This is a genomic window from Rhodanobacter hydrolyticus (genome assembly GCF_044904645.1).
Genome location: NZ_JADIKK010000008.1, coordinates 2,451,879 through 2,682,564 on the forward strand (window position 1 = coordinate 2,451,879; position 230,686 = coordinate 2,682,564).

At 65.6% G+C, this 230,686-nt stretch carries 196 protein-coding genes, 2 tRNA genes and 3 rRNA genes (2 of these 201 only partly in view); 98 read left to right on the forward strand and 103 right to left on the reverse strand.

Annotated elements, in window-relative coordinates:
• From ISP25_RS13685 to ISP25_RS13720, 8 genes are all read right to left on the reverse strand, one after another.
• Positions 1-140, reverse strand: partial view of a hypothetical protein gene (locus ISP25_RS13685; RefSeq protein WP_404614606.1) — the 5' portion only. 58 nt of this gene lie to the left of the window's left edge; 140 of the gene's 198 nt are visible here — the first part of the coding sequence; it begins with the start codon at positions 138-140; its stop codon lies off the left edge, out of view.
• Positions 141-261: 121 nt separating this feature from the next.
• Complete coding sequence (locus ISP25_RS13690) at positions 262-1,005, reverse strand: LytR/AlgR family response regulator transcription factor (RefSeq protein ID WP_192159194.1); 744 nt, start codon at positions 1,003-1,005, stop codon at positions 262-264.
• Positions 1,002-2,171 (reverse strand): sensor histidine kinase, encoded by a 1,170-nt coding sequence (locus tag ISP25_RS13695; RefSeq protein ID WP_404614608.1) that lies wholly within the window; start codon positions 2,169-2,171, stop codon positions 1,002-1,004. Before ISP25_RS13695 ends, ISP25_RS13690 begins: the two co-directional genes overlap by 4 nt.
• 14 nt (positions 2,172-2,185) lie before the next feature.
• Entirely contained in the window at positions 2,186-2,779 is a 594-nt protein-coding gene (locus tag ISP25_RS13700; RefSeq protein WP_404614610.1) for a hypothetical protein, read from the reverse strand.
• Positions 2,776-3,669, reverse strand: coding sequence for a hypothetical protein (locus ISP25_RS13705; protein ID WP_404614612.1), 894 nt, complete (start codon positions 3,667-3,669; stop codon positions 2,776-2,778). Before ISP25_RS13705 ends, ISP25_RS13700 begins: the two co-directional genes overlap by 4 nt.
• Before the next feature lie 38 nt (positions 3,670-3,707).
• Positions 3,708-4,655, reverse strand: coding sequence for a TolB-like translocation protein (locus ISP25_RS13710; protein ID WP_404614614.1), 948 nt, complete (start codon positions 4,653-4,655; stop codon positions 3,708-3,710).
• Between the two features lie 158 nt (positions 4,656-4,813).
• Positions 4,814-5,773 (reverse strand): TolB family protein, encoded by a 960-nt coding sequence (locus tag ISP25_RS13715; RefSeq protein ID WP_404614616.1) that lies wholly within the window; start codon positions 5,771-5,773, stop codon positions 4,814-4,816.
• Positions 5,774-5,855: 82 nt separating this feature from the next.
• Positions 5,856-6,665 carry a hypothetical protein gene (locus tag ISP25_RS13720; RefSeq protein WP_404614618.1) on the reverse strand — a complete coding sequence of 270 codons (810 nt, stop codon included), beginning with the start codon at positions 6,663-6,665 and terminating at the stop codon, positions 5,856-5,858.
• Positions 6,666-7,397: 732 nt separating this feature from the next.
• Between ISP25_RS13720 and ISP25_RS13725 the strand changes: the two genes are divergently transcribed.
• Positions 7,398-7,889, forward strand: a complete 492-nt coding sequence (locus ISP25_RS13725; RefSeq protein ID WP_404614620.1) for a nuclear transport factor 2 family protein — start codon at positions 7,398-7,400, stop codon at positions 7,887-7,889.
• A gap of 12 nt (positions 7,890-7,901) precedes the next feature.
• Here ISP25_RS13725 and ISP25_RS13730 read toward each other — a convergent pair whose 3' ends face one another.
• The 5 genes from ISP25_RS13730 to ISP25_RS13750 form a co-directional block, all read right to left on the reverse strand.
• Entirely contained in the window at positions 7,902-8,936 is a 1,035-nt protein-coding gene (locus tag ISP25_RS13730) for an NADP-dependent oxidoreductase (RefSeq protein ID WP_404614622.1), read from the reverse strand.
• Positions 8,937-8,968: 32 nt separating this feature from the next.
• Positions 8,969-9,709 (reverse strand): SDR family NAD(P)-dependent oxidoreductase, encoded by a 741-nt coding sequence (locus tag ISP25_RS13735; protein WP_404614624.1) that lies wholly within the window; start codon positions 9,707-9,709, stop codon positions 8,969-8,971.
• Positions 9,706-11,148 (reverse strand): efflux transporter outer membrane subunit, encoded by a 1,443-nt coding sequence (locus ISP25_RS13740; protein WP_404614626.1) that lies wholly within the window; start codon positions 11,146-11,148, stop codon positions 9,706-9,708. Before ISP25_RS13740 ends, ISP25_RS13735 begins: the two co-directional genes overlap by 4 nt.
• Before the next feature lie 136 nt (positions 11,149-11,284).
• Positions 11,285-14,470 (reverse strand): efflux RND transporter permease subunit, encoded by a 3,186-nt coding sequence (locus ISP25_RS13745; RefSeq protein ID WP_404614628.1) that lies wholly within the window; start codon positions 14,468-14,470, stop codon positions 11,285-11,287.
• Between the two features lie 198 nt (positions 14,471-14,668).
• Positions 14,669-15,925 carry an efflux RND transporter periplasmic adaptor subunit gene (locus ISP25_RS13750; protein ID WP_404614630.1) on the reverse strand — a complete coding sequence of 419 codons (1,257 nt, stop codon included), beginning with the start codon at positions 15,923-15,925 and terminating at the stop codon, positions 14,669-14,671.
• Between the two features lie 143 nt (positions 15,926-16,068).
• Here ISP25_RS13750 and ISP25_RS13755 point away from each other — a divergent pair, with 143 nt between their 5' ends.
• Positions 16,069-17,097 (forward strand): LysR family transcriptional regulator, encoded by a 1,029-nt coding sequence (locus tag ISP25_RS13755; protein ID WP_404614632.1) that lies wholly within the window; start codon positions 16,069-16,071, stop codon positions 17,095-17,097.
• Here ISP25_RS13755 and ISP25_RS13760 read toward each other — a convergent pair.
• Complete coding sequence (locus tag ISP25_RS13760) at positions 17,043-17,837, reverse strand: undecaprenyl-diphosphate phosphatase (RefSeq protein WP_404614633.1); 795 nt, start codon at positions 17,835-17,837, stop codon at positions 17,043-17,045. The two genes, ISP25_RS13755 and ISP25_RS13760, sit on opposite strands and share 55 nt — an antisense overlap.
• A gap of 286 nt (positions 17,838-18,123) precedes the next feature.
• On the opposite strand from ISP25_RS13760, the gene glnA reads away from it, so the two are divergent.
• Complete coding sequence (gene glnA, locus ISP25_RS13765; RefSeq protein WP_192159224.1) at positions 18,124-19,533, forward strand: type I glutamate--ammonia ligase; 1,410 nt, start codon at positions 18,124-18,126, stop codon at positions 19,531-19,533.
• 66 nt (positions 19,534-19,599) lie between these two features.
• Here the strand turns inward: glnA and ISP25_RS13770 are convergent, their stop codons facing one another.
• Positions 19,600-20,238 carry a hypothetical protein gene (locus ISP25_RS13770; protein ID WP_404614635.1) on the reverse strand — a complete coding sequence of 213 codons (639 nt, stop codon included), beginning with the start codon at positions 20,236-20,238 and terminating at the stop codon, positions 19,600-19,602.
• A gap of 529 nt (positions 20,239-20,767) precedes the next feature.
• Positions 20,768-21,193: a winged helix-turn-helix transcriptional regulator gene (locus ISP25_RS13775; protein ID WP_192159228.1), complete on the reverse strand. Its 426-nt coding sequence runs from the start codon at positions 21,191-21,193 to the stop codon at positions 20,768-20,770.
• 186 nt (positions 21,194-21,379) lie between these two features.
• Between ISP25_RS13775 and ISP25_RS13780 the strand changes: the two genes are divergently transcribed.
• The 3 genes from ISP25_RS13780 to ntrC all read left to right on the forward strand — a co-directional run bounded on the left by ISP25_RS13780 (position 21,380) and on the right by ntrC (position 25,448).
• On the forward strand, positions 21,380-22,681 hold the full coding sequence (locus ISP25_RS13780; RefSeq protein ID WP_404614637.1) for a hypothetical protein: 1,302 nt from the start codon (positions 21,380-21,382) through the stop codon (positions 22,679-22,681).
• A 387-nt stretch (positions 22,682-23,068) separates the two neighbouring features.
• Positions 23,069-24,079 carry a two-component system sensor histidine kinase NtrB gene (locus ISP25_RS13785; RefSeq protein WP_404614639.1) on the forward strand — a complete coding sequence of 337 codons (1,011 nt, stop codon included), beginning with the start codon at positions 23,069-23,071 and terminating at the stop codon, positions 24,077-24,079.
• Positions 24,072-25,448, forward strand: coding sequence for a nitrogen regulation protein NR(I) (ntrC, locus tag ISP25_RS13790; RefSeq protein WP_404614640.1), 1,377 nt, complete (start codon positions 24,072-24,074; stop codon positions 25,446-25,448). Before ISP25_RS13785 ends, ntrC begins: the two co-directional genes overlap by 8 nt.
• A 227-nt stretch (positions 25,449-25,675) precedes the next feature.
• Here ntrC and ISP25_RS13795 read toward each other — a convergent pair whose 3' ends face one another.
• The 4 genes from ISP25_RS13795 to ISP25_RS13810 all read right to left on the reverse strand — a co-directional run bounded on the left by ISP25_RS13795 (position 25,676) and on the right by ISP25_RS13810 (position 29,942).
• Positions 25,676-26,008: a hypothetical protein gene (locus tag ISP25_RS13795; protein ID WP_404614642.1), complete on the reverse strand. Its 333-nt coding sequence runs from the start codon at positions 26,006-26,008 to the stop codon at positions 25,676-25,678.
• Positions 26,005-27,744 (reverse strand): ArnT family glycosyltransferase, encoded by a 1,740-nt coding sequence (locus ISP25_RS13800; protein WP_404614644.1) that lies wholly within the window; start codon positions 27,742-27,744, stop codon positions 26,005-26,007. The genes ISP25_RS13795 and ISP25_RS13800 overlap by 4 nt, the downstream gene beginning before the upstream one ends.
• A 115-nt stretch (positions 27,745-27,859) precedes the next feature.
• Positions 27,860-28,897, reverse strand: a complete 1,038-nt coding sequence (locus tag ISP25_RS13805) for a CDP-glycerol glycerophosphotransferase family protein (RefSeq protein WP_404614646.1) — start codon at positions 28,895-28,897, stop codon at positions 27,860-27,862.
• Between the two features lie 229 nt (positions 28,898-29,126).
• Positions 29,127-29,942 carry a glycosyltransferase family 2 protein gene (locus tag ISP25_RS13810; protein WP_404614648.1) on the reverse strand — a complete coding sequence of 272 codons (816 nt, stop codon included), beginning with the start codon at positions 29,940-29,942 and terminating at the stop codon, positions 29,127-29,129.
• Positions 29,943-30,051: 109 nt separating this feature from the next.
• Between ISP25_RS13810 and ISP25_RS13815 the strand changes: the two genes are divergently transcribed.
• Positions 30,052-32,115: a glycosyltransferase gene (locus ISP25_RS13815; RefSeq protein WP_404614650.1), complete on the forward strand. Its 2,064-nt coding sequence runs from the start codon at positions 30,052-30,054 to the stop codon at positions 32,113-32,115.
• Here the strand turns inward: ISP25_RS13815 and ISP25_RS13820 are convergent.
• The 6 genes from ISP25_RS13820 to def are packed head-to-tail and all read right to left on the reverse strand — an operon-like array spanning position 32,104 to position 38,621.
• The gene (locus ISP25_RS13820) at positions 32,104-33,108 is read right to left on the reverse strand and encodes a glycosyltransferase (RefSeq protein ID WP_404614652.1); all 1,005 of its coding nucleotides are present in this window, start codon (positions 33,106-33,108) and stop codon (positions 32,104-32,106) included. The two genes, ISP25_RS13815 and ISP25_RS13820, sit on opposite strands and share 12 nt — an antisense overlap.
• Positions 33,109-33,111: 3 nt before the next feature.
• Positions 33,112-34,113, reverse strand: a complete 1,002-nt coding sequence (locus ISP25_RS13825; RefSeq protein ID WP_404614654.1) for a glycosyltransferase — start codon at positions 34,111-34,113, stop codon at positions 33,112-33,114.
• Positions 34,114-34,137: 24 nt separating this feature from the next.
• Positions 34,138-35,874 carry an ArnT family glycosyltransferase gene (locus tag ISP25_RS13830; RefSeq protein ID WP_404614656.1) on the reverse strand — a complete coding sequence of 579 codons (1,737 nt, stop codon included), beginning with the start codon at positions 35,872-35,874 and terminating at the stop codon, positions 34,138-34,140.
• 10 nt (positions 35,875-35,884) lie between these two features.
• Entirely contained in the window at positions 35,885-37,180 is a 1,296-nt protein-coding gene (gene rsmB / locus ISP25_RS13835) for a 16S rRNA (cytosine(967)-C(5))-methyltransferase RsmB (RefSeq protein ID WP_404614658.1), read from the reverse strand.
• Positions 37,177-38,109, reverse strand: a complete 933-nt coding sequence (gene fmt / locus ISP25_RS13840; RefSeq protein ID WP_404616317.1) for a methionyl-tRNA formyltransferase — start codon at positions 38,107-38,109, stop codon at positions 37,177-37,179. Before fmt ends, rsmB begins: the two co-directional genes overlap by 4 nt.
• A 2-nt stretch (positions 38,110-38,111) precedes the next feature.
• On the reverse strand, positions 38,112-38,621 hold the full coding sequence (gene def, locus ISP25_RS13845; RefSeq protein WP_192159261.1) for a peptide deformylase: 510 nt from the start codon (positions 38,619-38,621) through the stop codon (positions 38,112-38,114).
• Positions 38,622-38,747: 126 nt separating this feature from the next.
• Between def and ISP25_RS13850 the strand changes: the two genes are divergently transcribed.
• The 5 genes from ISP25_RS13850 (at position 38,748) to ISP25_RS13870 (ending at position 45,834) form a co-directional block, all read left to right on the forward strand.
• On the forward strand, positions 38,748-39,872 hold the full coding sequence (locus ISP25_RS13850) for a LysM peptidoglycan-binding domain-containing protein (protein WP_404614660.1): 1,125 nt from the start codon (positions 38,748-38,750) through the stop codon (positions 39,870-39,872).
• A 109-nt stretch (positions 39,873-39,981) separates the two neighbouring features.
• The gene (gene dprA, locus ISP25_RS13855; RefSeq protein WP_404614662.1) at positions 39,982-41,109 is read left to right on the forward strand and encodes a DNA-processing protein DprA; all 1,128 of its coding nucleotides are present in this window, start codon (positions 39,982-39,984) and stop codon (positions 41,107-41,109) included.
• 151 nt (positions 41,110-41,260) lie between these two features.
• Complete coding sequence (locus tag ISP25_RS13860; protein WP_404614664.1) at positions 41,261-43,756, forward strand: DNA topoisomerase I; 2,496 nt, start codon at positions 41,261-41,263, stop codon at positions 43,754-43,756.
• Positions 43,756-44,328, forward strand: a complete 573-nt coding sequence (locus ISP25_RS13865; RefSeq protein WP_404614666.1) for an L-threonylcarbamoyladenylate synthase — start codon at positions 43,756-43,758, stop codon at positions 44,326-44,328. Before ISP25_RS13860 ends, ISP25_RS13865 begins: the two co-directional genes overlap by 1 nt.
• A 141-nt stretch (positions 44,329-44,469) precedes the next feature.
• On the forward strand, positions 44,470-45,834 hold the full coding sequence (locus ISP25_RS13870; protein ID WP_404614668.1) for an AMP-binding protein: 1,365 nt from the start codon (positions 44,470-44,472) through the stop codon (positions 45,832-45,834).
• Between the two features lie 52 nt (positions 45,835-45,886).
• Here the strand turns inward: ISP25_RS13870 and ISP25_RS13875 are convergent, their stop codons facing one another.
• Both ISP25_RS13875 and ISP25_RS13880 read right to left on the reverse strand, forming a co-directional pair.
• Complete coding sequence (locus tag ISP25_RS13875; RefSeq protein ID WP_404614670.1) at positions 45,887-47,044, reverse strand: acyltransferase family protein; 1,158 nt, start codon at positions 47,042-47,044, stop codon at positions 45,887-45,889.
• 270 nt (positions 47,045-47,314) lie between these two features.
• The gene (locus tag ISP25_RS13880; RefSeq protein ID WP_404614672.1) at positions 47,315-49,849 is read right to left on the reverse strand and encodes a putative bifunctional diguanylate cyclase/phosphodiesterase; all 2,535 of its coding nucleotides are present in this window, start codon (positions 49,847-49,849) and stop codon (positions 47,315-47,317) included.
• A gap of 458 nt (positions 49,850-50,307) precedes the next feature.
• On the opposite strand from ISP25_RS13880, the gene purD reads away from it, so the two are divergent.
• Together purD and ISP25_RS13890 are read left to right on the forward strand one after the other, a co-directional pair.
• Positions 50,308-51,588, forward strand: coding sequence for a phosphoribosylamine--glycine ligase (gene purD, locus ISP25_RS13885; RefSeq protein WP_404614674.1), 1,281 nt, complete (start codon positions 50,308-50,310; stop codon positions 51,586-51,588).
• 18 nt (positions 51,589-51,606) lie between these two features.
• On the forward strand, positions 51,607-52,035 hold the full coding sequence (locus ISP25_RS13890; RefSeq protein WP_404614676.1) for a hypothetical protein: 429 nt from the start codon (positions 51,607-51,609) through the stop codon (positions 52,033-52,035).
• Positions 52,036-52,116: 81 nt separating this feature from the next.
• Here the strand turns inward: ISP25_RS13890 and pgm are convergent, their stop codons facing one another.
• The 13 genes from pgm to ISP25_RS13950 all read right to left on the reverse strand — a co-directional run bounded on the left by pgm (position 52,117) and on the right by ISP25_RS13950 (position 63,986).
• Positions 52,117-53,763 carry a phosphoglucomutase (alpha-D-glucose-1,6-bisphosphate-dependent) gene (gene pgm / locus ISP25_RS13895; protein ID WP_404614678.1) on the reverse strand — a complete coding sequence of 549 codons (1,647 nt, stop codon included), beginning with the start codon at positions 53,761-53,763 and terminating at the stop codon, positions 52,117-52,119.
• A gap of 202 nt (positions 53,764-53,965) precedes the next feature.
• Positions 53,966-55,633: a glucose-6-phosphate isomerase gene (gene pgi / locus ISP25_RS13900; RefSeq protein WP_404614680.1), complete on the reverse strand. Its 1,668-nt coding sequence runs from the start codon at positions 55,631-55,633 to the stop codon at positions 53,966-53,968.
• A 209-nt stretch (positions 55,634-55,842) separates the two neighbouring features.
• Complete coding sequence (tal, locus tag ISP25_RS13905; RefSeq protein ID WP_404614682.1) at positions 55,843-56,928, reverse strand: transaldolase; 1,086 nt, start codon at positions 56,926-56,928, stop codon at positions 55,843-55,845.
• 67 nt (positions 56,929-56,995) lie between these two features.
• Positions 56,996-57,670: an HAD family hydrolase gene (locus tag ISP25_RS13910; RefSeq protein ID WP_404614684.1), complete on the reverse strand. Its 675-nt coding sequence runs from the start codon at positions 57,668-57,670 to the stop codon at positions 56,996-56,998.
• A complete protein-coding gene (gene zwf / locus ISP25_RS13915) occupies positions 57,667-59,064 on the reverse strand; it encodes a glucose-6-phosphate dehydrogenase (protein WP_404614686.1) in 1,398 nt (465 codons plus the stop codon). The genes ISP25_RS13910 and zwf overlap by 4 nt, the downstream gene beginning before the upstream one ends.
• Positions 59,065-59,520: 456 nt before the next feature.
• Positions 59,521-59,901 carry a VOC family protein gene (locus tag ISP25_RS13920; protein ID WP_404614688.1) on the reverse strand — a complete coding sequence of 127 codons (381 nt, stop codon included), beginning with the start codon at positions 59,899-59,901 and terminating at the stop codon, positions 59,521-59,523.
• A gap of 211 nt (positions 59,902-60,112) precedes the next feature.
• On the reverse strand, positions 60,113-60,481 hold the full coding sequence (locus tag ISP25_RS13925; RefSeq protein ID WP_404614690.1) for a VOC family protein: 369 nt from the start codon (positions 60,479-60,481) through the stop codon (positions 60,113-60,115).
• A 116-nt stretch (positions 60,482-60,597) separates the two neighbouring features.
• A complete protein-coding gene (locus ISP25_RS13930) occupies positions 60,598-61,083 on the reverse strand; it encodes an SAM-dependent methyltransferase (protein ID WP_404614692.1) in 486 nt (161 codons plus the stop codon).
• 539 nt (positions 61,084-61,622) lie between these two features.
• Entirely contained in the window at positions 61,623-62,006 is a 384-nt protein-coding gene (locus tag ISP25_RS23200) for a GFA family protein (RefSeq protein ID WP_450088479.1), read from the reverse strand.
• Between the two features lie 75 nt (positions 62,007-62,081).
• Entirely contained in the window at positions 62,082-62,498 is a 417-nt protein-coding gene (locus ISP25_RS13935) for a hypothetical protein (protein WP_404614694.1), read from the reverse strand.
• Positions 62,499-62,550: 52 nt separating this feature from the next.
• Positions 62,551-62,931, reverse strand: a complete 381-nt coding sequence (locus ISP25_RS13940) for a hypothetical protein (protein WP_404614696.1) — start codon at positions 62,929-62,931, stop codon at positions 62,551-62,553.
• A gap of 78 nt (positions 62,932-63,009) precedes the next feature.
• Entirely contained in the window at positions 63,010-63,504 is a 495-nt protein-coding gene (locus ISP25_RS13945; RefSeq protein WP_404614698.1) for a DUF6368 family protein, read from the reverse strand.
• Between the two features lie 59 nt (positions 63,505-63,563).
• A complete protein-coding gene (locus ISP25_RS13950) occupies positions 63,564-63,986 on the reverse strand; it encodes a hypothetical protein (RefSeq protein ID WP_404614700.1) in 423 nt (140 codons plus the stop codon).
• Positions 63,987-64,159: 173 nt separating this feature from the next.
• Here ISP25_RS13950 and ISP25_RS13955 point away from each other — a divergent pair, with 173 nt between their 5' ends.
• Together ISP25_RS13955 and ISP25_RS13960 are read left to right on the forward strand one after the other, a co-directional pair.
• The gene (locus tag ISP25_RS13955; protein WP_404614702.1) at positions 64,160-65,161 is read left to right on the forward strand and encodes an integron integrase; all 1,002 of its coding nucleotides are present in this window, start codon (positions 64,160-64,162) and stop codon (positions 65,159-65,161) included.
• A 58-nt stretch (positions 65,162-65,219) separates the two neighbouring features.
• The gene (locus tag ISP25_RS13960) at positions 65,220-65,669 is read left to right on the forward strand and encodes a GNAT family N-acetyltransferase (RefSeq protein ID WP_192160302.1); all 450 of its coding nucleotides are present in this window, start codon (positions 65,220-65,222) and stop codon (positions 65,667-65,669) included.
• A 391-nt stretch (positions 65,670-66,060) separates the two neighbouring features.
• On the opposite strand, the gene ISP25_RS13965 is transcribed toward ISP25_RS13960, so the two are convergent.
• On the reverse strand, positions 66,061-67,194 hold the full coding sequence (locus ISP25_RS13965; protein WP_404614704.1) for a hypothetical protein: 1,134 nt from the start codon (positions 67,192-67,194) through the stop codon (positions 66,061-66,063).
• A gap of 169 nt (positions 67,195-67,363) precedes the next feature.
• Between ISP25_RS13965 and ISP25_RS13970 the strand changes: the two genes are divergently transcribed.
• A complete protein-coding gene (locus ISP25_RS13970; protein ID WP_404614706.1) occupies positions 67,364-68,647 on the forward strand; it encodes an acetyl-CoA C-acetyltransferase in 1,284 nt (427 codons plus the stop codon).
• 132 nt (positions 68,648-68,779) lie between these two features.
• Positions 68,780-69,325 (forward strand): energy transducer TonB, encoded by a 546-nt coding sequence (locus ISP25_RS13975; protein ID WP_404614708.1) that lies wholly within the window; start codon positions 68,780-68,782, stop codon positions 69,323-69,325.
• A gap of 49 nt (positions 69,326-69,374) precedes the next feature.
• Here ISP25_RS13975 and ISP25_RS13980 read toward each other — a convergent pair whose 3' ends face one another.
• Together ISP25_RS13980 and ISP25_RS13985 are read right to left on the reverse strand one after the other, a co-directional pair.
• Positions 69,375-69,596, reverse strand: a complete 222-nt coding sequence (locus ISP25_RS13980) for a hypothetical protein (protein ID WP_404614710.1) — start codon at positions 69,594-69,596, stop codon at positions 69,375-69,377.
• 130 nt (positions 69,597-69,726) lie between these two features.
• Positions 69,727-70,401 (reverse strand): DUF4097 family beta strand repeat-containing protein, encoded by a 675-nt coding sequence (locus ISP25_RS13985; RefSeq protein ID WP_404614712.1) that lies wholly within the window; start codon positions 70,399-70,401, stop codon positions 69,727-69,729.
• 117 nt (positions 70,402-70,518) lie between these two features.
• Between ISP25_RS13985 and gpmA the strand changes: the two genes are divergently transcribed.
• Entirely contained in the window at positions 70,519-71,262 is a 744-nt protein-coding gene (gene gpmA / locus ISP25_RS13990; protein ID WP_404614714.1) for a 2,3-diphosphoglycerate-dependent phosphoglycerate mutase, read from the forward strand.
• Between the two features lie 194 nt (positions 71,263-71,456).
• Here gpmA and ISP25_RS13995 read toward each other — a convergent pair whose 3' ends face one another.
• Positions 71,457-72,911 (reverse strand): tetratricopeptide repeat protein, encoded by a 1,455-nt coding sequence (locus ISP25_RS13995; protein ID WP_404614716.1) that lies wholly within the window; start codon positions 72,909-72,911, stop codon positions 71,457-71,459.
• A 193-nt stretch (positions 72,912-73,104) separates the two neighbouring features.
• Between ISP25_RS13995 and ISP25_RS14000 the strand changes: the two genes are divergently transcribed.
• Positions 73,105-73,659, forward strand: a complete 555-nt coding sequence (locus ISP25_RS14000) for a DUF1453 domain-containing protein (RefSeq protein WP_404614718.1) — start codon at positions 73,105-73,107, stop codon at positions 73,657-73,659.
• Positions 73,660-74,107: 448 nt separating this feature from the next.
• On the opposite strand, the gene ISP25_RS14005 is transcribed toward ISP25_RS14000, so the two are convergent.
• The 5 genes from ISP25_RS14005 to ISP25_RS14025 form a co-directional block, all read right to left on the reverse strand.
• Positions 74,108-74,494, reverse strand: a complete 387-nt coding sequence (locus ISP25_RS14005) for a peptidase C13 (protein WP_192160320.1) — start codon at positions 74,492-74,494, stop codon at positions 74,108-74,110.
• A 37-nt stretch (positions 74,495-74,531) separates the two neighbouring features.
• Positions 74,532-76,328 (reverse strand): putative bifunctional diguanylate cyclase/phosphodiesterase, encoded by a 1,797-nt coding sequence (locus ISP25_RS14010; RefSeq protein ID WP_404614720.1) that lies wholly within the window; start codon positions 76,326-76,328, stop codon positions 74,532-74,534.
• Between the two features lie 74 nt (positions 76,329-76,402).
• Positions 76,403-77,521, reverse strand: a complete 1,119-nt coding sequence (gene zapE / locus ISP25_RS14015; protein WP_404614722.1) for a cell division protein ZapE — start codon at positions 77,519-77,521, stop codon at positions 76,403-76,405.
• Positions 77,522-77,564: 43 nt separating this feature from the next.
• Positions 77,565-77,834: a DUF2845 domain-containing protein gene (locus tag ISP25_RS14020; RefSeq protein ID WP_192160326.1), complete on the reverse strand. Its 270-nt coding sequence runs from the start codon at positions 77,832-77,834 to the stop codon at positions 77,565-77,567.
• A gap of 53 nt (positions 77,835-77,887) precedes the next feature.
• Positions 77,888-78,571, reverse strand: a complete 684-nt coding sequence (locus ISP25_RS14025; RefSeq protein WP_404614724.1) for an alpha/beta hydrolase — start codon at positions 78,569-78,571, stop codon at positions 77,888-77,890.
• 60 nt (positions 78,572-78,631) lie between these two features.
• Here ISP25_RS14025 and ISP25_RS14030 point away from each other — a divergent pair, with 60 nt between their 5' ends.
• A complete protein-coding gene (locus ISP25_RS14030) occupies positions 78,632-79,225 on the forward strand; it encodes an acyl carrier protein phosphodiesterase (protein WP_192160330.1) in 594 nt (197 codons plus the stop codon).
• 159 nt (positions 79,226-79,384) lie between these two features.
• Here ISP25_RS14030 and ISP25_RS14035 read toward each other — a convergent pair whose 3' ends face one another.
• Positions 79,385-79,906, reverse strand: coding sequence for a c-type cytochrome (locus ISP25_RS14035; protein WP_192160332.1), 522 nt, complete (start codon positions 79,904-79,906; stop codon positions 79,385-79,387).
• A gap of 391 nt (positions 79,907-80,297) precedes the next feature.
• On the opposite strand from ISP25_RS14035, the gene ISP25_RS14040 reads away from it, so the two are divergent.
• The 8 genes from ISP25_RS14040 (at position 80,298) to ISP25_RS14075 (ending at position 94,303) form a co-directional block, all read left to right on the forward strand.
• Positions 80,298-81,509, forward strand: coding sequence for an efflux RND transporter periplasmic adaptor subunit (locus ISP25_RS14040; RefSeq protein ID WP_192160334.1), 1,212 nt, complete (start codon positions 80,298-80,300; stop codon positions 81,507-81,509).
• A gap of 105 nt (positions 81,510-81,614) precedes the next feature.
• Complete coding sequence (locus ISP25_RS14045) at positions 81,615-84,854, forward strand: efflux RND transporter permease subunit (protein WP_192160336.1); 3,240 nt, start codon at positions 81,615-81,617, stop codon at positions 84,852-84,854.
• 218 nt (positions 84,855-85,072) lie between these two features.
• On the forward strand, positions 85,073-88,204 hold the full coding sequence (locus ISP25_RS14050) for an efflux RND transporter permease subunit (protein ID WP_404614727.1): 3,132 nt from the start codon (positions 85,073-85,075) through the stop codon (positions 88,202-88,204).
• A gap of 382 nt (positions 88,205-88,586) precedes the next feature.
• Positions 88,587-90,320, forward strand: a complete 1,734-nt coding sequence (locus tag ISP25_RS14055) for a sulfatase-like hydrolase/transferase (protein ID WP_404614729.1) — start codon at positions 88,587-88,589, stop codon at positions 90,318-90,320.
• Positions 90,313-91,008 carry a lysoplasmalogenase gene (locus ISP25_RS14060; protein WP_404614731.1) on the forward strand — a complete coding sequence of 232 codons (696 nt, stop codon included), beginning with the start codon at positions 90,313-90,315 and terminating at the stop codon, positions 91,006-91,008. Before ISP25_RS14055 ends, ISP25_RS14060 begins: the two co-directional genes overlap by 8 nt.
• Positions 91,005-92,243, forward strand: a complete 1,239-nt coding sequence (locus tag ISP25_RS14065; RefSeq protein WP_192160345.1) for a sterol desaturase family protein — start codon at positions 91,005-91,007, stop codon at positions 92,241-92,243. The genes ISP25_RS14060 and ISP25_RS14065 overlap by 4 nt, the downstream gene beginning before the upstream one ends.
• A 108-nt stretch (positions 92,244-92,351) precedes the next feature.
• On the forward strand, positions 92,352-93,137 hold the full coding sequence (locus ISP25_RS14070) for a 3-hydroxybutyrate dehydrogenase (RefSeq protein WP_404614733.1): 786 nt from the start codon (positions 92,352-92,354) through the stop codon (positions 93,135-93,137).
• On the forward strand, positions 93,134-94,303 hold the full coding sequence (locus ISP25_RS14075; RefSeq protein ID WP_404614735.1) for a DUF3734 domain-containing protein: 1,170 nt from the start codon (positions 93,134-93,136) through the stop codon (positions 94,301-94,303). Before ISP25_RS14070 ends, ISP25_RS14075 begins: the two co-directional genes overlap by 4 nt.
• Before the next feature lie 24 nt (positions 94,304-94,327).
• On the opposite strand, the gene ISP25_RS14080 is transcribed toward ISP25_RS14075, so the two are convergent.
• Both ISP25_RS14080 and ISP25_RS14085 read right to left on the reverse strand, forming a co-directional pair.
• Complete coding sequence (locus tag ISP25_RS14080) at positions 94,328-94,798, reverse strand: group II truncated hemoglobin (protein ID WP_404614737.1); 471 nt, start codon at positions 94,796-94,798, stop codon at positions 94,328-94,330.
• Entirely contained in the window at positions 94,795-95,106 is a 312-nt protein-coding gene (locus ISP25_RS14085; RefSeq protein ID WP_404614739.1) for an antibiotic biosynthesis monooxygenase family protein, read from the reverse strand. The genes ISP25_RS14080 and ISP25_RS14085 overlap by 4 nt, the downstream gene beginning before the upstream one ends.
• A 109-nt stretch (positions 95,107-95,215) precedes the next feature.
• Between ISP25_RS14085 and ISP25_RS14090 the strand changes: the two genes are divergently transcribed.
• Positions 95,216-95,581: a winged helix-turn-helix transcriptional regulator gene (locus ISP25_RS14090; RefSeq protein ID WP_192160354.1), complete on the forward strand. Its 366-nt coding sequence runs from the start codon at positions 95,216-95,218 to the stop codon at positions 95,579-95,581.
• A gap of 124 nt (positions 95,582-95,705) precedes the next feature.
• On the opposite strand, the gene ISP25_RS14095 is transcribed toward ISP25_RS14090, so the two are convergent.
• The 4 genes from ISP25_RS14095 to radC all read right to left on the reverse strand — a co-directional run bounded on the left by ISP25_RS14095 (position 95,706) and on the right by radC (position 100,138).
• The gene (locus ISP25_RS14095) at positions 95,706-96,458 is read right to left on the reverse strand and encodes an SDR family NAD(P)-dependent oxidoreductase (protein ID WP_404614741.1); all 753 of its coding nucleotides are present in this window, start codon (positions 96,456-96,458) and stop codon (positions 95,706-95,708) included.
• 28 nt (positions 96,459-96,486) lie between these two features.
• A complete protein-coding gene (locus ISP25_RS14100; RefSeq protein WP_404614743.1) occupies positions 96,487-97,191 on the reverse strand; it encodes an SPOR domain-containing protein in 705 nt (234 codons plus the stop codon).
• Complete coding sequence (gene argS, locus ISP25_RS14105; RefSeq protein WP_404614745.1) at positions 97,191-98,879, reverse strand: arginine--tRNA ligase; 1,689 nt, start codon at positions 98,877-98,879, stop codon at positions 97,191-97,193. Before argS ends, ISP25_RS14100 begins: the two co-directional genes overlap by 1 nt.
• Positions 98,880-99,466: 587 nt before the next feature.
• Complete coding sequence (radC, locus tag ISP25_RS14110; RefSeq protein WP_192160362.1) at positions 99,467-100,138, reverse strand: RadC family protein; 672 nt, start codon at positions 100,136-100,138, stop codon at positions 99,467-99,469.
• A gap of 96 nt (positions 100,139-100,234) precedes the next feature.
• Here radC and coaBC point away from each other — a divergent pair, with 96 nt between their 5' ends.
• From coaBC to ISP25_RS14125, 3 genes are read left to right on the forward strand one after another with little or no spacing between them, the layout of a single operon-like run.
• Entirely contained in the window at positions 100,235-101,440 is a 1,206-nt protein-coding gene (gene coaBC, locus ISP25_RS14115) for a bifunctional phosphopantothenoylcysteine decarboxylase/phosphopantothenate--cysteine ligase CoaBC (protein WP_404614747.1), read from the forward strand.
• A gap of 8 nt (positions 101,441-101,448) precedes the next feature.
• Entirely contained in the window at positions 101,449-101,904 is a 456-nt protein-coding gene (gene dut / locus ISP25_RS14120; RefSeq protein WP_404616318.1) for a dUTP diphosphatase, read from the forward strand.
• A 45-nt stretch (positions 101,905-101,949) separates the two neighbouring features.
• A complete protein-coding gene (locus ISP25_RS14125) occupies positions 101,950-104,298 on the forward strand; it encodes a phosphomannomutase/phosphoglucomutase (protein WP_404614749.1) in 2,349 nt (782 codons plus the stop codon).
• A 48-nt stretch (positions 104,299-104,346) separates the two neighbouring features.
• On the opposite strand, the gene ISP25_RS14130 is transcribed toward ISP25_RS14125, so the two are convergent.
• Genes ISP25_RS14130 through ISP25_RS14140 form a run of 3 tightly spaced genes read right to left on the reverse strand, consistent with a single transcriptional unit; the run spans position 104,347 to position 106,191 of the window.
• Positions 104,347-104,994, reverse strand: a complete 648-nt coding sequence (locus tag ISP25_RS14130) for a DUF4124 domain-containing protein (protein WP_404614751.1) — start codon at positions 104,992-104,994, stop codon at positions 104,347-104,349.
• Positions 104,995-105,037: 43 nt separating this feature from the next.
• Positions 105,038-105,685: an orotate phosphoribosyltransferase gene (gene pyrE / locus ISP25_RS14135; protein ID WP_404614753.1), complete on the reverse strand. Its 648-nt coding sequence runs from the start codon at positions 105,683-105,685 to the stop codon at positions 105,038-105,040.
• An 11-nt stretch (positions 105,686-105,696) separates the two neighbouring features.
• The gene (locus ISP25_RS14140) at positions 105,697-106,191 is read right to left on the reverse strand and encodes a GNAT family N-acetyltransferase (RefSeq protein ID WP_192160372.1); all 495 of its coding nucleotides are present in this window, start codon (positions 106,189-106,191) and stop codon (positions 105,697-105,699) included.
• Between the two features lie 37 nt (positions 106,192-106,228).
• Here ISP25_RS14140 and ISP25_RS14145 point away from each other — a divergent pair, with 37 nt between their 5' ends.
• The 3 genes from ISP25_RS14145 to ISP25_RS14155 are packed head-to-tail and all read left to right on the forward strand — an operon-like array spanning position 106,229 to position 108,694.
• A complete protein-coding gene (locus tag ISP25_RS14145; protein ID WP_404614755.1) occupies positions 106,229-106,996 on the forward strand; it encodes an exodeoxyribonuclease III in 768 nt (255 codons plus the stop codon).
• Complete coding sequence (locus tag ISP25_RS14150) at positions 106,986-108,290, forward strand: AmpG family muropeptide MFS transporter (protein ID WP_404614757.1); 1,305 nt, start codon at positions 106,986-106,988, stop codon at positions 108,288-108,290. Before ISP25_RS14145 ends, ISP25_RS14150 begins: the two co-directional genes overlap by 11 nt.
• Before the next feature lie 41 nt (positions 108,291-108,331).
• Positions 108,332-108,694, forward strand: a complete 363-nt coding sequence (locus tag ISP25_RS14155; protein WP_404614759.1) for a hypothetical protein — start codon at positions 108,332-108,334, stop codon at positions 108,692-108,694.
• Between the two features lie 448 nt (positions 108,695-109,142).
• On the opposite strand, the gene ISP25_RS14160 is transcribed toward ISP25_RS14155, so the two are convergent.
• Both ISP25_RS14160 and ISP25_RS14165 read right to left on the reverse strand, forming a co-directional pair.
• Positions 109,143-110,261 carry an anhydro-N-acetylmuramic acid kinase gene (locus ISP25_RS14160; RefSeq protein WP_404614761.1) on the reverse strand — a complete coding sequence of 373 codons (1,119 nt, stop codon included), beginning with the start codon at positions 110,259-110,261 and terminating at the stop codon, positions 109,143-109,145.
• A gap of 13 nt (positions 110,262-110,274) precedes the next feature.
• The gene (locus tag ISP25_RS14165) at positions 110,275-111,720 is read right to left on the reverse strand and encodes an OapA family protein (RefSeq protein WP_404614763.1); all 1,446 of its coding nucleotides are present in this window, start codon (positions 111,718-111,720) and stop codon (positions 110,275-110,277) included.
• 183 nt (positions 111,721-111,903) lie between these two features.
• Here ISP25_RS14165 and tyrS point away from each other — a divergent pair, with 183 nt between their 5' ends.
• The 7 genes from tyrS to ISP25_RS14200 all read left to right on the forward strand — a co-directional run bounded on the left by tyrS (position 111,904) and on the right by ISP25_RS14200 (position 119,496).
• Positions 111,904-113,115, forward strand: a complete 1,212-nt coding sequence (tyrS, locus tag ISP25_RS14170; protein WP_404614765.1) for a tyrosine--tRNA ligase — start codon at positions 111,904-111,906, stop codon at positions 113,113-113,115.
• 423 nt (positions 113,116-113,538) lie between these two features.
• A 16S ribosomal RNA gene (locus tag ISP25_RS14175) occupies positions 113,539-115,079 on the forward strand.
• 83 nt (positions 115,080-115,162) lie between these two features.
• Positions 115,163-115,239, forward strand: a tRNA-Ile gene (locus ISP25_RS14180).
• Positions 115,240-115,244: 5 nt separating this feature from the next.
• A tRNA-Ala gene (locus ISP25_RS14185) sits at positions 115,245-115,320 on the forward strand.
• 185 nt (positions 115,321-115,505) lie between these two features.
• Positions 115,506-118,384 (forward strand): 23S ribosomal RNA (locus ISP25_RS14190).
• 110 nt (positions 118,385-118,494) lie between these two features.
• Positions 118,495-118,607: ribosomal RNA gene (rrf, locus tag ISP25_RS14195) — 5S ribosomal RNA — on the forward strand.
• The 16S, 23S and 5S rRNA genes sit together here with 2 tRNA genes alongside, the layout of an rRNA operon.
• A 205-nt stretch (positions 118,608-118,812) precedes the next feature.
• Positions 118,813-119,496 (forward strand): rhomboid family intramembrane serine protease, encoded by a 684-nt coding sequence (locus ISP25_RS14200; RefSeq protein ID WP_192160162.1) that lies wholly within the window; start codon positions 118,813-118,815, stop codon positions 119,494-119,496.
• Between the two features lie 5 nt (positions 119,497-119,501).
• On the opposite strand, the gene ISP25_RS14205 is transcribed toward ISP25_RS14200, so the two are convergent.
• Positions 119,502-120,236, reverse strand: coding sequence for a glutamine amidotransferase (locus ISP25_RS14205; RefSeq protein ID WP_404614768.1), 735 nt, complete (start codon positions 120,234-120,236; stop codon positions 119,502-119,504).
• Positions 120,233-122,065, reverse strand: coding sequence for a GspE/PulE family protein (locus ISP25_RS14210; RefSeq protein ID WP_404614770.1), 1,833 nt, complete (start codon positions 122,063-122,065; stop codon positions 120,233-120,235). Before ISP25_RS14210 ends, ISP25_RS14205 begins: the two co-directional genes overlap by 4 nt.
• Positions 122,066-122,162: 97 nt before the next feature.
• On the opposite strand from ISP25_RS14210, the gene glyQ reads away from it, so the two are divergent.
• Positions 122,163-123,074 carry a glycine--tRNA ligase subunit alpha gene (gene glyQ, locus ISP25_RS14215; protein ID WP_404614772.1) on the forward strand — a complete coding sequence of 304 codons (912 nt, stop codon included), beginning with the start codon at positions 122,163-122,165 and terminating at the stop codon, positions 123,072-123,074.
• Entirely contained in the window at positions 123,071-125,224 is a 2,154-nt protein-coding gene (glyS, locus tag ISP25_RS14220; protein ID WP_404614774.1) for a glycine--tRNA ligase subunit beta, read from the forward strand. The genes glyQ and glyS overlap by 4 nt, the downstream gene beginning before the upstream one ends.
• Positions 125,225-125,346: 122 nt before the next feature.
• Here glyS and ISP25_RS14225 read toward each other — a convergent pair whose 3' ends face one another.
• A complete protein-coding gene (locus ISP25_RS14225; RefSeq protein WP_404614776.1) occupies positions 125,347-125,913 on the reverse strand; it encodes a helix-turn-helix domain-containing protein in 567 nt (188 codons plus the stop codon).
• Between the two features lie 390 nt (positions 125,914-126,303).
• Between ISP25_RS14225 and ISP25_RS14230 the strand changes: the two genes are divergently transcribed.
• Entirely contained in the window at positions 126,304-127,170 is an 867-nt protein-coding gene (locus ISP25_RS14230; protein WP_192160148.1) for a YbaY family lipoprotein, read from the forward strand.
• 165 nt (positions 127,171-127,335) lie between these two features.
• Here the strand turns inward: ISP25_RS14230 and ISP25_RS14235 are convergent, their stop codons facing one another.
• The 4 genes from ISP25_RS14235 to mnmG all read right to left on the reverse strand — a co-directional run bounded on the left by ISP25_RS14235 (position 127,336) and on the right by mnmG (position 134,485).
• Entirely contained in the window at positions 127,336-129,180 is a 1,845-nt protein-coding gene (locus ISP25_RS14235) for an autotransporter domain-containing protein (RefSeq protein WP_192160146.1), read from the reverse strand.
• Positions 129,181-129,296: 116 nt separating this feature from the next.
• Complete coding sequence (locus tag ISP25_RS14240; RefSeq protein WP_192160140.1) at positions 129,297-131,627, reverse strand: Tex family protein; 2,331 nt, start codon at positions 131,625-131,627, stop codon at positions 129,297-129,299.
• Between the two features lie 120 nt (positions 131,628-131,747).
• The gene (locus tag ISP25_RS14245; RefSeq protein ID WP_404614779.1) at positions 131,748-132,530 is read right to left on the reverse strand and encodes an RDD family protein; all 783 of its coding nucleotides are present in this window, start codon (positions 132,528-132,530) and stop codon (positions 131,748-131,750) included.
• An 80-nt stretch (positions 132,531-132,610) separates the two neighbouring features.
• A complete protein-coding gene (mnmG, locus tag ISP25_RS14250) occupies positions 132,611-134,485 on the reverse strand; it encodes a tRNA uridine-5-carboxymethylaminomethyl(34) synthesis enzyme MnmG (RefSeq protein WP_404614781.1) in 1,875 nt (624 codons plus the stop codon).
• 497 nt (positions 134,486-134,982) lie between these two features.
• Here mnmG and ISP25_RS14255 point away from each other — a divergent pair, with 497 nt between their 5' ends.
• Entirely contained in the window at positions 134,983-135,216 is a 234-nt protein-coding gene (locus tag ISP25_RS14255) for a hypothetical protein (RefSeq protein ID WP_225578527.1), read from the forward strand.
• A gap of 94 nt (positions 135,217-135,310) precedes the next feature.
• On the opposite strand, the gene pepN is transcribed toward ISP25_RS14255, so the two are convergent.
• Positions 135,311-137,956, reverse strand: coding sequence for an aminopeptidase N (gene pepN / locus ISP25_RS14260; RefSeq protein ID WP_404614783.1), 2,646 nt, complete (start codon positions 137,954-137,956; stop codon positions 135,311-135,313).
• Between the two features lie 77 nt (positions 137,957-138,033).
• On the opposite strand from pepN, the gene ISP25_RS14265 reads away from it, so the two are divergent.
• Entirely contained in the window at positions 138,034-139,032 is a 999-nt protein-coding gene (locus tag ISP25_RS14265; RefSeq protein ID WP_404614785.1) for an aldose 1-epimerase, read from the forward strand.
• Positions 139,029-139,976 carry a pyridoxal-phosphate dependent enzyme gene (locus ISP25_RS14270; RefSeq protein ID WP_404614787.1) on the forward strand — a complete coding sequence of 316 codons (948 nt, stop codon included), beginning with the start codon at positions 139,029-139,031 and terminating at the stop codon, positions 139,974-139,976. The genes ISP25_RS14265 and ISP25_RS14270 overlap by 4 nt, the downstream gene beginning before the upstream one ends.
• A gap of 6 nt (positions 139,977-139,982) precedes the next feature.
• Here ISP25_RS14270 and ISP25_RS14275 read toward each other — a convergent pair whose 3' ends face one another.
• Both ISP25_RS14275 and ISP25_RS14280 read right to left on the reverse strand, forming a co-directional pair.
• Positions 139,983-141,110 (reverse strand): sterol desaturase family protein, encoded by a 1,128-nt coding sequence (locus ISP25_RS14275; RefSeq protein ID WP_404614789.1) that lies wholly within the window; start codon positions 141,108-141,110, stop codon positions 139,983-139,985.
• A gap of 119 nt (positions 141,111-141,229) precedes the next feature.
• Positions 141,230-142,114: a DMT family transporter gene (locus tag ISP25_RS14280; protein WP_404614791.1), complete on the reverse strand. Its 885-nt coding sequence runs from the start codon at positions 142,112-142,114 to the stop codon at positions 141,230-141,232.
• Between the two features lie 100 nt (positions 142,115-142,214).
• Between ISP25_RS14280 and ISP25_RS14285 the strand changes: the two genes are divergently transcribed.
• The 4 genes from ISP25_RS14285 to ISP25_RS14300 all read left to right on the forward strand — a co-directional run bounded on the left by ISP25_RS14285 (position 142,215) and on the right by ISP25_RS14300 (position 145,269).
• Positions 142,215-142,790, forward strand: a complete 576-nt coding sequence (locus tag ISP25_RS14285; RefSeq protein ID WP_192160126.1) for a DNA-3-methyladenine glycosylase I — start codon at positions 142,215-142,217, stop codon at positions 142,788-142,790.
• A gap of 108 nt (positions 142,791-142,898) precedes the next feature.
• Positions 142,899-143,399 (forward strand): Cif family virulence factor, encoded by a 501-nt coding sequence (locus ISP25_RS14290; protein WP_404614793.1) that lies wholly within the window; start codon positions 142,899-142,901, stop codon positions 143,397-143,399.
• 53 nt (positions 143,400-143,452) lie between these two features.
• Complete coding sequence (locus ISP25_RS14295) at positions 143,453-144,538, forward strand: sensor histidine kinase (protein ID WP_404614795.1); 1,086 nt, start codon at positions 143,453-143,455, stop codon at positions 144,536-144,538.
• Positions 144,535-145,269, forward strand: coding sequence for a LytR/AlgR family response regulator transcription factor (locus ISP25_RS14300; protein WP_404614797.1), 735 nt, complete (start codon positions 144,535-144,537; stop codon positions 145,267-145,269). Before ISP25_RS14295 ends, ISP25_RS14300 begins: the two co-directional genes overlap by 4 nt.
• 6 nt (positions 145,270-145,275) lie before the next feature.
• Here the strand turns inward: ISP25_RS14300 and ISP25_RS14305 are convergent, their stop codons facing one another.
• Genes ISP25_RS14305 through ISP25_RS14330 form a run of 6 tightly spaced genes read right to left on the reverse strand, consistent with a single transcriptional unit; the run spans position 145,276 to position 149,282 of the window.
• Positions 145,276-145,983, reverse strand: coding sequence for a pseudouridine synthase (locus tag ISP25_RS14305; protein WP_404614799.1), 708 nt, complete (start codon positions 145,981-145,983; stop codon positions 145,276-145,278).
• Positions 145,984-146,026: 43 nt separating this feature from the next.
• Positions 146,027-147,676 carry a ubiquinone biosynthesis regulatory protein kinase UbiB gene (ubiB, locus tag ISP25_RS14310; protein ID WP_192160116.1) on the reverse strand — a complete coding sequence of 550 codons (1,650 nt, stop codon included), beginning with the start codon at positions 147,674-147,676 and terminating at the stop codon, positions 146,027-146,029.
• On the reverse strand, positions 147,673-148,350 hold the full coding sequence (locus ISP25_RS14315) for a ubiquinone biosynthesis accessory factor UbiJ (RefSeq protein WP_404614801.1): 678 nt from the start codon (positions 148,348-148,350) through the stop codon (positions 147,673-147,675). The genes ubiB and ISP25_RS14315 overlap by 4 nt, the downstream gene beginning before the upstream one ends.
• Entirely contained in the window at positions 148,347-148,823 is a 477-nt protein-coding gene (gene trmL, locus ISP25_RS14320) for a tRNA (uridine(34)/cytosine(34)/5-carboxymethylaminomethyluridine(34)-2'-O)-methyltransferase TrmL (protein WP_404614803.1), read from the reverse strand. Before trmL ends, ISP25_RS14315 begins: the two co-directional genes overlap by 4 nt.
• Positions 148,824-148,872: 49 nt before the next feature.
• Complete coding sequence (locus ISP25_RS14325; protein ID WP_192160168.1) at positions 148,873-149,043, reverse strand: hypothetical protein; 171 nt, start codon at positions 149,041-149,043, stop codon at positions 148,873-148,875.
• A gap of 35 nt (positions 149,044-149,078) precedes the next feature.
• Positions 149,079-149,282, reverse strand: coding sequence for a hypothetical protein (locus ISP25_RS14330; RefSeq protein ID WP_192160110.1), 204 nt, complete (start codon positions 149,280-149,282; stop codon positions 149,079-149,081).
• A 251-nt stretch (positions 149,283-149,533) separates the two neighbouring features.
• Here ISP25_RS14330 and ISP25_RS14335 point away from each other — a divergent pair, with 251 nt between their 5' ends.
• Both ISP25_RS14335 and ISP25_RS14340 read left to right on the forward strand, forming a co-directional pair.
• On the forward strand, positions 149,534-152,407 hold the full coding sequence (locus tag ISP25_RS14335) for a M16 family metallopeptidase (protein WP_404614805.1): 2,874 nt from the start codon (positions 149,534-149,536) through the stop codon (positions 152,405-152,407).
• Between the two features lie 246 nt (positions 152,408-152,653).
• Positions 152,654-153,058: a DUF4156 domain-containing protein gene (locus tag ISP25_RS14340; protein ID WP_192160106.1), complete on the forward strand. Its 405-nt coding sequence runs from the start codon at positions 152,654-152,656 to the stop codon at positions 153,056-153,058.
• Positions 153,059-153,224: 166 nt separating this feature from the next.
• Here the strand turns inward: ISP25_RS14340 and ISP25_RS14345 are convergent, their stop codons facing one another.
• Positions 153,225-155,306, reverse strand: coding sequence for a S46 family peptidase (locus ISP25_RS14345; protein ID WP_404614808.1), 2,082 nt, complete (start codon positions 155,304-155,306; stop codon positions 153,225-153,227).
• A 212-nt stretch (positions 155,307-155,518) separates the two neighbouring features.
• Between ISP25_RS14345 and ISP25_RS14350 the strand changes: the two genes are divergently transcribed.
• Genes ISP25_RS14350 through pssA form a run of 7 tightly spaced genes read left to right on the forward strand, consistent with a single transcriptional unit; the run spans position 155,519 to position 162,590 of the window.
• On the forward strand, positions 155,519-156,013 hold the full coding sequence (locus ISP25_RS14350) for a MarR family transcriptional regulator (protein ID WP_192160102.1): 495 nt from the start codon (positions 155,519-155,521) through the stop codon (positions 156,011-156,013).
• A 3-nt stretch (positions 156,014-156,016) separates the two neighbouring features.
• Positions 156,017-158,122, forward strand: coding sequence for an FUSC family protein (locus tag ISP25_RS14355; protein ID WP_404614810.1), 2,106 nt, complete (start codon positions 156,017-156,019; stop codon positions 158,120-158,122).
• Positions 158,112-158,312 (forward strand): DUF1656 domain-containing protein, encoded by a 201-nt coding sequence (locus ISP25_RS14360; RefSeq protein WP_192160097.1) that lies wholly within the window; start codon positions 158,112-158,114, stop codon positions 158,310-158,312. The genes ISP25_RS14355 and ISP25_RS14360 overlap by 11 nt, the downstream gene beginning before the upstream one ends.
• Positions 158,313-158,319: 7 nt before the next feature.
• Positions 158,320-159,351, forward strand: coding sequence for an HlyD family secretion protein (locus ISP25_RS14365; protein ID WP_192160095.1), 1,032 nt, complete (start codon positions 158,320-158,322; stop codon positions 159,349-159,351).
• Positions 159,348-160,796 (forward strand): efflux transporter outer membrane subunit, encoded by a 1,449-nt coding sequence (locus ISP25_RS14370; RefSeq protein ID WP_404614813.1) that lies wholly within the window; start codon positions 159,348-159,350, stop codon positions 160,794-160,796. The genes ISP25_RS14365 and ISP25_RS14370 overlap by 4 nt, the downstream gene beginning before the upstream one ends.
• A gap of 33 nt (positions 160,797-160,829) precedes the next feature.
• Entirely contained in the window at positions 160,830-161,144 is a 315-nt protein-coding gene (locus ISP25_RS14375) for a hypothetical protein (protein WP_404614815.1), read from the forward strand.
• 48 nt (positions 161,145-161,192) lie between these two features.
• Positions 161,193-162,590 carry a CDP-diacylglycerol--serine O-phosphatidyltransferase gene (pssA, locus tag ISP25_RS14380; protein ID WP_404614817.1) on the forward strand — a complete coding sequence of 466 codons (1,398 nt, stop codon included), beginning with the start codon at positions 161,193-161,195 and terminating at the stop codon, positions 162,588-162,590.
• Positions 162,591-162,600: 10 nt separating this feature from the next.
• On the opposite strand, the gene bioC is transcribed toward pssA, so the two are convergent.
• Genes bioC through ISP25_RS14395 form a run of 3 tightly spaced genes read right to left on the reverse strand, consistent with a single transcriptional unit; the run spans position 162,601 to position 165,207 of the window.
• Complete coding sequence (gene bioC, locus ISP25_RS14385; RefSeq protein WP_404614819.1) at positions 162,601-163,482, reverse strand: malonyl-ACP O-methyltransferase BioC; 882 nt, start codon at positions 163,480-163,482, stop codon at positions 162,601-162,603.
• The gene (gene bioH / locus ISP25_RS14390; protein WP_404614821.1) at positions 163,475-164,263 is read right to left on the reverse strand and encodes a pimeloyl-ACP methyl ester esterase BioH; all 789 of its coding nucleotides are present in this window, start codon (positions 164,261-164,263) and stop codon (positions 163,475-163,477) included. Before bioH ends, bioC begins: the two co-directional genes overlap by 8 nt.
• A complete protein-coding gene (locus ISP25_RS14395) occupies positions 164,260-165,207 on the reverse strand; it encodes a sulfurtransferase (RefSeq protein ID WP_404614823.1) in 948 nt (315 codons plus the stop codon). Before ISP25_RS14395 ends, bioH begins: the two co-directional genes overlap by 4 nt.
• A gap of 209 nt (positions 165,208-165,416) precedes the next feature.
• On the opposite strand from ISP25_RS14395, the gene ISP25_RS14400 reads away from it, so the two are divergent.
• Positions 165,417-165,908, forward strand: coding sequence for a hypothetical protein (locus ISP25_RS14400; protein WP_404614825.1), 492 nt, complete (start codon positions 165,417-165,419; stop codon positions 165,906-165,908).
• On the opposite strand, the gene bioF is transcribed toward ISP25_RS14400, so the two are convergent.
• Positions 165,892-167,112 carry an 8-amino-7-oxononanoate synthase gene (bioF, locus tag ISP25_RS14405; RefSeq protein ID WP_404614827.1) on the reverse strand — a complete coding sequence of 407 codons (1,221 nt, stop codon included), beginning with the start codon at positions 167,110-167,112 and terminating at the stop codon, positions 165,892-165,894. The two genes, ISP25_RS14400 and bioF, sit on opposite strands and share 17 nt — an antisense overlap.
• 507 nt (positions 167,113-167,619) lie before the next feature.
• Positions 167,620-168,663 carry a biotin synthase BioB gene (gene bioB / locus ISP25_RS14410; protein ID WP_404614829.1) on the reverse strand — a complete coding sequence of 348 codons (1,044 nt, stop codon included), beginning with the start codon at positions 168,661-168,663 and terminating at the stop codon, positions 167,620-167,622.
• Between the two features lie 125 nt (positions 168,664-168,788).
• Here bioB and ISP25_RS14415 point away from each other — a divergent pair, with 125 nt between their 5' ends.
• Positions 168,789-169,502 (forward strand): ComF family protein, encoded by a 714-nt coding sequence (locus ISP25_RS14415; RefSeq protein ID WP_404614831.1) that lies wholly within the window; start codon positions 168,789-168,791, stop codon positions 169,500-169,502.
• Positions 169,503-169,704: 202 nt separating this feature from the next.
• Positions 169,705-171,018: a hypothetical protein gene (locus tag ISP25_RS14420; RefSeq protein WP_404614833.1), complete on the forward strand. Its 1,314-nt coding sequence runs from the start codon at positions 169,705-169,707 to the stop codon at positions 171,016-171,018.
• Between the two features lie 25 nt (positions 171,019-171,043).
• Here ISP25_RS14420 and ubiA read toward each other — a convergent pair whose 3' ends face one another.
• Positions 171,044-171,973, reverse strand: a complete 930-nt coding sequence (ubiA, locus tag ISP25_RS14425; protein WP_343227598.1) for a 4-hydroxybenzoate octaprenyltransferase — start codon at positions 171,971-171,973, stop codon at positions 171,044-171,046.
• A 316-nt stretch (positions 171,974-172,289) separates the two neighbouring features.
• Between ubiA and ISP25_RS14430 the strand changes: the two genes are divergently transcribed.
• Both ISP25_RS14430 and ISP25_RS14435 read left to right on the forward strand, forming a co-directional pair.
• Positions 172,290-172,652 carry a DUF1304 domain-containing protein gene (locus tag ISP25_RS14430; RefSeq protein ID WP_404614835.1) on the forward strand — a complete coding sequence of 121 codons (363 nt, stop codon included), beginning with the start codon at positions 172,290-172,292 and terminating at the stop codon, positions 172,650-172,652.
• A 51-nt stretch (positions 172,653-172,703) separates the two neighbouring features.
• Positions 172,704-173,048, forward strand: a complete 345-nt coding sequence (locus tag ISP25_RS14435; protein ID WP_404614837.1) for a TfoX/Sxy family protein — start codon at positions 172,704-172,706, stop codon at positions 173,046-173,048.
• 41 nt (positions 173,049-173,089) lie between these two features.
• On the opposite strand, the gene phnN is transcribed toward ISP25_RS14435, so the two are convergent.
• Genes phnN through phnF form a run of 3 tightly spaced genes read right to left on the reverse strand, consistent with a single transcriptional unit; the run spans position 173,090 to position 175,061 of the window.
• Positions 173,090-173,677: a phosphonate metabolism protein/1,5-bisphosphokinase (PRPP-forming) PhnN gene (phnN, locus tag ISP25_RS14440; RefSeq protein ID WP_404614839.1), complete on the reverse strand. Its 588-nt coding sequence runs from the start codon at positions 173,675-173,677 to the stop codon at positions 173,090-173,092.
• On the reverse strand, positions 173,674-174,330 hold the full coding sequence (locus ISP25_RS14445; RefSeq protein WP_404614841.1) for a DUF1045 domain-containing protein: 657 nt from the start codon (positions 174,328-174,330) through the stop codon (positions 173,674-173,676). Before ISP25_RS14445 ends, phnN begins: the two co-directional genes overlap by 4 nt.
• Positions 174,330-175,061 carry a phosphonate metabolism transcriptional regulator PhnF gene (phnF, locus tag ISP25_RS14450; RefSeq protein ID WP_192160063.1) on the reverse strand — a complete coding sequence of 244 codons (732 nt, stop codon included), beginning with the start codon at positions 175,059-175,061 and terminating at the stop codon, positions 174,330-174,332. The genes ISP25_RS14445 and phnF overlap by 1 nt, the downstream gene beginning before the upstream one ends.
• 136 nt (positions 175,062-175,197) lie before the next feature.
• Here phnF and phnG point away from each other — a divergent pair, with 136 nt between their 5' ends.
• From phnG to ISP25_RS14495, 9 genes are all read left to right on the forward strand, one after another.
• The gene (phnG, locus tag ISP25_RS14455; RefSeq protein ID WP_404614843.1) at positions 175,198-175,644 is read left to right on the forward strand and encodes a phosphonate C-P lyase system protein PhnG; all 447 of its coding nucleotides are present in this window, start codon (positions 175,198-175,200) and stop codon (positions 175,642-175,644) included.
• Positions 175,644-176,231 (forward strand): phosphonate C-P lyase system protein PhnH, encoded by a 588-nt coding sequence (gene phnH / locus ISP25_RS14460; RefSeq protein ID WP_404614845.1) that lies wholly within the window; start codon positions 175,644-175,646, stop codon positions 176,229-176,231. Before phnG ends, phnH begins: the two co-directional genes overlap by 1 nt.
• A complete protein-coding gene (locus tag ISP25_RS14465) occupies positions 176,232-177,335 on the forward strand; it encodes a carbon-phosphorus lyase complex subunit PhnI (protein WP_404614847.1) in 1,104 nt (367 codons plus the stop codon). It begins immediately after the preceding gene.
• A complete protein-coding gene (locus ISP25_RS14470; protein ID WP_404614849.1) occupies positions 177,332-178,165 on the forward strand; it encodes an alpha-D-ribose 1-methylphosphonate 5-phosphate C-P-lyase PhnJ in 834 nt (277 codons plus the stop codon). Before ISP25_RS14465 ends, ISP25_RS14470 begins: the two co-directional genes overlap by 4 nt.
• Entirely contained in the window at positions 178,162-178,932 is a 771-nt protein-coding gene (phnK, locus tag ISP25_RS14475; RefSeq protein ID WP_404614851.1) for a phosphonate C-P lyase system protein PhnK, read from the forward strand. The genes ISP25_RS14470 and phnK overlap by 4 nt, the downstream gene beginning before the upstream one ends.
• Positions 178,929-179,630, forward strand: a complete 702-nt coding sequence (gene phnL / locus ISP25_RS14480) for a phosphonate C-P lyase system protein PhnL (RefSeq protein WP_404614853.1) — start codon at positions 178,929-178,931, stop codon at positions 179,628-179,630. The genes phnK and phnL overlap by 4 nt, the downstream gene beginning before the upstream one ends.
• Before the next feature lie 38 nt (positions 179,631-179,668).
• A complete protein-coding gene (locus ISP25_RS14485; RefSeq protein WP_192160050.1) occupies positions 179,669-180,811 on the forward strand; it encodes an alpha-D-ribose 1-methylphosphonate 5-triphosphate diphosphatase in 1,143 nt (380 codons plus the stop codon).
• A 471-nt stretch (positions 180,812-181,282) separates the two neighbouring features.
• Positions 181,283-183,925 carry a TonB-dependent receptor gene (locus ISP25_RS14490; protein WP_404614856.1) on the forward strand — a complete coding sequence of 881 codons (2,643 nt, stop codon included), beginning with the start codon at positions 181,283-181,285 and terminating at the stop codon, positions 183,923-183,925.
• 94 nt (positions 183,926-184,019) lie between these two features.
• On the forward strand, positions 184,020-186,032 hold the full coding sequence (locus tag ISP25_RS14495) for a tetratricopeptide repeat-containing sulfotransferase family protein (RefSeq protein ID WP_404614858.1): 2,013 nt from the start codon (positions 184,020-184,022) through the stop codon (positions 186,030-186,032).
• 590 nt (positions 186,033-186,622) lie between these two features.
• Here ISP25_RS14495 and ISP25_RS14500 read toward each other — a convergent pair.
• Positions 186,623-187,882 carry a DUF5690 family protein gene (locus tag ISP25_RS14500; protein ID WP_404614860.1) on the reverse strand — a complete coding sequence of 420 codons (1,260 nt, stop codon included), beginning with the start codon at positions 187,880-187,882 and terminating at the stop codon, positions 186,623-186,625.
• Positions 187,883-188,353: 471 nt separating this feature from the next.
• On the opposite strand from ISP25_RS14500, the gene ISP25_RS14505 reads away from it, so the two are divergent.
• From ISP25_RS14505 to ISP25_RS14560, 12 genes are all read left to right on the forward strand, one after another.
• Complete coding sequence (locus ISP25_RS14505) at positions 188,354-190,765, forward strand: alkaline phosphatase family protein (protein WP_404614862.1); 2,412 nt, start codon at positions 188,354-188,356, stop codon at positions 190,763-190,765.
• Between the two features lie 110 nt (positions 190,766-190,875).
• Positions 190,876-192,138, forward strand: a complete 1,263-nt coding sequence (locus ISP25_RS14510; RefSeq protein WP_404614864.1) for a cytochrome-c peroxidase — start codon at positions 190,876-190,878, stop codon at positions 192,136-192,138.
• 312 nt (positions 192,139-192,450) lie between these two features.
• On the forward strand, positions 192,451-193,110 hold the full coding sequence (locus ISP25_RS14515; protein ID WP_404614866.1) for a hypothetical protein: 660 nt from the start codon (positions 192,451-192,453) through the stop codon (positions 193,108-193,110).
• Positions 193,111-193,223: 113 nt separating this feature from the next.
• Positions 193,224-193,658, forward strand: coding sequence for an SEL1-like repeat protein (locus ISP25_RS14520; RefSeq protein WP_404614868.1), 435 nt, complete (start codon positions 193,224-193,226; stop codon positions 193,656-193,658).
• A 162-nt stretch (positions 193,659-193,820) separates the two neighbouring features.
• Entirely contained in the window at positions 193,821-194,225 is a 405-nt protein-coding gene (locus ISP25_RS14525) for a toxin-antitoxin system YwqK family antitoxin (protein ID WP_404614870.1), read from the forward strand.
• 152 nt (positions 194,226-194,377) lie between these two features.
• A complete protein-coding gene (locus ISP25_RS14530; RefSeq protein WP_404614872.1) occupies positions 194,378-194,677 on the forward strand; it encodes a hypothetical protein in 300 nt (99 codons plus the stop codon).
• Between the two features lie 56 nt (positions 194,678-194,733).
• Positions 194,734-195,261 (forward strand): SLOG cluster 4 domain-containing protein, encoded by a 528-nt coding sequence (locus ISP25_RS14535; RefSeq protein ID WP_404614874.1) that lies wholly within the window; start codon positions 194,734-194,736, stop codon positions 195,259-195,261.
• 140 nt (positions 195,262-195,401) lie between these two features.
• Entirely contained in the window at positions 195,402-195,710 is a 309-nt protein-coding gene (locus ISP25_RS14540; protein ID WP_404614876.1) for a hypothetical protein, read from the forward strand.
• Positions 195,711-195,779: 69 nt separating this feature from the next.
• Positions 195,780-196,211, forward strand: a complete 432-nt coding sequence (locus ISP25_RS14545) for a hypothetical protein (RefSeq protein WP_404614878.1) — start codon at positions 195,780-195,782, stop codon at positions 196,209-196,211.
• A gap of 350 nt (positions 196,212-196,561) precedes the next feature.
• Positions 196,562-197,056, forward strand: a complete 495-nt coding sequence (locus tag ISP25_RS14550) for a hypothetical protein (RefSeq protein WP_404614879.1) — start codon at positions 196,562-196,564, stop codon at positions 197,054-197,056.
• A gap of 477 nt (positions 197,057-197,533) precedes the next feature.
• Entirely contained in the window at positions 197,534-197,884 is a 351-nt protein-coding gene (locus ISP25_RS14555) for a DUF3147 family protein (protein WP_404614881.1), read from the forward strand.
• 28 nt (positions 197,885-197,912) lie between these two features.
• Positions 197,913-198,260, forward strand: a complete 348-nt coding sequence (locus ISP25_RS14560; protein ID WP_404614883.1) for a VOC family protein — start codon at positions 197,913-197,915, stop codon at positions 198,258-198,260.
• 183 nt (positions 198,261-198,443) lie between these two features.
• Here ISP25_RS14560 and ilvD read toward each other — a convergent pair whose 3' ends face one another.
• The 11 genes from ilvD to ISP25_RS14615 form a co-directional block, all read right to left on the reverse strand.
• A complete protein-coding gene (gene ilvD / locus ISP25_RS14565) occupies positions 198,444-200,318 on the reverse strand; it encodes a dihydroxy-acid dehydratase (RefSeq protein WP_404614885.1) in 1,875 nt (624 codons plus the stop codon).
• A gap of 36 nt (positions 200,319-200,354) precedes the next feature.
• Positions 200,355-201,923 carry a threonine ammonia-lyase, biosynthetic gene (gene ilvA / locus ISP25_RS14570; protein WP_404614887.1) on the reverse strand — a complete coding sequence of 523 codons (1,569 nt, stop codon included), beginning with the start codon at positions 201,921-201,923 and terminating at the stop codon, positions 200,355-200,357.
• Positions 201,920-202,198 (reverse strand): acetolactate synthase small subunit, encoded by a 279-nt coding sequence (ilvN, locus tag ISP25_RS14575; RefSeq protein ID WP_192159339.1) that lies wholly within the window; start codon positions 202,196-202,198, stop codon positions 201,920-201,922. Before ilvN ends, ilvA begins: the two co-directional genes overlap by 4 nt.
• Before the next feature lie 73 nt (positions 202,199-202,271).
• Positions 202,272-204,071 carry a biosynthetic-type acetolactate synthase large subunit gene (gene ilvB / locus ISP25_RS14580; RefSeq protein ID WP_404616319.1) on the reverse strand — a complete coding sequence of 600 codons (1,800 nt, stop codon included), beginning with the start codon at positions 204,069-204,071 and terminating at the stop codon, positions 202,272-202,274.
• 145 nt (positions 204,072-204,216) lie between these two features.
• Positions 204,217-204,558 (reverse strand): VOC family protein, encoded by a 342-nt coding sequence (locus ISP25_RS14585; protein ID WP_404614889.1) that lies wholly within the window; start codon positions 204,556-204,558, stop codon positions 204,217-204,219.
• A 67-nt stretch (positions 204,559-204,625) separates the two neighbouring features.
• The gene (ilvC, locus tag ISP25_RS14590) at positions 204,626-205,642 is read right to left on the reverse strand and encodes a ketol-acid reductoisomerase (RefSeq protein WP_192159343.1); all 1,017 of its coding nucleotides are present in this window, start codon (positions 205,640-205,642) and stop codon (positions 204,626-204,628) included.
• 220 nt (positions 205,643-205,862) lie between these two features.
• Positions 205,863-206,960: a 3-isopropylmalate dehydrogenase gene (gene leuB, locus ISP25_RS14595; RefSeq protein ID WP_404614891.1), complete on the reverse strand. Its 1,098-nt coding sequence runs from the start codon at positions 206,958-206,960 to the stop codon at positions 205,863-205,865.
• Positions 206,957-207,538: a 3-isopropylmalate dehydratase small subunit gene (leuD, locus tag ISP25_RS14600; RefSeq protein WP_404614893.1), complete on the reverse strand. Its 582-nt coding sequence runs from the start codon at positions 207,536-207,538 to the stop codon at positions 206,957-206,959. Before leuD ends, leuB begins: the two co-directional genes overlap by 4 nt.
• Positions 207,535-208,953, reverse strand: coding sequence for a 3-isopropylmalate dehydratase large subunit (leuC, locus tag ISP25_RS14605; protein WP_404614895.1), 1,419 nt, complete (start codon positions 208,951-208,953; stop codon positions 207,535-207,537). The genes leuD and leuC overlap by 4 nt, the downstream gene beginning before the upstream one ends.
• Positions 208,950-209,993: a branched-chain amino acid transaminase gene (locus ISP25_RS14610; protein WP_404614897.1), complete on the reverse strand. Its 1,044-nt coding sequence runs from the start codon at positions 209,991-209,993 to the stop codon at positions 208,950-208,952. Before ISP25_RS14610 ends, leuC begins: the two co-directional genes overlap by 4 nt.
• Positions 209,990-211,645, reverse strand: a complete 1,656-nt coding sequence (locus ISP25_RS14615) for a 2-isopropylmalate synthase (protein ID WP_404614899.1) — start codon at positions 211,643-211,645, stop codon at positions 209,990-209,992. The genes ISP25_RS14610 and ISP25_RS14615 overlap by 4 nt, the downstream gene beginning before the upstream one ends.
• Positions 211,646-212,192: 547 nt before the next feature.
• Between ISP25_RS14615 and ISP25_RS14620 the strand changes: the two genes are divergently transcribed.
• The 7 genes from ISP25_RS14620 (at position 212,193) to ISP25_RS14650 (ending at position 222,523) form a co-directional block, all read left to right on the forward strand.
• Positions 212,193-213,389: a LacI family DNA-binding transcriptional regulator gene (locus ISP25_RS14620; protein WP_404614901.1), complete on the forward strand. Its 1,197-nt coding sequence runs from the start codon at positions 212,193-212,195 to the stop codon at positions 213,387-213,389.
• Positions 213,390-213,408: 19 nt separating this feature from the next.
• Entirely contained in the window at positions 213,409-216,429 is a 3,021-nt protein-coding gene (locus ISP25_RS14625) for a TonB-dependent receptor (RefSeq protein WP_404614903.1), read from the forward strand.
• Positions 216,430-216,494: 65 nt separating this feature from the next.
• Positions 216,495-218,018, forward strand: coding sequence for a tryptophan halogenase family protein (locus ISP25_RS14630; protein WP_404614905.1), 1,524 nt, complete (start codon positions 216,495-216,497; stop codon positions 218,016-218,018).
• 66 nt (positions 218,019-218,084) lie between these two features.
• On the forward strand, positions 218,085-219,548 hold the full coding sequence (locus ISP25_RS14635) for a glucoamylase family protein (protein WP_404614907.1): 1,464 nt from the start codon (positions 218,085-218,087) through the stop codon (positions 219,546-219,548).
• A gap of 16 nt (positions 219,549-219,564) precedes the next feature.
• Positions 219,565-220,833: a sugar ABC transporter substrate-binding protein gene (locus ISP25_RS14640; RefSeq protein ID WP_404614909.1), complete on the forward strand. Its 1,269-nt coding sequence runs from the start codon at positions 219,565-219,567 to the stop codon at positions 220,831-220,833.
• Positions 220,830-221,705, forward strand: coding sequence for a carbohydrate ABC transporter permease (locus tag ISP25_RS14645; RefSeq protein ID WP_404614911.1), 876 nt, complete (start codon positions 220,830-220,832; stop codon positions 221,703-221,705). The genes ISP25_RS14640 and ISP25_RS14645 overlap by 4 nt, the downstream gene beginning before the upstream one ends.
• Complete coding sequence (locus tag ISP25_RS14650) at positions 221,702-222,523, forward strand: carbohydrate ABC transporter permease (protein WP_404614913.1); 822 nt, start codon at positions 221,702-221,704, stop codon at positions 222,521-222,523. The genes ISP25_RS14645 and ISP25_RS14650 overlap by 4 nt, the downstream gene beginning before the upstream one ends.
• Positions 222,524-223,164: 641 nt before the next feature.
• Here the strand turns inward: ISP25_RS14650 and ISP25_RS14655 are convergent.
• Positions 223,165-224,259 (reverse strand): ABC transporter ATP-binding protein, encoded by a 1,095-nt coding sequence (locus tag ISP25_RS14655; protein WP_404616320.1) that lies wholly within the window; start codon positions 224,257-224,259, stop codon positions 223,165-223,167.
• A gap of 146 nt (positions 224,260-224,405) precedes the next feature.
• Between ISP25_RS14655 and ISP25_RS14660 the strand changes: the two genes are divergently transcribed.
• From ISP25_RS14660 to ISP25_RS14670, 3 genes are all read left to right on the forward strand, one after another.
• Positions 224,406-225,761, forward strand: coding sequence for a GH1 family beta-glucosidase (locus ISP25_RS14660; RefSeq protein WP_404614915.1), 1,356 nt, complete (start codon positions 224,406-224,408; stop codon positions 225,759-225,761).
• A gap of 37 nt (positions 225,762-225,798) precedes the next feature.
• A complete protein-coding gene (locus tag ISP25_RS14665) occupies positions 225,799-227,403 on the forward strand; it encodes a GH39 family glycosyl hydrolase (protein ID WP_404614917.1) in 1,605 nt (534 codons plus the stop codon).
• Positions 227,404-227,577: 174 nt separating this feature from the next.
• Positions 227,578-228,267 carry a GNAT family N-acetyltransferase gene (locus tag ISP25_RS14670; protein ID WP_404614919.1) on the forward strand — a complete coding sequence of 230 codons (690 nt, stop codon included), beginning with the start codon at positions 227,578-227,580 and terminating at the stop codon, positions 228,265-228,267.
• Between the two features lie 16 nt (positions 228,268-228,283).
• Here the strand turns inward: ISP25_RS14670 and thrC are convergent, their stop codons facing one another.
• Together thrC and ISP25_RS14680 are read right to left on the reverse strand one after the other, a co-directional pair.
• On the reverse strand, positions 228,284-229,594 hold the full coding sequence (thrC, locus tag ISP25_RS14675) for a threonine synthase (RefSeq protein ID WP_404614921.1): 1,311 nt from the start codon (positions 229,592-229,594) through the stop codon (positions 228,284-228,286).
• Positions 229,595-229,981: 387 nt separating this feature from the next.
• Positions 229,982-230,686, reverse strand: the 3' portion of a protein-coding gene (locus ISP25_RS14680) for a homoserine kinase (RefSeq protein ID WP_404616321.1). It continues 264 nt past the right edge of the window; 705 of the gene's 969 nt are visible here — the last part of the coding sequence; the start codon falls outside the window, past its right edge; the stop codon is at positions 229,982-229,984.

Sequence of the window (230,686 nt, forward strand, 5' to 3'; positions counted from 1 at the left end):
ACGGCCGCCAGGCCGGATAGCGAGCCGGGCGCGAAAATCTTCGGCTGCGACGAGGCCATGTCTGCGGCGCCCGCAGCAGCGAGGTCGGCGCCGCGCAGCAGGAGGTGGGCGCCAAGCAGCGCGAACATGCGATGGGCCATGCGGCTTCCTTGGCACGATGACGATGCCGTGGAGCGTGCGCGTCATCCATGCCACGCCGCCGCTGTTTCGTGACGAGCGGATATGGCTCGTGACCAGCGGTCGCCTATGCGTGGCGAACGGTCAGGGCAGGCCCAGCACCGCGCGTGCGCCGGCCCGGAAGCGCCGGCTGAGATCCAGCCGAGTGCCATCGCGCAACACGATTTCGGCATTGCCGTTGAACAGCGGATGCACTTCGCGGATGCGTTCCACGTTGACGATCACGCCGCGATGGATGCGCAGAAAGCGTGAGGGGTCGAGCCCGTCGAGCAGATGGCTGAGGGCCTCGCGATGCAGGTAGCGGGTGCCGTCGGCATGGATCTGCACGTAATTGCCGTCGGCGCGGATCCAGTCGATGGCGTCCACCGCGATCACCCGGATGTGCTCGCCCACACGCACGCTGATACGCTGCAAGTGGCCCGCAGATGCGGGATTCGCCACGGGTGCCTGCAGGCCGTGCCAGTGCCGGCGCACGCGATCCATTGCCTGGTCGAAGCGTGCCTGGTCTATCGGTTTCAGCACGTAATCCAGCGCGCCGGCGTCGAACGCGCGCAGCGCGTGCTGGCCGTAGGCAGTGGTGAACACCACCATCGGCAATGCCTGCGGCTGCAGCTGGTGCAGCAGCTTGAAGCCGTCCATGCCGGGCATGCGGATGTCCAGGAACAGCAGGTCCGGCGCCAACGCCTTGATCGCCTGCAGCGCCTCGGCGGCATTGCCGCACTCGCCGACGATCGCCACGTCGGCATGGGCGGCCAGCGCCTGCCGCAATGCGAGGCGCGCCAGCACCTCGTCGTCCACCAGCAGCGCGCGGATCCCTGCGGCGCTCATGCGATGTGCTCGCGGAACGGCAGGCGCAGCTCCACCCGCGTCCCGCCGCCGTCGCGGCGTTGCAGCTCCAGCCGCGCGTCGCCGCCGAACAGCATGGCCAGCCGGGCGCGGGTATTGGTAAGGCCGATGCCCTCATTCGCGCCATCGGGCGGCAGGCCCAGGCCGTCGTCGTCCACGCGCAGGTAAAGCTCGTCGCCGTCGCGTTGGCCGGTCACCTGCAGGCTGCCCGGTTCGGCCTTGGCCAGCAGGCCGTGCCGCAGCGCGTTCTCCACCAGCGGTTGCAGGATCAGGTTGGGTACGGCGGCGCGCAGCACATCGTCGGCCACGTCCAGCCGCGTGCTGAGCCTGTCCTGGAAACGTACCTGCTGGATGTCCAGGTAGCAGCGCAGGAACTCCAGCTCGCGCGCCAGCGGCACCTGTGGCGCGTGACGTTCCTCCAGCGTGAGGCGCAGGAAGTCGCTGAGCCGCGCGATCATCAGCCGCGCCTGCAGCGGGTCGGCCAGCGCCAGCGCGGAAATCGCATTAAGCGTGTTGAACAGGAAGTGCGGCTGCAACTGCATGCGCAGGGCCTGCAGTTGCGCCTGTGCCAGCTGCGATTCCAGCAGGGCGCTGCGCAATTGTTCATCGCGCAGCCGGCGCCGCGACTCCATGCCGCGCAGCACCACCAGCACGATCCAATAGGTGAGCACGGCCAGGTGGTAGCTGTAGGCGAACTCCATGCGCACGTACTGGCCCAGCGTGTGCACTTCCGGCATGCGCCCGGGACCGCACAGGTACCAGAACGCCACCAGGTGCACCATCATCTGCGCCAGCGCCACCACCAGCGAAGCCGGCACATGCACGGCGAAGAAGCGCCGCCAGCCATGCCCCACGCTTTGCCGGCCCAGCCAGCCCACCAGCGGCATCAGTGCCATCCATAGCCAGAAGTTGCCGAGGTTCCAGGCCAGGTTGCGCAGCCAGCCCGGCGGATAGCCCTCGCTGATCGAGGCGAGTCCGCCGCTGAGCGCGTAGGACAGCGCCAGCAGCGTCCAGAAGCCGAAGATCAGCCCCCAGGTCTTCAGTCGCTGCGCTGCACTGCGGTCGAGCACGAGATCCTCGCTGGCGTACCACCGGATGGCGAGCCAGTCTGCGCGGCGGAGGCCGTTCGCGATAGTGCCTGAAGGCATTGCCGGCATCGGGTCTAGGATCGCGGCATCTGTGCGTCGCGCATGCATGACTGCTCGTCGCCCAGTTGCCACGCGCCGCTGCGGTTCCGGTAGGTGTAGGTCACGCGGTAGGCGTCATCGCCGTGGCGCTGGAACGCGAACCGATCGAGATAGCCGCTCGTCGCGACGTTTTCCAGCGTCAACGTGTCGCGCGCCCAGCCGATCGATGTGTAGCGCCGGTCGCCGCCGAAATTGTCGAATACCGTTGCGGTGAAATGCTTCGCGACCTTGTCGTAGCCCCACCACGAATCCGCGAGGTAGCGGTTTGGCGGCTCGTCCGCATGCCGCATGTGCAGCCATTGGCCGCCGAGTTCGATGGTGAAGTTCTCGCTTGAGCGGATGGGCTTGCCGTTCGCGAAGCGGCCCTCGCAATGCCAGTGCCCGACGAACCCCGCGAGCGGCGCGAGTGTCGGCGCCGTGTCGGCCTGTGCCGGAGCGGTGCGGGCGAACAAGCCGGCGGCACCGGCCAGTGCGGCGAGTGCGATGGTTGCTCCGCGCTGCGCGCGGGGGGATCGATGCATCGATGTGCTCCGGAGGCAGGTGTCGCAAGGCAGTTGCTGGCGGATCATGGCTTTGCCACCGCGTGCCGGGCCAGCCAGGGGGTGAGCGCGAGGCGATGGATGCGATGGTCGGTGGCGCTGAAGTACAGCGTCGTGTGATCCGGGCCCAGACGCGCCTCGTCTCCGGCGATGCCGAGGTCGAGCGGCGCGCTCCAGCCGTCGCGCGTCGCGAAGGCGATGAACAGGGCGCCGTTGGAGGGTGCCGGCGGGCGATCCGAGCTGAAGACGAGGAAGGATCCGTCAGGCGCCACCGCGGGATCGTAGTCGGAGTCCGCGGCGCCACCGCCGAGAGCCAACGCTTGCGCCGCCTGATACCGGCCGTCCACATGGCGGCTGCGGTAGAGCCGGAACGTGCCGTTGGCCGGATCGACGCGTACGAAGCTCAGACTGCCATCCGCCGCCACCGCCGGCGAGAAGATCGACGTGCCGGCATTCACGACCTCGGGCAGATGCTGTGGCTTGCCCCAGCCGTCGCCGGCACGATCCACCCGCCACAGGTTGCCGCCACGGCCGGGATACGCCTTGCCGCCCCAGCTACCATCCAGCACGCTGCCGGTACCGTTCACCGGTCGGTTGGAGACGAATACCAGGTAAGAGCCGTCCGGCGCCATCGCCGGCTCGAAGTCCATCCACTGCCCCGAGAACGGCGCCTGCACCGGTTCCGACCAGGCACCGTCGCGGCGCCTGGCGACGTAAAGGCGGCGCTCCGCTCCGTGGCCGCGGGTGAACACCACCGTGTTGCCGTCCGGCGTGAACGCGGGTGAGGCATCGTGCGCCGCCGTCCACGGTCCCTCGGCCGGATGCGACACGGTGTCGTCCGCGGTTGCCCGCGCCGGCGGTGCGGAGACGGCGACGCCCAAAGCCAGGGCGAGGATAGGAACCAGGTGTCGGCAACGCATGAACAGCTCCTCGTGGGGATGGAGTGATGATCGGGGCGTCAACGGCCGTGCCCGGCATGCGCGTCCAGCCACGGCGTCAGCGACACCTGCCAGATGTGATCGTGGCCGTTGGTCCACGCCGCACGCGCTTGCGCGCCGGCGGCGGGGCGGTCGCTGTAGAAGTACAGCGTGTGGTGGTCGGGGCCGAGCTGGGCGCCCATGTTTTCCTTACCGCCGTTGACCGCGTCGCCGAGGTCCTGCAGCGCGCTCCAGCCGGTCGGCGTGCGAAATGCGATGGCGAGGCGGTACGGCTGTTGCGCAGCGTGCTTTACGCTGACGACGATGAACGAGCCGTCGGGGGCGATGGCGGGATCGCGGATCGTGGCATCCACGTCGCCCAGCGCCACCACGCGAGGCGTCGCGTAACGGCCGTCGCGGTAGGGGGAGCGCAGCAGCGCGAAGTCGCCGCGCGGCCCGGCGCACCCGATGAAGTAGAGGCTGCCGTCGGCGGCGATACTCGGCGAGGCGATCAGCGAACAGCGATTGACGACATCGGGCAGACGCACCGGCGTGCTCCAGTGGTCGCCCCGCCAGTCCACCCGCCACAGGTTCATGCCCTGCCCGACGTGGCGCTTGCCGCCGTGGACCGCGTCGAGTGGCGGATCGCCCGGGGTAGCCGGACGGTTGGAGGCGAACAGCAGGAACGAACCGTCCGGTGCCATCGCCGGGTCCAGGTCGTGCCAGCGCCCGGAGAACGGCGCTACCGTCGGCGGCGACCAGCGCCCGTCGCGGTGACGCGACTCCATCAGCGTCGAGCCGTCGCCGGTGCCACGCATGAAATAGACAGTGGCGCCGTCCGGCGTGAACACCGCAGCACCATCATCGGCGCCAGCGGGAATGGCGTCCGGCGCGAAGACCACGGGCCCGTCCGCAGTCGGTGCGTGACTGGACATGGCCGCGATGGAAGCAAAACTCATCCATGTCGCGAACGCTGTCGACAGGCGCATCGCCATCACTCCTCCTCGGTGGTGCGCCCGTGCATGGACACATCTACCGGGACAAAGTGGCGCAGGCGCCGGTGGCTGTCGCGCGAGGTGTGACGGCCGGAGCGTTCGCCGTGACCAGCGGCATGGCCAGCCGGATGGGAGGTCACCACTCGCCGCCGTCAATCATGGTGCGGAAGACACCACGGCGCCGCGCCCCGGCTTGGCGCATGCCCGGCCAGCCACGCGGCAAGCGGCAGCTGGTGGATGCGCTCGTCCGAATCGGCGAGGTAGTAGAGCGCGTGCTGGTTCGCGCCGAGGCGGGCCTCGATGCCAAGGATGCCCAGCGGTTGCGGCCGGCTCCAACCCGACGCGGTGGCGTAGGCCACGAACAGGCCGCTGTGGCCCGGTGGCGTAGGTGCGCGGTTCGAGCTGAACACGATGAAGCAGCCGTCGGCTGCCACGGCGGGGTCGTAGTCGGATGCTATGCCGTCGCTGAACGACAGCGGCTCGGCCGGCAGGAAGGCGTCGTCAGGGCGTTCGCTTGCGTAGAGCCGTGTGTGATGGGTGTGCGGGTCGGGGTTGGTGAAGTAGATCGAATTGGACATGTCCACGGCGGGCGAGTAAGTCGCCGAGCTGATGTTGACGGCCATGGGCAACCGCAGCGGCTGGTTGATGACGTGACCATCGGGGCTGCCGATGTCCACCATCCAGAGATTGCCGCCATGGCTGGGTCGGCTCTTGCCGCCGAAGTAGCCGTCCAGCGGCTTGCCGCCGGGATGGATGGGACGATTGGAGACGAATACCAGATAGGTGCCGTCGGGCGACATGGCCGGTTCGAAATCGAGCCATTGTCCCGAGAACGGAGCGAGTTCCGGCGACGACCAGCGGCCGTCGCGCCGGTGCGAGACGAAGATGCTCCGGGTCATGCCGACGCTGCGGGTGAAGAACACCGTGTTGCCGTCGGGGGTGAACGCGGGCGAGGCATCGCCTGTGGTCGCCCAGGGGACGGTGGCCGGCAGTGGCAGGCCCTCGCGCGTGGGCATGTCGGCATAGCGCGATGCCGATACGACCGACGCGAGCAACAGCACGCAAAGACCCAGTACCCATGCCGGCCTGCGTGCGCGGTGTCGAAAAGCCATGCGATTGCTCCGGGATTCCGGTCGAGGATTGCGCCACGGGACAGCTGCTCAATGCAGTGCTCCGCGCCGACAGCGAGCAGCGCTAAACCGATGGAAGGGGACTCTCCGCGCGCGGTGGAGCCACGATCCAGGCGAGACCCGCTGAAGCGATGGTGAGTAGCGTGAACATCCAGAGCCGCCCCGTGGAAAGATCGCCAGGTGCGGGCGCAATCGCTGCCAGGCTGTAAGCGATGTTTGCCGCGGTGTGGAAGAGCATGTTGGACAATATATTCCGCCCCCCGCGGTGATACGCCCAGGAAAACAGAAAGCGCAACGCTACCGTGACAATGAAGAAGATGTAGAACGGGGTGTAGCCCTGTATGGCGCCCTTGGTAACGATAAAGAACAGCGGCAGGTGCCAAATGGCCCAGATGGAGCCGAGGATCGCGGTCGAACGCTTGAGCGGGAGAACCGCATCAAGCTTGTCCGACAGAAATGTCCAGCCATATTCCTCCGCCAGCGTCCCGCCCAGCACGAACAAGAACAAATAGCTGAGCGGGAAGTCCGCCAAGGTCATCGTGAACTGCGGCGCTTGACCGATGAAATGCGCATGTGCCAGTTCCACAACGATCGCCAGGATCGGCATCAGGAAGAAGGAAACCAGGAAGACGTCCCATCCCATCCGCGGATCGAGGCCGCGACGAAAAAAGCCTGTCGTTCGGCGAACACCGCCTTCGCTAAACGTCGTTACAGCCGCGCCAATGAATGGCCCGAATGATCCGACGAACATCATCGGCACCAAAGGAAGCGAGACGAGGTGTTTGCTGCTGAGCCAGGCGAGTAGCCAGAATACCCATGCGAACGCAAACGCAACGGCCAGGTAAAGCGTGATCGATCGCGAATTCCGCGTCATGGTACGACTTCCCCTCGTGCCTATCCGAACGGTCAGAATCTGTTTGACTACGACGCATCAATCGCGGACCTGATTGGCAACGACACTCAGCCAGGGATTCCGTTGGCGCTGGGTGTCGCTTGCAATGGCAAGCGAAGTCGAAATGCCCAGCTGCGATCACCTTCTACTTCGGCCCTGCGCTCAGGGCGAGCGGTGGAGGGTCAGCTGAGCTTTGTCGCCAATCAGGATGGTCGATGCGATACCCGTTTTGTCGCTACGGCGCGTTGCACCAAGGACTATGGCGTACCCAGTGCCGAGAGATAAAGGTCCACTTTTAAAGTGAGATAAGGGTCCACTTTTAAATGAATGGCGACACGATGCGACAGCATGGGGACGAACGCATGCGTGATTGTGACAAGCGGTCGAATAGGCGTCTTGAGCGTCAAATTCGACGCCGCCCGCCGCAGAGTTTTTCGCGTTATGCAAAGTGGAAGCGTCCTCTGACTGAATTAGGGCAGTTCGACGGCCCTCGGGATTGCGTCGGTCCGCGCCAGCCAACCGCAATGCTTGCGTCATCTGGTTGAGGGCGTCTGCGTGTGAGCGATCCGGACCCGGTGCGCCGTTGAGGCATGCGGGCTGCCCGCTCGTCCCTGTATTGCGGACGCTCGCCACAAATCTGCGGTCGTCGATCTGTGCAAGAGGGCAAGTTGGATGCGCGGTCATGCAATCGCGCAGATCCTCTGGGAGAATCGAATGACATACAGCCAACGTTTGCCGGGCTTCGGCCTGGGTGCACTCGCCCTCGTTGCGGGCATGCTCGCAACGCCGATTTCCGCTTCTGCCGCCGAGGTGGACGAAACCGCCCGCACCGCCGCGGCGGTGCGGGCCGTGGATCAGCATTGGCTCGAGGCCGAGGAGAGCGGCGATACCGCGTGGCTCGACGACATGCTGCTGCCGGACTACCGCTCGGTGGGCGTGGCAGGCACCTTCGCCACCAAGGCCGCCATCGTGGCCCATGCCGCGAAGAATCGTGGCTCACAGGCGATGAAGCAGCAAGTAACGGCGTGGCAGCAGGCGCATCCGGTGGAGCAGCAGGTGACGCTGCAGGGCGACACCGCGATCATCAGCTTCGTCAGCACCGCGCCGGCCACGAAGGGCAAGCTCTATTCCTCGGACGTGTTCACCTACATCGACGGACATTGGCATGCGCTGTATTCGGCGCACACCGATCTCGGCAAGAGCTGAGCGTGGCGGGATTCAATCCCCGGCCACGCGCACCACCAGCTTGCCTGCATTGCGCCCCTCGAGCAGCCCGATGAAGGCGTCCGGCGCCTGTTCGAGGCCGTCCACCACATCCTCGCGCGTCTTCACCCGGCCTGCCGCGATCCACTCGCCCATTTCGCGGCGGAAATCGGCGAAACGCGTGGCGTAGTGGTCGAGGATCACGAAGCCCTGCATGCGGATGCGCTTCTGCAGCACGGTGGAGAGCAGGGCGGGGCGGTGGTCGGGGCCGGCCGGCGGCGCGCCGTCGTTGTAGTGCGCGATGATGCCGCACACCGGGACGCGGGCATGGTTGTTGAGCAGAGGCAGCACGGCGTCCAGTACTTCGTCGCCCACGCTCTCGAAATAGACGTCGATGCCGTTCGGGCAGACGGCGGCGAGGTGTGCTGCCAGCTGTGGCGCGTGGCGGTCGAGGCAGCTGTCATAGCCAAGTTCTTCCACCGCGAGACGGCACTTGTCCGCGCCGCCGGCGATGCCGATCACGCGCGCGCCCTTGAGCCTGGCCAGCTGGCCCACCACGGCCCCCACCGCACCGGTGGCGGCACCCACCACCACGGTCTCGCCCGGTTGCGGTTGGCCGATGTCGAGCAGGCCGACATAGGCGGTGAACGCAGTCATGCCCAATGCGCCCAGTGCCAAGGAAGGCCGTGGCATGTCGCCCAGCGGCGTGAGGCCGCTGCCGTCGGACAGCGCATAGTCCTGCCAGCCGGCGTTGCCCAGCACCAGGTCGCCGGCGCGGAAATCCGGATGACGCGAGGCCACCACGCGATTCACCGTGCCGCCCACCATCGGCGCGCCGACGGCCACCGCGGGCGCGTAGCTGGCACCTGCGGCGTTCATCAGGTTGCGCATGTAGGGATCGAGCGAGAGATACAGGGTGCGCAGCAGCACCTGGCCGTCCTGGGGTTCGGGTACGGGTGTCTCGTCGAGACGGAAATCCTGCGGCACAGGCTTGCCGTGCGGACGCGCGGCGAGCAGCACGCGACGATTGATGTGGGGAGTTTGCGGCATGGAGTGAGCCCTTTCGAGGGAAATGGCGCGTGTCACCACGCGATGCGCTGGCCGTCGCGCAGCAGCGCGCCGTTGATGCCGGGTTCGGGCTGGCAGGCGGCGGCGACCACGCTGGCGGCGCCGCGTTCCACCGGTCCGCCGCCCGGTCCGCCGAGACCGGTGGCGAGCCAGCCGGGACAGACCGCGTTGACCAGGATGCCGCTGCCGGCCACTTCGGCGGCCAGCGCGCGGGTATAGGCGTTGAGCGCGGCTTTGGAGACGCGGTAGGCGGGATAGCCGATGGCGTCGGGTGCGGTGACGCCGGCGCAGCCACTGGTGACGTTGACGATGCGACCGTAGCGATGCCGGCGCATCAACGGCAGCAGCGCGCTGCTGAGTTGCCACGCGCCGAGCAGATTGGTTTCCAGAGCGGCGCGCACATCGGCGGGCGCGGTGCTTTCGGCACGTGCGTTGCTGTCGGCGTGGCCGCCGGCATTGTTCACCAGCACGTCGAGGCGGCCGTGTTCGCGCTCTATCCAGGCGGCGATTTCGGCGATCTGCCGCGCATCGGTGACGTCCAACGGCACGGCTGCGACGTCACCGGCGATCTGCTTCGCGGCCTGCCGTCCCTTGGCAGGGTCGCGCGCACCCAGCAGCACGCTGTAGCCGCGAGCGGCGAGTTGGCGCGCCACTTCGAAACCCAGCCCGCGGTTTGCGCCGCTCACCAGGGCCACGCGATGCACACCGGGGACGGACGGCGCATCCTGCGCCGCGTGCTGGCGCGGCTTGCTCATGGCACGGCGGCCACCGGGTTGGCGACAGGCGCGCAATGCACGTCATCGCCACAGGCTTGCCAGCCGCCGCCCAGGGCTTTGTAGAGCGCCACCGCACGGGTATCGATGTCCGCCTGCGCCAGCGCCAGCGCATCGTCCGCGGCGAGTTGCACTCGCTGGGCATCGAGCAGTTCGAGGTAGCCGGTGGCGCCTTGTTCGTAGCGCACCTTGGCGAGCTCGGCGGCGTGCTGGCTTTGCTGCGCCTGCGCGAGCAGCTTCTCCACCCGCTCGTGCTGCAGGTTGTAGCCGACCACGGCGTTGTCCACGTCCTCCACGGCTTCCAGCACGGTGCGCCGGTAGTTGGCCTGGGCAGCATCGGTGCGTGCTTCGGCGGCATGCAGTTCGCTGCGCACGCGCTGCACGTTGAGTCCGTTCCAGGTGATGCTCGGGGCGATCGACCATGCACGCGAAGACGGGCCGCCGAAATCGTTGCTGCGCCCGGCGAGGAAGCCGAGGAAGCCGCCCAGCGAGAGATGCGGGAAGAAGTCCGCCTTGGCCACGCCGATGCGCGCGGTGGCTGCGGCGTATTCGCGCTCGGCGACGCGCACGTCGGGCCGGCGCGCCAGCACGTCGCCGGCGGCGCCGATGGGCAGCACGGCGTCGATCGGCTTGAAGGTCTGCGGCGAGACATCGATGTCCAGCGCGCCGGGCTCTTCGCCCAGCAACACGGCGAGGCGGTACGCATCGGCATGCGCCTGCATGTCGAGCAGGGGCAGTTGCGCCTGCGCCGCGCTGAGCTGCGCCTCCGCGCTGGCCACGTCCTGGTCGGAGGCCGTACCCACCTCGGCACGCGCACGGATCAGCTTCAGGGTGTCCTCCTGGTTGGCGATGTCGCGGCGGGCGATTTCCTGGCGCTGCTGCGTACCGCGCAGGTCGAAGTAGTTGCGCGCCACCTCGGCGAACAGGCTCACCTGGGCGTCTTGCAGCCCAGCCTCGCTGGCGCCGAGGTCGGCGCGCGCGGCCTCCACCGAACGGCGCACGCCGCCGAACACGTCGATCTCCCAGCTGGCATCGAAGCCGGCCTGGTAGGCGGTGACCGTGCTGCGCTGGGTATCGAAACCCGGGCTCTGCTCGCGGCTGCGGCTGTATGACACACCGCCCTGGACGTCGGGCAGGTATTGCGACTTGGCGCCGCCGAGCAAGGCGCGCGATTCGGCCAGCCGCGCCTGAGCGATGCGCAGGTCGAGGTTGCCGGCGGCGGCATGCTGGATCAGCGCGTCCAGCACGGGGTCGCCGAACTGCTTCCACCACTGCGCCTGGAATTGCGCGGCGTTTTCGCGCGCCATGTCGATGCCCTGCAGTTGCGGTGCGGACGTGGCCGGAGCCTTGTAGTTCGGGCCGATGCTGACGCAACCGGCCAACACCAGCGCGGCGAACAGCGCGGTTGCCTTGCCCGCCATTCCTGCGAAAGCAGGGCGAGCGTAGCGAGTCTTCCAGCGCCCTTGGACGTCTGAAAGCGAAGTCGCTGTATCCCGGCTTTCGCCGGGATGACGAGCAAGAACGAATCGCTGCGAATCAATCATGTTCGATTTCATCTCAATGTCCCTCCAGCGCCGGCAGGCCGTTCGTTTGCGCGCGCTTGCGCGCTTCGCGGCGTTCGACCAGGGCGCGAATCACGACGTAGAACAGCGGGGTGTAGATCAGCCCGAACAGGGTGACGCCGAGCATGCCGGAGAACACCGCCACGCCCATCGCGTGGCGCATTTCCGCGCCGGCGCCGTGCGAGGTCACCAGCGGCACCACGCCCATGATGAAAGCGATCGAGGTCATCAGGATCGGGCGCAGTCGCAGCTTGGCCGCCTCCAGCACCGCCTCGTGGCGGCTCATGCCTTCGTGCTGACGTTCGCGGGCGAACTCCACGATCAGGATCGCGTTCTTGCACGCCAGGCCTACCAGCACGATCAGGCCGATCTGGGTGAAGATGTTGTTGTCGCCGCCCGACAGCCACACACCGGCGATCGCGGAGAGCAGCACCATCGGCACGATCAGGATCACCGCCAGCGGAAGCGACCAGCTTTCGTACAGCGAGGACAGCACCAGGAACACCAGCAGCACGCACAACGGGAACACCAGTACCGCGGTGTTGCCGGCAAGGATCTGCTGGTAGGTCAGGTCGGTCCACTCGAAGCTCATGCCATTCGGCAGGATCTGCTGCGCCAGCTTCTCCATCGCCGCCTGAGCCTGCCCCGAGCTGTAGCCCGGCGCCGGACCGCCGTTGATTTCGGCAGTCGGGTAGCCGTTGTAATGCTGCACGCGATCCGGGCCGGCGCCATGCGCCACGGTGACGAAGGAACCCAGCGGCACCATGTCGCCACGCGTATTGCGTGTCTTCAGCTGGTTGATGTCTTCGAGGTCGTGACGGAACGAGGGCTCGGCAGACAGGTTTACCTGGTAGGTGCGGCCGAAGCGGTTGAAGTCGTTGACGTAGAGCGAACCGAGGTAAGCCTGCATGGTCTGGTACACGTCGCCCAGGTTCACGCCTTCGGCCTTCGCCTTCTCGCGGTCCACGTTCACGTCCACCTGCGGCACGTTCACCTGGAAGCTGGAGAACAGCCCGGCCAGCGCGGGGTCCTTGCGGCTCGCCGCGATCAGGCTCTGTGTCTGCTTGTACAGTTCGTCGAAGCCGAGCTGACCGCGATCCTCCACCTGCATGCGGAAGCCGCCGATCGTGCCCAGGCCCATCACCGGCGGTGGCGGGAAGATCGCGATGTAGGCGTCCTGGATGGACGCGAACTTTGCGTTCAACGCACCCGCGATGGCGCCGGCAGAAAGCTCCGCGCTGCGCCGTTCATCGAACGGCTTCAGTGTCACGAACACGATGCCGGCATTGGTGCTGTTGGTGAAGCCGTTCACCGACAGGCCGGGGAAGGCCACTGCGCTCTGCACGCCGGGTTGCTTCAGCGCGATTTCGCTCATGCGCTTGATCACGTCCTCGGTGCGGTCCAGCGAGGCAGCGTCCGGCAGCTGCGCGAACGACACCAGATATTGCTTGTCCTGGGTCGGCACGAAGCCGGTAGGCACATGCCAGAAGCCGAACGCGGTGAGCCCGATCAGCACTGCATACAGCACCAGTGCGGCCGCTCCCTTGCCCTGCAGCTTGCGCGTGCCTTCCACGTAACGTTCCGCGCCACGATGGAACAAGCGGTTGAAGGGGCGGAACAGCCAGCCGAACAGACGGTCGATGGCGCGGGTGAGGCGATCCTTCGGCGCACCGTGTGGGAGCAGCAGGATCGCTGCCAGTGCCGGACTCAGGGTCAGCGAATTGAACGCCGAGATCACCGTGGAGATCGCGATGGTCAGCGCGAACTGGCGGTAGAACTCGCCGGTGAGGCCGCTGATGAAAGCGGTGGGGATGAACACCGCGCACAGCACCAGCGCGGTGGCCACGATCGGTCCGGTGACCTCGTGCATCGCCTTGCGCGTGGCTTCCTTCGGCGACTGGCCAAGCTCAATGTGGCGCTCCACGTTCTCCACCACCACGATGGCGTCGTCCACCACGATGCCGATGGCCAGCACCATGCCGAACAGCGACAGTGCGTTGAGTGAGAAGCCCACCACGTACATCACCGCGAACGTGCCGATCAGCGACACGGGCACCGCGATCAGCGGAATGACGGAGGCGCGCCAGGTCTGCAGGAACAGGATCACCACCAGCACCACCAGCAGGATCGCTTCGAGCAGGGTGTGCGCCACCGCCTCGATGGAGCCGCGCACGAACACCGTGGGGTCGTACACGATGTGGTACTCGATGCCCTGCGGGAACTCCTTCTTCAGCTGCGCCATGGTGGCGCGCACTTCGTTGGAGATCTGGATGGCATTGGAGCCCGGCCGCGCGAAGATCGGTATGGCCACCGCCGGCTGGTTGTCCAGCAGGCTGCGCAGCGCGTACTGGTCGGAGCCCAGTTCCACGCGTGCCACGTCGCCCAGGTGCACCACGGCACCGTCGGGGTCGGTGCGCAGCACGATGTTGCGGAAGTCGTCCACCGTGCTCAGGCGGCCCTGCGTGTTGATGTTGAGCTGGAAGTCGGCGTTGCCGCGTACCGGCGGCGCGTTCAGCGCACCGGCGGCCACCTGCACGTTCTGCTCGCGGATCGCGTCCGCCACGTCACCGGTGGTGAGGCCGCGCTGGGCCAGCCTGTCCGGGTTGAGCCATACACGCATGGAGTATTCGCCGGCGCCGAAGATCTGCACGTCGCCCACGCCGTTCAAGCGGTTCAGCACGTCTTTCACGTGCAGCCGCGCGTAGTTCGACAGGTACAGCATGTCGTAGCGCTGGTCGGGCGAGGTGAGGTGCACCACCATGGTGAGGTCGGGCGAACTCTTCTGCGTGGTCACGCCGAGCCGCTGCACTTCTTCGGGCAGGCGCGGCAGCGCCTGCGCCACGCGGTTCTGCACTTCCACCTGGGCGGTATTGAGGTCGGTGCCCAGCGCGAAGGTGACGGTGAGCGTCATCACGCCGTCACTGGTGGCCTGCGAGGAGGTGTAGAGCATGCCTTCCACGCCGTTGATCTGTTCCTCCAGCGGCGTGGCGACGGTCTCGCCGATCACCTTGGGGTTGGCGCCGGGGTAGTTGGCGCGCACTACCACGGTGGGCGGCACCACTTCGGGGTATTCGCTGATCGGCAATTGGAAGACCGCGATGCTGCCGGTGATCACGAACAGCAGCGAAAGCACCGCGGCCATGATGGGCCGGTCGACGAAAAACTGGGCGATGTTTTTCATGGGTATGTCTCGATGACTTCAGGGTGCCGACCCCCTATCCCCTCGGAGGAGAGGGTTTGGGTGAGGGGTCGGGACTTGCCGATGCCTTCAGGCTTCGGCAATGCGTTTTTCAGGTTTCGATGGGTAGGCGGCGCTTGCGTGGGATTGGCTCCCACACCTTGGCTCCTCTCTCCAGCGGGGAGAGGGGCAAGGGCGAGCTCAGCCTTGCGATTCGTGAGCCGGCGGTTTGGTCATCGCCGTACGCGATTTGTCATCGGCCGATTTGTCATCGGCACCGGCTTCCACCACCGCCTTGTCCTGCTTGTCGAGCTGGTAGTCCATCGCCACCTGCTGCGGATTCACTTCGGCGCCGGGACGCACGCGCTGCAGGCCGTTCACCACCACCACGTCGCCGGGCGCCAGGCCGTTGTCGATCACGCGCAGGCCATGGAACAACGCGCCAGTGCTGACCTTGCGGTATTGCACCTTGTGCTGGGCGTCGACCACGTAGACGAACTGGTTGCCGAGGTCGGTGCCCACTGCGCGATCGTCGATCAGCAGGCGCGGCTGCGGCTGGCCGCTCTGCAGGCGGATGCGCGCGTAAAGGCCGGGAGTGAACAGGCTGCCCCTGTTGTCGAACACCGCGCGCAGCCGCATGGTGCCGGAGTCGGTGTGCAGCTGGTTGTCGACGAAGTCGATGCGGCCGGCGTGCGGATAGCCGTTCTCGTCGGATAGTTCCATTGCAGCCTCGACGCGCGGGCTGTTGCCGTCGTGTGCGGCGTCGGCGCGCGCATGGTCGAGCTTCAGCCAGGTGTGTTCGTCCACGTCGAAATACACGTACACGGGGTTCACCGAGACCACACTGGTCAAGACGTCACCGCTGCCGACAAGGTTGCCGGGGGTGATCCGCACATTGCTGACACGGCCGTCGATGGGCGAGCGCACCTCGGTGTAGCCAAGGTTGAGCTTGGCCGTGGCGAGCGCGGCGTCGGCGGCGGCCAGTGCCGCACCGGCGCTTTGCGCGGCCGTGGCCAGGCTGTCGGCTTCCTGCTGTGCGATCGCATGTTGCTCGAGCAGGCGCTGTGCGCGCTGGGCATTAATCTCGGCCAGCGCATGTTCGGCCAGTGCCTGGGTGCGCGTGGCGGTGAGCCGGTCCACTTCGGCCTGGAAGGGACGCGGGTCGATGCGGAACAGCACGTCGCCCTTGTGCACCAGCGCGCCTTCCTTGAACGCCACGGAATCGACGTAGCCGCCCACACGCGGGCGCAACTCCACGCTGTCCACCGCCTGCACGCGGCCGGTGAAGTCGGCGCTGTTGCTTACCGGGCGCACAAGCGCCCGGGCCACGGTCACCTCGGGCAGGGCGGTGCCGGCCCCGACGCCCTGGGCGTGGCTGCCGCCATGCTCTCCGAGCAAGGCCCAACTGCTGGCAACGGTCGCGACGACGAGGCCGGACAGGATCAGGTTCTTCTTCATGTTCACTCTCCCTGAGTGGGGTTCGTGCGGCGATGCAGCACGATGGGGAGGCGAATAATAGATATACCGATGAGTACAGAAAAACCCCATTTCATGAACTCCACTCGTGACAGCCACGCACGAATGACGTCACAATGACATTCATGGAAGATTTTTCGGCAATATCGAGCTTCGTCCGCGTGGTGGAAGCCCGAAGTTTCGCGGCCGCCGCCGTGCAGTTGGGCATGACCCCATCCGGGGTAAGCCGCGCCGTATCGCGGCTGGAAGAGCAGATCGGGGTGCGCCTGCTGTTCCGCAGCACGCGGGCGCTGCGGCTCACCGACGACGGCGAGTCGTTCTACCAGCGCTGCAAGGCGATCCTGGCCGATCTCGGCGAAGCGGTGGATGCGCTGAACTACGCGCGCACCAAGCCCAGCGGCAAGTTGCGCGTGGCGGTGAACGTCTCGGTGGGGCGCGCTGCATTGATCCCGAACCTGGCCGATTTCGAGGCGCGCTACCCGGACATCCGGCTGGAGCTGTCGATGAGCGACCGCAACATCGGCCTGATCGAAGAAGGTATCGATTGCGCGATCCGCATGGGCGAACTGGAGGACTCCAACCTGATCGCCCGCAAGCTGGGCTACTTCAGCAACGTGCTCTGCGCCGCACCCGCGTACCTGGCGCGGCACGGCACGCCGGTCACCATCGAGGACCTGAAGCAGCATCGCTGCATCAACTACGTCTATCCCACCAACGGCCGCGCCTACCAGTGGCAGTTCGACACGCCGGACGGCCGCATCGCGCTGGAGGTGGACGCGCACCTGTTGATCAACGATGGCGAGTCGGTGATCCAGGCGGCGATGGCGGGGCTGGGCATCATCCAGGTGCCGCACTGGTTGGCCGCCTGCGCCATCGGCATGGGCAAGCTGCAGGTGATCATGGAGGACGCCATCTGCACCGGTTCACCGGTGTGGCTGGTCTACCCGCAGAAGAAGCACCTGTCCGCGCGCGTGCAGGCCTTCCTCGAATGGGTGCACGAGCTGTTCGAGCGCACCAACCTGCCTGCCTGCAAGCTGGGTATGGCGCTGCCGCCCAAGGGCACCGTTCAGGCGCCCGGCGACATCAACGGCAGTGCTGCTCAAACGCCCGCCGGCATCAACAACAGCAAGGCCGCGCCAAGCGCGATGCGGTAGACCGCGAATACCGTGAAGCGATGCGTGCGGATGTAGCCCAGCAGCCACTTCACCGCGATGAAGCCCACGATCAGCGAGACCAGGAAGCCCACGCCCAATGCGGTCCAGTCTTCATGCGCCGCACCGCCGCTCTTCCATACCTTCAACAGCTCATAGCCGGTAGCCGCGTACATGGTCGGGATGCCGACCAGGAAGGCGAATTCGGTGGCGGCGGCGCGGTTGCTGGTACCGAACAGCATGGCGGCGAAGATGGTGGCGCCGGAGCGCGAGGTGCCCGGGAACACGCCCGCCACCATCTGCGCGATGCCCACCAGGATCGCCACCGTCCAGGTCACCTCGCGGCGGTCCGGTTGGCGTGCGGCCAGCGCTTCCGCCGCGATCATCCAGAAGCCGCCGATGATCAAGGCCCAGGCGATAGGCGTCACCGTTTCCGGCAGCTTGAAGCCGTAATGCGTGACGAACAGGCCCAGCACGCAGGTGATCAGGAACGCCACCGTCAGCTTGAACAGATAGTCGCGCGTGGTCGGGTCGCGCCATTGCGTCAGCAATTGCCAGATGCGCTTCCAGTACACCAGGGTGATGGCCAGGATCGCACCGGCCTGGATGCCCACGTTGAACAGATCCGAACGTGCGCCCAGCCAGTGCTCGGCGATCAGCAGGTGGCCGGTAGAGGAGATCGGCAGGAATTCGGTGATGCCCTCGATGATGCCGAGCAGGATGATGTTGAGCAGGTCGGTCACGGGTGCGCTCCGTCAGGTGGACGTGCCGATAGCGGCAAGAAAAGAGATGTAGCTTAAATGCAGTCCGCGACTTCCCGATGTCATGCTTTGGCGGATCCTGGGGCCGGTTGCGAGATGCAAGTCGGGCTTTGCCAAGATCCAAACTGGTGCAACACCCGTTCGTTTTTGCCCCGTAATGGGGTTTCCCCTGATCATTGCCGCTGCATAATCCATTGCTGGCAAAGGCTTTGTGCGCATGGCATGGCCTTTGCTCTCAACCGGTCATCAACCACCACGAGGTTCCGCCATGACTGCCCAGAAAGTGCTCGACCTGATCGTTGAACACGAGGTCGAGTTCGTCGACTTCCGCTTCGCCGACATGCTTGGCAAGCACCACCACGTCACTTTCCCGGCGCACGCCATCGACGAGTCGACCTTCGAGGACGGCAAGATGTTCGACGGCTCCTCGATCACCGGCTGGAAGGGCATCAACGAGTCGGACATGATCCTGATGCCCGACCCGGAGACCGCCTACCTAGACCCGTTCAGCCAGCACACCCAGCTGATCCTGCATTGCGACGTGCTGGAGCCCAGCACCCTGCAGGCCTATGGCCGCGACCCGCGCTCGATCGCCAAGCGCGGCGAGGCCTACCTCAAGTCCACCGGCATCGCCGACACCGCCTTCTTCGGGCCGGAGCCGGAGTTCTTCATCTTCGACTCGGTGCGCTGGCAGAACGACATGGGTCGCGTGTTCTACGAGATCGAGTCGAACGAGGCCGCGTGGAGCACGCGCTTCAAGTACGAAGACGGCAACATGGGCCATCGTCCCGGGGTGAAGGGCGGCTACTTCCCGGTGTCGCCGGTGGACACGCTGGGCGACCTGCGCGCCGACATGTGCAAGGTGCTGGAGTCGCTGGGCCAGAAGGTCGAGGTGCACCACCACGAGGTGGCCAATGCCGGCCAGTGCGAGATCGGCGTGAGGTTCAACACGCTGGTTCAGAAGGCCGACGAGCTGATGACGATGAAGTACGTCATCAAGAACGTGGCGCACCAGAACGGCAAGACCGTCACCTTCATGCCCAAGCCCATCGTGGGCGACAACGGCAGCGGCATGCACGTGCACCAGTCGCTGGCAAAGAACGGCGAGAACCTGTTCGCCGGCGACCTCTACGGCGGCCTCAGCCAGACCGCGCTGTGGTACATCGGCGGCATCTTCAAGCACGCCAAGGCGATCAACGCCTTCGCCAACTCCACCACCAACAGCTACAAGCGCCTGGTGCCGGGCTTCGAGGCGCCGGTGATGCTGGCGTATTCCGCGCGCAACCGCTCGGCGAGCTGCCGCATTCCCTACGTGGCGAGCCCGAAGGGCCGTCGCATCGAGGTGCGCTTCCCCGACCCGATGAACTCCGGCTACCTGGTGTTCACCGCGCTGATGATGGCCGGCCTCGACGGCATCCTCAACAAGATCGACCCGGGCGCGCCGGCCGACAAGGACCTCTACGACCTGCCGCCGGAAGAAGAGAAGAACATCCCGCAGGTGTGCTCCAGCCTCGACCAGGCGCTGGAGGCGCTGGACAAGGACCGCGACTTCCTCAAGGCCGGCGGCGTGTTCACCGACGACTTCATCGACGCCTACATCGCGGTGAAGATGCAGGAAGTCACCCGCTACCGCGCCAGCACGCACCCGCTGGAGTTCCAGATGTACTACGCGCTCTGACCGGCGGAAGGAAGGGACGACGAGCACACGCTGCTCGTCGTCTCGTCTCGTGTCAGTGTTGCCCGATCACCGATTTGGGCGGCCGTGCGTGCAGGTATCGGCTGGGTTTGCGCGCACGAAATCAGCGATCCAATTGGTTTCCCAAGTACGATCGTCGTAAGAGAACGACTGCTCCCATCGAGCATGGTCGGGATCGAGCTTGGTCCACAGGAAGCGTACTTTCACCGGCTGACCTTGGTCCTGGTCTTCGCCATAGAACTCGCCGTGGTTGCCGTGGAAGCCGCCAACCATGGCGGGGCTCATCCTGCCATCGGCACTGCTTATCCAGTAGATCGACCACTGCCGCTTGGCAGGATCGAACAAGCGCAGGGTCAGACCGGCCCAGCCCTTGGTCGGAAAATACAGCTCGTCCACCGTGGCTTTGCCGTCGAGATACTCGGTCATGCACAGCGTGGCCGGGAACGCTTCCCAAGGTCCCTTGCTGCCCACATCACGCTTGACCAGCCGGCGTTGCCGAGTCGTCCAGGCGCCCTGGAAATAGTCGAAATCGTGCGGGTCGCCGGTGTACGCCATCGTGTAACCGGGAGGGAGTACTGCGACTGATGCTGCAGACATGGCGGCGGAGGCTTGCATGGACGCCATGCACACCAGCAGCAGACCGGCTGCCGAGAAGTATGAAATCGGATTTCGGCGGAAAGGCTTCATGTGGATGCTCCATGGGCTGGCAGGGCAACGGGGTCGCAACGATCGGGACACACGGCAGCACCGCATGTGCGTCAACCCGGTCTGACGTGCAGCTGGGTGCCGTCGCTGCATGGTTGCTTTCGCACCTTAGGCCCGGCAGTGGCTCGCACGAATAGCCACTACATCAAACATTGCCATGACCACTCAAAGGGGTCGGACAGCTCGTGTCCCCCTCAGGTGCATGGGCTGTTGGTGGCTGCTGTCGGCGGTACCTGACCTTCTCGCCAACTAGAACCCTGGACAGAACTCCAAAGTCTGTACGTTTTAGCGCCCCATGGTTTGTGCATTTAACCGCGTGCCGACACAGACTATCGCGTCTATTAAGACGCATAACCTGTGCGTGTTCTTTGGGTCAATGAGTTATCTATGGTGCGGATTTGCAAAAGCGCCCCGATATGACACCCATAGTGTGCAATGGGACGGCACTAAAGCCGGTCTAGTGGGCCAGTCGTATAACGGACGGACTGCTCAACATGGGTAGCTCAGCAGCTCATCCTGATGCCGGAAGATGCATTTTCCGAAGTTCATTCATGAATTCCGCGCGTATTTCAGGCCCACCTTCTTTCAAGGTGCGAGCCCGCCCTTGTAATTTTGAAGTGGGCAAATATTCGTGTCCCCATGCAGCCATTTCCAACAGAAGAGGAACCAGTGCGATGCCTTTCTCCGTAAGGCTATAAATCGCCTTCTGTTTATGGGTGGGGTCATCGGACTTGGTGATGATCCCTTGTTCGACAAGCTTTCGAAGTCGGTCGGCAAGGATATTCGATGCGATTCCCTCCAAAGATTTGGTCAGGAGTTCGCGGAAATGCCTTCGATTAACGAAAACGATGTCGCGGATGACGAGCAAAGTCCATTGATCGCCAAGCACTTCGAGCGTTTGGTTGATGACGCATTCGGATCTATGACTCGTGCGCACGCTGCTTCCAACTCGAATGGACAGTCCGTCGCCATTCTACGACAATAAAACCAGTTGCAAACAACAACTGGTTGTACTATCGTCCCATCCGTCGCGATGCGAGCTCCGTCCAGCTGGCGCTCGCGTGGAGGGCTGCGTTGTCAGGAACCTGGGGATCGGAACTGAAACTTCGTGGGAGGCAAAAATATGAACATGTTCAAGCAGCTGCGCTGTCTCTGGATGCCTTGCGCTACGGTGTTTGCTCTGACTTGCTTTGGCAATGCCTTCGCTCAGGTGAGCTACCAAGTTACCGATCTGGGCGTTCCGAAGAATGACAATTATTCGATGGTCATGTCCGTCAACGACGAGGGTTGGTCGGAGATCATGGCTGGGAACTTTCTTCCGGGGCAGGGGGATTCGCTATCCGGGGTACCCTTAAACGGACGCGCACTGATAAACGTCGACGGATACTACGTCGACCTCGGCACGCTCGGCGGACCGAACAGTTGGATGAACTTCGGCGAGATCAACGACCTCGCGCAGGTAGTGGGTGATTCCGAAACGGCTGTCCCGGACCCGAACGGCGAAGACATTTGCGGATTCGGCACCCACCTTACGTGTCTTCCGTTTCTTTGGCAGCCCTTCCAGATGAGCGCCCTCCCAACACTAGGCGGAAATAACGGGGAGGCGAGCGCGATTAACAACCATGGACAAATCGTTGGAATGGCAGAAAACGGTGCGGTGGATACCTCATGCCAGGCTGGCACCACTAATAATCGAGTTCAACTGCCGGTGTTGTGGGAAAACGGCAAGGCCCACGCGCTTCCTACGGTGGATGGCGATCCAGACGGGTTCGCATTTTGGATCAACGATCTTGGTCAGGCCGTAGGCTACTCGGGAAACTGCAGCGGACCCATTCACGGCATATTGTGGGAAAACCGCACTGCGTCTGCGCTTTCTGACCTCGGAACCGGCGGCTTCGGTGAGAACATCAACAACCAGGGCCAAATCGTCGGAACCGTCGGTAGTGCTGACGGAACTACCCAAACTGGCGCGATTTGGCAGATTGTCAAAGGCACAGGCACCACCAAACTCACCACGGTGCTCGGACTCCTGCCGGGAGATGTTGCGGGCATAGCCTTCGGCAACAACAACCAGGGCCAAGTAGTGGGGGGTGAGTGGAACTCCAACTTCTACTGGTCTCATGCCTTCATCTGGCAGAACGGCGTGATGACCGACCTCAACACGCTGTTCCCTGCCGGTCCCAGCCTGTTCGCGACCTTCGCCGCCAAAATCAATAGCCGCGGACAAATCGGAGGCATGGCAATCGTGTGCAGCGGGCCGCACCAGGGCGAGATGCACGCGTTTCTAGCAACCCCGGTGAAGCAAAGTGCTGGTGAATCGATTGCTCAGGCCGCGCCCAATTGCCTGGAATCCAATTTCCCCGCAGCGGATGCCGTCAGTCGACTTTTGAAGAAATCCGGACCCGGCGGCCAATTCGTGCGGTAACGAGCGCTTTCGAAGCGTAATCGAACGGCACTCGCGACAACGACCAAGCGCTTAATGGGCAGGTCACGACCGGGAATATGCCCCTTTTGAGCGCCTTGACGGCGTTAAGCCACGAGTCGTGGCTTAACGCCTTTTGCGAACCGGTCCAAGCCTGCCCCGATCCAAGACCGAGCGATATGCTGCCAAGAAGGCAAATGCATCGCTGTTCGCGTCGAATGAGATTTCGCGGGATTGACCCCGTGGTCTGGCGTGTGATTTGCCGATACGTCGTACCAACCGCCCGTTTGGTTCGCGACGGGGTTAAGTTGCCGCGACAAGGTCAAGCAATGCAAGACTGCCAATCTGTCTGCCATTGCACCATTTCCGCGCACGTCCCATGATGGTGCAATGCGCAACGAAGCATGGCAGACGTGGGCGGAGCAGCTGACGACCGGAATAACCAAGGTCGACGCTGACTTGCGCGTGCGCTGGCTCAACGGTGCGCTGGCCGAGTTGCTGGGCAGCGGCATGCGCAGCGCGGTCGGGCAGCCACTGGCTTTGTGGCTGCGTGCGCCGGACGAACTGGCGCAGGCGCGGCGCGCGCTGGACGAATCGCGCTTCGTGCAGTTGCGCGAAGCGACGCTTTCCGCGTTCGACGAGCGCACGTTGCAGGCTGATATCGCCCTCCAGCCCGACGACGATGGCGGCCTGCTGCTCGAGGTGCATCCGCTGGCCGAGCGCTCGCGCACGGCGTCGCCGTTGTCCGCCACGCTGCGCGGCTTCGCGCACGAGGTGAAGAACCCGCTGGCCGGCCTGCGCGGGGCGGCGCAGTTGCTGCAGCGTCGCGTCGATGGCGCGGAGTTGCAGGCGCTGGCAGGTCTGATCATCGACGAGGCGGATCGCCTCGCCGCGCTGGCGAACCGTCTGCTGCATCACGATGGCGCCGTCCGGCTGGGTGCGGTAGGCATCCACCAACTGCTCGACCGCCTGAGTGACTTGCTGCAGGCCGAACCTTCGCCGCCGCGCCTGCGCCACGATTACGACCCCAGCCTGCCCGACGTGCATGGCGACGCGGATCGCCTGCAACAGGTGTTTCTCAACCTTGCGCGCAACGCGGTGGAAGCGGGTGCGCGCACGCTGATTTTGCGCACGCGGGCGGAGCATGGCGTGCGTGCCGGCGCGCGCGTGCTGCGCAGCGCCTTGCGCGTGGACGTGATCGACGATGGCCGCGGCGTGCCGGCGGAATTGCGCGACACGCTGTTCGAGCCCCTGGTGTCGGGCCGCGCCGATGGCACGGGCCTTGGTCTGGCGCTGTCGCGCGAAATCGTCCGCGAACATGGCGGCGAGCTGCGCTGCACCAGCCGTCCGGGCGAGACGGTGTTTTCGCTGTACCTGCCGTTGGAGCGTGGGCATGAATGACGAAATCTGGATAGCCGACGACGATCGCGGCGTGCGCTTCGTGCTGGCCGCGGCATTGCGCGATGCCGGGCTCGCGGTGCGCGAATTCGACACGGTCGATGCGGTGCGGGCGGCGCTTCGCAAGAGCCGGCCCGCGCTGCTCGTCACCGACGTGCGCATGCCGGGCGAAAGCGGCTTGACCCTGCTCGAAGAACTCAAGGCGCAGGGCATCGGCCCGGTGATCGTGATGAGCGCGTTCACCGACGTGGCTACCACGGCTGCGGCCTATCGCGCGGGCGCGGCGGATTACCTGGCCAAGCCCTTCGACCTCGACCAGGCGGTGGCCACGGTGCGCCGCGTGCTGGCCGACGGTGCTCAATCCGCGGCACCGGCCCAGTCGACGGTGGCCACGCATGCGCTGCTCGGCGAAAGCGCACCGATGCGCGAAGTGTTCCGCCTGATTGGTCGCGTGGCCGCCAGCGACCTCAACGTGCTGGTCACCGGCGAAACCGGCACCGGCAAGGAGCTGGTGGCGCGTGCGCTGCACGAGGAGAGCGCGCGGCGCGACCGTGCCTTCGTGGCGCTCAACACCGCGGCGATTCCCTCCGAATTGCTGGAGAGCGAATTGTTCGGCCACGAGGCGGGTGCCTTCACCGGTGCGCAGCGACGGGTGACGGGCCGCTTCGAGCAGGCCGAAGGCGGCATGCTGTTCCTCGACGAAATCGGCGACATGCCGCTGGCGCTGCAGACGCGCCTGCTGCGCGTGCTCGCCGGCGGCGAGTTCTACCGCGTGGGCGGCCGCGAGCTGATCCGCTGCAATGTGCGCATCGTGGCCGCCACCCACCAGGATCTGGACGCGCGGGTGGCCAGCGGACAATTCCGCGCCGATCTCAAGCACCGGCTCGACGTGGTGCGCATCGCACTGCCCGCGCTGCGCGAACGACGCGCGGACATTCCGCTGCTGGGCCAACACTTTCTTGCCGCTGCCGCGCAGGAGCTCAAGCTGCCCCCCAAGCGTTTCGCCAGGGCCACGCTGAAGGCGCTCGCGCAACGCGATTTCCCCGGCAACGTACGCGAACTGGAAAATCTCTGCCGTCGCTTGGCGGTGATCGCACCCGGCGCGGAAATCCTGCCGGCGGATCTTGGTGCCTCGCCATCGTCCGGTGTCGCAGGCGATTGGAGCGATGCGTTGCGCACCTGGGCCGAGCAAGCCTTGGCCGATGGCGAGGCCGACATCCACGTCCGCGCCCGTGAGGCGCTCGATCGAGTACTGCTGGAAGCGGCCTTGGCCGCGCATGGCGGTCATCGGCAGAACGCGGCGGCGGCTCTGGGGGTAGGCCGCAACACGCTTACGCGCAAGTTGGGTGCATCGCGACAGCGCAGGCGGTGATTCCGCTTCCGCCGGTCGCGCACAGGAGATGTCGATCCCGTGCATGACAGGCGGGTGCGATCAATGCGGGATGCCGACCCGGGCGGGCATGGCAGGATGAAGACTTTGCGGCTCGGATACGGCGCGATGGCCCGCATTGTCCATCGCGTAGGCGATAGTTGTACCCAGGTTCCCGCAGGTTTCATTTCGTACGAAGCGCGGGCGGCGCGAGTCACCCACGGCGGCAGTCAGCCGCCCATCTCGCGCTCCGCCCGCCGCAAGAACACGGCCATTTCCTTCTCCGCCTGCTTGTCGCCACGCGCCTGCGCCACGGCAATGCCATGCCGCCACGCTTCGGCCGCGCCGGCACGGTCATCCAGGGAGAGACACGCCTTGCCGAGCAATTTCCATGCAGCGGAATAGCGTGCATCGAAGCGCAAGGCGTGGCGAAATTCTGCGGCCGCCCCGGCGGCGTCGCCCATGTCGAGCAGCGCATCGCCCAAGGCATAGCGCAGCAACGCCCCGTCGCGCGGACCGTTGCATTGGCTGCGCAGGCTGGCGATCAGGGCGTCCTTGTTCACGGTTGCGCGCGCGATGGGCTGCTGTCGGTTGAATAGATCTGCGGCGGTTGCGCCGGCTCGGGTGGCGTCGTGCCGCTGCGCAGGTCGGCGAGGGTGGCGGCGGGCCACACCACGATCCATGAGGAGCGGAACGGCTGGATCAGCAACCCGTAGCGCATGGCCTGGGCGTCGAGCTTTTCCGGGTGCTCCACGATCACACCCTCGGGATGTGTCTGTGCGAACGCGGCGATCTGCTTGTTGCCGTTCAACTCCTGGATCGGTTGCGTCAGTCGACCCTGGAAGTGGAACTCGCCCTCGTAGTTGCCGATGTAGCCGACAGCGCGGCCGGCCTGCTCCGTCTCGCCAAGCAGCTGCGCAGTGGGGCGCAGTTCGTAACGCGGCCACATGGTGAGGGTGAACAAGGTGTTGAGTGCCAGCGTACCGACCAGCCCCGCTACCGCCAGGCGGCGCAGCTCGCCGCGCCCGCGCAGCAGCAGCAGCAGGCCCAGCAGCAGGAACACCACGGCGAAGTAGCGGCTGTACGGCGCGCAGGCATCGGGCCATTCGCCATGCAGCTGGTTGCCCGCCACCAGGTTGGGCAGTGCGAACAGCAGCAGCGCGAACGCGAGGCTGCCGATACCCAGCGGCCATGTGCCCAGCCAGCCGGTGCCGGCGAGCCGCGGCCTGCGTTCGCGCAGTATCGCGATGGCCGCGGTGAGCAGCAGCATCGTGCCGGCGAGTTCCGGCAGCAGGTAGTACATCTGCTTGCCGCGCACCAGCGAGAACACCAGGAAGGTAGGCAGCACCCAGGCGAGTGCGAAGCGCAGGCCCGGCTCCAGCGGCTTGCGCAGCGTGGCCAGTGCCACCCAGGCGCGCGGCCATGCGAAAAAGGGGAACAGCAGTGCCGGCAGCATCAGCACGTACCAGAGCACCGGGCGGGCATGGCTTTGCAGCGGTTCGGCCGTCTGCACGCCGTGCACCACGCGCGCCGCCGTCTGGCTGAAGAGCAGCCGGTGCATGTAGGCCGGTCCGCCTGCGAAACCTGCCGGCACCGCCCACGCCACCAGCATGACCAGGCCCAGCAGGATGGCCAGCACACCGCATCCGTACCAGCGCGTGCGATGCGTGCGGGCGAAGCCGCTCCAGAACGGACCGAGCAGCCACGGGAACACGACGTGCAGCAGCATCACCGGTCCCTTGGTGAGCAGGCCGAAGCCGATGCACAGGCCGAACAGCCACCAGCGCGGCTCCTCGCGGCGCGTGGTCGGGGTGAGGCAAAGCAGCGCCGCCAGCGCCCACACCGCCAGCAACACGTCGTACATGATCTGCAGGCCGAACAGGAAGCTGTAGCTGAGCGCCAGCAGCGTCCACGGCGCAGCCTTGGCCATCCAGGCGCGATTGGGAAACAGGCGGCGCGCAATCAGCGAAACCAGCACCAGCTCGGCGCCGCCGAAGATCACCTCGAGTACGCGCGGCCACACGTCGCTCACGCCGAACACGCTCCAGCCGGCATGGATCAGCCAGAACAGCAGCGGCGCCTTCTCGCTGTATGGCATGCCATTGATGTGCGGCACCAGCCAATGGTGGCCGTGCCACATCTCCCACGCCACGGCCAGGGTCCGCGTGGAATACAGCGGCATCGGGCCGTGCGCGAAGATCGCCAGCAAGGCCACCGCCGTCCACAGCGGCAGCCACGGCCAGAGCGAGCGCAGGTGTTCGGAGCGGCTGTAGGGGCTGAGGGTCACGGGCTGGCTCATGGGGGCAACGGCGCGATTCTAGCCGCGCCTACCTGTAGGAGCGCACTCTGTGCGCGAATGCCTTGGCTTCGATCAAGCCGGAGGGCTTTCGCGCACAGGGTGCGCTCCTATGCGTTCAACGCGGCCAGCGTGCCGGCCCCCAGTAGCCGATGCGGCGGCGGATCTTCAGCTTGCGCCACAGGTTGCCCGGTTTGGCGCGGCGGTTCCTGCCGCCGCGGGCGACGAAGGTATCGATGGCATCCAGCACGCGTTCGCTGGAGCGGCCGTCGCGATAAGGATGGATGGCATCGGCGTAATCGCGGATGGCCTGCATCAACTCGGGCGGCCGGCTCAAGGCGCGTTCGATCGCCGGCTCGAAATCCTTCGCGTCGTGGATGTCGATCAGCTGCGGGCCGGGGCGGCGATTGTTGAAGGTCACCACGGGCTTGCCCGTGAGCAGGAACTCGTTGAGCGCGGAGCTGGTGTCCGAGCACATCATGTCCACCTGGCCGAACAGCTCCAGGATGTTGTCGTTCTCGGCGAAGCTCAGGTAGGCGTTCTGCAACGCCTTGAACTTGGCCACGGTTTCCGGGTTCATCTTCGGATGGAAGCTGACGATCCAGCGCCAGCGGCCGTCGCGCGACAGCCGCTTCACTTCCTCGTACAGCGTCTCGGCCGCGCTCCATGAAGGCGAGAAGGTGGAGTGGTAGAGGATCACCGGCGGCGCCTGCACCGGCGGAATGGCGCCGCCGAGTTCGCGCATGAAGGGGTCGATCTTGGGGAAGCCCGTCTCGATCACGCTGAAATGGCCGAGCTGGTCGGCCAGTGCCTGGAACTGCGCGGTGTCGCGCGGACCGGTGGTGCAATACAGGTCGAAGAAGCCGCGCACGTAGATGTGCCGCGGCTTGCCTGCGTCAAAGCCGTGGAAGGTTTCCACCTTCACGCCGGGGAAGAAATGCGGCACGGCGTTGGACGAGGTGATCACCGCCAGCGGTTTCCATGCGCGCACTTCCCGTACCGTCAGCAGGTGCTCGTCGGGATGCAGATCTTCGGCGCCCGGGCCGTCGAAGAACCATGCCGCCTCGTCGCCGCGCGCGCGGATCGCCGCCTGGATCGGGCGCAGGATCGCCAGCGCATAGCGCTCGGAGCCGTAGAGGAGGTAGTGCTTGGGCATGATGGAAGGTATTCGGGGGAGGCGGGTAGCTTAGCTTTTCTCCCTCTCTGCTTTGGGGAGAGGGCCGGGGTGAGGGGTGGTCCTTGCGAGGATTTTGCATCGAAGCAAAGCTCGCTTTGACGAGTGCGAGGCAAGCCTTGACCCCTCACCTCAATCCTCTCTCCGAGGGGGAGAGGAGGCGAACGTGCCAAGCGGGTTCGCCATCCCGGGGTCTGTGGTTGCGTGCAGGTCAGCGTTCGATGTGGTGCTTTTCCAATGCGTCGGCCGCCTCGGCGACCGACGCAGGGTTGTTCGCCATCTCGTAGTAGCGCATGCGCTTGTACAGCGCATAGCTGGCTGCGGTCTGCGCGATCAGGAAGCCGCGCCAGCCGTCAAGGAAGGCCAGCCGGAATACGTAGTCCTTGAGGAAGGCCAGCAGGTACACGAAGGGTGCCTGCCACATCCGCACCGGCTTGCGCTTGTCCAGCCAGTCGCGGCATTTCAGTTCCGAGTAACGCAGCACCTTGAGCTGCTTGTGTACCAGGGTCGGGTTGTTGGCGTGCTCGAAGGGCGCATCGAATACCGGCGCACGGCCCTCGAGGCGCAGCGATTCGTGCACGCGTGCATCCGTCCAGCGCGCACGGCCGCGATGGTAGAAGCGCGCCAGCTTCTCGCCCACGCTGGGCCGATACCAGCGCAATGGACGGCCCATGTAGATGGTGCGTCGACGCAACACGGCACCGGCGGCGTCACCGGACATCAGCGCAGGCAATTCGCGTTCCAGTTCCGCGGCGAGCTCCGGCGACAGCCATTCGTCGGCGTCCAGCACCAGGATCCAGTCGTGGCTGCATTGCGTGGTGGCGAAGTTGCGTTGCGGCCCGAAGCCCAGCCAGTCCTGGTGCACCACGCGCGCGCCATGCGCTTGCGCCACCGCCACGGTGCCGTCTTCGCTGCCGGAATCCACCACCAGTTTCTCCGCGGCGAACGGCACGCTGTCCAGGCAGCGTGCGATCACGCCGGCTTCGTTGCGGGCAATGACGGCGAGGGTGAAGGGCAAGATGGGCATGGCGCGATTCTAGCGGGCGCGCCTTCGCCCGGTGGTTTGCCGCTTTTCAGTTGCGTTCGGGCATCATGCCTGCGCCAGTGGCCGACATCATTGAAACGAAAGGACAAGCGTGACCGATACCCGATTGCCATTGACCCGTTTGCGCCTCGATTTGCCGAAGTGGGCAACGCGCTGGCTGCTGCTGGGCATGTGGTGGCTGGTTGTCGGCATGGCCGCCAGTCCGGTGGGCGACAAAGTGTGGAATCCCGGCAAGCCCTATCACATGAGCCTGCTGCTGCTGTTCGCGCTACCGGCCGTGTGGTGGATGGCGAAGCATGTCCGCGATTTCATGCGGCAGGCCGTGGTCGCCAGCGAAGGGCCGTTGCTGCTGGTGCTGCTGGCCTGGATCATGGTTTCGTCGCTGTGGGCCAATTACGGTCACGTCGGAGACGCGACCTTCGTGGTGGCCTACATCGCACTGTTCGTGTTCAGCTGGGCCGCGGTGGCGCGCAACTATCCCTTGCTGCTAAGCAGGCTGTTGTACTGGGGAGGCATCGGCCTGGCGTGTGCCGCGCTGGTGGCGATGGCGATGTTTCCGTGGCGTCATCTGAACACGCTGGACTGGCGGGATCAGGGGCGCGTGGTGGCGTTCGGCCTGCTCAACAATCCCAATATCGCGGCCTACGCTTTTGGTGCCGCCATCGTCTGGATGATGCAGGTGCCGGTGCTCCGGCGTTGGCAGCAGGTGCTGCGCTGGCTCGCGCTGGCGATCCTCGCGACCTTCGTGCTGTCCACCGATAGCCGAGCAAGCTGGCTCGCGATCCTTGCCGCGGTGGCGGCCACGCTGCTGACGGCCCGGGGAAACAAGGCAAGGCTGAGTGTGTTGGCCATCCTCGCGGCGGCGGCGGTGGCCGTTGCCCTGGGCGGTTGGCGTTACCTGGTGGAGCGCGGGCTCTCCTATCGTCCGGAGATTTTCAGCAAGGCCTGGCGCCTGATCGAACAGCATCCGTGGCGCGGGCTGGGCATGGGCAGCGAGTACACCATTCAGGCGGGCGGGCAGGTCTTGCCGCACAGCCACAACGTGCTCACGCACATGGCGATCATGTCCGGGATACCCGGTCTGCTGCTGGCGCTCGCGCTGTGGCTGCTGACAGGCTGGCGGGCATGGTGTCACCGCAATTCGACGATCGGCGGTTGTCTGCTGGCGCTGTGGGTGTACACGAGTGTGGCGCTGCAATTCGACACGCCCGACATCATGCTGAAACCCGATGTCAACTGGTTGCTGTTCTGGCTGCCGTTGGCGCTGGGCATGGGACTGGCCTGGCGCCGGCACGATCGCGAGATGGCCGTCGCCATGCGTCCGCGCGTGTCGCTGATCGTCCTCACCTACAACTGGCCGGCGGCGCTGGCGCGCGTGCTGCAAAGCGTCGCCGCGCAAACGCGGCTGCCGGACGAGGTGATCGTCGCCGACGACGGTTCCGGTGCCGAAACGCGCGAGCTTATCGCGCGCATCGCGCGGGACTTCCCCGTGCCGCTGCGCCATGCATGGCAGGAAGATCTCGGCTTCCGCGCTGCAAGCTGCCGCAACCTGGGCATCGCGATGGCGAAGGGCGACTATGTGATCCTGATCGACGGCGACATGATCCTGCATCGCGATTTCGTGGCCGACCACCTCCTGCTGGCGAGCCCGGGCTGTTTCCTCCAGGGTGGCCGCTTCAAGAGCACGGCGCAGGAAACGGCAGGGTTGCTGGCCGGCCGCCGTCCCGTGTTCGCGCCGTGGGCGAAGGCGGACTTCCACGTGTTCGACGGCATCCGCCGGCTGTATGCGTTCCACGCATTACCGCTGGCGCGCTGGAAGGCGCGGCGCCGCAACGGCGGCCGCGTGATGAGCTGCAACATGAGCTTCTGGCGCGACGACCTGTTGCGCGTGAACGGCTTCGACGAACGCATGGAAGGCTACGGCGCGGAAGACCGCGAACTGGCCGCACGCCTGGGCAATGCCGGCGTGCGGCGCAAGCAGTTGAAGTGGGCGGCGCTGGCCGCGCATCTTGAGCACGATTCGCGCGCCCAGCCCGACGTGAACGACATGAGCCTGCCGAACAATCGCCTGTTCCACGCCACGGTCGCAGAACGCATCACGCGTTGCGAATTCGGCGTGGATCGGCACATGGCCGAGCTATCGTCAGGCGCTTAGCACATCCAGTGCCGCGCCGATGCGCGCAAAGAAATGCGCCTGGTTGTCGACGAACCAGGCGCGTGCGCATCGGGCCATCACCGCGCGCTGGGCGTCGTCCATGCGCAGGCAGGTTTCCACCGCGCGTTCCATCGCCGCAGGCTCGAAGCGGTAAAGCATGGCCAATCCCTGCTGGCCTTCCGCGGTGGCGGCGACCAGCAGACCGCGGTCCGGTTGCACCAGTTCGTTCATCGGCTCGGCATCGGTGGTGACCGTGATCGCGCCTGCGCTCATCGCCTCGCACAAATAGTGCCCGTAGCCTTCGGTCTTCGACGGGCAGAGGTGGAAAGCATGCGTGTTCTGCAAGGCGCGCAGCCGATCCAGATCCAGGTATTCGTCGACCACCTGCAGATTCGTCGGCCGCGTCGCGGGCTCTGACAAGCCACCGTGGCGCACCAGGGTGAGCACGGGCCATTCCGGATGCTGCAGCCACAGCGCGACCAGCTCCTCGCTGCCCTTGGTGCGGCTGCCGCCGGCCAGGTGGAAGAACGTGCGCTGTTGCACGTGCCCGGGCACGGCGGCGTCCTCGCTGGCGAAGCCCACCCAGCGCACGGCGCAGCCGAGTTCACGGAACCGTTGCTCCGCGTGCCGTGTCTTGGCCCACACGTGGTCGATGCGGCGCAGATGCAGCTGGTCCCTGGCGTCGAACCACTCGGGATTGGGCAGCGCGATGTTGCACCGGGCCAGCGGCAGATGCAGCGGCCACAGGTGCTCGAACATGATGTTGACGTCGTAGCGCGGCCGACCGCGCAGCCGCGACCACGCATGCCGCCACTGCGCCAGCCGCGCGCGCCAGCCGTGGCCGTGGCGCCAGCGTTCGCGCTCGTCCGCTTCGCCGAGCCGGGTGTATTCGACCTGGCAGCCGTGTGCGGTCAGCGCTTCGGCCAGCAGACGCGCATCGCGCGACAAGCCCAGGCCGTTGTCGCGCACGATCAGGTTGACGGTGCGGTGCACGGTTCAGTTCCGCCCGGGCACGGCAGCCACGGCGTCGCACAGCCGCTGCTCGAAGTCGCGGCGGTTGGCGAGGAACCACTCGCGTGCGGCGCGGCCGAGACGTTGCTGTTCTTCCTCGGGCATGGCCAGGCAGTGCGCTATCGTGGCTTCCATCGCAGCGCCATCGAAGTCGTACAGCGTGGCCAGCTCCTGCGTGCCTTGCGCATGCGCGGTCACCAGCACGCCGCGCCCGGCGGCGACCAGCTCGTTCATGGGTTCGGCGTCGGTGGTGATCACCACGGCGCCCACACTCAGGCTTTCGGCGATGGAGTGCCCGTAGCCCTCGGTCTGCGACGGGCACAGGTGGAAGGTGCTGGCGTTCTGCAGCCGGCGCAGTTCCGCTTCGTCGAGGAAGTCCTGGATCAGCGTGACATTGGCCGGCATCGGCGGCAGCTCTACGCGCTTGCGTCGCCATACCACGGTGAGTTGCGGCCACTCGGGATGGCGCGCCCACAGCTCCAGCAGGGGCAGCGTGCCCTTGTTGCCGCTGCGACCGGGCCCGTGAAAGAAGGTCGGTTGGTGCGGGACGCCCTCGACCAGGCAGTCCTCGCCGGTGAAGCCGATGAAGCGGGTGCGGCAACCCAGTGCGGCGAACAGGCGTTCCGCATGGCCGGTCTTGGCCAGCACGAGGTCGAAGCCGCGCAGGTGCGGCAACCATTCGGCGCGGAACCATTCGGGATTGGGGACCAGCACGTTCGCGTGTGCCTGGTCGAACATCTCCGGGCGCACGTGTTCGAGCATGATGTTGATGTCGTAGCGCGCATTGAGCCGGCCATCGAACCAGCCGCGCAGCAGTCGGCGCAGGCGAGCGTGCAGGCGCCGCAAGCGATTGCCCAGGCGGCCGCGATGGCCCAGTCCGGTGATCGTCACATCGTGGCCCGCCTCGGCCAGCAGACGGGCGAGCAGGCGCAGGTCGCGGGTGAGGCCGGCGCCGTTGTCGCGAGCGATCAGGTTGATGTTGCTCATGGACGTGGAGACCGTGGCACGCTGTCAGTCCTCGCTCTCGCCGTCGACCTTGGCACCCGGCAGGCAACCCGGCACCAAGGCATCGGCCTTGAACATCCACCAGTCGCGCTGGTTGGCGTGACCGAGGGAAATCGCCTTGGAGCGGTTCACGCAATCCCCCATCGCCGGCTGCTGCACGAACAGCCAGCGCGTGGCGGCCGACTGCGCCTGCCAGCGCACGGCACGCGTGAACTGGATATGCCAGGGTTGCTTGAAGCCGAAGTCGGCGGCGGGGCGATCCAGCATCAGCAGATCCTGCTCGACCCAGGCCACCAGGCCGACTTCGTCCTGCGGGCCGAGATGGCTGCGCACTTCGGCCATCAACGCGGACGCGGAGCTGGAAGGATTGAGCAACGGCACCGCCCAGCATCCCCACGCTAGCCACAACGCAGCCATGCCGCCACAGACCGCCCATACGGCACGGCGTACGCGCAGCGTGGCGACGAGCGCCAGCTGCACCGCGCCCAGCACCACGCACATCCGCCACAGTGCGGCGCCGCCGTCAGCGAGGCCATGCTCGGCGGCGAACTGCGCCACGCCGGGTGCGTGCGACAGCAACGCATAGCCGCCCAGCCCCAGCATCGCCGCGCCCAGCGCGGCGATGAAGGCGAGGCCGGCCACGCGCAGCCAGCGCCCGGGCAACAGCTCCTCCACGAACGGCGCGCAAGCCAGCGCCAGCATCGGCAGCGCGGGAAGGATGTATACGTCGCGCTTGCCCGGCGAGGCGCTGAAGAACAGCAGCACCAGCAGCATCCAGCCCAGCGGCAGCAGCACGCGCGCCTCGCCTTGCTGCAGCGCCTTCCGCCAGCGCGGCAGGCAGCCGGGGTAAAGCAGCGACAGCGGCAGCCAGCTGAACAGCAGGATCGGGATGTAGTACCACCACGCGTGGATGTGGTGCCACGCGTTCGCGTAACGCTTCGCGGTCTGGTGGAACAGGATGTCGTTGACGTAGGCCGCATACGCGGGATCGGCGGCACGCGCATGCGCGGCGAACAGCATCGGCAGCAGCCACAGCGCGATGGCCGCCAGTGCCGCCACCAGGCCCAGCAACCAGCGCCACCAGGCGCCGCGACCCGGCCGCGCCACGCCATCCCAGCGGCGGTACGCGGCCCACGCGTAGGGAACCAGCATCAGCAACGCGAGGAAGCCTACGCCCTTGGTGATGACGCCCAGCCCGGCGCAGAAGCAGCCAAACCAGTACATCGGCCAGTTGGCATTCGCACCGTTGTCGGGCGGTGCCAGCAGGTGCCGCAGCAGGCCCCAGTTCGCCGCCGTGATCAGGAACACCACCAGCGGATCGATCTGCGCGCGTTGGCTCTGGTACACGAACTGGAACGCCAGCAACAGGCCACCAGCCGCATACAGGCCGGTGCGGCGATTCCACAGGCGGCGGCCGAGGTCGTACACCAGCAGTAGCGTGCCCAGCCCTGCCAGCAGCGAGGGCAGCATGAAGGCCAATCGCCACCAGCGCACCAGCTCGAAGCTGGCGGCCTCGGCCCACATCAGCATCGGCGGCTTGTCTGCATACAGCTCGCTGCCGCGGTGCGGGAACAGCCAGTCACCGCTTTCCACCATCTGTTTCGCGGCGAGTGCGAAGCGCGGTTCGTCCGAGGGCCACGGGTCGCGAAGACCGATGCCTGCGCCAAGGATCACCAGCGCGATGAGCAGCAGCAGCCAAAAGCGGCGGCGTTCCTGCGGCGTGGCCTGGGAGAGAGCGGACATGGATGCCGGATCAGCGCTTTTCGAGCACCGCATAGTACATGCCGTCGAGATCTCCATCGCCGGGCAGGATCTGCCAGCCTTCGGCCGCGGCCTGCCCGGCGGGCAGCGTGAACTGCACGGCATGTGCGTCGGCGTGCATGGCGAGGAAAGGTGCCACCACCGCCTCGTTCTCCGCGCGCAGCAGCGAGCAGGTGATGTAGAGCAACCGGCCGCCCGGTGCCAGCAGTGGCCACAGTGCCTCGAGGATGCGCCGCTGCTGCGCCGCCAGTGCGGAAATATCGTCCGCACGCCGGTGCAGGCGCACGTCGGGGCGGCGGCGCAACACGCCGGTGGCGGAGCAGGGCGCGTCAATCAGGATGCGGTCGAAGGCCTGGCCATCCCACCATGCCGAAGGCTGGCCGGCGTCGCCCACGATCACTCTGGCTTGAAGATGCAGGCGGGTGAGGTTTTCGCGGATGCGTTCCGTGCGCTTCGGTTCGAATTCCAGCGCGGTGAGCGCGACATTCGCGCGCTCAAGCAAGTGGCAGGCCTTGCCGCCAGGTGCGGCGCAGGCGTCCAGCACGCGCTGGCCATCGCGCACATCGGCGAGATCGGCGGCGATCTGTGCTGCACCATCCTGTACCGCGAACAGCCCTTCGGCGAAGCCGGGCAGGCGGGTCACGTCGGTGCTGTGCGGCAGCACGACGGCGTCGGTAAGCCATGCATGTGGTTCGGCCGCCTGACCGTCGAGGCGCAGGCGTTCGATCAGGCTGTCGCGATCGCTGCGTCGGCGGTTCGCGCGCAGCATCAGCGGCGGCTCGCGGTTGTCCGCCGCCATGATCGCGTCGGCCTGCGCCGGCCAGTCGCGTGCGATGGCCTCGGCCAGCCAGCGCGGATGGGCATGGCGGGTTTCCGGTTTCGCACCGAGTGCGGCGAGGTGGGTGACGCGCTCGCGCTGCCAGCGGCGCAGCACCGCGTTCACCAGCCCCGCAAGCTGCGGCCGCTTCAATGCGCGCACCGCTTCCACCGTGGCTGCCACCGCGGCGTAATCGGCCAACTCCAGCACTTCCAGTTGCACCAGGCCCAGCACCAGCAGCGCATGCACGGCCGGCTCCTTGCTGCGCAGCGGGCGTTCCAGCAGGCGGTCCAGGGCGGCATCGAAGCGCGGCCACCAGCGCGCACCGTCGCTGACCAGGGCCATCAACAGGGCGCGGTCGCGCGGGTCGGGAAGCTTTTGCGCGTGGCGGTCCATCGCTTCGCGCAACGAGGCACCGTGCAGGGCGATGTCGGCGAGGGATTTCGCGGCCAGCGCGCGGGTATCGGTCATGGCGCGCGCTGGGAGCGCAGTTCGGGTCGCGCGTTGAGGTAATCCGCTGCGCTGATGCGCCGGCCGCCTGCGCGCTGCAATGCGGTGATGCGCAGTGCGCCTTCGCCGCAGGCGATGGCTATGCCTTCGCGGCCGGCATCGATCACGGCACCGGGGTCGGCAACGTGCGGATGTTCGACGGCTCGCGCCGCCCAGACACGCACCCGTTCGCCGGCGATCTCGGCGTCGCTGCCGGGCCAGGGGTCGAAGGCGCGCACCTGGCGTTCAAGGACGATGGCGGGGCGGCCGAAGTCCAGCGCGGACTCGCTCTTCTCCAATTTATGCGCATAGGCGACGCCGTCGGTGGCCTGCGGCGTGGCAGCCAGCATGCCGCCAGCCAGCATATGGGCAAGGCCTTCGGCCAGGGTTTCGGCGCCCAGTGCGGCAAGGCGGTCGTGCAGCGTGCCGCCGGTATCGTCGCGGGTGATCGGCGTGCGCTTTTCCAGCAACACGGGGCCGGTGTCCAAACCGGCCTCCATCTGCATCAGGCCCACGCCAGTCTCGGTGTCGCCGGCGAGGATGGCGCGCTGGATCGGCGCCGCGCCGCGCCAGCGCGGCAGCAGGCTGGCATGCACGTTCCAGCAACCAAGGCGCGGGATGGCGAGCACCTTGCGGGGCAGGATCAGGCCGTAGGCGACGACCACCGCCAGGTCCGGCTGGTACGCGGCCAATGTGGCCTGCGCTTCGGCGGATTTCAGAGATTCCGGCTGTTCGACCGCGATGCCGGCGGCCAGCGCCGCCTGTTTCACCGGGCTGGGCGAGAGCTTGCGGCCACGGCCGGCGGGGCGGTCGGGCTGGGTATAGACCGCCACCACCTCGGCGCCGCTGGCGCTGCAGGCTTCCAGGCAGGGGACGGAAAATTCCGGGGTGCCGGCGAAGACGACCCGCATGCTCAAGCGCTGGCCGCCTGCTTGCGCTGCTTTTCCAGGCGCTTCAGCAGCAGCGAACGCTTCAGCGGCGACAGATAGTCGACAAACACCTTGCCGGCGAGGTGGTCCATCTCATGCTGCACGGCCACGGCCTGCGGGCCCTCGGCCTCGTAGAAGAATTCCTTGCCGTCGGCATCCTGCGCCTTCACCTTCACTTTCAGCGCACGGGTGACATCGGCATAGACCCCGGGGAAGGACAGGCAGCCCTCCTGGTACACCTGCGCGCCGTCCTGCTCCACGATCTCGGCGTTGATCAGCACCAGCGGCTGGTCTCGCTCGTCGCTCATGTCGATCACCAGCACGCGCTGGTGCACGTCCACCTGGGTGGCCGCCAGACCCACGCCATTGGCGGCATACATGGTTTCGAACATGTCGGCGACGAACCGTTTCAGCTGGGCGTCAAACACGGTGACCGGCGCGGCCTTGGTGCGCAGGCGGGGATCGGGGAATTCGAGGATGGTGAGCACGGACATGCTGGCTATTGTAGTACGCCGCCCCCGGACGACCTATGGCCGCGGATTCTGCGAACGGTTGCCGATTGCACGGCTTAATGCTTCGGTTACACTCGCTCCAATCGCTGGGGAGAGGGGATCCCACCCATGTTCAAGAAAGCCTTCACGGTGCTGGCTGGCACCATGGTCGCGGCAGCGGTGTGCGCCGCTGGTGCTTCGCAGCTGCGCAGCGACCATCCCGATTCCTACACCGTGCGTCGTGGCGACACGTTGTGGGGCATCTCGGCCAAGTTCCTCGCCAAGCCCTGGCTGTGGCCGGAAATCTGGCAGGCCAACCCCCAGGTCCGCAATCCGCACCTGATCTACCCGGGCGATATCCTCAATCTCTCCTTCATCAATGGCGGCCCGGCACTGAGGCTGGAGCCCAGCGTGCACAGCGACGATGCCGTGCCGGCGATCCCGCTGGATGCCGTGAAGACCTTCCTCAAAGACCTGCGGGTGATGGATTCCAGCGTGGTCAGCAAGGCCCCCTATGTGGTCGGCCTGGAAGAGGACCAGCTGGACGGCAGCTCGGGCCAGAACATCTACGTGCGTGGCCTGGACACGCAGCCCGGCCAGCGCTGGGCCATCGTGCGGCCCGAGCACGTGTTCCGCGGCTATGACGACGGCAACGGTGGCACCACGCTCTATGGCGACGACCTGTACGCCAACGTGGCGGTGGTGAAGTCGCCGTGGGAAGAGGACTTCAACAACGGCTCCGGCCAATATCGCCGCGGCAAGGACATGGGTCTCGAGGTGAAGGTGATCGGCACCGCCGAAACCCTGCGTACGGGCGATCCGACCACCCTGCTGGTGCTGGAAGCCACCTCTGAAATCCACAAGGGCGATCGTCTCATGCCGGTGGACGACAACCCCTACGACCCGAGCTTCTTCCCGCATGCGCCGAAGAGCCTGCCGAAGGATGGTCGCGTGATCGCGTTCACTGGCGCGATGGATGCCGTAGGCCCGCACCAGGTGGTGGCGCTGTCGGTGGGTTCGGCCGACGGAGTGGACAACGGCACCACCTTCGCCATCTGGCAGCCCGGCGAGCGCATCCACGACGACGTGGCCGGCAGCAGCTGGCGTCGCGGCGTGGGCCCGCATGTCACCCTGCCGGACGAATACATCGGCCATGTGATGGTGTTCCGCACCTTCGACCACGTCAGCTATGGCCTGGTGATGGACGGCCTGCGTCCGGTGAAGAAGGGCGACAAGCTTCAACTGCCGGAGTGACGCTTTCCCCCTCTTCCCGGCGGGAAGAGGAGTCGGCACGGCCTTCACCCACACGACGGCGCGGCAACCCCGCGCCGTTGTCGTTCCTGGCGGTCACTAGACTCGCCGCATGGACGAATCCGACGAGCTGCGCGCCTGGCTCATCGCCCTGCGTACGCCGGGCCTCGGGGCGGGCAGGTTGCGCGAGGCGCTGGTTGCGGCTGGTGGCCGCATCGATGCCGCACTGGCGCTGTTGCGCCGACGGACGGCCATGCTGGACGACTGCGCCGCGGCGTGGCTGGATGCTCCCGACGAAGCACGGCTAGCCGCCGACCTCGGGTGGCTGGCCGAACCCGGCCATCGGCTGTTGCGCTGTACCGAGGCGGATTTCCCGCCCCTGCTGGAGACCATCCCGCAGCCACCTGCCGTGCTGTTCGTGGCGGGCAACGCCAGCCTGCTGCTGCATCCGCAGGTGGCCATCGTGGGCGCGCGTGGCGCCAGTCCGGTGGGGCTGGAACATGCGCGCCGCTTCGCCCGGGAGCTGGCGCTGGCCGGTTTCACGGTGACCAGCGGCATGGCCGACGGCATCGACGGTGCTGCCCACGAGGCCGCATTGGAGGCGGGCGCGGCCACCGTCGCGGTGGTCGGCACAGGGCCGGACCGGGTCTATCCGCGCAAGCACCGTGCGCTGGCGCAACGCATCGTGGCGCAGGGCGCGCTGGTCAGCGAATTCCCCTTGGGCACGGCGGCACGCGCCGACCACTTTCCGCGCCGCAACCGCATCATCGCGGGTTTGTCGCTGGGCACCGTGGTGGTGGAGGCGGATCTGAAGTCGGGCTCGCTGATCACGGCGCGGCTGGCCGGCGAGCAGGGGCGGGAGGTGTTCGCGCTGCCCGGTTCCATCGCCAATCCGTTGGCGCGCGGCTGCCATCGGCTGATCCGCGACGGGGCGCGACTGGTGGAGGAGCCGGCCGAGGTGGTCGAGGCGCTGGCGCCCGCCGCGCGCGCACTGGGCGTGGAACTGGCTGTCAGGCTGGCCCAGCCCGATGCCCCGGCACCGGGCCGCGCCGGCGGCTGGCACGCCGACCCGGAGTACGGACGCCTGCTGGCCGCGCTGGGGCACGATCCGGCTACGCTGGACGAGCTGGCGACACGCAGCGGGCTACCGGCGGCGGCCTTGTCCTCTATGCTGTTGATGCTGGAACTGGAAGATCGCGTGGCTGGCTTGCCCGGCAACCGTTACCAGCGCTTGCCCTGACGGTCCGACTCGGGTGAACTGTGCCGGAACCCGCGCCCTGACACGCTTTCACGCCTCCCGGCTTGACAGTGCGCCGGTTGGCGTGGTCTCACTAGATATATAGGCATGCCGCACTGCGGCATGGTTTCACCACGCCCAAAGCAAGAGATTCATGGCCAAGAACCTGCTCATCGTCGAATCGCCCGCCAAGGCCAAGACGATCAACAAATACCTCGGCAAGGACTTCCAGGTCCTCGCTTCCTACGGCCATGTGCGCGACCTCAAGCCCAAGGAGGGCGCGGTCGATCCCGAGCACCAATTCGCGATGCACTACGAGATCATCGAGCGCAACGAAAAACACGTGGACGCGATCGCCAAGGCCGCCAAGCTCGCCGACGACATCTACCTCGCCACCGACTTGGATCGCGAAGGCGAGGCGATCAGCTGGCACATCAGCGAGATCCTCAAGGACCGCGGCCTCACCGCTGGCAAGCAGCTGCACCGCGTGGTGTTCTCCGAGATCACGCCCAAGGCGATCAAGGCCGCCGTGGCCGCGCCGCGCCAGCTCTCGCACGACCTGGTCGATGCCCAGCAGGCGCGCCGCGCGCTGGACTATCTCGTGGGCTTCAACCTGTCGCCGGTGCTGTGGCGCAAGGTGCAGCGCGGACTCTCCGCCGGCCGCGTGCAGTCGCCTGCGCTGCGCATGATCGTGGAACGCGAGGAGGAGATCGAGGCGTTCAAGGCGCGCGAGTACTGGACGGTGGAGGCGCAGCTGCGCCACGCCGAGGGCGAGTTCAGCGCCAAGCTCACCAAGCTGCGCGGCAAGAAGTTCGAACAGTTCGACCTCACCAACGAACACGACGCGATGGCTGCGCGCACCGTGCTTAAGGAGGCCGCGCACGGCCGCCTCACCGTGAGCGAGGTGGGCAGCAAGGAGCGCAAGCGCCGTCCCGCACCGCCGTTCACCACCTCCACCCTGCAGCAGGAGGCCGCGCGCAAGCTCGGTTTCACCACCAGCCGCACCATGAAGGTGGCGCAGGGCCTGTACGAAGGCGTGAGCATCGGCAGCGAAGGCAATGTGGGCCTGATCACCTACATGCGTACCGACTCGGTGGCGCTGTCCGACGACGCGCTGGGCGAGCTGCGTGCGCTGATCGCGCGCGACTTCGGCCACAAGGCGTTGCCCGACCACGCACAGTTCTACAAATCCAAATCCAAGAACGCGCAGGAAGCCCACGAGGCGATCCGCCCCACCTCGGCGATGCGCACGCCGCGCGAAGTGGCCGCCTTCCTCAACGACGAACAGCGCAAGCTGTACGAGCTGATCTGGAAGCGCACCGTGGCCTGCCAGATGATCCACGCCACCCTCAATACCGTATCGGTGGATTTCGACCTGCCGCACGCGGCTGGCGGCCCCGCCGCGTTCCGCGCCACCGGCACCACCGTGGTCGATCCCGGCTTTCTCGCCGTGTACGAGGAGGGGCGCGACCAGAAGAACGCGGACGACGAGGACGAAGGCCGCCGCCTGCCGCGCCTGGAGAAGGGCGAACAGGTGCCGCTGCACGAGATCGCCGCCGACCAGCACTTCACCGAGCCGCCGCCGCGCTATTCGGAAGCCTCGCTGGTGAAGGCGCTGGAGGAATACGGCATCGGCCGTCCCTCCACCTACGCCAGCATCATCCAGGTGCTGCTCAACCGCGAGTACGTGCTGCTCGACAACCGCCGCTTCAAACCCACCGACATCGGCCGTGCGGTGGGCAAGTTCCTCACCCAGCACTTCACCCGCTACGTGGACTACGACTTCACCGCCAAGCTCGAGGACGAACTCGATGCAGTGAGCCGCGGCGAGGAAGCCTGGGTGCCGCTGATGCAGCGCTTCTGGCAGCCGTTCAAGCAGCAGGTGGAGGAAAAGACCGAATCGGTGGACCGCAGCGAAGCCACCGGCGCGCGCGAACTCGGCAGCGATCCCAAGAGCGGCAAGCCGGTGTTCGTGCGCCTCGGCCGCTTCGGGCCGTATGCCGCGATCGGCGACAAGGACAGCGACGAGAAGCTGCAGTTCGCGTCGCTACGTCCCGGCCAGAGCATGCACACCATCACGCTGGAAGAGGCGCTGGAACTGTTCAAGCTGCCGCGCAAGCTGGGCGCCGCGCCGAACGGCGACGAGGTCAGCGTGGGCATCGGCCGTTTCGGACCGTTCGTGAAGCAGGGCAGCACCTACGCCTCGCTCAAGCCCGAGGACGATCCGTACACCATCGAGCTGCCGCGTGCGCTGCAGATCGTGCAGGAAAAGCTGGAGCTGCTCGCCAACCGCGTGATCGCGGACTTCGGCAACGGCGTGCAGGTGCTGAACGGGCGCTACGGCCCGTACATCACCGACGGCGAGAAGAACGCGCGCATCCCCAAGGACACCGAGCCGAAGGAGCTCACCGAGGCGCAGTGCCTGGAGCTGCTCGCCGCCGCCCCGGTGAAGAAGGGTGGCCGCTTTGGTCGCAAGACTGCGGCGAAGAAGGAGCCGGCGGCGAAGAAGACGGCCGTGAAGAAGGCCGCCACCAAGAAAGCGGCGACCAAGGCGACCAAGAAGACGGCCACGAAAAAGACCGCCGCGAAAAAGACTGCGACAAAGAAGGCGGCAGCGAAGAAAACGGCAGCGAAGAAGACTCCTGCCTGATGCTGCGAACCTTCACGTCTGCCGAACTCCACGCCGCTGCCGAGCTGCTGCACGCGGGTGGCGTGGTGGCCTATCCCACCGAGGCGGTCTACGGGCTGGGTTGCGATCCGCACGACCGCACGGCGTTCGAGAAGATCTTCGCGCTCAAGCAGCGCCCGGCCACCCAGGGCGTGCTGCTGATCGCCGCCGACTTCGCCCAGGTGGAGCGCTACATCGATTTCGCGAACGTGCCGGACGCGGTGCTGGCCCAGGTACGCACCAGCTGGCCCGGCCCGAACACGTGGATCTTCCCGCGCAGCGCCGCCGTGCCCGACTGGGTGGCCGGTGCGCATGCAGGCATCGCCTTGCGCGTCACCGCGCACGAACCCGCCGCCGCGCTGTGCCGCGCGTTTGGCGGCGCGCTGGTCTCCACCAGCGCAAACCCGCACGGCGCGCCGCCCGCCCGCAGCGCGGCCACCGTGGCGGACTACTTCGGCGACGCACTGGACGGTCTGCTCGATGCCCCGCTTGGGGCTCAGGACCGCCCCACCACGATCCGCGATGCGCTTACTGGCGCTATCATTCGGGCCTGACCCGTCGGTGAATCGCGGCTTTGGCTGCCGCATGCGGTTCAGCGGCGCGCACAAGGGGAGTCCCTAGCATCCGGATAGCCGTCCGTCGGTCGGCAGGGCGCAGAGCGGCTGCATCATGGTCGCGGACTCGGGAGCAAGGACTTGGCCATTTTCTACGACAGCCTGGAACGCAAGCCGGCACAAGCCGCATCGCCGATGATGCACGCGTGCGATCCACGACGTGTCGTGGCCTGGCGCAACGGCGCGGCGGTGGACGTGGCGCAATTCCTCGCCCATGTCGAGCAGATTGCCGGATTGCTACCCGAAGCACCCGCTGCGGTGAACCTGTGCGAAGACCGCTATGCCTTCCTGGTCGCGTTCTGCGCCATCGCACGGTGTGGTCAGGCCAACCTGCTGCCGCCCTCGCGTGCGCCGCAGGCGGTGGAAGAGGTGATGGCCGCGCATCCCGGCAGTTATGCGCTGGGCGAGCTGGCGCTGTCGCCCGCGCCGCACGGTTACCGCAAGCTGCCCGCACTGGAGGCCTGCCCCGATAGCGAGGCGGAAGGCGTACCCGAGATCCCCATGGAGCAACGGGTGGCGATCGGTTACACCTCCGGATCCACCGGCACGCCCCGCGCCAACGCCAAGAGCTGGCGCAGTCTCTGCGCCAGCAGTGCCGGCACCCTGGCGATGCTGGGCGCCGTCGCTGGCGAACGTTTCCACGTTGTAGCCACCGTGCCGCCGCAGCACATCTACGGCATCGAGATGAGCGTGCTGCTGCCGCTGCTGGGCGACGTGAGCGTGCACGCGGGGCGGCCCTTCTTTCCCGCCGACGTGGCCGCCGCGCTGGCCGAAGTGCCGGCGCCACGCGTGCTGGTGACCACGCCGGTGCATCTGCGTGCGCTGGTGGCTGCCGGCACTCCGTTGCCGCCGCTGGCGGCGATGCTGTCCGCCACCGCGCCGATGCCGCTCGAGCTGGCGCAGGCCGCCGAGCAGGCCTTCGGTGCGCCGCTGCTGGAAGTGTTCGGTTCCACCGAGACCTGTGCCTTCGCCAGTCGCCGCGTCACCGATGATGCGGACTGGACGCTGTACGAGGACGTGCGCCTGCATCCGCAGCCCGACGGCACCCTGGTCGAGGCGCCTCAGCTCGATGAGCCGGTGGTGCTGGCCGACATCGTCAGCGTGCACGACGCGGGCCGCCGCTTCCGCCTGTGCGGCCGCAATACCGACCTGCTGGAAATCGCCGGCAAGCGCGCTTCGCTGGGCGACCTCACCCGGCGCCTGTTGGCGATACCGGGCGTGCAGGACGGCGTGGTATTCCAGCTCGACGAGGCGGATGCCGCTGGCGTGCGCCGCATCGCCGCGCTCGCCGTGGCGCCCGCGCTGGACGAGGCGAGCATCCTCGATGCCTTGCGCCGTGCCGTCGATCCGGTATTCCTGCCGCGACCGTTGCGCCGCGTATCCGCGCTGCCGCGCAACGATACGGGCAAGTTGCCGCGCGCGGCCCTGCTGGCCTTGCTGGGCTGACCCGGCGGCACCCGGAACCGATTCCCTGCAGGAAGTCTTGAGCATTGCCGGACTAGATCTTGAGGAAGATGCGTTTCCTGCACAGGATCCAGGTCGGCAGCCAGCAAACCGCAAGGTAGACCAACGAATAAATGGTTGCCGCCGCGGTGCCGTTGGGAATGATCCGGCCAAAAGCATCCGTGATGCTCTGTTGCAGGCTGAGGCCGCCGCCGGTGGGGATCGCCCACAGGAGCGCCGCAAGCAGTTCCGAAAGCATGTAGGCGAAGATGGTGTTGGTGCCGAAGACCAGCATTGGCCTTTGCCACAAGGGGCGGTTGCCCGCATCGGTGACGGAGCTGCGCGCGTCGGTGAGCCGGAGCATTGCGGCAAGCAGCAGCAGGCTCCAGCCACCAGCGAAGAGCACGAAGGAACTGGTCCACAGCCGCTTGTTGATCGGGAAACCGAAGTTCCAGAGCGCGCCCAGCACCACGCAGATGGCGCCGCCCAGCACGATGCGGCGGATCTTGGCATGCAGCGGCGCGGTGCCGCGCAGCCAGAGTCCGGTCAGCACGCCGAACGCGGCGGTGGCCAACGCGGGCAAGGTGCTCAACAGGCCCTCAGGATCGCGTGTCTGCTCGAACAGGTGCGGGGCGGAGAAAAGCTGCCGGTCGGTCCACGCCGCGAGGTTGCGCACGGGATCGAGCAGCGGCACGTCGCGCACCGGCAGGCCGAAGCCGGGTACAGGCACGAAGCGCATCAGCAGCCAGTAGCCGACCAGCGCGCCCGCGGCGAGAGCTGCCGCGCCGCGACAGCGCAGGCCGCATATGTAAGCCGTGGCGAAAACCAGGTAGCACAGGGCGATGCGTTGCAGCACGCCGTAGACGCGCAGCGTGTCGAGATGGAACAGCGGGAAGTTGTTCACCACGATGCCGAACAGGAACAGGATCGCGCTGCGCGAGAAGACATGCCGCAGCAACGTGCCGCGATCGTCGCCGCGCGCCAACCGCGCATCGGTCGAATACGGAATGGCGACGCCGACGAGGAACAGGAAGGTGGGAAAGACCAGGTCGGTCGGCGTGAAGCCGTTCCACGCTGCATGCTGCAGGAACCAGAATGCGTCGGGGCCGCCGTTGTTGTTGGCAAGTATCATCAACCCGACGGTGAGGCCGCGCAGCAGATCGATGGCAACGAGGCGCTGCATCGGGCGGGAGGTGGTTGCCGGCGTTTGCATCAACGTGCGAATCCCTCCCGTTGCAGGTTCGCCGTGTGGGCGGCGAAACATCGCCAGACTAACTTACATGGCGACGCCACATCCGACGATGGCCGAAGCTGCGCAGGCGGCGATCCTGCGGGTGCCGTTCTGCGGAAGCGGCTTCCGCATATCCGACTGGCGGCAGACCCGAAATCGACGATATGAAAGTTCCGGCCCCCAATGGCGGCCGCGGGCGTGCGACGGTTTGGAAGTTCAGGCAGCCGTCACCGCACGACGAAGCCGGCAAGCTCAGCGTCGGTCTTTCAGCACCGGATGATCCTCCTGCGGCTTGTCGAGGTAATAACCCTGCACCATGTCCACGCCGAATTCCTGCAGCAGGCGCAGGGTTTCCTCGTCTTCCACGAACTCGGCCACGGTGTGCTGGCCCATGCCGCGGGCGACCTCGATGATGGAGCGCACGAACACCTGGTTGTCGCGTTCGCGCGGCAGGTTGCGGATGAACAGCCCGTCGATCTTCAACACGTCGACCTTGAGGTGCTTGAGGTAGGCGAACGAGGCGAAGCCGCTGCCGAAATCGTCCAGGCACAGACTGCAGCCCGCATGCCGCAGCGCATCGATGAAGCGCTCGGCGTCGCGCAGGTCGGAGATGGCGGCCGTCTCGGTCAGTTCCACCAGCAACCGTTTCGGTGCCACGCTCTGCCTGGTCAGCTGGGCGGTGATGAAGCCGGGCAGGTCGGGATCGTCGAACGAACGCCCGGAGATGTTGATGGCCAGCGCCGGCAGCCCCGGATGGGCGGCCAGCAACGCGATGCTTTCGCGCACCACCCAGCGGTCGATGTCGAGGATCCGGCCGCTTTTCTCCGCATAGCCGATGAAATGGTCCGGCGTGATGCACTGCGTAGGGTCGGCCTCGTCCATCATGCGCAGCAACGCTTCCAGATGCGTCATCTCGCCGTTGTCCGCGCGGTATACACCCTGGAAATGCAGGCGCAGCAGGTTGCGTTCGAGCGCGTGCTCGATGCGTTCGTTCCAGGCCAGGCGTGCGGCCATGGCCTGCACGGCGTTGCGGTCGGACCGGTAGATGGTCCAGCGGTTCTTGCCCAGGCGCTTCGCCTGGTACATCGCCACGTCGGCGTGCGACACGAGTTCTTCGGCACTCTGGCCGTGGTCGGGATAGTGCGCCACGCCCAGGCTGGTGGTCAGCCGCAGGGGCTTCCCTTCGACGTCGAGTGTGGTGCGCCCCACGGTGCGCACGATGCGTTCCGCCAATGCCAGGGCGCTGTCCAGTGTGGCGTGCGGCATGAACACGGCGAACTCGTCGCCGCCCAGCCGGCACAAGGTATCCGTCTCGCGCACCAGCGCCCTGGTTTCGCCCGCCACGCGCAGCAGCATCGCATCGCCCGCGAAGTGGCCGAAGGTGTCGTTGACGTACTTGAACTCGTCCAGGTCGAAGAGCAGCACGGCGCCTTCGTGGCCGGCGCGCGCGCCGTCGCGGAAGAAGCGCGCCAGCTCGGTTTCGAAGTAGTGGCGGTTGTACAGGCCGGTCAGGGCGTCGCGCTCGGCCAGCGTGGTGAGTCGTGCGCGCTGCTGCACCAGCTCGGCCGCCATGGTGTCGAAGGCGTCTGCCAATCGACCCAGCTCGTCCGGGCTGTCCAGTGCGATCGGCTGGGGCGTGCGTCCCTGGCCCAGTTCATCCACCGCGCGCGTCAGCTGCTGCAGGGGACGCGTCACCAGCGCATGGACGCGGCGCCGCAGCAGCCACAGGGTGGGCGTCAGGATCAGCAGGCCGATGGCGCACAGCGCCAGCCAGATCAGTACGACCCACTGGTTCACGCGCGCCTGCGGGAGCGCGTTCACCTCGAACCAGCCCGGACCGCGAATGCGCGACCAGGCCACCCACTGGCTGCCGTCTGGCGTGCGGCCCGTGCCGGTGTCGGAATGCGCAGCCAGCACCAGTCGCATCGCTTGTTCCAGCGCCTGATCCTTCAGTGCACCGATCTGCAATTGGCCTTGTGCGGCGGCGATGCGGCTGCGCAGCTGCGAATAGGCGATCAGGTTGCCTCGGCTGTCCATGATGAGCTGCTGCACGGCAGCGTTTGGGCGGGGCGGCGCCACGGAGTCGATCAGCGTCTGTATCGCGACGTCGTGCCCTAGCGTGCCTACCCAATGGCCTTGCCAGTCCAGCGGTGCGATGACCGACACCATCCATGTATGGGCCTGCTGGTCCAGGTAAACCGGCGTCCAGAACACCTGGCGCCCGGGATTGCGGCGCGGGTCGGAGCCAAGCATGGTGGGGTAGTCGGCGTTGCTGGCCTGCGCATCGGCGTTGCCGCCCCAATTGATGCCGCGGGAATACACCATCAACCCGTTTTCCACGAAATCCATGTAGGCGGAGAAAAACGGCGGCACCAGCGCCGGCCCCTGCTCGCGCAGCAGCTCGTAGCTGACGACGGCGCGCAGGCGCGCCGAATCGGAAAGGCCATGTGGCCCGTCGTGCAGGTACAGGGTGGGGGCATTCTCGGTGTCCACCAATTCGGGGCGCACGCGCCATAGCCCGTCGGGGCTGCGCGCGAAGAGGCCGTCGAAGCGTCCGGCGGTACCGGACGGGGCCTGGTCCAGGCGCTGCACCAGGGTCTGGCGCAGGCGGCGCACGCTGGCATCGGCCTGGACGAGCAGGCTTTCGTTGGTCTGCGCCTTGATCTGCACCCATTGCTGGATGACCAGCGGCGCCAGGCGATCGGCACTCAGCCACAAGGCGACGTAGCCCAGCACCGACAGCAACAGCAGTAATGTCAGGAACAGTCCCCAGAGGGTGAGGGACATTCGATGGATCAGCGAGGCGCTGGACGAGGCAGGCGGCAAGGAATCACCTTCGGTTTTCAATCAGGAGACGAGGCTTGCACTGTCGACATCCACCATCCTTCGGGAGGCCCCCTCGGCGACCATGGACCGAATGACTTGCGGACTCTACCGCAGGGGCGCGGCTTCGTCCCCCAAGTCGAAGATCCCGCTCTGTCCGCACCCGTGAGGCCGGTCGCGCAATGACCTTGCAACATTTCCCCAGCGCCACCCCTGTCTGATCGACCCGTGTGCGCCTGTCTTTAGGCGATGCTACCGACAAGCCATCCTGAGTCGCCGCCGACGGTATCGAATCACGTGTGGCGAAAGCCCATCGGGCGGTCCCACGCCTGCGGGCCAGCAGGCGATCCGGAACCGCCGTGCGCGCTGCCGCTACAATAGCCGCCCACTTCCACGCGGCAGCGTCCCTCGGAGTCATCGGCATGAAGGTTCTCGTCATCGGCAACGGCGGCCGCGAGCACGCGCTGGCGTGGAAGCTCAAGCAGTCGCTGCGGGTCGACGAAGTGATCGTGGCGCCGGGCAACGCGGGCACCGCGCGCGAACGCGGCGTGCGCAACGCGGACGTTGCGGTGACCGACCTCGACGGCCTGCTGTCGCTGGCGAAACGCGAGAAGGTGGAGCTGACCGTGGTCGGCCCCGAGGTACCGCTGGTGGCCGGCGTGGTGGACAAGTTTCGCGCGGCGGGCCTGCGCATCTTCGGGCCGCGTGCGATCGCCGCGCAGCTGGAAGGCTCCAAGGCTTTCGCCAAGGATTTCCTCCTGCGCCACAACATCCCCACCGCGCGCTATGCGGTGTTCACCGAACTGAATCCTGCGCTGGCCTATGTGCGGGAACACGGCGCGCCCATCGTGATCAAGGCCGACGGCCTCGCCGCCGGCAAGGGCGTGGTGGTGGCACTCACCCAGGCCGATGCGGAGCTGGCGTTGCACGACATGCTGGGCGCGCACGCCTTCGGCGATGCCTCCGCACGCGTGGTGATCGAGGAATTCCTCGACGGCGAGGAAGCCAGTTACATCGTGATGAGCGACGGCCAGCACGCGCTGCCGATGGCGTCGAGCCAGGACCACAAGCGCCGCGACGATGGCGACTTCGGCCCCAACACCGGCGGCATGGGTGCCTACTCGCCTGCGCCGGTGGTCACACCCGAGGTGGAGAAGCGCATCCTCAAGGAAGTGATCGAGCCCACGCTGCACGGCATGGCGATGGAGGGCGCGCCCTTCATCGGCTTCCTCTACGCGGGCCTGATGATCGACAAGCAGGGCAATCCCAAGGTCATCGAGTTCAACGTGCGCTTCGGCGATCCGGAAACGCAGCCCATCATGCTGCGCCTGAAGTCCGATCTGGTGGAACTGATCGAGGCCGCGCTGGACGGCGAGTTGCACCACACCCGTGTGCAGTGGGATGCGCGCCCATCCATCGGCGTGGTGATGGCCGCCGGCGGCTACCCCGGCAAGGTGCGCAGCGGCGACGTAATCGAAGGCCTGGACAGTAACTTCGGCGCCGATGCGAAGGTGTTCCATGCCGGAACGAAGCTCGATGCCGAAGGGCATGCGACCACGGCCGGCGGCCGCGTGCTTACCGTGTGTGCGCTGGGCAAGGACATCGCCGCCGCGCGCGAACGGGCATATGACGCGGTGTCGAAGATCCGCTTCGAAGGTTCGTTCTGCCGGCGCGACATCGCGCACCGGGCCTTGCACCGCTGATCCGTAGTCAGGTTGCTTATGGAAATCACATACGAGCAGACCTACCAGGAACCGCTGGCCCACTTTGGCGCGGAGCTCGTGCAAATGATCAAGAACCGCAACTATCTTGGCGTTTGCGATCGCTTTGGTTATGCCATGGCGTATGGCAGACCATTAGCCGATGCGATTGCGTTTGATATTGAACATGACCTTACGATTGAGGGTCGATCCGCAATCGTCGATCCATCGCGTGAAGCACGCATCTTGGTCAAGTACTTCAAACAGCCAAACGACTGCATGCTGTTTGGACTGGTGGAGTGTTTCTTGCCGCTTGATCAGGACGACGGCGAGTTGTTGGTTGAGTTGATCGTAACCACCAAAGAGAACAAATTTTATGTTGGTCTCGAAGGTGTGTCGTATGAGCATCCGAAGATCTCGTCCAGCGCAGGTGCTCCTGGCGCCACTTGACTTGGGTGCTTCGTTCCCGCTGCGCACGGCCTGCAATGGCTAGCGAAGTCGAGGCGAACGATGCGGAGTTCAATCAAGTCCTCAAGCCAACGCCGCATCCACCACCGACTGCGCTTCCTGCAACAGACTGTCGAGATGCGCTTCGTCCTTGAAGCTTTCGGCATAAATCTTGTAGATCGCCTCGGTGCCCGACGGACGTGCGGCGAACCAGCCGCCTTCGGTGACCACCTTGATGCCGCCGATGGCGGCACCGTTGCCGGGTGCCTTGTCGAGCACGCTGACGACCTTGTCGCCAGCGATGCGTTCGGCCTTGAGCTGCCCGGGCGACAGCTTGGAGAGCGTGGTCTTCTGCGCCAGCATGGCGGTGGCGTCGATGCGGCGGCTGTAGGGTCGGCCGAGGTCATCGGTGATGCGCGCATACACCTCGCCGGGGTCGCGACCTTCGCGCGCGGTGATTTCCGCGGCGAGCAGGCCCGGTACCAGGCCGTCCTTGTCGGTGCTCCACGCGCTGCCGTCCATGCGCAGCAGCGAGGCACCCGCGCTTTCCTCGCAGCCGAAGCCCAGCGTGCCGTCGTGCAGCCCGGGCGCGAACCACTTGAAGCCCACCGGCGCTTCGTAGAGCTTGCGGCCAAGACGCTGAGCTACGCGATCGATCAGCGCGGTGCTCACCACGGTCTTGCCCACCGCCGCTTGCGCGCTCCATTGCGGACGATGGCGATAGAGGTAGTCCACCAGCACGGTGAGGTAATGGTTGGCGGGCAGCAGCCCCGCCGAGCGTGTCACCACGCCGTGGCGGTCGTGGTCGGTGTCGCAGGCGCAGGCCACGTCGTACTTGTCGCGCAGGCCGATCAGGCGCTGCATCGCGTAGCTGGACGAGGGGTCCATGCGGATCTTGCCGTCCCAGTCCACGCTCATGAAGGCGAACTGCGGGTCGACCGCTTCGCTCAGTACGTCCAGCTCGATGCGATGGCGTTCGGCGATCGCTGACCAGTAATGCACGCCCGCGCCGCCCAGCGGATCGACGCCAAGGCGCACGCCGGCACTGCGGATCGCGTCGAAGTCCACCACGTTCGCGAGGTCGGCGACATAGGTGTTGAGGTAATCGTGTTCGTGCGTGGTGGCGGCACGGCGCGCCTGCGCATACGGCACGCGCCGCACTTCGCGCAGGCCGCCTTCCAGCAACGCGTTGGCGCGGTTCTCCACCCACTTGGTGATGTCGGTGTCGGCGGGGCCGCCGTTGGGCGGGTTGTACTTGAAGCCGCCGTCGGCCGGCGGGTTGTGCGAGGGCGTGATGACGATGCCGTCGGCCAGGCCCGAGATGCGGGCGCGGTTGTGCACGAGGATGGCGTGCGACACCGCCGGCGTGGGGGTGAATTCGCCGCCGGTGGAGATCATTGTTTCCACGCCGTTCGCGGCCAGTACTTCCAGCGCGCTCTCGAGTGCAGGCTGCGACAGCGCGTGGGTGTCGGCGCCGATGAACAGCGGGCCGTCGATGCCCTTGGCCTTGCGGTATTCGCAGATTGCCTGGCTCACCGCGAGGATGTGGGCCTCGTTGAAGCTGCGCTCGAACGACGAGCCGCGATGGCCCGAGGTGCCAAACGCCACGCGCTGCGCCGGCACGGCAGGATCGGGCTTCAGTTCGCTGTACGCCGCGAGCAGTCTTGGCACGTCGACGAGGATGGACTTCGGCGCCGGCTTGCCGGCGAGCGGGCTGATCTGTTGGCTCATGGAACCTCGAACAGTGATTTTCTGCCGTCATTCCGGCGCAGGCCGGACAAGTATGTAGTGCGAAGAATGCCTGCAGAGCGCCCCCGAATGGGTGAGCGTAGCGACTCATCCAGTGAGGATACGGCTCGGACTGGCATGGCCGTGACTGGATCCCGGCCTGCACCGGGATGACAGCTTTTGAAGGCCTTCGTGTGGTTGCTGCTCACGCGTTCTCTTGTGTGGATTTGCCATCGCGCAGCGCGCGATAGCGGCGGATCAGCGCATTGGTCGAGCTGTCGTGCGCCAGCTTCGGCTCGTCTTTCGCCACCAGCTCGGCGATGGTGGTCTTGGCGAGTTGCTTGCCCAGTTCCACGCCCCACTGGTCGAAGGAGTCGATGTCCCAGATCACGCCTTGCACGAACACGCTGTGTTCGTACAGCGCGATCAGGCTGCCCAACGCGAACGGGGTGAGCCGCTCAGCAAGAATCGTGGTGCTGGGCCGGTTGCCCTCGAACGTACGGTGCGGAACCAGCGCTTCCGGCGTGCCTTCGGCACGCACTTCCTCGGCGGTCTTGCCGAAGGCCAGCGCCTCGCCCTGCGCGATCAGGTTGGCGATCAGCAGGTCGTGCTGGTCGCCGCCGCCCTGCGCGGGCACGGGCTGCAGGGTCTTGCCGAAGCCGATGAAATCGCAGGGCACCAGCCGCGTGCCCTGGTGGATCAGCTGGTAGAACGAATGCTGGCCGTTGGTGCCCGGCTCGCCCCAGTAGATCGGCCCGGTGGCGTAGTCCACGTGCGCGCCGTCCAGCGTGACATGCTTGCCGTTGCTCTCCATCGTGAGCTGCTGCAGGTACGCGGGGAAGCGCTTGAGGTACTGCTCGTAGGGCAGCACCGCCACCGTGGCGGCGTCTAGGAAGTTGGCATTCCACACGCCGATCAGGCCCATCAGCGCCGGCAGGTTGGCCTCGAACGGCGCGCTGCGGAAGTGCTCGTCCATCGCACGGAAGCCGGCGAGCATGTCGCCGAAATGGTCCGGACCGACGGCAATCATGGTGGACAGGCCGATCGCCGAGTCCATCGAGTAGCGGCCGCCCACCCAGTCCCAGAAACCGAACATGTTGGCCGTGTCGATGCCGAACTTCGCCACGCCCTCAGCGTTGGTGGAAACCGCAACGAAATGCCTGGCCACAGCGCTCTCGTCGCCCAGCGCCTTGACACACCACGCGCGCGCCGCGTGCGCGTTGGTGAGCGTTTCCAACGTGGTGAAAGTCTTGGAGCAGACGATGAACAGCGTTTCGGCAGCATCGAGGTCGCGCACCGCCTCGGCGAAATCGACGCCGTCCACGTTGGAGACGAAGTGGAACGTCATGTCGCGCTGGCTATAGTCGCGCAGCGCCTCGTACGCCATCACCGGGCCGAGGTCGGAGCCGCCGATGCCGATGCTCACCACGTTGCGGATGCGCTTGCCGGTTTGGCCCTTCCACGTGCCGCTGCGCACGGCGTCGGCAAACGCGGCCATGCGATCGAGCACTTCGTGCACGTCCGGCACCACGTCCTGGCCATCGACGAGGATGTGCGCGTTGCGCGTCGCGCGCAGGGCCACGTGCAGCACCGCGCGGTTCTCGGTGGTGTTGATGTGGTCGCCGCGGAACATCGCCGCGATGTGGCCCTTGAGATCGCGCGCGTCGGCCAGTGCGCGCAGCAGGCGCAGCGCCTCGTCGTCCACGCGTTGCTTGGAGTAGTCGAAGTACAGGTCCACCGCCTCGGCGACGAAGCGCTCGCCGCGTCTGGGGTCGGCGGCGAACAGTTCGCGCAAGTGGCCGGTGGCGACGTGGTTGCAGTGTTGCTGCAGGGCTTGCCACTCGGGCAGCAGGGTGAGTTCGGCGCGGCTCATGGGTATGGGTTCCTTGGGGACTCGGGCTTTACCTTCCCCCTACGGGAGAAGGTGGCGTGCGGCGCCGGATGCGGGTGCATGCGAAACGCAGGGGCGAACCTTGCGACGGGTTTCGAGGGGATGCTCCGCACGTACCCTCGTCCCGGCCCCTCCCTCGGAGGGAGAGGGGCTTTGCAGTGGAAACACCCGATATCGCTGTGCGGACACCTTCAATGCTTGGCCGACAACGCAGCCTGCTTGTCGGCAATGCGCTGCAGGAGCTGCTTCCACGACTTCACGAAGGCTTCGGCGCCATCCTGCTGCAGTTTCGTCGCCAGCGCATCGAGGTTCACGCCGGCGGCGGTCACCGAGGCGAGCACCGCGTCGGCGTCACCGCCATCCATCGGGAGCGCCGGACCGGGCTTGCCGTGGTCGCCCACCGCGAGCAGGGTCTTTTCGGGAATGGTGTCCACCGTGTCGGGCGCGCCCAGTGCATCCACGTACAGCGTGTCGGAGGCGTTGGGGTCTTTGCTGCCGGTGCTGGCCCACAGTACGCGCTGCGGGCGTGCGCCGGCGGTGGCCAGCTTCTGCCAGCGCGGCGAGGCCAGCAGTTCGCGGTAGGCGCGGTAAGTCTGCTTGGCGACCGCAATGCCGAGCCGGTTGTGCTGATCGGCGGGCAGCTGCGGATTGGCGGCCACGTCCCAGCGGCTGAGGAACACCGAGGCCACCGAGGCGACCTGCGGATCCTTGCCTTCGGCGACACGGCGCTCGATGCCGCGCAGATACGCCTCCGCCGCGGCGACGTACTGTGCGCAGGAGAACAGCAGGGTCACGTTGACCGGAATGCCGCGGTAGATGGCTTCCTCGATGGCGGGAATGCCCTCGGGCGTGCCGGGAATCTTCACGAACAGGTTCGGCCGTTCCGCCTGTGCATGGATCGTGGCAGCGGCGGTGATGGTGCCGGCGGTATCGGCGGCCAGCAGCGGCGACACTTCCATCGACACCCAGCCGTCCACCTGGTGGGTGGCGTCGAAGATCGGCTTGAACAGGTCGGCGGCACGGCGCAGGTCTTCCAGCGCCAGCTCCATGAACAGCGTCTCGCCCGACAGGCCCACCAGCGATTTGGCGTGAATGCCGGCATCGTAGGCCTCGCCCTCGCCGATGGCCGCATCGAAGATGCTGGGATTGGAGGTCAGGCCGGTGACCGAGAGCTCCGCGATGTAGCGCGCCAGCGTGCCATTGTCGAGCAAGGTGCGGGTGATGTTGTCCAGCCACAGGCTCTGGCCGAGATCGTGGAGTTGCTGGGTTGCTTTCATGATGGCTCCGGGGAGGTGTGGAGGTGGATGCTGGTTGCCGCGGCCGAAGCTGCGATGCGTGATTCGTTCAAGCTTGCAGGAAGTCCCCAAGCTTACGCCCGCACAGTTCCGCGATGCACGCGATCTCCATGTCGGGCGCCGGTTCGATGTGCTGGCTTGCCGCGGCGGCGGCGTAATGGCCCTGCCTCACCCATACCGTGGTGAGGTGCGCGCCCATCAGGCGCTTCATGTCGGCAAGGATCTGCGGCTTGTCGTCCACCATCACGTAATGCGCGGCGGGGTAGCGCTGCTGCATGCCGTCCAGCATCTGCTGTTTGTGCACGTAGATCAGCACGTCGCCGTGCAGCGCGTCCCACAGGCCGGCGCGATGCACCTTGCGCGGCTGGAACACCACGTCGCCGTCGGAGAGGATCACTGGCCGGCCCAGTGTGCGCAGGTGCGCAAGGGTTTCCATCGCGCCTGGGTACAACCGCTGCTCGAAGGGATAGTCGAGCAGGAAGTCGGACATGCCCAGCAAGGCGGGATGGTTGTCCAGCCCGTTGCGGAAACGTTGCAGGCTGCCGAGGTAATCGGCATAGCCCAATGCATTGCGCAATTCGTCGTAGATGGCCCAGTAGCGGTCGCGTTCGGTGACGCCGAAGCGTTGTTCCAGCGCATTGCCGAGATCGGCGGAGAAGCGGTCGTTGTCGAGCAAGGTGTCGTCGACGTCGAGCAGGATGACCAACTGCTCGGCACCCGTCACGGCGCGGCCTCCGGCTGCGGATCGTGCCAACCCTCGTCGCCGGCCAGTGCGGCGGCCTCACTCGGGCCCCAGCTGCCGGGCTCGTAGAAATGCACCACCTGCTCATGCTCCAGCACGTTGTCCACCACGCGCCATGCCGCTTCCACGCATTCGTCGCTGGTGAACAGCGCATTGTCGCCGCGCAGCGCGTCGCCGAGCAGGCGTTCATAGGGCGACTTGTCCGTGCTCTCGCGGTGGTGTGCGACCAGTTCCACCGGATCGCCCTCCATCGCTTCGCCCGGGCGCTTCACCCGCATGCCCTCGGCGATCACCACCTGGGGGCTGAGCCGGAAGCGGAAGTAATTGGATTGCTGCGCCGTCACCTCGTCGAACACCGACATCGGCGGCTTCTTCATGTCCACCATCACCTGCGTGGTGGTGAGCGGCAGGCGTTTGCCCGCGCGGATCAGGAACGGCACGCCCGACCAGCGCCAGGTGTCGATGGCGAGGCGCAGCGCCACGAAGGTCTCCACATCGGAGTCCGGGGCTACGCCGGACACGTCGCGGTAGCCCTTGAACTGGCCGCGCACCACGTCCTTCGGCTCCAGCGGACGCATCGCACGGAACAGCCGCAGCTTCTCCGCGTTCAGCGCGGCTGGGTCGTGGCCGATGGGCGCGTCCATCGCCAGCAGCGAGGTCACCTGCAGCAAGTGGTTCTGCAGCACGTCGCGTATCGCGCCCACGCCCTCGTAGAAATTGCCTCGTCCTTCCACGCCGAACTGCTCGGCCATGGTGATCTGCACGCTGTCCACGTAGCGGTTGTTCCATACCGGCTCCAGCACGCTGTTGGCGAAGCGGAAGTACAGCAAGTTCTGTACCGCCTCCTTGCCCAAATAGTGGTCGATGCGGAAGATCGCGTGCTCGGGGAACACCTCGTGCAGCGTGGCATTGAGCGCGCGCGCGGAGGCGAGGTCGTGCCCGAAGGGCTTCTCCACCACCACCCGCGCATTGTCCGCGCAACCCGCGGATTTGAGATGGGTCACCACCGCGCCGAACAGCGAAGGCGGGATCGCGAGGTAGTGCAGCGGTGCCTGCGCGTCGCCCAGCGCCTGCTTCAACCGGGTGAAGGTGCTGGCGTCCTGGTAGTCACCGTTGACGTATTTCAGGAGCCCGGACAGCTTTGCGAACGCGGCTTCATCGACGGCCCCGCCGTTCTTTTGCGCCGCCGCCGTCACGCTGTCGCGCGCGCGCTGCCGCAGCTGCTCTGGCGACCAGTCGGCATGAGCCACGCCAATGATCGGCAGGTCCAGGCCGTCGCGAGCCACCATCGCCAGCAGCGCGGGAAAGATTTGCTTGAAAGCCAGGTCGCCGGTGGCGCCGAAAAACACCAGCGCATCGGAAGCGGGGTTTGCCATGGAGCTGCTCCGTAGAGGGCGGGGGCGTCGCAGGCGACGCGCGGGAAAGTGGAGATTCGCATGATGCGCGGATGCCTGGCACCCGCTTCAGCATGCCGGGGGGAAGGTGAAGCCTGCGCGCAAGCGATGCTAAGGGAATCGGCGGCGGCTGACTGCAACAGGGCAGGGCAGCGCCCGCTGTTGCGATGGATCGAGCCGCCGGGCCTGCGTATGTTCACTGTCGTGCCGTACCCGATTGATCAGCACAGTTGGCTCGGGCACGTCCCTGTATGTGTCCAGTTCCATGGTCGCGACCTGTCTCCCCTTGGGAACGGGCCTGGGCAGCCCTCGAGCGGGTGGCCGGAAGCGAACGTCACGTGCCGCGCAACTGCAGGGCAACGTTGTCGCGCCGGCAGCCACCAGCCCAGCGCAGCAAGCAGTTCGATTTGAATGTGCAGCCGAGCAGCCGTGCGTAGTTCACTGGCCTGCCGGCGGCTCCCACAGTTCAATCTTGTTGCCGTCCGGGTCAATGACCCAGCCGAACTTGCCGAAGTCCGAGGACTCCGTCTCGTCGAGAACATGGCAACCTTCTGCGCGCATGGCGGCCAGCAGTGCATCGAGATCGTCGACGCGGAAGTTGATCATGAAGGACGCGGAGCCTGGCTCCATTTTCTTCGTGTCCTGTGCAAATGCGCTCCAGATGGTCATGCCGGCCTCACTGTCAGGGCCGCCCCATTGAAATATGGCGCCGCCCCAGTCGCTTACGTCCAACCCGAGGTGGTCGCGGTACCAGGTTCCCAGGCGCTCGGGATCCGGGGATTTGAAGAAAATGCCGCCAATGCCTGTTACGCGTTTCATCTGATTCACTCCCGGGGCAATCCGATATCTGCGTGAGGTCCGGCCCAGCCGAGGATAAGCCAGAAGGCGATAGCCTTGAGTTCCCGCGATGCATTCCTGAGCTACCGTCTCGATGGCAGCCACGATCGAGGAGCGTTGCCAGGAAACAATCAAGCTGGGGTCCGACACCGGAGTTCACCGGCGCCGGCATAGCGTCAGCCGGATCGCGGAGTCAGGACTCCGACTCGTGGCACACGACTTCGATGTTGTGCCCATCCGGTCCAATAACGAAAGCTGCGTAGTATTTCCCACTGTAATTCGGGCGCAGCCCGGGCGCGCCATTGTCCTTGCCACCCGCCTCAAGTGCCGCACGATGGAAAGCGTCGACCTGCTGGCGATTCTGGGCCACGAACGCCAGATGGAGATGCGCGGGCTTCTCCTCGATTCGGCGTATGCACAACGAAGTCTTGCCGTCTGCGCTGAGTTCGATGCCTAGCGACCCCTCCGAAACCACGGCCATGCCGATCGGTTCGAGTGCCTTGAGGAAAAACGCCTTGCTCGCCGCATAGTCGCTGGTCCCGAATACGACGTGGTCAAACATGAGTCCTCCTGAAGCGCGTAAGCGCGCGAAGCATGACGTTTGAGGCAAGCGACCGCCGTCGCGAGAACTGGCAATTTACCGAGATCTCTGCATGGCCGCCTTGCGCGAGTGACTGGTTACGCGTCGTCTGCGCGTTGCTTGGTGAGCCAGTATTCCGCCATAAGCTCGTGTGACCAGGACGGTTGTCGCACCGTATGCCTGGGAAGAAACTCTTGCATGACTGGCTTGATGTCCAGGACGGGCGTGCCGTCAATGGCGTCCAGCTCTGCGACGACGAGAGCGGTGCCGTGTACGCGCAAGACGCGACAGATCGTGCTGCCGATGCGGTTGGGGCGATTTTTGCCGCGCTGGGCAAAGATGCCGACGGGTGGCCAGTCGGGATTGTTGCGGGGGTGTCGTGCGCCAGAAACAATTTTGGACTCCTGGGCTTGATGAAAGACGAACAGGATCTCGGCGTGCGAAAACTCGGCAAGGCCTTGCAGCGCTTCGGCGGAAAGGGACGGAGCAAGCTCGATGCGAGCTTCCTCGCTACCCCAGAAATCATCTTCGGCGTGAGGCCGCGATGCATGAACGTACCCGACAGGTTCGACAACGATTGGCATGACGCTCCGTAGACGCATATCGCTGGAGTCAGGGGGCGGCGATGCGGGCCGCCTTGAACGAGTTGTTTGGGGTGTGCTGAGCGGCTCAGCTGCCGCGTTTGCGCCACGAAACGAGCTGGGCTAGGCCGAGACCGCCCCCGGTAGCAATAAAGAACCATGTGAATACATCGGAGCTACCTTTCGCCAAGAGGAAAAGGCCAAGGGCCAGCGAAAGAAGAGCAAAAAACGGTTGTGCTGTACGTTGTGCCGAAGCCAGTCCAATGTTGCGGATAGAGACCAGCTGAGCCTTGGAGAGCGATTCCGCGATGGGCCTGCACTCGGCGGAACAAGCGAGACCTCGTGTGACTGGAATTGCGCATGTGTGGCACACGCCTTTACCGCAAGACTTGCAGATGCCAATCGCATTGGAATTTGAATGAGCGAAGCACTCCATTTTCACTCCTGACGCCTGAGTTAAGCCGCGCCTCGCGCCGGTTTGGACGGACTGTTAGACGGCACCTGTGAACTCCTGAACACCCGATGTGACAGAAGGCAGGCGTTCAATCAAGGAATTTCCAGGTGTCTGCCCCGTCGAACCGCCGGACGACGAGCGACTCCAAGAGTGCGGGTTCGAAGTTCCGCAGATTCACTCCGTGCCGAGCACCGGGCGTGGACTCGACCGGTTCCCAGTGGGTGGCGATACCGCAGGTCTTGCACCGGAAGTTCCTAAGCGTTCGATCACCCCAGACGTAGCTTTCCGTGTTCTCGGGATGGCCTTGGATGGATACCGATCCAAGTTCGTAATAGGCCCAAATTCCGCCGGTGCGCCGGCACAAAGAGCAGTTGCAACTCGTAGCCGTTTCCGGCGCTTCCGGAAGTGTGAGGCGCACCGATCCGCAGTGACAGGAACCGTGCAGCGATGGTGAAGGTTGTTCCGTGTTCATGGAGTGCGTCGCTGGTTGTTGTGCTGCCTAACGCCGGAGTTAAGCGGTGGTGGAGCCTTTCGCTTGAACGAGTGGTCAGGCGGCCTCGATGCACCGCAGAATGTCTTGGCCTACAGCAACCACAATGGGATCTCCGAGCCCGTCGAACATATCGCGCGGCAAGTGACGCGCGGTTTGAGGATTGAGCAGCAATGGGCCTGGACACCCGGGAAAGTAAAGCACAGTATGGTCGTGGGCCAAAAGTTGAGCGAGACCCTGCCATAGACGCAGGTCTGCGCATGGGCGTTCGACAGTGATGCTGTGGACATGGCTAGGTGCGCCGGCCAGCGGTGAAAGAAACAGCGAACATGACTCGCGTGGCCCGAAAGATAGATGCCAATAGCTTGATTCTGGCTCTGAAAGAAAAGCGCCGAAAGCATCGCGGATAGCATCACGCGGGATGCCAGAAGGCTTGCCATTTTCGAAGCATTGGACGAAGAGTTCGAAGCTCATGACTGCCTACCGCCTAGCCTTCGACGTAGGGGCTTGCGCCTTGGCAGAAGGGTTAACTCTCTGGCGACGCAGCGCTGGCATTTTGAATGACTTCAAGCAGATGCTTCCCGTATGAACTATCGGGGCAGGCCGCGCGCAACTGGCCAAGCAATTGGTCTTTGTCGGGGACCTCAACTTCGGCGAGTAGCGTGGCGAATGCGATGGCCGTGTAGTTCTCGGGCCCTGCTGCAAATGTGCGTACTAACGGTGCAACGCAATGTCGCAGGCCAAAGGCCGAGACAAGCTTTGCTGCGACGACCCGTTCGCGCCAGCCGCTGCTGCGGGTGAGGTCTTGAACAACCTGTTCCGCCTCTTCGGCTTGAACCAGTTCGGCTGCCTTCTGGACAGACCGCCTCCAGCTACCGCCATACAGCTGAGCGACAAGGTTGCGCATTTGAGACCTAACGTTTGAATTCAGCGGCCGGCGAAGCCGGTCCGCTGGGATGATGGGTTAGGCCGTAGCGTGGTTCCATTACTTCACCATGGCGAACGATGAGTGAGACAGCCAACTCCGAAATGCAGTCGAATCCATAACCACGTACTCAGACTGCCAACCCGCTTCCGTATCGTACGGAACGCTGAGAACGCGGCCAGGCGAATCATGGGGCACAGGCAATGTGCCGCCAAGGTCTACGACGCCTGCGAGCCTCTCCGCGATCCATAAGGCCAAGTCCCCGAGGATCCGATGATCGATTGCTTGGTTGCACATTGCGCCCAAACCTATGTTTTGAGCTGGGAGGAATCCGCAAACATCGCCAATGAGTGACATTTCAGCGGATGACTTGGGCTCAACAAACCAAATGAACGGCCTGCCGTCACCCTCGTACGATCCCCCGACAGTCCGCGTATCTCTCACGACAAAACCGCTCCGACCGTCGGCGCTACCGACAAGGGCGATGAGTTCGGCAACCAGTTGCTCCGGCGCGAAATTCATCGGCGAGAGAACTGAACATGTTGGGCCAGCCATGTATTGACGCCTAACGCTTGAGTTAAGCGGCGGCGAAGCCGTCCGCCTTGAACGAGATGTTAGGCAACGCTGCCGCGAAACACCTTGAGTGCGACAAGCTCGCCAGCTGTTAAGCCAAAAGCCATAGCAGCGTACCACCACACAATCATGACGCCCTGCGATGTGGCATGAGGCAACGTAAACAGTGACCCAAGGAACATGCCGCCAAGCAACAGGCTAGTTACCCGAAGGCACTGCAAGGGGTCTACCCACCAACCCCCGCGAAACCCGCGCGAAAACGAAGCGGTGAGAAGGCGAGTCGTTGTGCGTGAACGCGCATACCCGACCGCCAAGGACGGAAAGGCGAGGAGGCCTAAGAAAGAGACGGTGACGAACACCCAGTCGACGTTGGTATGGCCTTGAGCTTTACCAAAGATCGGCAGGCCGCCAAGGAAGGCGGCTGCAAACAACGCTAAATATATCCATGGCCAGAATCGCTTCATTGCGCTGCCTAACGCTTAGTAGACCCCGAATTGGGGCATACGCACGGATGCTCCGCGCTTGCACTCATCTCGTCAAGCTAGGAAATCCTACAAGCAATCATGCACTTGCCCGGTTCCTTTCGGCCTCCACTCAGGGGCACGCTCGTATGCGTATCTCGCAGAACGAGGTTTGTATGTCTTGTCACTCCGAAAACGGCGATACGCATGGTATTCCCGCCAAGGCGCCGCGGCTGCTGGACGAAGTGCGGCGGGTACTGCGGGTGAAGCACTACAGCTTGCGCACGGAGCAGATCTACGTGGGCTGGATTCGCCGCTTCATCCTGGCCAACGGCAAGCGCCATCCGCGCGATATGGGCGCCGCGGAATTGGAAGCCTTTCTTTCCCGATTGGCCGTGCGCAACCAGGTTGCAGCCAACACGCAGAACCAGGCGTTGTCCGCTTTGCTATTCCTGTATCGCGAAGTATTTGGGATCGAGTTGCCGTGGTTGGAAGGCGTGACCCGGGCGAAGCGGCCGACTCGGGTGCCCACGGTGCTGTCGCACGAGGAGGTGACACGGCTGCTGGCGCACATGGACGGCCGTCCGCGGTTGCTGGCCTGCCTGCTCTACGGCGCCGGCTTGCGCCTGATGGAAGCGCTGCGCTTGCGTGTGAAGGACGTGGATTTCGACCGCGGCGAGATCATCGTGCGCGATGGCAAGGGCGGCAAGGACCGTCGAACCATGCTGCCGCGGGCGCTGGCCGAGCCTCTGCGCCAGGAGCTGGAGCGTTCGCGCCAATTGCACCAGGCCGATTTGCGCGAAGGTTTCGGTGCGACGTGGCTGCCGTTTGCACTGGCGCGCAAGTATCCGTCGGCGCCGCGGGAGTTCGGTTGGCAGTATGTGTTTCCCGCGCCCCGGCGTGCGGTCGATCCGCGCGACGGCACCGAACGCCGGCACCATTTCGACGACGGCATGCTGACACGCGCGTTGAAGAAGGCATGCCGCGACGCGGGCATCGCCAAGCCGGTGAGCGCGCACACGTTGCGCCACTCGTTCGCCACGCACCTGCTGGAGTCGGGCAGCGACATCCGCACGGTGCAGGAGCTGCTCGGACACAAGGATGTGTCGACCACGCAGATCTACACGCACGTGCTCAACCGCGGTGGCCACGGCGTATTGAGCCCGCTGGACCGGTGAGTGTCCGTGGTGCGGCGCGCGCTACGATGGTGCTTTGCTCCTTGCCGGAAACGCCGAGATGACGCTGTCGATCCGTCCTGCCACCGCCGCCGACATACCCGCGCTGTGCGCCTGGAACGCGGCCATGGCGCTCGAGACCGAAGGGCTTGAGCTGGACCCGAAGGTGCTGGAATGCGGCGTGCGAGGCGTGTTCGAGCAGCCGCAGCGCGGCTTCTATCTGGTGGCCGAGCGGGACGGCGTGGCGGTGGGCGGCTTGATGGTCACGTTCGAATGGAGCGACTGGCGCAATGGCGATTACTGGTGGATCCAGAGCGTGTACGTGGTGCCCGAAGCCCGGCGCGACGGGGCGTTCCGTGCACTGTATGCGGAGGTGGAACGTCGCGCCCGCGCGGCGCGGGCGGCGAGTCTGCGCCTGTACGTAGAGACGGAAAACGGTCGTGCACAGGCCACCTACGAGCGGCAAGGCATGCACCGTTGCCATTACGAGATGTATGAGCAGGTGCTTTGAAGGCGCATGCCGCTCTGGTATCGCCGCTGCATGGGGAACTTCGAAAAACTCCCGCCGCTGTCATTCCCGCGAAAGCGGGAACCCGTAGTGAATGTTCCGCAAGGTCGAAATGGATTTCCGCTTTCGCGGGAATGACGAACAAAAGCGGTTATTCAAGATTCCCCAAAGCTCTTCTTCCTTCGGGAGGTCCGGGGTGAGGATATGGGCGAAGCACGTCGTTGAACCCGATCGCAGGCTTCGTCCACGCGCTTCGCACGCGCCTTCATCTAGCGCTGCGCGCCACCTTCATTCGGCACATCCCTTCGCCCCACCTTTTGGGCGGCTTCGCCGTGCAAACGGCATTTCTGCCGATTTGTCTCCCGAAGGGGAAGGGGGTGATGCAGACCCTGTCTCAGTGCAGCGATGCGGAAGGCGCGGCAAGCAGGCCATGTTCGTCCAGCATGATGCGGCCCGGCATCTGCAGTTCGGCGGCGCAGCCGTAACGGGCAGCCAGCGCGGCGAGCAGCGGGCTGAGCGCGCGTGGCTGCAGCGGGTAGCCGTGTGCGAGCACGCGTGGCCTGTTGTCTTCACCCAGCTGCGCGGCGGTGACCGCCACGACGCCGAGGCCGGGTGCTTCGTGGGCATAAAGCTGCGGCGTTTCGTGCCGCGGATCGGCTGCCGCCACGGGCTCAAGCAGCCAGCCGGCTTCGCCTTCGCTGTCCGGCGTGGACTGCAGGCGCAACGGCAGGGTGTGTGCATCGAGCAGGGCGGCGTACTGGCGCAGTTCGAACACGATGCCGGCGAAGTCGTGCGCGCGTTCCGGGGCGTCACCGTCCTGCGCGGCCAGCCACTCGGCGGGCGATTGCGTGAGCACGCGGCCGTTTTCGTAGCGCAGTGCCAGGCCGCGCGCGCTGAGCACGTTTTCCTCGCGGTACGGCGTGAGCAGGGCCGCTTCCAGAAGGCTCCACAGCGGCGCGAGGTTGACGTGCTCGTATTGCACGCAGGTGAGCGCCAGCAGGTCGTTGCGGCTGAGGTAGCGCGCATGCTCGAGCCGCACGCCCAGCGTGCGCATCAGCCAGTCGGCGGTGTGCGCGCCGGCTTCGCCGCGGCCGACCAGTTGCACTTCGATCTGTGCGGAGAGTTCATCGGCGAGCTCCTCGGGCGCCAGCAGCGACAGCGGCAGCAGGCGCATCGGGCCGTCGGCATAGTGCGGCGCGGGCTCCAGCGGCTGTGCCGGCATGTGGCCTTCGTGGCTGCCGAAGGCCACCACCTGCGCCACGCCGGCGCGCGGCACGCGGCGGCCGAGTTCGTCCAGCGTGGCCCATACCGGGAAGCCAGGGCGCAGCAGTTCCACCGGATCGAACAGCGCACCGGCCAGCACCAGCCGCGCCTGTTCCACTTGCGGCAGCAAAGCGCGCAGATCGGCGGCGACCAGGCCAGCCAGCTCGTCCGCCTCGTCGCGGCTCAGGGTGGCGCGCGGCGCGGTGCCCGCCGCGGGTTCCAGCGCGAGTACGACGGGCAGGGCGATCAGGGTGGAGGCTTCCACGGCAGGGAATTCGCTAGGGAAAGGGGCGATTCTAGCAAGCGGACCTGCCGTGCCCCGGCAGCGGGCCGACTTGCCTGTGAACGAATTCCGGCTTGTGCGGCCTGCCACGCTTTCGCACGGTGGCGGGGCGGGTTAGCCTTGCAGGCAATCTTTGGTGGATTTTCCCGGAATGGAAAAGATGCAGCGGCGCGTGGGTGTGATCGGTGGCGTGCGGATCCCGTTCTGCCGCAACAACACGGCCTATGCCGACGTGGGCAACTTCGGCATGTCGGTGAAAGTCCTGGGTGCTCTGGTGGAGCGCTACGGCCTGCATGGCGTCGAGCTGGGCGAAGTGGCGCTGGGTGCGGTGATCAAGCACGCCTCGGACTGGAACCTCGCACGCGAAGCGCTGCTTTCCTCCGGCCTCGCGCCCACCACGCCGGGCATCACCACCGCGCGCGCCTGCGGCACGTCGCTGGACAACGCGATCATCGTGGCGAACAAGATCGCGGTGGGCCAGATCGAGGCCGGCATCGCCGCCGGTTCGGACACCACCAGTGACGTGCCCATCGTTTTCGGCACACGCCTGCGCAAGCGCCTGCTGGCGATCAACCGCGCCAAGGCACCGTTGGACAAGCTGAAGATCGCGCTGCACCGCTTCTCGCTGAAGGAACTCAAGCCTTCCTTTCCCGGTGTGGCCGAGCCGCGTACCGGCAAGTCGATGGGGGACCATTGCGAGCAGATGGCGAAGCAATGGAAGGTGGCGCGCGAGGCGCAGGACCAGCTGGCGCTGGACAGCCACCGCAAGCTCGCCGCCACCTACGACAGCGGTTTCTTCGAGGACCTGATCGTGCCGTTCCGCGGCCTGAAGCGCGACGGATTCCTGCGCCCGGACACCACGCTCGAAAAGCTCGCCTCGCTCAAGCCCGCGTTCGACAAGACCTCGGGCCAGGGCACGCTCACCGCAGGCAACTCCACCGGTCTGTCCGATGGCGCCGCTGCCGTGCTGCTGGCCAGCGAGGAATGGGCCGCGCAGCGCGGCCTCAAGGTGCAGGCCTGGTTCCGCGACGCCGAGGTGGCCGCCGTGGATTTCGTGCACGGCGAAGGCCTGCTGATGGCGCCTACGGTGGCGGTGCCGCGCCTGCTCAAGCGTAATGGCCTCACCCTGCAGGACTTCGATTTCTACGAAATCCACGAGGCCTTCGCCGCGCAGGTGTTGTGCACGCTGCGCGCGTGGGAGAGCGCGGACTACTGCAAGAACCGGCTGGGCCTGGACGCGCCGCTGGGTGCGATCGACTCGGCCAAGCTCAACGTGCACGGCTCCAGCCTCGCCACCGGCCATCCGTTCGCCGCCACCGGCGCACGCATCATCGCCACGCTGGCGAAGATGCTGGAGCAGAAGGGGTCGGGCCGCGGCCTGATCTCGATCTGCACGGCCGGCGGCATGGGCGTCACCGCGATCCTCGAACGCTGATTTGGCAGGAGCGCACCCTGTGCGCGAATGCCTTGGTGCTTCGACCGGAACCAAAAGCATTCGCGCACAGGGTGCGCTCCTACGGTCGATCCCTTCAGCCGCGATTCGCCCGCGCTGGGGCATAAAGGCCGCATGTTGCGCCTGCGCACCACCACTACCTTGAGCGTGCTCGCCCTCGCGGTCGGCATTTCCGGCACGCAATGGCTGAGCGGCTTCAACACCGGCTGGGCCGGTCCCAGCGAACGCGTGGCGGGTTTCATGCCTGCGGCGCATCGTCCCGTGGCGCGTGCGGTGCGCCGTCACGCGCCGGGCCTGCCGCGCGCCGTGGCCGCGACGCATCGCGCGGTGCTGCCACCGGTGATGGACGTCGCCCAGGCCGCGCCGGCCGCGCCGCCGCCGGAGCTGATGCCGGTATCCATGCCGCAGACGCCGGTGTCGTGGCCGCAGATGGAAGGCCATCTGCAGGGCCGCGTTTTGCTGCATCTCGCCGTCGACGGCAGCGGTCTCGTCGTCGATGCATCGCTGGCCGAATCCAGCGGCGATCCCGTGCTGGATGCCCATGCCTTGGACACCGTGCGCCATTGGCGCTTCGCCGTGCCTGCCGATCGCCCGGACGGCTTCAGCAGCGATCTGCAGATGAGCTTCACCCGTGGCGGACAGGTGGCGGAAGCGCCGTGACACCGGCATCGGTTCGCATGCCGACGTTTCCAGGTAAGGCCATCCTGCCTCAGGTTTCTGCCTCGAAGCCGCCGGAGCGCAGGCAGCGGGCATAAGCGACGCTTCGTATGCCAGTGCCCGCGCTGTCGATGGCATAAGCGGGCGACACGACGGCCTGGACGCGGCAATTGCGCTCGCCATGCCGGCGCAAGGCGTCGCGGTTCATCGGCGTGCTGGCGCAGGCGGCCAGCGTCGCGGCGGCGAAGGCCGCGATGGCGGTTCGGGTGTTCATGGCAGCTCCTTCTGCGGGACGGTTCGTGCCGAGCGGGTGGCGCAAGGCGCAGCGGTAGTGCGGCCATGCCGGCCGCGGCGGCTTGCCCGGCAAACCGCCCTGTTGCTGGCGATGAAGGTCGATCGTGGCTTTACGGTGCGGCCCCGCTGAACTTCTCCACCGTGGCGCCCTTCACCGGCCCGATCTGCGCGCTTTCGCTGACCTTGAGCACCACCTCGCGGCGGAATTCCAGCGTGCCCCGCACCACGGCGTGCGGTCCGATCACGATCGTCGGCTTGTGATCGCTGCCGAAGTGGAACCAGCCGTTATGCGGCTGATCGACCAGGATGCCGCCCTCGACATGCGAGTTGGCGCCCACGGTGATGTCGCCTGCCACGGTTTCCAGGCCGCCGGCGACATGGGCGTCGTCGAGGTTGATGCCGCCGTTGACGTTGGACAGGTGGCCGTTCACCTGGGCGCCCCGGGCGAGGCTGATCGCGCCGTTCACGGCTTCGACCGTGCCGTCGACCTGGCTGCCATCGGCGAGCCGGATCGCGCCGTTGACCGTACCCAGCTTGCTGGCATGGGCCTGCGCGCCGAGATCCAGCGAGCCGTTGACGGTGCTGGCTTCCTGCACCACGGCGCCGTCGCCAATATGCACGCTGCCGTTCACCGAGCTGACGTCCCCGGCGTGCTGGCCGGCGTCCACCTGCACGGTACCGTTGACCTTGCTGATGTCGTTGTCCGAAGCGGCGGCCGCCAGCGGCATGGCGACGGCCGCGAGGATGACCGAGGAAATGGCGAGGGGAAGCAGGATGCGACGCATGGCATGACTCCGTTCGTGGGAATGACCATCTTGGGATGCGGCGCACCCGCAAATGGTTGGCGTGACCTTCGGCATGGTGGCACCATGCCGCACTTCCCCACCGAGAAGCCAAACGCCATGCACAAGCTCGTCCTGATCCGCCACGGCCAGTCGCAGTGGAACCTCGACAACCGTTTCAGCGGCTGGGCCGACGTGGATCTCACGGCGCTGGGCGGGGAGGAAGCGCGCGAGGCGGGCGAACTGCTGAAGCGCGAAGGCTACGCATTCGACGTGGCGCACACCTCGGTGCTCAAGCGCGCGGTGCACACCCTGTGGGGCGTGCTCGATGCGATGGACATGTCATGGCTGCCGGTGCGCACCGACTGGCGCCTCAACGAGCGCCACTACGGCGCGCTCACCGGCCTCAACAAGGCCGAGACCGCGGCGAAGTACGGCGATGAGCAGGTGAAGATCTGGCGCCGCAGCTACGACATTCCGCCGCCGCCGCTGGAACGCAGTGCGAACGAAGCGGTGCACGACCCGCGCTATGCCACGCTGAAGCCCGAGCAGATCCCCGACACCGAATGCCTGAAGGACACCGTGGCCCGCGTGCTGCCGTACTGGCACGAGGTGCTGGCACCGGCGATCAAGGCCGGCCAGCGCGTGGTGGTGGCCGCGCACGGCAACTCGCTGCGCGCGCTGGTGAAGTATCTCGATGGCATTTCCGACGCCGACATCGTGGAAATGAACATCCCCAACGGCGTGCCGCTGGTGTACGAGTTCGACGACAACCTCAAGCCGTTGAAGCGCTACTACCTTGGCGACGCCGCGGCGATCGAGGCGAAGATGGCGGCTGTCGCCAACCAGGGCAAGGCCAAGTAAAGCCTTCCTGGGGAGGTCTGATCAACCGGATGCTTGCTCGTCATTCCTGCGAAGGCAGGAATCCGGCGCCTTTGCATTCAATGGCCCGCAGACAGTGGATGACTCGTTGCGCTCGCCCTTTCGGGCGAGCCTTCGGCTGTTCAACGCTCGCATAGTTCGTCTTTGTCCAGCCTTCGCTGGGATGACGGGCAAAATCAGGAGGTTCCCTGGGCGGCGCGGTCGTGCAGCAAGGCATGGATCGCATCCATCACCTGCTGCACCGGTGCGCGGCGGTAGGTCCAGCGCGGGTCGCTGTCGACTGGATTGACCACCATCGTCGCATTGGCCTCGAACAGCAGCAGATTGCCGGCGCGGTCGATGCCGAAATCGATGCCGCCATAGTCGAGGCCGAGGGCCTTTTCGATGTCGGCCAAGGTACGCCGCTGATCTTGGGTCAGCACCTCTTCCATGGCGGTGATGAAGCGTTCGTCCTCGCTCCGATGTGCGGCGTTCTCGGCCATGTCGGCGGTGAAATAATGCACCTTCCAGTCATGGGACACGGCAGCATGCAGCGGATAGAGCGCATGGTCGATCATCATCACGCGATATTTGCGGATCTTGCCGTCGGTGCCGCTGGCGTCGAGATATTCGATCGCGATCAGCACCTCGCCCGGTAACTCCGCCGCGGCCGCGGCCAGATCCTCCGGCCGCTCGACGCGGACGAAATGGTGCCCGGTATGGAAGCCCGGTGAACGCAGCAGGCAGGGAAAGGCGATGCCGCGGCCGGCCAGCATTGCGGCGGCATTGGACAGAGATGTGCGCGGCAGCATCGCCATTTTCGGCGTGATCAGCCCCCGGATGCCTGCCAGCCGCTCGGCGTTGTCGGCCCGACCGGTGACCCGTACCGCCTCGGGCCGGTTGATGACGGGGGCTGTGCTGCGCGCTGCCAATGCCGATGCGTCCTGTAGCGCCGCCGCTGCGAGATCGGCGTCGCCGATGGCGTTGAAGATCAGCCGGTGCGGCGGCAATGGCACCGTCGGATCGGCGAAATCGACGAACAGCACGGTGGTCGCGAACAGGCGGTCGTCGACGTGCTGGAGGATCGGCACCGCGCCACCGGCGCTCGAACTCAGCACCAGCAATTCGATGGGTGCGGCATCGCCGCGGTAGGGACGAATCAAGGTCGGACGCTGGCGGAATCCCTTTTCGCGATAAGGCCGGGCTGCGGCCTCGTCGCCCTGCCCGGCAAGGGTGTAGGCCATGCCGCGATTGGCCTCGATGCTGTCGGGGTCCAGAGCCAGAGCGGCAGCGAAATGGGTGCGGGCTTCCTCGAATTCCCGCGCCTTCTGCAAAGAGGTGCCGAGATTGATCAGTCCGGTCGGATGGCCGGGATGATGCTTGACGGCCTCGCGATAAAGCGTGCGCGCCGCGCTGGTATAGCCCAGACCGTCGAGCAGGGTGCCGAGATTGTTGAGCAGGCGGAAGTGGCTAGGCATCACCGCCAGCAGGGCGATATAGGCTTCCTTGGCGTCGGTGTCGCGCCCAAGACGGGCCAGCAGGTCGGCGCGTTCGAGGCGCAGCTCGCCGGACGGGTCGCCCTCGGCGATGAGGCGCTCCAGCCGGTCGAGCTCGTTCAGCAGTCGCTGACGGTGTTGGATCGGGCTAACCATGTCGGGCGCGGAAATCGTCGAGGAGGGCAGCCAGATCGTCGGCAGTATAGAGCGACGCGCGTGGCCCACCTGGCGCGATGTCCCCCCAATCTTTCTGGTGGGCGGCATACATGCGCGACGTATGCCCTTCGTCCATCGCGCGGCGCGTGTGGTGCGGTTAGGCTGCACGCATCTCCAGCCACGGAAGTGTCCCATGCCTGCCCACTTGATGAACTACGTGATCATCGTGCCGTTGGTGGTCCTGATGATCTGGCGCCGCATCAGCCGCAATTTCGGCCGCCAGCCGATCCGGCGCGGACGCATGATCGTGCGCATCGCGATCTTCGCGGTGATCGGTGCCCTGTTGATGCTCGCTGGTCTGCATGACATCCGTCTGGCTGAAGGCCTGCTCGGGGGTGCGGTGGTCGGCGCGGCGCTGGGTTTCGCCGGCTTGCGCCTGACGCGCTTCGAGACCGACCCGGTGAAGGGCGACTGCTACGTGCCGAACCCGTGGATCGGCGCCGTACTCACCGCGCTGCTGCTGGGCCGGCTGGTATGGCGCTTCATGGCGTTGACGCCGCAGATGCAGCAGGCCCAGGCACTGGCCGCCAGCGCGCCGCCCGGTACGAGCATGCAGATGGGCTACCAGGCCAGTCCGCTGACGATGCTGCTGATCGGCCTGTTGGTGGGTTATTACATTGTCTATTTCGCCGGCCTGCTGGTGCACCACAAGCGTTACCAGCAATCCCACGCGACGACGGTTGCCTGAGAGCCTTTCAAGGCTCTTGATGGATTGCTTCCGCGCAAGAGAGCAATCGCCGGCGCCAGGCAAGGCGTGGAACAAAGTCGTTGGATGGCTCGCTGTGCCACCTCCGGGTTGCTTTGCGGACGTTTCGCGCGCCACGCCCTGTCTGGCTTGCGTCGCTATCGCGACCTCGGAGATCCTCGATTTCCATGGACGGCGCGGAATGGCCGCCACGCATATCGCGTGGGCGGGAGCCGTTCCGATGTCCGTGGTTCCGTCTCTTGGCTGACATCCCGCTCTCCACTCTTTCTTGCCAGCTCCGTTGTTCACCACCGCCTCCGCATTGGCTTGGGCTAGCGAGCAGATGGAATCCGGGTGCCGGCAGGCGACCGAAGCCGCCTTGTTCTTTGCGATAGCGCAGAACGCCCTTCGGTGGAGGTGGGCGAATTGGAAAGGTCGGACAGGCGCTCGCTCAGGGCGCCACGCTGAAGTCGATCTCCAGCGGGTACGGTGCAGGCGTCGCCGGCGGCGCGGGCAGGGTCAGGCCAGCGAAATGCGCGGCCATGCAATTGGCGACTGGCGTAGCCGGTTGCACCGCGATGTGCTGCGGCTTGCCATGCCCGTCCACGTCCAGCACCAGCGTGAACGGCGACTTGTCGTTCTTGGAAACGGCCAGGCAGCCCTTGTAGGCCGCTGCGGTGGAACCCTCGATCTGGCCCCACATCGTCTTCTGATAGGCCGGCCCGGTGGCGGCGGCCTCGGCCATCTTCGCGGCGTGCACGCGCGATTCGAAATCGCCGTTGCCGGCGGCGGCCGGCGAAGTGCCCAGCAGCAGGGCGAGGGCAAGGATGGTGGACATGGCGTGCGTGGTTCCTGCGGCGGCGGCTGCCGGAACCTTAGCAGCTTGCCTCGTCATGGATGGCCTGCTGGCGCAACCAGTCGGCGATCTCCGCACCCCGCATCGGCATGGCGATGTGGTAGCCCTGCACTTCGTCGCATTCCATGTCGCGCACGGCGGCGAGCACGCCGGCGGTTTCCACGCCCTCCATCACCACGCGGAAGCCGAGCTCGTGGCCCAGCGCCACCATCGCACGCACGATGGCCGCGTCGTGCCGGCGCGTGCCGAGGCCGCGCACCAGCGACTGGTCGATCTTCAGGCTGCTGGCGGGCATGTGGCGCAGTGCGTCGAGGTTGCTGTAGCCGATGCCGAAGTCGTCGATGGCGATGCCCACGCCTGCTTCGCGCAGGGCGACCAGCGTGCTGCGGGTGAGTTCGTTGTGATAAATCGCGGTGCCTTCGGTGAACTCCAGTTCCAGCCGGTTGAGCGGTACGCCATGGCGTACCGCTGCGGCGGCAAGCCGCGATGCCAGCGCGGAATCGAGATCGATGCTGGAGACGTTGAGCGACAACCGCACATCTATCCCTTCGCGCTGCCAGGCCGCCAGTTGCGCCAGGCCGTGGTCGAACACCCAGTCGGTCAGCGTGCGGATCAGGCCGGCCTGCTCGGCCAGCGGCACGAAGGTGCTGGGCGATACCGGACCCAGCGTGGGATGCCGCCAGCGCGCCAGCGCTTCCAGCGCCACGCAACGGTTGCTTTCCAGCTCCACGCGCGGCTGGTAGTGCAGTTCCAGTTCGGTGCCGTCGGACAGCGCGGCTGCCAATTCGGTGACCAGGAAGAATTCCTGCCGTTGGCGCTCGTCGTCGCTGCGGTTGTATACGGCCCAGCCGCTGGGGGTGCCCATGGCGATCCACGAGGCATTCATCGCCCGTCGCAACGGATCGCCGCCGCGCAGCTCGTGCGCTTCGACTTCCAGCAGGCCCACGCCGGGCTGCAGGCTGAGCGCGACGCCCAGGCAATCCACGGGCTCGCGCAGAGCGGCGACCAGTGCGTCCAGTTGCACGGGCGCCGGCGCGCCGTGGGCGCTCGGCAGCAGTACGGCGAGGCGGGTCGGTGCCACCATGTAGAGCTGCATGCCCGGTGTCGTCCATGCCTGCACGCGTTCGGCCGTCGCGCGTACCAGCGCATCGGCGTAGGCATGGCCCATCGCGCGTACGAAGGCGTTGAAGCGTGCCACCGGCGCGGTTTCGATCGTCGCCAGCCAGGCGGTACCGGAGCCGTGCGCGAGTTGCGCGCCGAGATCGGCAAAGAACGCACCGCGATGCGGCAGCCGCGTGGAAGGATCGATACGGCTGAGGTAGCTGCGCAGCGCCGCACCGGTGCCGGCCAATGCCGCGGCATCGCGCAGGGCGGCTTGCGCAGCACTGGCCAAGGCGAGGCGCGGGCGCCGATCGAACACGAACAACGCGCCCAGGCGTTGGCCATCCAGGCCAAACACCGGTTCGCAGGCGAAGAAGCCGACCGTGGCATGCGCAGGGTTGGCGCCGGCCGGAAGGAAGCGGGCGTCCTCGCGGGCATCGCACACGGTTTCGGCGACGCCGTGGCGCGCAATCCCGCGGCAGGCGGCCAACAGCGCGTCGTCCAACGGCAGCGCGTCCTGCAGGCCGGGCGTGGCGTACCAGAAGGCACTCCCGTCGCCCAGCAGCAGTGCTACCAGGGGTACGTCCAACGCATGGGTCGCCAGTCGCGCCACAGCTTCGAACCCGGGCAGGGCGTGATGCTCGGATTCGAAACCCGTCGTCGCGTGATCGGCGTCGGGTTGCCCGCCGGGGAGCGAACCCCGCGAGATTTCCATCGTCCCATCCCCCTCATGTGCGCCCGCATGGGGCACCCACGCAGGCTACTGCGCCGTCGGTAGGGTGGCAATGTTCAATCGACGCGGTGCGGCAATGCGAGGTAGGCCTCGCTCTGCATCTCGATCAGGCGCGATTCGGTGCGGCCGAATTCGGCGCGGTGGCGCTCGCCGTCGTACAGCTCGGTGATCGGCGCGGCGGCGGAGAGGATCAGCTTCACGTGGCGATCGTAGAACTCGTCGACCAATTGCACGAAGCGCTTCGCGGCGTCCTCGCTGTAGACATTGAATTGCGGCACGTCGGAAACGATGACCGCGGGGCCGGCCTTGGCCAGCGCGATGTAGTCGGCTACTGCGCGCGGGCCTTCGCACAGCGCGGCGAAATCGAACCACAGGATGTTGTCGGCGCGTTTGCGCAGCGGTATCTCGCGGCCGTTCACCGGCAGCACGCCGCCTTCGACGGCTTCGCCTTGGGCATGGTCGCGGAAGAGGCGCTCCAGCGCGCGCTGCGCCTCCGCGCCGGGCGGCGTGTAATACACCGCGGCCTGCGCCAGCGCGCGCAGGCGCCAGTCGCGCGAAGAAGCCATCTCGACCACGCGGCAATGCTGCTCCAGCAATGCGATGGCGGGCAGGAAGCGCGCGCGCTGCAGGCCGTCCTTGTAGAGGTTTTCCGGCGCGGTGTTGGAGGTGGTGATCAGCGCCACGCCGCGTGCGAACAGGCATTCCAGCAGACGCGCGAGGATCATCGCGTCTCCGATGTCGCTGACCAGGAATTCGTCCAGGCACAGCACGCGGCAGCGCGCGGCGAGACCGGCGGCCACTTCGGCCAGCGGATCCTGCCGTTCGCCCAGCTCGCGCATGCGCTCGTGCACTTCCTGCATGAAGCGGTGGAAATGCCGGCGCAGCGCGGTGCCGCGCGGCAGGCTGGCGGCGAACAGATCCATCAGAAAGGTCTTGCCGCGGCCCACCGTGCCCCACAGGTACAAACCCTGCAGCGCGGGCGCCGGTTCGCTGGCGAGCAGCGATTTCAGCCGGCCGAACAGGCCGGCGTCGCGTGGCGCGGCGGCGCACAGCGCGGCATGCAGGCGATCGAACTCGGGCAGCACCGCGAGCTGGGTGGGGTCGGCCTCCCAGCGGTGCGCGGCCACGCCTTCCTGGTAGCGCACGCTGGGTGCGGGCGAGAGGGTTTCGCTCATGCAACGGTCACCGGCATCGACGGCCCGTGCCGCCGCGATGCGCTCAGAAAATTTCCTTGATGTCGACCACCTGGCCGCGGGCGATGTAGATCTGCACGGTCTTGTCGCCCTGCACGTAGTCGAGTCGATAGGCGAGCACGGCGCCGTAGACGTTCTGCACTTCGGTTCTGCTGGCGGGGGCGCCCGCGATGGCGGTCACCTTTTCTTCCGAATCCCCGACCGTGATGACCTTGGAGCCGAAGCGGATGGTGTCGGCGGCCAGCGCCTGGAGGCTGAGCAACAAGCCGGCTGCCAATACGATCCATCGTTTCATGACATTGCCCTCGGGGATGGGAGTGGCCGGATTATAGGGCGTGGCCGCCACGCTCATCCGCGCGGGGGCGGCAGCCAGTCGGCGACGGCGTGCTTCACCGCGCCGCGCAGGTCCATCAGGCGGCGGTGGAAGAAATGGCCGGCCTCGGGCATGCGGACCAGTTCGGGCGGCTTGTCCATTGCGGCGATCCAATCGAATACCGCCTGCGGTTCGACCACCTCGTCGGCTTCGCCCATCACCACCAGCCATGGGCAGGCGGGCAATGCATCGCCCATCGTCCAGCGACCCACGGGTGGCGCGATGCTGACCAGCGCATCGGCCTGCAGCCGAACCGCGCTGCGGATGGTGACGTAACTGCCGAAGGAGAATCCGGCCAGCCACAGCGCGTCGCCCGGACGCACGCGGCGCAGCCACGCCACCACGGCGGCGAGATCCGCGCTCTCGCCGATGCCGTCGTCATAACTGCCAGCCGACGCGCCGGTGCCGCGGAAATTGAAGCGCAGGGTGTCCAGTCCCGACTCGCGCAGTGCGCGTTCCACCATCGTCACCACCTTGTTGTGCATGGTGCCGCCCTGCACGGGGTTGGGGTGGCAGACCACCACCGTGCCGGCGCGAGCGCCGGGGCGTTCGGCCAGGTCGGTGAGGGTCTCGAGCTTGCCGGCCGGCCCGGTGAGCGCGAAGCTGGCGGCCTGATCGGGGAAGCTGGCGGGATCGTCTGGAAATGCGCTGGGATTCATGCCGAGGATGATAGCCGCCGACGTGGTCGACCGCTCCCGACGATGCACGGGCAGGCGCCGATGAACCACCTGGCGCACCTGCTGCTGGCCGGCGACGACGAGGCGCTGCGCCTGGGCGGCCTGCTCGGTGATTTCGTGCACGGCGCACCCGATCCGGCGCTGCCGCCGCGCGTGGCGCTAGGCATCAGGTTGCACCGAGCCATCGACACCCATACCGATCGCCATCCGGAAGTGGCGGCGGCGCGGGCGCGATTCGCGCCGCCTTACCGCCGTTATGCCGGCATCGCGCTGGATCTGTGGTTCGACCACTGCCTGGCGCGCGACTTCGTGCATTGGAGCGCGGTGCCGCTGGCGACCTTCTCGGATACCGCACGGGCGTTGCTGTGGCGCCACGATGCGTACTTGCCGCCGGCCCTGCGCCGTTTCCGCGCCTACATGGATGCACACGACCTGCCGGCGGCCTATGCACGGAGCGAGGAGATCGGGCGCACCCTGGAAGGTGTCAGCGCGCGGCTGCGGAGGGACAACCCACTGGGCAGCATGTTGCCGCTGCTGGTGGCGCTGGATGCGCCGCTGCGGGCGCATTTCGAGGCGTTCTTTCCGCAGTTGCGGGAGTTCGCGCAGGCGTGGATCGGGGCCAATGCGAGGGACTGAAGCAGCCGTGTCGCTGGGTTCGCCCCTCATCCCGACCTTCCGCGCTCCTCAAAGCCGGTACCTTCCACGGCGGCTCCTCGTGCACTCTCCGGAGGGGAGGGGCAAATGAAAACGCCGCCCAGGGGGCGGCGTTTGCTCTGTCCTGATTTGAGCAGGACCTTACTTGGCCTGGTCGACGATCCAGGTCACCGCGGCCTTCACCTGCGCATCGGTGAGCGCCGGGTTGCCGCCCTTGGCCGGCATGAAGTTGCCGTCGGGACCGTGGTAACCCTCGGTGGCATGCTTGATCAGGGTGTCCAGGCCCTCGGCGATGCGCGGTGCCCACATCGCCTTGTTGCCCACCTTGGGCGCGCCGGCGACGCCGGCGGTGTGGCAGCTGGTGCACAGGTTGTCGAAGATGGTCTTGCCGTCGGTGGTGCCGCCATAGGCGACCTGCGAGGCGGCAGCCTTGGCTGCGGCTTCGGCCGCGGCCTGCATGGCGGCGCGGCCGGTATTGCCGGCGTATACCGCGCCGGCGGGCGCGATGCGCGCTTCGACCTGCGCCTGCACGCCCGGGTCGGTTTCCTTGGGTTCGTGGTCGTAGATGGCCAGCGCGACCAGGATCAGCACCACGGTCAGTGCCAGCAGTCCGCTGATCATTTTGGCGAACTGGTGCATGAAACCACGGTCGGAATCGTTCATGGAACCGCTCACGTAGGTACTCCAAGTCGATGATCGTGCGGAAGGCCCCTGTGACACGCGGCATGCCAAAGGCAGCCATGCGCCCGCACCTGCACGGCAGTAATGCGGCGCGCAAGTGCATCTCACGGAGTATAGACGAAGCCACCGGCAAGTTTGGAACCGCGGCTGCGGCCGTTTGTCCAAGCCCCGCGGATGGGGCGGTGGCCCCTGTCATTTACTTACCTTTACATCTCCACATGCCATCGGTCATGCCCTACCCCTGACCACTGGCATTGTTCCGTTTCGCTGCGCTGCACCTATGCTTCACCACAATCAGCCGGGCGCGGACCGCGTCGGCACGGGTTCCTGCATACAGTTGGTCGACACCGCATCCACCTCGGGAGTTTTCTGCATGTCGCGTTTTTGGAAGATCGCGCTGATCGTTGTCGCGGTGGTCGTCGTGGCCCTCGTCGCCGTGCGTCTGCTGCACAAGCCGGGTGGCGCGGGCGGCCCCGGCGGCATGGGCGGGGACAAGGACAATGCGCCGGTGCCGGTCACCGTGGTGCCGGTGGCGAAGGAGAACGTGCCGGTCTACCTCACCGCGCTGGGTACGGTGCAGGCGCTCAACACCATCTCGGTCAACCCGCAGGTGGGCGGCCAGCTGATCAAGCTGGATTTCACCGAAGGCCAGCAGGTGAAGAAGGGCGACTTGCTCGCCGAGATCGACCCGCGCACCTTCCAGGCTTCTTATGACCAGGCGCTGGCCAAGCAGAAGCAGGACGAGGCTTCGCTGTCCACCGCGCAGAGCACGCTGAAGCGCAACCAGGCGCTGGTTGCCAGCGGCTACGTGGCCGCGCTGGACATGGACACCTACCGCAACAACGTGAGCCAGCTGCAGGCTGCCGTGGTGCAGGACCGCGCCGCCGCCGAAAGCGCCAAGGTGAATCTCGACTACACCCGCATCATCTCGCCCATCGACGGCGTGGCCGGCATCCGTGCGGTGGACCCGGGCAACGTGGTGACCACCACCAGCACCATCGTCACCCTGACCCAGCTGCATCCGATCTACGTGATGTTCACCCTGCCGGAGCAGAACCTCGACCTGGTGCGCAAGGCGCAGCAGGCCGCGCCGCTGCAGGTGGCCGCGCTCGACCGCGTGGATGCGCACCCGGTGGCGAGCGACGGCATGCTGCAGGTGATCGACAACCAGATCGATTCCACCACCGGCACCTTCCGCCTGAAGTCGCAGTTCCCGAATGCGAACAACGCGCTGTGGCCGGGCCAGTTCGTCAATGTGCGCCTGCAGGTGCGCGTGGATGACGGCGCGCTGGTGATCCCGGCCGAGGCGGTGCAGCGCGGCCCGGACGGCGACTACGTCTACCAGGTGCAGGGCGACAACACGGTCAAGATGCAGCCGGTGGTCGTCGCCGGCGAAGTGGGCGACAGCCACGTGATGATCGGCAGCGGCCTCAAGGAGGGCGAGCAGGTGGTCACCGAGGGCCAGTTCCGCCTGAAGCCTGGCAGCAAGGTCAATCCGCTCAAGCCGGGCGAAGTGCCGCCGGCGCCCACCGAGGCCGATCTCAAGAAGGCCAAGCAGCAGGGTGCCCGTCACGGCGGCCGCTGATGACTGACTGAGACGCCCGCCGCCGTCGCGGCGGGCCTATGCACCACCTCCCGCGGCCGCGTGCCCCGGCGAGCAGGACGCCACCCGACAGCAGCACGGATACCCATGGGATTCTCGACGCTCTTCATCCGCCGCCCGATCGCCACCTCGCTCCTGATGGTGGCGATCCTGCTGCTCGGCATCCTTGGCTATCGCCAGCTGCCGGTATCGGCGCTGCCCGAGATCGAGGCGCCCAGCCTGGTGGTGACCACGCAATATCCGGGCGCCAGCGCCAGCACCATGGCGGTGCTGGTCACCACGCCGCTGGAACGCCAGCTGGGGCAGATCTCCGGCCTCACAATGATGAGTTCGGACTCGTCGGCGGGCCTGTCCACCATCGTGCTGCAGTTCGCCATGAACCGCGACATCGACGTGGCCGCGCAGGACGTGCAGTCCGCGATCAACCAGGCGCGCGGCGTGCTGCCCAGCAATCTGCCGTACCCGCCGATCTACAACCGGGTGAACCCGGCCGACGCGCCGATCCTCACGCTGTCGTTGCAGTCGGACAGCCGGCCGCTGCGCGATGTCAACGACTTCGCCGACTCCATCCTCGCGCAGAAGCTGTCGCAGGTGCCGGGCGTAGGCCTGGTGTCGATCGCCGGCAACGTGCGCCCCGCGGTGCGCATCCAGGTGAACCCGGCGCAGCTCGCCAACCTCGGACTCACGCTGGAGGACGTGCGCAGCGCGCTCACCCAGGCCAACGTCAACGCGCCTAAGGGCACCCTGAACGGCAAGACGCAGAGTTACTCGATCGGCACCAACGACCAGCTTGCGGATGCCGCTGACTACAAGGGCACCATCATCGCGTACAAGAACAACGCGCCGGTGAAGCTGTCCGACGTGGCCAGCGTGGTCGATGGCGTGGAGGACGACCAGCTCGCCGCGTGGGCCAACGGCAAGCCGGCGGTGCTGCTGGACATCCGCCGCCAACCCGGCGCCAACATCGTCGAGACGGTCAAGCAGATCCGCGCGATCCTCCCTGAACTGCGCTCGGTGCTGCCTGCCGACGTGCATCTCGACGTGTTCGCCGACCGCACCGTCACCATCCGCGCCTCGGTGGAGGACGTGCAGTTCACCTTGCTGCTGACCATCTTCCTCGTGGTCGCGGTGATCTTCGTGTTCCTGCGCCGGCTGTGGGCCACGCTGATCCCGTCCGTGGCGGTGCCGCTGTCGCTGCTCGGCACGTTCGGTGTGATGAGTTTCACCAGCATGTCGCTGGACAACCTCTCGCTGATGGCGCTCACCGTGGCCACCGGCTTCGTGGTGGACGACGCGATCGTGATGATCGAGAACATCGTCCGCTACATCGAGCAAGGCAAGGGCGGCCAGGAGGCGGCGGAACTGGGCGCGAAGGAAATCGGCTTCACCGTGCTGTCGCTGACGGTGTCGCTGATCGCCGTATTCCTCCCGTTGCTGCTGATGCCCGGCGTCACCGGCCGCCTTTTCCACGAGTTCGCCTGGGTGCTCACCATCGCGGTGGCGATCTCCATGCTGGTGTCGCTGACGCTGACGCCGATGATGTGCGCCTACCTGTTGCGTCCCGACCAGTTGCCCGAGAGCGAGGACGCGCACGAACGCCACCTCGCCGCTGGCAAAGTCACCGTGTGGGCGCGGGTCGTGGGTGTGTACGAGCGGTCGCTGGATTGGGTGCTCGACCACCAGAGGCTGATGATCCTGGTGGCGGCGGCCACGGTGGCGGTCACCGTGTTTCTCTACATCACCATTCCCAAAGGCCTGCTGCCCGAGCAGGACACCGGCATGATCACCGGCGTGGTGGAGGCCGACCAGAACGTGGCGTTCCCGGCAATGGAGCAGCGCACGCAGGCGGTGGCCGAGGCGTTGCGCAGGGATCCTGCGGTGAGCGGCGTGGCCGCCTTCATCGGCGCCGGCACGATCAATCCCACGCTCAACCAGGGGCAGCTCTCCATCGTGCTGAAGGATCGCGGCCAGCGCGACGGGCTGGACAAGGTTCTGCCGCGTCTGCAGAACGAAGTGGCCAACATCCCCGGCGTGGCGCTGTACCTCAAGCCGGTGCAGGACGTGACGCTGGACAGCACGGTGTCCGCGACCGAATACCAGTACGCATTGTCGGATACCGAATCGGCCGAGCTGGCTAAGTACGCCACGGCGATGACCCAGGCGTTGCGCCAGCGGCCCGAGCTGTCCGAGGTGGGCAGCAACCTGGCCGACCAGGGCAACTCGCTCAAGCTCACCATCGACCGCGACAAGGCGAGCCGCCTCGGCGTGCCGGTGCAGACCATCGACGACACGCTGTACGACGCATTCGGCCAGCGCCAGATCTCCACCATCTTCACCCAGCTCAACCAGTACCGCGTGGTGCTGGAGGTGGCGCCGCAGTTCCGCTCCACCACCGGTTTGCTTGATCAGTTGACAGTCCGTGGCAACGGCAACGGTGCGCTTACCGGCAGCAATGCCACCAGCTTCGGCCAGCTCACCTCCAGCAACTCGGCCACGCCTTCCGGCATCGGCAACACGGGCAACGTTGGCTTCAGCGTGGGCGCGGGCGGCACCATCCCGCTGTCCGCGCTGGCGAGCGCGCAGGCCACCAGCGCGCCGCTGGTGATCAGCCACCAGCAGCAGCTGCCGGCGGTGACGCTGTCGTTCAACGTGGCGCCGGGCTACTCGCTGTCCGACGCAGTGACCGCGATCCACGCGGTCGAGGCGCAGCTGAACTTCCCGCCCACGCTCCGCGGCGAGTTCATCGGCAAGGCGGCGGAGTTCTCCAACAGCCTGGGCGACGAAGTGCTGCTGCTGCTCGCCGCCATCGTGGTGATCTACATCGTGCTGGGCGTGCTGTACGAGAGCTACATCCACCCGCTGACGATCATCTCCACCCTGCCGCCGGCCGGCGTCGGCGCGTTGTTGGCGCTGATCCTGTTCGGCATGGACCTGTCCGTGGACGGCATCGTCGGCATCGTGCTGCTGATCGGCATCGTGAAGAAGAACGCGATCATGATGATCGACTTCGCGATCGAGGCGCAGCGCAACGGCATGAACGCGCGCGCCGCGATCCACCGCGCCTGCCTGTTGCGCTTCCGTCCGATCATGATGACCACCGCCGCGGCCATGCTGGGTGCGCTGCCGCTGGCGCTGGGTAATGGCATCGGCGCGGAACTGCGCCGGCCGCTGGGCGTCTCTATCGTGGGTGGCCTGCTGCTGTCGCAGCTGGTGACGCTGTACACCACGCCGGTGATCTATCTGTACATGGAGCGTTTCCAGGACTGGCTGCGCGCACGCCGCGAGCGGCGTGCGCTGGCGCATGCGCAGGCCGGTAGTGCGCGGTGAGTTCTTCCGCTTATTCCGACGCAAGCGCGGACAAGCGCGCAGCGCGCAGAACGTACGCAGGGCGGCCTCGAAGGGGCGAGCGTAGCGAGTCATCCAGTGGCTGCATCGCCTGTCCGGACCGTATCGTCACTGGACTCCGGTCTTCGCCGGAGTGACGGGCAAAGAGAACGCACGTTGAGCAACACGATGAACCAAAGTTTCCCAACACGGTGCCGGGCATGAACATTTCCGGCATCTTCATCCACCGTCCCATCGGCACCTCGCTGTTGGCGGCGGGCGTTTTCGTCGCCGGCCTGATCTGCTACATGCTGCTGGGCGTGTCGGCGCTGCCGGACATGCAGTTTCCCGCGATCTTCGTGCAGGCCAGCGAGGCCGGTGCGGATGCCACGACGATGGCCTCCACGGTGGCTGCGCCGCTGGAGCGGCACCTCGGCCAGGTGCCGGGCATCGAGATGATGAACTCGCACAGTTCCGAAGGCAGTACCTTCGTCTTCATGATGTTCGACGGCGGCGTGAACCTGGATTCCGTCGCGCGCGACGTACAGGCCGCGATCAATGCCGCGACCCCCGATTTGCCCGCCGGGGTGACGCCCAGCTACGAGAAGGCCAACCCGAACGACGACCCCATCATCGCCATCGCGCTGACTTCGCAGACGCAATCTGCCGGCGATCTGTACAACCTCGCCGATACCCTGCTCGCGCAGCGACTGCGCCAGTTGAAGGGTGTCAGCGAGGTGGACATCGCCGGCGCCGCCACGCCGGCGATCCGCGTGGACGTGAACCTGCGTGCGCTGAACGCGATGGCGCTGTCCCCGGACGACCTGCGCAACGCGCTTACCGCCGCCAACGTCACCTCGCCGGAGGGCTTCCTGTCCAACGGCAAGACCACCATGGCGATCAGCTCCACCGCCCAGCTGCACACCGCGGACGACTTCGCGAACCTGGTGATCGCGATGAAGAATTCCACGCCGGTGCGTCTGTCCGACGTGGCGCACGTCTACCAGGGCACGCAGGACGCCTACCAGTCCGCCTCGTTCCAGGGCAAGCCGGCGCTGCTGATCTACGTGTTCAAGAAATCCGACGCCAACGTGATCTCCACGGTGGACGAGGTGCGCGACCAGCTGCCGTTGCTGCGCAACTACCTGCAGCCGGGCACGAAGTTGACGCCATTCTTCGACGACACTGCCACCATCCGCGCCTCGCTGCACGAAGTGCAGGCCACGCTGCTGATCTCGCTGGCGATGGTGGTGCTGACCATGGCGCTGTTCCTGCGCCGGCTGGCGCCCACCCTGATCGCCGCACTCACCGTGCCGCTGTCGCTGGCCGGCGGCTTCGTGGTGATGTACATCCTCGGCTTCACGCTCAACAACCTCACCCTGCTCGCGCTGGTGATCGCGATCGGCTTCGTGGTGGACGATGCCATCGTGGTGATCGAGAACATCATCCGCCACATCGACGCCGGCATGACGCGCATGGAGGCCACGCTGGCGGGCGCGAAGGAGATCGGCTTCACCATCGTCTCGATCACCGCCTCGCTGATCGCGGTGTTCATCCCGCTGCTGTTCGCCGGCGGCATGACCGGCATGTTCATGCACGACTTCGCGGTGACCCTGGTGGCGGCCATCGTGATGTCGGCGCTGGTGTCGCTCACGCTCACGCCGGCGCTGTGCGGATTGTTCCTCAACGGGCACGACCAGGCGGAGAAGCCATCGCGGCTGGGCCATGCACTGGATCGCTTCCACGCCGGCATGCAGCGCATCTACAGCCGTGCGCTGGACATCTCGCTGCGCCACGCGCTGGCGTTCGCGCTGATGCCGCTGGCGCTGATCGGGCTCACTTTCTTGCTGTTCGGCGTGGTCAAGACCGGCCTGTTCCCGCAGCAAGACACCGGCCTGATCTGGGGCCGCGCCACGTCCAGCGCCACGGTGTCCTTCGGGCAGAGCGTGAATCGCATGCAGCGCTTCACCGACATGATCCTGGCCGACCCCGACGTGGCCAGCGTAGGCACACGCCTGGGCAGCAGTCGCCAAGGCACCAGCGGTTCGTTCAACATCGACCTCAAGACCCGTGCGCAGGGCCGCAGGGACGACATGTTCACGGTGCTGGCGCGGCTCACCGCCAAGGCCACGAAATACCCCGACCTCAACCTGCGCCTGCGCCCGCTGCAGGACCTGCCCAGCGCCGGCGGCGGCGGCACCAGCCAGGGGGCGCAGTACCAGATAGGCCTGCAGAGCGACAGCCTGGATGAGCTCCAGACATGGCTGCCCAAGCTGGTCAACGAGCTGAAGAAGAACCCCAAACTGCAGGACGTGGGCAGCGACGTGGACGAGCAGGGCCTGCGCCAGAACATCGTGGTCGACCGCGCCACTGCGGCGCGGCTGGGCGTGTCGCTAGGCACCATCGACGGCGCGCTGTACGACGCCTTCGGCCAGCGCCAGGTGTCCACCATCTACTCCGACATCAACCAGTATTCGGTGGTGGTGAACGCGTTGCCCAACCAGACTGCCACGCCGGAAGCGCTCGACAAGATCTACGTGAAATCCAGCTCCGGCACCATGATCCCGATCACCGCAGTGGCCAAGCAGGTGCCGGGGCTGGCGCCCTCGTCGATCTCGCACGAGAACCAGCAGACCACGATGGATCTGAGCTTCAACCTGGCCCCTGGCGCGAGCATGGGCGAGGCGATGGCCATCGTGCAGGCCACGGTGACGAACATGCGCATGCCGGGTGACATCAAGCTCAATCTCGGCGGCGACTTCCGGCGTTTCGACGAGGTGCAGAACGGCATGTCCCTGCTGGTGCTGGCGGCCATCCTCACCGTCTACATCGTGCTGGGCATGCTGTACGAAAACCTGATCCACCCGGTGACCATCCTGTCCACCCTGCCGGCGGCGGGCGTGGGTGCGCTGATGGCGCTGTGGATCACCGACACCGAGCTGTCGGTAGTGGCGCAGATCGCGCTGGTGCTGCTGATCGGCATCGTGAAGAAGAACGCGATCATGATGATCGACTTCGCCCTCGTCGCCGAACGCGAACACGGCAAGACACCGCTGGAAGCCGCGCATGAAGCCTGCCTGGTGCGCTTCCGTCCGATCATGATGACCACGATGGTGGCCATCCTCGCCGCGGTGCCCATCGCGGTCGGCTTGGGCGAAGGCAGCGAGCTGCGTCGTCCGCTGGGCATCGCGCTGATCGGCGGCCTGCTGATTTCGCAGAGCTTGACCCTGCTCAGCACGCCGGCGTTGTACGTGGTGTTCTCCTGCCTTGGGGCGCGCTTCAAGGCTTGGCGCGTGCGGCGCGCCGAAAGGCGTCGCATGAGGCGTGCGTTGCCGGCACGCGTGTCAGGTTGACGCGCTCGCCCCTCTCTCCATCGGGGGAGAGGGTTGGGGTGAGGGCGGGTGCTCGCGACAACCTTTCATTCCTCTCGCCCGCTTGCGGGAGATAGGTTGGGGTAAGGGGGCTTCTGCTCTTTGCGTGCTACCGCAAGATTCAGGGCGGTTTCGAGCCGCTGCCGCGGCCCGAGTCACTTTTCTCTTGCAGGCCAGCAAAGAGAAGTGACTTGAGCGCCGGTAGGCGATCGAAAGCCCGCTGCAGGCGAGCCAGGGTGCGGAAACGAATGGTGTTCGCGAGCGTCCGGCTGAACGCTTGTTCCCCGTCCCCGCGCGTAACCGCCCCCATCCCCTTAAGATGACGGCCCGGCATCCGCCGGGTTGCCTTCAGGGGGCATGCCACATGATCCGGTTTCCGTCGCGTTTCACGCGCAATGGCGTGGTGCGGGTGTTTGCCGCGCTGGCTTTCGTGGGTTGCGCCTGGGCGACGGTGTGGCCGGAGCCGCAGGCGCTGCAGAAGTTGTTCGTGCTGGTGTTGATGCTGTTCGTCACCGGTGCGTTGTTGTGCGCCACCTTGCGCCTCGCCTTTTCGCTGCTGCTGGGCGGCGGGTTGTTCTTCGCGCTGCGCTTCATCTCCGGCCTCAAGGAGAACTACCTCGAGACGGCGTTGATGCCGGCGGATTTCGTCTATTACGCGCGCTCCAGCCTGATTGCCACGCTGCGTCATTATCCGCACCTGTATCTGTTGGGCGTGGGGGTGCTGCTGCTGGTGCCGCTGCTGCTGGTGCTGGCGTGGCGGCTGGATCGCCCGTTGTCCACGCAACGGCGCGGCTGGGGCACGCTGGCCTGGCGCATCGGCGGCGTGCTGCTGTGCGCGGTGGCGTTCCGCGCGTGCTTGCTGCCGGAAGGGCCGTTCGCGGGGCTGCACAACCGCGACATCTGGGACAAGCTTTCCGACGACGCCCAGCTCACCAACTTCTTCATCAACATCAACGACGGCGGCGTGGCGATGCCGGTGATGTCCGATGACGCCACGGCGCAGCGCGAGTGGGCTGCCACCGCGAATGCCGTCGAAAAGCAGGCCAAGCCCGGTGCGCGGCCGGCGCCGTATCCCGATATCGTGCAGGTGCTGGAGGAAAGCACCTTCGATCCCTCGATCTACACCGCCTGCGCCGTGCCGGGCTGCAGGTTCGCACTGTTCCAGCCCGACGCACGCACGCGCGGCACCGGCCTGCTGCGCACGCACACCTGGGGCGGCGGCACCTGGGTCAGCGAGTTCGCCGTGCACACCGGGCTGCCGCAGGACATCTTCGGCAACGGCGGCATGTACGCGCCCTTTGTGCTGGCGCCGCATGTGCACGACACGCTGCCCGACCTGCTGCGCCGGCTGGGCTACCTCACCATCGCGATCTATCCCACCAACAGCGATTTCCTCAATGGCCGCGACGCATACCGCGCCTACGGCTTCGACCACCTCTACGGCGCGGAGGAGCTGGGACTCGACGAGTGGGACGAGACCGATGCACAGATGTTTGCCGCGGCCAAGCGCGTGTACGACAAGGTGAAGAAGCCGGGGCAGCCGGTGTTCGTGATGATCCTCACGATCAACCAGCACGGCCCGCACGACGACAACCCGATGAACAAGCTGCCGCTGCCCTGGCGAAACATGGTGCAGGGTCTGGGCAGCAAGGACGAAAGCGCGCTGGATTTCGACACCTACCTGTGGCGCCTGCACGATTCCGATGTGGCGATGCAGGGGCTGGAGCACGATTTCCTCGCTCGCGAGCAGCCCACCGTGCTGGTGCACTTCGGCGACCATCAGCCCTCCTTCGACGGCCTGATTCGCCCGCTCGCGCGCACGTTGCCGCCCGCGCTGGTGCCGCAGCGCGACTTCTTCACCTATTACATGGTCAAGAGCAATTTTTCCGGGCCGCCACTGCCGAGCTATCCCGCGCTCGATATCGCCTTCCTGCCGACCATGGTGCTCGAGGCTGCGGGTCTGCCGGCCGATCCCTATTTCTCCGCCGCTACTGCGTTGCGGGAGCGCTGCCAGGGTCGTTTCGACGACTGTCCGGACAAGGCGCTGCTGGCTTCCTACTACGCCTGGATCTTCCGGCAATTGCACGTGTATGAGTGAGCCGCGTGGCGCGTCGGCCTTGCATTGGCTTGCCGCTGCCACGCTGCTTGCCGCATGCGCCGCGATCGCTGGCGCGTTGTTGGCCCCGCATTCTCCTGACTGGATGTGGCTGCACTGGTTTGCCAAGCCATCGGCCACTGCCTTGATCTTCGCGCTGGCGTGGCAGGCGCGGCCGATGGTGTCGGTGAGTTACCGGCGCTTCGTACTGGTCGGCATCGCCTGTTCCTTGGCGGGCGACGTGTTCCTGATGCTGCCGGGCGACTTGTTCGTGCCGGGGCTGCTGGCGTTCCTCGCCGGGCATGTCTGTTTCACGACGGCCTTGCTTGGCGACAGCCGCTTCGCCACGCCGGCGTGGCCGCTGCTTGCCTGCCTTGCGTATGGCACGGCGAATCTGGTCCTGTTGTGGAGTGCGATTGCCGCGCCGCTGCGTGTGCCGGTGATCGTCTACGTGGCGGTGTTGTGTGGCATGGTCGGTCAGGCAGGGGCGCGTGCTTTGCGTGGCGATGCCTCGGCGCGGCTGGCGGCGCGTGGCGCACTGGTGTTCATGCTGAGCGACAGCGTGCTGGCCTGGGATCGCTTCCGTGGCCCGCTGCCGCTGGCCAGCCTGTGGGTGCTGGCGACGTACTATCTGGCGCTGTGGTGGATCGCCCGTTCAGTGCAGGGCGTGGAGCGCGAGGGCAGGGCATGAACACGCAGGAACTCATCATCACCTGGGCGACGCCGGTGTTCTTCCTGCTGATCGGGATCGAACTGGCAGTTGCCAGGCTGCGCGGGCGCGATGCGTATGCCAGCAACGACGCGATCAACAGCATCGGCCTCGGCGCGATCTCGCAACTGGTGGCGGTGTTCACCAAGCTGTTGACCATCGGCATCTATGCGTGGTTCGCGAATCGCTTCGCATTGTTCCATCTTCCCGCGGACAGCGTGCTGGTCTGGGTTGGCGCCTTGCTCGCCTACGACTTCTGCTACTACTGGCTGCACCGCCTGGGCCACGAAGTGAACATCCTGTGGGCCGCCCACGTGGTGCACCACCAGAGCGAGCGCTACAACCTTTCCACCGCGTTGCGCCAGACCGGCAGCGGGCCGTTGCTGGGCTGGATCTTCTACCTGCCGCTGGCGATCCTCGGTGTGCCGGTGCAGGTGTTCGTGGTGGTGGCACTGATCGACCTGCTGTACCAATTCTGGGTGCACACCGAACAGATCGGTCAGCTGGGCTGGTTCGACCGCGTGTTCTGTTCGCCGTCCAATCACCGCGCGCACCATGCGGTGAACGACCGCTACCTCGACAAGAACTACGGTGGCATCCTGATCCTGTGGGATCGCTTGTTCGGCACCTTCGTGGAAGAAGATGCCGCCGATCCGCCGGCATATGGCACGCGCTCGCCGCTGCGCAGCTGGAATCCGCTGTGGGCGAATGCGGAGGTGTACTGGCGCAGCATGCAGGATGCATGGCACGCACGTCGCTGGCGCGACAAGCTCCTGGTATGGATCAAGCCGCCGGGCTGGCGCCCGAACGACGTGGCGATGCGCTTCCCCAAGCCGGATTTCGCGATGCCCGTCGAGCGCTACGACCCGCCGATGGGCGTGGCGCTGAAATCCTACGTGCTGCTGCAGTTCGCCTTGCTGCTAGGGATGGTCACTCAGTTCCTGGGCATCACGGAGCACGCGGATCTGGCCACGCTGCTGCTCTACGCGGCGTGGCTGGTGGCCGGGCTGTGCGTGCTCGGCGCGCTGATGGAAGGCCGGCGCTGGGCATGGTGGATGGAAGGCCTGCGCATGCTGGCCGGCGCCGCGTTGCCGTTGGCCAGCGGACGCTGGTTCGGTGTGGCGCACCTGGACATCCGGATTGCGCTGGCCTTTGCGCTGGTGTTCGGCGCTAGCGCGCTGGCCTTGCCATGGTTGCGCGTCGCAGCTACCGAGTGAGCGTCCATTCGCCGGATCATGTCCTCCGGCTCGCCGCAATACCAAGGCCCAATGGCAGCATGGCGCGCTGCGCCTACAATGCGGGGGTCCCCACCACGGAGTCCCCGAATGAGCAGTCTCGACGGCAAAGTCGCCCTCATCACCGGCGCGGCCAGCGGCCTCGGCAAGGCGATTGCCGAGCTGTATGCGAAGAACGGCGCCGCGGTGGCGATCTGCGATATCAATCAGCAGGCGGCGGATGCCGTCGCCGCGGAAATCAACGCCTCGGGAGGCAAGGCCATCGGCGTCGCGATGGACGTCACCGACGAAACCGCGGTGGACACGGTCACCGACAAGGTGGTGGCGGCGTTTGGCCATCTGGACATCCTGATTTCCAACGCCGGTGTGCAGATCATCAATTCCATCGACCAGTTCAGCTACGCGGACTGGAAGAAGATGCTGGCGATCCACCTCGACGGCGGTTTCCTCACCACGCGTGCCGCGCTGCGCCACATGTACAAGGGCGATCGTGGCGGCATCGTGATCTACATGGGTTCGGTGCATTCGCACGAAGCGTCGAAGCTCAAGGCACCCTATGTTGCCGCCAAGCACGGCCTGCTTGGCCTTGCGCGCACGCTTGCGAAGGAAGGCGCGGCGCACAACGTGCGCTCGCACGTGATCTGCCCCGGCTTCGTGCGCACGCCGCTGGTGGAGAAGCAGATACCCGAACAGGCGAAGGAGCTGGGCATCAGCGAAGCCGATGTGATCAGGAACGTGATGCTGAAGGACACCGTGGACGGCGTGTTCACCACGGTCGAGGACATCGCGCACACGGCGCTCTACCTCGCTACCTTCCCGAGTGCGGCATTGACCGGGCAGAGCATCGTGGTGAGCCACGGCTGGTACATGCAGTGAGCAGCGCTGCGGGTGTGGCGCCGAAGTCGCTTGCCGCGCAAGTGGCGCGCGACTATCGCTGTGTAGCCCTGGTGCTGCAGGGCGGTGGTGCGCTGGGTGCCTACCAGGCTGGCGTGGTCGAGGCGCTGGAGGAAGCGCAGCTGCGCCCGGACTGGATTGCCGGCATCTCCATTGGTGCACTGAACGCGGCGATCATCGCGGGCAACCCGCCGGATCGCCGCGTCGAGCGTCTGCATGCGTTCTGGGATGCGATCTGCCAACCGGCGACATGGCCTGCATCGTCGTGGCTGGATGCCAGCTATTGGCCGCTGCCGTTGCAGAGCGGCTTGAGCGGGCTCGCCGCGTGGCGTGCATTGGTCGAAGGCCAGCCCGGCTTTTTCCGTCCGCGCGTGCCGCCGCCGTTCCTGCAGGCGCACGCCACGCCCGCTACCGCGAGCTGGTATGACACCGCACCGCTGCGCGCCACGCTGGAGCGGCTGGCCGATTTCGACCGCATCAACGATGCGCGCGAGATGCGCGTGTCGGTAGGCGCGGTGAACGTGCACAGCGGCAACTTCGCCTACTTCGACAACACGAAGGAACGCCTGCGGCCCGAGCATTTCATGGCCTCCGGCGCGCTGCCGCCGGGCTTTCCCGCGGTAGAGATCGACGGCGAATTCTGGTGGGACGGCGGCGTGGTCTCCAACACGCCGCTGTACGCAGTGCTGACCGAGCGGCCGCAGCGCGACATGCTGGTGTTCCAGGTCGATCTGTGGAGCGCGCAGGGCGAACTGCCGCGGGACCTCGCCGGCGTGGCCGAACGCAGCAAGGAGATCCAGTATTCCAGCCGCACCCGGCTGACGACGGAATACATGCGCGAGAACCGCCGCCGCCAGCGCCTGTTGAAGGAATTGATGGCGATCGTGCCGCCCGAGCGCCGTGATGATCCTGCTTATCGTCGCGCCGAACGCGAGGCGCGCGGCGCGCTGGTGAACCTGATCCACCTGATCTACAGCGACAGGCCCTGCGAAGGGCACTACCGGGATTACGAGTTCAGCGCCGCCAGCATGCGCAGCCACTGGCAGGGCGGCATCGACGACATGCGCCGCAGCCTGATGCAGCCGGGATGGTTGGACCTGCCGTCGCCTGAGCAACCGTTCGTGACGCACGACGTGCATCAGGCATGAGATGCACTCTCTCCGATGAGTGCATCAGCCGAGGTAGGGGCCGCCGGTCTCGCCCCAGCCCCAGTGGGGCATGGGTGCCTGATCGGTGGGTGCCTGGTCGAGACGAGAGTTGAGCACGGCCAGCCGCGTACCCCATTCCACATAGCCGACGAAGGCGGAACGGAATTCCGGATCGTCCGGCAGGCCGGCGGCATCGGCGCATTCCAGCAGCAGCGCCATCCAGCGCGCACGCTGCGCTTCGTCCAGGTGCCGCCCCACATGCTTCATCAGCATGGCGCGGTGGCCGCCGCGCTCCTGGCTGTAGAGCGGCGCGCCACCTAAGACTTCGGCCAGGAACAGCGCCACAAACCGTGGATGGTGCGCGTCCATGCGGGCGAACAAGGGGGCAAGCAGCGGATCGTCCGGCACCCGCTGGTAGAAGATGTCAGTGAGATGCTCCAACGCGGGCAGGCCGCCGGCCCAATCGCAAAGGGTGGGAACCTTGCCGTCGCTCATGGCGCTTCTGTCCGCTGCACCGCCGTCACACCGTAGTGGCGCATCTCCTCGATCATGCCGACGTAGGGTTTGATCGACGCGAAGAATGCGCGAAATTCGACGCTGCCGCGGAAGCCTTGCATGTGGCCCTCCACCGAATCCCACTGGATGCGCAGGATGTAGCTGCCCGGTTCGTCCAGGCATCGGGCCAGCTCGTAGCCCCGGCAATGCGCGGAAGCATCCAGGCTGCGCCCTGCTTCCGCATAGTCCTGTTCGAACCGCGGAGCGTCCGATGGAGGAATCTTGTAGCGGATGTACTCGACGATCATGCTTTGTCCTCGCGGATGAGTCGTGGGAGCCGCCTTGCATTCTCCGGCCGTCTGCATACGGAAAGATACGCACCGAAAAGTTACCTAACCGCCGCCACGAGGCTGTCGCATGGCTGCTGCACGCCAAAAAAAAACCTTTGCCTGTCCCGTCGACGTGACGCTGAGCCTGATCCACGGCAAGTGGAAGCCGATGATCCTGTGGCTGCTGTCGGCGCGGCAGCACCGTTTCAGCGATTTTCAGGCGGCGATGCCGCAGGTGGCACACAAGGTGCTCAGCCAGCAATTGCGGCAACTGGAGGCGGACGGATTGATATGCCGCGCAGCGCGCGACACGGGCAGGCAACACATGGCTTACCAGTTGACCGGATTCGGCCGCAGTCTGCGGCCGGCGCTGAACGCGTTGGCGGCCTGGGGCAAGGATCATCATCACGCGCTGGGCGCAGAGTACGGGGCTCCGGTGAGCGAGGTTGGCTGATCGCGGTCGCGCGCACAAGCTGCACCTTCGGGGAAGCATCGGCCTCCCGTGCCTGAGCGAAACCTTGGGCGCCGGGTCCTGTAGCCAGGACCACCGGTGCACCCGCTTGCGGATCAGGCTTGCTTCAGTCGCGATGCACCTGCAGGCCTGCCGCCGACTGGTTCACTGGCATCACTTCGATACGGTTGATGTTGAGGTGCGCAGGCAAATTGGCGATCCACCAGATCGTATCGGCGATGTCGCCGGCGACAATGGGATGGGCGCCGGCGTAGAGCGTGTCCGAGGCGGATTGGTCTCCACCGGTGCGCACCAGGGTGAACTCGGTTTCGGCCATGCCCGGTTCGATCGAGGTGACGCGCACGCCGGTGCCGTGCAGATCCACCCGCAGGTTCTGCGAGAACTGGCTGACAAAGGCCTTGGTGCCGCCGTACACGTTGCCGCCGCGATACGGGTAGCTGCCTGCGATGGAGCTGATGTTGACGATGGCGCCGCGGCGCTCGATCAGTCGGGGCAGCAGCAGGTGCGTCATCGTCGCCAGTGCGGTGACGTTGGTGTCGATCATCTGCTTCCACTGCGCGAGATCGGCCTGTTGCGCCGTTGCCGTGCCCAGCGCGAGGCCTGCGTTGTTCACCAGCAGGTCGATGTCGGCGAACGCTGCCGGCAGGCCGGCGATGGCAGCGCGCAGCGCGGCCTCGTCGCGGATGTCGAAGGCGACGGCATGCACCTTGTCGGCGCCGTGTGCGTCCACCAGCTTTTGCAGGCGGTCGGCGCGGCGGCCGCTGGCAACCACGTGCCAGCCACCGGCCACGAAACGTTCCACTGTGGCGGCGCCGAAGCCGGCGGTGGCGCCGGTGATCCAGGCGGTCTTGGTGCTCATGCGGGCATGCCTCGGCGAATAGGGGTGCTTACTTGCCTTCCTTCAGCGCAATCGAGCTGATGCCGGCGCTGGCGAGGCGTTGCTTGGTCGCCTCCAGCGCACTGGCGCTGGGGAACGGCCCCAGTCGCACGCGGTGGAAGGTCTGACCGTTGATGGTGACGCTCTGCACGTTGGCCACGAAGCCCTGCATGGCGAGCTGGGCCTTGGTGGCCTCGGCTTTCGCCGCGTCGGGAAAGGCGCCGATCTGCAACAGATAGCCGCCGCCGCTTGCCGGTTGCGGCACCGCGGAGGCAGGTGCGGCTTCCACGTTCTGGGTGGCCACGGTGGCGTTGACGGGTGCCGTCGGCTGCGTTGCGGGCGCAGGTGCCGGCGTCGGCGTGGACGCCGCGGTGCGCTGGCTCTGCTGCTCGGCCTTGGCCTGTGCGCTGAGTTCGGCATCCGGGATGCGCACTTCCTTCTCCGACAGCACGGAATAGAAGTCGAACTGCGGCTTCTTCGGCGCGGTCTCGGCGTTGCCCGGGGCCACCGCGCCGGCGTCGCTGGGTGCCGCGGCGGTGGCTTGCGGATTGGCCTGCGGGCCTTCCTTGGGGGCCATCGGCAACAGCGAATGGCGCATCAGCACCGCCAAGGCCACGGCGCCGATCAGGATGCCGACGAGGATCGCGGCCCAGGTGGGGAAGCCGCCACCGTTGTTGCGTACCGCCTGCTTGCCCTTGCCTTTGCGTGCTGCCATCACATGCTCTCCGGGGCGGAAAGACCCAGCAAATCCAGGCCGTTGCGCAGTACCTGCCGGGTCGCCACCACGAGGGCCAGGCGGGCGTCGCGCAGGTTCTTGTCGTCGACCAGGAACTGGTGCGAGTTGTAGTAGGTGTGGAACGCGTTCGCCAACTCGCGCAGCCAGACGGCGAGCAAGTGCGGCTCGAGGTTCGAGGCCGCGGCGTCCACCACTTCGGGGTAGCGCGACAGCTCGGTGAGCAGCGCCTGCTCGTGCTCGTTGTCCAGTCGCGCGAGGTGCGCCAGTCCATTGTCCTGATCGAACGTGAACCCTTTCTCGCCGGCCTGGCGCAGCACGCTGCACACGCGGGCGTGTGCGTACTGGATGTAGTAGACCGGGTTGTCGTTGGTCTGCGAGCGGGCCAGGTCGATGTCGAACACCAGCTGCGAATCGCCCTTGCGCGAGATCAGGAAGTAGCGCGTGGCGTCGCGGCCCACTTCGTCGATCAGGTCGCGCAGGGTGACGTAGCTGCCGGCGCGCTTGGAGATCTTCACCTCCTCGCCGCCACGCATCACGGTGACCATCTGGTACAGCAGATAGTCGGGGTAGCCCTTGGGGATGCCGGCGTCCAGCGCCTGCAGGCCGGCCTTCACGCGCGCCAGCGAGCCATGATGGTCGGAGCCCAGCACGGTGATCGCCTTGCCGTAGCCGCGCTGCCATTTGCTGAGGTGGTAGGCCACGTCCGGCACGAAATAGGTGTAGGTGCCGTCGGACTTGCGCATCACGCGGTCCTTGTCGTCACCAAAGTCGGTGGTCTTCAGCCACAGCGCGCCACCTTCCTCGTAGGTGTGGCCGTGGGCGACCAGCTCGCGCACGGTTTCCTCCACCTTGCCGTCGGCATACAGCGACGATTCGAGGAAGTACACGTTGAAGCCGACGCCGAAGGCCTTGAGGTCGAGGTCCTGCTCGCGGCGCAGGTACGCTACGGCAAACGCACGGATCGCGTCGAGGTTCTCCGCGTCCTTCGCGCCGATGACGGTGTGGTCTTCCACGGTGACGCTGTCGCCGGCCAGGTAGGCCTTGGCCACGTCGGCGATGTAGTCGCCGCGGTAGCCGTCCTCCGGCCAGCCGGCGTCGTCGGGGGCGAGGCCGCGCGCGCGCGCCTGGGTCGAGATGGCGAGGTTGGCGATCTGTACGCCGGCATCGTTGTAGTAGAACTCGCGCTTCACGTCCCAGCCGCTGGCCTCCAGCAGCCGGGCCACGCAGTCACCCAGCGCCGCGTTGCGCCCGTGGCCTACGTGCAGCGGGCCGGTCGGATTGGCCGAGACGAACTCCACGCCCACTGTGCGACCCGCGCCCAGCGCGTTGCGGCCGTAGCCGGCGCCCTGTTCGAGGATGCGGCGCACCTGCGACTGGCTGGCGTCGGTGGCGAGGAAGAAATTGATGAAGCCTGGGCCGGCGATTTCCACCTTGGCCAGCAACCTATTGGGCGGCAGCGCGGCCACCAGCTTCTCGGCCAGTTCGCGCGGCTTGGCCCGGGCGGCCTTGGCCAGCAGCATCGCGGCATTGCAGGCGAAATCGCCGTGCTCGCGGCTGCGCGTGCGCTCGATCACGAAACCCGGGATCGCCAGCTCGGCGGGCAGGGCTGACTGTGTTTGCAGGGCGTGGATGGCCCCGAGGATCAGTTCGTGCAGCTGGGCTTTCACGGGCGCGGCAATTCCGGGATGGAACCGGCAATCGTAGCAGAGAGGCTGGCCGGGGCGGCCGGCTCTCGGGTGGCCACGCCATGTTGCGATGCAAGGCGTGACCTGTGGATAAGTCTGTGGGGAAAGTATGGCTGCACGCGGCAGGTTTGCTAACGATTGCCCGCCAGAACCGCATTCTTCGTAAAAAATTCAAGTAAAACAATTGATTGTTGTGTGTGTTTGAGGTCGAGCATGCGTTGCTAGGCGCAAGTGCCGGCTGCAGGCATGTGTGCATAAGTCAATGGGGCATTTCGCGAGCGCGAGCGACGGGCTGGCTCGTCATAGGTCTGTCATGCGGCGCTGCCACACTGGCTGGGTGCCGGAGGAAACTCCCCTCCCGCCGGCACGCTGGAGATGCCGCTCTCTCCTCTCCCCGAATCGGCACCCGCGGCGCGGCTCATCCCCGCGCCGCTTTTTTTGGCTGCATTTGTGCGTTCGTCGGGGAACGTGAAGGTCAGACGGGCGGCCATCCGTGGCCGTACTCTTCAGGAAAGCCCGCGAAAATCGCTCTCGACGATTTTGTCCCGCGGCTTTGCACCACGGCAGCGTCAGATCAGCCCACGTGCCGCCATCGATACAGGCGCGCCGTGACCGATCACCAGATGGTCGAGCACGCGCACGCCTACCAATTGCAGGGCGTCACGCAGTTCCCGGGTGATCGCACGGTCGGCCGCGCTGGGTTCGGCCACGCCGCTGGGATGGTTGTGGGCGAAGATCACCGCGCAGGCGTTGTGGCTGAGGCAGGCTCGCACTACTTCGCGTGGATGCACGTTGGCGCCGTCCACCGTGCCGCGGAACAGCTCCTCGAAAGCCAGCACACGATGGCGGTTGTCGAGATACAGACAGCCAAACACTTCGTAAGGCAGGTGGCGCAGCCGGGCGCTGAGGTAGTCGCCGCTGTCGCGCGGGTTGCCCAGCGCCGGCTGTGTATGCAGTTGCTCGGCCAGGCTGCGCCGTGCCAGCTCCAGTGCCGCGGCGATGCGCGCGCGTTTTGCCGGGCCGAGCCCGACGGTTCGTGCCAGATGGTCGGGGCGGGCGAGCAGGGCGCCGAGGCTGCCGGCGCTCATCAACAGCTCGCGGCCCAGTGCGATTGCATCCTTGCCGTGCACGCCGCTGCCCAGCAGCACGGCCAGAAGCTCCGCGTTGGACAATGTTCCGCTGCCGCGCACCAGCAGCTTTTCGCGGGGTCGCTCGCTTTCGGGCCAATGACGGATGCTCATGTCGTCAGCGTGCCTGCGTACCTGGGAGGCGGGCAGCAGTCGTGCCGCACGATTCCGGTAAGCTAACCGTCTGCCCGCAAGTCAGGCCGTGCCTACATGAGTCTTGTCCAACGCCGCATCCTGCTGGGAGTGTCCGGAGGTATCGCCGCCTACAAGTCCTGCGAACTGGTTCGCCGCCTGCGCGAAGCCGGCGCTGAGGTGCGTGTGGTGATGACGGCGGGCGCAGGGCATTTCGTGGGGGCGGCCACCTTCCAGGCCTTGTCCGGCCAGCCGGTGCGCACGTCGCTGTGGGATGAAAGCGCCGAGGCGGCGATGGGCCATATCGAACTGGCACGCTGGGCCGAGCGCATCGTGGTCGCGCCAGCCAGCGCAGATATCCTCGCCAAGCTGGCGCACGGCCATGCCGATGACCTGCTTACCACGTTGTGCCTGGCGAGCGCGGCGCCGCTGGCTGTGGCGCCGGCGATGAACCAGCAGATGTGGGCGCATCCGGTGGTGCAGGCGAACATCGCCCTGCTGCATCAACACGGCGTGCAGGTGCTCGGTCCGGCGTCCGGCGAGCAGGCCTGCGGTGACGTGGGTTCGGGCCGCATGCTGGAGCCGCACGAACTGCGGGATGCATTGGCTGCCTCGTTCGGCAATGGCGCGTTGGCTGGCCTGGACGTAGTGGTCAGCGCCGGCCCGACCTTTGAAGACATCGATCCTGTCCGTTTCATCGGCAACCGCAGCTCCGGCAAGATGGGTTTTGCAGTGGCGCAGGCTGCTGCGGAGGCGGGCGCGCGAGTGACCCTGGTGGCCGGCCCGGTAGGCCTGGCCACGCCGCTGGGTGTGGCGCGGCGCATCGACGTGCGCAGCACGGCGCAGATGCATGTCGCGATACTCGAGGCCTGCACGCAGGCGCAGATCTACATCGGTGCCGCTGCGGTGGGCGACTACCGGCCATCCGAAGTGGCCGAGCGCAAGCTCAAGAAGCAGGCTGGCGCGGACCTGGTGCTGCAACTGACCGAGAACCCGGACATCCTCGGCAGCCTGTCAATGCAGGCCACGCACCCCTTCCTTGTCGGTTTCGCGGCGGAAACGCATGACGTGGCGCGTTATGCCCAGGACAAGTTGCAGCGCAAGGGCCTGGACATGATCGCCGCCAACCGGGTCGGCGACGGACTGGGTTTCGAGACCGTCGACAACGCGCTGGATGTGTACTGGGCCGATGGCATGCTGGCGCTGGCCCGCGCCGGCAAGACCGAGCTGGCGCGGCAGCTGGTGGCCTGCGTGGCGGAACGTTACCGCGCGGTGCGGGGGTGAGCGTAGCGATGCTGGATGTCGAACTGAAAATTCTCGATCCGCGCGTGGGCAATACGATCCCGCTGCCCGAAGCGGCCACGGCCGGCAGTGCCGGCATGGATCTGCGCGCCGCGCTGGAGGCACCGCTCACGTTGGCCCCCGGCGACAGCGCGCTGGTACCCAGCGGCATCGCCATCCACATCGGCGATCCGGGCTGGTGCGCCTTAATCGTTCCGCGCTCGGGCCTTGGCCACAAGCATGGTCTGGTGATGGGCAATCTGGTGGGCGTGATCGACGCCGACTACCAGGGCCCACTGATGATTTCCTGCTGGAATCGCGGTCGTGAGCCGGTCACCATCGGCGTCGGAGATCGCATCGCGCAGTTGCTGCTGGTACCAGTGGCGCAGGCGCGGCTGAACATCGTGACCGACTTCGCGCCCAGTGCGCGTGGTGTCGGTGGTTTCGGTTCGACGGGCATCAAGTGACCCGGCTCGTCGTGGAAACGAACCGAGGAATGGGTAGTCGTGGGGATGGCGATGAGTGACGCAACCGGATCGCGCTGGCGCGCACAATTGGATCTGCAACGCCTGTTGCCGCTGGCCTTGGGCACGCTGCTGCTGTTGCTTGGCGCCTTCTGCGCATGGCAATTCTGGCTGATTGCCGACGAAGGCCAGGCAGCCGCGCAGGTAAGGCAGGCACGCGACGAAGCGGTGCAAAAGCTGGCACAGGTGGTCACTGCGCAGCGCGACACGGTGCAGAAGGCGGCGATGTCGTTGGATCCTGCCCTGCTGCAAGGCGACCATGCCGCGTTGGTCGCGGCATTGCAGGCCAAGCTGCCGCAAGCCCGGCAAGTGGATGCCTACAGCAGCAACCTCGACGAGGTGGTGCACGCGAATTTTCGCGAGTTCGGCTATGCCAAGGCGGAGCAGTTGATGGCTGCGCAAACTGCCGATGGCCTGCCGCCGGCCCAGAGCGTGGTGCATGGCCTGGGCAATCGCCGCCTGAGCATTGTGCTGCCGCTGGGTACGCCGGTGCAGGTTTGGCTGTGGGTGGAGCTGCCGTTCGCGCCGGTGCAACAGGCTTTCGACGCCATATCGCCAGCGGGCGGGAGACTCGATCTGCGCCAGGGCGACGCCAATACCGACATGCGCATCTATTCGCGTGGCAGCGCGAGCGCCGAAACGGAAACTGTCGCCAAGGTCGTGCCCGGCAGCACGTTCAGCGTGGCTGCGGCCACGCCGGTGGCCTTCATCGTGCTGCCGCGTTCGTGGCTGTTGGCGGCCTTGCTGGCGCTGGCCGGTCTGGCTGGCGGCTTCTACCTGTTGTGGTTGCGCCAGAGCCGGCGCGGATTGCCGATTCCGGCGCAGGACATCGACATCGAGGAGTTCAGGCGGGCCGAGGAAGCAGCACGCAAGGCTGCGCCGCCGGTACCGGTGATCCCCAAACTTGCTGCGGCCGCACCCTCACCGGTAACTGAGCCCAAGCCGGCTGCCAGCGTGGACGTCGATCCGACGATCTTTCGCGCCTACGACATCCGTGGGGTGGTGGGCAAATCCCTGAACGCGGACGTGGCGCGCCTGCTGGGCCAGTCCATCGGCACGCTGATGCGCGAGCAGGGACTCGCCGAGATCGTGGTGGGTCGCGATGGTCGCCTATCCGGTCCGGAACTGACTGGTGCGCTGGCCGACGGTCTGCGCGAGGCTGGCGTGGACGTGATCGACCTCGGGGCGGTGCCAACGCCCGTGGTGTATTTCGCCACCTATCACTACAACACCGGCTGCGGCGTGGCGGTCACCGGCAGCCACAATCCGCCCGATTACAATGGCTTCAAGATCGTCGTCGGCGGCCAGACCCTGTCCGAGGGCGCGATCCAGGATCTGTATCGCCGCATTGCCGGCAATGCGCTGGAACACGGGGGCGACGGCCATTTGCGCCAGCTCGATGTCCTGCCGGACTATCTGGAGCGCATCGTTGGAGACGTGCAGGCCGAGCGCCGGCTCAAGGTGGTGGTGGATTGCGGCAACGGCATCCCCGGGGCGGTGGCGCCGCAGGTGCTGGCCGGCATCGGTTGCGAGGTGGTGCCGCTGTACTGCGACGTGGATGGTACTTTCCCCAACCACCATCCCGACCCTTCCGATCCGCATAATCTTGAGGATCTCATTCTTGCCGTGAAGCAGACCGGCGCGGATCTCGGCGTGGCCTTCGATGGCGACGGCGATCGCCTCGGTGTGGTGACCAAGGAAGGCGAGATCATCTTCCCGGATCGCCTGCTGATGCTATTCGCGCGCGACGTGCTGTCGCGCCAGCCGGGCGCCACCATCATCTACGACGTGAAGTGCACCGGACACCTCAAGGGCCAGATCCTCGAGGCCGGCGGCAGCCCGCTGATGTGGCGCACCGGACATTCGCTGATCAAGGGCAAGATGCGCGAAACCGGCGCTGAGCTGGCCGGTGAGATGAGCGGCCACTTCTTCTTCAAGGAGCGCTGGTTCGGCTTCGACGATGGCATCTATGCCGGTGCGCGACTGATGGAGATCCTCGCCGGCGACCTGGAGGAGCGCACGCCGGAAGAGATTTTCGCCACCCTGCCCAACGGTGTCTCCACGCCCGAGTTGAAGATCGAGATGGCCGAGGGCGAGCACTACCGCTTCATGGAGAAGTTCAAGGCGGAAGCGAATTTCGAAGACGCCACGATCATCACCATCGACGGCGTGCGCGCCGATTGGCCGGATGGCTGGGGCCTCGTGCGTGCGTCGAATACCACGCCAGTGCTGGTTCTGCGCTTCGACGCCGATACGCCGGAGGCGCTCAAGCGCATCCAGCTGGCGTTCCGCAAGCGGTTGATCGCGGTGGATTACCGGCTGAAGATGCCGTTCTGACCGGGCGGCAACGGCCTGGCAAGAGCGGCTGCGGCCGCTCTGCGCATCTCAGTGCCCTTGTTGCTGTTGGTCACGCAAGGCGCGGTAATGCGCGAGTTGCTGTGTTTGCTGCTGTTCGGCCTGGTCGCGTTGCGCCTGCTGGCGTTGCAGCAGTGCCTGCAGGTCGCTCACCACGGCGCGCTGCCTGGCGATGCCGTCTTGCAGGAACTTCGGTACCGGCTGTTTGTTGTGCTCGGCCTCGGCGGCACGACCCAGCAACTCGGTCAGTGCCTGCTCCTGGCTGCGCAGGTTGAGCTTGCTGGTGTGGATCTGCTGATCCATGTTCGCCAGCCCTTGCTGCAGCGAAGCCAGATACGAGGCTTCGTCGGGATAGGCGTCCATCATTTGCTCGTCGGCACGGGCCTGGTCGTCTGCGGCACGCTTGGCTGCCGCCTGCTGCGTAGCCAGCTTCTGGGCGGCGGCGCGTTCCTCCGGACTGAGCTGGCGTTGCACACGCTGCACCACGATGCCTTGGTCGTTGACCACGGAGTAGCCGAATTTGAGCGCATCCTGGGTAAGGCTGTCGCTGAAATGCGCTTGGCCTTGGCCGTCTATCCATTTGTAGCGCAGGCCGTTGTCGCCCGGATTCTGCTGGGCATGGATCGTGGTGCTGGCGAGCAGCGCGGCGGCGAACAGGATGGAACGTGGTTTGCGCATGTGAACCTCCCCTTGGGCGGCAGTATAGATGCCGATACCGTCCTCAGCTGTGGGCGCCGTAACGTTCACGATAAGCGACGAGCCGGGCGTGCTCGACGGCCAGACTTGGGTGCTCGCCTGCGTAGGCCAGCACGTCGGTGAGGCTGGTGATTGCGATCACCGGGATGCCGTGGTCGCGCGCGACTTCCTGTGCGGCGGAGAGTTCGCCTTGGCCGCGCTCCTGCCGATCCAGCGCAATCAGCACGCCCGCCGGTTCCGCGCCTTGCGCGCGGATCAGCGCCAGCGATTCGCGCACCGCGGTGCCGGCGGTCATCACGTCGTCCACGATCAACACGCGACCCTTCAGCGGTGCGCCAACCAGCATGCCGCCTTCGCCATGGTCCTTGGCCTCCTTGCGGTTGTACGCCCAAGGCAGGTCGCGGCCGTGGTGGTCGGCCAGCGCGATGGCGGTGGCGGCAGCCAGCGCGATGCCCTTGTAGGCGGGGCCGAACAGCATGTCTACCTCGATGCCCGCGTTCACCACCGCGGCGGCATAGGCGCGGCCGAGCTGGCCCAGCGCGGCGCCGGAATCGATGCGCCCCATGTTGAAGAAGTACGGGCTCTGCCGTCCGGACTTCAGCGTGAACTCGCCAAAGCGCAGCACTTCGCGCTGCAAGGTGAGTTCGATGAAGTCGCGCTGATAGTCGTGCATGGAAACTCCCGTCAGGGCAGATGGCGCCACAGCAGGTGCTGCGGTCCGGAACGGCCGCCATGGTACAGCGTGCCGCTGTCCGCGAAGCCCGCGCGCCGGTACAGCGCCAGTGCCGCGGTATTGTTGCAGTTCACCGTGAGCACGATGCGGCGCGCCTGCGGATGGCGCTGCGCAAGGTCGGTCAGCAGCGCGTCCAGCGCGCGCGCGCCGAGGCCGCGGCCCTGCCAAGCGGCATCCAGCTGGAACGAGCGCAGGCCCAGCGCTTCTGCTTCCGCATCGTATCCGGCGAGGCTGCGCGCGCTGCGCTCGATGCGGTAGTAGCCGACCACCATGTCGTCCAGCAGTATCGCCATTGGCTGGCTGCCGGGGCATCGTTCGGCATCGGCGAGGGTGCGTGCGGGTGGACTTACGAAACCGTCCTGGTCCGGCCGCACGTGCAAGCGCAACACGGCCTCGCGCAATTCAGCGGCGACGGGTCGGACATGGAGGGTGGGCGATGCAGGCATGGTTGCTATCATGCCTGCATCGCTTTGGGAGTCGCACATGCGCATCATCAGCCTGAACGCCAACGGCATCCGTTCCGCCGCAACCAAAGGCGTGTTCGAGTGGCTGCGCCAGCAGCGCGCCGACGTGGTGTGCCTGCAGGAAACCAAGGCGCAGGAAGAGCAGCTTGCCGATCCGATGTTCCGGCCCGACGGCCATCATTGCTTCTACCGCGACGCCACCAGCAAGAAGGGCTATTCCGGTGTGGCGATCTACGCCAAGCGCGAACCGGACGAAGTGCGCACCGTTCTGGGCTGGGACGAATTCGACAACGAAGGCCGCTACATCGAAGCGCGCTTCGGCAAGCTCAGTGTGGTGTCGTTGTACGTACCCTCGGGTTCCTCCGGCGAGGAGCGCCAGCAATTCAAGTTCAAGGCGATGGAATGGCTCTCGCCCGTCCTCGACGAGTGGCTGGCGAATGGCCGCGACTACGTGCTGTGCGGCGACTGGAACATCGTGCGCAGCGCGAAGGACATCAAGAACTGGAAGTCCAACCAGAAGAATTCCGGCTGCCTGCCGGAGGAGCGTGCGTGGATGGACGGCCTCGTCGAAAACGGCTGGGTGGACAGCTACCGCACCCTGCATCCGGAAGGCGAGGACTACACATGGTGGTCGAACCGCGGCAATGCGCGCGCGAACGATGTGGGCTGGCGCATCGACTACCAGTTGGTGACGCCGGCATTGGGCCAGCGTCTGAAGCGCTGCGCGATCTATCGCGACGAACGCTTCTCCGACCACGCGCCGTATACGGTCGACTATGCCGACTGAAGGTGCGTCAACACGGCGCGGGCTGTCGATCTGGCAAGCGTTTTCGCAGCCCGCCGCGTGGACGCTGTGCCTGCTCGGGTTTTCCTCCGGACTGCCGTTTTTGCTGGTGTCCTACACGCTGTCGTTCTGGCTGAAGCAGGACGGCATCGTGCTGAAGGACATCACGATGATCGCCAGCGCGGGCATGACCTATGTGTTCAAATTTGCATGGGCGCCGCTGCTGGATCACTGGAAACTGCCGTTGTTCATGCGGCTTGGGCAGCGCCGTGGCTGGTTGCTGCTTGCGCAAATCGGTGTTGCGGCGGGCTTGCTGGCAATGGCTGCGCTGACGCCGAGCCAGCTGCCCTTGTTCGTGGCCGCCACGCTGTTCGTTGCCTTCATGGGCGCCACGCAGGACATTGCCATTGATGCGTATCGCATCGAGATCGCCCCGCCTGCGGCGCAGGGCGCATTGGTGGCCACCTATGTGTTGGGCTACCGTCTCGGCATGATCGTTTCCGGTGCGTTGGCGCTGATCCTCGCCGACCACATCCATTGGGCGCAGATCTACGTGTTGATGGCCGTCGCGATGACGGTGCCGGTGCTGGTCACGCTGGGCATGCGGGAGCCGGAGATATTGCGTCTCGCACCGGCTTCATGGCGACAGGCGATGCGCGAGAGCGTGGCCGAGCCATTCGCCGATTTCTTCCGGCGCTATGGTCTGTGGCTTGCATTGCTGACCTTGCTGTTCATCCTGCTGTTCAAGATCCCCGAGCAGGCGATCATCGGCGGCGTGATGGGACCCTTCTACCGCGACATGGGTTTTTCCAATACCCAGATCGGCGCAGTCACAAAAATCTACGGCATCTGGATCGGCATCACTGGCGCCTTCGTCGGCGGCGCGGCGGTGGCCCGCTGGGGGGCATGGCGATCGCTGGGCGGCTGCATCGTGCTCGGCGCGATCAGCAACCTGCTGTATCTCTTGCTGATCGCCCATCCCGGCCATCTGACAATGCTGACGTTGGCGATCTCCGGGCAGAATTTCTTTGAGGGTATGCTCGGGCCGCCGACAGTGGCTTTTCTCTCCCTGCTGGTGAACCGCCAACACACAGCCACGCAATACGCGTTGCTGAGTTCGCTGGTGAACTTGTCAGGCAAGGTGCTCGGCTTCTTTGCAGGAAGCATCGTGGCCGTTTCAGGCTACGGAGGCTATTTCATCATCACTGTGTTCTCGGTATTGCCGGCAATGCTGTTGTTTGTCGCGCTATGGCGACGCTTCGATCCCCTCGCCGCACCTTCCGCCAACGGAAGCTGAAGGCGCTTTGCGAACTGCACCACGGATTGCCAAGTTGATCATTGCCGGCTGCAGCGCCGCGGGCGACGATTTTAGGCATAGGGGCCGGACAACGAAGCGGCGGTGCCATGCCTGATCTCGTGATACGCCAAGTCGATCATCTGCTGGCAGAGCGCATCCGTGCCTTTGCCAAGGCACGCGAGTGGAGCCTCAACGAGGTGCTGCTGCACGCACTGCGACGTGGCCTCGGTGTCGCAGAAAATGGCCAGCATGCAGAAACCTCGGTCGATGCCGACGAACTTGCCATGCTGATTGGCCAATGGAACGCAGCCGAGCAAGCCGTGTTCAGCGAAACCGTGCATGCGTTGTCGATCGCGCGGGGCGACTCGCTGCGGCGATCCGGTGGGACTGGTCACGGCGACTAAGCATCAAGGGCGATGCTGCTATGCCCGGCCTTTCCGTTGGCTTGCCCGCTCCACGCGTCCTGCTAGTACCGGCGCCACAGTGGAAACGTGGGAGGGTCTCCTCGTGATCGGTGGACATTCGGCTGTTGTCCGCGTGTAGTGCAAACATGCGGACGTTCTGCATGGCGATCCAGCGGCGTGCTTCTAGGGCTTTGATGAGCGCCTCAACGGGGCCAGCGTGCCTTCCATCTGGTCTGTGCGACGCCCTCGAGGGATCGCGAGTGCGCCCGCAAGTTCCATGGTTCGGTCGGTCGAGGAAGTCGAGCAACTGGTGCGCATGGCAGCGGCTTCCATTGCGTGCCCGTGACCGATGCGGTGCGGCGACTGCATGGCGCCGCCAGGAGTTCACCCGCCTTTGCCGGTGACGCGCGACTTCAGGCTGAGCGCCGGCGTGCCCGGGCAAATCGTTTCAACGCGGAGCAGGATGGATCGCGCCGAGCACACGTGGTCCGCGCGCACCGGTGACAGCTGGCAGGTTGCCCGGCAGCCCGAGCAGGCGTTGCCTGGCCAGCCATGCGAACGCGGTCGCTTCGAGGAAATCTGGATCGACGCCATGCACGGCGGTGCTGACCAGCGTCCGTGGCGAGAGCAGTTCGGCGAGCCGTTGCATCAGTGCGACGTTGTGCACGCCGCCGCCGCAGGCCAGCACGTCTTCGGCATCCGGGGCGTGCCGTGCGACGGCCTCGGCCACGCTGCGTGCGGAGAGTTCGAGCAGCGTAGCCTGCACGGCCGCTGGTGACAGCGTGGCCAAGCGTGGATGCGAGGCCAGCCAGTCGAGATGGAAGTGCTCCCGACCGGTGCTCTTGGGTGGTGCGAGCGCGAAATAGGGATCGGCCAACAAGGCATCGAGCAATGTATTGTCGATCTTGCCGCTGGCGGCGAACGCGCCGCCGTGGTCGAACGCTTCGCCGCGATGGCGCAGACACCAGGCGTCCATCAGGCCATTCGCCGGGCCGGTGTCGAAGCCTATGACGCTGCCGTCAGCGCCAAGCACGGTGATGTTGGCGATGCCGCCGAGGTTGAGCACCACGCGGGCGTGGCCGGGATGTGCCAGCAGCATCGCGTGCACGGCCGGCAGCAGAGGCGCGCCCTGGCCGCCGGCGGCCACGTCGGCGCGGCGAAAATCCGCCACCACATCGATGCCGCAGCGTTCGGCGATGGTGGCGGGGTCGCCCAGTTGCAGCGTGAAGGCATACTCGCCGACGGGTCGATGGCGCATGGTCTGGCCGTGCGAGCCGATTGCACGCACGGCGGTGGCAGGCGTGCCGCTTTCCTTGAGCAACGCGAGTGCGGCCTCGGCGAAGCCGTGGCCCAGTGCCACGTCCAATCGCCCGAAAGCATCCAGATCGATCGCGGTTTCGCCCTGCGCCACGGCGAGGATCTGTTCGCGCAACGCGGTTGGCCACGGGTGCGTGTGCGTGGCGCGCAAGCGCGGCTGGCCGTCGTCGAACGACACCAGTGCGGCGTCTATGCCGTCGGCGCTGGTGCCGGAGATCAGGCCTAGATACAGCGACGGAACATCACTCACGCTGGTGCGGCGCTCAGTTGTCGGTCTTGCTGACGGGCGTGTCGCTGCGGGCGAGCTTGACGTGCTGGTCGATCTGGTCGAGTCGCGCCATCTCGGGTTTCACCACGGTGGCCCTGAACTTCGCAAGCTGTGTCGCGGGTAGCGGCTCGGGCTTGGGCAGGGTTACCGTCTGCGGATTGCGCTGTACACCGTCCACGCGGAATTCGTAGTGCAGGTGCGGGCCGGTGGCAAGTCCGGTCATGCCGACGTAGCCGATGATGTCGCCCTGCTTCACGTGCTGACCCACGCGCTCGTTGCCGAAGCGCGACATGTGACCGTAGGCGGTGCTGATGTCCTTGTCGTGCTGGATGATCACGAAGTTGCCGTAGCCGTTCATCCAACTGCGGTACTTGATCACGCCGTCGCCGGCGGCATGGATCGGCGTGCCGGTCGGTGCTGCGTAGTCCACGCCCTTGTGCGCGCGCATCAGGCCGAGGATCGGGTGCATGCGTGCGGCGCTGAAGGTGGAGGAGATGCGGGTGAAGTCCACGGGAATGCGCAGGAACGACTTCTGCAGCGGGCGGCCGTCCTCGCTGAACCAGCCGTAGCTGCCGTCGTCCTTCTTGAAACGGTAGGCGGTATAGCGCTTGCCCTGGTTCACGAATTCCGCGGCAACGATGTCGCCCTCGCCATAGCGGGCACCATCGCGGTAGATGTCGTCATAGATCACCGTGAAGCTGTCGCCTTCGCGCAAATCCTGCACGAAGTCGATGTCGTACTTGAACAGGTCGGCAAGCTTACCCACCATCGCCGCGCTCAAGCCGGCCTGGTCGCCGGCGGCGTACAGGCTGCTGCGGATCACCCCGTGCGCCACTTCCTCGCGCACATCCATGTCGCGCGGCTGCAGTGTCAGCGTGGGTTGCGGTCCATCAAGGCGCACGATGGCACGGTTGGCCTGGTCCTTGTCGAAGCGGACGCCGCGCAGGCTGCCACCAGTGCCGAGCAGGAAGTCGAATTCGTCGCCCGGGCGGATGTGGTGCAGCGCGGATTTCGCATCGCCGGAGGCGTCCATCACCTTTTGCAGGTCGGTGAGGCTCAGGCCGCGGCCGCCGAAAATGTCGGACAGCGTCTGGCCGGGTTGCACGCGTACCACTTGCCAGTCGTCCACCGCGGCGGCGGCTTGCGGGATCGGATCCGGCTTCGGCAATGCCAACGGCAGCAGAGTGTGCGCCTCGACCGTGGGAGCGGGCTTCATTGCTGTGGCCCACGCAGGCATGATGAGGCCGGAGAGCAGGGTCGCTATCAATGCAGTGCCGGCGAGCACCCAGCGCTCGCGGTGCCAGTGGATCGGCGTGATGGATTCCGACCGATCGAACGACCAGTGCGCGCAGCGCTCGTAGAAGCTGATGTGACGACGTTGTGCCTTGCGGCAAATGGCCTGCTTGCGCGCTCGGAGCCCCCCCCGGATTTTCCCACTCATGCTGCGCGAACCTCGCCGTACAAAGTAACAATTCCACGTACCATAGACGTCGTGTGACGAGTGCGTCAATCCCTTTTCCATCAAGGATTTGCGTCAGGTTTTCGGTTAACGCACAATTAACGCTGAAACGTGATTGCCATCGCCGGGATGGTTGTCATGACAACCACCTATTCCGAGGAATGCATGAACCAACCTGAGCAGGCGCTGGCCACGATCGCGCGTGGTGCCGACGAAATCATCAAGCGCGAGGACCTGCTGGAGCGGCTGAAAAGTGGGCGCCCACTGCGCATCAAGGCCGGCTTCGATCCCACCGCGCCGGACCTGCACCTGGGCCACACCGTGCTGCTCAACAAGATGCGCCAGTTCCAGGATCTGGGACACCAGGTGATTTTCCTGATCGGCGACTTCACCGGCATGATCGGCGATCCGACCGGCAAGAACGTCACGCGCAAACCGCTCACCCGCGAGGATGTGCTGAAGAACGCCGAGACTTATGCGGCACAGGTGTACAAGGTGCTCGACCGCGAGCGCACCGAAGTGCGTTTCAATTCAGAATGGTTCGGCAAGATGGGCGCGGCCGACATGATCAAGCTCGCTGCGCAGCACACGGTGGCGCGCATGCTTGAGCGCGACGACTTCGCCAAGCGCTACGCCGCACAGCAATCCATCGCTATCCACGAGTTCCTTTATCCGCTGGTGCAGGGCTATGACTCCGTGGCGCTGGAGGCTGACGTCGAACTGGGTGGCACCGACCAGAAGTTCAACCTGTTGATGGGTCGAGGCCTGCAGGAACACTTCGGACAGAAGCCGCAGATCGTGCTCACCATGCCGCTGCTCGAAGGCCTGGACGGCGTGAACAAGATGTCCAAGTCGCTGGGCAACTACATCGGCATCGACGAGCCGGCGATCGACATCGTCACCAAGACCATGAAGATCGACGACGCGCTGATGTGGCGCTGGTTCGAATTGCTCAGCTTCGATGTCTCGCTTGATGAGCTGGCGGAAATGAAGGGCGACGTGGCAAACGGCGCGCTCAATCCGCGCGACGCCAAGCTGCGCCTGGCACGTGAGTTGGCCACTCGCTTCCACGACGCGGCTTCCGCCGAACAGGCCATTGCGGGCTGGCATGCGGTGGTGCGAGGCGAGGGCGACACTTCGTTGCTGCCGCTCAGCGAAATTTCGGTGCCCGTCGAAGGCCTACGCCTGCCGGCGCTGCTTACTGCGGCGGGGCTCACTGCCAGCAACTCCGAAGCGAGCCGCAAGCTCAAGGAACGTGCCGTACGCATCGATGCGGAAGTGGTAGAGGACGCGCAGCGCGTATTCGCGGCAGGATTCGAAGGCGTGTTGCAGGTGGGCAAACGCAACTTTGCCCGTGTGCGATTGACCGACGGTTGATCGCTACGCACTGCTTTCAAGCTTTGTTTCGCGCAAGATCAACGGCTTGCGCGAAAGAGTAAAAATTCTTCGAAGAAATCGCTTGCCAATATCAGGGGGGCTGCCTACTATTCGCGCCCCGCTGCCGCATCGGCACGGTGCCCCACCACCCGCGCTGAAGAGACTTCGACGAAGGTGTTGACGGACCGAAAAGACGATGTATAGTAGGCGGCTCACCGGGACGAAATGTCCTGTAGCGGAAAGCTCCGCGGTGACGAGATCTTTGACAGTGTGCACAGGTGAATTGTGTGGACGCCTTGCGCTGGCGAGTCGATGACTTGTCCAAGCAATGCAAGCGTCCCACCCAAATGAAAGTCAGTAATGAGTTTCACTGGTTGGGGTCACGCTTCAGAAAGATAGATCGTCTTCGGATGATCGAAAACTTAAGTGAAGAGTTTGATCCTGGCTCAGATTGAACGCTGGCGGCATGCCTAACACATGCAAGTCGAACGGCAGCACAGGTAGCAATACCGGGTGGCGAGTGGCGGACGGGTGAGTAATGCATCGGGATCTACCCAAACGTGGGGGATAACGTAGGGAAACTTACGCTAATACCGCATACGTCCTAAGGGAGAAAGCGGGGGCTCGCAAGACCTCGCGCGGTTGGACGAACCGATGTTCGATTAGCTAGTTGGTAGGGTAATGGCCTACCAAGGCGACGATCGATAGCTGGTCTGAGAGGATGATCAGCCACACTGGGACTGAGACACGGCCCAGACTCCTACGGGAGGCAGCAGTGGGGAATATTGGACAATGGGCGCAAGCCTGATCCAGCAATGCCGCGTGTGTGAAGAAGGCCTTCGGGTTGTAAAGCACTTTTATCAGGAGCGAAATGCCATGGGTTAATACCCCGTGGAGCTGACGGTACCTGAGGAATAAGCACCGGCTAACTTCGTGCCAGCAGCCGCGGTAATACGAAGGGTGCAAGCGTTAATCGGAATTACTGGGCGTAAAGGGTGCGTAGGCGGTTCGTTAAGTCTGTCGTGAAATCCCCGGGCTCAACCTGGGAATGGCGATGGATACTGGCGAGCTAGAGTGTGTCAGAGGATGGTGGAATTCCCGGTGTAGCGGTGAAATGCGTAGAGATCGGGAGGAACATCAGTGGCGAAGGCGGCCATCTGGGACAACACTGACGCTGAAGCACGAAAGCGTGGGGAGCAAACAGGATTAGATACCCTGGTAGTCCACGCCCTAAACGATGCGAACTGGATGTTGGTCTCAACTCGGAGATCAGTGTCGAAGCTAACGCGTTAAGTTCGCCGCCTGGGGAGTACGGTCGCAAGACTGAAACTCAAAGGAATTGACGGGGGCCCGCACAAGCGGTGGAGTATGTGGTTTAATTCGATGCAACGCGAAGAACCTTACCTGGCCTTGACATGTCCGGAATCCTGCAGAGATGCGGGAGTGCCTTCGGGAATCGGAACACAGGTGCTGCATGGCTGTCGTCAGCTCGTGTCGTGAGATGTTGGGTTAAGTCCCGCAACGAGCGCAACCCTTGTCCTTAGTTGCCAGCACGTAATGGTGGGAACTCTAAGGAGACTGCCGGTGACAAACCGGAGGAAGGTGGGGATGACGTCAAGTCCTCATGGCCCTTACGGCCAGGGCTACACACGTACTACAATGGTCGGTACAGAGGGTTGCAATACCGCGAGGTGGAGCCAATCCCAGAAAGCCGATCCCAGTCCGGATCGGAGTCTGCAACTCGACTCCGTGAAGTCGGAATCGCTAGTAATCGCAGATCAGCTATGCTGCGGTGAATACGTTCCCGGGCCTTGTACACACCGCCCGTCACACCATGGGAGTGAGTTGCTCCAGAAGCCGTTAGTCTAACCGCAAGGGGGACGACGACCACGGAGTGGTTCATGACTGGGGTGAAGTCGTAACAAGGTAGCCGTATCGGAAGGTGCGGCTGGATCACCTCCTTTCGAGAACGACAGCGCGATTCGTCGCGCAAGACGTCCACACAAGACACCTGTATTTCACGTAGCGTCCCTAGCAAGAAGCTTCCGGGTCTGTAGCTCAGGTGGTTAGAGCGCACCCCTGATAAGGGTGAGGCCGGTGGTTCGAGTCCTCCCAGACCCACCAACCACGGGGCCATAGCTCAGCTGGGAGAGCACCTGCTTTGCAAGCAGGGGGTCGTCGGTTCGATCCCGACTGGCTCCACCATGGTGACGCGTGAAATCCAAGCACACATAAAGATTTGAAGCGAGGCGGCGTTGAGGCCGTTCTTGTGTTCTTTGAAAACTGGCAAACGAGTGACAAGCGTCTTGGTTCGAACCGAACCGAGACACGTGTTGAGGCACGAACAGGTGGTTTGAAACGTGTAATCCCGAGGCGACTTGGGGTTATATGGTCAAGCGACCAAGCGTATACGGTGGATGCCTTGGCAGTCAGAGGCGATGAAGGACGTGGCAGCCTGCGAAAAGTGTCGGGGAGCTGGCAACAAGCTTTGATCCGGCAATGTCCGAATGGGGAAACCCACCTAGCAATAGGTATCCGTAACTGAATTCATAGGTTGCGGAAGCGAACCCGGGGAACTGAAATATCTAAGTACCCGGAGGAAAAGAAATCAACCGAGATTCCGTCAGTAGCGACGAGCGAACGCGGACTAGCCCAAAAGCATCTAGTGTTTTAGTCGAACGGTTTGGAAAAGCCGGCCATAGCGGGTGATAGCCCCGTAGGCGAAAGGGCATTAGGTGTGAAATTGAGTAGGGCGGGGCACGAGAAACCCTGTCTGAACATGGGGGGACCATCCTCCAAGGCTAAATACTCCTGACTGACCGATAGCGAACAAGTACCGTGAGGGAAAGGCGAAAAGAACCCCGGAGAGGGGAGTGAAATAGACCCTGAAACCGTATACGTACAAGCAGTGGAAGCCCGCAAGGGTGACTGCGTACCTTTTGTATAATGGGTCAGCGACTTACTGTCAGTGGCAAGCTTAACCGTCTAGGGGAGGCGAAGGGAAACCGAGTCTGAATAGGGCGCATAGTCTCTGGCAGTAGACCCGAAACCGAGTGATCTATCCATGGCCAGGTTGAAGGTGCGGTAACACGCACTGGAGGACCGAACCCACATCTGTTGCAATAGATGGGGATGAGCTGTGGATAGGAGTGAAAGGCTAAACAAACTCGGAGATAGCTGGTTCTCCTCGAAAGCTATTTAGGTAGCGCCTCGGACGAATCTTCCTGGGGGTAGAGCACTGTTATGGCTAGCGGGTCATCGCGACTTAGCAAACCATGGCAAACTCCGAATACCAGGACAGACTATCCGGGAGACACACGGCGGGTGCTAACGTCCGTCGTGAAAAGGGAAACAACCCAGACCCGCAGCTAAGGTCCCCAAGTTCTAGCTAAGTGGAAAACGATGTGGAAAGGCATAGACAGCCAGGAGGTTGGCTTAGAAGCAGCCATCCTTTAAAGAAAGCGTAATAGCTCACTGGTCGAGTCGGTCTGCGCGGAAGATTTAACGGGGCTAAGCTAGACACCGAAGCTCGGGGTGCACACTTTGTGTGCGCGGTAGAGGAGCGTTCCGTAAGCCTGTGAAGGTGGATTGTAAAGTCTGCTGGAGGTATCGGAAGTGCGAATGCTGACATGAGTAACGATAATGCGGGTGAAAAGCCCGCACGCCGAAAGCCCAAGGTTTCCTCGCGCAACGTTCATCGGCGCAGGGTGAGTCGGCCCCTAAGGCGAGGCAGAAATGCGTAGTCGATGGGAAGCTGGTTAATATTCCAGCACTTTTCTTAAGTGCGATGTGGGGACGGAGAAGGTTAGGTCTACCGGGCGTTGGTTGTCCCGGGGAAAGGCGGTAGGCATGAGGGTTAGGCAAATCCGGCCCTCTTTATGCCGAGCACCGAGACGAGCCCTTTTGGGCGAAGTGACTGATACCACGCTTCCAGGAAAAGCCACTAAGCTTCAGCTTAAGAAAAACCGTACCGTAAACCGACACTGGTAGGCAGGGTGAGAATCCCAAGGCGCTTGAGAGAACTCGGGTGAAGGAACTAGGCAAAATGGCACCGTAACTTCGGGAGAAGGTGCGCCCTTTTTGGTGGCTACATGCGTAGCTGAGCTGAGAAGGGTCGCAGTAACCTGGCCGCTGCGACTGTTTATCAAAAACACAGCACTCTGCAAACACGAAAGTGGACGTATAGGGTGTGACGCCTGCCCGGTGCTGGAAGGTTAATTGATGGGGTCAGCCGCAAGGCGAAGCTCTTGATCGAAGCCCCAGTAAACGGCGGCCGTAACTATAACGGTCCTAAGGTAGCGAAATTCCTTGTCGGGTAAGTTCCGACCTGCACGAATGGCGTAACGACAGCGGCGCTGTCTCCACCCGAGACTCAGTGAAATTGAAATCGCTGTGAAGATGCAGCGTTCCCGCGGCAAGACGGAAAGACCCCGTGAACCTTTACTATAGCTTTACACTGAACGTTGAGTTCTTCTGTGTAGGATAGGTGGGAGGCTACGAAACCGAGACGCTAGTTTCGGTGGAGCCATCCTTGAAATACCACCCTGAAGTGCTTGACGTTCTAACCTCGGCCCGTAATCCGGGTCAGGGACCGTGTATGGTGGGTAGTTTGACTGGGGCGGTCTCCTCCCAAAGAGTAACGGAGGAGCACGAAGGTACGCTCAGCGCGGTCGGACATCGCGCACTGTGTGCAAAGGCATAAGCGTGCTTGACTGCAAGATCGACGGATCAAGCAGGTACGAAAGTAGGTCTTAGTGATCCGGTGGTTCTGTATGGAAGGGCCATCGCTCAACGGATAAAAGGTACTCCGGGGATAACAGGCTGATACCGCCCAAGAGTTCATATCGACGGCGGTGTTTGGCACCTCGATGTCGGCTCATCACATCCTGGGGCTGTAGCCGGTCCCAAGGGTATGGCTGTTCGCCATTTAAAGTGGTACGCGAGCTGGGTTCAGAACGTCGTGAGACAGTTCGGTCCCTATCTGTCGTGGGCGTTGGAGATTTGAGGGGGGCTGCTCCTAGTACGAGAGGACCGGAGTGGACGTTCCGCTGGTGTTCGGGTTGTCATGCCCATGGCATTGCCCGGTAGCTATGAACGGAAGCGATAACCGCTGAAAGCATCTAAGCGGGAAGCGCGCCCCAAGATGAGATCTCCCGAGAGTTCAACTCTCCTGTAGGCACCATTTAGACTAAGTGGTTGATAGGCGCGGTGTGGAAGTGCAGCAATGCATTGAGCTTACGCGTACTAATGAGCCGTGCGGCTTGACCATATAACCCCAAGTGGCCTTCGCCACGTGCCGGTTCCAACGAATCCGGACGCTTGTCACTCGTTTGCCAACCGAATTGAAGCGGGCGCAATCTGCGCTGCTTCAACCCCTTCCCTGGCGGCCATAGCGCTGTGGTCCCACCCGATCCCATCCCGAACTCGGAAGTGAAACGCAGCCGCGCCGATGGTAGTGTGCACTTGCATGCAAGAGTAGGTCACCGCCAGGGGCTTTATCCCAAACACCCTCACCGATACCGGTGAGGGTGTTTCTTTTTGCGCCCCTCCAGACGAAACCTCTGAAGCGTAGACACCGCTTCCCGCGGGGGACTTTCGCCAGCCCTTTAAGGACGCGCACTCGGAATGTGTTTGGGCAGACACTTCCGTTCGCTATCATCCCAATATGCCAGCGGCTACCGCTTCCGGAGAATCCGTTTGTTCGTGCATGTCGAGACTCGCAAGCGGAGTCAATGGCAATGGGCCACGGTGCTTATTGTCAGCGTGTGCGTGCTTTGCTTTGTCTGGCTTGCGTTGCTGCCGAACCAGCAACGGCTGGCGGCGCTGCAGGAATGGGGCACGGTCCCGGCGAATATCTTCGATGCACGGGCGCCGATCTGGCCGCAGCTGACGGACCCATCGTTGCTACGCCTCTTCACAGCCTTGTTTATCCACGTTACCTGGTTGCATCTGCTCAGCAATCTGCTGTTCCTGATGATCTTTGGCTTGCCGGGCGAGCGGGCGCTTGGCTCGCTGCGCTTCCTGCTGCTGTTCGTGGTTGGCGGCGTCGTGGCGAATCTGATCGGCGCGGTATCGCTGGCAGGTGTACGCCTGCCGATCATCGGCTGCAGTGGCGCGGTGTCGGCGGTGGTTGGCACCTATGTCGCGTTGTTTCCGCGCGCGCGCTTGGGGTTGGTGCTGCCGCTTGGCCTTTATCTTGAATTTGTGCGGGTGCCGGCGTTCTTGTTGATCGGCATCTGGGTCTTGCTGCAATTGCTCTTCAGCTACGCCGGCCCCAGCTATGGTGCCTACGTGTGGTGGGCGCACATCGGTGGCTTTCTGTTCGGCCTGGTATTCGCCTTGTTTTCGCGCGAAGCGATCGCGAAACGCCTGCGACATTGAGAGCGTCAGCGATGGCGGGCGCCGTGAGACAAGCCGTGATGGCGGGCGAATCGCTGCAGAAATCCCCGGGCAACCGGCGTGGCCGCTACCTCTCGGTAGCTGTTCCATGGGTCGGACCCTTCGCTACGCATGTCGGCACGCTTGCGCTGGATGTAGGCACGCATCACGTCCGCGCTGAATTCGGGGTGGAATTGCGTGCTGAGCGCGCACGGCCCATAGCGCAGCAACTGGTGCGGATCGCGCGTCGAGCGCGCCAGCACCACGGAGCCGGGCGGTGTCTCCAGCACGCTTTGTTCGTGCGTGGTGTGGGCGCGAAAGCTCTCCGGCAACAGGGAAGCGAGCGGATCGCTTGCGGCTGTCGCCAGCTTCTCGATGGCATGCGTGCCGATTTCACGACCGCCGGGCAGATAGTCCACGCGGCCACCGAGTGCATGCGCCATCAACTGATGGCCGTAGCAGACGCCGAACAGCGGCAATTCGACATCCATGGCACCGCGGATCCATGCTGCCGTGCGTTCGCTCCATGCTGCGCGTTCGGTAACCATGGCCGCCGAGCCGGTAATCAATGCGCCGGCCACCGCATTCGGGGATGGCAACGTTTCGCCAGCCTGCACGTCGACAACCTGCAGCTGTTGCATCGGCAATCGCGCGCCTAGTCGGAACCAATGCGGGAAGTCGCCGTGACGTGCGCGAATGGCATTCGGTGCGCGGCCGGTGCGGATGATGAGGACAGGTTTCATTCGGAATGGATTGGCGATTGGTCGTCGGGCATTTCGATGGGGGGGAGCACCGCCAGCACCTCCTTCACCGTGGTGAGTCCACGTGCTACCTGCTCGGCGGCTGACATGCGCAATGGCCGCATGCCTTCGGACAAGGCGGTCTTGCCGAAGTTGCCCAATTCCAACTCTGCTGAAACCAGACTGCGCAGACGCGGCGAAACCGGCATCATTTCGTAGATGCCGGTGCGCCCCATGAAGCCGGTATTGCGGCACTCCAGGCAACCGACCGGCGCGTATACCTTCTCCGGCACGGGCAACGGCCAACCATGCGTGAGGGCGCTCCACTCGTGCGGATCCTGCGTGGTTTCCCGTTTGCAGTATGGGCACAAGGTGCGCACCAGTCGCTGTGCTACCACGCCGGTGAGCGTGGACTGGATCAGGTAGTGCGGCACGCCGAGGTCGAGCAGTCGCGTTACGGCGCTGGGTGCGTCGTTGGTGTGCAGGGTGGAGAGCACCAGATGGCCGGTGAGCGAGGCCTGCACCGCCATCTGCGCAGTCTCCAGGTCGCGGATCTCGCCAACCATGATGATGTCCGGGTCCTGCCGCAGCAGGGTGCGTACGCCGGCGGCGAAATCGAGATCGATCGCGGGTTGTACCTGCATCTGGTTGAACTCGGGTGACACCATTTCGATGGGATCTTCCACCGTGCATACGTTCATCGCCGGCGTGGCGAGGTGCTTGAGCGTGGAGTACAGCGTGGTGGTCTTGCCCGAGCCGGTTGGGCCGGTGACCAGCACGATGCCGTGCGGTCGTTCCACCATGTGCCGCCATTGCGCCGCCTCGCGTTCCGAGAAGCCGAGCTGGGCGAAGTCCTTCACCACCAGGTCGGGGTCGAAGATGCGCAACACCATCTTCTCGCCGAACGCGGTGGGCATGCTGGAAACACGCAACTCCACCTCGCGCCCGGTGGACGACCGCGTCTTGATGCGGCCGTCCTGCGGACGCCGCTTTTCGGCCACGTCCATGCGCGCAAGGATCTTGATGCGTGCGGTCACGGCAGTCATCACCGGCGGCGGCAATTCGAACACTTTGTGCATCACGCCGTCGATGCGGAAGCGCATCTGGCCGGCGTCGCGGCGCGGTTCCAGATGGATGTCCGAGGCACGTTGCTCGAAGGCGTACTGCAGCAGCCAGTCGACGATGTGCACCACATGGCGATCATCGGCACCTACTTCACCGCTCTTGCCCAATTCGACGAGCTGTTCGAAGTTGAGGATGGCCGAGGTGTCGTAGCCGCCGCCCTTCGCGTCCTGCGCCAGCTGGATAGAGCGCTGGACACCATAGAACTCCTGCAGGTAACGGTTGATATCCAACGGGCTGGACACCACCCGATGCACATCCCGGCGCAGCATGGACGAAAGATCCTTGGCCCATTCCGCGTCGAACGGTTCGGCGGTGGCGAAGGTCACCTCGCCCGGCGCCATTGCCACCGGCAGGATGCGGTGCCGCTGCGCGTAAGCATGGCTCACTGCCTGCGTGACCGCGGCCACGTTGACCTTCATCGGGTCGATCTTCAGGTAGGGCAGGCCGGCATGTCCGGCCAGCCACTCGACAAGGCTTTCCAGGCTCAGCGGACGACCGGGACTGCGCTGGTTCGGCAGCTTGGCGTTGGCGATCAGCACCAGCGGATGCAGTTCCACCGCGCTTCGGCCAGCACGCGAACCCAGGCGCACCTGCTTGGCATCCTCGGCGTTCACATAGCCGTCCACCACCAGCGCGGCGAGCAGCTCGTCCAATTCCAGTCGACCGCGACGGCCGAGCAGGCTTGCGATTTGCGGTGATGCGGCCATCCGGACTACTCCCCCATGGCATGGCGCAGCCTTGAAAACCGGTGCGCCAGCGTGCTGCGGCTATACTAACCCGCTTTACCGAAGTCCACGGAAAGCCATGTCCGCGCGCACCTTCCAGGATGTGATCCAGACCCTCAACCGCTATTGGGCGGCGCAGGGTTGTGTCTTGCTGCAACCACTCGATACCGAAGTCGGCGCCGGCACTTTTCATCCAGCCACGTTCCTGCGTTCGCTTGGTCCGGAGCCATGGTCGGCGGCGTACGTGCAGCCTTCGCGCCGTCCCACCGATGGCCGCTACGGCGAGAACCCCAACCGCCTGCAGCACTACTACCAATACCAGGTGGTGATGAAGCCGAATCCCGAGAACATCCTCGAGCTCTATATCGGCTCACTGAAGGAACTCGGCCTCGATCCGCTGGTGCACGATCTGCGCTTCGTCGAGGACAACTGGGAGTCGCCTACGCTCGGTGCCTGGGGGCTTGGCTGGGAGGTCTGGCTCAACGGCATGGAAGTCACCCAGTTCACCTACTTCCAGCAGGCCGGCGGCCTGGAATGTCGCCCCGTTACCGGCGAGATCACCTACGGCCTAGAACGTCTGGCGATGTACTTGCAGAACGTGGACAACGTCTACGACCTGGTATGGACCGAAGGTCCGTATGGCAAGGTCACCTATGGCGACGTGTTTCACCAGAACGAGGTGGAGCAGAGCACCTACAACTTCGAGCATGCGAACGTGACGGAACTGTTCCGCTGGTTCGATGTGTGCGAGGCCACCGCCAACCAATTGATTGCCGCCAACCTGCCGCTGCCGGCCTACGAGCAGGTGATGAAGGCCAGCCACACCTTCAACCTGCTCGACGCGCGTCGTGCAATCAGCGTCACCGAGCGCCAGCGCTACATCCTGCGCGTGCGCACCCTGGCGCGCGGCGTGGCTGAGGTCTATGTGGCGCAGCGCGAGAAACTGGGCTTTCCGGGCCTGAAAAAGAACGCAAAGGAGCAAGTTGCATGAGCGCCGCCAAGTCGCTGCTGATCGAACTGGGCACCGAGGAGTTGCCGCCGAAGGCGTTGGACGAATTGTCCGCCGCGTTCGCGCGCGGCATCTGCGACGGGTTGGCCAGGCGCGGCATCGACGCTGCGCTGGGCAAAGCCTCGGCGTATTGCTCGCCTCGGCGTTTGGCCGTCCATATCCCGCACGTCTCCGCAATGCAGCCGGATCAATCCGTCGAGCGTCGCGGCCCGGCGGTCAACGCCGCGCTGGACGAGCAGGGCCAGCCGTCCAAGGCGCTCGCGGGCTTCGCGCAGTCCTGCGGTGTAAGCGTGGAGCAACTTGAGAAGCTCGAAACCGACAAGGGCGCATGGTTCGTGTTCCGTGCCGTAAAGCCTGGCCAGACGCTTGCATCGCTGCTGCCGGAGATCGTGGACGAGGCTCTCAAGGGTTTGCCGATTCCGCGCCCGATGCGCTGGGCCAATCACGAATACGGCTTCGTGCGTCCCGCGCACTGGCTGGTGATGCTGCACGGTGCGGACATCATGGATGGCACCGTGATGGGCCTGACCAGCGGACGCAAGTCGCGTGGCCATCGCTTCATGCACCCGCATCCGGTGCATGTGGCCGATGCCGACGGTTGGCTCGATGCGATGCGCAATGCCAAGGTGCTGGCTGATCCGGCCGAGCGCCGCCAGCGCGTGCGCGAGGAAGTGGCGCGTGCGGCGAAGGAAACCGGTGGCGAGCCCCGGCTCGAGGAGGCACTTCTGGAAGAAATCGCCAACCTCACCGAATGGCCGGTGGCGATTGCCTGCGACTTCGAGCGCAACTTCCTTGCCGTGCCACAGGAAGCCTTGGTCACCACCATGGAGACCAACCAGAAATTCGTGCCTGTGTTCGACGCCAGCGGCAAGCTCACCGAGCACTTCATTGGCATCGCCAACATCGAATCGAAGCAACCCGCCGAGATTCGCAAGGGCTACGAGCGTGTGATCCGCCCCCGCTTTGCCGACGCGAAATTCTTCTGGGACGAGGACCTGAAGACGCCGCTGGCGAGCTATCAGGAACAGCTCAAGAATGTCACCTACCAGCAGGCGCTGGGCAGCGTGTGGGACAAGAGCGTGCGCGTAGCCGAGCTAGCGCGCGTCATCGCTGGCCGCGTCGGCGTCGATGCGGGTGCCGCCACGCGTGCGGCGAGCCTGAGCAAGTGCGACCTGCTCACCCGCATGGTTGGCGAATTTCCCGAGCTGCAGGGCGTGATGGGCCGCTATTACGCCGGGCACGACGGCGAGTCGGTCGAGGTAGCGGTGGCGCTGGACAGCTATTACCAGCCGCGCTTCGCGCGCGACGGCATCGCCGCCGACAAGATCGGCCAAGTGCTGGCTGTGGCCGAACGCCTCGACACGCTGGCCGGTATCTTCGCCGTAGGCATGAAGCCCAGCGGCAACAAGGATCCGTTTGCCTTGCGCCGAGCGGCACTTGGTTTGGCACGCACCCTGATCGAAGGAAAGCTGGAGCTTGATCTGCGTGCCGCATTCGTCGAAGCGCTGGAGCTGTTGCCCGAAGCCGCATTCGCTGCCGGCGTGAAGCCCGGCAAGGACGGCAAGCTGCCCGTGATCGATATCGGCCAGCGCCGTGCGGTACTGGTCGGTGAGCTGGTCGATTTCGTGCTCGATCGCCTGCGAGGCTACTACGCGGAGCAGGGTTGCCCGGCAGAGGCGTACGAGGCCGTACTCGCGGTGCAGCCGGAAACGCTGCCTGATTTCGGCCGTCGCCTGCATGCCGTGGTCGAATTCGGTCGCCTGCCCGAGGCAGCGAGCTTGGCCGCAGCGAACAAGCGTGTGGCGAACATCCTGCGCAAGCAGGCAGAAGAGGGCGACGAGCCGGCATCGCTGCGCGAGGTCGATCCCGCGCATTTCGAAAGCGACGCAGAGCGGACGCTGGCCGATGCGTTGGCTGCTGCCGGCAAGGAAACCGCCGAGCCATTGCAGCATGGAGACTACACCAGCGTGCTGAAGCGGCTTGCGCAGTTGCAGGCGCCGGTGGATGCCTTCTTCGAACAGGTACTGGTGAACGCCGAGAACCCGGTGGTGCGCCGCAATCGCCTTGCGTTGCTGGAGCGACTCAAGGCTGCGTTCGGTGCAGTGGCCGACATTGCATTGCTGCGGGAGTGAATTTGCGATCACGCCCGACGGAGGGAATCAAACGACGAGCCTGCATGGTCGCGTATGTCTCAAACAAAAGCGCGGCGCCCGAAGGACGCCGCGCTTTTGTTTGAGTAGCGAACCAAACGGATTCAGGCGACCTGCGACTTGGACTGGCGGATGCGCTCGGACAACTGACGGTTGAACTTCAGCATGGCTGTGGCGTCGACGCTGGAACCGTCGCTGCCAAGGATTTCGTAGAGATTGCTGAGCATGTCGGTGTTGTCTGCCAGCGTCATCGCGCTGTTCGCGAGTTCCAGTTCCGACTGCAGGATCTGCATGGCGGTGTTCAGCCGGCGCGGATCCACCGCGGCAGTTTCGTTGCCTGGATGTGCGTGGCCGATGCGACCGCGCGCGCGGTGTGTGACGGTTTCAGAGCTGTATTGCGCGTCGTCGCTGCCAGCGGTGCTCGGGTCGATCTGCAGAGCTCCCTCACCCGCGACCAGCCAGACCAGCGAAATACCGAGCGTACGGGCCATGGTCACGCAGCGAGCCCGCGAGGGATCGGTGTTGCCGTCGCGCCAACTCCGCACCACACCTTCGGAGAAGCCGCACATGCGTGCGATTTCGGTGGCGCTGCCCACGCGCTGGATCAGCAGCTTGATGCGATCGGCGAACGTCGATTGGAGCGGATCGTGGGGAAGTTTCTGCGTGCTCATGGCGGTTGACCGTCTAGGGACAGGGGATTTGTCGCAAGATCGCGCGCTTTTGTGCCAAAAACAGCTGAGCGTCGAGGCAGTGGTAGTATCGAACCCCGTTGCTTTCGCGCTGCTTTCCTCGCCGAGCCGACAGGGAATGGGATGCCATGCCGAAGCGCGGTTTTTGGGACAAAACCTTGCGTTGGGCAGGCTAACGCCATCAAGAAGTTCCGGTTGACACGAACCTGCGCCCGTTTCACCGGCGTTCACGTAAATTTGTGGATAAGCCCGCTTGACTTTCCCGTAACCCAGATTTTCGGCTATTCTTGTAGCTTCCCCCATGACGAAACTAGGGCGCGTGCGCCGTAGGTTTCCGTGTTCGACCCCCAATTCAGTTACGAGGCTTACCCCATGCGTAAGATGGTTTTGTCGGTGATGTCGATGGCTCTCCTGGCCTTGGCCGGCTGCGGTTCATCGACTTCGTCGCCGACGGAAGACGGCACCGCCAGCGCCAGCTCGACGGCGGCCACCAACACCGCCACTTCCGTGAGCGGCACCATTACGGTTCGCGGTGCGATCCAGCCGTCGCCGGATGCGCAATTGGTGATCAACCTGGTGGATGTGTCGCCCGCCGCGGCCGGCTCGGCACCGGTCGCCAGCAAGACGGTGGCCTCGGGCGCCACCTTCCCGTATTCGTTCCAGCTGGACTTCAAGCCTGGCGATATCAAGTCGTCTGACATGTACGTGGTGAAGGTCACTCTTACCGACGGTGCGCGCCACTACTCCATGCCCATTCAGGCGCCGGTGCTTACCCAGGGCAACAAGAACCAGGCCTCGATCGAGTTGCTGGCCGAGCAGACGCCCGCCGAGAAGGATCAGGCCGACTTCGACGCTCTCATCAAGCAGATCGGCGGCATGAAGGTAAGCACGGGCACCAAGCTTGAAGACAACGCCTCGCGCGGCTGGCAGGTATTCCGCCAGGACGGCGAAGTGAAGGTGATCCGCGAACTGGTGGATTACGGCGACAAGGGTTTCACCAGCACCGATTTCGCCTACAAGAACGGCGCGCCGTGGGCTGCTGCCCAGCAGAAGAAAGCGAACAAGGATGCTCCGACCAGCTCGATCTCGCGTGCCAGCTGGACTGAGAATGGCATGCTTGTGCTGCATCAGCAGCAGATTGGCGACAAGACCGCCGATCTGGATTCCGATACCGCCAACAGCCTGCGTCAGCAGGCGTTGGCCATCTACAACCTCGCCGGTGGCAACAAGAAGAAGTAAGCCGGGCTACGAGGTTCGTATACAAAAAAGCCGCCCGCATCGCGGGCGGCTTTTTTATGGCTGCATTCACGCCTTCGCCTGCTAAGGCAGCAACCCGATGGGCGGTCAGCATGGCCGCACTTTTCAATACGGCTGGCAGTCCATGCAGACTGCCAGCCGCAGGCCTCAGAAGGCGTACTTCACGCCCACGTTGAGGCTGTTGTACTTCTGGCTGTCGTCGCTGAAGTGCCCGCTGTAGCCTACCCAGCCACTGAGGTTCTGGCTGAACTGCGCGGACACGCCCAGATCTGCGCTGCCCCAGGTCTTGTCCGGCGTGAAACCAGGCAGCGCGAAGCTGCCGTTCATGCTGTTGAGGCCTGCGGTGATGTCGCGCGCATCCGCCTTGCTGTCGTGGTTCCAGGCCACCTCGGCGTAGGGCGCCAGCATCATGCTGCCGGCCTGCCAATGCCCTTGAACGCGCCAGCCCAAGGTGCCGATCAATGCATTGCGCTGCTGGCGACCGAACCACATCGCGGTGCTATCGTCGCCGTCCTCGTTGTAGCCGTTGATCTTGATCGTCTCCCATTCGAGGTTCGCGAACGGGCCGGTACGCAGGCTGCTCACGTCGAACCACCAGCCGCCGGTGAGACCGCCACCCAGGTGCGAGCCGTCGGCGCTGCCGGTTTCCGTGCGCAGCGCGGTGCCGATCTGGATGCGGCGGTCGATGTCGCTGAAGTTGGACTGGCCGAAGTTCGCGTAGCCGCCCACGTAGCCGCCGCCCTGATGGTAGGTGACGTAGCCGAGGCCACTGATGTCCTGCAGCTTGTAGCCGCCGCCACCGGCGGTGTCGGCATTGCTCTGGCCCACGCCCAGGGCGATGCCGGCCGAGATGTTGTCACTGGCGCGCACATCCACGCCCAGCGTCAGGTTGACGTCGTTGCTGGTGGCCTTGGGCGAATTGATGCCCTGCGCGTCGAAGCTCTGGTGTGCGTAGTCCACGTTGACGAAGGCGCGGGTGTCGCTGCCGTTGCCGTCGGCCAGCATTTCATTGCGGACCGCGCGCGTCTGCGCGGTGCTGGCGGCCAACGGCGCCTCGCCCAGCAAGGAGATCTGGCCGGGAGCGGCGATTTCGGACAGTACGACCTGCGCAAGCATCGCGTGCGCGGCGGTGGTCGGATGTACGCCGTCGGCGAACAGGTAGGTCTGGTTCGTGCCCGGCGCGTAGGTCACCGGCGCGCCCGAGCCCTGCGGGCCGCACTGCACGGAACTGCCACTGCCGCCAGTACAGGCAGGTGTGGTGACGTTGGTAAAGCCATAGGCCGAGGGATTGGCGATCACCTCGTTGATGAGCGCGTAGGTATTCACCGGGATCACGTTGAGGCCGGCATTGCTGAGCTGCGCCAGACCGGAATTCAGCGTGCTGTTGAACAGTACGGACAACTGGGTGACGCCAGCGGAAACGGTGGGGCCATCCGCCGTGAATTCCGGCGTCACGCCGATGTTCGGCAAGTTGTAGACCACGACATATTTGGCGCCGCTGACTTGCATCTGGTTCAGCAGGCCGATCTCGGTCTTAGCGACATTGATCGTGCTGGCGGCCAGAGTGGCGGAATTGGACGTGGAGCCGAGCAGATAGAAGATATCGTTGGCGCCGCCCCATACCTCATACAGCGTATTGGCGTTGGCATGACCGCCGTTGGCCGCCAGATACATCTGGAACTGCTGCGGCAGCGTGGGTACGGGAGCCACGCCCTGCACCACGCCGGCACCGCCATACGCGTAGTCGGTACCGCCAAGCAGCGAAGCGGTGATCGGATCGCCCAGGCCGGCGGCAACCAGTTCGGAAGCCGTCTGGCCCGGATTGGTGGTGAAGCGCATCGGCGTGGTCGAACCCTCCGCGAGCGACAAATTGCCAGCATCGCTCAGGCTGTCGCCGAACACGACGACATTGCTGAAATCGGTGGCGCTGGCGGCCGTGCTGAACATCAGGGCGGTGGCGATGGCGCCAACCAGGTGACGGGTACGAAACATGGAAACACTCCCCACGGCCGGGATGGCCTTGTTAGCTGGACGTTACGGTACGGCATAACATACGGAACCGCATGCTGCAGCGCATCGCGCGCAGCATGCAGTCGGATGCCTGGATTTCAGCGCTTGATCGCGCGTGTCAGCGCATCGGCGAAGGCGCTGTTGGCCGGGGCAGCGGCTTGCTTGGGCACGGTGCCGGGGCGCGTGCCGCGATTGTCGCGCTGACCGGTGCGGGCATCGGCACCAGCGGGCTTGCCGCGTGCCTGGCCCGGCTCGTCGTCGAGGCGCATCGACAGGCCGATGCGCTGGCGCGGGATGTCCACCTCCATCACCTTCACCTTGACGATGTCGCCGGCCTTCACCGCGTCGCGCGGATCCTTCACGAAGGTATGCGACAGCGCGGAGACGTGCACCAGGCCGTCCTGGTGCACGCCGATGTCCACGAACGCGCCGAACGCCGCCACGTTGGTGACGCGGCCCTCGAGAATCATGCCGGGACGCAGGTCCTTCACGTCTTCCACGCCCTCGGCGAAGCTGGGCGCGACGAATTCGGGTCGCGGGTCGCGGCCAGGCTTTTCCAGCTCCTTGAGGATGTCGCGCACCGTGGGCACGCCGAACTTCTCGTCGGTGAACTGCTCGGGCTTGAGGCCACGCAGGAAACCGGTATCGCCGATGACATTGCGCACCTCCCGGCCGCACTGGGCGATGATGCGCTCGACCACCGGATAGGCTTCCGGATGCACCGCGCTGGCGTCCAGCGGATTGTCGCCATTGGGCACGCGCAGGAAGCCCGCGCACTGCTCGAACGCCTTGTCGCCCAGGCGCGGCACCTTGAGCAGCGCCTTGCGATTGGCGAAGGCGCCGTTGGTGTCGCGATGCTTCACCACGTTCTCGGCCACGCTGGCGGAAAGGCCCGCCACGCGCGACAGCAGCGCGGCCGAGGCAGTATTCACGTCCACGCCCACCGCGTTCACGCAGTCCTCGACCTTCGCATCCAGCGCGCGCGCCAGCTTCACCTGGTTCACGTCGTGCTGGTATTGGCCCACACCAATCGCCTTGGGCTCGATCTTCACCAGTTCGGCCAGCGGGTCCTGCAGGCGGCGGGCGATGGAGACGGCGCCGCGCAGGCTCACGTCCAGCTCGGGGAATTCCTTCGCGGCGGTTTCCGAGGCGGAATACACCGAGGCGCCCGCCTCGCTCACCACGACCTTCGACAGCTTGTGCTCCACATGCGTCTTGGCCAGGCCCTTGATGAGTTCGCCGGCCAGCTTGTCGGTCTCGCGCGAGGCGGTGCCGTTGCCGATGGCAATGAGGTCCACGTTGTGCTTCTGGCACAGGCGCGCGAGTGCGGCCAGCGATTCGTTCCACTGCCGGCGCGGTTCATGCGGATAGATGGTGTCGGTGGCGAGCAGTTTGCCCGTGGGGTCGACCACGGCCACCTTGCAGCCGGTGCGAATGCCGGGGTCGAGACCCATCACGGTCTTCGCTCCAGCGGGCGCGGCCAGCATCAAGTCCTTGAGGTTGTCACCGAACACGCGGATGGCTTCATCCTCGGCGCCCTCGCGCACACGGCCGAACAGGTCCAGCGTGAGATGCAGGTGCAGCTTCACGCGCCAGGTCAGGCGCACGGTTTCGCGCAACCACGCATCCGCGGCACGTCCGCGATCATGGATGCCGGCGTGCGCGGCCACGCGCCCTTCGCCTTCGGCATGGCCTTGATCAGCGTCCAGCGCGGGCTGCAGGTCGAGTTCGATGATGCCCTCGTTGCGCGCGCGCATCAGCGCCAACAGGCGGTGTGAAGGAATTTTGGCGATGGCTTCGAGGTGATCGAAGTAGTCGCGGAACTTCGCGCCCTCGTTCTCCTTGCCTTCGACCACCTTGGCGCGGATCTGACCCTTCTCCCACAACCAGTCGCGCAGTTCGCCCACAAGATGCGCGTCTTCGGCGATGGATTCCATCAGGATCGCGCGGGCGCCATCCAGCGCGGCGCGCACGTCGGCGACGCCCTTGTCGGCGTCCACGAACTGTTCCGCAAAGACCTCGGGCGACTGCGTGGGGTCGTCGCGCAGGCTCAGCGCCAGCGGTTCCAGCCCTGCTTCGCGCGCGATCTGCGCCTTGGTGCGACGCTTGGGCTTGTAGGGCAGGTAAAGGTCCTCCAGCGTGGCCTTGGTTTCGGCGGCAAGGATGTCGGCCTTCAGCGCATCGCCGAGCTTGCCCTGTTCCTCGATGCTGGCGAGGATCGTGGCGCGGCGCTCCTCCAGCTCGCGCAGGTAGCGCAGGCGCTCTTCCAGCGTACGCAGCTGGGTGTCGTCGAGGCCGCCGGTGACTTCCTTGCGGTAGCGCGCGATGAACGGCACGGTGGCGCCACCGTCGAGCAATTCCACCGCCGCGCGCACCTGTTCGGTCTTGGCGGCGATGTCCTGGGCAATGCGTTGTTCGATGCTGAGCATGGAGTGGAGCGTGTCCTTCGTGTGGAGCGAGCCACAGATGATAGCAAGCGTGCCCCCGCACGCCGGACAAAGAAAACGGCGCCGGGGCGGACCCCGACGCCGTGTTGGCGAAGCGGCGAATCAGGCGTTGAAAGAACCGCTGTTTCCGGTCGCCTTGCTGGAAGCGTCCTTGAACTCGCTGGCACGGCCGTTGAGCACCAGGGTGCTCGCGATCATGTCGTGCAGGCCTTGTTTGCGCTCAGTGAAGGCCACCATGATGAAGCCGATGAAAAGGATGAGCTGGCTCAGCAGCATGGCCGGATAGCGGATCAGTGCGCGGCCCAGCGTCAGTCGACGGCCTTGCATGTCGGTGACCCGGATGCCCAGCGCCAGCTTGCCCACGGTCGCCTGCCAGGGCGAGCTTTCGCACAACGCGTAGTACCACCAGGCCAGCACGAAGCTGGCTAGGAAGGCTGGCCACATCGTGGTGTAGAACTGGACCTGGGCGGCCATCATCGCGTGAGGATCGCCACTTGCGTTCAGCGCGGCCTGTTTCAGCACGTCCTTTGCTGCACCGATACCGAAGACGGCTTCGATCAGCATCGTGGGAATCCAGAGCACAATGATGTCGAGAATATAGGCCGCCACGCGCTTCCAGAAACCCGCGTAGTCCTCCAGCGCCGCTGCCGTGGTCTGGGGCAGCCCGGGCATGGAGGCCGCAGGCGGTGGATAGGTGCTGCCGGTGGTGTATGCCGTGTCGGGCATCGCGTCGGGGAACAGCACCGACAGCGGTTGCCAATCGGCCAGCCCTTCGCGCCACGCGAGATCGCTGCCGCTGACCTGCCCGCTGCGCAGCCACGCGCGTACATCCTCTTCCTTGTATGGGCCGTGGCGTTCGCCGTTGCGTCCAATCCAGATTTCCATTGCGTGCACTCCCCGGTGGTGAATGCGGCGATGATGCCATGCCGCGTGCCGCGCCAGGGTAGGCCGAACGCAGGAAAGTCTCAGGCGGCGTGGCGCTTCAGATGCACCAGGAGCAGCGAGATCGCGGCGGGAGTGACGCCGCTGATACGCGCGGCCTGCCCTAGCGTTGCGGGCTGCGCGCGCTTGAGCTTCAGCAGCACTTCGGCGGAGAGTCCGCGCACCTTGTCGTAGTCGAAGCTGGTGGGAATCGCGGTCTGCTCGTGGCGGCGCTGGCGCTCGATTTCCTCGCGCTGGCGATCCAGGTAGCCCGCGTACTTGGCCTGCACTTCGACCTGCGCCGCAACGTCTTCGTGCGCCACGGCAGGGCCGAGTTCGGCGACGGCGGCAAGTTTGGCGTAATCGAGTTCGGGACGGCGCAGCAGATCCAGCGCATTCGTTTCGCGGCTCACCGCAATGCCGAGCTGGCGTTCGATCGCCGCGCCCAGCGCGTTGTTCGGGGCGGCCCACAATGTGGCCAGGCGCTGCGTTTCGCGTTCCACCGCCTCGCGCTTGGCGCGCAGTGCGTCGAAGCGCGGCTGCGGCACCACGCCCAGCGCATGGCCTTGTTCGGTGAGGCGCAGGTCGGCGTTGTCCTCGCGCAGGTGCAACCGGTATTCGGCACGCGAGGTGAACATGCGATAGGGCTCGATGGTGCCGTTGGTGGTGAGGTCGTCCACCAGGACGCCAAGGTAGGCCTCGTCGCGGCGCGGATACCATGGCGCCTTGCCTTGCACGGCCAGCGCGGCATTGAGTCCGGCCAGCAGGCCTTGCGCGGCGGCCTCCTCGTAGCCGGTGGTGCCGTTGATCTGGCCGGCAAAGTACAGGCCGTCGATCGCCTTGGTTTCCAGCCACGGCTGCAGGCCACGCGGATCGAAGTAGTCATACTCGATGGCGTAGCCGGGCCGGGTGATGTGCGCCTGCTCGAAACCCTTGATCGACTGCACCAGCGCCAGCTGCACGTCGAACGGCAGCGAGGTGGAGATGCCGTTGGGATAGATCTCGAACGTATCCAGCCCTTCCGGTTCGATGAAGATCTGGTGCGAGCTCTTCTCGGCGAAGCGCACCACCTTGTCCTCGATGGAGGGGCAGTAGCGTGGGCCCACGCCTTCGATCTGGCCGGTGTACAGCGGCGAACGATCCAGTGCGCCACGGATCAGTTCGTGCGTCCGTTCGGTGGTGTGGGTGATCCAGCAGCTGACCTGGCGCGGGTGTTCGTCACGCGAGCTGAGGTAGGAGAACACCGGTGCCGGATCGTCGCCGCGCTGCTCTTCCAGTCCGCTGAAATCGATGCTGCGACGATCGATGCGCGGAGGGGTGCCGGTCTTGAGTCGATCAGCTGCCAGTGGCAGCTCGCGCAGCCGGACCGCCAGGGCACTGGCGGGCGGGTCGCCAGCGCGGCCGCCTGCGTACTGCGCGGGGCCGATATGGATCTTGCCGCCGAGGAAGGTGCCCGCGGTGAGCACAATCGACCTGGCGCGGAAGGAAACGCCCATTTGCGTCACCACGCCCACGGCGCGGCCGCCCTCCACGATCAGGTCGTCCACCGCCTGCTGGAACAGGTCGAGGTTGGGCTCGCTTTCCACAATGTGACGAATTGCGGCACGGTATAGGGCACGGTCGGCCTGACAGCGCGTGGCGCGTACCGCCGGCCCCTTGGAGGCATTGAGCGTGCGCCACTGGATGCCGGCCATGTCCGCCGCGTGCGCCATCGCGCCGCCCAGCGCGTCGATCTCCTTCACCAGGTGTCCCTTGCCGATGCCGCCGATGGCCGGGTTGCAACTCATCGCACCCACGGTTTCGATGCTGTGGCTGAGCAGCAGGGTGCGTGCGCCACAACGGGCGGACGCCAGCGCAGCCTCGGTGCCGGCATGGCCGCCGCCGATCACGATCACGTCATAGCGGTTGGGATGAAGCATGATGCGCAAGGCTCTGAAAGCAGGAGCTTATGGTACCGCGCGAGCAGGGTCGGGGTTTGGCATGCAACCTGCATCGACCACCGCGCACTTTCAAGGGCACCGGCTGCGCGACTACGCGCGTCGGGATCGGGCGGACAGGGGCCTGATCGCGTACCGTGAAAGGAAGCCAGGCGGCGCCCCTCGGGGCGCCGTCGTTTTTTGTGCCGGAAAAAGCGAAACCCCGCACGGATGCGGGGTTTCGTCGTTTAGATCTGGCGCCCGGCGGTCTCAGGAACAGGGGGAATCCAGGATGACCGTGATGCCGGGCGCCAGAAACTTTGAATCCAGTGATGATATGGCCGTCTCGCTGCCAGACCGTGGGTCGATAATCGTCGCAAGTAGGTGAACCCGTGGTGACTGCAGCGCAACTTTCTGCCGAGGCAGGACAGCTGCTGACGCGTTGCGTCAGTGTCACGCAGCATCCCAAGGGCACAATGTGATTGAAATCACGTTTTGGCATGGCCGATGCATTGCCTTTGGCAACACCAAAGCCGGGGGACGCAGCCATGGGTATGAGCATCGACTTCGAGAAATTCTTTCCGCATCACGACCTGCTGATCGAGATCGGTCGCATCGAGATGGCCATGGAAACCTTGGACGATCGCGCCGAAAGCGAGCGCGCCATGCTGAAGCCGCGGCTTGAGTCGCGCATGGTGCGCCTGCGCACCGCGCTGAAAAGCCTGCCGGTGTGAGCTGAACCTGCTTCACGTGGGAGCGCGCACTTAGCGTGCAATTCCTAGGGCGCTTCCACGCGAAAAAACGGCGGCCCAGGCCGCCGTTTCCGTTTTAGCCCTTGAGCATGTTGCCTACGATCTCGGCCAGGTTGCGCGAGAGCTGGTCGTGGCCAGCCAGTGAAGCCAGCGCGGCATGCGCCGCTTCGCGACGATGCGGCTCCAGCCGCTGCCAGCCGTTGAACGCGGTGGCGAGACGGGCCGCGATCTGCGGGTTCAGCGCGTCCAATGCCAGCAAGCGGTCGGCATACAACCGATAGCCTGCGCCGTCGGCGCGATGGAAGCCGGAAGGGTTGCCGTTGGCCCAGGTACCCAGCAAGGCGCGGGCGCGGTTCGGATTTTTCAGGGTGAAAGCCGGGTCGGCTTCCAGCGCCTGCACCCGGGCTAGCGCGCCCTCGCCGGGCAGCTGTGCCTGCAGGGCGAACCACTTGTCCAACGCCAGCGGATCACTCGCGTAGCGTTTGCGGTAGTGCACGAGCGGCTCGACGCTGCGTGCGGCGTCGTGCCGGGCCAGCACACCCAGCGCGGCGAGGCGGTCGGTCATGCTCGGCGCGTCGAGGTATTGCGTGGCGGCATGATGGCAGGCGGCGGTCGGATCGAGCAGGGCCAGCAGTTGCAGCACACGCTGTTTCAGGCTGCGGTTGGCCTGACTGACGGCATCGATGCCTGCCGTGGATTGCGCGGCGAGCGAGCGATATCGCGCTTCCAGCTTGTCGGCGCCGATGCGTGCGGCCAGGCGCTGCTGCAATTGCTGGCGCAGCGTATATATGCGCGCCGGGTCGACCACGGACTCGCGCTCCGCCAGCTCGATCTCACCGGGTGGGACAAGCAGGTCGGCGAGCAGGGCGGCGTCGAGCCGTGCATCGTCGAACAGCGCAGCCAGCGTGTCGCACCATGCGTTCACGGCGCCGTTGTGGGCGCCGTCGCGCAGCGCATCGTAGGCGCGCAAGGCAAGCTGCTGGCCTGCGTCCCAACGATTGAAGCCGTCTGGATCGTGACCCAGCAGCAGGGCAAGCTCGGCCGGCGTGTAATCGCACTCAAGTACCGCCGGCGCGGAGAGGCCGCGCAACAGCGAGGGCACAGGGCGCTCGGGCACGTCGCGAAACACGAAGCACTGCTCGGCCTCGTCGAGCACGACCACGATCTCGGAGGCATCCGTTTGGCCGTCCGTATGCAAGGGCAGCATGCGGCCGTCGGATCCGAACAGCGCCAGCTTCACCGGAATCGGCAGGGGCTGCTTGCGCGGCTGCTGGAGACTGGCTGGCGTGTGCTGCGACAACGTGAGCGTGTATTCGTGGCGCGTGGCGTCGTAGTGGCCATGCGCTTTCAGTCGCGGCGTGCCGGACTGGCCGTACCAGGCAAGATAGGGCGAGAGGTCGACGTCATTCGCTTCGCCCAGCGCGGCAAGGAAATCCTCGAGGGCGGCGGCGCGTCCGTCGTTGCGGCTGAAGTACAAGTCGGTGCCGCGGCGAAAGCCCGCCGTACCCAGCTTGCCGGCCAGCATGCGTACCAGTTCGGCGCCTTTCTCGTACACGGTGGCGGTGTAGAAGTTGTTGATCTCGCGGTACTCGGCAGGCCGCACCGGATGCGCCAGCGGGCCGGCGTCTTCGGGGAATTGCGCGCGACGCAGCAGACCCACGTCCTCGATGCGCTTCAACGGCGCCGAGTTCATGTCGGCGGAGAAGCACTGCTCGCGGTATACGGTGAAACCTTCCTTGAGACTCAACTGGAACCAGTCGCGGCAGGTGACGCGATTGCCGCTCCAGTTGTGGAAGTACTCGTGCGCGACCACCGCTTCCACGCGACGGTACTCGTCGTCGGTGCTGGAGTCGGCGTCGGCCAGCAGGCACTTCGTGTTGAAGATATTGAGGCCCTTGTTCTCCATCGCACCCATGTTGAAGTCGTGGGTGGCGACGACGTGGAACACGTCGAGGTCGTAGTTGCGACCGTAGGCCTGTTCGTCCCAGCGCATCGAGCGCACCAAGGCGTCCATCGCGTAGTGGCAACGGTCGATGGCGTCGGCCTCGGCCCAGATCTTCAGCTGCACGTCGCGGCCGTCGGCGGTGCGGTAGTCCTGTTCGATCTTCTCCAGACGGCCGGCGACCAGCGCGAACAGATAGGCCGGCTTGGGATGGGGGTCGACGAAGCGCGCCCAATGGCGGCCATCCTCGAGTTCGCCAGAGCCATCGGGATTGCCGCCGGCCAGCAGCACGGGGAAGCGCGCGCGATCGGCACGCAAGGTCACGGTATAGATCGCCTGCACATCGGGGCGATCCGGGAAAAACGTGATGTGGCGAAAGCCCTGCGCCTCGCACTGGGTGAGCAGGAAACCCGTCTCACTGGGACCGGAGAGATAAAGGCCTTCCAATGCGGTGTTCGCCGCGGGATGCACGCGCACGCGTGTTTCCAGCACGCTGCCGTCGCGCGCGCCATGCACTTCGAGGCCGCCGTCGACCAGGCGGTAGGCATCGTCCGCCAGGACCTCGCCGTCGAGCGCGATGGAAATCAACTCCAGGTTTTCGCCGTCCAGCCGCAACGATTCGTCCTGCGCAGGATCGCGGCGCAGCAGCAGCTTCGCGCCGATCTCGGTCGTGGCTATGCCCAACTCGAAATCCAGCTCAACGCGCTCTACACGCCAGGCTGGCGCACGGTAATCGGCAAGGCGGATCGGCAGGCTGGAGGCGTCGGGTCGTGCGTTCATGCGGTGGGAGATCGGGGACGGGGACAGATCAGGCTAACATGGCGAATCTTGTCCCCGCCTTTCAACCGGAGCTAGCAATGACGCGTTTCCGTGCCGTCGAGGCCATGCTGGGCACACAGCCCGTGGTGCAACTGGAGGATGCAGAAGGCGGCCGCCGCGTGCGCATCGCACGGCTTGGCGCGGCGCTCCTGAATTTCGAGGCGGACGAGGGCGGCACGTGGTTCGACTACGCCGACGGCTACCGCGACGACGCGGAAGTCGTCGCGCGCTCCGGCTCGCGCTTCGCGATCATGGTGCCGTTCGGTGGCCGCATCGCCGACGCGCGCTACAGCTTCGACGGACAGGCGCAGGATCTGCAGCCCGGCGTGGTGGGCGAGGCGCGCGCCAGTCGGCATGGCTTCGTGCGCGGCGCCACATTCGATCTCGTTGCGCTTGCGGCGGACGAACAGAAAGCGCGGGCGACGCTGGCCACCAACGTGATTCGCCCGCAGCCAGGTTATCCGCACTCGATCGACCTGGCGGTGACGTTCACGCTGGACGCTGCCGGCCTCGCGCTGGAAGTCGCGATGCGCAACGTGGGCGACGACGCTGCGCCGTGTTTCTTCGGCTGGCATCCGTATTTCCGCTTGGCTGACGCACTGGTGGATGGCTGGGAATTGCAGATTCCCGGCGAAGGCCTGATCCGTACCGGCGCCGACCTGATTGCTCTGCCGGGAGCCGCCGCCTACGTGGCGTTGGATGATGCGCCCGCGATGGATTTCCGCGAGCCGCGCGCGATCGGCGGCCAGATCCTCGACCAGAGCTACAACGAATTGCAGTCCGACGCCGACGGCAGCATCCGCACGCACCTGCGCGATCCGGCCAGCGGTCGCGCACTGGTGGTCTGGCAGGAACACGGCCTGATGCACGCCTTCACTTCCGACACGATCAGCCGCGACGTGCGCCGCGCCATCGCGCTGGAGCCGATGGAGTGCATGGCGAATGCCTTCAACCGGCCTGAGTGCGCGGATGCGATCCGCCTGCTGCCGGGCGCGGAGCGTCGCTATCGCTGCGGCGTGGAGATCATCCAGGCATGAACGCCCTGCCCGATATCGATGCGATCCGCGATGCCGCATCGCGCATCGCGCCTTATGCGGTGGTGACGCCTGTGCTGCGCAGTGCTGCGCTCGACGCACTGGCTGGCGCCGAGTTGCATTTCAAGTGCGAGAACCTGCAGCGCGGTGGTGCGTTCAAGTTTCGCGGCGCCTGCAATGCGGTGTGGTCGCTCTCCGACGAAGATGCAGCGCGTGGCGTGGTCACGCATTCCTCCGGCAACCACGGCAACGCGCTCGCGTTGGCCGCCGCCACGCGCGGCATCCAGGCGCACGTGGTGGTGCCCGAAGGCGCCGTGCAGGCCAAGCTGGACGCCATCGTGCGTGCCGGCGGCACGCTGCATCGTTGCGCGCCCACTCAGGCAGCGCGCGAGGCGATGTGCGCCGAGGTGCAGGCGCAGACGGGTGCCGCACTGGTTCATCCCTATGCGGATGCGCGGGTGATGGCAGGGCAGGGCACCATTGCACTGGAGTTGCTGCGTCAGGCACCGCAGCTCGATGCGCTCATCACGCCCGTCGGCGGCGGCGGCCTGGCCGCGGGCGTGGCGATCGCCACGCATGCGCTCAAGCCGGAACTGGCGCTGGTCGCCGCCGAGCCAGCCGGCGCCGACGATGCGGCACGCTCGCTGGCCGCGGGCTCGCGTATCGCGAGCATGGTGCCGGACACGGTGTGCGACGGCCTGCGCGCGCTGATGGGCCAACCGAATTTCGATGCCCTGCGTACGCATCGCGTGGAAGTCGTCACGGTGAGCGACGCGGAGACCATCGCCGCGATGCGTCTGTTGTGGAGCGAGCTGAAGCAGGTGGTGGAGGTCTCCAGCGCTACCGTGCTGGCCGCGATACTCAAGCAGCCGCAGCGTTTCGCCGGCAGGCAAGTGGGCGTTGTGCTCACCGGCGGCAATGTCGATCTCGACGCGTTGCCGTGGTGAGCGTACTCAGACCGTCATGGATTCCGCAGTGACGGCGTCGTCGTTCGCCGCCGTGCCGGTCGTCGCTGCGGCGACACTGCCCGGGAGGTGGTGTGCCAGGGCGTGCAGGTCGAGCTGATCGACCGGGACCGGACGCAGCGTCACGGGATCGAATGCCACTTCGCCCGGCCTCCAGCCCTCGCGCCGGAATACCGTGCACAGGAAGCGCCTGGTCGAATGCCAGTGCAGGCCGAGCAGCCCGTAATTGTTGTCCGCATCCACCACTGGATCGCCTACGCCCGTGGGGCGCGGCGGTTCGCCATACAGCGCGGTGCCGAAGATCACATCCCAGATCGAGAGCACCTGGCCAAAGTTGCAGTTGTGCAACTTGGGGCGCTCGGCGTCGACCAGCATGTGGTGCAGGCGGTGGAATTTCGGGTCGACCAGCAGGCGCTCGAACACGCGTCCGAAGCCGAACCGCGTGTTGGTATGCGAAAAATTCTGCACCAGTTCACCCAGCAGCATCAGCCAGGCGAACTCGTCCGGGTCCACACCCATGACCAGGCCCACCACGGCGAGGATCATCGACTGGATGAAGCCATCGATCAGGTTGCCGCGGTCGTTGGTCCAGCAGCTCATCTGCCGCGTGCTGTGATGCATGCTGTGCAGCGCCCACCACCACGGCAGCGCGTGCTGGGTGCGATGCATCCAGTAGTACACGAAGTCGTACACCACGTAGTACACGCCGAACAGCACGTAGGGATGGCCGTTGAACCATGGCATCAGGGTCGTCAGCGCCAGCGGCGAGCCAGTGCTGGAGGTGCTCGTGTCGGCACCGCCCAGCAGGTTGCTGAAGGGCATCAGGATCAGATACGTGAACAGCGGGAAGATGCCCACCAGCATCATCACCGTGTAGTTGCGGTCTACCAGGGTGAGCTTGCGATCGGCCCACTTCTCGGCGGGGAAGAAGGTTTCCAGCGGTCTGAAAAGGAAGCCGATGATGCAGATCTGCAGCACGGCGATCAGCAGCGACGCGGCGATGTCGCGCGGGTCGCCGGACAGCTTGCCCAGGTGCAGCAGGGCGAGCGCGGGCGCCACGGCGTAGCTGCTCAGCCAATCGACCAGGTGTGACCACAATTCGGGTAGCGAGAACATCGGAAAATTCGCGGGGAACGGCAGCGCACATGATACCGCCGTGATTTCGGCACCGCGCTGAATGCAGCCGCGCGAACTTGCGGGGGCGTGCCTTGCGTAGGAGCGCACCCTGTGCGCTCCTATGGGCGCCGCCGCCGCACGCCGCTCACCGCACACAGTCCCAGCAGCACGAAGCCGATCCCGACCCATTCCATCGGTCTGGGCTCCTCGTGCAGGATCGCCCACGCCAGCAGCACGCCAACGATGGGTACGCCCAGGCTGCTCACGCTGGCCAATGTGGTGGGAAGCCGGCGCAGCACGATCGACCACAGCCACCACGCGAGGCTTGAGGCCATCAGCACGCTGTACGCCAATCCGGCCATGAAGGCACCGCTCCATGCGATGTTCCGCTGCGGCACCGCCAGCGCCACGATGCCCAGCGCCATGCCGCCGGCCAGCATCTGCCAGGCCGTGAGATTGAGTGCGGACACCGCCTGCAACCGGAACAGCCGTTTGCTCAGTACCGTGCCGGCCGCCCATGCCGCGCCGCCGGCGATGGCCAGCACCGTACTCGCCGCATTGCCCAGCCCGCGCCACGGCTCGATGATGCAGACGAGGCCCAGCGCGGCCAGCAGGAGGCCCAGCCAATGTCGACCCGTGGGCCGTTCGCGCAGGATCAGCCAAGCCAGGAGCACGGCCCAGAACGGCATGGTGTAAGCCAACAACGCCACATGGCCGGCGCCACCACTCACCAGTGCCCATTGCTCCAATCCCTGGAACGCCGCGGTCTGGCACAGGCCGATCAGGATCGTGGGCAGCAGCGGTGGCGGCTTCAGCGGCTGGCGGCTCAGCGTCAGCGCCACGAACAGCACCGCCGCACCCAGCAGGTAGCGCATTGCCGCGAAATCGAACGGCCCCGCAAACGCCAGCACCTGCTTCATCACCACCCAGCTGTAGGCCCACAGCAGAATGGTGGCGAGCAGCGCCAGCGAGGCGCTGCGTTGCGAGGCGGCTTGACCGGGCATGGAAGGCATCGCGCTGGAAAGGCGCGAGTGTATTGCCTCCGGCAGCCATCCAGCGTTCACTGTGCGCTCCGCGACAAGCGCCCCCTGCCGGAACCGCCGCATGCAACGTTGCCACTGGGCACCCGCCGACGACACGCTGATGTGTGCCTACCACGACACCGAATGGGGCGTGCCGCTGCACGACGACCAGCGCCTGTTCGAGTTCCTGTGTCTCGAGGGTGCACAGGCCGGGCTGTCGTGGCGCACCGTGCTGGTCAAGCGCGACAACTACCGCAAGGCCTTCCACGATTTCGACATCGCCCGCGTGGCGGCAATGAAGGATCGCGAGCTGGAAAAGCTGCTGCTCGATCCCGGCATCATCCGCAACAGGCTCAAGGTGACCGCGGCGCGCGACAACGCCATCGCAGCGCAGAAGGTGATCGCCGAGTTCGGCAGCCTCGACGCCTACCTGTGGTCGTTCGTGGACGGCAAACCGCTGCACAATCGCTGGAAGGAGAAGGGCGAAGTGCCTGCCAGCACGGCGCTCTCCGACCGCATGAGCAAGGAACTGAAGAAGCGCGGTTTCCGCTTCGTCGGCACCACCATCTGCTATTCGCTGATGCAGGCTACCGGCATGATCAACGACCACCTCGTGGGGTGCTTCCGCCATAAGGCCTGTGCTGCCGGCGAGCGATAGGTCTGCATCGCTTCGCCGCGCCGCAGGCACGGTTCGTCGCAATACGCTGGCATGGTCGCTGCCCAGCCCTGTGCAATGGACTTCCCATCCACTGCACGCGGAGTCCCCGTGAAGAAGACCGGATTGCTTGCCTTGCCCCTGCTGGCAGCGGTTGCTTTCACCGCAACTGCGGCCACGCCGGCGTCGCCGGATGCACATGCGCAGATCGAGCAGGTGGTCGCGAAATTCCAGGCGGCACTGATCGCCAAGGACAAGGCCGGGCTGGAAAACCTGTTCATGGCCGAAGGCGGCGCATGGTTCGAGGTGCTGGGCGATGACGCCTACCAGCAGCTCAGCGCCAGACATCCGCAGGTGCCGCGTTTCCACAGCGACAACCATCAGCGCTTCGTCGACTTCGTCGTCGGCAGCCAGGGGCGTGTGGAGGAGAAGTTTTCCAACGTGCGTATCGAGACCGACGGTGCCATTGCGTCGGTGTACTTCGATTTCGTGTTCCTTGCCGATGGCAAATTGAACAATCGAGGCCATGAGGCCTGGCAATTGGTGAACACCGGTGCGGGCTGGAAGATCAGCGCGATGGCGTATTCCAGCGAGCCGCCGAACCTGCGCTAGAGTGGCTTGGTGGCAGGCGGCTTGCCTGCTGCTGCCGCCGGAAACCCTTGCGCATGACCCAAGCCGTGCCGTCCGCCGTTCGCCGCGGAGCCGATGTTCCCTTCTGGCTACCGTTGCTGGCGGGCGCGCCGCTGGTGCTGTGCATGGCGGTGATGGCGCTTCCCGAGCTGGGCCATGGCCGCGCCGTGGATTTTCGCGTGCTTTACGCGATCACCTACCTGCTCTGGATCGTGCCGATGGCGGCCGCACAGCGTTGGTTGCGGCGGCGCGGCGTATCGTGGCTGATGGCGGTTCCGGTTCTGCTGGCGCTGAGCTACGCGATGTCGCTGGCCAACAACGCGCTCGGCGAGTTGCTGGCGATCCAGCTCGGTGCGCTGCCGCGTTTCCAATGGGCGTTCCTGTTCGTCCAATTGGACGGTTGCTGGCTGGCGCTCATAGCCTTCGGCGCCGTGCATGCGGTGGTGGAGCATTACATCGTGTTGCAGGCCGAGCGCGAGCGCGTGCGCGAGATTGCCGCGCAGGCGCGCGACGCCGAATTGCGCGCGTTGCGTTACCAGCTGCAGCCGCATTTCCTGTTCAACACGCTCAACGCGATTTCTGCTCTGGTGGCCGGGCAGCGCAATGCGGAGGCCAACCGCATGCTGGCCACGCTGGGCGAACTGTTGCGCGCCACATTGGACAGCGGCGAGTCGCACGAGGTGGCGCTGGCGGAGGAGCTGGCGCTGGCCGGGCTTTACCTCGATATCGAAAAGGTACGGCTGGGGGATCGGCTGTTGCTCGACGTGCGCATCGGTCCCGAGGTGCTGCAGTCGGCAGTGCCGCCCCTGTTGCTGCAACCGCTGCTGGAGAATGCGATACGCCATGGCATCGCCCTGCGCACCGCTCCCGGTCGCGTGGCGCTGGCGGCAGAGCGCGACGGCGAAACGTTGCGGTTGTCGCTGCGCAACGATGGCGCGCCGGCGGCATCCGACGCGACCGGCGATGAGACGCGTCCTGCCGCCATCGGCCTGCGCAACGTGCGCGAGAGGCTGGTGCAGCTGCATGGGGAGCGGCAGCGGTTCGAGTTCGCATTGGGCGACGACGGCAGCTGCACCGTCGACATCGCCTTTCCCTTCCGTGCCATCGCGGAGCCGGCATGACGTTGCGCGTACTGGTGGTGGATGACGAACCGCTGGCGCGCGGCGGCGTGCGGGCGCGGCTCGCAGCGCATGCGGACATGCAGGTGATCGGCGAGTGTGCCGACGGCGAGGCCGCATTGGAGTCGATGCGCGAATTGCGCCCCGACCTGGTGTTCATCGATGTGCAGATGCCTGGCATCAACGGGCTGGATGCGCTGGAGCGCCTGCCGCCGCAGGAGCGGCCGCTGGCGATCCTGCTCACCGCGCATGCGCAGTTCGCACTGCGCGCGTTCGCCGTGCGTGCGCTCGACTATCTGCTGAAGCCGGTCGACGAGGACCGCTTCGCCGACGCGCTCGACCGCGCACGGCAGATGCTGGCGGCGCATCGACGCGATCCCTCCCTCGCCGAAGCGTTGCCGGCCCATGCCAGCCGTTTCGAAATACGGCTGGGGCAGCGGGTGCAATGGGTGGATGTGTCGAGGATCGACTGGATCGAGGCGCAGGGCGACTACGCTGGCCTGCACGTGGGCGAGCGCCTGCACCTGCTGCGCGAGCCGCTGCACAAGCTGGCGCTGCGGCTGGATCCGGCGCAATTCGTGCGCATCCATCGCTCCCTCATCGTGCGGCTGGATCGCGTGGCCGAGCTGCAGGCGCTCTCCAACCGCGACTGCCTGCTGCGTCTGCGCGATGGCACGCCGCTGCGCGCCAGCCGGACCTATGTGGACGCGTTGCGCGCGGCCTTGGCTTCGTAGGCGCCGCTAGGGCAGGGCGTCGACCCAGTCGAAGCGTTCGAGCAGGCCGGCGTATTCGCGATCCAGCGGCGCCTGCAGTGTCATCGCCGCGCCGCTCGCCGGATGCCGGAAGTCCAGCCGCCACGCGTGCAGCAGCATGCGGTGGCAGGCGAAGTGCTGCTTGTAGAGGCGGTTATGGTCGCCGCGGCCGTGCTGGCAATCGCCGATCACCGGGTGGTGGATATGAGCAAGGTGTTTGCGGATCTGGCGGAAGCGCCCGCTTTCCGGTTCCGCCAGCAGCAGGGCGTAGCGTTGTTGCGGATAACGACCCAGGGCGATAGGCACTTCTACCGCGGCGAGCTGACGGTAGCGCGTGCGCGCTTCGCGACGCGGACCGGTCTCGCGCGAACCGGGCAGCGGATAGTCGATCACGCCCTCGGCCGGCTCCGGCCAGCCGCGCACCACCACCAGGTATTGCTTGCGCACGTCGCGGCCCATGAACTGCTCGCCCAGCGCGGCGGCGATTTCGCTGCTGCGTGCCACCAGCAGCACACCGCTGGTGGCACGGTCGAGGCGGTGCGCAAGGTAGACGTTGCCGCCCACCTGTTCGCGCAGCACGTCCACGAGGTACTGCTCGGCGTCGTTCACCATCGCGGATCGGTGCACGGGAAGGCCCGCGGGTTTGTTCACCGCGATGAAGGCGTCGTCCTGGTGGAGTATCTCGATAGGCGTCATGAGGTTCCGTGGGAGTTCCCTCCCCTGCGTGCAGGGGAGGGAATCAGGAGCGGCGCGACCAGCCGAAGATGAACGACGCGAGGCCGGTTACGCCCATGCCCAGCGGCAGCCAGAGACCGTGTTGTGGCGCCAGCGCCCACAACAGGGTGGCGCAGAGGATCAGCGTGGCGCCGAACGCGCTGCACGCGATCATGCGCAGCAGCCGGCGCATGAGATGGCGCTGGAGGCCGAGCGTGTCCACGTCGGCAAGCAGGCGCTGCTCGCCTTGCGCGATCTGTTCCAGCGAAGCGCGCAGCAGTTCGGGGAGTTGCGGCGCGAGGTGGAACCACTCAGGCAGGCGCTTGCGCACCTCGCGCATCGTGCGCAGCGGGCTGTAGCGTTCGCGCAGGATGCGCTTCAGCACCGGATGCGCCACCGCCCAGATGTCGATCTCGGGATCGAGCATGCGACCCACGCCTTCGATGTTGAGCAGGGTCTTCTGCAACAGGATCAGCTGCGGCTGCAGGGTCAGCTCGAAGCGGCGCGCAGTCTGGAACAGCTTCACCACCAGCTCGGCCAGCGAAATCTGGGAAAGCGGACGGGTGAAGTAGGGTTCGCACACCGTGCGCACGGCGGCTTCCAGTTCGTCCAGTCGCACGGTGGAGGGCATCCATCCGGCGTCCACGTGCAGCTTGGCGATGCGCGCGTAGTCGCGTTCAAACAGCGCGATGAAGTTCTGGGCAAGCCAGTACTGGTCGGCTTCGGGCAACGAGCCCATGATGCCGAAGTCCAGCGCGATGAAGCGCGGCTCGACGGGACGCGTGACGTCCACCCAGATGTTGCCCGGGTGGGCATCGGCATGGAAAAAGTTGTCGCGGAACACCTGCTCGTAGAACACCCGCACGCCCTTGGCGGCGAGCGCCTTGCGGTCGATGCCGGCGGCGTCGATGGCGGCAATGTCGTCGCTGCTGATGCCGTGCACGCGTTCCAGCGTGAGCACGCGTTGCGCGGTCAGATCCCAGTGCACCTCGGGCACGTAGAGGTCGACGCCGCTGGCGAAGTTGCGCCGGAGCAGGCTGGCGCTGGCGCCTTCGCGCTGCAGGTCCAGCTCGTTTTCCAGCATCTTCTCGACTTCCGCCACCACGTCCAGCGGGCGGATCTTGTCGGCATTGGGATGCCAGCGGTTCGCCAATGCACCCAGCGAGTGCAGCAGCTTCACGTCACGGGCGATCTGCGCGTCGATGCCGGGGCGCAGCACCTTCACCACCACGGAGCGCCCGTCTGGAAGTTCGGCCGCGTGCACCTGCGCGATGGAGGCGGAAGCCAGTGGCGTTTCGTCGAAATGGACGTACAGGCGGCTGATCGGGGACTTCAGCTCGCGCTCCACGATGGCGCGCGCCGCGCTGCCGGGAAAGGGCGGCACCTGGTCCTGCAACAGCGCCAGTTCATCGGCGATGTCCCCGGGCACGAGGTCGCGCCGTGTGGACAGCACCTGTCCGGCCTTGACGAAGATCGGTCCCAGTTCGGTGAGCGCCAGGCGCAGCCGTGCGCCGCGCGGCAGGTTGCGCACGTCCACGCTGGGACGGCCCAATAGCGGGCGCACCAGCTTGAGCGGGCGGAACAGGTGGGCGGCGTCCACCAGCTCGTCGAGCCGGTAGCGCAGCAGTACGGCGGCGACGCGCAGCAGACGCGGAACGACGGCAAGCGAGGTCACGCGGCGGCTCCGTTGGGGGGCGTCCCTTTCACGCGTGACGCCAGGCGGGCGAGGCGCGCTTCCAGCCGTTCGCTGCGCTCGCGCAGGTTGTCCACGCCGTCGAGGAAGGTTTCCGCTTCGCCGGGAGCCACAGCAAGGCGCGATTCGTCGCGCAGCCACGCGGCGCCGTCTTCGGTGAGATGGCTGGCGGTTTCCTTTGCGTGCACGAACGCGGTACGCACGGCACGCGCCAGTGGCACGCCGAGCACGTCGCCGAAGCTGCGCGCGAAGGCTTCTTCGAAATCGGGCGCGAACTGCGAGGCCAGCTTTTCCAGCCGGCGCGCCAGGTCGGCATCGCCGGCGATTTCCACTTTGCCGGGTGCCACGCCGTCGTCGCCGCGGCGCAAAGCCATCGCCAGCAGGCTGCCGGGCGTGGCGGCCACGCGCAGCGTGCTGGCGGCTGCCTCGTTCTGGTCCGGCGGCCCGACCGCGAGGCGATCGCTTTCCACGGTCACGGCCAGCGCGAGCTCCGGCCCGCGCAGGTGCAGCAGTACGCGGCGGCCATTGAGGGTGGCGAGCTTTTGCTGCGTGTCGGGGTCGAGCGCCAGCGTGTGGTTGAGCGCTGCTTCCAGCGCGCGTCCGGCCAGCTTGCGCAACGGCGTGGGCAGCCAGGCGTTGGGTGTGGGCGAGGTCATCCGGGGATTGTAGCGGCGCCGTCGAATCCAAGCTGCCGCCACGCCTCGTACACCGCCACGGCCACGGTATTGGAAAGATTGAGGCTGCGGCTGTCCGGCCGCATCGGCAGGCGCAGGCGTTGCGCCTCGGGAATGGTGTCCAGCACCTCGCCCGGCAGCCCGGCGGTTTCGCAACCGAACAGCAATGCGTCGCCGTCGGCGTAGCGCGCATCGACGTGGCACACACGGCCACGGGTGGTGAAGGCGAACACGCGCGGTTGGCCGATGGTGGCGAGGCAATCGGCCAGGCTGTCGTGCACGGTGACGCGGGCGTATTCGTGGTAGTCCAGCCCGGCGCGGCGCAGGCGCGTGTCGTCGAGCTCGAAGCCCAGCGGGCGGATCAGGTGCAGCGCGGCGCCGGTGTTGGCACACAGGCGAATGGCGTTGCCGGTGTTCGGCGGGATCTCGGGGCGGAACAGGATGACATGGAGCATCCGGCGATTATCGCGTGCGCATGGCCGCGCAGGCGAGCCGGCGACGCGATCAGCTGCGCGGCAGCGGGCAAGCGGTGGCCGTCGTCGCGCAGGCGTTGCTCGTGGTCGCCAGCGTCTGGGCGGTGGGCGGGCGGTCAGTCAGCATCGAACCCAGCACCAGGGTGCAGACCAGCAGGCAGGCCGCGAACAAACCATTGAGCATCAGGGTTTCATGTTTCATTGAAATACTCCTCGTCAGGATGGGAAAGGTGGGCTTCAACCCGGCTGGCGCGGGCAGATCACGCCGTCGGCAGGCAGCGCGCATTGCGCGGGGCTTGCCAGCAAGGCGTTGGCGACGGTGCCGCTGCTGGCCATTCCGGCCGGAGCGGGGAAGCTCTTCAGCATTGCGCCCAACACCAGCGTGCAAACCAGCAGGCAGGCGACGAACAGGCTGCGCAGCATCAGGTTCTCGTATTTCATGGCGTGTCTCCGATTGGGTGGGTTGTCCTTGCACGATGTAGAGAGAGCAATCCGCATGCCAAGTCGAAAAATTATTTTAGATAATTGAATTTAAAGAGAATTTCTGATCATCTGAAGCCCGGGTCCGCTTGTCCGCGGACAGTCGGACAGGAAAACCGGACAGCCGGCCGTGCGCGTGCCCTTGGTCATCTGGCAGGAACTTGCGCCCTCCCGTAGGCTCGCCTGACACCCAACCCGAAAGGAGCGTCACGATGGGAAGCAAGCCCTTGGCCGTCCTGATCGCCAGCCTGTTGAGCGCCATGGCTGGCCTTGCGCCGGATGCGGCGATGGCTGCCACGCAAACCGCGCGGGCCACGCAGCAGGTTCCGGACATCGCCTACACGCGCTTCACCCTGCCGAACGGTCTCACCGTGATCGTGCACGAGGACCACAAGGCGCCAGTGGTTGCGGTGAGCATCTGGTACCACATCGGTTCGGCCGACGAACCGAAGGGCAAGACCGGCTTCGCCCATCTGTTCGAACACCTGATGTTCTCGGGTTCGGAGCACCACAAGGGCACCTACTTCCAGCCGTTCGAACTGGCCGGTGCCACCGACATGAACGGCACCACCTGGTTCGACCGCACCAACTATTTCGAGACGGTGCCCACCACCGCGCTGGACATGGCGCTATGGATGGAATCCGACCGCATGGGCCACCTGCTCGACGCGATCGGCCAGAAGGAGCTCGACACCCAGCGCGGCGTGGTGCAGAACGAAAAGCGCCAGGATGAAAACCGTCCCTACGGTCGCGTGGACGAGAACATCCTCGCCAATACCTATCCCGCGAATCATCCGTACCAGCACGACACCATCGGCTCGATGGCCGACCTCGACGCAGCATCGCTGGCGGACGTGAAGAACTGGTTCCACGCCAACTACGGCGCCGCCAACACCACGCTGGTGCTGGCCGGTGACATCACGGTGGCCGAGGCACGCGCGAAGGCGCTGAAGTATTTCGGCGACATCCCCGCCGGCAAGCCGGTGGCGCACCAGCAGCCGTGGATCACCCCGCTGGCCAGGTCCACCCAGGGCGTGCAGCACGACCACGTGGCGCAGCCGCGCATCTACCGCACCTGGGTGGTACCGCAGCTCGGCAGCGACGCGGCCATCCAGCTCGACCTGGCCAGCACCGTACTGGGGGCCGGCAAGACCTCGCGGCTGTACCAGCGCCTCGTCTACCAGGACAAGCTGGTGGACGACGTCTCCGCCAGCATCGCGCCGTTCGCGCTGGCCAGCCAGTTCCAGATCCAGGCCGACGTGAAGCAGGGCGTCGACCCGGCCAAGGTGGAGGCGGCGATCGACGCGGTACTCAAGGACTTCCTCGCCAACGGCCCCTCCGCCGACGAACTCGATCGCGCCAAGATCGGCAACCGCGCGCAGTTCATCCGCGGGCTGGAGAAGGTGGGTGGTTTCGGCGGCAAGGCGGTGATCCTCGCCGAAGGTCAGGTCTATCGCGGCGACCCGGCTGCCTACAAGAAGGATCTCGACCGCGCCAACGCGGCCACACCGGCCAGCGTCAAGGCCGCGGCGGACGAATGGCTGGCCAAGGGCGACTACCGGCTCACCGTGTTGCCTGCCGGCAAGGACTTCGATCCGGCGTCCGAGGACAAGGCCGTGAAGCCGCTGGGCGATGCCGCCGGCAAGCCGCAGCCCAGGCTGCCCGCCGTGCGCGAATACAGCGTGACCAAGAGCGACGTGGATCGCAGCAAGGGCGTGCCGCAGGTCACCAGCTTTCCCTCGCTGAGCTTCCCCGCGCTCGAACGCGGCAAGCTCGACAACGGCATCGAGGTGATCCTCGCCCAGCGCCACACCATCCCGGTGACGCAGGTGCAACTGATGTTCGATTCCGGTTATGCCGCCGACCAGGGCGGCAAGCTCGGCACGGCGAGCTTCACCGCGCGCCTGATGAACGAGAGCACCACCAAGATGGATTCTGTGGCGGTGTCCGAAGCACGCCAGCGCCTCGGCGCGGCCACCAGCATCGACTGCGGGCTGGACAGCTGCAGCGCCGGGCTCAATGCCCTCAACGACCAGCTCAAGCCCTCGCTGGCGTTGTTCGCCGACATCGTGCGCGACCCCGCATTCAAGGCAGCCGACATCGACCGCGTGCGCGGCCAGTGGCTGGCCGACATTGCGCAGGAAAAGACCCAGCCCATCGGCCTCGCGCTGCGTTCGCTGCCGCCGCTGCTGTACGGGGCCGGCCACGCCTACGGGATTCCGTTCACCGGCAGCGGTACGGAGGCCAGCATCCGGTCGCTCACGGCGGATGACCTGCGCGCGTTCCAGCAGAATTGGTTGCGTCCGGACAACGTGAAGATCCTGGTAGCCGGCGACACCACGCTGGACAAGATCATCCCGGAGTTGAACGCCGCCTTCGGCGACTGGAAAGCTCCGGCCACCCCGGTGCCGCACAAGAACATCGCCCAGGTGGCCGCGCAGCCCAGGCCGCGCGTGTTCCTGATCGACCGCCCCGATGCGCCGCAGTCGTTGATCCTCGCCGGCCTGCTGGCGCCGTCTACGCGCACGCCGGACAACCTCGCCATCCAGGTGGCCAACGGTGCCTTCGGCGGCACCTTCACTTCGCGCCTCAACATGAACCTGCGCGAGGACAAGCGCTGGGCCTACGGCGCGCAGAGCTTCCTGATGGATGCGCAGGGTCAGCGCCCGATGCTGTTCTACGCGCCGGTACAGACCGACAAGACCGCGCCTTCCGCCAGCGAAGTGCTGAAGGAGGCGCGCGCGGTGATCGGCGACAAGCCGTTGACCGATGCCGAGATCACCAAGATCAAGGATCAGCGCATCCGCGCCCTGCCGGGCGGCTACGAGACCACCGTGGCGGTGCTCGGCGCGATGGAAGGCATCGTCGCGTACGACCGTCCCGACGATTACGTGCAGACACTGAAGCCACGACTGGAAGCCGTCACGCAAGCCCAGGCCGAAGCGGCGATCAAGGAGATCGTGCGGCCGCAGGCGATGACCTGGGTGATCGTGGGCGACCTCAAGCAGATCGAGGCGCCGGTGCGTGCACTGGACCTTGGCGACGTGCAGGTGCTTGACGCCGACGGCAAGCCGGTATCGAAGTAGCTGTTGCCCGTCATTCCGGCGCAGGCCGGAATCCAGTGACCGCATGGCTCGGATGCGCGCGGTCGCTGCTGGATCCCGGTCTGCGCCGGGATGGACGAGCTGGAGACGGTGCGCGTTCGGCCATCGGCAGCGGACTCGGTGGGCGGAACAAGCACCCATACAGGCGCGAGCCAGCATCGCGCGCTAGCATGGAGGGCGGGCGGCTTAGCGCCCGGCCTTTCTTCATCCAGACATCGGAGTCGCCCCATGCGCAAGACCGTGTTGCTGATCGTTCCCACGCTGCTGCTTGGAGCCTGCACCTGGGGTATCAATCCCACGCCGGCCTCGCAGAACGTGCGCACGGCATGGAACGGTGACGTTTCCGGTTGCCGTGACCTCGGCAAGATCACCGTCTCGGTGATGGACCACGTCGGCCCGGTGGACCGCAACGACATCAAGGTGCGCGACGAGCTGCAGGTGATGGCGCGCAACGAGGCTGCCACCATGCAGGCGGACACCATCAAGCCGTTGGGTGAACCCAGCGACGGTTCGCAGCCGTGGGGCGCCTATCAATGCGGTTCGCGCGTCATCCAGCCCAACACTGCACCGGGACAGCCCCAGCCACCGGCCAACGGTGGCGGCGCGCAGACCTTCCCGGTCAAGGGCAACTGAGCTCGGCTCCGATCGACCAGGAAAGAACGAAGGGCGCCGAGGGCGCCCTTCGCCTTTGTTGAAGAGTGCGGCAATGGATGGCCGCCCGTTTGATCTTCGCGATCACGGATGATCGCAAAGATATTTCCGTACCGGTGCGTGGCACACGCCCGCACACCGGCACGATTCACAGGTGCCCGCTGGCCAATTCGTCCGCCAGTCGCGGCAGCCGGTAGACCTTGCGCACCGCTTCCATCAATGCGGCGGTGTCCACGGCCACCGCGCGGTTGTTGTTGCCGTCGTACACGAAGTCGCCGCCGATGGAGTGGATGTTGCCGTCGAAGATCAGGCCCACCGCATGGCCGTCGCGGTCGACCACCGGGCTGCCGGAGTTGCCGCCGATGATGTCGTTGTCGGTGACGAAGTCGAACGGCGTGGAGAGGTCCAGTGAATCCTTCGCCTTGATCCAGCTGTCCGGCAGCTTGAACGGGTCCGCGCCAGTGGCGCGGTTGTAGGCGCCGGCGAAGTCGGTGAACGGCGGCACCTCGTGGTCGCCTTCCTTCCAGCCGGCCACCTTGCCGTAGGACAGCCGCAAGGTGAAGGTGGCGTCGGGATAGTTGCTGGTGCCTTCGCGCGCGAAGCGGGCCTGGGCGATCGCCTCATCGGCCTTGGTGGTGGGCGCCTGCACTTCGTCCTCGTACTGCTTGCGCAGCTTGGTCGCAGTGGGCTCGATCCCCCGCACGAACGCGATCATGGGATCGGTGGAGGCCTCGACCGCCTTCTCGCCGCCGTCCCACAGCTGCTTGCGTACCGCCGGGTCAGCGAGCTTGGTGCCGTTCACCAGCGTGGTGGCCAGCTCGTCGGGCGATTGCTTGCCCAGCGTCTGGTGCACGAAGGCATCGTCGGCACCGAGGATCTGGCGCATCTTCTCCATCGACCACGCCATCATGGTGCGCTCGAACTCCGGATATACCGGTACCTTCGCCTCCAGCGACTGTTCCACCGCGGGCAGGTTGGCGTCGCGGTACTGCGGCAGGCGTTCGGCGTCGGGCTTGGCGCGCTGGGCCGCGCCGCGCACCAGGGTCATCGCGTCGGCGAACAGCTGGGTGCCAACGCCGAAGCCGCGGCCGCCGGCGATCATGTTGTAGCGGTCCTGCAGTTCCTTGCCGCGCTGCTGGGCCTTGGCCAGGTCCGCCCACGGGTCGCCGTATTTCGCGCGGCGCGACGGGTCGGCGGCGATCCAGTCGCGCAGCGTGGCATCGTCCTTCTGCTTCTGCGTGATGAAGCTTTCGTTGGTGAGCGTTTCCAGCCAGCCGTTGAACACCTTCAGCGTGTTCTCGATGCCGAACTGCATGTCCTGTGCTTCCTTGGCCTGCTGCGCGCCAGCGCGGCCGTATTGCCACAGCACGCCGCGCAGGTCGGACAGGTAGCCGTAGAACGGGATCAGCATGTCGTCGCGCATGGCTGACAACTGGAGCCACGGCGTCTCGCGCTGGGTCGAGCCCGGGTTGCCGACCACGAAGGTCATTTCACCCGCCTTCGGCCCATGCGGGTCGAACTGCAGGAACTGCGGCGTCTTCGCCGGCTTGCCGTCCACGTAGGCGCGGAAGAAGGTGACGTCGAGGTCGTAGCGCGGGAAGTTGAAGTTGTCCGGGTCGCCGCCGAAGAAGGCGATGCTCTGCTCAGGCGCGAACACCAGGCGCACGTCCTGGTAGCGGCGATACTTGTACAGCGCGTAGCGGCCGCCGTGGTACAGCGTTACCACGTCGCAGCGCCAGGTCTTGGCATCGCCGGCGACGCACTGCGTCTCCAGCTTGCTGCTGATCGCGCGCTCTGCCTTGATGCGTTCGGCGCCCTGCTTGCCGCTGGTCGCCGCGTTCACCTGGTCGGTGACGTCGGTGATCTTCTCCAGCTGGTTGAGTTCGACGTCGGGACATTTCGGCTCGTCTTCCTGCTTCATCGCCACGTAGCCGTCGGACATGTAATTGTGGCCGGTGCCGGAGAGCTGGGAGAGGCAGGCATTGGCGCAGTGGTGGTTGGTCATCACCAGGCCGCTGGCCGAGACGAAGGAACCGGAGCAGCCTTCGGCCAGGCGCACCGCCGCATGCTGGATCAGGTCGATCCATTGCTGGGTGGGCGTGAAACCATAGCGCTGCTGCATCTGCTTCACCGGCAGATGGTCCAGCGTCCACATGCCTTCATCGGCCATGGCGCCGCCGGCGGTGCCAAGCAGCAGGCCGGAAAACCCAACGAGCAACCAGCGTTTCATCGCGTCTCCTCCGTATGGGGGCGGATCGGCGCGCGGATGGCGCGGGTCCGCTGTTGGCGTGTCGAACCAGCGGCCATCATGACGTCGTCGGCGGGGGCGAGGAAGTGGCGGTCGACAGGGGTACTTGCAGGCCACCCATTCCGGGCATAAAATTCATTTCCATATATTTCATATATGAAATACAAACAAGACAGCAACGACTGCATTCAGCCATGAGCAGCTTCGCCCCCACCGAACAACGCCTTGCCGTCACCTGCCGGCGCCAACCCGCGTTCCCGCGCGAACCGGCGGTGCTGGTGCGGCTGGTGAAGCATCTGCACAAGCGCGTGCACGACGCCGCCAACGCCACGCTCAAGCCGTGGGGCATCAGCCACCCGGAGTACAACATCCTGATGATGCTGTACGGCACCGAGGGCTATACGCTGAACCCGTCGCAGCTGGCCGAGGCGGCGGGCGAGAAGTCGGCGAACATCACGCGGCTTGCAGACAGTCTGTGCGACAAGGGGCTGGTCGAGCGCACCGCGAGCGACACGGACCGGCGCAAGGTCAGCCTGAGCCTGAGCCGCGAGGGGTTGGCGATGATCGACGAATTCATGCCGTCGATCTGCGCGCTGCTGGAGCGTCAGACCGCCGGCATGAAGCCCGCCGAGACGGCGCAGCTGGAGCGCCTGCTCAAGAAGTTCCTCAACCAGTTGGAGCAGGATTGAGCGATGGCAGGGGCATCGACCATTCCGGAACCTGCGGCACGGCGCTGGCCTGCATTGGCGGAAGTTTTCGCGGGCGAGGGGCGTGCGTGGCTGTTCGTGGCCAAGACCCTGCTCGCGGTATACCTGGCCGCATGGCTGGCGATGTGGCTGCGGCTGGAGGCGCCGTCCACGGCGATGATCACGGTGGGTATCGTGATGCACCCGCAGAGCGGCATGGTGCTGGCCAAGAGCTTTTATCGCGCGATCGGCACCCTGTGCGGCAGCACCTTCGGGTTGGCCCTGTTGTGCGCATTCCCGCAGCAGCGCGAACTGTTCCTGCCCTGCCTGTCGCTGTGGGTGGCGCTGTGCGCCGGCGGCGCCACGCTGTACCGCAACTTCATGTCCTACGGCTTCGTGCTGGCCGGCTATACCGCGGCCATCGTGGCGTTGCCGGCAGCGGCGAATCCGCTCGACGTGTTCGATTCGGCGCTGATGCGCGTGAGCGAGGTGATGCTGGGCATCGTGGTGTCCGCCGTGGTTAGCGACCTGGTGTTCCCGGACCGGCTGCGCCTGGTGTTGCGCCAGAGTGCACGTGCGCATTTCGCCAACTTCATCGACTTCGTGCGCGGCTCGACCGGCGGCAGCATCCCGCGCGCGGCGATGGAACAGGCGCACCTGCGCTTCGTGCGTGCGGCGGTCCAGTTGGAGGACATGCGCGCCTCGGTGATCTTCGAGGATCCGGAGATCCGCGCGCGCAGCACGCGCATGCGCCTGCTCAACCAGCACAACATGGCGGCGGCGACCAGTTTCCAGTCGCTGCATCACCTCATCAACCGGCTGCAACGCGAAGGTCGTGTTGCCGAAGTGGATGCGCTGATCGCGCTGTACCGGCCGATTGGCGCGGCGCTGGAGGCGGCGCCGGCCGACCTGCACGACCCCGCGGTACTGGCGCCGCGCCTGCGCGAGTGCGCGCGGCAGTTGCCGGCGCTGGAGGCAACGCTGCGCGAGGGCCTGGCGCCTGGCCACGCGCAGCTTGCGTTCGACACCGGCGCCACCTTGCTGAAGCGTTTCCTCGACGAATTGTGCGGCTACGTCGAAGTGGAGTTGGCGCTGCGCGCGCAGGTGCAGCGCGGCGGGGTGGAGCGCGTGCATTTCCGTCGCGGCCACGACGCCAGCGGCGCGCTGGTAGCGGTGCTGCGCACCTTCCTCACCATGAGCGCGCTGAGCATGTTCTGGATCGCCAGCGGCTGGCCGTTCGGCGCCAGCGCGATGCTGCTCGCCACGATCTTCAGCGGGCTGCTGGCGGCGGCGCCGAACCCGCTGGCTTCGGCGTTCAACATGCTGCTCGGCTACGCCTTCGGGATGCTGGCCGGCATCTACGCGGCCTATTGGCTGCTGCCGGGCAGCGACGGCTTCGTGATGCTGGTCGCGGCAACCCTGCCGTTGCTGCTCGTCGGACCCTGGCTCAATGCCCATGCCGAGTTCAGCGGCGTCGGCGGTGGTTATGCGATCGGCATCGTCTACATCCTCGCCTTGAAGAATCCGATGGTGTACGACCTGACCCATACCTTGAACGACGCCGTCGCGCAGCTCGCCGGCGTGGCGCTGGCTGCGGTCTCCTTCGTGTTCGTGCCGCGCGTCACCGGCAGCGGCTGGCAGCGGCGTCGCCAGTTCCGCCGGCTGCGTGAGCAGGTGGTGGAGGCCGCTACCGCACCGTTGGATGGCCTGCGCTGGCGCTTCGAAAGCGCCAGCCGCGACCTGTTCCATCAGGTGATCACGCACACCCGCCCGGGCAGCCGCCAGTCGCGCGCCCTGCTGGGCTGGGCGCTGGCGGTGCAGGAAAGCGGGCGCGCGCTGATCGAGTTGCGCGAGCAATTGCGCAGCAGCAACGCGTCGGCCGCGGCACGTGACGCGGCGAATCGCGCGGTCCAGGCCGTTGCGCAGCTCTATCACCAGCCGGAAGAAGCGCGCCGGCAGCGGGCCGAGGACGAGGTGCGCGCCGCGATCGAAGCCTGCGCCACCGCCCCTGAGCTGCGCACGCACCTGTACCAGTTGCTGGGCGCGCTGCGCGACGACGAATCGCCGCTGGCCGCCGCCACCGCCGTCGAGGAACCCGTCCATGCCCAATGAGATTTCCGTCGGCGGCGTACTGGTACCCGGGTTGTTGCCGATCTTCCTGGCCTGCTTGCTGCTGATGCTGCTGGTTGATGCGGTGATCGGTCGCTACGGCCTGCATCGCTACGTGTGGCACCCACCGTTGTTCCGCCTTGCCCTGTTCGCCTGCCTGTTCGCCGCGGGCGGCTTGTTGTTTTTGTATTGAGTCGACCATGAACAAGACTTCGCTGTTGCGCTTCCTGATCACCGCCTGCGTGGTGCTGGTCGCCGCCCTGCTCGGCCATGTGCTGTGGAAGCACTATCTGTACTCGCCATGGACCCGCGACGGCCGCGTGCGCGCCGATGTGGTGAAGGTGGCGCCGGATGTGGCTGGCCTCGTCACCGAGGTGCGCGTGGCCGACAACCAGTTCGTGCACCGCGGCGACGTATTGCTGGCGATCGATCCTTCGCGATACAGGCTCGCGCTGGCACAGGCCCATGCCAACCTTGGGGCGGCGGGCGCCAGCGTGCATGCCGCCGAGGCCAACATCGCCGCGGCTACCGCCGCAATGGCTGCACGCAAGACCGACTACGCGATGTACCGCGCGCAGGCGAGACGGCGCATGCAAGTGCCGGCAGGCAGCGTGGTGTCCAGCGAGACGCGTGACAACGCGGTCGCCGCCGCCGAGGCGGCGGAAGCGGCCTGGCACCAGTCCGAGGCCGCGTTGAAGCAGGCACAGGCCGCGCACGACCAGGCGCTTTCGGCACAGGCGCAGGCGCAGGTGGCGGTGCAGAACGCCGAGCTCAATCTCGAGCGCACCCAGGTGCGCGCGCCGGTGGACGGCTACGCCACCAATGTGCAGGTGCGCGTGGGTGATTTCGCCAATGCCGGCGCACAGCAACTCGCGCTGGTGGACAGCCACAGCTATTACATCTACGGCTATTTCGAGGAAACCAAGCTGCCGCAGCTGCGCATGGGCGATCCGGTGGACGTACGCCTGATGGCCGGCGGCATCGAGCTCAAGGGGCATATCGACAGCATCGCGCGCGGCATCACCGATCGCGACAACCCCGGCAGCCCCGATCAGCTGCCCAACGTGAATCCCACCTTCAACTGGGTGCGCCTCGCGCAACGCATCCCGGTGCGCATCGACATTGATCCCGACCGGATGCCTGCGGGCAGTGTGCTGGTGGCCGGCATGACCGCGACCATCACCGTGCATCCGCGCGACGACGACCGCTCGCCGCGGCGGGCGCAGCCATGACACGTGTGACACGCACGCTCGCATCCGCTGTGCTGGCGCTGCTGCTGGCCGCATGCGCGTCCACCCGTGGCCTGCATCCCAACGGCCATGAAATCGTTCCGGGCAGCCTGCAGGCGCAGCAAAGCCTTGCCGGTGCGCAGCTGAGTCCTGCCGCATGGCCGCAACAGGACTGGTGGCACGCGCTGGGCGATACGCAACTCGATGCGCTGGTCGCCGAAGCGTTGCGCGACAACCCCGGCCTCGCCGCAGCCGACGCGCGCGCGCAGCTGGCGCAATCCGAAGCGCAGGCCCTCGATGCGGCGCGCGATCCCAGCGTGGAAGCCAGCTATGCCGCCACCGGTGCACGGCTTTCCGAAAAGGAAGTCGGCTTGGTGCTGCCGGAGGCCGTGGGAACGTTCGCATGGATGCAGAGTGCCGGCGTCGATTTCTCCTGGAACCTCGACCTGTGGGGCGGCCAGCGCGCCGCATGGGAGGCCGCACTGGGGCGCAGCCGTGCCGCGGAAGTGGATCGCCGCGCGGCACGCATTCAGCTGTCGGCGAACGTCACGCTGGCCTATATCCAGCTGCGCCAGGCCTTCGCGTTGCGCGACATCGCGCAGCACGATGTCGAACGCTCCGACCGCATCGCCGCGCTCACCCATACCCTCGTCGCCAGCGGCATGGGCCTGCCGGACAGCCTGCTGCAGGCGCGCGCCGAGGCCGGCATCGCGCACCAGCACCTGGCGGCCGCCGATGCGGCCATCGACAGTGCGCGCATCAGCCTCGCCGTGCTGCTGGGCAAGGGTCCGGATCGGGGCCTGCAGATCGCCGCACCCACCGGACTCAAGCCGGTGTCGCTGGCGATTCCTCCCGATCTCACGGCCAACCTGCTGGGGCGCCGCCCCGATCTGGTTGCCGCACGCTGGCGCGTGGAAGCCGCGTCGCAGGACATCAAGGCGGCCAAGGCGCAGTTCATGCCCAACCTCAACATCAGCGCGATGGCCGGGTTCCTTGCGCTGGGCGACAATGTGCCGTTGTTCCAGATGCCCGCGCGTACTTACAGCGTCGGCCCCGCGCTGTCGCTGCCGCTTTTCGACGGCAAGCGTTTGCGCGCCGGCCTCAACGCTCGCGATGCGCTGTACGACGGAGCAGTGGCCAACTACAACCAGACGCTGGTGCGCGCGGTGAATCAGGTAGCCGACCTGCTCAGCCTGTCGCGCTCTGTGCAGAACCAGCTGCAGACGCAACAGGACGTGCTGCACAACGCACAGCGCGCCTACGACGACGCGCAGATCGGCTACAAGGCAGGACTGGGTACCGAGTTGAACACGCTGGTTGCCCGCCACCTGCTGCTCACCGCCGAGCAGAACCAAGCTGTGCTGCAAAGCCGGCAAGCGGAGCTGGCCGTGCGCATGGTCGAAGCGCTGGGTGGTGGATTCGAGAATGAGGCGGCACAAGCGAAGTGATCGCGCCGAATGTGCCATGTTTTGGGAGCAACAATGACGCGCACAAAGAAAATCTTCTTGGTGATTCTTTTGCTCAACGCTGTAGCAAGTATTGGTGTCGTGATTCTTGGTTTCGGTTATGTCCCACTTGATGACCTCTGGAAGACTCTGGAATGGTTCGTTTCAGGGGCATTCTTGTCGATCATGGGCATGCTCTTCATGTGGAGCATGCCGAGGGAAGACTTGAATATGGATGACGCGCCTCCACGAGTCGTGCGTTTGGCTGTAGGAATAATTGGGTGCGGAGTGCTTGCGGTAGCTGTTTTTGCGAAGGGCGTTGTTGAGGCGGCTTCGCTGCTGGCAGGTTAGGTTGATTTGGTGTCTTCAAGGTCACCCACATTCGTTATCCTCTGACGCATGAACATGCTGATCAATGCGCCGCGCCGCCTCGCGCGCCGCCTCGTCTCGCCGTTGCGCCCGAAGTCGCGGACTTGGCTGGAGGCGCTGCCTGCTTTCGCGGTGCCAGCCACCGCCATCGGAACCCTGCACGGGCCTCAGGCATTCCATCAGGCGCTGCTGACGCAGATCGCACAGGCCACGCGGCGCATCCTGATCGTGACGCTTTACCTGCAGGACGATGACGCAGGTCGCGAGGTGATGGAAGCCCTGCACGCTGCGCATGCGCAGCGGCCCGAGCTGGAGATCGACGTTTTCGTGGACTGGCATCGCGCCCAGCGCGGCCTGATCGGCAAGCAGCAAAGCCCGGGTAACGCGGCGATGTACCGCGACTGCGTGCAGCGCCATGGCGGCGGCGTGCGCGTGTGGGGCGTGCCGGTGCAGAACCGCGAACTGTTCGGCGTGCTGCACCTCAAGGGTTTCGTATTCGACGACACCGTGCTGTACAGCGGTGCCAGCCTCAACGACGTCTACCTGGCCAAGCACGGGCGCTACCGGCTCGACCGTTGCCATCGCATCCGCGATGCCGCGCTGGCCGAGAGCATGGCGACGTTCGTGCAGCGGCAGTTTCGCGGAAGCGAAGCGGTGCGCCGGCTCGACCTGCCCGATCCGCCGCCGACACGCACACTGTTGCCGGCGATCCGCACGTTCCGTCAGCAACTGCAGCAGGCAGCCTACGTGGTGCCGATGGCGACCTTGCCGGATGGCGCCGTGGCCGTCACGCCGCTGAAGGGTTTCGGTCGCGCCGACAATGCGCTGAACGACACCATGCTGGCCCTGCTGCGTGGCGCGCAGCGGCGCATCGTGTTGCTCACGCCGTATTTCAACCTGCCAGGGCCGGTGCGCGCCGCCTTGGGCCACGCGCTGCGGCGCGGGTGCAGCGTCGAGATCATGCTGGGCGACAAGACCGCCAATGATTTCTACATTCCACCGGCGCAACCGTTCCGCACCATCGGCCTGCTGCCCTATCTCTACGAAAACAACCTGCGCCGCTTCGCGCGCACGCATGCGCGCCAGCTCGCCAGCGGCCAGCTGAACCTGTGGCTGTGGCGCGATGGCGGCAACAGCTACCACCTCAAGGGCCTGTTCGTGGACGACGACTGCGCCCTGCTCACCGGCCACAACCTCAATCCGCGCGCCTGGGCGCTGGACCTGGAGAACGGGCTGCTGCTGCGTGATCCCTCGCGTCGCCTGCACGCGATGCACGAAGCGGAATGGGCATCCTTGCGCCAGCACGCCACGCGACTGGCGGACCATTACGCTCTGGAAAGCACACGGGATTATCCGCCGGAGGTGCGGCGCTTGCTGCGACGCCTGAGCCGGGTGCGGCTGGATCGTTTGGTGAATCGCCTGTTGTGAGCGACGCGGCTCAGCGCCGCCGGGAACCGCGCAGGCTGTCCACCGAGAAGCTGGCCATTTCGCCGCCGCCGGCCATGCGCCGCGACTGCCCCGGTGGCGGGCCCCAGGCATGCGCGGTCACCACCTCCCAGGTGGCGGGAATGCGACCTTCCACACGCATCGCCTCGTACGCGGCGAGCATGGCGCGGTAGTGGGTCTTGCCGGTGAGGTGGCGTTCGCGCGCGGCGTCCGCGTGGGTGGCGCCTAGGCCGCGCAGTTCTTCCAGCAGCTTGCGCGGCTCGCTGTAGGTGAGCATGTAGCGCTCCACGTCCAGCACCGGATCGCGCAGGCCTGCGTTGAGCATCGCGTCGCCGATGTCGTGCATGTCGAGGAAGCGGCTGACGTGGGAATGACCGTCCGCCGCGGCCCAGGCCGCGCGCAGTTCCTTCAGAGTGTCCGGGCCGAAGGTGGTGAAGGCAAGCAAACCGCCGGGTTTCAGCACGCGCGCGCATTCGCCGAACAGCGCCGCGAGATCGTCGATCCACTGAAAGCACAAGCTGGAGTGCAGCACGTCAACGCTGTGGTCGGGGAAGGGCAGCGCAGTGGCTTCGGCGCAGACGCGGCGGAACGGCTTGAGCCAGCCGCTGTGCGCCTTGGCTTCGCGCAGCATCGGCAGTGCCAGGTCGACCGCGATCACTTCGGCCTTGGCATAGCGCTGCTTCAGCAGCGCGGTGCCGCGGCCCGTGCCTGCGCCGACGTCGAGCACGTGCGTGGGCGTTTCCAGATAGACGTCCAGACGCTCCAGCAGCGACTGCTGCACTTCGCGCTGCAGGGCGTCGTGCTTTTCGTAGCTGCGCGCGGCGCGGCCGAAGTTGCGGCGAACGCGCTCGCGGTCGAGATGGAAATCATTCATGGGAGCCGCACTCGTCAAAGCTGTCCAGCAACGGCTGCAGCGCCTGCGCCACCTGGTCGGGGTAAGTGAAGAACGGCGCGTGGCCGGCGTGTTCGATCTGCATGTAGCGGCCTTGCGCCTGCTGCGACGACCATTCCATCGCCTGTGGCGGAACCAGGCGGTCGCGACGGCCGGCGATCCACACGTTGGGCTGGCGCAGTTCGGGCAGGCGCGCGCGCAGGTCGCTGGTTTCCAGGATGCGGATGCCTTCCTGCAGCACGCGCAGGTCCGGTTCGCCGCGTGCGAAAGCCAGCGCGCGCAGGTGACGCAGCTCGGCGCGCGGATCGGGGCTGCCCATCGCTTCCAGTGCGAGGAAGCGCTCGATGGTGGCGTGGTAGTCGGTCTCCAGGTCCAGCGCGAGCTGGTGCACCAGCGCGGCGTCGCTGCCCCATGGCCAGCCTTCGTCGCGCGCGAATTTCGGCGTGGCGCAGAGCATGGCGAGGCTGCGTACGTGCTGCGGATGTTCCAGCGCACCGGTGAGCGCGATCAGGCCGCCCAGCGACCAGCCCAGCCAGAGCGCCGGCGGCGTGGCTTTCGCGATGGCGGCGGCGCAGGCGACGGGTTCCAGCGGCAAGCCGCAGTCGCGCGAATAGCCGTGGCCGGGCAGGTCCACCACGTACATCGTGCAACGATCCGGCAGCGCAGCCACCAGCGGCGACAGCATGCCGCCGTGCATCGCCCAACCGTGCAGCAACACCAGTGGAACGGGACCGCGGCCCAGCTTTTCGATGTAGAGGCTCATGCCTCGCCCAGATGGTGCTGCGCGCTGCTTATGTTCGCTTCCCTATTTTTATGGGGTGAAGCGCCAACTGCGTTCGCCTCCTCTCCCCGCTGGGGAGAGGGTTGAGGTGAGGGGCGGGTGCTTGCGAAGGCGTCGCTCGGAGTCTGCTTTGATGCAAACGCATCGCAAGATTGCCCCCTTATTCCAGCCTTCTCACCGTCGAGGAGAGGGATCTCGCCCGAGGGCAGCAGGTCGGCACCCACCGCGCCCCGCCCGTCGAACACGAAGCAGTCTCCCTGCCAGTGCGCGCCGTCGGTGAGCTCCAGGTACTTCAGGATGCCGCCTTCGAGCTGGTGCACATGCTCGATGCCGAGTTCCTGCATGTGCAGCACAGCCTTCTCGCAACGGATACCGCCGGTGCAGTACGACACCACAGTCTTGCCCGCGTAGCGCGCGCGGTCGGCGGCCACCGCCTCGGGAAAGGCCGTGAAGCTGGCAAGGCGGTAGTCCACGGCGTCGGTGAACTTGCCCACGTCGGTCTCGTAGTCGTTGCGCGTGTCCAGCATCACCACTTCGCGGCCGTCGTCATCGCGGCCGCGATCCAGCCAGCGCTTCAGCGTCGACGCATCCACCGCAGGCGCGCGGCCGCCCTCGGGGCGGATCGCCGGCATGCGCATGGTGATGATCTCCTTCTTCAGTCGCACGCGCAGGCGGCCGAATGGCGTGTCGTCGGACAGCGACTCCTTCGCCTCCAGGCCCGCGAAGCGCGTGTCGGTACGCAGCCACGCCATGAACGCATCCACCGCCTCGCGCGGACCGGCGAGGAACAGGTTGATGCCCTCGGGCGCGAGCAGCACGGTGCCTTTCAGCGCCAGCGCAGTGGCGCGTTCCAGCACACGCTCGCGCAGCGCGGGCAGATCGTCCAGCGCGACGAAGCGGTAGGCGGAAAGGTTGATGACGGACATGGCAGGGAGGGGTCGAGGCTGGCGCATGATTAATTATAAGTGGTGTGTTTGCGGTTCTGGCCGATGCACGTACATCGCCGCTGGCCGCAGACGACAGGCCGTAACGGAGTGTGCGCACGATGCCCCGCGGTGCGTAACGACAGGCGGCGAACCGCATCGCAAGGCACGCTTGCCTGGCCCGATCCAGGGTGCGCTCCGGAGGAAGGGACATGAAGACAGGCATGAGCTTGGCTGTCGGATTGCTGTGGTTCGCGGCATCGGCAATCTCGGCGCAACAGGCGAAGCCATCCGCAGCCGGACGCTACACCGACCTCGTGGCCACGCTGCAGAATGACGACGACATCAACACTTGGTACGGCATCGCCAACGCCTTGCGGCGGGACTTCGACATGATCTGTGGCGACACCTTCTGCGAGGGCGACTACAGCAACATCGCGGCGTTGCGCTTTGCCTGCGCTGCCGATGCGGCAACGGGCGAGATCGGCCAATGCGCATGGAGCTTCGCGGCCAGCGACGAGCGGATCGATGCGCGACGTGGTCGCGTTCATGCAGCCATCCCGGTGTGGCGCTGCGTGAGTCCGTTGGCGCCGCACACCACGGTGCGCGAGTTGCTGTCCGCCCTGGCCGTGGCGCATCCGCTGCATGCACCGCTGCCGCGAACGGGCGCCACGCTGTACGACGGGCTCAGTGATTGCCTGTAGCACCATGGCTGGATGCATTGGCCTGTCCGTGAAAGTGGCTGCCCAGCGCATCCAGCAGTTGGTCGACATGCTCGTCCTCATGGGACGCCGACAACGTGATGCGCAGCCGCGCCTGGCCCTGCGGCACCGTGGGCGGCCGGATCGCAGTGACCAGCAAGCCGTGCTGTTCCAGTGCCTGCGCGGCTGCCAGGGCGGTTTGCGCGTTTCCCAGCAGCAACGGTTGGATCGCACTGTGCGAGGTCATCAGCGGCAGGCCGAGTTGCATGGCGCCGGCGCGGAAACGTGCGATCAGCGATTGCAGCTTTTCACGGCGCCAGGTCTCGCCGCGGGCGACTTCCACGGCTGCACGGGCAGCTGCAGCCAACGCGGGCGGCATGGCCGTCGTATAGACGTAGGGGCGCGCGAACTGCATCAACCCGACGATCAGCGCAGCGGAACCGGCCACGAACGCGCCACTGCAGCCCAGTGCCTTGCCCAGCGTGGCCATCAGCACGGGCACCTCGCGCTGGCCGAGGCCGGCGGCCTGCACGCTGCCGGCGCCATCCGCGCCCAGCACGCCAAGACCGTGCGCATCGTCCACCATCAGCATGGCGTGTTCGCGCGCGCACAGCGCGGCGAGTCCGGCGAGCGGCGCCACGTCGCCGTCCATGCTGAACACGCCGTCGGTGGCGAGCAGGGCGGCAGCCTGCGGGCGGCTCTGCAACTGGCGCGCGGCCGCCGCGACATCCGCATGCGGATAGCGCTTCAGTTCGGCGCCCGCGAGTTGTGCGCCATCAAGCAGGCACGCGTGATTGAGCTTGTCCTGCACGCACACATCGCCGCGGGCCAGCAACGCCTGCACCGTGCCGAGGTTGGCCATGTAGCCGGTGGAAAACAGCAGTGCGCGTTCGCGCCCCGTCCACTCGGCCAGCGCTTCCTCCAACTGTGCGTGCTCGCGGCGATGGCCGCAGATGAGGTGCGCCGAGGCGCCGCCCACACCCTCGTCGTCGACGACACGCTTGAGTGCGGCGATCAATTGCGGATGCTGCGCAAGGCCGAGGTAATCATTGCTGCAGAAACCGAGCAGCCGGCGACCACCGCTTTCCAGCCACGGGCCTTCCACATGCTCAATGGTGCGCAGACGACGACGCAGATTGGCGCGCTCCCGTTCGGACGTCTGCGCCGCCAGACGCTGGAGGAGGTCGGGGCGCAGCGGAGTACCCATGCTCAACATGTAGCGTTGCCCAAGCCCTGGTCCGCAAACGGAAGGCGGCAGTTGCCATCAAGCGTCAATCGCGCGATGCCCTCAATTCCCGGATGCGGCGCGGTGTGGCCGCGTCGTCTGTCGCGCAAGTGGGAGTATTTCCAGTCCCCTGGATACAACCTGCTCGCAATCCAGGTGTATCCCACCCGGCCATTGCTCTTGGTTCCTTCTCTTGATTCCGGGCATTCCCGGATCAAATCCGGGACAGGCGCTGCCCGCCGCCCTTCGAGCAGGCTTCGACGCACGCCACCGCTCCTGCGGTGGCGTGCGGCCAGCAAAGAGAAGGAACTCGGGCGCTGGCAGGCGATCGAAACCGCCTGGTTTCTTGCGATGGGGGAGGAAAGGCTCCTCTCCCCAAGCCGATCTCCCATAAATCGGACGGGGTGCTGGATATCGCGGCAGATGGCCGGAAGGCCGCCGCGGGCGAGCCATCGAACGATCACGTTCGCCCGGGCAAGCAAACCCAGATCAGGCCGCCACACTGCATCCGCACCCATGACCACACCCCGCCGGCGCAGCCTCCATGATGTCCGCATGCACCGTACTCGCTTCCTCGACCACCTCCATCGCATGCAGGTCGAGTCGACGGAACAGCGCGCGGTCATGCTCGGTGTCCGGGTTGCCCGTGGTGAGCAGCTTCTCGCCGTAGAAGATCGAGCCCGCGCCAGCGTGGAAGCACAGCGCCTGCACAGCATCGTCCATCTGCTGGCGACCCGCCGAGAGGCGCACGATGGACAGCGGCATCAGGATGCGCGCCACCGCGATGGCGCGCACGAACTCGAACGGATCGAGCTTCTCCGCGTTGCCCAGCGGCGTACCCGGCACCGGCACCAGCTGGTTGATCGGCACCGAGTGCGGATGTTCGGGCAGGTTGGCCAGCGCCTGCAGCAGCCCCGCGCGCTGTTCGCGCGTCTCGCCCATGCCGACGATGCCGCCGCAGCAGGTCTTGAGGCCGGCGTCGCGTACCTGCTCCAGCGTGGCGAGGCGATCCTGGTATTCGCGGGTGTGGATGATCTCGCCGTAGAACTCGGGCGCGGTGTCGATGTTGTGGTTGTAGTAGTCGAGACCGGCGGCCTTGAGCTGCTGCGCATGGCCGTCGCCGAGCAGGCCCAGCGTGGCGCAGGTTTCCAGGCCGAGATCCTTCACCGCGCGCACGATCTCCGCGACCTTGGGGATGTCGCGGTCCTTCGGGCCGCGCCACGCCGCGCCCATGCAGAAACGGCTGGCGCCGGCGGCCTTGGCGGCCTTCGCGCGCGCCAGCACGTCGTCGACTTCCATCAGCTTCTGCGCCGCCACGCCGGTGTCGTAGCGCGCCGCCTGCGGGCAATAGGCGCAATCCTCCGGGCAGCCGCCGGTCTTGATCGACAGCAGAGTGGACACCTGCACCGCGTTCGCATCGTGGTAGGTGCGGTGCACGGTGTGCGCCTGGTGCAGCAGTTCGTTGAACGGCAGTGCGAACAGCGCGGCGACTTCTTCGCGGGTCCAATCGTGGCGAACGACGGCTTCGGACATGGGACGACTCGGTGGTGGAGTGCGCGAAGTTTGGGTGGCGTGCCAGTGCGCGTCAACCGGTCGCCCGGGTATCCGGGTTGACGGAGGCTACCCTTGCTATCGCCGGGCTCGACATGGAAGGCGGGATGACAACACTCAGGGAAACATGGCTACGACCGTGGCGCTGGCTGTTGCCATGGCGCTGCCTCTTGTGTGGCGCGGCGGGTGCCGATGGCATGGACCTGTGCGCCGATTGCGCCGCCGAAGTACCGCGCAACCGCACTTGCTGCGTGCGATGCGCCCTGCCGCTGGCCACGACTGCCGCGGTCTGCGGCGAGTGCGTGCGCCGCGCGCCGCCATGGGACGCAGCATGGGCACCGTTCCGCTACGGTTGGCCGCTGGACCGGTTGGAGTCCCGCTTCAAGTTCGGCCGCGACCTTGCCGCCGGTCGCACGCTGGCTACGCTGTGGCGGCGCGAAGCCATGTCGTTGCCGAAGCCCGAACTGCTGTTGCCAGTGCCCCTGCATCGCGTGCGCCTGCGTCAACGCGGATACAACCAGGCGCGCGAGCTGGCGAAGCCGTTGGGGCGCCACCTCGGCGTACCGCTGCGTCACGACGTGCTGTCGCGCTGCCGCGGCACCACGGCGCAGACCGATTTGGATGCCGCCGGCCGCCGTCGCAACGTGCGCGGCGCCTTCGTTTTGCGTGCAGGCATCGCCTTGCCCGCGCACGTGGCGATCCTCGATGACGTAATGACCACCGGTGCCACCCTCGCCGAATGCAGCCGGGTGCTGAAGCGCGCCGGCGTGCAGCGGGTGGATGTGTGGGCGCTGGCGCGTGCGCCGTCACCGCGCGGTTGATGGCGGTTTTCCGCAAGGAGCCGCCGCTGCCGATTTCGAACGATCGACGTGACCCCGAAGGAAGTCGCCGTTGACGATGACGGCAATGCGTCGCTATGGCAGCCATGTTTCCGTGGGCGTCTTGACCGCATGCGGAAAGCCAAGCGCCTGTCTCAAGCAGTTAGTATGCGGAAGGCGGGGTCAATGATGGAGGAGGTTCATCATGTCGGCGTGGGCTTGGATCCGTAAAACGGTATGGGTGACGTCGCTGGGGCTTTTCCTGTCCATGCCGGCGCTGGCAGCGTCGCCGACGCCGGCCGAGATCGCGAAGGCAAAGTCCGTCTTCGCAGATGCGCAGAACGTCTCCGCCAGAGACGCCGATCGCCTGTGGGGCGTGCCGCTCTACGGCCGGATGCTCCTGGTGATCCCAGCCACGCGCGCCGTCATCGCCAACCAGCCGGATCCGCAACAGCGGCTGCAACCCCAGGACGGGGTCTATGTCGGCATGCTGCCCGAGGACGTGGTCCTTTCCGACGCCCCCACGGAATGGGAAGGTGTGCGCTGGACGCAGCTGAGATTGCCGATGCTGCCCCAGGATGCGGGCGCGCGCTCGATAACAATGGCCCACGAGATGTTCCATCGCATCCAGCCGGAGCTTCATCTGGCGGCAAATGCCACGGCCAACCCGCAGCTTGATACGGAGCAAGGACGGCTGTGGCTGCAGCTGGAGTGGCGCGCGCTGGCCGCAGCCCTGATCGAATCAGGCCCGGCGCAGACGCAGGCCATCCGTGATGCGTTGGTCTTCCGCAACCAACGTCATGCGCTGTTTCCAGGCTCGGCCGCGACGGAGGCAGCCATGGAGATCGTGGAGGGCACAGCGCAGTACACCGGCATCGCGGCCGCGGAGCCGGATGCCGCGGCGGCGCGCTGGTACGCGGCCGCCGACCTGGTCCATCCCGATGCGGAGGTTTCCTTCTCGCGCATTTCTGCCTTCATGTCCGGACCGGCCTATGGCCTGCTGCTGGACGAACGCCTGCCCGGATGGCGCAAGGCGTTGAACGAGCATTCCGACCTTGGCGCGATGCTGGCATCGACGCTGCACGACAACGCAAAGGAGTCGGCCGACTCGCGTGCAGCGGTGTACGGCGCAAGCGGGCTACGCATCGAGTTGGCGGATCGCGCCGCTCGCGAAGAAGCCATGCAGGCGCAATACCGTGCCGCGCTAGTCGATGGGCCGACACTCTCGCTGACAGCGCTGGGGCGCTTCAGTTTCAATCCCAGTACTGCAGTGTCACTGGGTGCGGACGGCATCGTCTACCTTACGTTCCACGCCATCGCGCGCTGGGGCACCCTGGACGTGAAAGCGGGCGGCGTGCTGGTGTCGTCGGACTTCAGTCGCGCTGCGTTGCCCGTGCCGACGACAATCAAGGGCTCGCATCTCGAAGGCAACGGCTGGACCATCGACCTGGCGCCGGGCTGGTCCGCCGCGCCGGCAACCAAGTCTGGAAACTACGTGTTGATGCAGAGCCCCCGTTGATCGCCCCTGCCAATCGGGTGCCTGCTCACCGTATCGCCAGTGCCATGGCAATGCCGATCCATACCGTCAGGCCCCACCAGTTGTTGTGACGGAAGGCGGCAAGGCAGGCGCCGCGCTCGCGCTTGCGGATCAGCCACAACTGATAGGCGAACAGGCCGGTCGCCACCAGCAGGCTCAGCCAGTACGGCCAGCCCAGTTGTGCACGCTGGCCTGCGAATACCATCGCCAGGAGCAGCGTGGCCATCAGCACGCCGAGGATGGGCAGGTCGGCGTCGCCGAACAGGATGGCGGTGGATTTCGCGCCGGCCTTGAGGTCGTCCTCGCGGTCCACCATCGCGTACTCGGTGTCGTACACCACCGACCACAGGATGTTGGCGATGAACAGCAGCCAGCCCAGCGGAGGCACCGTACCCGCCACCGCGGCGAACGCCATCGGAATCGACCAGCCGAAGGCGGCGCCCAGCACCACTTGCGGCAGGGACGTCCAGCGTTTGGTGAACGGATAGATCGCCGCCAGCGCAGCGCCAGCGAACGAGAGTTCGATAGTGAGCCGGTTGGTGAACAGCACCAGCACGAAGGCGAACGCCAGCAGCGAACCGAACACGAGCAAGGCTTCGCGCGGCTTCACGCGCCCGCTGGCGATGGGTCGCCCGGCGGTGCGCTCCACCTGCGGGTCGAGCTTGCGGTCGGCGAAGTCGTTGATCGCACAGCCCGCTGCGCGCATCGCGAACACGCCCAGCGTGAAGATCGCCAGCGGCTTCAGCGGCGGCCAGTCGCCCGCCGCCAGCCACAACGCCCACCACGTCGGCCATAGCAGCAGCAGCGCGCCGATGGGACGGTCCATGCGGGTGAGCACCAGGTAGTCGCGCAGCTTTTCCCGATGCCGCGCCGGCAGCTTGCGCAGCAGCCAATCCAGCACCCCATTCGCCCGCGTGGAGCTGTCGGCAGGACGCACGGCGGCAACCGGCGCCTTCGCCACGCGCGGCGAGGACGAGGGGACAGGTTTGCGCCGCTGGCGCTTGCGTGAAGTGGAGGCCATCCGGATGATTTTAGCTCGCGGGGGCGAGGGGCATGGCGTGATGCAGTCCTGGGAATGACAATGGAATCCATGGCTGTGCTGACCGGCGGGCGGTGGCGGTTATTCGCCGCAACCCCGAAGCATGGCCTGGCGCGTGCGCCGGCGATGCGTGGCGGCGGTCGTTTCATGGGGCGGGGAGCCTGCCGGCGGGTGCCGGCATGCGGTGACTGCATGTGTTGTCTGGAGACGGATCATGTTGGCGACAATTTCAGGCGTCGTGGTGGTTCTGGTGGCCCTGCTCCACGCCTATTTCCTCGTGCTGGAAATGTTCCTCTGGGACAAGCCGGCCGGCCGGAAGGCCTTCGGCCAGTCGAAAGAACAGGCGGCAGCCACAAAAACGCTGGCGGCGAACCAGGGTCTGTACAACGGCTTCATCGCCGCGGGACTGCTGTGGGGTGTGATCCGGGGTGCGGCGGGCTACGAGTTCAAGCTGTACTTTCTGCTGTGCGTCGTCGTCGCGGGCATCTATGGCGCCGCGACGGCGAACCGCAAGATTCTCTATGTGCAGGCGCTTCCCGGTCTGCTGGCGCTGTTGCTGGTGCTTCTTTCGCATTGAGCGCCGGCGGCATGCAACGCGATTCGATACAGGCTCGAGGTTCCCGCACGCATGGCCACTGACAGTGATTACATCGATTACGTGAGCGAGCAGGTCGCGCTTGGCGACCGGCTCACGCACAAGAAGATGTTTGGCGAGTACGCGCTGTACGTCGATGGCAAGGTGGTTGCCTTCGCCTGCGACAACAGCCTGTTCGTGAAACCCTCTGCAGCGGCGGCGACGCTGGCGCCTGGGCTTCCGCAGCGGCCGCCGTATCCCGGTGCCAAGGACTATCCGGTGGCCGACGAATGGCTGGACGATTCGGATGCGATCCGCCGCCTGTTCCTCGAGACGGCAGCACTGATGCCTGTACCGAAGCCGCGCAAGCCCTCGGCATCGGGCAAGCGCGGCAAGTAGCCCGCGTGCGATTGCGCCTGTGTTGGTTTCGGTGTGCGCCCTTATCCTGCCGATACGGGGGCGGAGGCATGTTGCCGTTCGACCTGCGAGTCGGGCCGGATCGCCTGCAGCAAACTTGAGCCGGCTTCCGCAAGGCAACCGTCGTTGTGGATGACGATGCTGTCCGGCGGAACCGGATAGGTATCCAGGCGTGCGATGCGCGCGGCGATCTCGGCTTCCGATTCGCGCCCGCGAGCGGCGAGGCGGAGCGCGATCGTTTCCTGGCTCGCGGTGATCAACACGGGGTGCAAGGCGGGAAACCGCTCGCAAGCCAGCGCATACGCGCCGCGCGAGCCGTTTACCAGCACATCGGCACCGCGCGTCAACCAATGCCTCACTTCGCTGCCGATACCGTAATGCAGGCCGTGGGCTTTCCAGGTCAGTGCGAACAGGCCGCGCTGCTCGCGCGAGCGGAATTCCGCCACGCTCAGCGCAATATGGTTCTCGCCGCCGGCATGCGCGGGCCGGGTGATGTAGCGGTGCGCGCACAACACGCCAAGCGGCACGCCGTGTTCTCGCACCCACGCCAGCACGCTGTCCTTGCCCGCGCCGGATGGGCCCATCACGTAATACAGGCGGCCCGTGCTCATGCCGCCGCTCCCGTGCCGAGGGGAATCCTTTCGAGCGGATCGAACGGTTGGCCGGGCGCTTTTTCCTGGCAGAGGGTGAGCGCGTCGATGCGCGCGACCGGGCGGTTGGCCAGCCTTGGCGCAAACCATGCGCGCATCGCCTGCGTTTCGGTTTCGCTGGCCGGCGCGGATACCGTCATGTGGAAGCGATAGCGATCGAGCACGTAGGGATAGCCATACTGGCGGAACAGCGCGAGCTCCGCTGCGTCGAGGTGTGGCGCTCGCCGCTGCCAGGTGGCCTCGCTGTTCGGCGCGCGCAGCGGGTTGAGGCGGCGCACGCATTGACCGGCCAGGGTGTGGACGTCTTGCTCGTCGCCATGCGGCCGCAGCGCGAGAAAGCCCGCGAGATGGTCCAGTTGCATGGCAAGTTCGATGACGCTGGCGTGCCGCGCGATATCGGCGACCTCGCGGCGCAGCTCGTCGTAGCCGGCCGATTCGACCAGGGCGAATGGCGCGCACAGCGTGGCGTGCCAGCCGTAGCGGCGCACGTTGGCGGTCAACGCATGCCAACGCTCCGGCGCAATGCCCGATGTGGGACCGGCGGACAGCCATTCGCGCCCGAGGAGGTCCAGCCCGCTGCCCGCGGGCGGGCAGAAATACACGGCATAACGCATCAGTGGCCTGCCATCAGCACGAGTTGCACCCAGTCGCCGGAGAAGCGCGTGATGCCGTATTGCACCGGCATGCCGCGCGTGTCGACGTTGATCGATTGCACGTGGAGCACGGGCCGGCTCGCCGGCTGCTTCATCAGGCGTGCAGTGTGGGCGTCGGGCAGGCGTGCGGAAACACGGGTGTGTTTGCGCTCGTAGTCGGCCACGCCGAATTCGGCCAGCGCGCGGGTGACCGAGCGCAGCCGGCGGTACACGGCGGGGAAGTCGGGAAAGCGTGCGACGGGGAAGTAGGCGGTGCTGTAATCGACGACATGGCCGTCGGCATGGTCCAGCGTTTCGATGCGGTAGACGTATTCGTGGCGGCCCAGGCCCAGTGCCTGGGCGACCTTCGGTGGCGCGATCTCGCGCGCTTCCTCCAGGAACTCCATGTCGGCTTCGACATTGAGGTTGCGCATGTTCTGCGCGAAGCGCGTGCGGCGGCTGATGAGGTAATCCATCGTCTGCTCCTGCACGAAGCTGCCACGTCCCTGCTCGGTGCGCACCAGGTTGCGTTCCTCCAGCGCGGCGATCGCGCGGCGCACGGTGTGGCGGTTGACGTCGAAGCGTGCGGCCAGCTCCTGCGCCGACGGCAGTTGCGCGCCCTGGCGCGGCTGCCCCTTGAGGATCTCCGACGCGAGGATGCCGCTGATCTGGCTCCACAGCGCGACGCCACGTCCCCGTTCGATTTCGCTCATACCACGCCCTCAACCTGTCTATTCACCGTCATGGCAACGGCACGCTGGCCTGCTGCAATGGCTCACAAGGGGCGCCGTGCAGGCGCCGCCGCCTGTCTAGATAACTAGACATTTGTGACAAGCCGAGGAACACCCGATGGACACCTCCCCCCACCTGGCGCGCCCGCACTGGATGTCGCTGCTGGCGCAGGCCGATCCGGCCGAGCTGGTGCAGGCGATGGGCGCCTTCGCGCCGCCGGCCGACACCGCCTGGCTGCGCCCGGCGCAGACCGGTCTGTACATGTTGCGCGGCCGGGTCGGCGGCACCGGCCCGCAGTTCAATTTCGGCGAAGTCACCGTCACCCGCTGCAGCGTGCAGGCCGGCGGCCACATCGGCCACGCCTGGGTGCGCGGCAGTGATACGCGCCACGCCGAGCTGGCGGCGCTGGCCGATGCGATGCTGCAGGATGCCGACAGGCATGCGTCGTTGCGCATGCAGGTGGTCGAACCGCTGCGCCGTGCGCTGGACCGTCGTCGCGACGAGGCGAGCCGCAAGGCCGCCGCGAGCAAGGTGGAATTCTTCACCGTGGTACGGGGCGAATGATGCTGGCCGCCTTTGCCAATCCCGTGTTCGACAGCCAGCGCAACTTCCGCGAACTGCTGCAGGCGATGGCGCGCCCAGCCGTGCCGCGCACGTTGCCGGTATTGCCGCCCGCACCCGCGCCGGCCGCACCGGCCGCGATGGCGATCGTGCTGACGCTTTGCGATGCGACCACCTCCGTGTGGTTGCAGCAGCCGGAAGACGAGGTGGTCCGCCACCTGCGCTTCCATGCCGGCCTGAAGCTGGCGGACCGGCCGCAGGATGCCAACTTCGCGCTGATTACCAATCCCGCGTCGATGCCGCCGCTGGATGCGTTTGCGTGTGGCGACATGCGTTACCCGGATCGCTCCGCCAGCCTGATCATCCAGTTGGCAGCGATAAATCCCGTTGCCGCGGGTGGGGCAGGCAACACGTTCGCCGGCCCGGGTATCCGCGACACCGAAACCGTCGCCATCGACGGCTTGCCTGCCGACTTCTGGCAGCAACGTGCCGCACTGGCCGCGCTGCTTCCGCTCGGCATCGACCTGTTCTTCGTCGCCGGGCAGCAGGTGCTTGCCCTGCCGCGCACGACGCGCCTGCTGGAGGGCTGAATGTACGTTGCCGTGAAAGGCGGCGAGCAGGCGATCGCCCGCTCGCTGGAACTGTTGGCCGAGGCGCGTCGTGGCGACACCGCCGTGCCCGAACTGGAGCTTGCGCAGATCCGCGGGCAGCTGCGCCTGGGCGTGGCGCGGGTGATGCAGGAGGGCTCGTTGTACGACGAGGAGCTGGCCGCGCTGGCGATCCGCCAGGCCGCCGGCGACATGCTGGAAGCGATCTTCCTGCTGCGCGCCTATCGCACCACCTTGCCGCGCTTCGGCTACACGCTGCCGCTGGACACCACCGCGATGCGCGTGCGCCGTCGCGTCTCGGGCACCTTCAAGGACATTCCGGGCGGGCAGGTGCTGGGCCCCACCTACGACTACACGCAGCGCCTGCTGGATTTCGATACCGCGGTCGCAGCAGAGGTGGCGCCGGCCGATGTGCCGTTGCCGTCGGACATGCCGCGCGTGCTGGACCTGCTGGATGCGGAAGCGCTGATCGAGCGGATCGAACCCGGCAGCGATCCGGAACCGGTCGACCTCACGCGCGAACCGCTGATGTTCCCGGCCGACCGTGCGACCCGCCTGCAGAACCTGTCGCGCGGCGACGAAGGCTTCCTGCTCGGCATGGCGTATTCGACCCAGCGCGGCTATGCCGAAAGCCATCCGTTCGCGGGCGAGATCCGCATGGGCGAAGTGGACGTGCGGATCTGCCCGGAAGAGCTGGGCTTCGCCATCGAGATCGGCAGCATCGTGCTGACCGAATGCCAGATGATCAACCAGTTCCGCGGCGGCAACGGCGTGCCGCCGCAGTTCACCCGCGGCTACGGTCTGACCATGGGCGAAGGCGAGCGCAAGGCGATGGCCATGGCGCTGGTGGATCGCGCGTTGCGCTGCGACGAGCTCGCCGAGCCGAACCATGCGCCCGCGCAGAACCAAGAGTTCGTGCTGTCGCATTCGGACAGCGTGGAAGCCTCCGGTTTCGTGCAGCACCTGAAGCTGCCGCATTACGTGGATTTCCAGGCGGAGCTGTCGCTGCTGCGCACGCTCGCGGCACAGCACGCCACGGATGCCGAGGAGCAGCCATTGAGCGCAGCGGGTGGGCAGTGGTCATGACCTACAACTTTGCTTTCCTCGACGAAGACACCAAGCGCATGTTGCGCCGCGCGCTGCTGAAGGCCGTGGCCATTCCCGGCTACCAGGTGCCGTTCGGCAGCCGCGAAATGCCCTTGCCGTACGGCTGGGGCACCGGCGGCATCCAGGTCACCGCGGCCCTGCTCGGGCCCGATGACGTGCTGAAAGTGATCGACCAGGGCGCGGACGACACCACCAATGCGGTGAACATCCGCCGCTTCTTCCACCGCGTCGCGGGCGTGGCCACCACCGAGCACACGGCAGAGGCCACCCTGATCCAGACCCGCCACCGCATTCCTGAAACATCGCTGCGCGAAGATCAGATCCTTGTGTTCCAGGTGCCCGAGCCCGAACCGCTGCGCACCCTGGAGCCGCGCGAAGCCGAGACGCGCACCCTGCATGCGCTGGCCGATTACGGATTGATGCACGTGAAGTTGTACGAGGACATTGCCCAGTATGGACACATCGCCACCAGCTACGACTATCCCGTGCTGGTCGACGGGCGCTTCCTCACCTCGCCGTCGCCGATCCCGAAGTTCGACAACCCCAAGCTCGACCGCTCGCCGGCCCTGATGCTGTTCGGCGCGGGACGCGAGAAGCGGCTCTACGCGATTCCGCCGTATACGCGCGTGGAAAGCCTGGCCTTCGACGACCATCCGTTCGAGATCCAGCGCTGGGAGCAGCAGTGCGAGCTGTGCGGCTCCGGCGAAAGCTATCTGGACGAGGTCGTCGTGGACGATTGCGGCACGCGCATGTTCGTCTGCTCGGATACCGATTTCTGCAGCGGCCACCGCATGGAGGCGCAAGCATGAGCGCGCTGCTGCAAGTACGCGGGCTGGGCCGCCACTACGGCCAGCGCATCGGCTGCGAGGACGTGAGCTTCGACCTGCACCCGGGCGAGTTGCTGTGCATCGTGGGCGAATCGGGTTCGGGCAAGTCGACCCTGCTCAATACGGTGGCCGCGCAACAGGCGCCCACGGCTGGCTCGGTGCGCTATCGCCAGCGCAGCGGCGGCTGGCTGGAACTGGGCGCGCTGAGCGAGGCCGACCGTCGCCGCCTGGCGCGCGAGGAGTGGGGCTTCGTCACGCAGAACCCGCGCGACGGCCTGCGCCTCAACGTGAGTGCCGGCGCCAATGTCGCCGAACGCCTGATGGCGCTGGGCATGCGCAATTACAGCCAGCTGCGCGGCATCGCGCGGGGCTGGCTGGAGCGGGTGGAGATCGATCCCGCGCGCATCGACGACGCGCCGACCAGCTTTTCCGGCGGCATGCAGCAGCGCCTGCAGATCGCGCGGACCCTGGTGACGCAGCCGCGGCTGGTGTTCATGGACGAGCCGACCGCCGGTCTCGACGTCTCGGTGCAGGCGCGCATCCTCGACCTGCTGCGCCGGCTGGTGAACGAGCTGGGCCTGGCCGCGGTGATGGTGACGCACGACCTGGCGGTCGCCCGCTTGCTCGCCGCCCGCACCCTCGTGATGCAGGGGGGGCGCGTGGTCGAAACCGGGCTCACCGACCAGATCCTCGACGACCCGCAACATCCCTACACGCAATTGCTCGTTTCCTCGGTACTGACGACATGACCGCTGCCCTGATGCTCGAGCTGCGCGACGTTGGCAAGTCGTTTGAACTCCACCACCAGCACGGCGCGCGCCTGGACGTGCTGCGCGGGCTGGACCTGCGCCTGCACGCGGGCGAATGCGTGGTGCTGTCCGGCCCCTCCGGCGCGGGCAAGAGCACGCTGCTGCGCGTGATCTACGCCAACTACCGCGCAAGCTTCGGTGCGGTGCATGTGCGCCATGCAGGGCGCTGGCTCGACCTGGCTAGGGCCATGCCGCACGAGGTACTGGACGTGCGCCGCCATACGTTGGGTTACGTCAGCCAGTTCCTGCGCGTGATTCCCCGCGTGCCTGCGCTGGACATCGTCGCCGAGCCGCTGCTGCAGGCCGGCATGGACGAACGGGAGGCGCGCCAGCGCGCCGGCAACTTGCTGCACCGGCTGAACGTGCCAGAGCGCTTGTGGCTGCTGCCGCCGGGCACCTTTTCCGGCGGCGAACAGCAACGCGTGAACATCGCGCGCGGCTTGATCGTGCGCCGACCGATCCTGTTGCTGGACGAACCTACCGCGTCGCTGGATGCCGCGAACCGCGACGTGGTGGCGCAGCTGCTTGCCGAAGCGCGCGCCGACGGTTCGGCAGTGCTCGGCATCTTCCACGACGAAGACATGCGCGACCGCGTCGCCACGCGCCTGTTCCCCATGCAGGCGCTCGAAGCTGCCTGATCCCTTTTGAACCTGCGGACCTTTGCGTCGAGACCACCATGAACGATTTAGCTTTGACCAATGCGCGCATCGTGCTCGACGATGGCGTGATCCACGGCACCCTGATCGCCCGCAACGGCATGATCCGGCTGGTAGAAGAAGGATCGACGCAGGCGCCGAACGCCATCGACTGCGAAGGCGACTACGTCGTCCCGGGCCTGATCGAACTGCACACCGACAATCTCGAAAAACACCTGATGCCGCGCGCCGGCGTGCTGTGGCCATCGATCCCGGCGGTGCTGACGCATGACGCGCAGGTGGTCGCGGCCGGCATCACAACGGTATTCGACGCGCTGTCGGTGGGCGACGTGGAAGAGGAAAGCGTGCGCATCGACACCTTGCGCAGCACCTACGACGCCATCCTCGAAGGCCAGGCCACCGGCGCGCTGCGCGCCGACCACTGGATCCACCTGCGCTGCGAACTGGCCTATCCACGCCTGCTGGAAACTCTGGAACCGCTGATGGACCATGGCAGCGTGCGGCTGGTCTCGCTGATGGACCACACGCCGGGCCAGCGCCAGTACCGCGACCTTGCGCAATACCGCAAGTACTACAGCAAGAACCACATGACCTGGACGGAAGACGAGTTCGCCGACGTGGTGAAGCGCCGCACCGAACAGCAGGCGCACTACAGCGCCCGGCATGAAAGCGCCGTGCTGGCCATGGCCCACGGCCGCGACGTGGTGCTGGCCAGCCACGACGATACCGACGCGCGGCAAGTGGAACACGCACAACGCATCGGCGTGACGATCTCCGAATTCCCGACCACGCAGGAAGCCGCCGATGCGGCGCATGCGCATGGACTCACCACGATCATGGGCGCGCCGAATGTCGTGCGCGGCGGCTCGCACTCCGGCAATGTCGCGGCGCTGGAGCTGGCGCGTACCGATCGCCTGGACATGCTGTCGTCCGACTACGTCCCGGCCAGCCTGCTGCACGGCGCCTTCCTGTTGCATGCGCAGGCCGGCTGGTCGATGCCCAGGGCGATGGCGACGGTGAGCCGCAATCCGGCGAAGGCACTGGGCTTCAGCGATCGCGGCTCGCTGAAGGCCGGCATGCGCGCCGACGTGGTGCGTATGCGCGAGGTGGGTGGTTTGCCAATCGTGCGCAATGTCTGGGTGGGTGGGCAGCGCGCTTTCTGACCCGGTTACCTCGCCGGTCTTGCAGGCGGCATGAATGCCGCAGGCCGTTTTCGAATGCTTCGTCCGATGTATCGAAAGCGGTGGATGACGGCAAGCTGGAATGGGCATCGTGAAAAAAGCAGGGATCAAACCCTGCTTTTTCATTTTCGATCGTCCCGTCCGCACGCATCGCTTTTCAGGACAACAGCGGACCACCGGCCCGTGCGAGCAGTCACGCGACACCAATCACGCCGCGCAATTTCATGCGCGCTTCCACGCGAAGCGCGCGCCCTCGTTCGCGTGCGCGAAAGATCTCCCGCAGCCGTGCGCATTCGCGAAGCCATGCACACCGGCAAAGGCATAGACAGCCGACGAACTTGGCTAGGCCAAGTCACAGGCGTTTCATCGCCGTTCCCTAGCCTTCCCCGGGTTGCAGCATCAGGCCTTTGCGCCGGCACTTTTCCGTTAATACACCCTTGAGGGGATGCCATCTTGAAGATCAATCCAATCACCTGCGCGGTATTGGCCGCGCTCGCGGTCAGTCGCGTGTCCTACGCCGACACCACCACGCCTCCCGCCCCGGCGACTCAGCCGGCTACCGCGTCCGCCAACTCCAACGCGGCCAACACGCCCAGCGCGGCCAACGCAGCCACGCTCGGCACGGTCAACGTGACGGCGCAGCACACGGTGCAGGACATCCAGCAGGTGCCGATCACGATCCAGGCATTCACCGGCGCCACGCTGCAGCAGATGAACGTCCAGGACTTCCAGGACGTCATCAAGTACCTGCCCAACGTGACTTTCGCGACCAACGGTCCGGGCCAGGGCAACATCTACATGCGCGGCCTCAGCACCGGTTTCCTCGGCAACCAGTCCAGTGCGTCGATTGCACCGTTCCCGAACGTCGCGGTGTACCTCGACGACCAGTCGATGCAGTTCCCGGCGCGCAACCTCGACATCTACATGGTCGACATGGAGCGCCTCGAGGTGCTCGAAGGCCCGCAGGGCACGCTGTTCGGCGGCGGCGCCGAGGCGGGTGCCGTGCGCTATATCACCAACAAGCCCAATCTCGACAAGGTCAGCGGCAGCGCCGAGGCCAGTGCCGGCGCCACGGCCGGCGGCGGCCCGAACAATTCGGCCAACGCCGTGCTGAACTTCCCGATCATCCCCGGCACGCTCGCCGTGCGCGGCGTGATCTACAACGATCATCAGGGCGGCTACATCGACAACGTGCCGAGCACCTACACGCGCCAGGCCACCGATGGCGGCGGCGCGATGGCACCTTACGTGGCCGCCGGCAGCGCCGCGGGCACCAACAACTATTCCGTGGCGCAGAACAACTGGAATCCGGTCGACTACCAGGGCGCACGCCTGTCCGCGCTGTGGAAGATCAACGACGACTGGAACTTCCTGATCGCCGAGAGCTACCAGAACCTGGACGCGAACGGCCAGTCTTCGACCTACCCGACCGGCACGGACGGCCAGAAGCTCGGTACCGACCAGATCACCTCGTTCGTGCCGGCCTGGAACAACGACCATTTCACCAATACCGCCTGGACCTTGAACGGCCAGATCGGCGACCTCTCGCTGGTGTACACGGGCGGATACACCAATCGCCGCATCAGCGAGCAGCAGGATTACACCAGCTACTCGCGCAGCGCGGGCGGCATGTACTACCAGTGCACCGGCACCTCGGCCGGCCTGTCCAGCGCCGGCAAGCCGATCTGCTATTCGCCGGTCGGCTACTGGAACGACCACGTCAACAGCACGCACCAGAGCCACGAGCTGCGTCTGATGACGCCGGAAGACGGCCGCCTGCGCGCCATCGGCGGCCTGTACTACGAAGATTTCAACATCAACGACCGCATGGATTTCAACTACAAGACGATCCCGTCCTGCACGCCGGCGAACCTCACCGCCGCGCTGGCCGGCGGGTATCCCTGCGTGGCCGACGCGGAGTCATCGCCGGGCATCGTCATGCCCGACAACACCGCGTTCGGCGAAGTCGAGAAGCGCGGCTACAAGCAGGAAGCGGTTTTTGGTTCGCTGTCGTATGACATCGTTCCGGACGTGCTGACCGTGACCGCCGGCACGCGCTACTACCACTACTCCGAGTGGCAGACCGGCACGGAGTTCTACACCACCGCCGCGCAGGTCAACGTGCCCAACGGCACCTACGTGGGCAACGACTCGGTGATGAACTACCACCAGGATTACCACGGCTTCAAGAGCCGCGCGAACCTGCTGTGGAACATCACGCCGGACATGATGCTGTACTACACCTTCTCGCAGGGCTTCCGTCCGGGCGGCTTCAACCGCACTACCTCCGAGGTGGCCAAGCTCGACGGCGTGCCGCAGTACAAGAAGCCGACCAGCTACGCGCCCGACACGCTGACCAACAACGAGATCGGCTTCAAGTCCACCTTCTTCGACGACCGTCTGCTGCTCAACGCCTCGATCTACGACATGCGTTGGAACAACGTGCAGATGCAGTTCTTCAACCCGCTGGTGCTGGGCAACACCACCTTCGCGGTCAACGGGCCGAACTACAAGGTGGACGGCGGCGAACTGCAGTTCCAGGCGCGCATCACCGACGGCCTGTCGCTGATGGGCTCGGCCTCGCTCAACCATGCCAAGCAAACCAACTCGCCCTGCCTGGTCGACAACATTCCAGGCTCGGCCGCCTACAACTCCTGCATCGTCGCCACCGGCGCGGCAGGCGCGGTGTCGTCCTTCGCCAACCCGTTCGGCGAAGTGGGCAGCGTGCCGGCCTTCTCGCCGCGCTCGCAGTACAACCTGCGCCTGCGCTACGACTGGACGCTGGCGGGCGACTACAAGGCGTTCTGGCAGGTCGGCGCCAGCCACATGGGTTCGATGTACAACCAGCCGGCCACCTACCCGAGCGGCGATGGCGTGACCGACATCACCACGGTGGAGCTGCGTTACCTGCAGGCCGCCTATACCACCTACGATGCGTCGATCGGCGTGGCCAAGGACAACTGGAACATGTCGATCTTCGGCACCAACCTCGGCAACAGCCACGCCAGCACGTTCACCTCGTCGGCCGAGTTCATCGAGTCGCAGGTGCCGATCCATCCGCGCGTGATCGGCGTGAAGGTGGGCTTCAAGTTCTGACCTGCTTGTCTCCCCGGGCAGGAAAGTAGAATTGGGGTGGGCGCAAGCCCACCCCGTTTTTTTAAGGTCGTATTCTTTGAGGTTGTATTCCGTCATGAATGCCAAGGCAGCCGATCCGCTTCCGACCTCGGCGGAACACGCCATCCGGTGTGCGCAGCAACTGCAATCGGAAGGACGCTACGCGGAAGCCTTGCAGGCAGCCGAAGCGCTTGCCGCGGAGATGCCGGAGCATCGCGACGTGCTGTACCTCATCGCCAGGAGCCAGCGCTACCTCGGCATGACCGATGCGGCGCTGCAGACGCTGGCGCGGATGGAACAGTGGCATCCCCACTTCAGCCGTCTGCACGAGGAGCGCGGCCACTGCTACGTCGTCAAGCGCGATGCGCCTGGTGCGATCGACGCCTTGCTGCGCGGGGTCAACACCAATCCCGCCTTGCCTTCGAGCTGGAACCTGCTCGAAGGCCTGTACCGCATGACCGGCGACGCCGCCAATGCAACGACCGCCGGTGCGCATGTCGCGACACTCAAGAAACTGGCGCCCGAAGTAGTCCGCGCCACTAGCCTGTTCTCGGACGGCGACCTCGGGCACGCCGAGCACACCATCCGTCCCTACCTGCTGCGGGTCGGCAACGACGTGGAAGGCATGCGCCTGCTCGCGCGCATCGGCCTGGCCCGCGAGGTGCTCGACGATGCCGAGATTCTGCTCGAAGCCGTGCTCAAGCTGGCACCCGATTACCACATGGCACGCTTCGACTACGCACAGGTACTCTTCGCGCGGCACCTGTACCAGCGGGCCTGCGAGGAAACGGAAAAGCTGCTCGCCATCGATTCCGAACATCTCGACTACCGCGCGCTCTACGCCAGTGCGAGCGTAGGCCTTGGCGAACACGAGCGCGCCATCGCCCTGTACCGCGAGCTTCTGCGCGACATGCCGGGCGCAGCCGACCTGCACCTGTCGCTCGCGCATGCGCTGAAAACGCAGGGGCAGCAGGCCGAGGCCATCGAGTCCTACCGTGCCGCCACGGCAGCGCGCCCCGACTTCGGCGATGCGTATTGGAGTCTCGCCAACCTCAAGACCTATCGCTTTTCGGACGACGAGATCGCGCGCATGCGCAGCGGGGAAGCATCGCCGGCCACGGCGCTCGCCGACCGCTACCACCTGTGCTTCGCCTTGGGCAAGGCGCTCGAGGATCGTGGCGACCATGTCGGATCGTGGCAGCACTACGAACGCGGCAATGCGCTCAAGCGCTCCGAGAGCGGTTATCGCCCTGAGATTTTCGAGACGAATACGCGCAAGCAGATCGAAGTCTGCACGCGCGAATTTTTTGCCGGCCGCGCGGGCGCCGGCGATCCGAGTGCGGACCCCATCTTCATCGTTGGCCTGCCGCGCGCAGGCTCCACGTTGATCGAACAGATCCTCGCCTCGCACTCACAGGTCGAGGGCACGCAGGAGCTGGGCGATATCCCGCGCATCGCGCTCGACCTGCAGGGGCGCGACCCCGACCTCGACGATCCCCGCTATCCCGGCGTGCTGGCCGACCTATCGTTCGACGAATTCCGCAGGCTGGGCGCGAAGTATCTCCACGACACGCGTATCTACCGCAGCGGCAAGCCGTATTTCATCGACAAGATGCCGAACAACTTCCGGCACCTTGGCCTGATCCACCTGATGCTTCCCAACGCAAAGATCATCGATGCGCGGCGCGAGCCGATGGCCTGCTGCTTCAGCAATTTCAAGCAGCTGTTCGCCAGCGGCCAGGAGTTCACCTACAGCATCGAGGACATCGCGCGTTACTACCGTACCTACCTCGAGCTGATGCGGCATTGGGACGCGGTGCTACCGGGGCGTGTGTTGCGCGTGCATCACGAGGACGTGGTGGACGATCTGGAAGGCAGCGTGCACCGCATCCTGGATTTCTGCGGCTTGCCGTTCGAACCCGGTTGTCTGGAATTCCACAAGACCGCGCGCAGTGTGCGCACGGCGAGTTCCGAGCAGGTGCGGCGGCCTATTTTTCGCGATGGCATTGGCCAGTGGACGAACTATGCCGCTGAGCTGGCTCCGCTCAGGGAGATGCTTGGCGATGCGCTGGTGCGTTATCGCGAGTGATTTTTCATTCGCTGAAGCTTTTGTTGTAGCAAGGAACAAGGCGGTTTCGATCGCCTGCCGGCGCTCGAGTCACTTCTCTTTGCTGGCCCACGCCACCGCAGGAGCGGTGGCGAACGGCGAAGCTGACCCGAAGGGCGGAGGACAGGATGCCCGGAGTCAAGAGAAGTAACCCAGAGAAACGGCCTGGTTCGATCCGCCCGAACTACCAGCGGGCTGTGTCGAGGGTATGGGAACTGCTCCCGCCTACACGATAGACGGCACGTCCACGCCGCGCCGTATCTGGGAACTGAGGGCCAAATGAAACCGGCTTCTCATATGCTCGTCATTCCGGCGTAGGCCGGACAAGCGCAGCGCGTAGAACGCCCGAAGGGCGGCCTCGGAGGGGTGAGGGTAGCGAATCATTCAGTGGCGAAATGGCTCGGACTCGCGCGGCCGCTATTGGATATCGGCTTGCTGTTGTGCAACGCCTTCAACCAGAGCTGCGAGGAGCAAGGCATTCATTTCAGCTCTTCCTCGTGCCTTCCTGGCTTGCATGCAAACGACTCAGCGCGAGGTGCTCGGAGTTCGAAAAGCTCCAGAACCGTTATGCCTCAAGCCGCCGCCGGCAGCGCCACCGGTACCTTCGCGCGTCGCGCCTTCTCGTAGAAGTAGAGCGCCGACACCAGGGTAATCAACATGCCGATGCCCGACAGTGTCATCACCGTGTCGGCATAGAACGATGCCCACGAAAGGTGCATGCCGCCGAATTCCTTCACCAGGATCACCAGCACGCTGCCCATGTATCCGCCGCTGTCGGCGATGTACATCATGAAGCCCACGTTGCCGGTAACGCGGAACGTCGCCAGCATGCGCTCGAAGAACGTTGCGTTGTATGGCACGTAGGCCAGATAGAGACCGAAGCCGCTGAAACCGACCCAGCCCACCGGATCGATCATGCCGTGGCGGTGCAGCCAGGTCGAAAAGACGGCGATGGCGAAGCCGCCGAAGATCAGCGCGTGGTTGAGCATCAGCGCGCGGAGGTTGTCGCGCACGGCCATGGTGAAGGCGGTGATGATCAGCACGGCGATGGCGATCGGCACCTCCGTTTCGGTGAACACCGAGGCGTCGCCGCCGCGCCCGAGGTCGGCCCAGATCTCCGCCGCGAAGTTGTCGCGGAAATCGCGCGTGACCGTCAGCGCCACGTAGGCCATCACGATCATCGCGATGCCGGGCAGGAAGCGCGCCAGGAACGCGCGCCGCGCCGCCGCGTCCATGGGAATGCGCACGCTGCGCGCCGCGATATCGGCGGCATCGGGTACAGGCAGGTGTTCGAGTATCCACGTGGCCAGGCAAAGCGGCGCGACGAACGCGGCTCCGGTGGCGAACGGCATCCAGAATTCGCTGACGTGGCAGCTCACCATCAGCCAGGTGCCCACCGACTTCACCACGCCCGACCCGACGATGAAGCTGGCGCACATGCAGGCGCCCATCAGTTCCGTGCCGCGGCGACCTTCGAGGTAGCCGAAGATCACGCCCCACACCATGCCCAGCGGCAGTCCGTTGAGAAAGAGGAAGGGGATGTTCCATGGCGCGGGAACCAGCGCGAAGCCGAGCAGGGCGAGCCACGAAAAGCCGATCAACCCTGCCAGCGTGCGTGCGCGGCGCTGGCGCTGGATTTCCGCGATCCAGGTGATTCCGCGCACCTTGCTGAGCATGTAGCCCATCACCTGCGCGATCACCAGCCACACTTTGTAGTCCACGCCGGCGAGGTGCATGCCTTCGAACGTGGCGGCCGTGAACGGCTTGCGGAAGGCGTACATCGACGCATACGCCAGGAACGCGGCGCTGCCCGCCACCAGGTTGATCGTCATGGGATGACGGCGAATACGCGACAAGAACGACACGAGGGCCACCCGAAGCCAGCCGATCCGGCAATGTCGAAAGCGTGACTGGCGCGGGTTACAGTCGCGTGGCGGCGGCTAGCTGCCCGGGCGGTTCGGTCTAGGCCGCGATTTCTTGCAGCCATGGCGTGGTGGATGGATGGTCGCGGGCGGATCGCGCACACTCTTCCAATGTGCATGGCAGATGACAGCTTGCCGCCAAGTAGCGGATGGGTGCGCACCGTGCCATGCCGCGGTCACGTGGACGCAAGCGGAGTTTCACAAAGCCTGACCAGCATGACGACCCTCCGCCGCCATGCTTGCGATAGGGTGGTCCGTGATGGACCGCGTGGGGGGCTTCGGGTTGCGCCCGGACGCGAGCATGCATGACCGTTTCCACCGTGCATCCGCCGCCGGCCTCGTGCCCCGCGGCGGATGTCCATTCGCCTGCCGAGATCGCCGATGAAGCGTTGCCTGTTGTCAATCGCCCTCCTGCTGTCGCTGACCGCCTGTCACCCGCAAGCCGTTCGAAGCCATGTCGCCGTCGACGGCGCCGTCGGTGGCGCGGTGCCGATGGTTGGCGTGCCGGTTACGGCAACGGATCATGCGGGTCGCCGCGTGGTGTCCGTGGTGACGGATACACAGGGCCGCTTTTCGTTCGTCCTTGATGGCGTCGGCCCCTTCGTGCTGACCGCGCCATCTGGCGATGACGATGGTGCGCCGGCCACCTTGTCCGCGGTTTTCTCGCCCGCGGCGGGGCAGGCATCGGCCGTGGTGAACCTCGATCCGGTCACCACGCTGCAAACCCAGCGTGCCTTGGGCGCGGTGCTGGACGGCGCACCGGATACGGTGCAGATGACCGGCCTCGATGCCGTGCGCATCGCCAATGCGGACAAGGATGTCGCCGGTGTGCTCGCGCCGCTGTACGCGGCGTTCCATGTGCCGGCCGATGCGGCGAATGATAGTGCCGGCGGCACGTCGTCCCATGCCGATGCCGGCAATCCATGGACTGCGTTGTTCTCGGTCGTCCACTTCGATATGCGCCATGGCACCGTCAGCGTGGGCAGCGATGCCGACCGCGCCGTCGTCTCCGTTCCCGCGCAAGGCGCGCCGTCCGCGGCGGTGCCGGCGCGTGCGGCCGCTTCGGCGCTGGCCCTTGCGCAGGGAGCGACCACCACGCCGATCCAGCACGTCATCGTGGTGATCGGCGAGAACCAGACCTTCGATGGCCTGTTCGGCGGCTACGTGCCGGCGCCCGGGCAATCGGTGAAGAACCTGCTGTCCGAAGGCATCATCAAGGCCGACGGCACGCCCGGACCGAATTTCGCGCTGGCCGCGCAGAGCAAGGGCACGCCGTCGCAGGCCTACACCCTGCAGCCGGAACGCGCGGGCAGTTACGCCACGCTGCCGCAGCCGCTGCAGATCGGCGAAATGGATCCGGTCACTTTCGAGAACGCTGTCGGCACGCCGGACACGCGCTTCCCTGGCAACCTCCCCAACGGCCCGTTCCAGATCACCCGCTACGTGCCGTACCGCGACGCTGGCAAGGACGGCCTCGCGGCCACCGTGGTGACCGGTGATCCGGTGCACCGCTTCTTCCAGATGTGGCAGCAGACCGGTGGCGACAACGCGCGGCTCGACATGTTCACCTGGGTGGCGGCGAACACCGGCATGGGCGGCGACACCAAGGGCGTGAGTCCGGCCAACCCGGCGCAGGGCGGCGAGCTGATGGGCTTCATGAACATGTCCGCCGGCGACGCGCCGTTGTTCCGATCGCTGGCTCAGCACTATGCGCTGAGCGACAACTACCACCAGTCCATCATGGGCGGCACCGGCGCCAACTTCTTCGCCATCGCCACGGCGGACGCGCCGTTCTTCAACAAAGATGGCCAGCTCGCCGTGCCGCCGGCCAACCAGATCGAGAATCCGGACCCGATGCCGGGCACGCCGAACTTCTATACCCGCGACGGCTATTCGGGCGGTTCCTACGTGGACTGTTCCGATCCGAAGCAGCCCGGCGTGGCCGCCATCCGCGCCTTCCTCGACGCGCGGCATATCCCCAGCAAGTGCGCGCCCGGCGCCTACTACCTGGTGAACAACTACAACCCTGGCTACGACATGGACGGCCGGCCGGAACCGATCGGTCCGGACAACTACACCTACCCGCCGCAGACCGTGCCGACCATCGCCGAGGCGCTGGCGAAGCGCGGCGTGAGCTGGAAGTGGTACACCGGCGGCCGCGACACAGCCGACGTCGCGGCGGAAGCATCCGCATGGCACGTATCGGTGGCGAAGGCGCAGATGCTCCAGTACAACAACATCGGCGATCCGCTGGTGGCGTCGTCGAAGGTGATGGGCGACCCGGCGCTGAAGTCCGGCCTTGCCGGCCTCGCCACGCTCGACAGCGACCTCGCCCACCACACGTTGCCGGCGGTGTCCTTCGTGGTGCCGATGGGCTTCGACAGCGGTCATCCAGGCTACTCGGCGCCGGCCAGCTACGAAGCCTTCCTCAAGGACCTGCTGGCCAAAGTGCAGGCCGATCCGGCGCTGTGGGCGCATACCGCGATCCTCATCACCACCGACGAAGGCGGCGGACACTTCGACACCGGCTACATCCAGACGGTGGACTTCTTCGGCGACGGCCCGCGCATCGCGATGCTGGCGGCCTCTCCTTACGCCCGCAAAGGCGTGGTCGATCACGCATACGGCGATCATGCCTCCATCCTGAAATTCATCGAACGCAACTGGCGCCTGCCGCCGCTGTCGCCGCGCAGCCGCGACAATCTGCCGGATCCGGTGGCCAAGGTGGGTCATCCGTACCGACCGATCAACGGTCCGGCGGTGGACGACCTGATGTCACTGTTCCAGTTCTGAGCAGGTATCGCGCCGCGGGCGACGGGCGCGCATTGGGCTAAGCCATGCAGGGTGGGCGGATAAAGAAACCTCGCAGCGGACCCGGTTGGATCAGGGCGGCAGTTGTCGTGGTGCTGGCGATTGCTGCCACGGGCATCGCGGGTGCCTGCTTTCCGGTGGTCGCACGCGAACACGCGGCTGCATCGATGGACACGGCGCGCGATGCCGCCATTCGCCAATGGGTGCGTTACCCGTCCGTGCCGTCGCAGTTGAGTCCGCAGGCGGAAGTAGGGCGACGACTGTTCTTCGACACGGCCCTGTCCGCCTCGGGGCGCACGTCCTGCGCCAGCTGCCACGACCCCGCGCATGCCTATGGGCCGCCGGATGGACGCGCAGTACAACCCGGTGGCCGGGACCAGCACCACGCGGGCACGCGCGCGGTACCCTCGCTACGCTACCTGGACAATACGCCGCTGTTCAGCCTGAACTATTTCACCCCCGGCTCCGAAGACGCCGAATACGAAGGGCCTACGGGCGGCTTCGGTCGCGACGGCGCAGCGGCCTCGCGCCGGCAACAGGCGGCCAACCCCTTGCTCGATCCGGACGAGATGGCCAATGCGACGCCTGCGGCCGTGGTCGTCGCGGTGCGCGACGGCGTGTTCGCGCATCAGTTCGAACAGGCCTTTGGCGCAGGTGTGTTCGAACATCCGCGTCAGGCGTTCGACGACGTCGGTGCAGCGCTGGAAGCTTTCCAGATCGAAGACCCGAGCTTCCACCCCTACACCAGCAAGTTCGACGCGGTGATGTCGGGCCATGCCCGCTTCACCGCGCAGGAGTTGCACGGCTACGCGCTGTTCAATGACCCGAAGAAAGGCAACTGCGCCTCCTGCCACATCGATGCGCCGGGACCTGGCGGGAGACCGGCAGCGTTCACTGATTACTCCTACGAGGCACTGGGTGTGCCGCGCAACCGGGCGATTCCGGCCAATCGCGATCCGCGCTACTACGACCTGGGCCTGTGCGGCCCCAAGCGGAAGGATCTCGCCACGCAGACGCAGTACTGCGGCATGTTCAAGACACCAACGTTGCGCAACGTCGCTACGCGCCAGCTGTTCTTCCACAACGGCTATTTCCACACGCTGGACGCGATGATGCATTTCTACGTCGGGCGCGACACCGATCCGCGGAAGTGGTATCCGGTGGTGGGCGGCAGGGTGCGGAAGTTCGACGACCTGCCGCTGCGCTATCGTGGCAACGTCGATCACAGCGATGCGCCGATGGATCGTGAGCCTGGCGACAAGCCTGCGCTCGACGCGCGTGAGATCGCCGACGTAATCGCCTTCCTTGGCGCGCTGGATGATGGCTACACGGCCAAGGCTGGTGGGGCGCCGTGATCGGTGACATCTTGCTTGGGAGGTGAGAGGTGTCGCATTCGCGAGAGGACTCGATTGTCCCTGGCGCTATTTTTTTAGTACTTCGGAAACAGCTGTCAGCCATTCTGTTAATGCCTGATCATTGCGCTATGAATCCCCTGCCCATTGTGGTGATGCGGACCACCATCTTTAGTAGATGGCGTGAGGCAAGCAGGGGCGTCGCAAGAATTTCCTTGTTGACGTGAGACACCATGTGCCATTAGTTCTAAAAGGGCGCTGCGTGCAGTGCGTGGCCTCAAACGTGACCCCTCGTTTCCCATAGGAAGAAAATTTATGAGTGGATTCAAGCGGGTTAAGGTTCTTGGTGGCGCGGTTTTTATGGCGGCCATTATTATCATTTGTGCAAGTTGCACAAATTCAATGTTTATTGATTCAAGGGATATTACGAGTGGGGAAATTGAAGGATTTTCAATCGGAATGACCAAGAAGGATATTTTTTTGATTGCACAACAAAAACATGTGCATGCAATTCGTCCATTATTGAATCCATCCCTGTACTTCGATTATTCAAATTTTGATGCTTTGGCGCCCATTGGAAATGGGAGGTCGATAGAACTGGATGACATGCACAATCTGAAGGTGATTTACACAATTACAAATTGTAAAGTGAGTGCGATTAAAGTGCTGGGATTGGTTAGCGCTCCTCCATCAATCTCTATCGGCGATTCATGCGATAGTCTTTTTGCTAATCTGAAAAAGATTGTAACTGACAATCATTCATCACGAGTTCACGAAGTAATTAGCAGCCACAATGAATCATGGTTCGTCATTGACTCACAGCAAAAAGACAATGCTTATTTGGTAAATTCTTATGATGTATGGTCTTTTGAAGTTAGCACGATTAAGCCAGCGGGTGCCGAATTTGTCATATATTTCTCTGAAGGAGTGGCGGTTCGCATATCATATAAACGGCCGAGGATACGGCTGGAATGATTTTCTAACGACGCGCCGGACTGCTCGCACTGACCTGCTCCCCGGCGCCATACCAAGCAGTCTGATTATTCGAGGCCAGGTAAATTCGTCCAATTCCCATCAGGGGGCTGATTATGATTTGTGCTTTGATGATTGGATTTGCTTTCCTTTTCACGGGAGAGGCGCAACAGGGTGCGAATTCACAACCGAGCACTTCCCCTATTCCCATGAGTGGCAGCGTTGATGTTCTGTCAAAGGCTGCCTTATGGGGAGATGCTACTGCTGCCTGGCAGTTGATGGAGTACTACATGTACGAGAAGAATATGGACCCGAAATATAAATACTGGACGCTCATCGGTGCCGAAAATGGGGATCCGGGCGCGCAATTCAATGAGTACAATATTCTTTCAGGCAGTGATGATCCAATGGATTGGAGGCGGGCCTATTATTGGTTGAGGAAGGCGGTGGAGAATAGAGCTCCATATTCGAAGATAGAAATGGATCGATGCTTTCCATTCGGCCATTTTGAGAGCATGAAGAAAGAGTGTTTTGGATCACGCCGCCCGTGATGGAGGCGAAAACAGGAGAAAGAATGCATTTTCTCGAAAACTCTAGTCTGCATCCTGCCTCGCGTGCATGGTGCGTGCGAGGGGCCGGTATGGCCTTTGCATGAAAGGAAGTCCCACTGCGCTACCAAGGTGGTCAGCGAAGGACATGAATAAGGTCGCGTCATGTGCAACGAAGAACCGATTATCTGCAGAAGACACTGGCCAAACGGCCAAGTGAAAGAAGAATGGTCCGAAGTCAACGGACTGAAAGAGGGTTGGCGTCGTTTTTTCCTTGAAAGTGGATTCCTGTTCTCTGAAATGGAGTTCCGCAATGGTGATGGCAACGGTGTAATTCACGAATGGCGCGCGGACGGGTCGTTGAGACTAGACGCTAACCTCAAGGATGGGGAATTCCACGGAAGCTACAGGACGTGGTGGGCCAATGGTCTGCTGATGGAGGAAGGTGTCTTTGACAACGGTAAACATACGAAGGGCTTTCGTTATTACACCGAGAGCGGGGAGCTTTGGAAAGAAGTTCAAGATGATTTTATAGCCCCTCCTCCCTTCTCTAGCACTGATATCTCATAGCCGTCCAACCTGAAAACGGGGAGCGTACCAGTTGCGTCAAGAATGGACTCGGCCTTTGAGTGCGACTTTCTGATTGGGCTTCCAGAGGGAGCGGTCGCTGAAAACTTGGCTGATCGACTCCGGGAACGTTGCTCAAGGCATGCATAGTGGACATGTACGACCAACAAGGAGACGGCGTGGTTAGCAACGCAAAGAAAAGAGGTGAACACGGCGTCGCCTGCAGCTTGCTGAGATTGTCTGATGGGCGCCTTCGGGTAGTGCTGGACGACATCAGGAATCTAGCGCCAGGTGAGTTGGGTCCATGGCGGCACGAAGTCTTTGTGGCGTTCAAGGATTACGAGCGGGAAGAGCTGTCTTCACTGGATCTTCCGGAGGAAGAGTTGGCCGCTTTCGGTCACGCCGTTCTGGCACGTTTGCTTGCGGCAAATGGCCTGCTACCGTCGGAGTCGTAAGGTCCGCTTTCGACCCGAAGCGGACATCGCCGACATGTGCAAGCACAAGGACACATATGACTACTGGCATCCGTAGGCCTCAGGTTTGTGTGCTGGGAAGTGCGGAGCCTGGATCCAGGGCATACGACCTGGCAGGAGACGCGGGGCAACTGCTCGCCCGGTTGGGGATTACCGTAGTCAGCGGGTGCGGCAGTCCTGCGACCCGCATAGCGGCGCAGCGCGCTCAGGCTGCTGGCGGGCTGGTCGCCAGCATCATCACCGATGCCGACATGCCGCCACCGGACTGGCCGGCAACGATCGTCATACCGTGTGGAATGGGCGATGCAAGAAATCTGATCATGGCGCTCGCCGGTGACGCGTGCATTGTCATCGGGGGCCGCGCCGGCACGATCTCGGAGGTTTGCCTTGCCTGGCTTCATCGCCGGCCCTTGTTGCCCCTCGCGGGTTGCGGCGGTTGGTCTGATGGGCTGCTGCAGAATCCACCAGATGAAAGGCAGAATTCGCCCATCCTGCCGTGGGGCTCTGTGAAGGCGCTTGAGCATCAACTCAGCGCGCTTGGCCTGGTGAAACCTGACAAAGGGTAGGCTGCCGCAGCTAAATGAATATGTCCGCTTTCGACCCAAAGCAGACCGCTCCGATAGGCGAGGGAGAGGAAATGAAAAGGCTCTCAGCCAGACAATCCGTGTACGCCAGGCCCCTTACGGGCAAGGCAATCCATCGAGTCATGGCTACCATTTTCCCGAAGAAAAACGACTTTGGAGATGCTCCGTTCGATGAGCTTGTTCCGGAGTTGGCGCGCTTCGGCATCGTGTCTGTTGGTAAATTTAGGAGCCTCATGACGAGGCACAGACGGGCCCTTCTTCATCTCGATCGGAGTCCATTAAGCACATGGGAGCGACGGCACGCGACCGAGGAATACGGAAAAGAGTTTGTAACCGATGCAACGCGGCGTCAGTACTGGTTCGCGTATCCGGCGCTGGTACGAACTGCAGCTGAGATGGAGTTCGGTGAAATCGCCGCAATTTACGAGTGAAGTGTCCGCTTTCAACCAATAGCGGACAGTTTTGATTCGTGCGTAGTCGCTCTGGACAAAGGTAGTCGCGTGCCGCATCCATCCGACCAAATCAAGCTGCTGATCGAAGGTAACGCTGAAGAGGTGCGCCGCCTTCATGGGCGCATCCACGAGACGCTTGCCTTTAGGGACGTAAGCCCGAAGAGGCGCGAGGAGTGGAAGCGAGCTTGCGAGGACTTCCATCGTCGATATGACGAGCTGTCATTCCCGGGTGGATATAAAGGTGCAAGGGATCGCCTTGTCGCTGGTGATCCGGAAACGATGGAGGCGGCCATCTGCTTTCTTGAACTAAGACCTTATTTCTTTCGATCTGGCTATATGTTTGAAGCGCTTCTTCGCAAAGCGAAAGATGCCCCGCTTAGTGTCGAACAACGCGCCCGACTGCAGTTCGTTGCCGATAGCTTTCGAGCTTGGAAGGCCTCGAAGCGTGAGAGGAAGCGTCAAGACGAAGTGGGTGTTTGAGAAACAGGGGTCGACGGCCTAACGGCATATCGCCTTCACGCGAGCCCCGTTCTACGATGCGTTTCCCTCGCCACGTCAGACGACGAAGCCATACTGCAGTACGCATTCAACCTGGCGCCCAGCGCCGCGCTCGACGGTGGCAAGGCGTGGGCGCTCGTTCCGATCCCGCTGGCGGAGCGCCGCAAATCAGCCAAGCCTCCGCGCCCGGCAGAACCACGCAGGTATAGAAGGGAAGCTGAAACCAGGGGTACGGTTACGAAAGGTCCTTGGGGATCAAAAGACGACTGACCTGGAGGCGTTGTAGCTTGGAGCAGGTCGGCGGGGCGACGGGATTAAGGAGTCTCTATTCTATGAAGGCATTTCTTGCTTTATTGCTGGGCCTTATTTCACCCGTTGTTGCCGCTCAAGGGCATGGCATCACCGTGCTGTCATCAGGCGTGGTGCTTGAGGGAGGACGGCATCTTCTCAAGATGCAGGTCTGGAATTGCACGAATCACGAGATCGAAGTCCCCCTCGGTGAACTCCCATGGGCGGGTAATACCTTAGGTCTCGTTCTCTATCCTGGCGGCAAAATAAGCGGCGTCCCGTTAAAGGAAGAGTCGCCAATCGCTGATTTCCCAGCTACTGGAATCAAGATCAAGGCAGGTGGACACATAGAGGGCGATGCCCAGCTGGAGCCGCGATTTGGCGACCTTAGCCGCTATGACAAGGGTGATGGGCTGCTTGTCTTTTGGTCGTATGACGTGAGCTGGATTACGGGAGGTGAACCGATGTTCGCCGTCGGTGTGGTTCCGCTAGGGAAGATGAAACTCGTTGCGCCAGGCCGGAAGGCTGGTTGTCAGTAATCGGTGATAGATACAGTCGGGTGGGTGGTTTCGTTGGTGAAGGCTGCCCGGTGTGCCGAGTTCGGAGCTGCAACCGCCGAGCTGTCAGCTCGATCCGTGAGGAAAATAGCTCGGGCCGACAAGCTTTTTTCTCGACCTGTGCAGCTCTCAGCTCGGCCCATCGAGAAATTTGCTCGGCGCGTCGAGCAAAAAGCTCGGCGTTTCGAGCTTTTATCTCGGCGGCCCGAGCTGTAGGACTCGGCGCGCCGAGCTCTTTTCTCGGAGCGCCGAGTTATTTGCTCGGGAACCCGAGCTCGGCGCTCGGCCGACGCAGTTCGCATCTCGGCCGCCCCACCTCAAACGTCCGACCAGAGCCGGCTTCCCAGGGAGAAAGTGCGCTAGGCATGGATCAGCCCAGGCCAGCGCGGCGACGGCATATCGCCTTCACGCAAGCCACGTTCTACGATGCTTTTCCCTCGCCACGGCAGACGACGAGCCATGCTGCAGTACGCATTTAAGGTCATCGTGTCGGCCCTCATCATCGTGGCCGTGTCGGAGCTGGGAAAACGCAGTTCGTTCTGGGGCGCGTTGCTCACGTCGCTGCCGCTGACGTCGCTGATGGCGTTCATCTGGATCTGGCGCGATACGGGCAACGTCGCGGCGATCGCATCGCTGTCGCACGGCATCTTCTGGATGGTGATCGCGGCGCTGCCGCTGTTCCTGATACTGCCGGCCTTGCTCCGTAACGGAGTGGGGTTCTGGTCGGCGTTGGGGCTTTCGTGCCTTATCACCGTCGGTGTGTATTTCGTGCTGACGTGGGTGCTGGGGCGGTTCGGCGTGCGGATCTGATGTTCCGTACCATCGGAGGAAGACCGATATGCCCAAGTCTCTCGATCACATCGCCCTGGTGGTGCGCGAACCCGCGCGCAGTGCGCAGTTGTTTGCGCAAGTGTTCGACGACGCGCGGGTGGAGCCCGGCGAGGGTGACCACGACACCCTGGTCTGGCTGGGTGGCGTCTGCCTGGTGCTGGTGCGCGGCGAACCGCCGGCCACGCGCAACGGCGACCACATCGCTTTCGCGGTGGACAAGGCCGAGTTCGCGGCCTGTGCGGAGCGGCTGCGTGCGGCAGGCATCGCGTGCTTGATGGCGCGCGGCGATAGTGCGCTGTATTTCGACGACTACGACAACCACGTGTTCGAGCTGGACGTGGTCGAAGGCGGCTGAGGCCTGGTTTATGGCGGCGGGTCGCGAATAGATGCCGCTGATGTCCTTCGACTTCGCTGCGCTACGCTCAGGACGAACGGTTGGGGGTGGGGCAGCGTATTTGTGGATCGATGGCGGCGCTGAAGAGTCGACGCCATGCCTGCTTGCGCGGGCATGGCGGCAAAAGCCGGGACGTTGCCGTGTTCAGGCTGTCGCTTCGTCGGCGCGTGCTATGCCCAGCCGACTGAGATCCCGCACCGCCCCGTTTGCCGCATTCGACGCCATTGCCGCATAGGCCTGCAGCGCCACCGAAACCGGTCGCGCACGATCCAGGGGTTTCCACGCCGCACGTCCGCGCGCTTCCATCGCGGCACGGCGCGCTGCGATGACTTCTTCCGGCAGGTCGAGGCGGATGCCGCGATTGGGGATGTCGATGGCGATGGGGTCGCCGTCTTCGACCAGGGCGATCAGGCCGCCTTCGGCGGCTTCCGGAGAGACGTGGCCGATGGACAGGCCCGAGGTGCCGCCGGAGAAACGGCCGTCGGTGATCAGCGCGCAGGCTTTGCCCAAGCCCTTCGACTTGAGGTAACTGGTTGGGTAGAGCATTTCCTGCATGCCGGGGCCGCCGCGCGGGCCTTCGTAGCGGATCACCACCACGTCGCCGGCCTTCACCTTGTTGCCGAGGATGCCGCTCACGGCGGCTTCCTGGCTTTCGTAGACCTTGGCGGTGCCGTGGAAGACGAGGATGGATTCGTCCACGCCCGCGGTCTTCACGATGCAGCCTTCCGGCGCGAGGTTGCCGAACAGCACGGCGAGGCCGCCGTCCTTGCTGAAGGGGTGTTCGGCGGAGCGGATCACGCCGCGCTCGCGGTCGGTGTCCAGCGTTTCCCAGCGCGCGGACTGGCTGAAGGCGGTCTGAGTGGGCACGTTGCCGGGGGCAGCGCGGTAGAAGTGGTGGGTGGCTTCATTGCTGCTGCGGGCAATATCCCACTGCGTCAGCGCGTCGCCCATCGAGGGCGAATGCACGGTGGGGCGCGTGGCGTCGATCAGCCCGGCGCGGTCGAGTTCGCCGAGGATGCCCATGATGCCGCCCGCGCGATGCACGTCCTCCATGTGCACATCGCTCTTGGCGGGCGCCACCTTGCACAGGCAAGGCACGCGGCGCGAGAGGCGGTCGATGTCGGCCATGCCGAAATCCACGCCGCCTTCGCGCGCGGCGGCCAGCAGGTGCAACACGGTATTGGTGGAGCCGCCCATGGCGATGTCCAGGCTCATCGCGTTCTCGAATGCGGCACGGTCGGCGATGCTGCGCGGCAGGACGCTGGCGTCGTCGCCCTCGTACCAGCGGCGCGCGAGTTCGACGACGACATGACCGGCGCGGCGGAACAGCTGCTCGCGGTCGGCGTGCGTGGCCAGCACCGAACCGTTGCCGGGCAGCGCCAGGCCCAGCGCTTCGGTGAGGCAGTTCATCGAGTTGGCGGTGAACATGCCGGAGCAGGAGCCGCAGGTGGGGCAGGCCGAGCGTTCCATCGTCGCCACTTCGGCGTCGCTGTAGCTGTCGTCGGCGGCGGCCACCATGGCGTCGATCAGGTCCAGTGCCTTCTGCGTGCCCTTCACCAATGCCTTGCCGGATTCCATCGGGCCGCCGGAGACGAACACCGCGGGGATGTTGAGGCGCATCGCGGCCATCAGCATGCCGGGGGTGATCTTGTCGCAGTTGGAGATGCACACCAGCGCGTCGGCGCAGTGCGCATTGACCATGTACTCCACGCTGTCGGCGATCAGCTCGCGCGAGGGCAGCGAATACAGCATGCCGCTGTGCCCCATGGCGATGCCGTCGTCCACCGCGATGGTATTGAACTCCTTGGCCACGCCGCCGGCCGCTTCGATCTCGCGCGCCACCAGCTGGCCGAGGTCCTTCAGATGCACATGGCCGGGCACGAACTGGGTGAAGCTGTTGGCCACCGCGATGATGGGCTTGCCGAAGTCCCCGTCCTTCATGCCGGTGGCGCGCCACAGGCTGCGCGCGCCGGCCATGTTGCGGCCGTGGGTAGTGGTGCGGGAACGGTAGGCAGGCATGGGTTTCGTGCTCCGGGGATCGATAGGGGTGTGTTGTCAGCTGCGCAGCAGCAGGCGGTAGGCGGCGTTGTCGCTTTCGTCGCAGTGCGGATAGCCCAGCGATTCGAGAAAGCTTTGCAACGCGGCCTGTTCATCCGCCGGCGCCTGGATGCCGACCAGGATGCGACCCTGATCGGCGCCGTGGTTGCGGTAGTGGAACAGGCTGATGTTCCAGTCCGGGTGCAGCTGCGCGAGGAAGTCGGGCAGCGCGCCGGGGCGCTCGGGGAAATCGAAACGGTACAGGCGTTCGTCCTGCGCCAGCGGTGAGCGGCCGCCCACCATGTGGCGCAGGTGCAGCTTGGCCAGTTCGTCGTCGCTGAGGTCGAGCACGGCGAAGTCCTGCGCGCGGAACGCGGCCACCACGGCGGCGCGCTCGTCGCGGCTGGCGGTCTGCACGCCTACGAAGATGTGTGCTTGCCGTGCGTCGCCGATACGGTAGTTGAACTCGGTGATGCTGCGCCGGCCCAGTGCGTCGCAGAAGCGGCGGAAGCTGCCGCGCTCCTCGGGGATGGTCACCGCGAACAGGGCTTCGCGCTGTTCGCCGGCCTCGGCGCGTTCGGCGACGAAGCGCAGCCGTTCGAAGTTCATGTTCGCCCCGGAGACGATGGCGACCAGCGTGGCGTCGCGCAGCTCGTGGGTCGTGGCGTATTGCTTCAACCCGGCCAGCGCCAGTGCGCCGGAAGGTTCGGGCACGCTGCGGGTTTCCTGGTAGACGTCGCGGATCGCGGCGCAGATCGCGTCGCCGTCCACGCGCAGCATCGCGTCCACGTGGCGGCTGCATAGCTCGAAGGTGAGCGCGCCCACCTGCTTCACCGCAGTGCCGTCGGCGAACAGGCCCACCTCGGGCAGCGCCATACGCACGCCGGTTTCCAGCGAACACGCCATCGCGTCGGAATCCGCCGCCTGCACGCCGATCACCTTCGTCTGCGGCGACAGCGTCTTGATGTAGCCGGCGACGCCGGCGAGCAGGCCGCCGCCGCCTACCGGCACGAACACCGCTCCCGGCGGCGTGGGCAACTGGCGCAGCAGCTCCATGCCCACGGTGGCCTGGCCGGCGATCACGTCGATATCGTCGAAGGGATGCACGAATACCAGGCCGCGTTCGGCCTCGATGCGCGCGGCGGCGGCTTGCGCGTCGCTGTAGGAATCGCCGGTGAGCAGCACTTCCACGAACTCGCCGCCGAAGCGGCGCACCGCGTCTACCTTCACCTGTGGCGCGGTCACCGGCATCACGATCACCGCGCGGATGCCGAGCTTCGCCGCGGCCAGGGCCACGCCCTGCGCATGGTTGCCGGCGGAGGCGGCGATCACGCCGCTAGCCCGTTCGGCCGCACTCAGCGCGGCCATCTTGTTGTACGCGCCGCGCAGCTTGAACGAGAACACCGGCTGCAGGTCTTCGCGCTTCAGCAGCACGCGGTTGCCGAAGCGCGCGGAGAGCAGCGCGGCAGGCTCCAGTGGCGTTTCGCGCGCTACCTCGTACACCCGTGCAGCCAGTGTGCGGCGCAGCAGGTCCAGATCGGCAGGCGAGTCATCGGCCTGCGCGCGCGTGGCGAGCAGTGCAGTCATGCAGGCGTGGCGGCGAGCAGGCCGCCGTCGCGGCCGCCGACCAGCGACAGGCTGTTGGCGTCCAGCACGTCCACCAGCTTGCGCACCTGGCGCAGGATCTGCTGCAGCGTGCCTTCGTCGCCGTGCAGCACCAGGGTGAGCTGCGACACCGCGGGGTCGTGCGTGGCGGCCACGGTGAGCGTGTCGATGTTGACGTGGCGCGCGGCGAACAGGCCTGCCACGCGCACCAGCGCGCCGGATTCGTTCTGCAGCAGGATGGAGAGGGTGTGTTTCATGGCAGTGCTCCGCAAGACAAACCGCGAACCTTCAAGAGTGGAATCCATCTTCACGAAGGGAGAAGGAAGAGCCTCAGAACATCGACGTCGAGGGAACCTCGATGGTTTCGACAGGCGCCGCCCCACGCGAAGCAATGAAATCCCCGGTGATCATCTGCGCGTAGGTCGCGCCCGGCCCCACCATCGGATACACGCCGGCATCGGGGTCGATCACCACCTCGAGGAAGGCCGGGCCGTCGAAGGCGAGGAAATCGGCGACGGTGGATTCCAGCTGCGCCTTGTCGTCGAGGCGTTGCGCCCACTCGAAGCCGTCGGCCTGCGCAGCGAGCACGAAGTTCTTCTTGTGCAGGCTCTTGTCGGAGGCGGAGAAGCGGCCCTTGAAGAACAGCTTCTGCCACTGCCGCACCATGCCGTCGCCGCTGTTGTTGAGCACCACGATCTTCAGCGGCAGGCCGTAGGTGGTGACGGTTTCCATCTCGCCAAGGTTCATGCGGATGCTGGCGTCGCCGTCGATGTCGATCACCAGCGCGTCGGGCCGCGCGAACTGCGCGCCGATCGCTGCGGGCAGGCCGAAGCCCATCGTGCCCATCGAGCCGGAGGTGAGCCAATGGCGCGGCTCGCGGAAATCGAAGTATTGCGCGGCCCACATCTGGTGCTGGCCCACGCCGGTGCTGACGATCGCGCGGCCCTGCGTGATGCGGTTGATCGCCTCGATCACCGCATAGGGCTGGATCAGCGCGCTGTCGCGGTCGTAGTTCATCGCGTGGTCGCGCTTCAGTGCGGCGACGTGCGCATGCCATTCCGCGAGTTGTGGTTGCAGGCCGCGTGCGCGGCCCCAGGCGGTGAGCCGTTCCAGCGCGGGAACCAGCTGGCCCATGTGGTGCCAGTCCACCGCCTTCACCTTGGCGATCTCGGCGGGGTCGATGTCGATCTGCGCGATGAACTTTGCGCGCGGCGCGAACTTGTCGGGCACGCCCGCGACGCGATCGTCGAAGCGTGCGCCCAGCGTGAACACGAAATCGCAGTCTTCCACTGCATAGTTGGCGAAGGCGGTGCCGTGCATGCCCAGCATGTGCAGCGCCAGCGGCGCCGTGCTGTCGCAGGCGCCCAGGCCCATCAGGGTGGTGGTGACGGGCAGGCCGAAGGTGTCGGCGAATTCGCGCAGCGCTGGCGCTGCTTCCGCCGCGATCACGCCACCGCCCGCATAGATCAGCGGACGCCTGGCCTGCATCAGCGCATCGAAGAAGGCGGCGCAGGCGGCATCGTCCAGTCGCGCGTTCTCGACGGTGCGCAGGCGCGCGCGGTAGCCGGGGATGGGCAGTCGGCAGGCGCCGTCGAAGTGCAGCGCGGCGTTCTGCACATCCTTCGGCACGTCCACCACCACCGGGCCGGGGCGGCCGCTGCGCGCGATCTCGAACGCGGTGCGCAGCGTGGCTTCCAGTTGCGCGACATCGGTGACCAGGAACACATGCTTGGCGCACGCACTCATGATGTTGCTCACCGGCGCTTCCTGGAACGCGTCGGTGCCCAGCGCGGGCGTGGCCACCTGGCCGCAGACCACCACCATCGGCGTGGAATCGGCCATCGCGTCGCGTACCGGCGTCACCGTGTTGGTGGCGCCGGGGCCGGAGGTGACGATGGCCACGCCCACTTTGCCGGAAGCGCGTGCATAGCCCGCCGCCATGAAGCCCGCGCCCTGCTCGTTGGCCGGCACGATCAGCGGCATCGGTTCGCGGCCGTCGGCCGTGATGTGCTCGGCGTTGTAGCGGAACACCGCGTCGTACGCCGGCAGGATGGCGCCCCCGGAATAGCCGAACAGCACGCTCGCGCCTTCGTCGGCCAGTACCTGCACGATCGCCTCCGCGCCGGTCATGGCGTGGCCGGCGAGCGGGTGCTGGTCGAGGGTGGGGGCCGCGAGAGCGGTCTGCGCTGAAGTGGTCACGTCGGGTTCCTGTGGGTGGATGCGTGCTTTTCTTTGTCGTCATCCCGGTGTAGGCCGGAATAACGAATTGCATTCGTCAATTGCGGATCAGGTCGCGTTCGACCGCGGGATGCACCGGCACGCCGAAGGTGGCGATGATCTGCAGGTCCTGCTCCAGCGTGGAGAAGCGTTCCCAGGCGATGCCGTTCACGTCGGTGCTGCTGCTGAAGCCCTGCGCGCTGTCGTCCTCGAAGCCGAGCTGGCAGATCAGGCCGGCTTTCTCCGGCTGCTGGCGGATCGAGAAATTGAGATTGTCGGTGCGCCACATCGCATAGATACCGTAGACCAGGGCCTGCGGCGGCTGGCCGAGGCGCTTGCTGTAGTCGGCGATGGAGGCGTCCAGGTCGGCGACGGCCAGGGCAATGTGGAAGCGTTTCATGGCGTACCTCGTACTCGTTGGTGCATGGAAAACGGGCCGCGCGCATCGCGCGCGACCCGGCGTTGCGTCAACCGACCTTCTTCAGCGCCTCGGCCGGCTTGGCGGCATTGGGCTGCAGCCACGGCATGCGCGCGCGCAGCTTGTGGCCCACCTGCTCGACCGGGTGGTCGAGGTCGGCCTGCTTGAACTTCCGGTAGTTCGGCAGGCCGGCGTTGTACTCGGCGATCCAGTTGCGCGCGAAGGTGCCGTCCTGGATGTCGGTCAGCACGCCCTTCATGCGTTCCTTCACGCCGGCGTCGATCACGCGCGGGCCGCTGACGTAGTCGCCGTACTGCGCGGTCTCGGAGACGAACTCCAGCATCTTGGTGATGCCGCCTTCGTAGAACAGGTCGACGATCAGCTTCAGTTCGTGCAGCACTTCGTAGTAGGCGATCTCAGGCTGGTAGCCGGCTTCCACCAGCGTCTCGAAGCCGGCCTGCACCAGCGACGAAGCGCCGCCGCACAACACGGCCTGCTCGCCGAACAGGTCGGTCTCGGTCTCTTCCTTGAAGTCGGTCTTGATCAGCATGGCGCGACCGCCGCCGATGCCGTCGGCGTAGCTGATGGCCTTGACTTGTGCATGGCCGGACACGTCCTGGTAGACCGCCCAGATGCAGGGCACACCGCGGCCGCGCTCGTACTCGGTGCGCACCAGCGCGCCGGGGCCCTTGGGCGCGACCAGGATCACGTCGATGTCCTTGCGCGGCTCGATCTGCTTGAAGTGCACGTTGAAACCGTGCGCGAACAGCAGCGCGGCGCCGGGCTTGATGTTCGGCTCGATGCTTTCCTTGTAGAGCTTGGGCTGCACCATGTCGGGAGTGAGCACAGCGACCAGGTCGGCGTTGGTCACCGCGTGCGCCGGTTCGACCACCTTGAAGCCGTCGGCTTCGGCCTTGGCCCAGGTGGGGCCGCCGGGACGCAGCCCCACGACCACGTCGAGACCGGAGTCGCGCAGGTTGAGGGCGTGGGCGCGGCCCTGGCTGCCGTAGCCCAGGACGGCGATGCGCGCCTTGGCCAGCGTGTCGTTGGTGGTGTTGCTGCTCATGCGGGGACTCCTTCGTTGATGGCGATGCGTGCGTGTGTGGTTGGGACGTGGCGGGTGATGGTTGCCTCCCCTGTGCGCGCAACGGCGCCGAGTCGGGGGCGACGACTGGACATGGCCGGGGAGTAGGCGGCCGTCGTCAGGGGCGCCGCGCGCGGCGCACAGGGGAGGACAAGGGTGGCGACGGCGCGAACGCCTTCGCCGTGGAAACGGGGGCGCGTGCTCAGCCGCATGCGCGCGCTCCGTCGAAATAGCTGCGGTGGGTGGCGGCGTAATCCGCCAGCGCCTTGAGTACGGCGTCGCGTACTTCGACGGTGCCGGCGTCGCCGCCGACGTCGCGGGTACGCGGGCCATGCTGCAGCACGTGGTCGATGGCGGCTTCCACCGCCTGGGCTTCTGCCTCCAGTCGCAACGAATGGCGCAGCAGCAGTGCGACGGAAAGGATGGTGCCCACGGGATTGGCCACGCCCTTGCCCGCGATATCGGGGGCGGAGCCGTGGATGGGCTCATACAGGCCGTTGCTGCCTTCGCCCAGCGAGGCCGAGGGCAGCAGGCCCAGCGAGCCGGCCAGTGCGGCGGCCTCGTCGGTGAGGATGTCGCCGAACAGGTTCTCGGTGACCACCACGTCGTAGCTGCCGGGGCGCGTCAGCAGCAGCATGGCCATCGAATCGACCAACTGGTGTTCCAGCGTCACGTCGGGATAGTCGGCGGCGACGCGGGTGACGGTGCGCCGCCACAGGCGTGATGTTTCCAGCACGTTGGCCTTGTCCACCGAGGTGACATGCCTGCGACGGGCGCGGGCCAGCTCGAAGGCGCGGCGCGTCACGCGCTCGACTTCGGCCACGGTGTACTTGCACTCGTCGGTGGCGGCGTCGGCGGTTTTCGTCTTGGCGCCGAAGTACGCGCCGCCGGTCAGCTCGCGCACGAACAGTACGTCCACGTCCTTGAGCTTCTCGTTCTTCAGCGGCGACAGGTCGGCCAGCGCGGGATGCACGGTGAGCGGGCGCAGGTTGGCGTACACGCCCAGCGCAGCGCGCAAGGCCAGCAAGCCCTGTTCGGGACGCACCGGCGCGTTCGGGTCCGACCACTTCGGGCCGCCCACCGCGCCCAGCAGCACCGCGTCAGCCGCCTTGCAGGCATCCAGCGCATCGGCAGGCAGCGGTTCGCCGGTGGCGTCGATGGCGGCGCCGCCGATCAGCTGTTCGTCGAACGCGAACTCGTGCTCGTAGTGCGCGGCCACTGCTTCGAGCACGGCGACCGCCGCGGCGGTGACCTCGGGGCCGACGCCGTCGCCGGGCAGGGTGACGATGTTCGCTTTCATGCTGCTTGCTCCTGTTGTTCGTAATGGGCGATCAACTTCTCGTTTTGCAGCAGGTAGCCGAGCTGGTCCACGCCGTTGAGCAGGCAGTGGCGCGCGAACGGCTCCAGCGTGAAGCTGATGCGGCCGCCGCCGGGCAGGGCGATGTACTGGCCCTGCACGTCGATGCTCAGTTCGACGCCCGGATTGGCCAGCAGCCACTGGTGCTCGGCGGCGGAAACCACGATGGCGAGCAGGCCGTTCTTCAGCGCGTTGTTGCGGAAGATGTCCGCAATCTCGCTGCACAGCACCGCCTGGATGCCGTAGTCCAACAACGCCCACGGCGCGTGCTCGCGCGAAGAGCCGCAGCCGAAGTTGCGGCCGGCAACGACGATGGCGCAACCCTTGGCTTCCGGCTTGTTGAGCGGGAAGGCCGGGTTGTCGCTGCCGTCCGGCAGGTAGCGCCAGTCGTTGAAGCACAGCTTGCCCAGGCCTGTGCGCGTGGTGGTGGTGAGGAAGCGCGCGGGGATGATGCGGTCGGTGTCGATGTTCTCGTCCGCCATCACGGCGGTGCGGGAATGGATGCGGGTGACGGGCTTCATGCGGCCTGCTCCTGGTTCAGGTACTCGCGTGGATCGGCGATGGCGCCGGCCACGGCGGAGGCTGCGGCGGTGGCGGGGCTGGCCAGCACGGTGCGCGCGCCCTTGCCTTGGCGGCCTTCGAAGTTGCGGTTGGAGGTGGAGACGACGAGCTGCCCAGGCTGCGCCAGGTCACCGTTCATCGCGATGCACATCGAGCAGCCGGGGATGCGCCATTCGGCGCCGGCGGCGCGGAACACCTCGTGCAGGCCTTCGGCTTCGGCATCGCGGCGCACGGCTTCGGAGCCCGGCACCACCAGCATGCGCACGCCACTGGCGACATGACGACCGCGCAGCACGCTCGCCGCCTCGCGCAGGTCGGACAGGCGCGAGTTGGTGCAGCTGCCGACGAACACCACGTCCACCTTGGAGCCCTGCATGGGCTGGCCGGCGCGGCTCTGCATGTAGTCCAGCGCGCGCTGTTCCATCGCATTGCGCGCGGCGGGCACCGGCGCGTCCATCGCGATGGCCATGCCGGGGTGGGTGCCGTAGGTGACGGTGGGCTTCACCGTACCGGCGTCGATGCGCACTTCGCGGTCGTAGCGCGCGCCGTCGTCGGTCTTCAGCGTGCGCCAGTGCGCCACCGCGCGGTCCCATGCTTCGCCCTGCGCCACGCGCGGGCGGCCCTTCAGCCACGCGAAGGTGGTTTCGTCGGGGGCGATCAGGCCGGCGCGCGCACCGGCTTCGATCGACATGTTGCACACCGTCATGCGCTCTTCCATCGACAATTTTTCGATGGCCGCGCCGCGGTACTCGATGACGTGGCCAGTGCCGCCGTCCACGCCGATATGGCCGATGATGTGCAGGATCAGATCCTTCGCGCCCACGCCTTTCGGCAGTTCACCGTCGACGTGGATCGCCAGCGTCTTCGGCTTGCGCTGCAGCAGGCATTGCGTGGCCATCACGTGGCCCACTTCGGTGGTGCCGATGCCGAAGGCCAGCGCGCCGAACGCGCCGTGCGTGGAGGTGTGGCTGTCGCCGCAGACGATGGTGTTGCCCGGCTGCGTGGCACCCAGCTCGGGGCCGATCACGTGCACGATGCCGCGCTCGCTGCTGTCCCAGCCGTGCAGTTCGACGCCGAACTCGCGGCAGTTTTCCTCCAGTTGTGCGACCTGGGCCTTGGCCTCGGCGTTGGCGTAGGGGCGCTCGCCGTCCGCGCCGGCGGGCAGGGTAGGCGTGGAATGGTCCAGCGTGGCCAGCGTGCGATCCGTGCGGCGCAGCTTGAGGCCGCGCGAGCGCAGTTCGTCGAAGGCCTGCGGCGAGGTGACTTCGTGCACCAGATGCAGGTCGATATAGATGATCGCCGGGGTGTCGGCGGTCTCGGGGGCGACCACGTGGGCGTCCCAGATTTTCTCAAACAGTGTGCGGGCGGCCGTCATGCCGAAACTCCCATCGAAGCGGGCTGTTGTTGAGGAGTGCGGCCATGGATGGCCGCTTTTTGATCTTCGCGGTCATGGACGACCGCACTGGTAAACCCTTGGCCCAGGGTCGCCGCGCGAGTCGGATCAACCACATCCAACCAGCCCCACTTGTCGTGGGTGCGGCCATCGAACAGACCGAAGAACGCCTCGCGCAGCGCGCGCGTCACCGGGCCGGGCTTGCCGTTGCCCACGGATTTGCGGTCCACCGAGCGCACCGGGGTAATCTCGGCGGCGGTGCCGGTCATGAACATTTCGTCGGCGGTGTACAGCGCCTCGCGCGGCAGTTCGCGTTCTTCCGCTTCGATGCCCAGCTCGGCAGCCAGCGTGAGCACGCTGTCGCGGGTGATGCCGGCGAGGATGCCGGCGCTGGAAGGCGGCGTGACCAGCTTGCCGCGCTTGACCAGGAACAGGTTCTCGCCGGCGCCTTCGCTGAGCAGGCCGTTGTGGCCCAGCGCGATGCCTTCGTCGTAGCCGCCGCGGCGCGCCTCCAGCCCGATCAGCTGGCTGCTGAGGTAGTTGCCGCCGGCCTTGGCCCAGCTCGGGATGGTGTTCGGCGCGGGGCGGTTCCAGGAGGACACGCACACGTCCGCGCCGCGCTCGGCGGCGTCGCCGAGGTAGGCGCCCCAGGCCATCGCCATGATCGCCACGTCCACCGGCGCACCGTCCTTCGGCAGCACGCCCAGGCCGCCGGCGCCGCGGAACACGATGGGACGCACGTAGGCGGACTGCATGCCGTTGGCGCGGATCACCTCGTGGCAGGCGGCGTCGATCTCGGCCTCGCTGTAGCCGATGTCGATCTCGTACACCTTGGCCGACTCGAACAGGCGGCGCGTGTGGTCGGCGAGGCGGAAGTAGGCCGGGCCGTTCGGCGTGGCGTACACGCGCTCGCCCTCGAACACCGAGGAGCCGTAATGCAGCGCGTGCGTGCTGACGTGGACGTTGGCTTCGGCCCAGGGCTTGATGCGGCCGTTGTGCCAGAGGAAGGCGGTATGGCTCATGGATGGTTCTCCTTTTGCGCGCTTCCCTGCGCGCGAAGATCAAAAAGCGGCCTTCCATGGCCGCACTCTTCAATGGATGACTCGGGTCGGCTTTGCGCAGCCTGCCGTTCGATGCGGTTGACGATGGCCAGCGCGGCTTGCGCGGCGGCTTCGACGATGTCGGTGCTCACGCCGTGGCCGCGCCAGTCGCGTTCGCCGTGGCGTGCGGTGAGCTGGGCCTGGCCCTGGGCGTCGCCGCCCGCGCTCACCGCGCGCACCTGGAATTCGGTGACGTCCAGCGTGTTGCCGGTGACGCGTTCGATGGCGCGCAGCACCGCGTCCACCGGACCGTCGCCGATCGCCGCCTCGCCGGTTTCGCGGCCGTCGTCGTGGCGCAGCTTCACCGACGCCGAGGCGCTGCCGCCCAGGTGCGTGTTGCTGCTCAGCTGCACCAGTCGCCACGGGCCCAGCGCTTCCGGGTCCTGGCCCAGCGCGATGGCTTCCAGGTCCTCGTCGTGGATCTCGCGCTTCTTGTCGGCCAGGGTCTTGAAGCGCGGGAAGATCACGTCCATCGCGGCCTCGTCGGGGTCATGTCCCAACACCTGCAGGCGCTGGCGCAGCGCGGCGCGGCCCGAGTGCTTGCCCAATACCAGCTTGGTCTCGGCGATGCCCACGTCCTGCGGCCGCATGATTTCGTAGGTGCCGCGGTGCTTGAGCATGCCGTGCTGGTGGATGCCCGACTCGTGCGCGAAGGCGTTGGCGCCCACGATGGCCTTGTTGCGCTGCACGTTCTGGCCGGTCAGTTCGCTGAGCAGGCGCGAGGCGGGGTAGAGCTTGCGGGTGTCGATGCGCGTGTCGGTGCCGAACCAGGTGCCGCGCACCTTCATCGCCATCACGATTTCTTCCAGCGCCGCGTTGCCCGCGCGCTCGCCAATGCCGTTGATGGTGCATTCCACCTGGCGCGCGCCCGCGCTCACGGCGGCGAGGCTGTTGGCCACGCCCAGGCCCAGGTCGTTGTGGCAGTGGCTGGAGAACACCACGTGTTTGCCGCGTTTGACGTTGGCGATCAGGTAGGCGAAGCGTTCGGCGATTTCCGTCGGCGTCATGTAGCCCACGGTGTCCGGCGCGTTCAGCGTGGTGGCGCCCGCGGCGGCGGCGGCGTCGAACACCTCGACCAGGAACTCCGGCTCGGTGCGCATCGCGTCCTCGGCCGAGAATTCCACCTCGTGCGCCAGCTGCATGGCGCGTTCCACCGCGGTGACGGCGGTGTCCAGCACCTGCTGCTTGCTCATGTTGAGCTTGTGCTCGCGGTGCAGCGGGCTGGTGGAGAGAAACACGTGGATGCGCGAGCGTTTGGCCGATTCCAGCGCGCGACCGGCGCTGTCGATGTCGCCCGGAACGCAGCGCGCCAGGGCACAGGCGGTGGTTTGCGTGAGCGTGCTGGCGATCTGCGCGACCGCGGCGAAGTCATCCGGTGAAGCCTGCGGGAAGCCCGCTTCGAGCACGTCCACACCCAGCGCTTCGAGCATCTGCGCCATGCGAAGCTTGGCGCGCCGGTCCATCGAGAAGCCGGGCGTCTGCTCGCCGTCGCGCAAGGTGGTGTCGAAGATGCGCACGTGTTCGGCGGCTACGTCGCCGATATCGCTTTGCGGGTCGTTCTGCTGGTTTTCCATTGCTGGCTCCGCTGTGTGGGTGCGGCGCCGAGGGCAACAAAAAACCCCGCTCCATTTCTGGTGCGGGGTTCTTTGGGTGTTTTCAGGTTCTTTCTAGCTACCTGGACACATGCCCTCAGCCCGCACCTCCGTTGGTAATAAGGAGTACGAGTACAAGGGCAAGAAGGAGCGTGCCGCGAAGCCGCAGCAGGCCCGCAACCGTCGGAGGACGGTTCAATGCGGCGGTGCTGCGGTGGCTGTTGCGCTGCGACATGCCATCGACCGTACGCCTGAGCTTTCAGCCTGTCAACATTTTTTTCATGACGATTTTTCAGAAGCCGTCTGGAGTCGCGTTTTGGACGTATGGATGGATGGCCGTCCAAACGCCTGCACTCCTAGGGCTTGGATCAGGTGCCGCGGACGGGCATGAAAGCGTTTTCTGGAAAAGCGCACATTCTGTCCCGCATAGTGGTTGGACGACCCAGCCGGCACAGCATGCGTGTACGTGGAATGTCGCATTGCGACAAATCATTGAATCGCAAGAAGAACTCTGAAATCTACGACTGCGATGCTAATCACTGGCCACTTGGCCAGGTGCTGCTTCCGTGTTGCAGCAAAAGTGTCTACAAACATCCTCTTTACAAGTCTTCATGAAAACGTTTACGTTCAGCCCACCTTGCGCCTGGGAGGCGCGGAGCGGGGAAGACAAGTGACGGCAACGATCAAGGATGTTGCACGCGAAGCCAAGGTCTCGGTGGCCTCGGTGTCGCGCGCGTTGAATGGCGCAGGTGGCGTTACACCTGAGACTGAGAAGCGCATCCGCGAGGCCGCGGCACGCCTGCGCTACGTGCCGCACGGGGCTGCCCGCAGCCTGATCACCAAGCGTACGCATACGGTGGGCGCACTGATGCCCGACCTGCATGGTGAGTTCTTCTCCGAACTGATCCGAGGCATCGACCTGGAAGCGCGCTCGCACGGGCTGCACCTGCTTGTCTCCAGTTCGCACGATGGCGCGGAGGACGCCGCCGCGGCGTTGCGCGCGATGCAGGGCCGGGTGGACGGCATCGTGATCCTGTCGTCGCCGCGGGTGGACGCTGCCTTCCTCGAGGCCAACCTGCCGGACGGCCTGCCCGCGGTTCTGCTCAACAGCGAGGTGAAGGCCGGCGCCGCGGCGGTACTGAATATCGACAACTTCGCCGGCACCTACGCCATGGTGCGCCACCTGGTCGGCGTCGGGCACGACCGCATCGCGTTCGTCAGCGGGCCGAAGGACAACTTCGACGCCCGGCAGCGCGAAGCGGGATTCCGCGCGGCGATGGCCAAACTGGCTCCGGGGACGTCGCTGCGCATCGTGAGCGGAGACTTCGGCGAATCGTCCGGGTACCGGGCCGGCCTCGAACTGCTGGCGTCGAAAGTGCGCCCGCAGGCCGTATTTGCAGCCAACGACATGATGGCGGTGGGCTGCCTGCAAGCTTTCAAGGAAGCCGGGATCGACGTGCCGGGCGAGATCGCCCTGGCAGGCTTCGACGACATCCCGATCGCGCGTTACGTCACGCCGCCGTTGAGCACGGTGCGCGTGCGCATCGCTGAATTGGGCAAGAACGCCATGGATCTGCTGGCCGACCTGATAAATCGCCCCGGGTCGTCGGCTGCATCGGTACACACGCTCGGCTGCGACATCGTCGTACGCGAGTCGTGCGGAGGACATCGGGGCGGAACCTCAGCCACTACAACCAAGAAAATCCACCGCCCGTCGAACAGATGACGAAACTGGAGGGGAGCTCATGAGCAGTCGCAGGTCTTTCAAGAAGCGTTTGTTGCCGGCAGCCGTCATCACGGCAATGCTGGCCTCGGCGCCCGGCATCGTGATGGCGCAGACGTCCGACGCCACCTTGCGCGGCAACGCCGCGCCCAATACGAATGTCACGGTCAAGAACGTCGCCACCGGCGCCACGCGCGTCACCCAGTCGGGCAAGGACGGCAGCTTCGCGATCGTCGGGCTGCCGTCGGGCACCTATTCGGTGCAGACCGGTGCCGGCGTGCAGAAGACGGTCCAGTTGAACGTGGCGTCGATCAGCACGGTCGACCTGACCGCTACCGCGAACTCGCCGACCAATGCCAAGACGCTGGGTGGCGTATCGGTGACCGCGGCCACCATGGATTTGCCGGAAGTGACCACGTCGGAGGTCGGCAACATCGTCTCGATGCGCGATATCGCGGCGTTGCCGGAGGCTTCGCGCAACTTCCTGGAGCTCGCCGACATCGTGCCGGGCATGGTGTTCACGCGCAACGCCGACGGCACCACCAGTCTGCGCTCCGGTGCCCAGGCCAGCAGCAACATCAATGTGTACATCGACGGCGTCGGCCAGAAAAACTACGTGCTTTCCGGCGGCATCACCGGCCAGAACGCCAGCCAGGGCAACCCGTTCCCGCAGTTGGCGATCGGTTCGTACAAGGTCATCACCTCCAATTACAAGGCCGAGTACGACCAGATTTCCTCGGCCGCGATCACGGCTGAAACCAAGTCCGGCACCAACGAGTATCACGGCGATGTGTTCGGCAGCTTCACCAACACCCGCATGCGCGCGGAGACGCCAGCCGAGGAAGCCGCCGGCGACAAGACGCAGTCGCACGAGAAGGACTATGGCTTCGACTTCGGCGGCCCGATCGTAAAAGACATGGCGCATTTCTACATTGCCTACGAGGGCAAGGAATTCGACAGCCCCACCACCGTCGTGCCTGGCGTCACCGGTTACAGCAGCTACCTGCCCGCGAGCGTGCAGTCACAACTTGGGCCGGCAAGCCTGCCGTTCCAGGAAGACGACTGGTTCGGCAAGCTGGACTTCGAGCCCACTGATCACGATCGCTTCGAATTGAGCGGCAAGTACCGCGACGAAACCTCGATCAGCAACGTGGGCGGCACGAGTACTACCTCGGCCGGGCTCAATACGATCAATACCGACAAGCGCGTCGACCTGCGCTGGGATCACAGTGCCTACAGCTGGTTCAACCGCTTGCAGTTCACTTACGAGGATGCATTCTTCGCGCCCACGCCGATCCTCCTCGGTGACGGCAATGCGTACACGCTCACCGGTGCGCAGCAGGACAAGACCATCGTGCAGACCGGCAATTCGCCGCTGGCCCAGCAGAACAAGGGCCAAAAAGGTCCGGCGATCCAGGACGACCTGACCTTCAACGACCTGCAGTGGAACGGCGACCACGTCATCAAACTGGGCTTCAAGTACAAGGCCGTGAAGCTCACAGCGCAGGACGCGGGCGATGCCAATGCGCTCTACAACTACGCGGTCACTACCGCCGGTACGGAGGCCATCCCCTATCAGGTGCAGTTCGGTTCGCCCACACCCGGACAGAGTCCGGTGGCCACCAGTTCGGACAAGCAGTTCGGTGCCTACGTGCAGGACGATTGGACGGTGGACGACCACCTGACCTTGAACGTCGGCGTGCGCTGGGACTACGAGAAGACACCGTCCTATCTCGACTACGTGACCCCGGCCAACGTGGTGTCGGCCTTCCAGCAGCAAGATCCGAACGCGCCGGCCGGACAGACCTATGCGCAGACGCTGGCGATGGGCGGCGTGAACGTCAACGATTACATCAGCACCGGCCACAACCGCCACGCGCAGACCAACGAGTGGCAGCCGCGCTTCGGCTTCTCCTACGACATCAACGGCGATCAGCAGCACGTGATCTTCGGCGGCATCGGCCGTTCCTACGACCGTGACCTGTACGAGTCGTTGCAGGTCGAGCAGACCAAGTCGGTGCTGTCGCAGCCCACGCTGTTCTTCAATACGCCGGACGTGCCATGCACGCCCGGAATAAACAGTTGCTACGCGTGGAGCCCGGCTTATCTCAACATCTCGACGTTGCAGGCCCTGGTGGCTGGAACCACGGCCGGCAAGGAAGTCGACATGGTCAACAACAACCTCAAGGCGCCGTATTCCGACCAGTTCAGCATCGGCATGCGCAACCAGATCGGCGACTGGAACACCAGTGCGACGTTCACCGACATCCGCAGCTACGACGGTCTCGTGTACACGTTGGGCAACCGTTACCCGACCGGCGCGTTCTGGGAGAACGGCAGCCAGGCATGGGGCGATGGCATTCCCGGTTTTGGCAGCCTGATCATCGGCAACAACGGCTTGGAAACGCGTGCGGATGAAATCCTGTTGTCGGCGGACAAGCCGTACACGCCGGAATCGCACTGGGGGGCGACGATCGCCTACACCTATTCGCACACCAAGCAGAACAACGACAACGCCGATCCCACCGACCAATACGCATTCGATTACGCCACGATAGGCGACTACCCGTTTACTTCGTCCGGCGTGGCCAAACACCGTCTCGTGGCAACCGGTACGTTCGACGGCCCGTGGGGCTTCGTGCTCGGCGCCAAGCTGACCCTTTCCACGCCGATCCCCGACCTCAACCTCGCGTGCTACGGATTGACGCCCACCAATGTGGACAGTGGATCCATCTCCGGCGGCGGTTGCCAATCGGTGGCGATCGCGCCGCCGGGCAACGGGCGTTTCCTGGTTGGCGGCAAGATCTTCGGGTACCGCGACCTCGACTTCCAGGCCACGAAGAACTTCAAGATCTACGGCAACCTCAACGCCTATGTGCGCTTCGACCTGATCAACGCGTTCAACTTCAACAACTACACCGACTACCTGGAAACCTGGGGGTCGAATGGCGTGTTGAATCGGACACCGGTGGTCTACAACCCCACCGGCGACATCACGGGTTACCCGCGCATGGTCAAGCTCTCCATGGGTGTGAGCTTCTGATGGCTCGGCCGGGGCGCCCTGCGCGCCCCGGCTTTCCGCTGAGCAGGCCCTAGCCGGGATATTCCATGACCGACATGCGCATCAAACGTATCGTCATCGCCGGTGGCGGAACCGCGGGCTGGATGGCGGCGGCGGCGTGCTCCAAGGTGCTGGGTGGCGATTGCGCCATCCGGCTGGTGGAGTCCGAGGAAATCGGTACCGTCGGTGTCGGCGAAGGCACGGTGCCGCACCTCAAGTTGTTCAACGACCTGCTCGGCATAGGTGACGTCGAGTTCATCCGCAATACCCAGGGCACGTTCAAGCTGGGCGTGCAGTTCAACGACTGGGCGCGGAAGGGCGACAGCTACATCCATGGTTTCGGCGAGATCGGCCACGACATCAGCCCGCTGTCGTTCCATCAGTTCTGGATCAAAGCCAGGCAGCTTGGTCTGGCCGAGGACATCGGCGCTTATTCGCTCAACACTGTGGCCGCACCGCGCGGGCGGTTCATGCCTTCCGCCAAGGACGCGCCTGTCAACTCGCCATTGGCGAACGTGGCCTACGCCTATCACTTCGACGCCGGCCTGTACGCACGGTTCCTGCGCCGCTACGCCGAACAGCGTGGCGTGCGGCGCACCGAAGGCAAGATCGCCAGTGTCGAGTTGCGGCCGGACGACGGCTTCGTCTCGGCACTGGTGATGGAAAGCGGCGAACGCATCGAGGGCGAACTGTTCATCGACTGCACCGGTTTCCGCGGGCTGTTGATCGAGCAGACTCTGCATACCGGCTTTCACGATTTTTCGCACTGGCTGCCCTGCGACCGTGCCGTGGCGGTGGGTTGCGAACGTGTGGGGCCACCCACGCCGTATACACGTTCGACCGCGCAAAAGGCGGGCTGGCAATGGCGCATTCCGCTGCAGCACCGCACCGGCAACGGGCATGTGTACTGCAGTGCGCACATGAGCGACGACGAAGCGGCCGCCGTGCTGCTGGAAAACCTGGACGGCACACCGCTGGGCGAGCCACGACTGTTGCGCTTCACTACTGGTGCGCGCAAGCAGACGTGGAACCGCAACGTGGTGGCGCTGGGTCTGGCCGGCGGTTTCCTGGAGCCGCTGGAATCCACCAGCATCTACATGATCCAGTCCGGGATCGCGCGATTGCTCGACATGATGCCGCAGCGCGATTTCAGTCCGGTGCTGATCGATCGTTACAACGCACGTTCCCGTTTCGAGTACGAGCACCTGCGCGACTTCCTGATACTGCATTACCACGCCAACGAGCGCGATGATTCGCCGTTCTGGCAGGCCTGCCGCGAAATGGCGTTGCCGCCCCGGTTGGAGGAAAACATCCGCCTCTTCCGCGACAGCGGGCGCTTCTACCGCGATGGCGACGAGCTGTTCGTGGTTCCGAGCTGGGTGCAGGTGATGGTGGGCCAACGTCTGATGCCGCGTGGCTATCATCCGCTGGTGGATCAGATGTCGGAGAAGGACCTCGCCGGCTTCATGGCCGGCGTGCGCCAGGTGGTGAATTCCTGCGTGGACGCGATGCCCATGCATCAGGCTTTCCTCGACAAGGTTTGCCCGGCGCAGGCGATGGAAAGCGCTTGAGCATTTGCGGTGGCATCGGCATGGCATCCGGAGACCATTGATCTACTTCACTGACACGAGGTCAGCATGTCTTCCCCTTACTGGCGCTGCCTGCATGTTTTCGCAGCTGCCGCTCTCGCGGCGCTTGTCGCGGGCAGCCCCGCGCATGCAGCGCAACCGGTCGTACCTCCGCAAACCGATACCCTGACGTACCAGGAACTGAGGCCCGACCAGCGAGCCTTCATCGACGACCTCGAACACCGTACCTTCGACTGGTTCTGGCAGAGCGCGGATCCGTACACGGGACTGGTGCCGGATTCATGGCCGAACCACACGTTCTCTTCCATCGCCGCCGTCGGCTTCGGTTTGACGGCCTACGGCATCGGCGTGGAGCGCGGCTACATCACGCGCGAGCAGGCGGTACAACGAACCCTGACCACGCTGCGTTTCTTTGCCAATGCACCGCAGAACGGCGGTGAAGACGACACCGCTGGTTACCATGGCTTCTTCTACCACTTCCTCGACATGCAGACGGGCCGCCGCTACGAGCGCGGCGTGGAGCTGTCCAGCGTGGATACGACGCTGCTGATGGGTGGCGTACTGTTCGCGGAGAGCTATTACGACCGCGATACGCCGCGAGAGAAGGAGATCCGCCAGCTCGCCGACCAGCTCTATCGAGCCATCGACTGGCCGTGGATGCAGGTGCGAAAGCCCTTGATCAGCATGGGCTGGACGCCGGGCGGCCAGTTCATTCCTTCCGACTGGGAAGGCTACGACGAGGGCAAGCTGGTCTACATCCTCGCGCTGGGCTCGCCCACGCATCCGGTGGATGCGGACGCGTGGGCCGCGTGGTGCGCGACCTATCCGAAGCAATGGGGCGCGTTCCAGGGCTATACCTTCCTCAACTTCGGCCCGCTGTTCGGCCACCAGTACAGCGAGACGTGGGTGGACTTCCGTGGCATCCGCGACGCATGGGGTCGCGCGCACAACCTCGATTACGCGGAGAACGGCCGATTGGCGACCTACGCGCAGCGCTCCTATGCCATCGCCAATCCCGGTCACTGGACGGGTTACGGCGCCGACGTATGGGGCTTGACCGCCAGCGACGGGCCGGGCGACGTCACCGAGAATTCGCCGCAGGGCGTGCGTCGCTTCAGCAGCTACATGGCGCGCGGCGCGGGGCTGGACGACATCACCGACGACGGCACCATCGCGCCTACCGCGGCGGGCGGCTCCATCGCGTTCGCACCGTCCATCGTGCTGCCTGCGTTGATGACGATGAAGCAGCGCTACGGCCAGTACATCTACAGCCGCTACGGCTTCGTCGACGCCTTCAACCCGAGTTTTCACGGCACATCGGAGGACGGTCATACCTATCCCGGTTTCGGCTGGGCCGACAACCAGCAACTGGGCATCGACCAGGGGCCCATCCTGTTGATGATCGAGAACTGGCGCAGCGGGTTGGTATGGAGCGTGATGAAGAAGAATCCGTACATCCGCCATGGCCTGCAACGCGCCGGCTTCACCGGCGGCTGGCTGGAGCGCCACTGAGGCGGCGCGGATGGGCATGGCATCCGGACGCGGTGCGTGGTTGCGATGGGTCTCCATCACGGTTGCGCTGTGCGTTGCCGGTTGCGACCCGAGGCACGGCGACACGCTGGTGTTCTGGACGTTCGGTCCCGAGGGCGAAGCCGTCGCCAGCCTTCTGCCGGATTTCGAGCGCACGCATCCCGGTATCCATGTGGAAGTACAGCAGCTGCCGTTGAGCGCGGCGCACCAGAAGCTGCTCACCGCGATTGCCGGGGGTACCACGCCTGACATGGCGCAGCTCGGCAACACCTGGCTACCGGAGCTGGTGGAGCTGCATGCGCTCGCGCCGCTGCAGCAGCACGTGGATGCCACGCAGACGGTGGTCGCGCCGGATTACTTCGCCAGCATCTGGGCGACCAACATCAGCGGCGGTCAGCTGTACGGCATCCCGTGGTACGTGGACACGCGCCTGCTGTTCTACCGCATCGACCTGTTGAAGCAGGCGGGCTTCGATGCGCCGCCGCGCGACTGGTCCGAGTGGCGGCGCATGCTGGCCGCGCTCAGCCATCCGGAGCGCAAGGTCTACGGCATCCTGCTGCCTACCAACGAATACGAACAGCTGTTGTCGCTGGCCTTGCAGCAACCCGACCCCCTGCTGCGCGACGACGACAGCCGTGGCAATTTCGAGAGCGCCGGCTTCCGGCGCGCGCTGGCGTTCTACGTGGACACCTTCCGCCTGCAGCAGGCGCCGGCGGTCACCAACGTGGAGGTGGGCAACCCATGGGACGAATTCGGTCGCGGTGTGTATGCGTTCTATTTCTCGGGGCCGTGGAACGTCGCCGAATTCCGCAAGCGACTGCCGGCGAGCGAGCAGGGCGACTGGGCCACGGCATCGTTGCCCGGGCCGGACGGCCCCGGCGCGGGCCTCGCGGGTGGCGCCAGCCTGGTGGTGTTCCGCGCATCGAAGCATCAACACGAAGCGTGGGCGTTGGTCGAATTCCTGTCGCAGCCGAAAGTACAGCAGCGCTTTTACCAGCTCACCGGCGACATGCCGCCACGGCGCAGCAGCTGGAACAGTCCGCTGTTGCAGAATGACGCGGCCATGCACGCCTTTCGCGACCAACTCGAACGCGTGAAGCCCACGCCGGCGGTGCCCGAGTGGGAACGCATCGCGGTGATGATGCAGCAGGTTGCCGCGCGCGCCGTGGCCGGCGAGCTGACCGTGGAGCAGGCCGCAGCAGAGATGGATCGCCGGGCCGACATCATTCTCGCCAAGCGGCGTTCGCTGCTCGAGGCGCGGCAATGAAGGCATCGCGCGTGGCATGGTTGTTCCTCGCGCCCGCACTGCTGGTGCTGGCCGTGTTCTTCCTGCTGCCGGTGCTCGGTGCGCTTGCCCTCAGCTTCACCGACTACGACCTCTACGCGTTGGCCGACCTGCACAACCTGCGCTTCGTGGCGCTGGGCAATTATTGGGTGCTGTTGCACCGGCCGCAGTTCTGGGCTGCGTTGGGGCATACCTTCTACTTTGTGGGGGTGGGCGTCCCGCTGTCGCTGGCCGCCTCGCTGGGTGCGGCCCTGCTGTTGCATTCGCCGCTGGCGCGCTGCAAGGCCTTCTTCCGCACTGCGCTGTTCGCGCCGGTGGTGACCACCGCGGTGGCGACGGCGGTGGTGTGGCGTTACCTGTTCAACACCAAGTACGGCTGGGCCAACCACCTGCTCGGCATGCTCGGCATCCATCCGGTCGACTGGCTGGGCGATCCGCATTGGGCGATGCCCACCATCATCCTGTTCGCGGTGTGGAAGAACTTCGGCTACAACATGATCATCCTGCTCGCCGGCCTGCAGGCGGTCCCCGCCGAGCTGTACGAGGCGGCGTGCATCGACGGTGCCTCGGCCTGGCGGCAATTCCGCCACATCACCTTGCCGATGCTGGGGCCGACCTTGCTGATGGTGGCCATCCTCACCGTGTCGGGCTATTTCCAGTTGTTCGCCGAGCCCTATGTGATGACCGAGGGCGGCCCCTTGGAGAGCACCACCAGCGTGCTGTATCTGATGTACGAGGACGGCTTCCAGTGGTGGAACCTCGGCGTCGCCACGGCGGAGGCCTTCGTGCTGTTCCTGGTGATGTTCGCGGTGACTGCGGCGATGTTGCGGCTGTCGCGCAAGGCGGTGGCATGAACCCGCGGCTGGCGAAGGCGCTTATCAACGGTCTGCTGCTGGGCGGCGCGGCGGTGGCGCTGTTCCCGCTGCTGTGGATGCTCGCGGTGTCGTTCATGGCACCCGGCACCTCCAACGCATTGCCGCCACCGCTGTGGCCCGCGCATCCCGTGCTGGACAATTACCGGCAGCTGTTCGGGCGCGCGGGCATGGGTCGTTACCTGCTCAACAGCCTGCTGATCTCCGGCGCGATCACGCTGCTGTCCCTGGTGTTCAACCTGCTGGCGGGTTATGCCTTCGCCAAGCTGCGCTTCACGGGACGCGAGCAGCTGTTCCGCATGCTGCTCGGCTTGCTGGTGGTGCCGGCACAGGTGGCGATGCTGCCGCTGTTCCTGATGTTCAAGTACGCCGGTCTGGTGGACACCTACATGGGCGTGATGCTGCCGGGCATGGCCTCGGTGCTCGGCATCTTCCTGGTGCGCCAGTACGCGCGCGGCCTGCCCGACGAATTGCTGGAGGCCGCGCGTATCGACGGTGCCGGCGAACTGCACATCTTCGTGCGCATCGTGCTTCCGCTGCTGCGGCCAGTGGTGGCGACGCTGGCGATCCTCACTTTTCTCACCGCGTGGAACGACTTCATGTGGCCGCTGATCGAGCTGACCGGGCAGGGGCATTACACGTTGCCGCTAGGGCTGGCCTCGATGGCGCGCGAGCACACGGAGGGTACCGAACAGATGATGGCTGGGTCGGTGCTCACGGTGGTACCGGTGCTGGCGCTGTTCCTGGCGATGCAGCGGCATTATCTCGATGGCCTGCTGCTGGGCAGCGTGAAGGGATGAGTACGAGTAGGCGCCACGATCTGCGAGCCGTCCCTCCGCAGCCGGTAGGGGCAGAGTTTTTTTGCTTGTTCGTTCGCCAGCGGCAAAGTGGCTTCGTCCACCTTCCGGTGGCCGAGCTACTTTCTCTTTGCGTGCTCAAAGAGAAAGTAGCCAAAGAGAAAGAGCACCCCGATGGCGCGCCCTCCAGGCATCCTGCCTTCCGGATGCGCGGGCGGATTCCGGAGTTTTTCGACGGCACATCCCGTGCCGTCGAAAAACTGGCCCGCATCCCTGCGAGCCATCCTTCGGACTGTCCTCCATCCGCCCGCCGCGCCATAGGGGCCCCGAAAGAGCAGTGCGCTCCCTGCGCGCAGGAGCAACAGCCTGAGCAAAACCGAACGCGACAGACTGGCCGTGTTTCTGCTTCTGGCGCGCACAATGCACGCCTGCTCTTCTTGGGCCCCTCGGCCGCGCCTCACGGACTTGCCGGGCGGGAAGCCCGGCAAGCGCCTCCGCGGGGTGGCCTTCTCTTTGGGTTACTTTTCTCTTGGCCACGCAAGAGAAAAGTAACTCGGGTGCCGGCAGGCACACGAAACCGCTTTGTTGCTTCCGATATCCCGGACAGGGTTCTTTTCCGCAAGCGTGCCCAAGGAAGCTGCGCTTCAGCCGATGCGTGCACCATCGTGCGGATCGAAGAAATGCAGCCGCTGCGTGGTGATGCCGAACCGCACCGTTTCACCCGGCGCGCGGGCGACACCAGGCGGCGTACGCGAGACCAGCGCAATGTCCCCGTAGCACAAGTTGAGGAAGACCTCGTTGCCCACCGGCTCCAGCACCTCCAGCCGTGCCTCCAGTGCGGCGGCGGGATCGTCGTCAGCGAGCGGATGCAGGTCTTCCGGGCGCAGGCCGAGGACTACTTCGCGGTCGCGCCAGTCAGCCAGCGCATCCGCCTGCGGTGGCGTGCCGAGCCGTATCGCGCCACCCGCCGTGGCCAGCACCAGGCCACCGTCCACCTGCAGCGTGCCGCGCAGCAGGTTCATCGCTGGGCTGCCGAGGAAGCCGGCCACGAACAGGTTGGCGGGACGCTCGTAGAGCCCCATTGGCGTGTCGATCTGCTGGATCGCGCCCTGGTCGAACACCACGATGCGCTGCCCCAGCGTCATCGCCTCGACTTGGTCGTGCGTGACGTAGACCGTGGTGGTGCCGAAGCGGCGGTGCAGGCGGGCGATCTCTACGCGCATCGACAGACGCAGCCGCGCGTCCAGGTTGGACAGCGGTTCGTCGAGCAGGAACACCGCGGGCTGGCGCACCATCGCGCGACCCAGCGCCACGCGTTGACGTTGGCCGCCGGACAGCGCGGCAGGGCGCGCGTCCAGCCGTTGTTCCAGCTCCAGCAGGCGCGCCACCTCGTCCACACGCTTGGCGATTTCCGCACGCGGCATGCCGCGCAGGCGCAGGCCGAAGCCGAGGTTCTCGGCCACCGTCATGTGCGGGTAGAGCGCGTAGTTCTGGAACACCATCGCGATGTCGCGATCCTTCGGCGCCACGTCGTTCATCACGCGGCCGCCGATGCGCAGCGTGCCGGCGCTGATGGTTTCCAGTCCCGCGAGCATGCGCAGCAGGGTGGTCTTGCCGCAGCCGGAGGGGCCGACCAGCACCAGCAGCTCGCCGTCGGCGATGTCGAAGCTGGCGCCGGCGACGCCGACGTGCCCGTTGGGATAGACCTTGCGCACGTGGTCGAGACTGACGGTGGCCATCGGCGTTGCGTGCTCTCTGCTGGTTGTCGCGGCGCGACGGTCGGTGTCGCGGAAAAGGGCGTGCATCCCGGGACGGCGTTCGGCTATTCTCGGGATGTAAACGGTTACATCAAGCCGCAGTGCGGCATTCGAGAGTTTCGAAATCCATGACTCGACGCTACCGCTTTCCGGACGGCTTCCTCTGGGGCGCGGCCACTTCCGCCTATCAGATCGAGGGTTCGCCGCTGGCGGACGGCGCCGGTCCCAGCATCTGGCAGCGCTTTGCGCACACGCCCGGGATGATGGCGAACGGCGACCACGGTAACGTGGCCTGCGACCACTACCACCGCTACAAAGACGACGTGCAGCTGATGCGCGCGCTGGGCCTGCAGAGTTACCGCTTCAGCGTGAACTGGGCGCGTGTGTTGCCAGAGGGCACCGGTCGCGTCAATCCGAAGGGGCTGGACTTCTACTCGCGGCTGGTCGACGAGCTGCTGGAAAACGGCATCACGCCCAACGCCACGCTGTTCCATTGGGACCTGCCGGCGGCGCTGGACGACCGTGGCGGCTGGCTCAACCGCGACAGCGCGCACTGGTTTGCGGAATACGCCGCAATCATGTTCAAGGCGCTGGACGACCGCGTGCCGTACTGGAGCACGCTCAACGAACCGTGGGTGGTGGTCGATGGCGGCTATTTGAACGGTACGCTGGCGCCCGGTCACCGCAGCCCGTTCGAGGCGCCGATCGCCGCGCACAACCTGATGCGCGCCAGCGGTGCGGGCATCCAGGCCTATCGTGCGCACGGCAAGCATGCGATCGGCGTGGTGTTCAACATCGAGCCCAAGTATCCCGCTTCCGACAGTGCGGAAGACCTCGCCGCCACGCGTCGCGCCAACGCCTACATGAACCAGCAGTTCGCCGATCCGGCGCTGCTCGGCAGCTATCCCGCCGAGCTGGTGGAAGTCTATGGCGATGCGTGGCCGGATTTCCCGCCGGACGATTTCCGATTGACGAAGCAGCCGGTCGATTTCGTCGGCCTCAACTACTACACGCGCGCCGTGGTGCGGCACGACGCCAACGCATTTCCGCTGCGTGCGGCGCCGGTGCCGCAGCCGCAGCACACACGTACCGAAACCGGTTGGGAGGTCTACGAGCAGGGCCTCGTCGACATGCTCACCGGCTTCCGCGAGCGTTACGGCGACATCCCGCTCTACATCACCGAGAACGGCTCCGCCTTCTACGACCCGCCGACCGTGGAAGGCGAGTTGTTGCAGGACCCGCTGCGCGTGGATTACCTGCGCAAGCACCTCCAGGCCGCGCATCGCGCCATCGAGGCCGGCGTGGATCTGCGCGGCTACTACGCGTGGTCGTTGCTGGACAACCTGGAGTGGTCGCTTGGCTACGCCAAGCGCTTCGGCCTGTACCACGTCGATTTCGCCACGCAGAAGCGCACGCCCAAGGCGACCGCGAAACTCTACGCAGGCGTGATCGCAAGCCATGGCGAAGCGCTGGACGCATCCTGAAAGCCCGAATCATGCGCAGCGGCGCAAGGGAGACGACATGAGGAATACGAAGACGATGCTGCGCCGAACCGCATTGGGCCTGCTGGCCGTGAGCCTGTTCGCGGCGGGCATTGCGCAGGCCGCCGCGCCTGCTGCTGGCGACGACGTCCGGATCGTGGTCGACGCGAAGGCGCAGGGCACGCCCTTTCCGCACTACTGGGAACAGATGTTCGGCTCCGGCCGCGCCTCGCTGGCGCTGCGCGACGCCTATCGCAAGGACCTCACGGCGGTGAAGCAGGCCACGGACTTTGGCTACGTACGCTTCCACGGCATCCTCGACGAGGACGTGGGCCTGTTCCATTTGGGAAGGAACGGCCAGCCGTTCTACAACGCTGCCGACAAGTCGGCCAAGGATGCCCAGCCGGTCTACAACTTCTCCTACGTGGACCAGATCTACGACGGTCTGCTCGAGCGTGGTGTGCGTCCCTTCGTCGAGTTGGGCTTCATGCCGGACGAGATGTCATCCGACCCCAAGGCGATCCAGGATTTCTGGTACCGACCCAACGTCGCTCCGCCGAAGGACTATGCGCTGTGGGACGGCATGATCCGCGCCTTCGCCCAGCACCTGGTCGCGCGCTACGGCATCGACGAAGTGTCCAGGTGGTACTTCGAGGTGTGGAACGAGCCGAACATCGGCTTCTGGGCCGGCAACCCCAAGATGGCGACCTACTACACGCTGTATGACCATACCGCGCGCGCGCTGAAGTCGGTGAGTCCGCGCCTGCGCGTGGGCGGCCCGGCCACGGCCCAGGCGGCCGAGGTCGCCGGCTTCCTCAAGCACGTGCACGACGCCAACGTGCCGGTGGATTTCGTCAGCACCCACGTGTACGGCGACGACACGGCGGACAACGTGTTCCACACCAGCGAGAACATTCCGCGCAAGGACATGGTGTGCCGGGCGGTGGACAAGGTGCACAAGGAGGTGCTGGCTTCGCCGTACCCCAGACTGCCGTTCATCATGAGCGAGTTCAACGCTTCCTACGCCAACCTGCCCAATGTCACCGACTCGGTGTACATGGGCCCGTGGCTGGCCAACACCATCCGCGCCTGCGCAGGCAAGGTGAGCGCGATGAGCTACTGGTCGTTCTCCGACGTGTTCGAGGAGGGCGGCGTGGTGCGCACGCCGTTTTACGGCGGCTTCGGCCTGATCGCCGAGGACAATATCCGCAAGCCCTCCTACAACGCGTTCGCGATGCTGCACAAGCTGGGCGACGTGCAGCTGCAGTCGTCCTCCGACTCCGCGCTGGTTACCCGTCGTGCCGACGGCACGCTGGTGCTGGCCTTGTGGAACTATGCGCCGCCGGTGGGCGACACCGCCGACTACACCGTCGGCAAGCCGAAAGGCGACACCAGGCACTTCGAGGTCGACGTGTCCTCGCTGCCGGCGACCGCCGCCGCCACTGTGTGGCGTCTGGACGAAACGCACGGCAACGTCATCGCCACGTTCGACCGGATGGGTCGCCCGGCCTTCCCGTCGCGCGAGCAGATCAGGCAACTGCGTGAGGCCGGCGAGATGGCCGCGCCCGAGCAGGTTGCGCTGCATGGCGGCAAGCTCGCCTTCGACATTCCGCCGCAGGGCCTGGTGGTGGTCGAGGTGCATTGAGGTCGTGCGTTGACATCACGTTTGATTGAGCGCTGCCAGTGAGTCCCTCTCCTCTCGGGAGAGGGTGGCGGCAGACGTGAGAGGGTTCGGTCGGAGCGAAGCGCGGCGGTATCACTGAACCCTCGCCCTCGACCCCTTTCCCAGAGAGAAGGGGAGAAATCTGCTGGAGGACACGTGGAACCGCTAGACCGCCCCGTCTGGACCAGCCTGATCACCCTGCATGCCGGCCTCGCGCTGGGCGATGCGCTGGCGAAGTGCTACCTGCCGGAGGTCAACCGCTTCGCTTCCGCGCGCGACGACAGCGACGAGGCGCTTGCGGCATTGGCCGTGCTGGTGCGGCCGGCCGCTCCGGTGTTCGTGCTGCAGGTGCCGGAGATACGTATCCCGCCCGGGCTGGTCGCGAGCAAGACCGCCAAGGGCGTGCAGATGGTGGCCGCCGCACCGCTCGCTGCAGAGGCCGGCCCGGACGAAGTGCTGTCGCTGGGCGACGCGGATGCGCCGGAGATGCTGGCGCTGGCCACGCTCACCCAACCCGGACCGTTCCTGCGCCAGACCCACCGGATGGGGCAATTCGTCGGCATCCGCATCGATGGCCGGCTTGCCGCGATGGCCGGTGAGCGTTTCCGTTTCCCCGGACATACCGAAGTCAGCGGCGTGTGCACGCATCCGGATTTCCGGGGGCGCGGGCTGGCGGGACGCCTGTCCCGCCACGTTGCAGCCAGCATCGCCGCGCGCGGCGACACTGCCTTCCTGCATGCGTGGAAAACCAACACGGCAGCGATCCGCCTCTACGAAAAACTGGGCTTCCGCCTGCGTTGCGAAGTGAACGTAGCGGTGCTGCAGTGCGAGGCCGGGCTTGCCTGATTCCGCCCGGCCGATATCAGGCCCGCTCGAGCAACCAATGTTTCAATGCCTCGTCGGTTACGGACAACGGCTCTGCGCTGGCCGAACGTTGCAGCATCGCCGCGAGTGCCGGCGGTACATCGACGGCGCGGCCGATTAGCGGCTCCACCACCTGCTCGAACTTCGCCGGATGCGCGGTGGCGACCACGGCCCACGGCCTGTCGTCGCCCTGATCGCGCAGGCGGTCGAGCAGGTGCATGGCGGTGGCGGTGTGCGGGCAGAATGTTTCGCCATGTTCGCTCGCATGCAGGGTGATGGTGCGGCGGATGGTGGCATCGTCCATGCTTTCAGCATGCAGTGTGCGGCGCAGTGCCATGTCGTCGCCGAAGGTCCAGCGCAGGCGTTCGAAATTGCTGGGTGCGCCCACGTCCATCGCATTGGCCAGCGTGGCAACGGCTTCGCGTGGCGCGTAGTCGCCGCCGGCGAAAAATTCGGGCAACGTAGCGTTGGCATTGCAGGCCAGCCGGACCTCGCCCAGCGGCAGGCCCATCGCGCGCACCCACAGGCAGGCCAGCGCGTTGCCGAGGTTGCCGGTGGGCACGAGGAAGTTCAGCGGTTCGCCGTGTTTGCGCCAGAAGCCGAGCGCCGCATGCGCGTAGTAGCTCATCTGCGGCAACAAACGACCGAGGCTGATGCTGTTGGCGGAACTGAGCGGCACGGCGCGTTGCAGCTCGGTGTCGTTCAGCGCGGCCTTCACCATGCGCTGGCAATCGTCGAAGCGCCCCGCCACGCGCAGCGCCTGAACGTTGTCGCCGAAGCAGCCAAGCTGATGCGCCTGTCGCGGCGAGACGAGGCCGTCGGGATACAGGATCGTCACGCGCACATTTGGCTGGCGATGGAACGCCGCACCCACCGCTGCGCCGGTGTCGCCCGAAGTGGCGACCAGGATGGTGAGCGGTCGATCATCCGCGCGCGGAAGCCGACGCAGACAGGCGGCGAGGAAGCGCGCACCCACGTCCTTGAATGCCGCCGTAGGTCCATGGAACAACTCCAGCACGTGCGCATCGCCATACGGCAACGGACGCAACGGCACCGCGAAATCCAGCGCCTCGGCGCAGATCGCCGGAAGTTCGCCAGCCAATGCATCCCCCGCGAAGAATGGCGCAAGCAAGGTAGCGGCGGTGTCGGCCAATGAGCCCCGCGGATCGAAATCCGCCGGAGCCAGCGTCGGCAATCGCTCCGGCACATACAGGCCGCCATCCGGCGCCAGCCCTGCGGCAACGGCTTCGCTCAAGCTGGCGGATGGCGCACGACTGCGCGTACTGAGATAACGCAACGAATTACTCATGACCCGAATTCCCCAGGCGCGATGCTTGGTCGCCCTCGGTTTCCAGATACGGCGTGGGGTGGCCGGTGTGCAGGACGTGTCGCCGAGCGTGGTTCCAACTTCCTCGACACAACCTGCTCGTAGTTCCGGCGGATTGAACCAGGCCATTTCTCAGGGTTACTTCTCTTGACTCCGCGCATCCTGCCCTCCGCCCTTCGGGCCGGCTTCGCCGTTCGCCACCGCTCCTGTGGTGGCGTAAGGCCAGCAAAGAGAAGTAGCTCGGGCGCCGGCAGGCGACCGAAAGGCCGCCGCAGGCGAGCCAAGCTGCAGAAGCGAGAGACTGTCGCGAGCACCCGCCCTTCACCCCAACCCTCTCCCCGAAGGGGAGAGGGAGATAAAACGCGCGCTTCATGCGGCCACTCCATCGTCCACCAACGTCGCCGCCGGTCCGTCAATCGGCGCAACGAACACATCACTCTCCAACCCTACTTCCGCGAACGCCGCCCGCATCGCCACGGCAGCCGCTTCTGCTTCAGCGCGATGCTCGAACCAACCGAACACGCTGGGGCCGCCACCGGAAATGCTGGCCCCCAACGCACGATGATCAAGCGCGGCCTGCTTCACGCGCCCGAAGTTCGGCACCAGCGGCGCCCGCCGCGGTTCCACCAGCACATCCTTCAAGCCATCGCGCACCAACGTGGCATCACCCTGATAGCATCCGGCCAGGAGCAGCGAAAGATTCGCACTCTGCGCCACGAACTCGCCCAGCACGTAATGGCCCGCCAGCGCCGCGCGCGCCTTGCGCGTCTCCAGCACGAAATGCGGATGCACCAGCGCGCAATGCCAGTCGGAGGGCACCGGCACGCGCAGTACGCGGTCATGTGTCGCCAGCACCAGGCCGCCGAGCAATTGCGGACCCACGTTGTCGCCGTGGCGGCCGCCGCTGGCCACCGCCTCGCCATCCATCGCGAAGCCGTACAGCGATTCGCGTGGCAGCGGCGTGTCCAGCAGCGCGTTCGCCGCCACCAGCGCGGCCACGCAGGAGGCCGCCGAGCCGGCCATGCCCGAACCCAGCGCGATGCCCTTGTGCAGCACGATCTCGAAGCCGTGGTG

Coding starts and splice junctions, on each gene's coding strand:
- ISP25_RS14060 (WP_404614731.1), top strand. CDS start 90,313: ATGAGTGAGCCGCGTGGCGCGTCGGCCTTGCATTGGCTTGCCGCTGCC.
- ilvN (WP_192159339.1), bottom strand. CDS start 202,198: ATGAAACACACCCTCTCCATCCTGCTGCAGAACGAATCCGGCGCGCTG.
- ISP25_RS14540 (WP_404614876.1), top strand. CDS start 195,402: ATGGCTACCATTTTCCCGAAGAAAAACGACTTTGGAGATGCTCCGTTC.
- ISP25_RS14240 (WP_192160140.1), bottom strand. CDS start 131,627: ATGCTCAGCATCGAACAACGCATTGCCCAGGACATCGCCGCCAAGACC.
- ISP25_RS14620 (WP_404614901.1), top strand. CDS start 212,193: ATGCTAATCACTGGCCACTTGGCCAGGTGCTGCTTCCGTGTTGCAGCA.
- ISP25_RS13825 (WP_404614654.1), bottom strand. CDS start 34,113: ATGAGCAACATCAACCTGATCGCTCGCGACAACGGCGCCGGCCTCACC.
- purD (WP_404614674.1), top strand. CDS start 50,308: ATGAAGGTTCTCGTCATCGGCAACGGCGGCCGCGAGCACGCGCTGGCG.
- ISP25_RS13980 (WP_404614710.1), bottom strand. CDS start 69,596: ATGAACACCCGAACCGCCATCGCGGCCTTCGCCGCCGCGACGCTGGCC.
- phnF (WP_192160063.1), bottom strand. CDS start 175,061: ATGAGCGAAATCGAACGGGGACGTGGCGTCGCGCTGTGGAGCCAGATC.
- ISP25_RS13920 (WP_404614688.1), bottom strand. CDS start 59,901: ATGAAACGCGTAACAGGCATTGGCGGCATTTTCTTCAAATCCCCGGAT.
- ISP25_RS13810 (WP_404614648.1), bottom strand. CDS start 29,942: ATGCCCATCTTGCCCTTCACCCTCGCCGTCATTGCCCGCAACGAAGCC.
- ISP25_RS14255 (WP_225578527.1), top strand. CDS start 134,983: ATGGCCGATGCATTGCCTTTGGCAACACCAAAGCCGGGGGACGCAGCC.
- ISP25_RS14025 (WP_404614724.1), bottom strand. CDS start 78,571: ATGAATCCCAGCGCATTTCCAGACGATCCCGCCAGCTTCCCCGATCAG.
- ilvD (WP_404614885.1), bottom strand. CDS start 200,318: ATGCCTGCCTACCGTTCCCGCACCACTACCCACGGCCGCAACATGGCC.
- ISP25_RS14550 (WP_404614879.1), top strand. CDS start 196,562: ATGAAGGCATTTCTTGCTTTATTGCTGGGCCTTATTTCACCCGTTGTT.
- ISP25_RS13735 (WP_404614624.1), bottom strand. CDS start 9,709: ATGAGCAAGCCGCGCCAGCACGCGGCGCAGGATGCGCCGTCCGTCCCC.
- ISP25_RS14065 (WP_192160345.1), top strand. CDS start 91,005: ATGAACACGCAGGAACTCATCATCACCTGGGCGACGCCGGTGTTCTTC.
- ISP25_RS14645 (WP_404614911.1), top strand. CDS start 220,830: ATGAAGGCATCGCGCGTGGCATGGTTGTTCCTCGCGCCCGCACTGCTG.
- ISP25_RS13830 (WP_404614656.1), bottom strand. CDS start 35,874: ATGTCCGCTCTCTCCCAGGCCACGCCGCAGGAACGCCGCCGCTTTTGG.
- ISP25_RS14330 (WP_192160110.1), bottom strand. CDS start 149,282: ATGAAATACGAGAACCTGATGCTGCGCAGCCTGTTCGTCGCCTGCCTG.
- ISP25_RS13890 (WP_404614676.1), top strand. CDS start 51,607: ATGGAAATCACATACGAGCAGACCTACCAGGAACCGCTGGCCCACTTT.
- ISP25_RS14325 (WP_192160168.1), bottom strand. CDS start 149,043: ATGAAACATGAAACCCTGATGCTCAATGGTTTGTTCGCGGCCTGCCTG.
- pgm (WP_404614678.1), bottom strand. CDS start 53,763: ATGAGCCAACAGATCAGCCCGCTCGCCGGCAAGCCGGCGCCGAAGTCC.
- thrC (WP_404614921.1), bottom strand. CDS start 229,594: ATGAGTAATTCGTTGCGTTATCTCAGTACGCGCAGTCGTGCGCCATCC.
- ISP25_RS14535 (WP_404614874.1), top strand. CDS start 194,734: ATGACTACTGGCATCCGTAGGCCTCAGGTTTGTGTGCTGGGAAGTGCG.
- ilvC (WP_192159343.1), bottom strand. CDS start 205,642: ATGAGCAGCAACACCACCAACGACACGCTGGCCAAGGCGCGCATCGCC.
- ISP25_RS14520 (WP_404614868.1), top strand. CDS start 193,224: ATGATTTGTGCTTTGATGATTGGATTTGCTTTCCTTTTCACGGGAGAG.
- ISP25_RS14400 (WP_404614825.1), top strand. CDS start 165,417: ATGAAGACAGGCATGAGCTTGGCTGTCGGATTGCTGTGGTTCGCGGCA.
- ilvA (WP_404614887.1), bottom strand. CDS start 201,923: ATGACTGCACTGCTCGCCACGCGCGCGCAGGCCGATGACTCGCCTGCC.
- ISP25_RS13955 (WP_404614702.1), top strand. CDS start 64,160: ATGTCTTGTCACTCCGAAAACGGCGATACGCATGGTATTCCCGCCAAG.
- ISP25_RS13850 (WP_404614660.1), top strand. CDS start 38,748: ATGTTCAAGAAAGCCTTCACGGTGCTGGCTGGCACCATGGTCGCGGCA.
- bioF (WP_404614827.1), bottom strand. CDS start 167,112: ATGGGTACTCCGCTGCGCCCCGACCTCCTCCAGCGTCTGGCGGCGCAG.
- ISP25_RS14465 (WP_404614847.1), top strand. CDS start 176,232: ATGTACGTTGCCGTGAAAGGCGGCGAGCAGGCGATCGCCCGCTCGCTG.
- ISP25_RS13940 (WP_404614696.1), bottom strand. CDS start 62,931: ATGCGCAACCTTGTCGCTCAGCTGTATGGCGGTAGCTGGAGGCGGTCT.
- ISP25_RS14305 (WP_404614799.1), bottom strand. CDS start 145,983: ATGACGCCTATCGAGATACTCCACCAGGACGACGCCTTCATCGCGGTG.
- ISP25_RS14500 (WP_404614860.1), bottom strand. CDS start 187,882: ATGACGATCAACCTGGTGGCGGGCAGCGCCGCGTTCCTGGCGTATGCG.
- ISP25_RS14555 (WP_404614881.1), top strand. CDS start 197,534: ATGCTGCAGTACGCATTTAAGGTCATCGTGTCGGCCCTCATCATCGTG.
- ISP25_RS13925 (WP_404614690.1), bottom strand. CDS start 60,481: ATGTTTGACCACGTCGTATTCGGGACCAGCGACTATGCGGCGAGCAAG.
- ISP25_RS13800 (WP_404614644.1), bottom strand. CDS start 27,744: ATGAGCCAGCCCGTGACCCTCAGCCCCTACAGCCGCTCCGAACACCTG.
- phnK (WP_404614851.1), top strand. CDS start 178,162: ATGAGCGCGCTGCTGCAAGTACGCGGGCTGGGCCGCCACTACGGCCAG.
- tyrS (WP_404614765.1), top strand. CDS start 111,904: ATGAACCAACCTGAGCAGGCGCTGGCCACGATCGCGCGTGGTGCCGAC.
- ISP25_RS14610 (WP_404614897.1), bottom strand. CDS start 209,993: ATGAGCCATACCGCCTTCCTCTGGCACAACGGCCGCATCAAGCCCTGG.
- ISP25_RS14615 (WP_404614899.1), bottom strand. CDS start 211,645: ATGGAAAACCAGCAGAACGACCCGCAAAGCGATATCGGCGACGTAGCC.
- ISP25_RS14370 (WP_404614813.1), top strand. CDS start 159,348: ATGACACGTGTGACACGCACGCTCGCATCCGCTGTGCTGGCGCTGCTG.
- ISP25_RS14070 (WP_404614733.1), top strand. CDS start 92,352: ATGAGCAGTCTCGACGGCAAAGTCGCCCTCATCACCGGCGCGGCCAGC.
- glyQ (WP_404614772.1), top strand. CDS start 122,163: ATGTCCGCGCGCACCTTCCAGGATGTGATCCAGACCCTCAACCGCTAT.
- radC (WP_192160362.1), bottom strand. CDS start 100,138: ATGAGCATCCGTCATTGGCCCGAAAGCGAGCGACCCCGCGAAAAGCTG.
- ISP25_RS14270 (WP_404614787.1), top strand. CDS start 139,029: ATGAACGCCCTGCCCGATATCGATGCGATCCGCGATGCCGCATCGCGC.
- ISP25_RS13960 (WP_192160302.1), top strand. CDS start 65,220: ATGACGCTGTCGATCCGTCCTGCCACCGCCGCCGACATACCCGCGCTG.
- ISP25_RS13930 (WP_404614692.1), bottom strand. CDS start 61,083: ATGCCAATCGTTGTCGAACCTGTCGGGTACGTTCATGCATCGCGGCCT.
- ISP25_RS14165 (WP_404614763.1), bottom strand. CDS start 111,720: ATGAGTGGGAAAATCCGGGGGGGGCTCCGAGCGCGCAAGCAGGCCATT.
- dut (WP_404616318.1), top strand. CDS start 101,449: ATGCTGGATGTCGAACTGAAAATTCTCGATCCGCGCGTGGGCAATACG.
- ISP25_RS13730 (WP_404614622.1), bottom strand. CDS start 8,936: ATGCCGCAAACTCCCCACATCAATCGTCGCGTGCTGCTCGCCGCGCGT.
- ISP25_RS13970 (WP_404614706.1), top strand. CDS start 67,364: ATGGAAAAGATGCAGCGGCGCGTGGGTGTGATCGGTGGCGTGCGGATC.
- def (WP_192159261.1), bottom strand. CDS start 38,621: ATGTCCGTGCTCACCATCCTCGAATTCCCCGATCCCCGCCTGCGCACC.
- ilvB (WP_404616319.1), bottom strand. CDS start 204,071: ATGACCGGCGCGGAGGCGATCGTGCAGGTACTGGCCGACGAAGGCGCG.
- zwf (WP_404614686.1), bottom strand. CDS start 59,064: ATGGCAAACCCCGCTTCCGATGCGCTGGTGTTTTTCGGCGCCACCGGC.
- ISP25_RS14085 (WP_404614739.1), bottom strand. CDS start 95,106: ATGATCGTCGAGTACATCCGCTACAAGATTCCTCCATCGGACGCTCCG.
- ISP25_RS13710 (WP_404614614.1), bottom strand. CDS start 4,655: ATGCGCCTGTCGACAGCGTTCGCGACATGGATGAGTTTTGCTTCCATC.
- mnmG (WP_404614781.1), bottom strand. CDS start 134,485: ATGCTTCATCCCAACCGCTATGACGTGATCGTGATCGGCGGCGGCCAT.
- ISP25_RS14210 (WP_404614770.1), bottom strand. CDS start 122,065: ATGGCCGCATCACCGCAAATCGCAAGCCTGCTCGGCCGTCGCGGTCGA.
- ISP25_RS14470 (WP_404614849.1), top strand. CDS start 177,332: ATGACCTACAACTTTGCTTTCCTCGACGAAGACACCAAGCGCATGTTG.
- ISP25_RS14230 (WP_192160148.1), top strand. CDS start 126,304: ATGCGTAAGATGGTTTTGTCGGTGATGTCGATGGCTCTCCTGGCCTTG.
- ISP25_RS13935 (WP_404614694.1), bottom strand. CDS start 62,498: ATGAGCTTCGAACTCTTCGTCCAATGCTTCGAAAATGGCAAGCCTTCT.
- ISP25_RS14375 (WP_404614815.1), top strand. CDS start 160,830: ATGACGCGCACAAAGAAAATCTTCTTGGTGATTCTTTTGCTCAACGCT.
- ISP25_RS13715 (WP_404614616.1), bottom strand. CDS start 5,773: ATGGCTTTTCGACACCGCGCACGCAGGCCGGCATGGGTACTGGGTCTT.
- ISP25_RS14020 (WP_192160326.1), bottom strand. CDS start 77,834: ATGAAACGATGGATCGTATTGGCAGCCGGCTTGTTGCTCAGCCTCCAG.
- ISP25_RS14300 (WP_404614797.1), top strand. CDS start 144,535: ATGACGTTGCGCGTACTGGTGGTGGATGACGAACCGCTGGCGCGCGGC.
- ISP25_RS14280 (WP_404614791.1), bottom strand. CDS start 142,114: ATGCCCGGTCAAGCCGCCTCGCAACGCAGCGCCTCGCTGGCGCTGCTC.
- ISP25_RS14090 (WP_192160354.1), top strand. CDS start 95,216: ATGGCTGCTGCACGCCAAAAAAAAACCTTTGCCTGTCCCGTCGACGTG.
- phnL (WP_404614853.1), top strand. CDS start 178,929: ATGACCGCTGCCCTGATGCTCGAGCTGCGCGACGTTGGCAAGTCGTTT.
- ISP25_RS14395 (WP_404614823.1), bottom strand. CDS start 165,207: ATGTCCGTCATCAACCTTTCCGCCTACCGCTTCGTCGCGCTGGACGAT.
- phnN (WP_404614839.1), bottom strand. CDS start 173,677: ATGAGCACGGGCCGCCTGTATTACGTGATGGGCCCATCCGGCGCGGGC.
- ISP25_RS14275 (WP_404614789.1), bottom strand. CDS start 141,110: ATGTTCTCGCTACCCGAATTGTGGTCACACCTGGTCGATTGGCTGAGC.
- ISP25_RS14530 (WP_404614872.1), top strand. CDS start 194,378: ATGTACGACCAACAAGGAGACGGCGTGGTTAGCAACGCAAAGAAAAGA.
- ISP25_RS13740 (WP_404614626.1), bottom strand. CDS start 11,148: ATGGCGGGCAAGGCAACCGCGCTGTTCGCCGCGCTGGTGTTGGCCGGT.
- zapE (WP_404614722.1), bottom strand. CDS start 77,521: ATGAGCGAAACCCTCTCGCCCGCACCCAGCGTGCGCTACCAGGAAGGC.
- ISP25_RS14335 (WP_404614805.1), top strand. CDS start 149,534: ATGGGAAGCAAGCCCTTGGCCGTCCTGATCGCCAGCCTGTTGAGCGCC.
- ISP25_RS14315 (WP_404614801.1), bottom strand. CDS start 148,350: ATGACCTCGCCCACACCCAACGCCTGGCTGCCCACGCCGTTGCGCAAG.
- bioB (WP_404614829.1), bottom strand. CDS start 168,663: ATGTCCGAAGCCGTCGTTCGCCACGATTGGACCCGCGAAGAAGTCGCC.
- ISP25_RS14560 (WP_404614883.1), top strand. CDS start 197,913: ATGCCCAAGTCTCTCGATCACATCGCCCTGGTGGTGCGCGAACCCGCG.
- ISP25_RS14010 (WP_404614720.1), bottom strand. CDS start 76,328: ATGGAAATCTCGCGGGGTTCGCTCCCCGGCGGGCAACCCGACGCCGAT.
- ISP25_RS14125 (WP_404614749.1), top strand. CDS start 101,950: ATGGCGATGAGTGACGCAACCGGATCGCGCTGGCGCGCACAATTGGAT.
- ISP25_RS14495 (WP_404614858.1), top strand. CDS start 184,020: ATGAATGCCAAGGCAGCCGATCCGCTTCCGACCTCGGCGGAACACGCC.
- ntrC (WP_404614640.1), top strand. CDS start 24,072: ATGAATGACGAAATCTGGATAGCCGACGACGATCGCGGCGTGCGCTTC.
- ISP25_RS14515 (WP_404614866.1), top strand. CDS start 192,451: ATGAGTGGATTCAAGCGGGTTAAGGTTCTTGGTGGCGCGGTTTTTATG.
- ISP25_RS14650 (WP_404614913.1), top strand. CDS start 221,702: ATGAACCCGCGGCTGGCGAAGGCGCTTATCAACGGTCTGCTGCTGGGC.
- ISP25_RS13875 (WP_404614670.1), bottom strand. CDS start 47,044: ATGCAAACGCCGGCAACCACCTCCCGCCCGATGCAGCGCCTCGTTGCC.
- ISP25_RS14445 (WP_404614841.1), bottom strand. CDS start 174,330: ATGCGTTATGCCGTGTATTTCTGCCCGCCCGCGGGCAGCGGGCTGGAC.
- ISP25_RS14345 (WP_404614808.1), bottom strand. CDS start 155,306: ATGAAACGCTGGTTGCTCGTTGGGTTTTCCGGCCTGCTGCTTGGCACC.
- ISP25_RS14665 (WP_404614917.1), top strand. CDS start 225,799: ATGAGGAATACGAAGACGATGCTGCGCCGAACCGCATTGGGCCTGCTG.
- leuD (WP_404614893.1), bottom strand. CDS start 207,538: ATGAAGCCCGTCACCCGCATCCATTCCCGCACCGCCGTGATGGCGGAC.
- ISP25_RS14365 (WP_192160095.1), top strand. CDS start 158,320: ATGAACAAGACTTCGCTGTTGCGCTTCCTGATCACCGCCTGCGTGGTG.
- tal (WP_404614682.1), bottom strand. CDS start 56,928: ATGAAAGCAACCCAGCAACTCCACGATCTCGGCCAGAGCCTGTGGCTG.
- ISP25_RS14235 (WP_192160146.1), bottom strand. CDS start 129,180: ATGTTTCGTACCCGTCACCTGGTTGGCGCCATCGCCACCGCCCTGATG.
- ISP25_RS14355 (WP_404614810.1), top strand. CDS start 156,017: ATGGCAGGGGCATCGACCATTCCGGAACCTGCGGCACGGCGCTGGCCT.
- ISP25_RS14485 (WP_192160050.1), top strand. CDS start 179,669: ATGAACGATTTAGCTTTGACCAATGCGCGCATCGTGCTCGACGATGGC.
- phnG (WP_404614843.1), top strand. CDS start 175,198: ATGGACACCTCCCCCCACCTGGCGCGCCCGCACTGGATGTCGCTGCTG.
- bioH (WP_404614821.1), bottom strand. CDS start 164,263: ATGAGCCTCTACATCGAAAAGCTGGGCCGCGGTCCCGTTCCACTGGTG.
- ISP25_RS13995 (WP_404614716.1), bottom strand. CDS start 72,911: ATGGTTAGCCCGATCCAACACCGTCAGCGACTGCTGAACGAGCTCGAC.
- ISP25_RS14525 (WP_404614870.1), top strand. CDS start 193,821: ATGTGCAACGAAGAACCGATTATCTGCAGAAGACACTGGCCAAACGGC.
- ISP25_RS13750 (WP_404614630.1), bottom strand. CDS start 15,925: ATGAAGAAGAACCTGATCCTGTCCGGCCTCGTCGTCGCGACCGTTGCC.
- ISP25_RS13700 (WP_404614610.1), bottom strand. CDS start 2,779: ATGATCCGCCAGCAACTGCCTTGCGACACCTGCCTCCGGAGCACATCG.
- ISP25_RS14130 (WP_404614751.1), bottom strand. CDS start 104,994: ATGCGCAAACCACGTTCCATCCTGTTCGCCGCCGCGCTGCTCGCCAGC.
- ISP25_RS14635 (WP_404614907.1), top strand. CDS start 218,085: ATGTCTTCCCCTTACTGGCGCTGCCTGCATGTTTTCGCAGCTGCCGCT.
- bioC (WP_404614819.1), bottom strand. CDS start 163,482: ATGAATGATTTCCATCTCGACCGCGAGCGCGTTCGCCGCAACTTCGGC.
- ISP25_RS14055 (WP_404614729.1), top strand. CDS start 88,587: ATGATCCGGTTTCCGTCGCGTTTCACGCGCAATGGCGTGGTGCGGGTG.
- ISP25_RS14030 (WP_192160330.1), top strand. CDS start 78,632: ATGAACCACCTGGCGCACCTGCTGCTGGCCGGCGACGACGAGGCGCTG.
- ISP25_RS13690 (WP_192159194.1), bottom strand. CDS start 1,005: ATGAGCGCCGCAGGGATCCGCGCGCTGCTGGTGGACGACGAGGTGCTG.
- ISP25_RS13770 (WP_404614635.1), bottom strand. CDS start 20,238: ATGAAGCCTTTCCGCCGAAATCCGATTTCATACTTCTCGGCAGCCGGT.
- glyS (WP_404614774.1), top strand. CDS start 123,071: ATGAGCGCCGCCAAGTCGCTGCTGATCGAACTGGGCACCGAGGAGTTG.
- ISP25_RS14585 (WP_404614889.1), bottom strand. CDS start 204,558: ATGAAACGCTTCCACATTGCCCTGGCCGTCGCCGACCTGGACGCCTCC.
- ISP25_RS13805 (WP_404614646.1), bottom strand. CDS start 28,897: ATGCCCAAGCACTACCTCCTCTACGGCTCCGAGCGCTATGCGCTGGCG.
- ISP25_RS14095 (WP_404614741.1), bottom strand. CDS start 96,458: ATGAGCACCAAGACCGCCTGGATCACCGGCGCCACCGCCGGCTTCGGC.
- ISP25_RS13945 (WP_404614698.1), bottom strand. CDS start 63,504: ATGGCTGGCCCAACATGTTCAGTTCTCTCGCCGATGAATTTCGCGCCG.
- pssA (WP_404614817.1), top strand. CDS start 161,193: ATGAACATGCTGATCAATGCGCCGCGCCGCCTCGCGCGCCGCCTCGTC.
- ISP25_RS14100 (WP_404614743.1), bottom strand. CDS start 97,191: ATGGCAGCACGCAAAGGCAAGGGCAAGCAGGCGGTACGCAACAACGGT.
- ISP25_RS14050 (WP_404614727.1), top strand. CDS start 85,073: ATGAACATTTCCGGCATCTTCATCCACCGTCCCATCGGCACCTCGCTG.
- ISP25_RS13860 (WP_404614664.1), top strand. CDS start 41,261: ATGGCCAAGAACCTGCTCATCGTCGAATCGCCCGCCAAGGCCAAGACG.
- fmt (WP_404616317.1), bottom strand. CDS start 38,109: ATGCGGGTCGTCTTCGCCGGCACCCCGGAATTTTCCGTCCCCTGCCTG.
- pgi (WP_404614680.1), bottom strand. CDS start 55,633: ATGAGCCGCGCCGAACTCACCCTGCTGCCCGAGTGGCAAGCCCTGCAG.
- ISP25_RS14350 (WP_192160102.1), top strand. CDS start 155,519: ATGAGCAGCTTCGCCCCCACCGAACAACGCCTTGCCGTCACCTGCCGG.
- ISP25_RS14040 (WP_192160334.1), top strand. CDS start 80,298: ATGTCGCGTTTTTGGAAGATCGCGCTGATCGTTGTCGCGGTGGTCGTC.
- ISP25_RS13865 (WP_404614666.1), top strand. CDS start 43,756: ATGCTGCGAACCTTCACGTCTGCCGAACTCCACGCCGCTGCCGAGCTG.
- ISP25_RS14625 (WP_404614903.1), top strand. CDS start 213,409: ATGAGCAGTCGCAGGTCTTTCAAGAAGCGTTTGTTGCCGGCAGCCGTC.
- ISP25_RS13975 (WP_404614708.1), top strand. CDS start 68,780: ATGTTGCGCCTGCGCACCACCACTACCTTGAGCGTGCTCGCCCTCGCG.
- ISP25_RS14630 (WP_404614905.1), top strand. CDS start 216,495: ATGACCGACATGCGCATCAAACGTATCGTCATCGCCGGTGGCGGAACC.
- ISP25_RS13780 (WP_404614637.1), top strand. CDS start 21,380: ATGAACATGTTCAAGCAGCTGCGCTGTCTCTGGATGCCTTGCGCTACG.
- gpmA (WP_404614714.1), top strand. CDS start 70,519: ATGCACAAGCTCGTCCTGATCCGCCACGGCCAGTCGCAGTGGAACCTC.
- ISP25_RS14245 (WP_404614779.1), bottom strand. CDS start 132,530: ATGGAAATCTGGATTGGACGCAACGGCGAACGCCACGGCCCATACAAG.
- ISP25_RS14150 (WP_404614757.1), top strand. CDS start 106,986: ATGCCGACTGAAGGTGCGTCAACACGGCGCGGGCTGTCGATCTGGCAA.
- ISP25_RS13695 (WP_404614608.1), bottom strand. CDS start 2,171: ATGCCTTCAGGCACTATCGCGAACGGCCTCCGCCGCGCAGACTGGCTC.
- ISP25_RS14045 (WP_192160336.1), top strand. CDS start 81,615: ATGGGATTCTCGACGCTCTTCATCCGCCGCCCGATCGCCACCTCGCTC.
- ISP25_RS14225 (WP_404614776.1), bottom strand. CDS start 125,913: ATGAGCACGCAGAAACTTCCCCACGATCCGCTCCAATCGACGTTCGCC.
- ISP25_RS14005 (WP_192160320.1), bottom strand. CDS start 74,494: ATGTCCACCATCCTTGCCCTCGCCCTGCTGCTGGGCACTTCGCCGGCC.
- glnA (WP_192159224.1), top strand. CDS start 18,124: ATGACTGCCCAGAAAGTGCTCGACCTGATCGTTGAACACGAGGTCGAG.
- ISP25_RS14205 (WP_404614768.1), bottom strand. CDS start 120,236: ATGAAACCTGTCCTCATCATCCGCACCGGCCGCGCACCGAATGCCATT.
- dprA (WP_404614662.1), top strand. CDS start 39,982: ATGGACGAATCCGACGAGCTGCGCGCCTGGCTCATCGCCCTGCGTACG.
- ISP25_RS13720 (WP_404614618.1), bottom strand. CDS start 6,665: ATGACGCGGAATTCGCGATCGATCACGCTTTACCTGGCCGTTGCGTTT.
- ISP25_RS14360 (WP_192160097.1), top strand. CDS start 158,112: ATGCCCAATGAGATTTCCGTCGGCGGCGTACTGGTACCCGGGTTGTTG.
- ISP25_RS14660 (WP_404614915.1), top strand. CDS start 224,406: ATGACTCGACGCTACCGCTTTCCGGACGGCTTCCTCTGGGGCGCGGCC.
- pepN (WP_404614783.1), bottom strand. CDS start 137,956: ATGAACGCACGACCCGACGCCTCCAGCCTGCCGATCCGCCTTGCCGAT.
- ISP25_RS14340 (WP_192160106.1), top strand. CDS start 152,654: ATGCGCAAGACCGTGTTGCTGATCGTTCCCACGCTGCTGCTTGGAGCC.
- ISP25_RS14035 (WP_192160332.1), bottom strand. CDS start 79,906: ATGAACGATTCCGACCGTGGTTTCATGCACCAGTTCGCCAAAATGATC.
- ISP25_RS14145 (WP_404614755.1), top strand. CDS start 106,229: ATGCGCATCATCAGCCTGAACGCCAACGGCATCCGTTCCGCCGCAACC.
- ISP25_RS14435 (WP_404614837.1), top strand. CDS start 172,704: ATGGCCACTGACAGTGATTACATCGATTACGTGAGCGAGCAGGTCGCG.
- leuB (WP_404614891.1), bottom strand. CDS start 206,960: ATGAAAGCGAACATCGTCACCCTGCCCGGCGACGGCGTCGGCCCCGAG.
- ISP25_RS14505 (WP_404614862.1), top strand. CDS start 188,354: ATGAAGCGTTGCCTGTTGTCAATCGCCCTCCTGCTGTCGCTGACCGCC.
- ISP25_RS13755 (WP_404614632.1), top strand. CDS start 16,069: ATGGAAGATTTTTCGGCAATATCGAGCTTCGTCCGCGTGGTGGAAGCC.
- ISP25_RS13745 (WP_404614628.1), bottom strand. CDS start 14,470: ATGAAAAACATCGCCCAGTTTTTCGTCGACCGGCCCATCATGGCCGCG.
- ISP25_RS13725 (WP_404614620.1), top strand. CDS start 7,398: ATGACATACAGCCAACGTTTGCCGGGCTTCGGCCTGGGTGCACTCGCC.
- ISP25_RS14140 (WP_192160372.1), bottom strand. CDS start 106,191: ATGCCTGCATCGCCCACCCTCCATGTCCGACCCGTCGCCGCTGAATTG.
- leuC (WP_404614895.1), bottom strand. CDS start 208,953: ATGACGGCCGCCCGCACACTGTTTGAGAAAATCTGGGACGCCCACGTG.
- ISP25_RS13950 (WP_404614700.1), bottom strand. CDS start 63,986: ATGAAGCGATTCTGGCCATGGATATATTTAGCGTTGTTTGCAGCCGCC.
- ISP25_RS14000 (WP_404614718.1), top strand. CDS start 73,105: ATGCCTGCCCACTTGATGAACTACGTGATCATCGTGCCGTTGGTGGTC.
- ISP25_RS14265 (WP_404614785.1), top strand. CDS start 138,034: ATGACGCGTTTCCGTGCCGTCGAGGCCATGCTGGGCACACAGCCCGTG.
- ISP25_RS14640 (WP_404614909.1), top strand. CDS start 219,565: ATGGCATCCGGACGCGGTGCGTGGTTGCGATGGGTCTCCATCACGGTT.
- phnH (WP_404614845.1), top strand. CDS start 175,644: ATGCTGGCCGCCTTTGCCAATCCCGTGTTCGACAGCCAGCGCAACTTC.
- ISP25_RS14655 (WP_404616320.1), bottom strand. CDS start 224,259: ATGGCCACCGTCAGTCTCGACCACGTGCGCAAGGTCTATCCCAACGGG.
- ISP25_RS13985 (WP_404614712.1), bottom strand. CDS start 70,401: ATGCGTCGCATCCTGCTTCCCCTCGCCATTTCCTCGGTCATCCTCGCG.
- ISP25_RS14420 (WP_404614833.1), top strand. CDS start 169,705: ATGTCGGCGTGGGCTTGGATCCGTAAAACGGTATGGGTGACGTCGCTG.
- ISP25_RS23200 (WP_450088479.1), bottom strand. CDS start 62,006: ATGAACACGGAACAACCTTCACCATCGCTGCACGGTTCCTGTCACTGC.
- ISP25_RS13880 (WP_404614672.1), bottom strand. CDS start 49,849: ATGTCCCTCACCCTCTGGGGACTGTTCCTGACATTACTGCTGTTGCTG.
- coaBC (WP_404614747.1), top strand. CDS start 100,235: ATGAGTCTTGTCCAACGCCGCATCCTGCTGGGAGTGTCCGGAGGTATC.
- ISP25_RS14295 (WP_404614795.1), top strand. CDS start 143,453: ATGACCCAAGCCGTGCCGTCCGCCGTTCGCCGCGGAGCCGATGTTCCC.
- ISP25_RS13785 (WP_404614639.1), top strand. CDS start 23,069: ATGCGCAACGAAGCATGGCAGACGTGGGCGGAGCAGCTGACGACCGGA.
- ISP25_RS14415 (WP_404614831.1), top strand. CDS start 168,789: ATGACAACACTCAGGGAAACATGGCTACGACCGTGGCGCTGGCTGTTG.
- ISP25_RS14285 (WP_192160126.1), top strand. CDS start 142,215: ATGCAACGTTGCCACTGGGCACCCGCCGACGACACGCTGATGTGTGCC.
- ISP25_RS14430 (WP_404614835.1), top strand. CDS start 172,290: ATGTTGGCGACAATTTCAGGCGTCGTGGTGGTTCTGGTGGCCCTGCTC.
- rsmB (WP_404614658.1), bottom strand. CDS start 37,180: ATGACCGATACCCGCGCGCTGGCCGCGAAATCCCTCGCCGACATCGCC.
- ISP25_RS13705 (WP_404614612.1), bottom strand. CDS start 3,669: ATGCGTTGCCGACACCTGGTTCCTATCCTCGCCCTGGCTTTGGGCGTC.
- trmL (WP_404614803.1), bottom strand. CDS start 148,823: ATGCTCCATGTCATCCTGTTCCGCCCCGAGATCCCGCCGAACACCGGC.
- ISP25_RS14080 (WP_404614737.1), bottom strand. CDS start 94,798: ATGAGCGACGGCAAGGTTCCCACCCTTTGCGATTGGGCCGGCGGCCTG.
- pyrE (WP_404614753.1), bottom strand. CDS start 105,685: ATGCACGACTATCAGCGCGACTTCATCGAACTCACCTTGCAGCGCGAA.